Source organism: Entomomonas moraniae (genome assembly GCF_003991975.1).
Lineage (GTDB): Bacteria > Pseudomonadota > Gammaproteobacteria > Pseudomonadales > Pseudomonadaceae > Entomomonas > Entomomonas moraniae.
In genome coordinates, this window is the sequence record NZ_CP029822.1 from 170,312 (window position 1) to 400,997 (window position 230,686).

Here is a 230,686-nt window from a genome sequence, read left to right on the forward strand (position 1 = left end):
AGTGGGTTGTGATGCTATTATCCAACGTTTGAAGGGGCAACTGTGAGCTTAAATATTCAAGAGCATGTTTCTCTTAAGCCTTTTAATACATTAGGTATTGATGTTAATGCACGTTATATGCTCTTCATTGAAGACAGTGCCACTTTGTTGGAAGCCTTAGCATGGGCTGAACAACACAATATTTATGTGACCGTCATTGGTGGTGGTAGTAATACCTTGTTGACTCAAGATATTGATAGTTTAGTGTTAGTCATACAAACACAAGGTATTCGTATCGTTGAACAACAAGGCTCTGCGGTGATCGTTGAAGTTGAAGCGGGTGTGGTTTGGCATGAGCTAGTAACGTGGTCAGTACAGCAGGGCTTAGGTGGTATTGAGAATTTAAGTTTAATTTATGGTACAGTAGGGGCTGCGCCCGTACAAAATATTGGCGCTTATGGCGTTGAGTTTAAAGATGTGTGCCATCAAGTACAGGCGATTAACAGAGTAACACGAACAGTACGTTTATTTACTGCTGAGGAATGCAGTTTTAGTTATCGTGATAGCTTTTTTAAGCACTATCCCGAACAATGGATTGTTACAAGGGTTCAAATTAGATTAGACCATAAGGCACCTGTTAATATTGGTTATGCCGCACTGCAAAGTAATCTTCCAGAGCACACTGACCAGCTCAGCTATGAAGCGGTGAGTCAGCTGGTGATTAAAACCCGACAACAGCGATTACCCAACCCGATGCAGTTAGGTAACGCGGGTAGTTTTTTTAAAAATCCAATCGTGACCATAGAAAAAGCAGAGCAGTTAAAACAACAGTATGCAGACCTTGTGACATACCCGTACAGTGTTGGTCAAGTTAAACTAGCCGCGGGCTGGCTAATTGATAAGGCAGGATTAAAAGGTTTTCGTGAAGGTGATGTAGGAACATACCCTTTACAAGCATTAGTTCTAGTGAATTATGGAACAGCAACAGGGAAGGATGTGTTACAAGTTGCACAAAAAATACAAACGATTGTCAAAGAAAAGTTTGGCGTTTTACTAGAGCCAGAACCTGTTATTTTATAGTGGGTTATATCGACGTAAATAAAAAACATCGGCACTGAGTTGCCGATGTTTTTTTATACATTATTTGATCAGTAAAATTTTATCTAACCAACAACTGGGTAATAGTCGTTTAGCATACCACATGCTTTTACTGACCATGGTAATACGATAGCGAATTTTAGGTTTTTTATGAGTAAATGCATGTTTGAGATAGGGCATCACATCATCGGGAGCCAATGAAAATTTAGCCGCAATACCGGGGTTTTTAACATGGTTGTTCTCATTAACTTGGTTAACATTTTCAGAAAACGAGGTCGTAATAGGCCCCGGTTCAATTAAGCTAATTTTTATCCCTGTATTATGTAACTCAAGACGTAATGCATCACTTAATGCTTCAACCGCGTATTTGCTAGCAGCATAAGCACCACGACCGGGCGTAGCAATAAAGCCCATCACTGAACTGGTTTGTACAATACGCCCTTCACCCTGAGCAAGCATCAACGGTAATAAATAATTGGTCAGCTCATGCAAGCCAAAGACATTGGTTGAAAATTGTCGTTCTAGTTGTTCGCGTGATATTTCTTGCAAAGGGCCATAAACACCAAAGCCCGCATTATTAAATAAGCCGTAAAGCTTTCCTTGTGTTATTTCTTTTATCTCTTGGCTAGCATTTTTAATACTCTCGCTATTATCGAGATCTAATAAAACAGCTTCAAACCCCTGTTCTTTGAGTTTTAGTAAGTCAGTTTCTTTACGGCAAGAGGTAATGACACGAAAACCGAGATCTTTTAAAAAGTGTGCAGCAGTTAATCCCATGCCGCTAGAGCAACCTGTTATAAAAATAGTTTTCAAGAGAGTTATCCTTGTACGCTGGTAGATAGCCAGTTTAACCTAGCCTGTTTGTAAAATACTACTGATTAAACTGATTATTACATTTTTTTGTAGGGTAGGGGTAGACTAAAGAATATGTGCTTAAAGACAAACGAAATGATCAAGTTGGCTTTTTTACGTTCACAGGAATAAGGGTTATCTGTTATATTGTGCAATTTTTACGCTGTCTTATTTTAAGCTAAATGGCTAGCCAACATGTTTTATAATTGTATTACATGGCCTTTGTGAGTGTTTTGATGAAAGAATTAAAGTTTGGTGATATTTTAGCGTTAGGTTTTATGACTTTTGCGCTATTTGTGGGGGCTGGAAATATTATTTTACCCCCTTTTATTGGGTTGCATGCAGGGCATAATGTTTGGTTTGCTGCAATTGGCTTTTTGATTACAGGCGTCAGTCTACCCGTCATTACCATTGTAGCAATGGCACGAGTGGGCGGTACCATGGCGGCGCTTACTCACCCTATTGGAAAAATAGCAGGAACATTACTGGCTGTCGTTTGTTACCTATCGATTGGTCCCCTTTTTGCTGGTCCAAGAACAGCAACTGTTTCTTTTGAAATTGGCATATTCCCTTTTTTAAAAGAAGGTGGTTTACTGCAATATGAAAATTATGCATTATTTGCTTACAGCCTTGTTTATTTTATTCTTGTGATTGGTGTTTCTTTTTATCCCGCAAAATTATTAGATTCTGTAGGGCATGTTCTCGCCCCTTTAAAAATATTAGCTCTATCTATATTAGGGGTGGCTGCTTTTCTTTATCCTGTGGGTGATGTTGTTCCCGCAACACAAGCCTATGAAACAGGGGCGTTTACGCAAGGGTTTATTAATGGTTATTTAACCATGGATACATTGGCCTCTTTAGCTTTTGGTGTGGTGATTATTAATGCCATACGCTCACGAGGAATTGAATCAACTCGATTAGTTGCGCGTTATGCAATTATTGCTGGGCTTATAGCAGGGATTGGTTTAACACTGGTTTACATAAGTTTGTTTAAATTAGGCAGTAACAGTGCGGCTATTTCTGTGGGATTAGATAATGGTGCAAAAGTACTGCAAGCGTATGTGAACTATACCTTTGGTGAGTTTGGAGCTATTTTTCTTGCTATTTTAATTGGTATTGCGTGTTTGGTAACGGCGATAGGTGTAACAACTGCTTGTAGCACATATTTTGCTAATTTATTACCTATCCCTTATCGTTTAGTGGTTTTAGTTGTGGCGACTGTTTCTTTTATTGTATCAAATATTGGATTAACTCAGTTGTTAGCTATCTCTGGACCGATACTTGTTGCCATTTATCCACCATGCATTGTGTTGGTATTGATGAGTTTCTTTAAATCGTTTTGGCGTAATCCGATGTATGTGTTTGCCCCAGTGATGTTAGTATCCTTCTTCTTTGGTGTTTTTGATGGATTAAAAGAAGCTAAACTAAGTGTCCCTGATTTTATTTCTACACTACCGCTGGCCGATGCCAGTTTAGCGTGGCTTATTCCTTCAATTGTCGTTTTAGTGTTGGCAACTGTTTGGGATGTGCTTTATGGAAAGGTAAGTAGCTAGCCATACAGTGGTTGGCTTTTATTGAAAGGAAAGAGAGTATGTCGTTGATACGTTTAAGCTGTTTATTTGTTTCTTGCTTATTATTGCTAGCTTGTCAACACACAGAGACAAAACCGCCGATTGATCGAGAGAGTACGCAACTACGTGCTGTCTTGACAAAACAGAATGGGCAGTGGATTGCGACGGATTGTATTAGTAATACCCATGAACGCCTGCAACTATTAGACGATGCTAATTTTACAGCTGATGCAGATACATTGGTTAACCGTTCTTCAAAAGGTCAGCTATTTATTGATGTGATGGGTGTTATCACTACGCAACCAAGTGCCGGTGAGTCAGGCCGTTTTACTGTTAAGAAATTAAACCGTTTAACAACTGATGTGAATAAAGGGTGTCGAGAGGATGATTATAATCGAGTTGTTATTAGGGCGATTGGTAAAAATCCTCTCTGGGTGACCAGTATAGCGCCTAAAGGATTAGTGTTAGAGCGTATCAACCAAGCTCCGCTGGTTTTACCTTATGTTGATGAGCGTTTGCCTGATGGACAAATGAACTTTGCAACTGAGGCTAATAACCAGAAAATACAGCTCTGGGCAGCACCTGAACGTTGTGTAGATGAAGAAACGGGTGATATTTATTCGTTGCGCACTATCTTAACTATTAACTATCAAACGCTTCAAGGGTGTGGTTATTTAGGGAAGGCATCAGGATTAATCAATTAGTGTCTTTAATTACCTAACTCCCTATTGCAGGGAGTTAGGGGTAGATTTACTTAACTTCAGGGAAATCGATAGGCGTTTCTGCAACATTATTCAAATAGTTAGTCCAAATATTAAGGGTAACATTTTGGATGATCTCAATAATTTCTGCATCGCAAAAACCAATATCACGTAGTTTAGTGAGCTCTTTCTCAGCAACACGGCCTTTATTTTCTGCAACCTTGACAGCAAATTGTAGTGCTGCTTTTGTTTTTGGATCGTGAGAGTCTGCTTTACGGTTGGCTTCTACTTCAGCTTTGTCTGTTTTTAAAAGCTGAGTAGAAATAAAGGAGTGAGCTGATAAGCAATAGTGGCAATCATTAAGTTGGCCAATGGCTAAAGAAATACCTTCTCTAATCTTAGGGGATAACTTACCCTTTGCTAACGCGCCGGCTTGATCCATAAAGCCTTTTAGTGCCGCAGGACTTTGTGCAACAAGACGATAAATATTGGGTACAGAACCGAGTTGTTTATGAATTCCTTCAAGGATGGCATGTGATTCTTCAGGTGTACTTTGGATATCGGTAGGAATAGTAAATCTAGACATTATCATCTCCAAGACAAAGCAATTAAGGAGTTATTATCATAGTCTTTATAAGAATTATCGCTATAGATAATAAGTCACAGATTATTTCTATTGCCTTATTATCCAGTTGCGATTAATTACTTTGTCCAAACGGTCATTGATAATTTTATTTTGTGATTCGCCATGCATGATGAATTTTTGTATTACGTTTAAAGTCCATATCGATGGTTTGTTCGGTAATCTCTTCTACATGATATTTTTCTTTTAAATCATCATCAAAAACAAATTTACGGAAGTTATTAGAAAAATAAATAACTCCTTTGTTACTTAAGCGATTCATTGCTAACTCAATCAGTTTTATATGATCACGTTGTACATCAAACACCCCTTCAAAGCGTTTTGAGTTGGAAAAAGTAGGGGGGTCGATAAAGATTAAATCATATTCTTCACGGTCATTTTCTAGCCATTCCATCACATCGGCTTGAATAAGTTTCTGGCGTTCAGAAAAACCGTTTAATAAAAGATTACGCTTACCCCAATCGAGGTAGGTTTTAGAAAGATCAACACTGGTCGTTGTTCTTGCGCCACCCTTTATAGCATGCACGGTTGCTGTGGCTGTGTAGCAATAAAGGTTTAAAAAGCGTTTGCCTTGCGCTTCTTCTTGAAGTCTTAGGCGCATGGGGCGGTGATCTAGAAATAACCCTGTATCAAGGTAGTCTTTGAGATTGACTAACAGTTTAACGTCACCTTCTTGTACTTCCATAAAGTGACCTTCGGAATTTTGGCGCTCGTACTGGTTTTTACCTTTTTGCTGTTCACGGCGTTTGATAACAATTTTTTCAGGGCTGATATCAAACACTTGGGGAATAGCAGAAAGGGCATCTAATAGACGTGTTTGCGCTTTTTCTGGGTCAATAGAACGAGGAGGGGCGTATTCTTGGACATGTATCCAATCATCATAAAGATCAACGGCAATGGCGTATTCAGGCATATCTGCATCATAAACGCGATAGCAAGTAATATTCTGTTGTTTTGCCCATTTAGCCAGTTGTTTTTTGTTTTTTTCGAGGCGATTGGCAAACATTTTTGCCCCCTCAGATAACATAGCAACAGGCTTTGTTGTGGAAGCTTCTTCCGTCGTTTGTTCTGCATGTTGTACAACAAATTGTGCAGGGCTTACGTTTAGTAGTACTAATTTACAAGGAATCGTACCATTAAAGAAGCTGTATTGTTTATGACTACGTATGCCCATGCGTTTACATAAATCAGGTGCACCGGTAAAGATACCTGCTTGCCAACCTACACATTGATTTCTTAAAGCTTCGCCAAAGTGTTGATAAAGGTAAAGTAGGCTTGCTTCATCGCCCAAACGCTCCCCATACGGAGGGTTACAAATAACCAACCCTTTTTGCCCTTTGTCAGGATGAGGTGAAAAGGTGGCTAAGTCGCCTTGGTAAACTTTAATCCAGTCCTCTAAGTACGCACGTTCAATATTGTTATGCGCAGGTTTAATGAGCCGTGGGTCTGCTTCATAGCCACGAATCCATAGTGGGGGTTTTGCTAAACCAGCCTCTGATCGCTCTTTTGCTTCTTGCAATACTTGTTTCCAAATACTAGGAATATGACCTAACCAATTATTAAAACCCCAATGCTCGCGATAAAGATTAGGCGCTTGGTCAGCGGCCATCATTGCCCCTTCAATAATCAGTGTACCCACCCCACACATAGGGTCAACCAATGCGCCACCTTCTGCCGCAATTTTAGGCCAGCCCGCGCGGATGAGAATCGCCGCTGCTAGGTTTTCTTTTAAAGGCGCTGCCCCTTGTTGTAAGCGGTAACCGCGTTGGTGCAGACTATGGCCTGATAAATCGATTGAAACAGTCGCTTCACCACGTTCAATACGGGCATGTATACGCACATCGGGGTATTGTTTGTCGATAGATGGGCGTTCACCACGGTTATTGCGTAGTCGGTCAACAATCGCATCTTTGACTTTGAGTGCTCCAAAGTGGGTATTATCTATACCGCTACCTTGGCCTGTAAATTCAATTGCTAAGCTGCCTGTGGGTTCTAGGTGGTCACGCCAGTCAATGTCATAAACCCCATCATAAAGTTCTTGGGCATTTTTGAGTGGAAAGCGTTTGATGACTAACAAGACGCGGTTAGCTAAACGTGACCATAAGCATAGACGATAAGCCGTTGCCATGTCTGCCAGACCTTGAACATTGGCTATGCGTTCTTTGGCATCGATTAAACCGAGTTCGGTGGCTTCATCTTTAAGTAACCCTTCAAGGCTTTTAGGGCAAGTAAGGATAAGTTCAAATTGTGCAGACATGTAACAACCTAATAATTTTTTGTAAGGTGCATAGTATAACTGTTTCTGACGAATGCGTAATGAATATGATATATTTATCACTCAATTATTTTAAGGATTTATAATAATGAGTAGGCTTTCTCAAACGCAAAAAATTGCTAATTGGTTAATGGAGAACCCTAATCAGAAGTTTACGGCACGAGAAATTGCACAAGCGATTATTAAGCGCTACCCAGAAGATTATCAAGAAAAGCGCCTAAATGATCGTTTTGTGAGTGAACAGGACTTTATTCAGCAAATCGTGGCTGAAATAGGGGCACAAAAAGACCAAATTATTAAAAAGAATAAAAAAATTCGTTGGCAAGATAAACCTAAACCTCGCGTTTATTGGTTTGATGATACCCGAACAATGGGGCTGGTTAATTCATTAGTGGCTGATGATTTAGCGGATATTGAATATGAGGCAGATAAACAACAGCAAGTAAAGCAAGCGCAATTAACAGAGCATGATCTGTACCCCTTGCTTATACGTTATTTAGCTAGCGAATTAAAGTTATACAGTATGCGTATTGATGAAAAGCGTTCCAGTAACCGTTATGGCATGAATGCAAATAAGTGGTTGCATCCTGATATTGTGGCGATGGAACCTATTGCCGAAACATGGGATCAGTTGGTACGTACGTGTGTGTTAAAAGGGGACGGGCAAAGTGTTCGGCTCTGGTCATTTGAGGTTAAACGTAGCATGACCCGTGCCAATGTTCGTGAATATTTTTTCCAAGCCGTTAGTAATTCAACTTGGGCTAATGAAGGCTATCTCGTATGTACAAGTATTGCAGGTGATGGCACAGAAGATGAGTTAAGAATGCTATCTGCACTGCATGGCATTGGTGTCATTGTTTTAAATACAAAAGATTTGTCAGAGTCAGAAATTTTAATCCCTGCTCGTGCTAAAACGGATATTGATTGGCAAACAGTTAATCGCTTAGTGGTTGAAAACGGTGATATGAAAGAGTTTGTCGATTTGGTATCTAACTACTATGAAACGGGAAGACTTAGAACAAAAGATTGGAATAAATAAGAGAAGCCAATGGCTTCTCTTTTTTTATTGCTTAAGAAACGACTTTACGCTTTTTCTCTATTCTTCTATTTACAAACCAAGCCGTAAGGGTGATGGTTGAAATCACTAATAGAATAATAGAGGCAATGGCATTAATTTGTGGATCAACACCTAATCTCACTTTCGAGAAGATATAAACAGGCAATGTAGTTGAACCAGGGCCAGATAAGAAGTTGGCTAATACCACATCATCAAGTGATAACGCGAAAGACAGCATAGCCCCTGCAAAAAGAGAGGGTGCGATCATCGGTATTGTAATGAATATAAAGGTTTTCCAAGGTGGCGCACCCAAATCCATTGAGGCCTCTTCAAGTGAGCGGTCAAGCTCTCTTAAACGCGATGAAACTAAAATAGCTACATAGGCTGTACAGAATGTAACATGGGCAATCCAGATATTCATTAATCCTTTACTTGGCCAACTAAATAATTCATTAAATGCCATAAAAAGTAGTAGTAACGAGAAACCTGTGATGATTTCAGGCATGACCAAGGGTGCTGTTACCATTCCCGCGAAGATAGAACGACCGCGGAATTGATCCATTCGAGTCAGCACAAAGGCCGCTAACGTACCCAAGATAACTGCGGTGATGGATGTATAAAAAGCCACCTCAAGGGAGCGGAATAAGGCAGCAATGAGGTCAGTACTGTCGGATAAACTACGGTACCATTTGGTTGACCAACCCTCCCATACAACCACCATTTTAGAAGCGTTGAAAGAGTAAATAACCAAAATGAACATGGGGAGATAAATAAATAATAACCCTACGACCAACATGAGGTTAGTGAAGTTTAGACGACGCTTCATTATTTTGCCTCCAGTTGTTTAGATTGGTTACGGTTAAAGAGTTGAATCGGGATGATCAATAGCATCAACATGATCACGGCTAAGGCAGCTGCTCTTGGCCAATCGTTATTGCTGAAGTATTCACGGTAAATTGTTTGTCCGATTAATTGGTATTCTGAACCACCCAGTAATTCTGGGATAACAAACTCACCAATGATAGGAATAAATACTAGCATACATCCCGTAATAATACCGTTTTTAGATAAAGGTACTGTAATTTTCCAGAAAGCCACGAGGCTTTTAGTACCTAAATCAGAAGCCGCTTCTAGAAGTGATTGGTCATGCTTCACTAGGTTTGCGTATAGCGGCAAAATCATAAAGGGGAGGTAGGCATAAATAACCCCAATATAAACAGCAATATAAGTGTTCAATACTTCAATAGGGGTACTGATAATCCCAAATCCCATTAAAAACTGATTTAATAAGCCATTATTTCCATTACCTAAGATAGTCATCCATGCATAAACACGAATAAGTAGCGCTGTCCATGTTGGCATGACAATTAGGAGTAATAATATGGCTTGTGAGCTTTTGGGTGCTCGCGCAATAGCATAAGCCATGGGATAGCCAATAATTAGACAGAAGAATGTACTAAAAAAGGCTAATTCAAGTGAGTTTAAATAAGGCGTTAAATAGCTTGAGCTTTCAAAACTTTCAAATCCAAGGGGATTAGGAATTAGGTATTTGCCAATAACACAGATGAATACCAATAATGCACCAATAATTAGTTGCATTTTAGGTAGGTTAGAAATGCGTATTTTTTGTATAACAAAATCACAACTGTATTCACGTTGATTCAGTTGGAAGAAAACTGGGAAAATAACCAATGAAACGTGGCTAATAATGACGCCCAAATAGATCATAAATGAACTACTTAATGAGGCAAGTGGTTCGCTGATGATTCCTGTATGAAGCAGGAAGTTATTAATAATACCTGTAGGCGCTAGCAAATTACCTGTATAGGAGGCATAGCCATGCAAGAAAATAACTAAGATGGTTGGTAGGGCAATTAACCAAAGTAATATTTTTTGCAGTTTTTCATTGTGTAATTTGACTAAAAAACGGGCAATGAAATAGCCGAGTACAACACAAATAATCGTACTAATAACAGCCAGTTTTAACATAGACAGATAAGGTGCCAAGTAGCTCCACTCATCGTCTTGGATAATACTTAAATAGCTATAGTAATTTAAGACGATAGAGACTTGATCTTCTGTCCATAACAACATTGCATGATAAGGTGGGCTATAGTCACCCTCAGATAAGCTGATTTTTAATACAATGATAAAAGGCAGTAAAAAGAATAAAAATAGCCAAGCGAAGGGAATACCAATAACGGACCCCCTCCCGAGCTTTGTAGCAAAGGTTAGTAGTCTCGTATTCATTGTAGTACCACACCACTGTCATCTTCCCAATACAAATAAACCTGATCATCCCATGTGGGGCGTTTAACGTGACGTTCAGAGTTTGCCATAAAGGATTGTACAATCGCGCCAGAGGGAAGTTCTATGTAGTAAATAGAATGTCCGCCTAAGTAGGCGATATCGTATACTTTACCTGTTGTCCAGTTATAGTCTGGGTGCTCAATCTCAGGCTTTTGGTGGCTGATCAATATTTTTTCAGGGCGTATTGCAAAGGTTACCTTTTTATCTTCGGCACGGGTACTTAGACCATGACCAATATAAATAGGGTTGGGGAGGGTTGGGCACGTAATTGTCACATGGTTACTCATGTCATCAACAATTTCGCCTTCAAACATGTTGACGTTACCAATGAACTCACACACTAAGCGCGTTGCAGGTGTTTCATAAATATCCATCGGACTACCAATTTGCTCAATGCACCCTTGATTCATGATAGCGATACGTTGAGCCATGGTCATGGCTTCTTCTTGGTCATGGGTGACCATCACACAAGTTACGCCGACACTTTCAATAATTTCTACCAACTCTAACTGCATTTGTGAACGTAGCTTTTTATCTAATGCTCCCATCGGTTCATCAAGTAGTAGAAGTTTTGGGCGCTTGGCGAGTGAGCGAGCGAGTGCAACACGTTGCCTTTGACCACCTGATAATTGGTGTGGTTTACGGTGGGCGTATTGAGTCATGTGTACTAGTTTGAGCATCTGCTCAACACGTTCTTTGATCTGGTTCTTGGGGAGTTTGTCTTGTTTTAGACCAAAAGCTATATTTTGTTCCACGGTCATGTGTGGAAAAAGTGCATAAGATTGGAACATCATATTAATAGGACGTTCGTAAGGTGGAAGCTTGGTAATGTCTTGACCGTCAAGGAAGATACGTCCTTCTGTTGGTGTTTCAAAGCCAGCTAACATTCGCAATAATGTTGATTTCCCTGAGCCTGAACCGCCTAGTAAAGCGAAAATTTCGCCACGGTTAATCGTTAGGCTTACATTATCTACTGCGATAGTACCATCGAATGATTTAGTGACACGATCAATTTTAACCAGAGCTTCTTTAGGTGTCTGGGTTCCCGTCATGGCTTTTTTAAAAGCGCTTGATGCAACAGCCATTGATGTTAATCTCCATACAAAAGAGTAAAAATAACAACGAGTAATAAGTCTATTTAAAAACCTATTACTCGATTTTTTAGATACTAAAACGAGCGGAATTTATTTGCTTGTTTTAACTTTAGTCCAACTGTTGACCATTGTACGTTGTGTTTTCAATGGTAATAATGGGAAAGTATATATTTTCTTCATTATTTCTTCTGTTGGATAGATACCAGGATCACTTGTAATATCTTTATTGACTAAAGGTGTTGCAGCACTATTAGCATTAGGGAAGCGTATATAGTTGGTGATTTCTGCTGCAATTTCAGGTTGCATAATAAAGTTAATAAATTGATGTGCAGCCTCAGGGTTGGGTGCATCTTTAGGGATTGCCATCATATCAAAGAAGCTGGCAGCACCTTCTTTAGGAATGTTGTATTTGATATGTACCCCATTTTTGGCTTCTTCTGCGCGGTTTTTACTTTGTTGTAAATCCCCAGAGTAACCTACAGAAACGCAGATATTACCATTAGCAAGGTCTAAAATATTTTTAGATGAGTGGAAGTAAGCAACATAAGGGCGAATTTTTAAGAATAACGCTTGGGCATCTTTGATATTCTTAGTATCTGTAGCGGTAGGGTCTTCACCTAAATATTTCATTGCGGCAGGCAACATTTCTGTTGGTGAGTCTAAGAATGCAACACCACAGGATTTTAGTTTTTCCATGTTTTCAACATTGAAAACAAGATCCCATGAGTCAACAGGCGCATTATCACCTAGGACTGCTTTCACTTTATCCACATTGTAAGCAATACCAATGGTTCCCCACATATAAGGAATAGCGTATTTGTTTTCTGGATCGTTAACTTCCAGCACTTTCATTAATGTAGGGTTTAGGTTTTTCCAGTTAGGTAGTTTAGATCTATCTAAAGGTTGGTATAACCCTGCCTTGATTTGTTTTGCCAAAAAGGCATTAGAAGGCACTACAATATCATAGCCAGAGTTACCAGCGATCAGTTTGGCTTCGACAATTTCATTGTTATCAAAGACATCATAAACGACTTTTATACCCGTTTTTTTCTCGAACTTACTGATAGTATCAGGTGCAATATAATCAGACCAGTTATAAATATGTAATGTATTTTCAGCAGCAGATACGATACCTGTAGCTACTAGAGTAATAGAGGTGGCGAGAAGGGTTTTTTTGAAAAAATTCATTGTGGTTAACTCTCCAGCAAAGATAAAACAACCTACCAATTACACTTAGTATGTGTTACTAAGTAGCCTTTTAAATGCCTGAAAAACTATTTTCAATATTAATTAGTCATTATAGTTTTTATTTACCGACAACACTAGAAAATTATTTATTATGAAACATTTTAATTAGTCGTATTTTTTATACGATGAGATGGGGCTTGATCTTGTTATATTAGCGCTCAATTGCTGTGGTGAGTCCACCTGAAATAAGACTGGCTACATCAGTTAAAGCAACAAATGGATCAAGTCTTGCCGGGATTGCCATGTAGCGTATTTGCCATTCAAAATCAAATTTGTCTTTAAAGCGGTTTAGGCCATTAATGTTATACAGTAAATGACTGCGTCTAAAGATTAATGATCCTAAGCGATAAGCCATTGGGCCATTCTTATTAGGTTTTAGTTCAGTATCTGGGGTTAGTCCTAAGCTGAAGTATTTAAGACCTTCTTGTTGTAGTGAGCCAATTACACTCAATAGAAGGTATTCCATGGTGAATTTGGGAGCATTGTTTTGTATTTGTATCAAATCAATGGTGCTGATTTCTTGTGTATTGGTTTCTAGTAAATTCATGAAAGCAATAATTTCACCTTTAAAATCAATCGCAGCTATTCTGAAGTGTTGTAAATACTCTGGTGTTAATTTACCTACTAAGAAACCTCTTTGTTGTTCTTTATGACTAGAGGAGTCGATAATAGTTTTCATTTTTTCAAAAGGCAATTCACCTGCATTATAGATTTTCAGGGTTAAGTTATTATCGTTTCCTATTTGTTGTATTTCTTTAAATTCAGGCTTTGTTTCAATATCGAACTGCTTGAGGTTTAAAATGGCTTCTTTGCCTAATTTAACAATAACAAGGCCTATATCCATGTAGTCTGAAAGATCGTCAGGTTTTATTTGATAGAAAACAGGGTTTACATTGTGTAAGTCGCAATAGTCTCTAAATTGCCAAATGAGTTCAGTTGTTGTTTTTGGGTTCCCAACAGGGTCTGATAGGGCAACTAAACTACGGTCATGGCCTGCATACATGATAAAACTATCTTGTAGCGGGTGAAATAAGACATCTTTATCTTTACCGAAAACTAACGCACCATAGGGTTGATTAGACGCAGCGATAATATGTTTAGCTAACGTCAGTTGCGCGTCAGTTGGGGTGAGAATTTTAGGGGGCGAAGTGTATAGTAACCAGCTAATGATAACCAAAGCGAAGATAATGGTATTGGCAAGAAGTGCCCAGAGCCCTTTGCTTACATCATTATATAAGCCGAACTGCCACCATAACTCATTGCTATAAGGTGTGTATCGGTAAGTAAAGCAATATAGCCAAATAGAAACTGCAAGTGTGCATCCTAAAACAATGATGGTAGGCTTTGAATAGGTAGCGTCCATCAGTTTACTTTGTCGATAAAATATTTTTCGAAAGGTAATTAAGTTAACGGTTGTAAATGAAAGTAGCAATGCAATTTGCCAATCCAGCCCTTTGATTAAACTAAAGACTGTACCTGCTATTGTTAGTGCAAGTGTTATACGCCAAGCACTTGCAAGTCGTCGCCATAAACCTTGTGCAGCAATTAAGCAAAAAAAGCCTATTAAACTGGCTATTAAGTGGGCACTGTTAATCATAATATTAGGGAATATGTTGGAAAGCTCTCTTAAGTAAGAAACGCGTTCTGGAACAATTCCTGAGAAAACAAGGTAAATACCTGATATAAGCACGAGTAGTGCAATCTGTGGAGCAGCATTAGTTGATAGCTTATTAGTTTGATGACTAGCAAAATTTCGAGCTTCAATAACAAGTAAAACTAAACAGGCGATCACTAAAGGCATTACAACATAAATTAAGCGGTAAAGTAAGAGTGCTGCAAGTAATCCAGGTTGATCCAGCTGTTCTTTGAATGCGGCGAGTAGAACAACTTCGAAAACACCTAGTCCTCCTGGTACATGGCTTAGAACCCCAGCGGCGAGAGCGAGTAAGTAAACAGTTAAAAATGTGCCGAATGGGATACTGACGGAGGCAGGAAGCAAACAATAAAGTACAGTGCCTGCAGCGAGCACGTCTAAAAAAGTGATTACAAATTGTAGAAGAGTAAGGCGTAAATTGGGGACGCGTAGATTAAGGGGGCCTAAACAAAGGTATCGGCTGTCAATTGACGGGTGTTCTTTTGAGATAAATCGACTGGCAATGGCTAGAAAAATAGTATAACCAGCGATGATGGCTCCAGCAATAATGATCAATAATGTTTCGTTAATATGCAGTGCTTTAGCGGAGTAATCGATATCCGTAAATGCCATGATGGCGGCAATGGGCGGGAGTGCAACGCCTAAGGAAAGGCTAGCAAACACGGTCATTTGGATAATGGCAATGGCTGAAATATTTTTCTTGCTGTACGTACGGTAGCGTACAGAACCACCCGTTAACATAGAGAAACCCAGCGCATTTCCAATAGCAGCAGCAGATAAACCGCCTAGTGCTAGGGTAGGTAAAGAGAGTTTAGCATTGGCATAGCGGCTAGCTGACCACTCATAGCCTAAGATCATACTGTAACTGGTCATTGCCGCTAGTATTGCAATACCAATGGTAAGCCATGAAACATTGCTCAGCGCGTGGGAAAGACTCTGTCGATCAATATCTTCTACCAAATGGGCAAATGTAGTAAGGGCCAGAATGAATACAACGACAGTGAATATGATACCAAGGCGTTGCTGATTACGACGCAAAAAGGCTATCAGTCCAGTTTCTTTGTTAGGAGAAACACTGCAAGAATCGTCTGATAAATTAGTTCTTTTTAGCATAGTTTGTAGCGTTGTATTTTAACTTAAAGCCGAATTATAAGTTAATATTACAATATTCGTTAATCTTTTTCATGTAGAGACATTATAGTGAACTATGGCTTTCTTGTTAGCCATAGTTCATTATTTTCTAAATAGCCTTGATAAAGGCTAGTAACTCTTCTGTTTTTTCTGTTAGTAAACTGGAGTTATGACGACTTTCAACATTAAGACGAATGACTGGCTCTGTGTTGGATGAGCGAAGATTAAAGCGCCAATCTTCATAATTGACACCTAAACCATCGATATGCTCAATTTGCATTGCGGAAGGACTGTATTTTTTCTCGACAGCTTCAATAACCTTCTTAGCATCAGAAACGGTAAGGTTAATTTCACCAGAGGAAGGGTAGGCAGTGATCCGTTCGTTGACTAAGGCAGAGAGTGGTTTTTGTTTACGGCACATTAACTCAATGACTAATAACCAAGGAATCATGCCGCTATCGCAATAGAAGAAGTCACGGAAATAATGGTGGGCACTCATCTCTCCACCATAAATCGCATCGTGATTACGCATAGACTCTTTAATAAAGGCATGGCCTGCTTTGGTTTTAACCGCATGTCCTTGGTTTTTTTCAATAATTTCTAAGGTATTCCACGTCATTCGTGGATCTAAAATAATTTTGGCACCTTGTTCTTTTTGCAAAAAGGCTTCTGCTAGAAGGCCAACAATATAATACCCTTCAATGAATTGCCCTTGCTCATCAAATAAGAAACAGCGATCAAAATCTCCGTCCCAAGCAATCCCTGCATCTGCTTTGTGTTGCAGAACAGCATTACGTGTTACATCACGATTTTCTACTAAAATAGGGTTGGGTATTCCATTAGGGAATGTGCCATCAGGTTCAAAGTTGATTTTTATGAATTCAATGGGGGCATTAGCTGCTTTTAGTGCTTTTTCTAGCGCATCAATAACTGGGCCAGCAACCCCATTACCAGGATTGACAACCAACTTTAGCGGTTTAAGGGTTGTTAAATCAATATAAGATAATAGGTGTTTTACATAAGCTTCACGGGTATTGACTTGCTCATACTTACCTCGTTTAGATTCATCTATTGAGGGATCTTTACCATCAACCAAGTTATAGCTCAGTGTTTCTGCGAGGGCTTGTATTTCTTTAAGCCCCGTATCAGCTGAAATAGGGCGTGATTCTTCGCGAACGAATTTAAAACCATTGTAATCGATAGGGTTGTGAGAAGCTGTGACTTCTATACCGCCAGAGGTTTTAAGATAAGTTGTGGCGAAGTAAATCTCTTCTGTTCCTGTGAGCCCAAGATCAAAGACATTGACGCCTTCATCTCTTAAGCCACTAGCCAATGCGGCTTTTAAACTGCTGGATGTTGCACGAATATCACCACCTAAAACAATCGAAGTTGGTTTTAGCCACTGTGCAAAAGCACGTGCAATACGGTAGGCTATTTCTTCATTGAGTTGTGTGCCGAGTTGACCACGAATATCATAAGCTTTAAAACAAGTTAACTGACTCATCAGATGTCCTTAGCAATTCTTTTTATAAAAGTTTTCATAACAAAAGTTAGTGGCTTCAATAAAGCCTTCTGCACTTCCACAGTCAAAGCGGTGGCCTTTAAATTTATAAGCGATAACACACCCTTGTTTTGCCTGTGTTAAAAGCGCATCTGTGATTTGTATTTCCCCATTTTTACCGGGTGGTGTGTTTTCTAGTATTTTGAAAATGTCGGGAGTTAAAATATAGCGACCTATAATGGCAAGGTTTGAAGGTGCTTCTTCTGGCGAAGGCTTCTCAACCATATTAGTAACGGTATATAAGTCATCACTGATCATTTTGCCTTCGATAACACCATAGCGACTGATTTCTTCTTTAGGTACTTCCTCAACAGCCACAATAGAGCAGCGAAACTGATTGTAAAGTTTCACCATTTGGCTCAAAACGCCTTCTCCATCAATATTTATGCATAAGTCGTCAGCCAATACAACGGCGAAGGGTTCATCACCTATCAGTTGTTTACCTGTGAGTATCGCATGGCCCAACCCTTTCATTTCAATTTGGCGGGTATAAGAGAAAGTACAATGTGCGATTAAATCGCGAATACCGTCTAATAAATACTCTTTCGATGAACCTGCAATTTGTTTTTCTAATTCATAGCTAATATCAAAATGGTCTTCTAACGCTCTTTTTCCTCTACCTGTCACAATAGCCATATGCCCTAAATTGGCTTCTTTGGCTTCTTCAACTGCATATTGAATCAGAGGCTTATTAACGATAGGGAGCATTTCTTTAGGCATTGCTTTGGTAACAGGTAGAAAACGTGTACCATACCCAGCGGCAGGAAAAAGACATTTACTAATCATAACAACTCCAATATTACTTTTTTTAATATACTTAGTGCCTAATCGCGGCAGTTCTTAATCATTTGTGTGCAATTGCCATAATCGCGTACCTTCTTTTAATGCTTCCTGTTGTGGGGTGCCTAAGCCGCGTAAAGCAAGTGCTATAGTAGCAGGTATTACTAAATCTGCGTATTCATCGTGTACTTTTTTTTGCCAGACAGCCATGAAGTGTTCAGGTGTGAGTTGGCTTGGTTTTAATAACCGTTGTTCTGAAAGGGCAGGCCATGTTTCTTGCCAAGGTAAACCTTGTTGAGTACCTAATAATAGGTTAATGTTATCTGCTCTGACTTCATTTTCACCGCCTTCACCTTTAATAATGATGGAGGTATCACCTATTAATCGGCTAGTTTCTTGATGAATCGCTTGATAATTAGGGTGGAAAATACTTTGCAAACTGCAACGTGCTTGTAATGGGTTGATTAATCTGACGAGAGAGTGCACGGGTGAGCGTACACCCAATAGTGATTTTAGATCCATAATTTGTTGAAGCTTAGGGGAGAAACTTCCTAGGCTAATAAATGCAATATGCTGATCTTCTAAAGTGGTTTCTACTTCATACCAATTTTTACAATGCTTAATCGCCAACATGGATAGAAACTGTTCAGTATAAAAACGCTCTGCGGTATGCGCTCCTGCTCCATGCATAAGAATAGTTATGCCCTGAGCAGCTAATAGCTTGGCTGCCAATAAATACCAAGGGTAATGTCTTTTTTTACCGGCATAGGTTGGCCAATCAATATCGAGTGGTATGTTTGGTGTTTGTATTTTTTTGCGTACAGCATTTGCAAAGCCAGCGAGTTCTTCAGCTGTTTCTAATTGATAGCGTAATAATAATAAGAAAGCTCCCAGTTGAACTGCTTCAACCTCATCATTTAGTACCATTAACATAGCGGTTTCGGCCTCTTCTAACGTGAGATGGCGTGAACCGTTTTGGCCTTTACCCAAAATGCGAATATATTGAGCAAAAGGATGTTCTATCGTATTGGGCTGTATCATTTTATTTATCATAAGCAATTTGTGGGTTTAGGTAGTCCAGCTAATTTAGCCGCTAGTTTAGCAGGACTACCATTAAATAATAAGTTTAATGTCAAACTATTGATCTGTTGTGTGGGTAGTTGTTGATTTAAATATTTAATCAGTGGCCGATTAGAGGGTGAAAGGGCGTATTGCTGATAAAAAGCACGTAGCAGCTCTATAATTTGCCAGTGTGATTCTGTCAATGTAATAGATTCGCGCTCTGCCAGAGCGTTAGCTACAGCGGGTGACCAATCTTGTAAATTGATTAGATAGCCTTCATCATCGAGCATAATATCTTGATGATTAACCGTAAGTTTCATGACCAAGTAACAACCTTTTTATATTCAGTGCAGAGCCTAACAAAAGCCGAATAATCAACGATTTTAATATCATGTGATGTTGAGTCTATAGCTCTAGCTGTCATATCTTCATTTAATGCATAAATTGTAACGGGTAACTGTTTTATCTTCATTAAAAAAACTGTATTGGGTTGTAATGCATAGACAGCATCACCCGTTAATAAGATGCCATCATGTTCGTGAATAAACGCTAGTACCGTATCAAATGTATTACCTAGAAAGGGGCTTTTATTTAGTAAATGTAAAGTATTCATTAGCTAGTAATCACAGTGTCATAATGAACTAAAAGCGAGTTTAGTTCTTCTTGTTGGACTAGTTTAACAGGCTCTAATAATTGTTGTTGGCTTAGACCACGAACATATAAGTGTTGTTCAACGATAAAAATTTCTGTGATACCAAATAAAGGTAGTGCTTGCAAGTTCGATGTAATATTTTTTTGCTCAATAGCTTGAGGTTGCTGATCTTTTACGAGTTGAAAAACACCATCTTCTAAAAATAATATGCTAATCGGTAAATCAAAGGCACTTCCAGAAAAAGCTAAATCGAGTGTTTCTTTGACTGTGGCGTTACTCCAAGGGGCTTGTTGGCAAATAATTAACATTGATCTAGCCATTAAGCATCTCCTGCAAAGGTAATAAAACGATCGCTGTCTTGAATAGCCTCATGTAGTTGCCCTAAACCGGCTAACTGCCAAGGTGGTGTGATAGAAGTTGCTACTTTTTTATAACGTTTAGTTTCTGTCGCATCTAATTGCCCACGTCTTAATGCGGCAGCAATACAAACAACAGCATCAAGTTTATTTTCTTCAATGAATGATTGCCATTCTTTATGAGTATCTAACTCATCTTGTGGAATAACGAGACTATTAATAGCATTATAAATACCATCGTGATAAAAAAATAAACGCACAATATCATGTTTGGAGGCTAAGACTTCTTGAGAAAAGCGCAAGGCTCTTCTTGAAGCAGGAGTCTGAGGGGGTGCATAAATAGCAATTGTAAACTTCATAAATACCCATACAAAAAAGCCCGCATAGCGGGCTCTTTTAATGATTAATACTTAGTCGTTAGAAGCAACACCTAAGATACTTAATAAACTAACAAAAATATTATAAATAGAAACGAATAATGTAATCGTTGCCATAATATAGTTGGTTTCGCCACCGTTAATGATTTCGCTGGTTTGGTATAAAATAACCGCTGAAGAGAATAAAATAAAACCAGCACTTAATGCTAAGTATAAGCCAGGAATATTAGTGAAAAAGCTTAATACCATAGCACCAAGTAGTATGAAACAACCAACAGTAATAAAGTTACCTAAGAAGCTCATATCTTTGCGTGTAATTAAAACAAACGCAGATAATCCCAAAAATGCAAAGGCAGTTAAACCTAAAGCTGAGGTAATAATGCTTGCACCATTTGGCAAGTACAAATACATATTAAGTGTTGGTGCTAGTGTGAACCCCATAAAGCCAGTAAAAGCGAATGTACTCGCCAAGCCCCAAATAGAGTTTCTTAATTTCATGGTTAAAAACATTAAACCATAAGTACCAATTAATAAAACCCAGATACTTAAACGTTGTACATTCATTGCCATAGCTGCATAACATGTTAATGCCGAGAACGCCAAAGTCATAGCGAGTAATGTATAAGTGTTACGTAGCACCTTCGTGATTTGTGATTGACCTACTTGGTCAATATAGTTATCACTGGCTACTGTATACGTTCTTGGCTCATGAGAGTCATAACGATTATTCATAAATAAAAATTCCCCTTTGATAGTAAAAATATCTTAATATTGTTAGTATTTTATCTTCATTATATAAATAATATAGACTTATTTAAAAAAAACAATAGAAAATATTTGACAGACTGTAACAATCGAGTATTATATGCGCGACTAAACGGAAGTGTGGCTGAGTTGGTTTAAAGCACCGGTCTTGAAAACCGGCGAGGGTTAACGCCCTCCCAGAGTTCGAATCTCTGCGCTTCCGCCATATATACCCTGTATACTATTGTATACAGGGTTTTTTTGCCTGTGATTTTTATATAATATCTTAATCATTTCCGCATTGTTAGCTTGTAGATTGACATTTAAAGACTCAGCTTCTTGTCCTTATATAAACCATCCTTGTTATTTGCTCTTTAGAATACCCTAAAAGTTTGTTAGCTAAATTGATATCATTTAAGAAAATATTGGTCTTTAGTCTAATATCCTTTTGTCTAAAAACCATTGACAATTCAGAAAATTGATAAACGGATATTTTCAAAAAAGGCTAAAAGTATGTTTAATCTATCGAATGAGTCACACTTTACCCTAACTGTAGGCGGATTAGAAAATACAGGGCTGCAGGTATTAGCCTTCGAAGGCAAGGAAGTCATCAGTAAACCCTATCAGTTTGAAGTCACCCTTGTTAATAAAAACATTCGTTTTGATATTACTAAGCTTCTCTCAAGGTCTGCCTATTTAGCCTTTACTCCTGACAGAAAGAGTGGCGTACATGGCGTTATTATGTCGGTACAGCGAGGTGCTATAGGGCATGACTATGCAGAGTACCGTGTGATACTAGCGCCTCGATTCAGCCATCTTGAAAAGCGCACCAATCAACGCATATTCCAACATAAAACAGTGCCTCAAATTATTAGCCAAACTCTTAATGAATATGGGATTGTTGAAGGAGCACAGCATGAGTTTCGAGTAAAAGAAGAATATCCCGAAAGAGATTACTGTGTCCAATACGATGAAACAGATGCCCATTTTATTCAGCGTCTGTGCCAAGAGGAAGGTATATTTTACTATTTTCAACATGATGAAAATAATCACTTTATGATCTTTGGTGATAGTAACCCAGTTTTTACAACACTTCAAAATGCGATACGTTATGCTTCTGGAACAGGTTTTGTTGCTGATGATCCTGTTATTAAAGCCTTTAATGTGAACCTAACTAGTAAAACCAAACGAGCTACATGGCGCGATTATAATTACACTAATACAAAAATACCTGAAGGACAGGCTGAAGGTGCACAAAGCGCCAAAGCTAATGGCGCAACTGAGCCTGATGTTGAGTTCTATGACTACCCAGGTCGCTTTATGGACAATGCCAGAGGTAAACAACTGGCACAAATAGAAATAGAACGATTAAGAACAGAACAAGTACTCGCTCAAGGATATAGTGATGTCCCTACATTACATATTGGACATTATTTTATCCTTGAGGGTCACCCCAGTTTAGATGCAACAGACCCATGGCTAATCAACACCATTGTTCATCAAGGTAAACAGCCTCAGGTTACAGAAGCGCTAGGAGGAGAGCATAACGCACACTTAGCAAGAGCTTTTTCATCAGATCTTACGGTTAGCTTTCCAGAGGGTGATTTCCATCAAGGCTATCGCAATACCTTTACAGCTACTCCCAAAGATGTACCTTGGCGTCCTCCTTTAGATTACCCCAAAGCACGAATCTATGGTAGCCAAACGGCAAAAGTGGTTGGGCCTAAGGGAGAAGAGATTTACTGTGATAAATACGGCAGTGTAAAAGTTCAATTCCCTTGGGATCGTGAGGGGCAGTTTGATGAAAATTCAAGCTGTTGGGTGCGTGTAGGTAGTAGCTGGGCACATAAAGGCTATGGAACTTTTACTATCCCGCGGATTAATATGGAAGTTTTAATCACTTATCTAGAAGGTGATCCTGACCAACCTGTGATAACTGGTTGTATTAACAATGGGGTAAATACTCAAGCAGAATCAATGCCAGCCAATAAAACTAAAACAGGATTTAAAACTAATAGTTCACCCGGTGGCGGTGGATCTAATGAATTCACGCTTGAAGATAAAAAAGGTGAAGAGCTCGTTTTTATTCATGCTCAGAAAGATATGACTTCTGTTATTGAAAATAATGAAACGATGAGGGTTGGTGTAAATCGTGTCAAAACAATTGGTCAAGATGAAGTAGCTACAATGGGGCGAAATCGTTTAAGAGTAGTGAAAGAAAATGATACTTTAAAAGTAGGTGTTAATAAAAATGACCATATAGCCGATACTTATTATGTAGGAGTCGGTACCCATTTGAAATTAGAATGTGGAAAAACAGTGGTAGAACTCCATGCTAATGGTAAATTAAATATTACCTGTGAAGAGTTTAATATTACTGCTAAACAAACAGGAAAAATTAATACAATCGAAAGTGTGTTAGACCTTAATATGGTAGGGAAGGCGGCGGCTCTTGATGCTGTGGGCGTTGATAATCAAACGATTAAAAAAGATGTCGATAGCCATTTCGGTGGTGGTTCTGGAGGTCAAGAAGGTAGTACAGTAGAGCAAGATCAACAAACTGCCAATATTCATCAAAGTCAGTTGAATGAAGCTGGTGTAACAGAGTCTAGCTCTAAACCTCCAGCTAACTCAAATACATTACCTCCTACAGCAAATCTACTACCTGCAACTATACCAGCAACTGTTGCTGATGCACCAAAAGAGGTTAATTTATCAAGTATGCAGGGTGCTTTTGATCAACTTTGGGGAAATAGCTTTCCAGGTGGCAAGAGTCAAGAGTTTGGTGGAACTTTTGTTAAAGATACAACAACAGGTGAATATTCTATAATTAATACCAAAGGAGGCACAACAGGTTCATTTGCCCCTGATTTGAATGTTCCTACTGGTAAAGAAGTAGCAGGCATTTTCCATACTCATCCTTATGATGCTACAGAGGGAGGGTATACTGGTGTTTCATTAAGTGGTGGTGATGCAGGGTATTTAATTAATCAAAAACATTCAATAATGGTAGCTCAAAGTGGAACAGACCAATTTATGTATATGCGTACGGCGGCTACCCCCACAAGTATTGATGCAATAAAGCTAAATAATGATCAAAATACTCGTATGGGAGAGTTAATAGCTACGGGTAAATCGTTTAGTGAAGCATCTAAACAAGCAGCTCAAGAGACAGCGAAAATGCAAGGGCTTGCCTATTATGAGGGTTCTGGTGGTAAATTTACGTTGGTTTCACCTTGATCTTATTGAGCAAAAGGGTTCTATATTATGAAATGTCAAGAAATTAAAATAATTGAAAATCAACAAATGCAAGTTGAACAATATATTTCCACTGAGAAATTTGAACAAGCCATTACATTGCTAAATGAATGTATTGAGGAAATTGGTGATAACTACTTTTCAGAGACTTCGCTTGATAGTACAGGTATGAAATTGGTTTTAGCAAATGCAGAAGAGCAAAAAGGTAACTTACAAACTGCAGCAAATTTAAAAAATAATGTACTAAAAGCAAGAATTGAATTAGTTAAACAAAATCTTCAATGTAATTAAGAGTAAACTTTATGGATTATATTCCTGTAGATCAATATATAAATATGAATTTACATGTTAAATCTGTAGTGGCAGTAGCAAATACTGTAACTTCAGTTTGTAATAGCATAGAAGAGATAACTATTAGTTTTGAAAAAGCGAAAGGATATATTACTGATAAAGAGTTTAAAAAAGCTATTAGTTTGTTTGATGATGGTATTAAAAAAATCGGTAATCAATATTATTCTACAGATATTCAAGATGATACTGGAATGAAATTGATTCTAGCAAATGCAGAAGAAAAGAAAGGTAATTTAGAGCGTGCAGCTTACTTAAAACGTAATGTATTGGAAGCCCGTATACAAATATTTAACACTTTAAATCAATGTAACAAAATAACCAGTCAAACAGAAACCATTAAGTATATTGGTAAAGCATGGATGGAGAATAACAGAGAAGTTGTTTTGCAGCTATTTTTACAAGAAAATAATGGAGCTTTAGGACAAGCTATCTTACGTTGTAAACCAGATGACCCTCAATATAATGAGGTATTAAAACATTTAAAAGGGCTTAATCAAGGTGAACGAAAAGTTGTATTACCTTGGCTTGATGCTAAAGCGCTTATTTAATTAATCATGGTAAATATACAAAAAGGGATTGAGTTGTGAATTATATAACAAACGAATTGCTGATAGGGTTACCGAATGACTCTCCTCAAGATATGAGCCTTAATATGTTGTGGTTCAAAGACAGAGGAACAAATTTGGTTATAGCTCGTGGTGATATAGAGCCAAATAACACGCTGGAAAATACCTATAAAAACCAATTAAAAAAATTATCTCAACAAGTTAAAGTGATTAAATGTACTGATCCTAAAGAGTCAGTTGCTGGTACAGCGAAGGATATTAAAGGCTATGAAATAATGACAGACTTTATTCGTGGCCCAGAACATTCTTATCAGTACCAGTTTGTATGCCAAATACCTGCGACTCAAAGAATGTTAGCTATTACCTACTCAAAAACAAGCCCATTAACAGAACAAGATACCGCTCATTGGCAAGAAATAAAAGATAACTTAAGTTTTGCTTAAGTTATCCATTAGGAAATAGAGCCCATTTCAAGGAAAAGACTCATATGGCAGATAAAGTTAAAGCAGCAAGAAAACTTGATCCTATCATTCACACTTCAGTATGGGCTGAAATCTTTAGTGCCGTAGCACAGGCTGTTGTTTATGCGGCAGCCACTGCCGCTTTGGTAGCAGCTGCTCCTTGTGCCCTTGTGGCCGCGGTAGGCGCAACTGCCGTAGCTGTTGGTGCGGGTCTAATGTTAGGGGCTGCTACGAGCCTAATTCCTGTCGGTGATAAAAGTATAGCTGAACACCTCAGTGATGGGTGCGATGCTGTGGGGGATTTTCTTTTTCCTCCAGAAGAAAAGGGAGTGATTGCGGAAGGTTCATTTGATACCAATACCAATAGTTTAAAGTCTGCCAGAGCTGCTGGATATCAGATTGAAGATGTTCCTGATGAAAAACCTCAAAAACCAGGGGCTTTAGAAACACTCGGTGGTTTATTGGTTGGCCTAACTCCTTATGGTTGGTATCAACAAATTGATACTATTGTTAACCCTCCAATGGTTGCTCAGGCCAACCCCGGCACTGAACCTGCCCCCAATGATAAAGTCTTATGCCAACGCCATCCACCTATGCCAGAGCAATATATAGCAGAGGGTTCAAGAGAAGTATTCATTAATAGCCAACCAGCAGCAAGAGATAGCGAGAGAACAACTTGTGATGCTACTATTAATAAAGATGCCCCTGCACCCAATGTGAAAATATCTACAGATGTACGTATGGGCGGCGACTCCATTATTGTTCGTGATATTCACAGTGGCAAAAATAAAATTGGGCAAATTGCAGGTATCATTATCGGCATATTAATTAGCCGGCGCTTCGCCGGTAGACGCTGTGCGGGTAATCCTGTTTCTGTTTCTACAGGAGCTAAAATTCAAAATGGTGAAGAAGATTTAGATTTTTCACTACCAGGTATGATTCCTATCACTTGGCAACGTAGCTATAGTACAGAGAATATTGCTACTAATGGTCTTTTTGGAGCAGGTTGGAGTGTTTTTTACGAAGTAGCTATAGAGCGTGTACCTCATCCAGAAGGCGGTGATTTATCAGTTTATATTAATCAAGATAGTGAACGCTTAGAGCTAGGCAGACTTAAAACAGGAGATAATTTCGTTAGTATTCTGGATGGGCTTAGTTTTTTTGAATTAGGCGCAGGAATAACAGCTGTTGAAGATATTAATACAGGGTTATACCAGATTTTTGAAGTTGATCCAACCAATGCAAAACGATCACGTTTAGTGCGTTTAGGTGATCGTAATCAAAATCAACTTAATTTATTTTACGATGAACAAGGCCGTTTAGAATTTTTAAAAGATCCATTCAATAATCTAACAATAGGTTTAAATTATCAAGGCAAACATCAACAACGTGTAACATCTATCGAACGTCTCTATTTTAATAAAACAAACCTAGAGCTTATTGAGAATGCTGAATTACTAGTTAGCTATGATTATACTGAGGCAGGTGATCTTAGTGAGGTTAAAGATCCTGTAGGTCAAGTAATACGACGTTTTACTTACAATAAAGAACGTTATATGACTAGCCATACTTTACCTACTGGGGCAACTCGCTATTATGAATGGTCATTTTTTGAAGTACCTGAAAAAAGACCACAACCAACATTAGCAGATGGCACACCTTATACCCTGCCCCCTCTATTAGAGCCTCAAGCAACACACGAATGGCGTGTTGTACGACATTGGGGAGATGAGGGAGAGGAGTATAGCTTCCAGTATGACTTAGAAAAGGGTGAAACACGTGTTATTGATAATATTGGTAGAGAGGATATTTACCAATGGGGGGCATTATATGAAGTCACTAAACATATAGATCCATTGGGTAATTGTTGGTGCCATGAAATGGTAGCGGGCCAATTACAAAAAATGACAGATCCCCAAGGTGGTGAATGGTCCTATAGTTATGATGAAATTGGTCGATTAATAGAAACCAAAGATCCTTTAGGGCGAAGTGAACATACCACTTTTATGGAGCATTGGGCACTTCCCTTAGTTATTACTGACATTGCTGGAAATAAAACCTTTTTTAAATATGATGATAAAGGCAATCTACTGAGCGAAAAAGATCCACTAGGCTATAAAACAGCTTATCAATATGATCTACAAGGTAGAGTTGTCCGTATAACAGATGCGATTAATAAAAATAAATACCTCTTTTGGAATGAATACAGCCAGCTGATTAAATACCGTGATTGTTCAAACTCAGAAAGTCATTACCATTATGATAAACGGGGCTACTTAACGGAAAGTATCAATGCACGGGGTGAAACTATCCAGTACCACTACAATAACTGCGGTTATTTAGTACAAACTACTTTACCTGACGGACGAGTGGAGAAATATCTACGCAACAAAATAGGTTTACTGACGAGTTATATTGACCCTGCGGATAAAAGTACTTCATATCAATATGACCTAAGTGGTCGAGTGATTGGACGCCAAGATGCTCAAGGGCGTTTAGTCCGTTTTGCTTATGATCCTTATGGTCGTTTAGCCAATTTAACCAACGAAAATAATGAAAGTTATAGTTTTGAATGGGATGCATTAGATCGCCTTACGGTACAACATGAACTGGATGGAGGCGCAAGATGTTACCACTATAATGCAGTAGATGATGTAATAGGGGTTGATTACCTACCCTCACCGATTGATGAACAAAAAAAGTTAAAATTTAAAGCTGCGAATGATGAGCAGGGGCTAGCAGTAGAAAACCTAGAGAGTATACCTATTCGTCATCGCTTAGAAAGAGACATACTCGGTCGCTTAATTAAAAAGTTTACGGACGATGGCGTTACGCAGTATAACTACAATAAACTTGATCAAATCACAGCCATTACCTTTACGGATAAGCAAGGCAATAAGCAAAGTCTAAATTACAACTATGATAAGTTAGGGCAACTGATTGAGGAAGTTAATACTGCAGGTAGTTTAAAGTATTCCTATGATGAGCTTGGTAATATTGAGCAAATAACCTTACCAGACAATAGACAACTTAACCACCTTTACTATGGTAGCGGTCATCTTCACCAAATTAACTTAAATGGCCTAGTCGTTACGGACTTTGAGCGTGATAGCCTGCATCAAGAAGTGCTACGTACTCAAGGTCGTTTACACACGCGTACCCGTTATGATTCATCTGGTCGCCTTGCTCAAAAACAAATTCACTACCATAATGGCCCTAGGGAACAAGTACCCCTATTACAAAAAGAATACCAATATGATGCCAGTGACAACCTAATTATTCAACGGCTCACTCAAACTCAACGGGTAAAACCCTTCACAGCAACGAAACAAACGGAACAAGCAGACCAATTAAGCCAAAAAATAGCAAAAGAGCCCAGCTATACTCAACAAGTCAATAACAGTGAAGACATTATTGGTCGTTTTTATGCTTTTAATGCCGCCAACGATGACAATGCTTCTCGTGTTATGCAACTGAGTAATATTGGTAAAAGTCATCAACTTACTCAATATTATAACTACGATAGCACAGGCCGTATCCAGCAAAGCTATCAACGTACTGAGCAAGGCCAAAGTACTAACTATGAAACACTACAATACGATGCGGCGGCTAACTTATTAAGCCCAGAAGCCACCCAAGGCTATATCAAATATAACCGTATTCATGTTTACCAAGATAAACGCTATAGTTATGACAGATTTGGCCGCCTAGCCGAAAAACGTATTGCCCAACATACAGTACAACAATTTAAATACGATGCAGAACACCGCATTATAGAAATTAAACAAACAGAACGTGGCCAAAGTAAATATATAAAATTTAAATATGATCTATTGGGTCGTCGTATAGAAAAAGCTACTTATTTAGAAAGTAACTTACAACAACCGATAGCTAAAACGGAATTTCAATGGCAGGGTATGCGTTTACTTAAAGAAATTCAAAACGGTTTACCTAGTTTATATATTTATGAAAGTCTTTTTAGCTATGAGCCTCTAGCTCGTATAGATGGAGAAATAGATAAAGAAAAAATTAATTACTTCCATACTAGTCTGGCAGGATTACCAGAACAACTAACAGATATTCATGGTAATACTATTTGGCAAGCTGATTATGAAGTATGGGGTAATAGTAAAACTGAGTGGCATGATAATCGAAGTAATTTTACTCAAAACTTACGTTATCAGGGACAATATTTAGATAGAGAAACAGGTTTACATTATAATACCTTTAGGTATTATGACCCTGATGTAGGTAGATTTACTCAGCCTGATCCGATAGGATTATTAGGTGGTAATAATCTCTACCAATATGTACCTAATCCTATTCATTGGATTGATCCTTGGGGATGGAGTAGGTATAAACCAAGAGATGAAATTAGTGCACAACCGGGGGCAAGAGGGACGGCAATAAATCGCGCATGGGTGCAAGAGCATGATTTAGTTAAGGCGGGCGGAGGAACAAGAAACTGGACTCCGCAAGAGAGGGAGTTAATATTAAGTTCTAGAAATGGTAGTAAATTAACTAGTATAATGTCGAATGCAGGATATACAGGGCATCATATTAACAGTGTTGAAGGCAATGGAGCATTAGGAAGAAAGTGGCAAGGTGATCCTAGGAATATTGTATTTTTACAAAACTCAAATCATCCTTCTGGCATTGATGAGCACTTGAACTCAAAACAGGGACACCGGGGAAATTATCAAAACAATGGCAAAGGGCGATTGATTGATAGAAAAGCAATGACCCGAGAATTATCAAAATGTTAAAAACATCGAGGAAAAAAATGTTAGAGATTAAAGCATTTGTAAAGTTATTAGATATATTAAAAAAACATGATGATGGCCAGTACTTAGCAAAAAGTAAAAAAGACGTGGATCCATCCTATTTACATAATAACAATTGTCTAATGGAGTTTTATAGTCAATTTGAGCTAAAACATCTCACTATACAGACAGGTGTTTCTTCTATATCGTTTATTGACTATTTAAACTTAAAAGAACGAAATACAAAATACTCTTTTTCAAGCTTGAAAGAACAAGATTATATTGTTTTATCAGAGCAGACAGGAGGAGGTGATCCTATTTTATTCAACTTTTTAGATAATAATAGTACCCCCTCTATTTATGCAGCATATGACGTTTTAGAACCATTCAAAATCGCAAATAATTTTCTTCAATTTATAGAAGCTCTAACAGTGCTTGTTGACATTGTATATAACGAATATGATATATATGAAATATATACAAATGATGATTGTGATGAAATAAAACCGGAATTTTTATCTAAAATAGATATGAAACTTTCTCCAATTTTAGGTGAAAACATTGATGGTTTTATGAGATATTTTTATGGTTAACTAAAAAACTATATCTATTTTCCAACACTGGTAAGTAATGCGCTTATCAAAAGAAGTTCAAAACGGTTTACCTAGTTAACATATCTATGAAAACTTCTTTAACTATGAGTCTGTAGCTCGTATAGATGGAAAACAGATAAAGAAAAAATTACTTCCATACTAGTCTAGCTATGTTGCCCGAACGATTAATTGATACAAAAGTAATGTTATCAGGCAAGCAGAATACTATGTATGGGGTAATAGTAAAACTGAGTGGCATGATAAACGAAGTAATTTTACTCAAAACTTACGTTATCAGGGACAATACTTAGATAGAGAAACAGGTTTACATTATAATACCTTTAGGTATTATGACCCCGATATAGGCAGATTTATTCAGCCTGATCCCATCAGTCTTGTAGGTGGGTTTAACTTATATAGATATTCATCAAATCCTATAAGTTGGATTGATCCTCTAGGTTGGACACCTTTATTACCTACTGAAGGTAATGTAGATACTTATGGGAATCTTAAAGGTCCTGTAGGAGATAGTATAACAGGGGATCATATGCCATCTGCTGCATATATGAGTCAAAAATATGGAATTAGTGCAAAAGATGCTGTAGCAATGAATATGGAGCATTATTATCCATCAAATACGGGTCGACATTCTCAAACTAGAACCTTTAGACAAAAACCATTTCTTAATGAAACCCCTCGACAAGCACTAGCAAGAGATATAAGAGATGCAAGAAAAATATACATGCGTGATGGATTATATGATTCTAAAATGAGAGAATCTTTACAGAAAGTAATTGCCCTAAATAAGGAAAAATTTCCTGATATCTTTAGGAAGCCACCTAGACCAAAACCAAAACCACCAACTAACTGTTAGAGATAATTATGAGTAATAATCTAGTGAGTAAATTAACATCTGCTTCTAAATTAGAAACAGATGAAGATATTGATCTTTTTTTTGATACAATACAGAATATGGCATTATCTAAAAATAGTGAATATATTGCTATTATGTTGTCCTATTTAGATGATAATTTCAATACTTACAATGATGTAATGTCAACCATTATAGGAATGGCAGAAACTTTTCCAGCTCAAGATTATGTGAAGGCAGTTATACAATCAATTAATCCATTAAAAACTAAAGCAGCTGATTGGTTAGAATATATACATACTGGTATTTTTAATACTGAAAGTTATATAGAGATATACAAAAAAACGTTCTGCTCAATACCTGAAAATGAACAATTAATTGTTAAAGATTACTTAACAAACCAGTTCTTAAAAAATAAACATGAAAAAAAGGATGTTGTTGAATATATAATATCTTGCTAGTATCAAAAATAGATAAATAAGGTAATTCTCTATTAGTCAGTTGAGTATAAATTACGAGCAATAATAAAATTGAATAGCACAATAATCGAAATTATTTCACTTGAAACTTATGTTGTCAGGGCCAATACTTAGATAGAGAAACTGGGCTACATTACAATACTTTCAGATATTATGACCCTGATATAGGTAGATTTACTCAACCCGATCCGATAGGATTATTGGGTGGAAATAATCTCTATCAATATGCTCCAAATCCTATTCGTTGGATTGACCCTCTTGGTTGGGTTGGTGAAACAACACCAGGATATCATGTATATGGCTTATATGATAAAGGTTCGGACAAGCCATATTATATTGGTATAACAAATGATTTAAAAAGACGTGCTTGAGAGCACTATAAGGCTTACTGTAAACATCAGGCTGGAGTGAATAAAATTTCATAATAAAAAAGCCTAGTTAGCTGATCTAACTAGGCTTTATATATGGAGGCCGGGGTCGGAATCGAACCGGCATAGACGGATTTGCAATCCGCTGCATAAGCCATTCTGCCACCCGGCCATAGAGGTTGGCTATTTTATGTTGCTAGTGTTTTATTGTCAAATCATTTCCGTAATTTTTTATAGCGTTTCCATATCTATTAACGTTCTAACGAATCAACCTCTTACCCTTTTTTAATATAAACAGCTCTTGTTATTTGTTCTTGTGGGTGACCTAATAACAGCTGTGCTAATATCGTTCAGATCGCTAACTGCTTTTGAGAAAGCCGGGCGACCATTCCTTTTTATGCTAAATGCTTAACCATTTTTAAATAGCCACTCTTTCTATTGTTTAGGCTTTTTAAAATCAGTTATTTCAACTATCTCGGCATGAGTTAGTACTTCACTCATACACCACCTCTATTTTTCATTTTTATGTCTTGGTCATTCCATCCTGCCACTCATAGATGACACTTTAATAGGTCGTATCTATAATGGCATGATGTTTTGCCTTAGGCTTGCCTACCTGCTTTATTTGCCCTTTTGTGATTTGGTTCAGATATGACTAGATTACTTGTTAGAGCTACCAGTTAGAGCTACCAGACTGAGCTGGACTATTAAACGGTTTACCACCGGAACTAGTAGTGTATGGCTGCTGAGTGATGGAAGAGATATTATTTATTGCTTTTGGTTGCTTGGGAACATAAGTATCTCATGTTAAAAAGCCCTAATTTGTAGGGCTTGATCAGGTTAGATTATTGAACTGGCGTTTAAATAGCCATCTATGTGCTTGTATATATGATTGTAAATATAGTTATAGTTTAGTACAGCCTTTGAAACTTGACTTCATATGTTGTCTTTCATAAGAATTATTACCAGTTCTTAAACCAGTATTCAAATAGAACTCTTCGTAATGACAGATGACATAAAAGGAATTACTCTCAACCCATGCAAGTCTATATCCTACTGATGTTGTACCAGGTTTTCTAGCGGCATATGACATAGAGGTAAATACTCCTAAACTTATGGCTATGCTAATAATTAATAATAGTTGCTTCATAAATCTCTCCTAGATTTTCCATTGAATAATTAGCACTACTTCTGGATGTGCATAATTAGTGTAGTTTGTTTATCAAGATATGTTTATTAAACTAAGGCATTGATGTCATGAAAATATTCTTATTAATAAAGCTCGATTGATTGAGTAATATTTAGCAAATGGGATAGAGTCATCAAAAGTAGGCTATGCTGCTTGTTGATTGTGCTTCAGCCTGTTTTGCTGTACCTGTTGATTTGATTGGTTAGTTTGTGGCGCATTCATTGACAAGCGCGACGATACTTCTTGTATAATAAAAAAATCTTTTTAATAAGAATAAATCGTAAATGGAGATGGAATGGACGTTATTTGGCAAACAGTATTTATTGGAGTCGGAGCAACGCTCATCATGGATGCTTGGGCTGTTATACAAAAAAGAGTTTGGAATATACCACCGTTAGACTATAGATTAGTTGGACGATGGGTGGGTTGTTTTTTTCAAAAAAAACTTATCCATAAAACAATTATACAAACCTCTCAAGTTAAGGGAGAGGTTATAATAGGATGGTTTTTACATTATTTAATCGGTATTGTTTTTTCTTTTTTAATGATTTGGGTCGTTGGATATAAATGGTTATTAAATCCAACATTTTTTCCAGCATTAATCGCTGGAATAATTAGTGTGATAGCTCCTTTTTTTATCATGCAGCCATGTTTTGGATTCGGGATTGCTGCATCCCTTACGCCTAAACCTAACTCTGCTCGTTTTCGAAGTTTAATAGCTCATGTGTCATTCGGTGTAGGTCTCTATATAAGTGCAGAGCTTTTGTGTCTAATATGAATTAGTTAGATCAACTTCTTATGCTTATTAATAAATTAAAAATTTTTAAACCATATAATTAAATGCCATTGATTGAGAGGTGTTTGGTGAACAGAATATCATCGTCGAAATCGTTATGGTAGGTTGGTGTTGCTTGCTGGCTCTGTTGTGGCCTATTTTCTGTGGTTGCGGTTTGTTGCTGGTTAGATTGTTGTTGTTGCGCACCTTTTCTTATTTCACGTTCTGTCAAGTGGGCGTTATTGAAGTCTTTAGTTTTTTTAGACTTGTTAGGCTCTAAAACAACATGATGAGTTGTTAAAATTGTAGGTTTTATAATATCGGCACTACTGAGATAAAGCGAATCAAAAACCTTTCTATAATCTGTTTTGTTTGCGTTATTCTGTGACGTTTCTTTAGTAACTATCTTCTTTAATCTTACTAATACCCCCTGTATAGGATCATTTTGTTAATTAACTTATTTGGTTAATATGGCTATAATAAAAAGCATAAGTATCATTCATAATGGAAGGAGCTAGACATGTTGAAGCGAGATGATATTTTTAATTATGTAGAAAAAAAATATGATGTAAAACCATATTATGCTTGGGAAAAATATCCGAGCTATGCAGTATTAAGACATGATAATGATAAATGGTTCGGACTAATAATGAATGTCCAAAAAGAAAAATTGGGAATTGATGGAAATGACTCAGTTGATGTTTTAGATTTAAAAGCTCCGCCTGATATTATAGGGTCTTTAAGATTGAGCAAAGACTTTTTACCTGCTTATCACATGAATAAAGAACATTGGGTATCTATACTGCTTGATGGTTCTGTGCCTACAGCCCAAATTTGTGAACTGATTGATTCAAGTTTTGATTTAACAAAGATGAAATAACTTTCATTATTCCAAATGTATTTTGTTAGTTAACTGGTGCGGAGCGGTTAAATTCTATTCGCATAGTTTCAATTGCTTTCTTATAGATAGAATTGGCTGAAAGTTACACGGTAATGAAATGGATATACTATTTGCGATAGGAATTTTTATTGTATCGTTCTGTCTATATGGTATGGATATATGGTGGCTTTCTCTTAATGGTGTTATAGGAAGTGCATTTTATCTAGCCTTCAAGATAGACAGGCTATAATTGTCGTCTTTGGCATGGTTTAATTATAGTAATTTTTTCATCATAAAAAGGGTAGAAAATTAATTTTATGTACTTTATTTGTTATTTAATGCTGTTATTTCTAATATAGAATGATAGCGTTACTTCAGGTTTAATGATCTTCAAGCCGCTCTTATTGGCCCTCCAGTTTTATTTTTTATACCTTCTAGGATGTTTTGTTGGCTCAAATTATACTCTTACTAATTGTATTAAATCTTTATATATTAATTAACTGGAGCAGGGCAGTTAAGCTCTGATTGTATAATCTCTTTAGAGCATAACTTTTTCAATGGAGTAGTAAATGTTTAAATTTATCTCGGTTGTAATGATCTTAACGTTTTTTGCAACCCTTTCTCAGGCAGATGAGGATCTTCTTTGCCCTGAAAAGCCTCACTATATCGTCTTTGATGAAGCTGATATAAAAGTCTGTGATCTTATTCTTGATCATGCTTTATTGGATAAACCCATGTCTGCACATTCAGTCGTTGCAAGCTTTTATACTGAGAAGCATTTCTATGATAAACGAGACGACTGGGTTGCTTCTTTTGTTTTTGATGATGGTACACAAAAATATTATGGTTATAATCAGCAAGAGAATAAAATTCAGGCTATGAGTTCTGAACAATTTTTTAAAAAATTCAAGTCTATAAACAGATGTAATGCTAGTCCAGAGATACCTTTATTTAAAAAAGTTATCCAAAACCTTAATGATCCACATTTATTTTAAGCAGATTGCTTTATACTTTCGATTAAATAAGAATAACGTTTTTCTATGATTTAACTTAATGCTGGGAGGCTTAGAGAAACAATAACGAGTCCGTTAAAAACCCTGTATTAAGTGTTGAATAATCGGTATTGTTATCCTATTCTGTCTCTATGTTTCTCAAAGGAAAAAAGGATGAGGAAAATTATATTTATGGGACTAAGTATTTTTTTATTGACTGGATGCGGACAAAAAGAATATACGTTAGAGGAAGCTATAACACCTGATTCTACATTTGGTGTAAACGGTAATACATCATTAGATGAAATTAAAAGTAAGTTAACTTTAAGAGAAGTCCAGCCTAATATCTATGTTTCTAATGAAGCACTAAAGCCATATAAGCTGTTTGATAAGTACACTTATGTAGCAAATAAAGGAAAAATATGTAGTGTACAAGCCAAAAAAATATATGATTCAGTTAATTCTAACGAGATGAGAAAAGATTTATCTTTTTTGAAAGATAAGATTACTAGTATTTATGGAGATAAAGCATATAAATATACAAATCATAATGCTTCAAAGTGGGTAAATGACTTATCGAATACGATTGTATTAATGAGTATTGAAGATAAGGAAGAAAATAAAAGTACTATAGGATATTCAATTTTTATAGGTGATTGCCCTGCCATTGAAAAATAAGCAAATTTTCCTGATGAGGGTTAAATGTATTGACAAAGAATTGATCTGACAGTGTTCTTTATTAGAATATATTTAAACCTGTCAATCGGCAACAAGCGAGGAGTAGTTATTTGCTTACGATCATTTCTTATAATGCTCGAAATATGTATCGTATTTGTACCCTTAAGAAACTCTTTTTTGTTGTTATTAAGTTTCAACTAAAAGGGGGTAGAACACCTTGTTCATTTTCAAATTAAACAGGCAATAAATAATATAAATATGAATGTTCTCGCCAAATTGAAGGTAGATAAGCCTTTGGTAAGGCTAAACTTATGGAGAAGCTGGGCTATCCAATAGTAATTGATAAAATACTAAATTCAACCAACGATCAAATTTATAACCTATTTCTGGTAGCATCCCAACGAGTTGAAAACCATGCTTTTCATGTAAAATAATACTCCCTTTGTTCTCAGCATCTATTCCTGCAATCATGGCATGATAATTATTTTGGCGCGCTGATTGGATAAGTAATTTAAGTATGACATGTCCTAATCCACGACCTCGATGATTTTTATGTACGTAAATCGAATGTTCTATGGAGTATTGGTATGCAGCCCAATTTCTAAATGCCCCATAACTTCCAAATGCAATCAGTTCTCCTGCAGATGACTCTAAACCGATAACTGGATAATTACTGTTATTTTTGACTTTAAACCAGTTGGTCATGTCTTCCATCGTACGGCTTTTGTAATCGTATAATGCAGTCGAGGTTTCAATAGCCTCATTAAAAATATCGAGTATGCTGCTTGCGTGTTTTTCATAAGTACAATTAATAATGTTATATTCCATTGCAAACTCTCTTTCGCAGGGTTTTATAATTACTATTATAATGGGTTTTTATTTAAGTTGACTGGCTAATAGTGTTAGAAATCATTGAGTTATTTATAGGTTAAAATATCATTATCCACCTAATTTAGCTTATTTGGTTAGAGAAATAATTCTTTTTCCATCCTCGATACTAAAGCAAGGAACAATAATTTTATTAGCTCCATTTCTGATGTCATTAATAATGGCTAGATTGCCTGACATCATGTTATGAACTTTTGGCTTTATTAGTTTCATCTAGCTACCTCCTAGCGAGGGGTTTTAGTATTCATACTTTCCATTATAATACATTTGTTACATCTATTTTTCTCTTGAGGGATTACCATTGAGAGGATATGTGCAATATATTGTATGTATAAAGTAGAAATTCCAATTAGTGATATTAATAAAATAGTTTCAGAAATGAAAAAATATCAGTTATCAGAAATATAGTTATTCTTTTAAGGCGGGAAGCGAGTAGTGCCTAAAATATAGCAGTAATCAACTTAAAAAGGGACTGGTGTGTCAACTTTAGAGAGTTCAATAATCTCAGGATTATTATGCTTTAAAAAGCTAATTACTATCTGATAACTATCACGACTAAAAAGAGGAAGAGGAGCATTTATGGGATTATTTAAATCTGTCACCGTTGTCATATAACGCCATTGATTAATAATGTGGCATTGTTTAAGCTGATGTAAATGGTCCTCCTCAATAATTGCAATGGGTCCACTCCATTGCCAACTGATAACTGAAAAACTCTCAAAAGCCTTTACTAATCTTTGATTATGGATATCCAAAGGCTCTTTATCACAACAAACCCCCAAACATCTTTTAATTTGAAAATTAAAGCAACTTCGAGTTGTTTTTTCCAACTCCAACACCTTAGCGCAGAGTTGATTTTTTTCAATAAATTTTTTTAGCCAATATTTAGCTCTATGAGGCGATTGATATAAACCGACACTCACTTGATCATCTTTAATTTCATCAACTAACATTAAATGAGGCTTAAAGTCATCCGTTAATACCCACGAATATAAATGTTTCAACTGCCTTAAACGTCTATTAAATAATGGCTGTTGTTTTTTTACTTCGGCAGACTCCAATAACAGTGCTCCTAATTCTCCAGCGGTACATTGATAATTAATAAAAGTGGTTTGATGCATCATCTCTGCGTGACGTTTAGACTCATTAATATTATAAAAGTGTGACAATACACGCTTACGAATATTAATACTCTTCCCTATATATAGCAGTGTGTTCTCACTGTTATAAAAATAATAAACCCCTGGTCTTTCAGGTAAACAATAACAAGATTCAAGAATCATAGCTTAATACTAAGTAACTCATCCAACATATAAGATTAACTGTACGCCCCTCCACAATGGGTACTAATGGTTTAATTTCATTAGAGCGAGCAATCACACAGCCATCATTATTAGAAAGAATGCCTACAGGCCTTCCTTCTAGCTTAGGATTAAATACACGCTCACAACTGGCATAAAAATTATTACAATCAATCAAGCCGATCATGAACACTTTCCCTGTAACGAGTGAATATTATAAATAACCACTCCCCACACATGAGCTTCTTTACCTAACAAAGGAATAGGCGGGTACAGACTATTGCCAGAAACCAGAAAAGGTTCACCTTTAATATAAGACAGTTTCTTACACGTAAGCTCCCCATCAATAGCTATGATAACAACATCCCCCGCTTTGGCATCCAATGACCTATCGACAATCAGCAAATCACCACTAAAAATACCATAATCCACCATTGAATCACCAATCGCTCTAATATAATAAGTAGCATTAGGATGCTGTACAAGATACTCTGTTAATTCAAGCTTTGCCTCAGCATAATCATCCGCAGGAGATGGAAAGCCTGCTCTAACTGGGATATCAACAAGGGGTAAAGAAAAATTATTTGAAATGGAAGCACTACCAAGCACAATAATACTAGATTTGCGCAACATCAGTCTCCGGGAGAAAAATGGATTTAATACAGTATGAAAAAAAGAAATAATAATGATAAAAATTAAATACTAAGATGAGTTAATAGTATTATTTAAAAATACTGCTGGTCAACCTTTCGAGTAATCACAAATATTACATTTTATGAATAACTATGAAATACTATATCAAATGTTTTGCGATGTTATACAAGTACTAGGCGTTACCAAAAAGGAAGCGCCTAATCAACAGTATAAGGTTCGCCAAATTTATTTCTAATTTTATTAAGTATGTTATGAAATAAGGTATTTATCTCTTGTGATTTTGTGAATTTCACATTAAAACTACCTGAGATACTACATAATTTATTATTTCTGAAGTGATAGTTATATTGTTTAATTATTTTATCTGGTTCTGGTGAACTAAAGGATATTAAATATCCTTGCGGTCCTCCTAATAAGAGTTCAACATTTTTAGATTCAATCTCGTCTTTAGTCATATATTTATATGTTCCCCATGCGATTTTTTGATTAGCATGGGATAAGTTAATAAAAATACTAATGAAAACACAAATAGATGCCTCATTAAAGGCTTTTATCTAGATCTTAAATATATTAGTTTTCAGGTGGAGGGATAATAATTTAGTACTTGTTATAGTACTCATATATTTATTTATAAAGAGAAGAGTGTCAAGAGACGATAAAAAGAGAAGATTTTCTTTAAAGATTTTTGATTTTATCTGCTACAAACTCATCAATAGAGGCTAAACATGCAGCAATAGCTAATAATTCTAATAAAAAAAGAAATAACATAAATAAAAAAAGAAATAATATAGGTTCATCGGCTATTACTATAGATGGAGCAAAAATAGCATAACGAATATTAATTTGATTTACTGTTTGATTACTATTGTATTCATCTATCGTCGCATTTATGATTGTATTATTAACTTTAAATGTAATCTCTACATCAGTACACCTTTCTGTATGAATACCTCTTAAGTTAGATGGCTTCATTGTGCAGCCTTTGATAACTTTGGCTTTGGCTTCTTTTGAAAAAAACCAATATAGAATAGGTTTAAAGAGTGTATCTTTTGTAAGGTATCCAGTTGGTATTAGTATTACAGTAAGAGATAAAGCCATAACAAATAGACGAATTATTTTTTTTAGCATGTAAAAAACTCTTAAATATTAATTAACTTTGTTTATGATTTATTTTCGCCTAAAATCCCAAGGTGCAATAGGATTCTTATCCGCCCATAAGCCCGTCTTGCTCTTTCTTGCCTGCTCTCCAGCTTGCATATATTTTTCGTTATTCTTGGTAAAAGGCCAATACCAAGCCATACCAATTTCAATCATTTTAAAATTGATATCAGCTCTTACTGTACACTCCATGCACATATCATTAGGAACTGGTTCTTGACATGAACTTGGAACATCAGTGTAAATAGTTGCTAGCGTTTTTCTGTACTTATTTTTTCCGTGCAACTCTAAAAGTACATTCTTGTTAAATATCACATCTGATAACGCCTGCTTGGATCTATTGCCGAAAGCCAGTTTAACAATGATTACCATCAATAAAATGGATTAATTACAAAGCCATTCTTAATAGAAATGATAAGGTATAATGTTTGAAAATATCTATGAGCATGTTGTGATGTAGATTTCTGTAAAATATTTAGTTTTAGAAAGATCATTAATAATAAAAATACTTATTATGCGCATTGCTTTTTCCGATGTAAAAAAATAAAAGTAAAGTTGTATAAAATTGATAACGTAAGTATAAACAGATGCCTACGTCTTTTCGATTATTTGTTAAAAGGGAATATTATATTAATTTTAGCAGTCAAACAGAGGTACGCAATTGATCATTGGATGCATTAAATAGTATCACTTTATCAATTGAGTGCATTTCAGGAATAGAAGCTTTACTTAAAGCTATAAATTTACAAGACAAAGAGGGATATAATCGGAAAACTATTTTTAATTAATCTAGATTGAGCCGTGGTGTAAGTAGTGATTATATTATGATGCCCAGTGACCAAAAAGAATAACTTAAAAATGCCATTGGTGGAGAATAAATAAACTCTTTTAATGAGATTTTTATTAGATAATTTTAAGAGCAAAGTCTATCTATCAGATCATTCTTGCATTATTTGATTAAAAAATATACACAAGTGTTTACATAGCTAAAATAACGGTTAAGTATTAACAGGGCTTTAAAGAGAATGAAAATTGAAGAGTTACGGAAGTTATTAACGGCTAATTAGTTGATTAGTACAATATAATTTGCGGATTTGTAACCCGCTGTATGAACCATTCTGCCACTAGACTATAGATGTTGACTACTTTATGTTGCTGATGTTTTATTGTCATATCATTTCCTAATTGTTTTGGTATTGTTTCTGCGTCAGGCATTTTTATTTTAGTGTGGAGGTTTCGTTTTGAGTATTTGTTGATATGTCTTTTGCCCATGAAGATAATGAGTCTAAAATGGGCGTTAGTAATGAACCTGATGGGGTTAAGGCATAAGTAACGCACAAGGGTGGTTTGTTGCCTTCAACCGTTCTGGAAATTAAGCCGTCTTTTTCTAGCTGTTTAAGTTGTAAACTGAGTGTCATTTCTGTGATGTTGGGTATGTTTTTTCGTAGTTCACTGAATCGTTTATTTTTATCTTTTAGGTAGTAAAGAATGACGCCTTTCCATTTTCCGCCTATTAAGTCCATTGCCATGCTAATGCTGCAATGATAGCTTTTGCCATGATGTAGTATTTGACAGGTATTTATGTGTGTCATGTTTTTGCTTATACTCTCTATTTTGATAGGTCTAGCTATTTTTTATAATGATTATAAACTATTTTTAGCTGTGTAATTTGTATAGGGTTCTTATAATTTTATAGGTGGAAAATAGTTATGACATTAATGATTTTAGCGCATCCACAGTTTGAGCATTCGATTGCTAATAAAACAATCTGTGACATTGTCAGTCGAGAAGAGCCGAATTTAGAAATCCGTAACATACATCAGTTGTATCCTAATTATCAGATTGATGTTAAGGCGGAGCAAACTGCTTTATTAGCTCATGATTTGGTTATTCTTCAATACCCTATGTATTGGTTTAATATGCCTGCTATTCTTAAAATTTGGTTTGATGAGGTTTTTACTTATCAGTTTGCTTATGGTTCTAAAGGTAATAAATTAAAAGGTAAATACCTCCTTCCCAGTTTGACGATAGGGCAACCTGCGGTTAATTTTAAAGAAAAGGATCACTTTTTAGTAGACGATTTTCTTCAACCCGTTAAAAGGTCTGCTGAGTATGCGCAGATGAATTATCTGGATTATATTGCGCTATATGGTGTTTCTATTGTTTCTGGGTATCCTGAATCAGAAATTAAAGATAAAGCGTGTATGCATGCACAGAAATTGCTTGCAGTTATCCAACAATATAAGTGAGTTACTGATTCTAAATCTAAAACCGTTAAAAAAAATCTGGTTAAACTTTTAACCAGATTTTAATTTTAGAGTCATAAAAGCAGAGAGTCTATAAATCTTCTTCAGCTTTTTGTTTTAATGTTTCAGCACCTTCTTTAGTTTTATCCCATGCTTTGGTGGTGCCAGATTTTACATCGTCACCTACTTCGGAAGAAACCTCTTTAGTTTTGTCCCATGCTTTGGTGGTACCAGATTTTACATCATCGCCTACATCAGAAGAAACTTCTTTGGTTTTATCCCACGCTTTAGTAGTGCCAGATTTTACTTTACTGCCTGCTTCAGAAGAAACCTCTTTGGTTTTGTCCCATGCTTTGGTGGTACCAGATTTTACATCATCACCGACATCAGAAGAAACTTCTTTGGTTTTATCCCACGCTTTGGTAGTACCAGATTTCACTTTACTGCCTGCTTCAGAAGAAACCTCTTTGGTTTTGTCCCATGCTTTGGTGGTGCCAGATTTTACATCATCACCGACATCAGAAGAAACTTCTTTGGTTTTATCCCACGCTTTGGTAGTACCAGATTTCACTTTACTGCCTGCTTCAGAAGAAACCTCTTTGGTTTTGTCCCATGCTTTGGTGGTGCCAGATTTTACATCATCACCTACATCAGAAGAGACTTCTTTGGTTTTATCCCACGCTTTGGTAGTACCAGATTTTACTTTACTGCCTGCCTCAGAAGAAACCTCTTTGGTTTTGTCCCATGCTTTGGTGGTGCCAGATTTCACATCATTTCCTACATCAGAAGAGACTTCTTTGGTTTTATCCCATGCTTTGGTAGCACCAGATTTTACATCATGACCAATTTCAGAGGACACTTCTTTAGTTTTGTCCCATGTTGTATTGGTAGTATCTTTTGATGTACTGGTTGTTACTGTACTTTCGGCAGCCATCACAAAATTTCCTGCGAGTGTTAAGGCTATGGCACTTGTTAATATCAGTTTCTTCATAATCAAATATCCTCTTTCTTGATGGTTACGGTACTTCTAATAATTATAGAGTAACCGCTTAATTGATATAGATAGATCATAGTCATAGAAAGTTTTATAAGAGAGAGTATTTAATTGTTTTATTTTGTAAAAAGAGTGTTACAGATATTTTTTTATAAAACCAATGAGTCATTCTATGGTCTTACTGTAATAGTAAGTAAAGGTTGATATTGTATGGTCACCCTTGAATAATGACAACGTAGTACCCATTTTATTAAAAAACTTGAGGGTTATTACAACGATGGAATTTATTGACTATTATAAGGTATTGGGTGTGGAGCCTACTGCTGACGATAAAACGATTAAGTCAACATATCGTAAGTTAGCGCGGAAGTATCATCCTGATGTAAATAAAGAAAAGGGCGCTGAAGATAAATTTAAAGAAATTGCTGAAGCGTATGAAGTATTAAAAAATCCAGAAAAGCGTGCTGAGTTTGATCAGTTGCGTCAGTATGCACAGCAAGGCGGTAATTGGCAGTCTAGAGCTGGGCAGGGTAGTAGTGGTCGCGCCGGTGGTGGTTTCCATTTTGAAACCGATGGCAATACAGGTGATTTTTCTGATTTCTTTGAGTCTATTTTTGGTGGTGGCCGTTCTGCTGGCAGAGGTGGGTCTGGTTTTTCATTCAAAAGAAAAGGCCAAGATATTGAAATGGTGTTGCCTGTCTTTTTAGAAGAAGTCGTCTCTGGTCAAGCTAAATCTATTAGTTATAAAGTACCTAGTTATGATGCTAATGGCCAACGTCAGGCTGATGTAACAAAAACATTGAATATTAAGATTCCCCGTGGTGTTACTTCGGGTGAACGTATTCGCTTAAAAGGACAAGGCGCCTCAGGTATTGGTGGTGGTGATAGTGGTGATCTTTATTTAACCATTGAGTTTGCACCACACCCTAATTTTGATGTACAAGAGTATGATTTGACGTTGTCTTTGCCAGTTGCTCCATGGGAAGCCGCCTTGGGGGCTAAAATTAATGCTCACACCTTAACGGGCACAATCAGCCTAAATGTGCCAGAAAATAGTCAGTCGGGGCAAAAGTTTAGGGTGAAAGGTAAAGGCTTGCCAAAGAAAAAAGAAGGGGAAGCTGGTGATCTTTATATTGTGTTAAAGATTGTGATGCCTGCAACACTTAACGAAGAATCTAAAGCTTTATGGAAGGAGTTAGCAGAGAAAAATCCTTTTGATCCACGTGCAAAAAGGGGATAAAAGTAATGGCTACTATTATCATGTGTAATGTCCAAGAGTTATGTCGTGCTATTTGTATCTCTGAACATTGCCTCACAGAGATTGTTGCGTATGGTATTGTTAAACCTGAGGGTGAATCAGTAACGGATTGGGTTTTTACTGATCAGGATGTTGCTCTTATTAAAAAAGCTGTTCGTTTGCAGCGAGATTTGGAGTTAGACTGGTTAGCAACAGCCTTAGCAGTTAGTTTATTGGAACAAATAGATCACCTGCATGCCGATAATCTGTATTTAAAACAGCGTCTAAAACGTTTAGAATCAGCACATATCCACGTGTTGTAAGGCAATAGTTATTAGCAAGTTGTCGGTGCTGAAACAAAAAAGATAGGGCATATTTTTCCGTTATTATCTTTTTTCAGGTAAACTATAAGCCTATTTTAGTTACGTGTTGAGTTAAATTTTATGCCAAACACTCAAGCCACCTTGTTGATAATTGATGATGATAGAGTGGTGCGTGCCAGTATAGCAGCTTATTTAGAAGACAGCGGCTTTACTGTACTTCAAGCAGTTGATGGTGAACAGGGACTTGCGATGTTCAAAAGCGAGCACCCTGATCTTGTTATTTGTGATTTACGTATGCCTAAGTTGGGCGGTATCGATTTGATTCGTCAAGTTGTGGACATTGACCCTGATATGCCGGTTATTGTTGTGTCTGGCGCTGGGGTTATGAATGATGCGGTTGAAGCCTTGCGTTTAGGGGCGGCAGATTATTTAATTAAACCTATTGAAGATTTAGTAGTACTTGAGCACTCAATAAAGCGTAGCTTAAGAAGGGTTCGACTAGAAAAAGAAAATCAACGCTATCAACAACAGTTGCAAGAGAGTCTTAATTTATTAAAAGAAGATCAGGATGCTGGTCACTTAGCGCAAATGAATATGTTGCCTGTAACCCCTTGGGATACAAAAAACTTACATTTTGCTCATAAAGTGATTCCATCGCTTTATCTGTCTGGCGATTTTGTTGACTATTTTCGTATTGATGAAGATCAGGTTTTCTTTTATTTGGCTGATGTCTCGGGTCATGGTGCATCTTCAGCATTTGCTACGGTGCTACTTAAGTTTATTACGACCAGTTGGCTTTATAGGTTACATCGTAAAGGCTTAGTGAGGGATTTAAAGCCATCAATTTTACTTGGACATATCAATGAAGGTCTAATTAACAGTAAAATAGGAAAACATGTTACTATGGTGATGGGTATTATTAATGAAAATGATAATACGCTTACCTACACGATGGGCGGGCATTTACCTTTGCCCGTTTTATGCAGTGAAGGAAAAGGACATTATTTAGAGGGAACTGGTAAAGTTGTAGGCTTGTTTGAGGATGCTGTATTTGAAGATATTAAAATACAATTGCCCACAAGCTATACGTTAACATTATTATCTGATGGTATTTTGGATTTATTACCTGGTAGTGACCTTAAGGGAAAAGAAACAATGCTTCCTACACTTATTGCTGAACATGATGGTTCACTTGAATCATTATCTGATGCATTAGGTATGACAGCATTAGAGGCATCGCCAGATGATATATCATTATTATTCATCCGCGGAAAGGCTTTATGAGTATTGACCATTCTACAGGGAAGATCCAGTATACTGAACAAGGCGAAATGTTCATTTTAAAGTTGACAGGTGAGGTTCGCCTAACACTTTGTACAGCACTTGATACCGCTGTATCTAAATTATTTGCTGAAAAGAAATTTAAAGCAGTTACACTAGACTTAACTGAAGCTATTAGTCTGGATAGCACAACACTTGGGCTTTTAGCTAAATTGTCTATTTTAGCCAAACAGTCTATCGACCAATTACCTGTTATTGAGACAAGTAACCAAGATATTATTCGATTATTAGATTCTATGGGAATAGCCACTGCCTTCAACATAATTGAAGGGCGTAAAAATGATTGGCATAACCTCAAAGACCTCGCCTCTGATATTTGCTCTGAAGCTTTTGTTAAAGAGAAAGTATTAGAAGCCCACAAAATTTTAATGGACGTTAATGACAATAATAAAGCGGCCTTTAAAGATTTGGTAAAAACCCTAGAAGCTTAATTTTTACTGTATAAATGAATTTAAAAGGCTGCTGTATAAGGCAGCCTTTTAAGTTTATAATCTTGTCTTCTTTTGTTATTTCCATTAAAAATAAATAATATGCCTATTAAAGGTATATTGGGTCGTGGATAAAAAAATAATAGCTGAAGCAATGGACGTTAATATTATAGCGATTATCCCTATAGTAAATAGCAAGATAAATAAATAAGCCATAGTAGGTTTGTTTAAATAAATGAAAAATAATTACTTAAAATATTGCTTTTTTCCTATGGTATTGTTTATTACATTATTTACTGAGGTAAAAAGGGTTTAATAAAATTTAGTAATTAATGGTTAATCAAATAAACTTTAATTTTTTCGTGAAAAATTTTACTAATGAATAAAAGTGAATTGAGATAAATCATAATCTACACTATGCTGAAAGGTCGTGTTGGAGTCATGAGTATTAGCTTATGTTATTTGCTAATTAAATAAGGATATTGATAACTACTAAAATAGGCTCGCTATTTAAGGTTTATTCCATAAAAAAGCTTAAATGGTCATAGCTGCTAATTCTCATGCATAGGTGAATAATGAAATATAACGATGGAAAAGAAGTACTTTTAGGTGACCGTGTTTCTTCGTATGGTCAAAAAGCTATTGTTGTTATTGATTGTGACTCGGAGTCTTACGCAGATGCTTTTCCTCGTGAAGATTGGGTAAACTTGAAAGGAGGTGTTCTTATAAAATATGAAAATGGAGAGTTAGAGCACATTGAAAGCATATACCCAGAGCCTGATGAGTTGTGATTGATAGAGCGTAAAAGTAAATAATTAACCGCGATTTATTAAGTCATTTCCTGCTATATGTTTTGGTAAAGCATAGGCTATGTAATGAAGAAAATAACTAAACATGCGTAGTATGATTAGTTATTTTTATTGGCTAAAGATATTCTTGATAGTTAATGCATTATTGTTTGAATAACAAATTAATCTTTGTTTGCATGACATAAGTCTAATATATTTATTTACAAATTGACATACTGCTTCATTATTGTGATACTCAAATAACAGCATGCAGTTTTAATTCTTCTGTATGAAATAATTTCTTGTCGTATTTATTTTATAGTAGGATTATTAAATATGAAGTACCTACATCATGGATTTACCTTAATTGAGTTAATGGTAACTATCGCCATTCTCGCTATCCTTGCGGCCATCGCCATTCCAACCTACACTGATTATACTGCTAGATCTCAAATGGCAGAAGCTTTTGCTATAGCTGGAGGGCTCAAATCGCCTGTTGTTGAGTATTATACTTCTTATGGAGCTTGTCCTGAAACGAGTAAAAATACATCAACCAATGGTTTTGGTACTACTACCAGTTACTCTGGCAAATATGTCGAAGCAGCAAGGGTAGGGGTTGACTCAATGAAATATTGCAGTATTTGGGTCAAAATGAGAAGTACGGGCGTTGCAAAAGGGATTGCAGGTAAACTATTAAACCTTGAGTTAAGAAAAGATAATAATTTAGGCTCATTTGCATGGGGCTGTATTAGCAATGCCTCACAAAAGTATTTACCCTCTTCATGTGAGGGTGGTAAATCGTTGAATAATGCCAATGGTGGTTTCTGATTAAAGCCCCACTGAATTAATGCTCAAGAAGCGCCCCTCTATGGTTAGTATAAAGGGGCATTTTTTTACTCAGACTTTTTCAAGCGGTTAGCAACGGGGTGAAACTCTTGCAATAGTGTCATGGCATCATTTAACAATAAGGCAGAAACGGCTGAAATAGCATAAACACCGCTATTTTCTGCTTTATCGAATTCGTATAAATTTTCCAATAAATTAGTCACTGCTTGTAAACGCGCCATTGCACATTCAAAAATATCGTCTAAAGATGCATTAGCATTGTAATACAATACATGCTCATTCCCTGATTGAGAGTTAAGGCTCAACGGAATAAAACAAGGGGCGATAGATGTTTTTTTAGATTGTTTGGTGGTGTTGTTTGGTGTATCGGTCATTGGTATGCTCCTGTTGATTACACCTCCACCAAGTGATGGAGGCGGAACTGTGCACAGGTTCGCGGACCGAAAACGCATGGAATCGGCACACTCTGAAGAGTGTCCCATACACAGCCCGCCATAAAGCTTCAAGACGAGCTGATCTTACTGCACACTAGTAAACTAGTTGCAGCCATGCGTTTATGGGCCGCGACGCCCATGCCGTAGATTTTGCTACAGCCTTTTTATTGTAAAGGCAGGTGGTTATGTTAAGCAAGGAATAAATAATTATCGACTTCTCATTAAGCTAAAGTGGTACGCTTTAAGTCAATGCATACCGCATGGTATGGTTCTATGATTAGTAAAGTGGGTGTTGTTTGGTTAGGGAAAGTATTGGATGAAGGTTTTTCTGGTTGTGCTAGCAATTGTAATCACCGCGATAGCATTTATTTTGATGGATAAGTGCTATCGCAGATTTTGTATTGCGCGGTTGATGAAAAAAAGGCAGTGTTTAACTCATGAAGAAATGTTAGCTTTTTATGAGCTGACAGACTTTTCCCCCACAGATATACTTGAGCGATGGTTTGAGGTGGCCGATATTTTTGGTGTTAGTGCGGGTTATCTTCGACCAAGTGATCAATTAGATAAAATAGTGACATTGAGTTTTTTTACAGACGATAGAGTAGAAGATATCAGTGATCGTGCAATTGAGCTGAATAAAATATTGGGGCTCTCTTTAGAATTGGAAATGATGAGAACATTGGATGATTATATAACAGCCTTTTCTTCTAAAAACGTTAAACCTAGCGATACAAGGAGTATTGATTAATGTTGGTAGTAGAGTTTATTAAGCGTTTTTTTAAACCGAGTTATACATTATTGCCAGAAGAAGAAAAAGAATCCTCTGAATCAGAAATTTTGCTTTATGCAAAAAAAAGTAGCCGATGTGTTTCACTTGCCAGAAGATGAGGTAGCTTTGGGTGATGTGTTCTGTCAAGGAAGGTTACAGATCCATCCATCTCCATTCTTTAATAGTAGTGAGTTAGATATTTTAAATGATGATTTATGCAATGCAGCTTGGGACGATGATCAAGATACTGTATGGACGAAAATGCATGGTGAAGATCGTCCGATGGAGTTTTATGAAGTACGAGACTATTGTGAGTATATGGTTTGTTGCTATCGGTATTGTACAAAGAGAAGTTATAAAGAGATTATTGCGGTACTGGGTTTAAAACCGAAAAAGGGGATTAGGTATTTAAGTACAGTTGGTTGACAAATAGTCTGTTAGATAAAAATATCTAGCTTAGTAAGCTGTCTATTAGGGAGTTAAGTAATGATTACTTATTGTTTTATTAAACATATAAAAACAATAGTTTTTATTTTTTGTTTTCTGATGACTCATGTAGCTTATGCACAAAAAATTGTTGTAACGCCTGTTGATGGTGATGCTGCTAGGCTTTTAGAGGGGCGAGATTTTGAAGAGGAAAATGATATAGGTACCAAAGAATTGGTATCTTCGAAAGCAATGGCCTTACAACTGGCTGAAATCTATGTGGCTAATTTATATGGTGAGCGCGCTACAACCTCTGAGAAGCCTTATGCTATTGTAGACAATGGAAATGAGTGGTTGATCAGTGGCCAGCATGATGCAATAAGAGTAGTCGGAGGCGTTTTCTTTATAGTAATTTCAAAGAGCGATGGTAAAGTTATTGCCATTATGCATGGTAGATAGGATGTATGGGGTGTTGCTAAGATAACAATTAGTAATTAGTATTGTGCTGACTGGATGTGCTAGGCTTAAACCCAAAAATGACTTATGAGATAAAGAGGAGTGTTGAGGGTTTGAATCCATTAACTCAGTTATTTATCGAAACAGATTTTGACGATGCACAGTTTATAGCACAACATTATGAAGTTTTTTCTATTTCATTTTTCGATCATGTATTGACCGAAAAAGAATACGTAAAGGCGAGTCTTGTTTGTTATGCGGATGTTAAAAATAACCCTATCAAAAAAGAACAATTTAATAACATCGCTAAACAATTTAATACACTGTATAACTCGTTATATGAGCAAGCGAGTAGGCAAGCTTTTGTAGCGCTTCATAATTTCCTTGTTCCTGTGATTTCTTTTGAATTGTATCAACGCTATATAGATAATGCTTTAAAAGAAAGACCTTTATGCTGCTTATTATTTCCTAGTCTTGGTTGTTTTATAAGAACAGGTTATGATTTAACACATCAGTGTTTTATAGCCAAGGACTTTGCGTTATCATCAAAAATATCCGCCCAACATGTTAAATCAATGGTTATTGATGTTGGGTTAAATATATTGCAACGTTAGCAGAATAGAATGGATGCTCGCATAATGAGTTTTATAAACGCCCTAGATTCAATGCTCTGGCATGATGGTTTATTTTTAGAAACAAAAACAGTATTAACAAACGATATGACAGTTGAGTTGTCGTTGGCGCTGTATAAGGATAATGACACAAAAATACGAGACCAAGTTAGCTTGCAGTTTATGGGCGTTGAGAACTTGGTATTTACTGCTAACACTCAGGAGCTTATTGAGAGTGCACAAGCGGGAAATATTAATTACGCTTATACAAAATCTATGTTATCTAGTAAAAAGTACCGTTTTACTCTATACCTAATTGATGGATTAATCAGTTTTGATTTTGGGGACGGTAAGGTATTAGAGAAATAACTGGAATATTAAAAGAAATAATCATATGAAGAACGTGTTATTTTTAATTGCATTTATTTTGTTTAGCCCACTGCAAACTTATGCAGGAACTTACTATAACGCAAGATTTAATTTTAAAGTCGACTATCCTGATTCATTTATACCAGCAGGAGAGTCAGATAATGGCGATGGACAACGTTTTATTAATTCCACAGCCAATGCAGTTATCATAGTTTATGGTTCATATAATATAGATATAGGTGGTGGAGATTATACTTGTAGTTTTAAACGCTTTTTAAATGATCATAAAAATTTGAATGTTACTTATAAAAGAGAGTTAAAAGATGGTTTTGTTATATCAGGTCTTTCTGGTAAAGACATAGAATATAATAAAGTTGTTATGACAAAAGAAAATAGCAGTGGATCCCCTGTATGTTTGAGCTTAACTATCAAATACTCCACAGATCAAAAAGTAGCATTTGATAAGATAATCAAAAATGTTGTTGATTCATTTCATCCAACGAACTGATTATGTGATGTAGTATAAAATCTTAATTTATTTATGCATTCGAGCTTTTTATTAATTAAAGTGGTGCTTTGTCAATGAGTGAGAGGTCTTTGTTAACTGCAAATATCTTTCCGTTTACTGGTTTTATACCGAACTCATTTAAACGTTTACTGTGCATAGTTAAGTAGTTCTGAGCATTTTGTTCGGTATCAAAGAGGTAAATGCCACCTGCTTCATTTTGCTTAGGGTTTTCTGTCCATATTTTCCAAATGAGACCAGGCTCATGGGTAATTGAGTTTGCTAGCTCTTTCATTGCTTGGGTCATTTCTTCACCCCAAGGGCCTTGGAAAGGGAAGTCAACTTGTAAGAGATAGCTCATGATAAGCCTCGTTATTTTTTGGTCGTTAAAGATGTGTTGTTTAATGTACAAAGAATAGAGCGGAATGGCAAGACTACTCTAAGTCATTAATAACGATTAGTTAGAGAGGCCAAAGAGGCCTCTAAATTATGAAGTACTGGTTCTTTCTTTAAAAAACTGTTCACCTAACACAATTTCTTGCTTTAAAACACTTGATAACTTCTCTACCGCTTGTTGTTCAAAAGTACTTAAAGGGCCGACATCTAGGTATTCTTTTACACCTTCACGTCCTAATAAGACAGGTTGTGAGAAGTAAGGCGCATAGGCGGTATTGCCTGCAACAAAAGCGTATTCAACTTTATTTGGTTTTCCTTGCAGTCCATCGACTAAGGACATTGTGAACTTAAGTGCTGCATAGCCCATTGATAAAGTAGCTGCGCCATCTCCTGCTTTTGCTTCGACAACATCGTTACCCGCATTTTGAATGCGAGAAGTTAGTTGTTCTACTTCTTGATCAGAAAAACTGATGCCATTTACTTGAGAAAGTAAAGGTAAAATCGTAATGCCAGAGTGTCCACCGATAACAGGGACTGTTATTTTTGAGGAGTCTTCATTTTTTAGACTACCGACAAAAAATGAGGCTCGAATAACATCTAATGTGGTTATTCCAAATAATTTACGTGGATCATAGACCCCTAATTTTTTTAATACATTAGCAGCGATAGGCACTAACGTGTTCACAGGGTTGGTGATAATACCCAGGCAAGCCTTAGGGCAATTTCGCCCCACTTGTTTTACTAAGTCATAAATAATGCCTGCATTTATATTAAATAAATCAGAGCGGTCCATTCCCGGTTTGCGTGCAACACCTGCTGTGATTAATACAATATCTGCTTCTTTGAGCACAATGGGCAGTGAGTCGCCAAAATAGCCTTTTACCGTCACAGCGGAGGGAATATGGGATAAGTCTACAGCAATACCTTTCGTCACAGGCATGATGTCATATAAAGATAAATCACTTCCTGGGGGTAATTGAGTTTTTAATAAAAGGGAAAGAGCCTGACCTGTTCCACCTGCCGCACCAATAATAACAACTTTCATTAACATCTCCTACATAACATCATTTCAACAATAAACTTGAACTAAGGGTTGGCTTAAGATATAAGCCAGAGATTATTCCTACCGTTTATTATAGAACAAATATTTCTTATTAGAATTGGACGCTAGTCATGTTTTATTGAATACATGGCATGATCTATTTAAAAGCTCGATATGTTAGGGGAATAAATGTGTTTATTATTTGGTGTTTATGAGAAATAGAACGTTAGGTTCTATTTCTCATGAAATGGTTAGAACTGGTATGTCGCTGATACTCGGAAGCTTCTACCAGGCTCACTATAAAAATCATAGGGTTGTAGTGAGGTTACACTATCTTGCGAGTCTGGTACGTTAAGAGCATTCCAGTATTTTTTATCCATTAAGTTAAATACACCTGCTTGTAGACGTAAGCCTTTGACTTGTTTAGGTTCCCAATAAGCGGTTAAATCTACAACACCATAGCCGGGGGCTTTAAAGTCTGTATCAGTTTCAACTTTGTTGCGTTTCGTTGCGGTAGTAAGCATTAAATCGCCACCGTAGTTATTTTTACTATAACCCAATCCGAAAATGGCTGTTAATGGGGCGACAGAATTTAAGTGTTGGTTAGTTTTTTGATCTTTACCTACTGCCCATGCGGCTGATCCCCATAGTTTCCAGTTGGTGGCGAACTGCCAATGGCTACGTGCTTCAGCACCATATATTTTAACTTTGTTACGATTTTCCCAACGAGTCACTCCATAGCGATAGATGGCAGGATTGAGTCCAAGCGCTGTTGAGGTTGCAGGGTCGACACTGACGGTGTCTATAAAGTTTTTGTATTTTGAGTAGAAAACGCTGACAGAACCTCCTAAGTTCTCATCACCTAGGTTTGCGCCTAACTCAAAATTATTACTTTCTTCAGGTTTTAATTTAGCATTACCCAGAGTGGCATAACCAATACCATTGTTTATATAATTCATATAAAGCTCTGTTGGGTCAGGTGCTTTAAAGCCTTGTGACCAACTGGCATAAAGGGTGGCCTTTTCAGAAACTTTCCATTGTCCAGCAAGGCTACCTGATACTTTATGATCTTTGTTTCTTTCAGCTGTAAGGCTAGTTAATGTATTGCCTGCTTTATAACTGTTGGTATTTTGTGGTGTATGACGGTAGTAGTCATAACGAATCGCAGGGGTTAAGACAAACTCACCTTGGTTAAAGATGATTTCATCCGCCAAATAGACTGCCCATTGTTGACCATGTGTTTTTGGCATGTCTGATTGGTTAGTGTGTAGATTAGTACAAGCCATATAGGCAGGGAAGTTTGGATCCCAAGGCGGTGGTGCAGTTGTTAGGTTTGGGCAGTTGTCATAGCCAGTTGATTTTTGCTTGGCATTGAGTTGATACCATTCACCCCCTACAGTGATCTTTTGGTTAACAAAACCTGTTGTAAATAGTTTGCTGACACTGCCCGTCATTCCATACATATCTTTTTGTAGATTGTTGTTGCGCATGTAGTTGCCTTTGGGAGCGGATATGCGATAGGCTTGTTGTTTGTCTGCTTTTTCTAAGTGCTGCCAATAGAGGGTTGTATTGGCTTCATCAATAAACCCATTGTAGTCGGGTGTTAGGTATTGGTAGTTGGCAGAGACTCTTTGACGTTTAACGCTTTCTCGATTGCTATTATGGCCGATGGCGTAACTTTTTCCTTGATTGGATTTGGTATTGGTATCGTTAATTTTAGCAAAGTTTTCGCCAGTAATACCGACTTTGTGCCCATTACCTAGGTCTTGCTGTAGTTTAGCAAGAAAGTTTTGTTGTTTGCTGTCCTCAGGGTCAGGATCAGTACGAGATGTTCCATAAGAATTGTTATGCCCTTTGTTATCGAGTTCGTGTCCTTGTCTTTTCCCTGCTTGTATTAACACAGATGTTCCAAGGTTATTACGAGCTGCTACCGCGAGATTGAGCCCAAAGCTATCATCACTGGAGTCATAGTCTGTTTTAAGAATCCCACCAACATTTTTGCCCTTTTTAAGTAGATCTTCAGGGTTTAATGTATACAGATTAACATTGCCCCCTAAACCACCTGCTGCCGGTTGTTTATCATCTACACCTCGAACAATATCGAGTCTTGAGAGGGAAGCGAAATCAAGGCTATCAACGCCCCCTTTTTCACCGCGGATACGATCATCTAAATAAGGGATGCGTATGCCATCAATGGTTGTCAGTACACGATTACCGTCTAGGCCTCGGATATTAATGCTTTGATTAACTCGGTTGAAGTTAACACCAGGTTCTGCACGTTTTGCCAAGTCTTCAAAGTTTCGGATGAAGCGTTTATCGAGTTCTTTTTTGGATACTATTGATGTATTAGGGGGTGCGTCTTCGATTGCTTTTTCCATCACCTGCAAAAGTGGGAGTTCTATGTTTTGGCTAGTGGATATATTGGTTAGCTTTTCTGCTGAGGCCATTGATGGGAGGGTTAGGGCAATAAAGAAACTTTTTTTGAAGAATGATTTGGTATTTTTTTGCATCGAGTGTAAATCCAGTCGTTATTCTTGGTTGTGGGTCCTTACTCGGCATAATTTATATTAATAATAATCTAAATGCAAATTATTATCATTTAGATTTACACGTAAAATATTTTCATTTAAGATAGCTACCATTAATAAATGACCTAAGGAGCTACTGTCATGCAAGCACAATCGATTTATGAACAATGGTGTTCATTAAAATCTCAAAATCCAAGATTAAGAGCTTTGGATGTTGCTAATCAATTATCCGTTACAGAAGCACAATTAGTTGCAAGTCGAGTAGGTACCGATGTCATCAAACTGCAATCAAATTGGCGTGATGTTTTACCCGGTATTGAACGTTTAGGGAAAATAATGGCGCTTACTCGTAATGAGTTTTGTGTCCATGAACGTAAAGGGCCTTATATTGATACAACAATTGGTGATAACAATGTTGGCTTAATTATTTCCCCTGATATTGATTTGCGGTTTTTATTAGACTGCTGGGGAAGCGCTTTTATTGTTGAAGACAAGGTTCCTGAAACTATTCGCAAAGAAGGTGTACTTAAGAGTATACAGTTTTTTGATAAGTACGGTGCTGCTATTCATAAAGTTTATTTGCTTGATGAAAGCAATCAAGCAGAGTGGGCAGCATTTATAGAGAAATTTAAAGCCCCAGAACAAGTTAACACATTAGATATTGAACCAAAACCAATTACCCCAACCCCTTTAGATGATGATAAGATCGATGTGGCAAGTCTCCAAAAAGACTGGGCTGCACTAAAAGACACACATCATTTTGCGCTATTATTGAAAACTTATAAAGTAACACGTACACAAGCGCTCAGATTAGGTGGCAAAGAGTTTGCCGAGCCTTTAGCAGTTGAGTTTTTAGTTGAAGCGATTGAAAGAGCCTCAGCTGCGGATCAACGAGTAATGTACTTTGTAGGAAATGATGGCTGTGTACAAATTCATACAGGCGCGGTTAAAAATTTAAAATGGATTGATGGATGGTTTAATGTATTAGATCCAGAGTTTGACTTACACCTGAAGGTTGAAGGTATTGCAGAGCTATGGCGTGTGAGAAAACCAACAACGGAAGGTATTGTCAGCAGTTTAGAGGCTTATGATGCTAAGGGTGACATCATCATTCAGTTATATGGTCCACGCAGACAAGGTATTCCTGAGCTTAAAGCATGGAGAGAGTTAGTCGAGTCATTTCCAAGCCTTGAGGCGTAGTCATGAGAAAATACTGGCTAATTTTATTATTTTTTGTTGGCATGGTGTGTTATGTCTCTGCTGGAGAGAGTCATCCTCGTGTTGTAAGCGCGGGAGGATCGATTACGGAGTGGATTGTCGCCTTAGGTGCTGAGAATGACTTGGTGGGGGTTGATACCACTAGTTTGTACCCCGAGCGTATTAGGAAACTCCCTAAAGTAGGCTATCAACGCCAATTAAATGCTGAAGGGGTGGCTTCTTTAAAGCCAACGCTGGTTGTTGGTACGCCTGAAATGGGGCCAGAGACAGTCATGAAGCAACTTAATGATTTAGGAATTCGTGTAGAAACGTTATCCAATACTGCTGATTTTAAAGCAGTGGCTGATAATTTAACAACGCTAGGTAAGCTCTTAAATAAAGAAGAACAAGCTAAGCAATTATATCAATCATATCATGCTAAGTTTGATCAAGTTGATCAGTTAGTTAAAAAAGCCCAAGGCCAAAATAAACCGCCTAAAGTTATTTTAGTAATGGGTATACAAGGTGGGTTACTTGCTGCAGGACGCGGTACAACCTCTGACTGGTTGATAAAACAGGCCGGTGGCAAAAATGTAGTTTCGTTTGATGGCTATAAATCTATTTCAAATGAAGCATTGCTTGCTTTGAAGCCTGATGTAATTATTATTGCGAATAGAACAGGTCGCTTAAATGATGAAGCGATTAAGAAAATGGTTGATGCTGATCCCTCTTTAGCATTAACCAATGCTGTTAAAAATAATAAAGTGATTGGGTTAGATGCCTCATTATTAGTGGCTGGTTTAGGGCCAAGGCTATCGGATGAAGCTCTCAGATTGGTTGCTATTTTCTATAACCTACCAAGTGTTCAGACAGTATTGGTAAACTAGTCTGAATTAATTAGCTAATATACAAATCATAAACAACTCGCTACACTAATGATTCATAGTGTAGCAGTTGATTTGATTCCTTTGATTAACGATTAATGTGAGTATGATAAACAGAATTCAGCCAAAGTTTCTTTTTATAGGCCTGCTTGTATTATTAATACTGGCATTTGTGTTATCTTTAAGTATAGGCGCTGTTCCAATTCCCTTTAACCAGTTGGGAAAGGCAGTCTTAAGCCCACATAGCCAAGAGGGATTAATCATTTGGCAAATACGAATTCCTAGAGCGCTACTTGGCTGTATTGCTGGGGCTGTTTTAGCTATTTGTGGAGTTGCGATGCAAGGATTATTTCGAAACCCGCTGGCTGATCCCGGTTTAATTGGTGTTTCAAGTGGGGCCTCATTAGGCGCTGGGATTGCTATTGTTTTTAGTAGCCAGTTGGCTTTTTTTTCTACAATCGCCCCTTATTTACTATCCATCAGTGCTTTTATTGGCGGTTTGATTGTGACATGGCTTGTTTATCGGTTAGGTCAGCGCCGAGGTACGACTGATGTGGCTACGATGCTATTGGCAGGTATTGCCATCACAGCATTAGCCGGGGCTGGTATTGGTTTATTGATGCATTTGGCCGACGACACCATGTTAAGAAAGCTCACTTTTTGGAATATGGGCAGTTTAAATGGAGCAATGTACAGTACCTTATGGCCATTATTGATCGTTACCGTTGCCATCTGTATTTTTTTACCTCTGCGAGCCGATGGCTTAAATGCACTACTGCTTGGCGAGTCAGAAGCGCGTCATTTAGGCATTCCTGTGGAGCGCTTAAAGATAGAATTAGTCATCTGTACAGCATTAGGTACCGGAGCTGCGGTAGCAGCAACCGGGCTGATTGGTTTTGTAGGGCTTGTTGTACCGCATTTAATTCGTCTTTTAATTGGGCCTAATCATCGTTTTTTATTACCTGCGTCTGCTATCGCGGGGGCTTGCCTACTCGTCTTATCTGACATCGTAGCACGTGTTGTTTTCGCACCGGCTGAATTGCAAATTGGTATTGTCACAGCCTTTTTAGGTGCTCCGTTCTTTTTATACCTACTGGTTCGTAGGAGATACTAATGCTTAATGTAACAGACATCAGCATAACACGTGGATATAAGCAGATTATTGAGCAAGTAAGTTTTGCATTGCCCTCAGGCACAGTGATGGGGGTATTAGGCACAAATGGAGCAGGCAAGAGTACTTTATTAGCGGGGATTAGTGGAGAAATTTCAACACGCACCGGTAAGGTAGTCCTCAATGAGCGCTTATTAAATGAATGGCCAGCCATAGAGCGTGCTAAACAGATGGCTGTATTACCACAGAGCGCTCAGTTAAACTTTGCCTTTACAGTGTCCGAGGTGGTTGCTTTCGGAAGGCTACCACATAAAACAGGTGCTCAAAAAGATCGTGAAATTATTGAAACAGTGTTGGCATTAACTGATATACAATACCTTGCTCATCGGAACTATTTAGAGCTTTCGGGTGGTGAGCGACAAAGGGTACATTTGTCAAGGATTTTAGCGCAGTTGTGGCCAATTACCGATCAATCTGTTTTGTTACTTGATGAGCCGACTTCTATGCTGGATCCTTTGCATCAGCATACACTATTAAAAATAGTGAGGCAGTGTGCAAACGAAGGCGCAGCTGTATTAATCATTTTGCATGATTTAAACTTAGCCGCACGTTATTGTGACCGTATCTTATTATTGGATGATGGAAAGGTTTATGTTGATGACGTCCCTTGTCATGCCTTAACGACCTTAAGCATTGAGCATATCTTTGGCCTGCCTGTCAGCATCAACCATCATCCAACATTAGGTTGCCCATTGATTATTCCAGACTAGGCAAATAATTAGTGATTGTTTAAATGCAATTGACAGCACACGGTGTAATGATATTTTCTATTCATTAAGTATTGGTTTACAATCATTGATAATGAATCTAATCAGATCAACTCTTATAGAGGGTCGCTAGAACTAATGTCAAAATTAAAAAGAACTCAAGACTTACAAAAACTAATCAAAAAAGCTAAGCAAGGTAATGCAAAGAAACAGTTTGAGTTAGGTTTTATGTATGACATAGGGCAGGGAGTTAAGCAAAACTATCTCAAGGCTTTTAAGTGGTATAAATTGGCAGCAGAACTAGGCGTTTCAAGAGCACAAACGAACTTAGGCCTTATGTATATCAAAGGAGATGGAATTAAGCAGGATCAGATTAAAGCGATTAAATGGTTAAAGCGTGCTGCAAAAAAAGCAGATATAAAAGCCCAATACAATTTAGGGCTAGCTTATGAGCTGGGTGAAGGAGTTAAACAAAATACTACCAAAGCGATTAAGTGGTACAAACGGTCTGCTAAAAAGGGTTATGCTGATGCACAATATAACTTGGCATTAATTTATGATTTTGGGAAAGGAATGACTAAAAATTATAAAGACGCTTTCAAATGGTATCAATGTGCAGCTGAGCAAGGTGATGCTGAGGCGCAGTATCGCCTAGGTTTGATGTGTTTTGATGGTGAGGGAGTAAAGAAAGACCTTGCTCAGGCCATTTACTGGTATGTAAAAGCGGCTAAGCAAGGACATGGCAGTGCTCAGTATAATTTAGGTGTGATGTATCGAGACGGCAAGGGCGTCAAAAGAAATTACGCTAAGGCCATTAAATATTACAAACAAGCAGCAGCTCAATTAGATGCAGAGGCTCAACTTTGCTTAGGTTTTATGTATGCTTACGGTTTGGGTGCAAAAAAAGATTATAGGGCAGCTATAAAATGGTATAAATTATCTGCTCAGCAAGGTAATTTAATGGCTCTAACGAACTTAGGGATAATGTATGAGTATGGCCAAGGCTTTAAAAAAAATCTGAGTAAGGCGGTTAAATATTATAAACAAGCTGCTAAGCTTGGGCACCCGAGGGCACAATTCAATTTAGGGACGATGTATGATAATGGCACGGGGATAAAGCAGGATCTAGCAAAAGCCTTTAAATGGTATCAACGTGCGGCTAAACAGAAAGAGATTGATGCGCAATATAACCTAGGTGTCATGTATCAAGAGGGGGAGGGAACTAAGCAAAACTATAGTAAGGCGATCAAGTGGTTTCGTTCAGCAGCCCATCAAGGGAATACAGATGCTCAATCTAGTTTAGATGAGTTGTGCGGTAAAAAATGTTCTATTAAAAAGCATCGGAAAAATTAAAAAAGGTAGGCCGGTTTCTGTTTATAACCGGCCTAAAGTGTAAACATTTTGTACCTTGTAACTTCATTTCATTAAGTTATGAAACTAATGTAAATTAATTATAGGTAATCGTAAAGGTCGCCGTGGCATTAGCTTCTCCAGCAGTAACCGTATTTCCTGTTTGATAATAACGTGCTTGTAATGGAATATTGTACAACCCATTAATTGTGGTAGTTCCTGTAGAAAAAGGAGCACCTAGTTTTAGTGGTGTATTATTGAATAATAATTGAATCCCAACTCCTGTCGCATTGTTATTGGAAGCTGTCAGATTGATGATCCCTTGGTTAGCATTTTGAATATCGCCATCGATTTGTACATTGACTTTTGCATCAGGATTACAAGTTAAAGGAATATCAAATTTCTTGGTATTTGAGTCATCTGGCCAAGTGCCGATACCTTTAAACTCTTTTTTCTCCACATCGCCCATGGCGACACTGATTACCGTTTGGTTTACTTCGCACGGTATGGTGGTGACTGTCAGTGAAGAGACAGAAACATCGGATTCTTTTTGCCAAGAACCGTTGTTTCTTAAAATAAATGCAGCAACAACTCCTGGGGAAACGGTTCCTGAACCTGTTACTTCGTTTGTTTTGTAATAGGCAATATTTATCATCCCTGTGATAGGTTGTCTTGGGAGGATACCTGCTATGCTACAGAGTCCTCTATTATTGGCGTTACCATCAACATTTGTGCCGCCACCAACCCAGCCACTCCATACATCGGTTTGACAATTATAGGTATATCCTTCTACTGCATAGCCTATACCCTTAATAGGTGTGCTATAAATGCGTTTATCACCAACATTCATCACATAAGTACCTATTGCTTTAACACCAAAGATCTGTTCAGTTAACTTGGGATCTGAATTTGTACAGCTGTAAATAGGAGTAATAGCCGTTGAGGTATTTCCAATTTCTGTGCCGATAGGAGTACTTCGGGCTATGGTGATATTGGCTGTACTAATTGTTGTCATTGAGGTTTGCAGTGTGCAGGTGTAAGCTTGTGCCTGTTGTATCCAACAACTTAGTCCAGTTAGCAATAATAAAAAATACTTCATGTTTTTCCTAATAGCGAGGTGAAGAATATGGAATAAGATCATCATAGTTTTTAATAGGTTTTTACACTGCTCATTGGTTCATTTAATCATAATTATGTCTTGTCTGTGGATACCACTAAAGTAACTTTGTTGCCCATATGTAAATGGATTATGTTGCACGGTATGGTTTTTCATAAAGTTTCCCTAATGACAAGGAAGAGAAATCAAAATGATTTCTTTATCACTTTGGCTTAGTTGGAAAGGGGCTTTACATTGTCCATCTTGCCAGTTAACCAGTATGTTTCCTTGCATAGGGACACCGCTTAAGTAGACTTGTTGTTTGTTGTCTACAATGCCTGTCGTTTTGATACCATCATTTATAATGCTTGCTTCTGCTCCGAATGGAATCTTCATTCCTTCTAGTGTGATCAGTATTTTACGACCAACACGTGTTGGAAAGTCGGCAACAACTAGGGCTCCCCGTGTGGGTACGACTACTTTTGTATCTGTTAGAATATCTATGTCATCACCTAAATTTGAGGTATTCAAATGTATACGATTACGTTGGTAAGGAACAGCATAGGGAATAACTGCATAGCCATTTTTATTGGTGTAGATCCCTGTGTTGTTAGCCACTTTAAGATCAGCTGCGTCTTGTGCTTTCACTAAGACCATGGTATCACCTAAAGGCTGTGTGAAGTTGATGCCATCAGGATGAACGACAACACCACCTCTGGCGCCATAGTTTAGTTGTTGACTGTGACGCGTATAGTTAAACCCTAGTTGATACTCACCAAAACTAGATTTGTAATTTAATGATGAACTACCACTTCCGCCTTGGTATTTGGTGACGGATTGTTGTGCATTATAACTTAGGTTATTGTCTGCCAATGCGGTACCCGATATCCCAACAGAGGTTGTGTTTTTACCGTCATCATCGGAGGTGGATGATAGGTTAAGCCAACTGGTTCGTCCTAAAAGATCAAGGGGGATTTGAATATTAACAGAGAAGAGTTGTTCTTTCTGGCGTTGGTATAAACTCTGCGAATAGCTATAGTTGAATGTATAGTTAACGCCTTTATAGCTTTTGTTATAGCCTAAGTTAATATTCTTATCGTTGTTATGGCTATTCCAATAGTCTTGCTTATAAGCAGACACATAGAAACTGCCATAATCCCCCAATGACTGGTTGACATTTAATTGAAGCCTATTACGCTTCGATTGTCTGTATATTAAGTTGTTGACTTTTGTCGCGGGGTCACTAAATGTATCATTAGCATAATCATAATAACCGTTGGCTTCATCAAAATCGCGGTAATCAGAGGTTGAGTAACGATACCCTGCTAATGTGAAGGTTGTCCCTGTTTGAGTAATATCTTTAGCATATTGGAAACGTGTTGAAAGCCCGTTGTAGTTAGTACCTTTAATTTTAGAGCTAGCGACTGTTGTATCAAGAGATACTGAACCTAAAAAGCCTAACCCTTTACCCACACCTAAAAGAGCTGACTTATAATTGGAGGCTAAGATGGTTCCACCATAAACAGTGGAATCATACGGTAAACCATAAACACCGGTTGTTTGGATAAAACCAGGCTCTTTAATATTGTCGCTTGTTGAGCGATATTCACCCGCGGTCAGGGAGTATTTGAACCGACCTTCGCGAAGCATAATGGGTACTGATGAAAAAGGTTGAGTAAATTGGCGTACTCTACCGTCCGCTTCTTTAATGGTTACTTCAAGATTACCACTGGCCGAGGTAGGGTATAGGTCATCAATAGCAAAAGGTCCAGGTGGTACATAAGATTGCCAAATTACATTACCATTTTGGCTAATGGTTACTTGGGCATTGGTTTGTGCAATGCCACGTATAACAGGTGCAAATCCACGTAGGCTAGATGGTTGCATACTGTCATCGGAGTATAGTTGAACCCCTCGAAAAGCAAAACTATCGAACATATCAGAGGGGGTATAACTATCCCCGATGATTAACTGGCTTTTAAGTGATTTGATATCCCGTTGCGCATAGGTATTAATATTATTCCAATCGTGAGTACCATTTCCTTGCGTGTAGGTACTGTAGTTCCTAAGACGCCAAGCGCCTACATTAACGCCACTGCGTAAATTGACGTAGGCATTTGTATTCATCTCTGAAGACTCATCTTCTTTTGTTGATGCAAAAGAGGTGTTGTAATCTAAGAAAAGTGCGCTAATGCCATCATCCCAATCCTTTGGCGAAATATAGCCTTGTGCTGTGTTCGTCATATATAGCTGGGGGATGGATATTTTTAGTTTTCGTTGCTCGAAATTAAAGTTAGTAAGGGCATCGGGAATTACCGTGCCAATATCTTTGATAATGTGGTCATCTGGTAATGCCATAAACTCAGGTGTCGCATTTGGATTAACACCAAAGTTAATGTAATCTTGCTTGGTTAATAGCGGTACTAGCTTACTATCTAAATGCTCGTAGTTAATATCTCTTTCATCTACATGGTTGCTATTAATATAGATTTCTGACGAATAAGAACCTGCCTCTTGCCCCCCCGTTTTATTAAAAACAGAAAGATCTACAAAATGACTATTTCCCTCCACTAGGTTAGGGTTGAAATAGTCATCTGCGAGAGTTAACTGAGAAGATATTACACAATTTACACTTAAAACGGTATATGACAATATGCGATTTCGCATTATTTATTCAACTTCATACTCTGGTAAATTAAAACGTTATACATGCTAGGGCGCAGGTATTATTTGTTGCTCTGTAGGCGTTACACCACCAAAATCATTAATCGCTTGCCAGTTAACATTATTGCCAGTAGCCACAGATTTATTAATTACTTTTGTAGAAAAAGGAGCAACCATCTCGGGGTTTTCGATGTCTTTTCCATTTACTTTTAAGCTATAAAATGAAACATGGTAAGGTGTTGGATTCTTGACTAATAACTTACCATTACTTTGACTGAACTTTAGCTGTTTGTAGCCATCGGCTGGGTTTTCTTTTAAACCTGTGGGGCGATAAAATAATTTCATTTTGCTTTTGACAGCAATTAATAATACATTTTGAGCTTCTTTATCGCTGGATGGAATTGACTTGATATTTAGCCAATAAACACTTTCTCTGTCTTTAGGTAACGACTGGCCATTATAAATAATGCGTATTGAGTTTTGTGTATTAGGGTCAAGTCTAAATAGAGGGGGAGTAGAAATAAATACACCATCATCGGTGTTGCTTTCAACCGATTTGTTGACCCATGATTGAATTAAATAAGGCTGCTTATCAGGATTGTTAACACTGATAGAGGCTTGTTTTGCATTACCATCATAGATCAGTCTTGAACCACCAATCTGGACACCTGCCAAGCTAACAGGTATTTGCATGATAATAAGTAATAGAGGAAAAATATTTTTTTTAAGCATTCGTGGACCTAGAAAATATTTAAAAACAGAGCCTTTATAAGGCTCCATTTTTCTTTCTTAGTTATAAATAATAGTGAAAGAGGTTGTTGCGTTTGCTGTACCTGCTGTAACAGGGTATGCTGTTGCATAGTACTTAGCGATATAAGTTAGCTCATTAGTCGTATCTGCAGTGAGTGCAACTTTTTGAGAGTCAGTGGCCAGCGGAATTAATGTGCTACTGTTTTGTTCATAAATAGCAATTCCCACATTTTTAGCTGTTTGTCCTGAGTCAAGTGCTAAAATGTGTGAGTTAGTTGTATCTGGTGAACCATCAAAACGCACACTAGCATTAGCTACTGAGCTTGGGCAGTCTGATAGTTTAATTGTAAAACGTGCAGGTGCTGCTGTTGCGCCAGCACTAGGAAACGCTGATGTAGAAACATTGCCTAAGTTAACAGTCTGATTTTGTGATTCAGTATTAACTGTGCAAGCGGTATCAAGAATGTTTCCAGTGAATTGGATGGTACCATCGGCTGCATTTGCTGTGTTTACTAACTGAAACCCAAGAATGATAGATGTTAAAATCAATGTATTTTTTTTCATGAAAATCCTCAAATAAATCGTTTTACCCTCTTCCCGAATTACTCTTTAACCTAACATCAAACATTTCCTAAAAACAGGGACAGCACTACGCAGATAAACTGTTTCGTTTATCGGCAATATCCATATTAAAAGGTTATGTTATAGGTAAGCTTAATCGAGCTATACACTCAGGAGGTTTTATTCGTATATTTTTATATACCGGCGCAAAGATAGTTTTCTTCCTAAAAATATACAAGACCAATATATTAATTTTGTGAATTAAGTCTACTATACTTTATTGTTAAAGTATGTTTTTTGACGGAGTCGAGGTTTTAAGTGTCTTATTTTCCTCATTTTTTTAATTATATAAACCGTACATATAGGCTATTTTATTAGGTGTTTTCCCTTTTTTGTCGCACGTATGTCATTATCAAAAATAAAAAAATAGAGCATTTTTATACTTTTTTTATACCTTACAATATTTAATTTACACTTTTTTTATATCCATTTCTTTATGCTGACTCAGTAAAAATTATTTTAGTGAGTCTTCTTGTATGTCTATTTTATTAGGAATGGCGTTGCTATTAGCGATTAGCTTACTGGGTTATTTGATTTATGTTCTCTATAACGCGGAGGACTTTTAAATGACAACACAGTCAATTATATTAATTGTTTTATTATTAGCCGCTTTAACAACACTGGCTTATCCCTTAGGGAGATACCTCGCCTATATTGCTGTATCTAAAAATAAAGTTAAGGTTATTGGTTGTTTTGAAAACTTTATTTATAAAGTTTCAGGGGTTAACAACCAAGAGATGAACTGGAAGCAGTATGCACTCAGTGTGGTTATATTTAATGTATTAGGCATTGTGGTATTAGTTCTTTTACAGTTACTACAATCTTATTTATTACTTAATCAAAATCAGGCGGTTACACCTAACCTAGATTTAGCCATTAATACAGCAGTTAGTTTTGTGACAAATACAAACTGGCAAGCCTACAGTGGTGAGTCTGGGGTTAGTTACCTTGTACAAATGCTTGGGCTAACGGTTCAGAACTTTTTATCTGCCGCCACAGGGATTGCTGTAGTTTTTGCCGTGATAAGAGGGCTTAGCAGTTATAGCCAAACAGCTCATAGTCTAGGTAACTTTTGGGTAGATATTACCCGTATTACACTTTATGTATTATTACCGTTATCGATCATTGTGAGCCTTATTTTTATGAGCCAAGGGGTGATTCAGAATTTTTTACCACCTTTAGAAATTAATACACTGGAGGGTAGCACACAAGTCATTGCTATGGGGCCTAATGCATCACAAGAAGCCATTAAATTAATTGGCACTAATGGCGGTGGATTCTTTAATACTAATTCTTCACACCCATTTTCAAACCCCAATGCATTAACTAATTTTATTCAAATGTTATGCATCTTTTTAATCCCTGCTTCATTGTGCGCTGCTTTCGGTCATCTTGTCGGTGACAAGAGACAAGGCTGGGCGATTTATATTGCCATGGTTATTTTGTTTATCATTTTTGCGAGTAGCTTGATGGCGTTGGAGCAACAGGTAAATCCTGTTTGGCAAAGTACATCATTTGACACGGCATCATCAACCTTACAAACAGGCAGCAATATGGAGGGCAAAGAATCACGTTTTGGCATCTCTGGTTCTGCGCTATTCTCCGCTGTGACAACAGCCGCATCTTGTGGTGCTGTTAATAATATGCATGACTCGCTAATGCCCTTAAGTGGTGGTGCTGCGATGTTATTGATGCAATTAGGCGAAGTTGTGTTAGGTGGCGTTGGGTCAGGTCTTTATGGCATGTTGATCTTTGTTATTCTGACTGTCTTTATTGCAGGGTTAATGATCGGTCGCTCCCCCGAGTATTTGGGCAAGAAAATTGAACCAAAAGAAATGAAGCTGATTGCGCTAGCAATGTTAGCAAGCTCTTTTATTGTACTCATATGCACAACAATCAGTACGCTTATTCCTCAAGGTGTTGCAGGCATCTCCAATCCCGGCGCACACGGTTTTTTACAAGTGCTCTATGCCTTTAGTTCAGCAGCTAATAATAATGGCAGTGCGTTTGCAGGCTTATCAGCGAACACGCCGTTTTATAATTATTTATTGGCGTTGGCAATGTTTGCAGGCCGTTTTGGTGTCATTATTCCTATGTTAGCCATTGCCGGTGCTTTCGCAATGAAAAAGCGTATTCCTTTTAATGACAATATGCTTCCTACCCATTCTCCACTATTTATAGGATTACTCATTTGTATTGTACTCATTATCGGTGCTCTTACTTACGTTCCTACGTTGGTATTAGGTCCCATTGTTGAACATGTACAACTTATGACGAAATAGATAGGCACTCCATTATGTTAAAAGCAAATAAGTTATTAAGTAGCCAATCACTTAAATTGGCGTTGAAAGATACTTTTTTAAAGTTAAATCCGTTGGTACAACTGCATAACCCTGTTATGTTTATTGTTTATATTTGTAGTGTGTTTAGTGTTGTACTCAGTATTCATGCAATGGTAACAGGTGCTGAACAAACCTCTTTTATTATCACCATTACTTTGTGGTTATGGTTTACATTGCTTTTTGCTAATTTTGCTGAAGCCATTGCCGAAGGACAAAGTAAGGCGCAAGCAGATGCATTAAAAGGTTTAAAACAAACAACCGAGGCGACTCGTTTGTCTGAACCTCATTTAGAGGCTAGCCGTGAAACTATTATATCCAGCGAGTTAAAACAAGGTGATATTATTCTCGTTAATGCCGGGGAAATCATTCCAGCAGACGGTGAAGTACTTGAGGGTGTCGCTTCTGTCGATGAGTCTGCCATCACGGGTGAGTCAGCCCCCGTTATTCGTGAGTCAGGTGGGGATTTTTGTTCTGTAACAGGTGGAACACGTGTTATCTCTGATTATTTGATTATTAAAGTGATGGCTAACCCCGGTGAGTCATTTCTAGATAAAATGATCAGCATGGTTGAGGGCGCGGAACGCCAAAAAACACCCAATGAAATAGCACTCACGATATTGCTCGTAACATTAACAATGATTTTCTTACTTGTGATTGTGGTGTTGTACCCATTCACCACTTTTGCGGTTGAACATGCAGGTGCAAGTAACACCATTACATTAACGGCACTGATTGCTTTGTTGGTGTGTTTAATTCCTACAACCATTGGTGGGTTATTGTCTGCCATTGGTGTGGCAGGGATGAGCCGCATGATGAAAAAAAATGTGATTGCTACCTCGGGCCGTGCAGTAGAAACAGCCGGTAATATAGATGTTTTGTTACTTGATAAAACAGGGACTATTACCTTTGGGAATCGCCAAGCTTCTGATTTTTATCCTGCACCTAACTATCAACTAACCGATATTGCACAACAAGCGTTATTGTCTTCATTGGCAGATGAAACACCTGAGGGACGTAGTATTGTTGTATTAGCCAAAGAAATTTTAAATCAACATCATGTGGATACTGCATCTATTGAAAATGGGCAGGCTAACTACACGCCGATTGCTTTTACTGCTCAAACGCGCATGAGTGGTGTTGATATTTCAACAGACAAAGGCATTAATTCACTCCGTAAAGGGGCAGCTAATACGGTTAAAGTCTTTGTTGAGGAGCAGGGTGGTAAGTTCCCACAAGCTATTACTCAGCAAGTCAATAAAATAGCGACTGAAGGAGCTACGCCGCTTGTTGTTGCACTAAATAATCAAGTTATCGGTTGTATTGCCTTAAGGGATATTGTTAAACCCAATATCAGAGAGCGTTTTGACGAATTACGTTCAATGGGGATTAAAACCATTATGATTACGGGGGATAATGCCCTTACAGCCGCAGCGATTGCCTCAGAAGCGGGCGTTGATGACTATTTAGCCGATGCAACCCCTGAAAATAAATTAACCCTTATTCGCGAACACCAACAACAAGGCTTATTAGTTGCCATGACGGGGGACGGTACCAACGATGCCCCAGCACTGGCTCAAGCAGATGTTGCAGTGGCAATGAATTCAGGAACACAAGCTGCTAAAGAAGCCAGTAATATGGTGGACTTAGATTCAGACCCCACTAAGTTGATTGATATTGTTAAAACAGGTAAGCAACTGTTGATGACACGCGGTGCATTAACGACCTTTTCTATCTCTAATGATATTGCTAAGTATTTTGCGGTGATTCCTGCTGCTTTTTCCAGTGTTTTTCCTGCATTGGGTGTCTTGAATATTATGCAATTACATAGCCCTGAGTCAGCCATTTTATCAGCTACTATTTTTAATGCATTGATTATTATTGCGTTGATTCCTTTGGCATTAAAAGGTGTACGTTATCGCGTGGCAAGTGCTATTAGCTTGTTGCGTCGAAATATTCTGCTTTATGGTTTAGGCGGTATTGCAGTGCCTTTTATTTGCATAAAACTAATAGACATGTGTTTAGCTGTATTATAGGTGGAAAAGAAAATGAAAATATTACGTCCCGCGTTGAGTTTATTTATTTTATTATCCCTTGTGACAGGGTTAGCCTATCCCTTGATAATGACAGGAGTTGGCCAATTATTATTCCCATCACAGGCTAATGGCAGTTTGATCGAACAAAAAAATGCAGTGATAGGTTCTCGCCTAATTGGTCAGTCGTTTAAAGAACCTCAGTACTTTTGGGGTAGACCTTCAGCAACGGCTGAATATCCATACAATGCTATGGCCTCTGGTGGTGCGAACATTGCGCCGTCTAATCCAGCACTTGTTAGCTCCGCTCAAGGTTATGCTGATCGCTTAATCAAAGCAGACCCACAACATAACCCGCATGTTCCTATTGATTTAGTAACACACTCAAGCAGTGGCCTGGATCCTCATATTAGTATTGCCGGTGCATTTTACCAAGTACCACGTATTGCTAAAGCCAGAGGGTTATCTAATGAGCAAGTAAAAGCGATGATAAATGAGTATAAACAGATACCGTTGTTCGGTATGATAGGTGAGCCTGTGATTAATGTTTTACAACTTAATCTCGCCTTAGATACGTTTACACAAACAAAGGTAGCCCTTTAATGGATCGCCCTAATCCCGACTCATTACTACAACAGCTTAATCAGCAAGAGCAAAAAGCACAACGCGGTAAATTACGTATATACTTTGGCGCCGTTGCTGGGGTAGGCAAAACCTACGCGATGTTAAGTGCCGCGAGAGAGGCTCAAAAAAATGGCGCTAAGGTGTTGGTTGGGTTGATCGAGACCCATGGGCGAAAAGAAACTGAAAAGCAGTTACAAGGCTTTGATTTACTTCCTCGTATTACCACACAGTATAAAGGGAAAGTGTTTCAGGAGTTTGATTTAAATAAAGCCATAGAAGCAAAGCCTGACTTACTGCTTGTGGATGAGTTGGCGCATAGCAATCTAGAAGGGTCAAGGCATCCAAAGCGTTGGCAGGATATTGATGAGATCCTGTCTCAAGGTATTAATGTTTGGACAACTCTTAATGTACAACATTTAGAAAGCTTGAACAGTATTATTAGTCAAATCACTGAAGTGACCATTCATGAAACCGTTCCTGATGTGTTTTTTGAGTCTGCTGATGAGGTGATTTTGGTTGATACCACGACCGATGAACTTTTGAATCGTTTACACGTGGGTAAAATATACCAACAAGAACAAGCAAAGCGTGCTTTTAATCATTTTTTTCGACGAGGTAATTTAATCTCTTTACGGGAAATTGCTTTGCGCCGCACGGCTGACCGTATAAAGTCAGATGTACATCATTATCGCCAAGAAAAATCTATTCAAAGGGTTTGGCAAACAGAGGCGGGGATTCTCGTTTATATGACGGGGGCGTCGGGTGATGAAAATATCATACGAGAAGCCGCTCGTTGGGCCCAGCAGTTAGGTTGTGCATGGCACACCGTCTTTGTAGAAAATGCAGATTTTAAAAAAACATCAACCCAACAACACAATGCCATATTAACGCGACTAAAATTTGCCGAGTCATTAGGGGCTACCACCCAAGTGTTAATGGAGAGTGATACGGCCAAAGCACTGGTTGATTATGCCCGTAAAAATAATTTATCTAAGTTGCTCAGCTGTGCCTTAGTTAAAAGAAGATTTTGGTGGCACAAAAGTTTAATGCAACAAATTGCAGCATTAGCCCCTGAGTTAGATTTTATTCAAATCGCGAAACAGACTCAAAAAATAGGAAAAGTAGCTCAAACATCGCAAGAAAAAGTAACCCATGAGCCATGGTTAAAAACACCTAAAAAGAAACTAAAATTACGCCCTTATTTTTATACGACAGCCTTGACGAGTCTGCTTACTGTTTGTTTGTGGCCAATCTCTAACCATCTTGATCCAGCGAATATTGTTTTATTTTTCCTACTCATGGTGATATTAGCCAGTATCCGTTATGGCCGTAATGTGGGGATTTTTACCTCTATCATCAGTGTATTGATTTTTGACTTCTGTTTTATTTCTCCTCGTTTCTCATTAAATATAACGGATTTACAATATTTAGTGACCTTTGCTGTGATGTTATTTGTGGGGTCTTTATCAAGCCAATTAATGGCCAGTCTAAAATACCGTGCAAAAATTGCCAAAACGAGAGAGGCGCGTGTACAGAGCTTGTTCCAATTTGCTAAGGCGCTTTCGGGGTATCTTGAAACAGAACAGGTGATTAAAAAAAGTACTCAAGTTATGCAGCAAGAGTTCGGTGGCAGCGTTGTATTACTTTTACCCACACCAGAAGAGCAACTGCAAGATAATGCTTCTGAGGGAATTGACCTTGCCATTGCGCAATGGGCTTTTGATCATCAGGCAGAGGCCGGCTTTGCTACCAATACATTGCCTAAGCACCCTTTTCGTTATATACCACTGAATGCGCCAGTGCGTATTCGCGGAATTTTAGCGATTGCCCCTAAACACCTAAATGATTTATTAATCCCTGAGAAAAAGCAATTATTAGAAACCATCACTAGCCTGATCGCTATAGCGTTAGAGCGTATTCATTTTGCGGAAGTGGCAAGGCAAGTTCTGATTCAGGTGGAATCTGAACAGTTAAGGAATACTCTTTTATCAACCATTTCTCACGATTTAAGAACGCCACTGACCAGCTTAATGGGGCAGGCTGAAAACTTAATGAGTCGTCATCAAACGATATCAAAGGAGTTATTGCAGGAAAATTTACAAGCTATTTATGATAATGCGCGTTCTATACACAGCATTGTTTGTAATGTGCTTGATATGGCACGTATCGACACGGGGCACTTTAAAGCAAAGCTGGATTGGTATTCCATTGAAGAGATTATTGGCAGTGTCTTGCATAATATTTCATTGAGTTACCCACAGATTAAAATTAAGGTACATTGCCCATCTACTATCCCTTTGGTCGAGTTTGACCCTCTTTTAATTGAGCGAGTGCTTCATAATTTAATAGAGAATGCGATTAAATACAGCCAAGGTATACCTCAGGTTGAGGTTGATGTTAAATACCGAAAAGACCAATTGGTTGTTTCTGTGCTGGATAGAGGGATTGGATTACCTGAAGGGCAAGAGCAGGCTATTTTTGAAAAATTTAATCGTGGTAAAATAGAAACCGCTTATACAGGCGTAGGTCTTGGATTGAGTATTGCAAAAACAATTATTGATGCCCATAAAGGGACTATTTCAGCGAAGCAACGTATTGATGGTGGTAGTTGTTTTACCTTTACTATTCCCGCAACCCCCATGCCTCTGATAGAGTTAGAGTCACCCGAGATAATTGAGCAAGACAATGGAAAAGAATCATAGCGTACTCATCGTTGAGGATACTGAACATATCCGTAAACTGCTAAGCCAAGCCTTAATAGAAGAGGGTTGGCAGGTTTATGAGTGTGATAGTGTTTCTCGCGCGCTAATTGAAACAGCTTCTCGCCAACCCAGTATGGTGTTGCTTGATTTAGGGCTTAGTGATGGCGATGGTAAACAGTTTATACAAGAGGTTCGTCAGTGGTCTCATTTACCGATTATTGTCTTAACCGCGCGTCATGATGAAGCCGAAAAAGTGGCTGCATTAGACATGGGGGCGGATGATTACATTACGAAACCTTTTGGTATTCCTGAGTTACTCGCACGGATGAGGGCGCAAATACGGCGTATTGATATTAAAAGTACCGCATCTAATACCTTTATTTTTGGTGACGTGACGATTGATTTTAGTACCCATCGTATCTTGAAAGGAGATCAAGAAATACACCTCACTCCAACAGAGTATAAGTTATTAAGTGAGCTGATAAAAAATGTCGGGCGTGTTTGTACCCAGCGGCAATTGTTATTGGCAGTTTGGGGGCCGAATTATGTTGAGCAACCCCATTATTTGCGTATTTATATGGGGCATTTACGCCAAAAACTAGAGACAGAACCAACCAATCCCCAGCATTTACTCACTGAAACCGCCATTGGTTATAGACTCATACGATAAAAGTAACCTATTAAGGTTAACGTTTATGGCATGAGTCAACGGGTATTATTTACGAATTAAATAGCGGATCGTGGGGCCATTTTGTTCAATGGCTAATACCTCATAACCATGATTTTTCGCATCGATGGGGATGTTGTTAATTGACTGTGGGCAGTCGCTAATCACTTCTAAAATATCGCCATCCTTTAATTGGGGTAACACCTCTAATGTAGCCACCGCAGGATAAGGGCAGGGTTCTCCTACCATATCCAGTTGTAAGGTGGGAATGATTTGATCCAGTGGTTGTGTAGATTGGCTCATAAAATTTTCCTGCTTTGTTTTGGGTGATTAATTAACAACAACCTGACGTTTTAGATGAAGTATCGATTGCCATCTTTTTGCGTTTAGCTAAAAAGCGTTTTTCCCACCATAAAACAAAAAATAAGGCGATGATCATCAAGGCATAGTTGATGAGTAGCCCGCCATAAGGCCCTGCTAGTTTTAGTAAATTAATCTTTTCAAAGTCATTCACTAGATAAGGCGCTAGACTTTCCCAATAGTAGGCTAAAACGGTAGCACCTAAAATATTGCCAATGCCAACCCACCAAAAGTGTACTTGCCCTTCAACACTGCGATACATCCACCCCGTTTCGCAACCACCGGCGAGTACAATACCAAAGCCAAACAGCAAACCACCAAGAATAGCATTAGGGCCTGCCCAAAATATTTTTGGGGTTGCTCCTGACTCTATAAAGGCAAAAACACCAATGGTGCTAACGAGCATCCCTAAAATAATGGCTTTAGCCATATAAGCACGGCCTGTAATCCATAAGTCGCGGAATGCAGAGGTAAAGCAAATTTGGGCGCGTTCAATGAGTAACCCAAAGGCTACCCCAAATAATAAGGCAATTCCTAGCTTAGGGATGACAAACAGTAAGGCAAGCCCAACCAACGCGGTGACAAAGAAAATAGTAGAGCCTAGTATAAAACGGCGTTTCACTTGCTGTGGGTTTTGTGTGAGTACAGTGTGTTGGTTTACTTTTTTGATATTGAGCGGTGTTCTAAAGAGAGGTAGTAGGGCGACTTTAGCACCGACCAGTGAACCGATAGCCGTTGTGACAGCAAAGAACCATGCATGTAATGAGAATTGTGGAATACCCGTAAAAAAAGCCGCCAGATTACAGCCCATGGCCAGCCTTGCTCCAAAGCCAGCAATAAATCCACCGACTAAGGCTTGAAAAATTCTGATGGGGTATTTAGAGGTGCGTAGTTTTACATTATTGGCCCACAAAGCCGCAGCAAAGCAGCCCGCAAACATGCCGATCAGGAGTAAACCATCACTACGTTGCCAAGGCATTCCCTCTAAACCTATGATTTTAAAATAAGCCCAGTTTTTTGGATCTCCACCGAAAAGGGCAACCAAATGCCCACCCCAACGTGTAAACTCACCTGTTACCGCCCACAATGTCCCAGTTAATCCAAAGTAATAGGTAGCCAGAATACCGGCTGCAATGATTGCACTAATAGGGTTCCAAAAGGTGATTAAGTATTTTTGTTTAAATTCAGTCCAGCTATTGTTCATGTCTGTCTTCCTGTTGTCGTCTCTATTCATAGGCTTTGCAAACAATACGGTCATTTTCAATACGTTTTACCCAACCATCTTTTTCCAGCCGGTTGAGTAAGGGGATTAGCTGTTTTCGCGAAAGCCCCGTACTGTCGCGTGCATCGGCGACACTAAATTTTTCATGCAGAGGCCGTCCCTTCATGATATTGGCAACAATTTCATCATAGGCTGTTTTACTAAAAAAGAGATCATTTTCCGTAGGAGTAATGAGCTGCCTTTCTGTGAGTGCTCGTAGTAAACGCTTAACGCCAACAAGTGGAGATTTTGAAGCATCATACCCTTGGTTGTGGGTTTGACTAATGGCTTCTAATAATTGTTGTTGGTTGGGAGGAAGTGCAGAGTTTTTATTAAGTGCAGCTAAAATAATATTACCATCAATTTTTTGCCATTCTCCACCTGTGCAACGGTTTGCACATAGCGCTTCTATTAAAGAGAGGGGCATCTGTGTATTTCTGGCGAGCTCTTCTACACTAATAGCTTGAATGGCTGAGTTTAGGTGTTTATTACACTGCTCTTGTAGTTTTTTTAGGGTCAGTTCATTAATCCACCAGTCGCCTAATGTGATCGTTTTTGGGGGCGGTATTAGTTGGGTATTTTGTTGTGCATAACCATCAAGCGCTAACTGTAGGGTTAATTTTGATTGTGCCATGGTAGCGCTATGAATGGTTAATGTGGGCAGTATCTCTTGTAAGATAAGGCGAGTTTTACGTTGAATAGGTTGTGACCAAACTAGCCTACCTGCCCCAATAATACGGCTACCACCCTGTTGAATAAGTAATAAAGGTTGCCCCCAGAAAGCAGGAATAGCCTCTTCAAATTGTAAGCGTGCCAGCGTGCTGTCTGCATACAGGTAACATTTTGCTTGCACATGAGCTGTACCTAAGGCCACCTCGACAATACTTTGTTTTTTTAATGCCCTACAAAAATGAGGTGTTAGCTGTATTATCCAGTCATTGCTCATCGTCACTGCTTCGGGATTCTTAACAAGGCAACTGCCACGTGAGACAAATTTTCGATTAAGTTGTTTTAAAGCAACGGCCGTTCTTGCGTAAGGAGGGGCTGTGTCTAGTTGTTGGTGGTAACTTTGTAATGAGCGAACTTTTACCGTTTGCTTGCTAGGGAAAAGGGTCAGTGTATCACCTTCTTTTATTTCACCACCACGCAATGTTCCTGTTACAGTGGTACCGACACCATTAACAGAAAATACGCGATCCACATAGAGATGAGCTTGGTGATCTAAATCTTCACGCTTATCAATGGTAGCTACTTTTTTAATAATGAGTTGTTTTAGCGCTTCTATCCCTTGATTAGTATGGTTACTTACGGCAATGACTTCGGGGAGCAGTTCCATTTCTGCCAGAAAGTGTTCAAGGGCTTCATTTTCTACTTCACTTAAGCGCTGTTTATCAACAAGGTCGCTCTTTGTTAATACCAAAATACACTGTTTAATTCCCATGGCAGCAATAATTCGTAAGTGCTCGGAGGAGAGCGCTGCCCATCCTTCATCAGCCGCTACAACAAAGAGGACAATATCTAACCCCCATACGGCGCTGACCATATTGCGAATAAAACGTTCGTGCCCTGGAACATCGATAATACCGATGGTATCTCCCGCATCTGTTGAGAAGTGGGCGAAGCCTAAATCAATGGTCATTTCTCGTAATAATTCTTGAGGTAAGTGTGAGGGGTGAATACCCGTCAGCGCTTTTATTAGCGATGATTTTCCATGATCGACATGACCCGCTGTGCCAATGACTGCATTCATATTAGCTCCTTTGCAATGCTATCAGGCTATCTATTAAAATTTAACCAAAATAAAATGGATAAAAACACTCTAATACCAAGAGTTACTCAAGGCATATGTTGACTGAACCTAGCGGATCAGCAGCCGTCATTTCGCCAATCACTGCTCCCTCATTACCTTGCAAAGTAAGCAATGTTTTTTGTACCGTGGCAAGGGCTTGCCTCTTACATGCAATCAATAGACCACCGGACGTTTGCGGGTCAGTTAATACGTTACGTTGCCATGTTTTAGTTGATTCAGGCAGTTTGATAAACTCACCATAACTTTGCCAGTTTCTATTAGAGGCTCCTGTTGCAATGTCTTGTTGAGCTATGGCCAGTGCTGCATCAATAAAGGGCAGTTGTTGGAAATTAACAGTTGCTTGTAGTTTTGCCGCACGGCACATTTCTAAGAGGTGACCTGCCAGACCAAAACCTGTGACATCAGTCATCGCATGAATATCAGGCTGTGTGGCTAAACTCGCACCCACTTTATTAAGAGTAGTTGTCCATTTAATGAGTTCGGCGTATTCGCTGGCTTGTAACATTCCTTTTTTAAGCGCCGCCGATAACATGCCAATCCCTAGTGGTTTGGTTAAAATAAGAATATCACCTTGTTGTGCTTTTGCATTGCTGAGCAATTGCTTGGGGTTGACAACACCGATGCCTACTAAACCGTAAACGGGTTCTAAAATGTCGATGGAGTGACCACCGGCAATGGAAATACCTGCCTCCTGGCAAATAGAAGCGCCACCTTCGAGTATTTTTCCTATGGCTTCTTTGGGTAGTTTATCTAATGGCATTCCAACAATGGCTAAGGCCATAATGGGGGTTCCTCCCATGGCATAAATATCGGACAGTGCATTAGTCGCGGCGATGCGTCCAAAATCGTAAGGGTCGTCTACTATGGGGGTAAAAAAGTCGGTGGTGGCAATAACCGCTTGGGTATCATTGAGTTGGTAAACAGCCGCGTCGTCAGAAGTGTCTGTGCCAACCAAAAGTTCTTTGGGTACAACACCTGTCGGAATATGTGAGAGTAGTTCAGTCAGTACCGCAGGGGAAATTTTACAACCACAACCGCCCCCATGGGAAAATTGGGTTAATTTAATTGTGTTCATAGGTGCCTCTCGTTATGGGTTTAATGACGATCATGAAACCACATGTTTACTGACTTAATCAGCCCCGTGAGCTGTATTAAGAAAGGTTATACATTAATATTTCTCATATTAATAAGTGGACTACTAAATGAGCTCGCTTAAAAACTCTTTTACAATCGTTAATTCTTCATCAAATAATGTGATGGGGTAAATCAATACTTGGTCTTGTTGTACAACTCCTATGATGGGTGGATTATGGTTTCGTAAGCGTTTAATGAGTGATGATGGCGATTCATCGCTAAGGATTGCAATAGCCCATGTGTCATATTGGGCACGTGGGGTTGTGCCTCCACCGATAAGGAATTTAGTTGCAACAAGGGGGAGTTTTTCGGGTGCAATACTGGCTATTTGTTGCGCTCTTTCTTGATGCCATTCGATCGGTTGAGTGATTAATGTTTCAATTCGATTATTAGCCGCACAGTCGTGATTTAATCGGTGGATCAATAGTTTTTCAAGCAAGGCATAAGTTTCTTTGCCAGGGCGAAAAACCCGCATCATGGGGTGTTTCGACAGTGGCTCAATAAACTGTTGTTTGCCTAAAATAATGCCTGCTTGTGGGCCACCGACCATTTTGTCGCCCGATAGACAAACTAAGTCGACACCTGCTTTTAGGTAGTTAGCGACAGTGGGTTCGCCAGGGATTCCTGCAATTTGGTTACCTGAGCCTTGGTCAACAACGAGCATGACATGTTCGGGTAGTTTTGCCGCCAATAAGTTGATGTCTACCCGTTGACTAAAGCCCTCAATGTAGTAGTTAGACTGGTGTACAACAAGCACCATGGCGGTATTTTCATTAATGGCTTTTAGATAGTCATCTAAGGTGGTGATGTTGGTTGTGCCAACATCGCGTAGCACTGCCCCAGACTCTTCTAGTATTTCGGGGATTCTAAAACCACCGCCTATTTGAACTTGCTCACCACGAGAGACGATGACTTCTTTACCTTGGGCAAAGGTTTTTAAAATGAGGTGCATGGCAGCGGCATTGTTATTAACAAGAATGTTAGATTCTCCACCAAAATAGGTACTGAGAATTTTACTTAACATCCCCATGCGATTACCGCGTTTGCCATTGTTTAGATTAAATTCTAAATTAGAGTATCCGCAGACGGTTTCACTTGCTTCTTGCCATATGGTTTGGGGAATAGGGGACCTGCCTAGATTGGTGTGAACAATAATGCCTGTGGCATTAATAACACGTTGTAGCCGTTGACTACTTTGTTTCTTAAGCGCAAGCACAATTGTGTGAATTAGCTCATTGGTATCAATAGCAATCCCTTGTTCTATGACTTTTTGACGATAGTGTGTCACTTCTGCTTTTGTGATTTCAGCAACGAGGGGGCGACTTAGTATGTCATGATAAAATGCAATTTCTTTCGTATTCAGCAGTTTTTCAACTGGGGTGATTTGTGATAATTGCATCATAAGTTACCAAAATAATAAGTGATTGTTTCAATCGGTTTAACGTCATTTTTAAATAGATTGTGGTTGTGCATAAACGACATACCCATCCTCTCGACAAAAACTTGCCAGTGTTAAGCCACTCTCGTTAGCGAGTTTAATCGCTTGTGTTGTGGGGGCAGAAATCGTCGCTAATAATCGGATATTACATTGTGTACATTTGCGCACGAGTTCATAACTTGCTCGGCTTGTCATGAATACAAAGCCTTCTGTTGTATCGCGTTGTTCTGTTAATAAATAGCCTAACAATTTATCAAGGGCGTTGTGTCTACCTACATCTTCAAAGGTGGCGATGATTTCACCATTGACTACCCATGCAGCAGCATGGGCTGCACCTGTTGCTTGAGTTATTGGTTGATGGTTTTTGATATGGTGATAGACCGCAGTTAATGTGTCTAACCATGCAGGATTGGCTGGAGCTAGCTTTTTGAGAGGCCTATTGAGTTGTTGTAAGTTTTCTATACCGCATAAACCACAACCCGTGCGGCCTTCCATGGTTCTTTTGTGCTGTTTTAGTTCGACAAATGCTTGTGTGGCAATTTGCATTTGTACTTCGATCCCTTCTTCATAATGGTTGATCTCTAGATCATAGAGGTACGAGAGATTAGGAATGATTGCTTCGGAAAGACTAAAGCCTTTTGCCAGATAAGCAATGTCGGTGGGGGTCGCCATCATCACTGCATGTGATATTCCGTTATAAGATAAGGCGATGGGGGTTTCTTCAATAATATTATCTTCGATGATTGAAGTACTACTTTGTTTGATACGTTGTACACGAAAAGATTGGTAACCTTGACTTGTCGTCAAGTCATTTTCTGATAGGGATGCTGCGCATCCAACAATCTCTTTGTGCATAATGGTGAATCTCCACGTAATATGATCAAAATTTTAGCACAGGTAAGGCATGTTTTAATCGTCTTGGATCACATCTTTAGGTGAAATTCCTAGTCGTTGCATCCGTGAAAGTAAGGTCGTGCGTTTTAGTCCTAAGCGTATTGCCGCCCCTTTGGGACCTGCAATGATCCCGTTTGTTTCTTTTAGAACACGTAAAATTTGTTCTCGTTGCTCATTATCAGGGTCAGAGGTATCGAGTTTTTTGATGACGGTAGGTTGAGGTGGCGATTTATCTTGTGGCGTATTTTTCTCTATTAAAAGAAATGATTGGGGGTCGATAGATAATACATTTCCTTTATTTAAGATAACGGCACGCTCAATCACATTGGCGAGTTCGCGAACATTACCTGGCCAATGATAGTCACATAATTGGTTGAGTGTATTGGCTGCGATGCTGTCAATGTCACGCTTCATTAGTTTAGCGAATTTTTGAGTAAAAAATTGTGCTAAAAGAGGAATATCTGTTTTTCGCTCACGAAGAGGCGGGATGATAATAGGGAAAACGTTTAAGCGATAAAACAAATCGGCACGGAAGGTTTTATCATCAATCATTTTTTCTAAATTGCAGTTGGTGGCAGAAATAATACGGACATCCACAGGAATAACAGTGTTACCGCCCAGCCTTTCAATTTCACGCTCTTGTAATACTCTTAAAAGCTTAGGTTGTAGTTCGAGCGGAATATCACCAATTTCATCGAGAAGTAAGCTACTGCCTTGAGCCAGTTCAAAACGGCCAATTCGCCGAGTATTAGCGCCGGTGAAAGCGCCTCGTTCATGGCCAAAAAGCTCGCTTTCTAATAAGTTAGCGGGCACTGCCGAGCAATTGACTTTTATTATCCGTTTGTCGTGACGAGGGCTACGGTTGTGGATAGCTTTAGCAAAAAGCTCTTTACCTGTTCCGGTTTCACCCAATAATAAAACGGAGCTACCACTGTGAGCTACCATTTCAACTTGTTCTAGGGCCCTTTGAACGGCAGGGCTTGAGCCAATAATTTCGCCAAAGGTGTCAATTTGTTGAATGGTTTCTGATAAGTAGAGGTTCTCATTCGTTAAACTATGATTTAAATTCGTTACTTTCTGGTAGCTATAAATATTTTTAGCGGCGATCACCACCCGATCGGCAATTTGTCGAAAAAGACTAATGGTGTCGAGATCGAAAATTTCAGAGGTACTATGTGCTAGCAGTAATGCGCCATATACCTCGCTCCCAAACTTTAATGGCATTGCACACAGGGTTTGTAAGCCCTTATCTAACATCGTGCTGAGTTGATCGTTATCAGGGTATTTCTCTGCAAGTTCTTCAATAGATGTCGTCACGATAGAGTTTTGTTTTAGTAACTCTTGGGCAAGTGGCTCTTGTGTATTAATAAGATGGTGTTTTTGGTTGAGCTGTTTATTATTAGAGCGATGAGAGTCGTACAGGTGTATTTTCTGATTATTTTCATTCGGGCATAGTAAAATGCCAATATAGTCTAAATTACAAAATTTAATAATATCTTTAGATACTATTTTAGCCATTTCTTCCATACCTTGAAGGGATATGGCCGCATCTGTTACTTCTACTAAAATATGATTTTTTAATAATTCATAGTCTAGTGATGCTTTTTCTTGGCTTAAATGGGCAATATTAAAAAGCCCCGCAATAACCTTTTCTACAAGGCTCGCCAATTGTTTAAGGTTTTCCACTTCTTTACTGGAAAAACGATTAGCTTGTTTATTACGTAAAAACTGGATAGCGGACTGCTGATGTTCTGTACAATACAATGGAACGTGATAAGCTAGTTGTATGTTATAAAAAAAATTCTTGGGGATGAGATCTTCAAACAAGCTCTTATAGTTAACATCATTATAATGGATGGGTTGATCTGAAAGAGGGCAACGAAATGTATGCTCATTTTCAGACAACGCTTGTGACCAAACCTCTTTTTGACGTGTCTTTGTATTAATACTCGTGACTATTAATGTGGCGGGTATTTGCGTTTCTATAATAATATTAATTTGGTCAATATTTAAGCTATCTGATAATGCATTGATGTTATCAAGGCAATCATAAATAGTCTGATTAAATGATATCAGGTCTATTGTGTTGAGTGATTTTTTAGCAGTGATAACCATGGTGCGACTTCATGTAAAATTATGTTTCATTATATAAAAGCAAAGGATAAAAATCATCTGATTACTGTTATATCATGCTTTATTAAACATTAATTATGATTCGAGTCATGAGTTGATAGAACAAATGGCTAATAGTGACTGTATCGGTATGGTTAAAGTGGCATATATTTTGCCTATTAATATTGTTAAAATGTCATTTGTTAAATCCATTTAATAGTGTGTTTACCGTTGTTTTGTAATAAATTTTTGAAAGTTTTAATGGTTTATTTATACAAATAGGAGTTATGTTATGGAACAACAATCACCCAGTCCTTCACCTGTTTCATTTGATCTCCATAACCCTCATGAAATGGCAAAAATAGCTGAAGCAGCGATGACTGCTAAGGCTAAAAGACCTTTTGGTACGGCTTTTCTGGGGGCAATTTTTGGTGGTTTTTTTATTGCATTAGCATTTGTCTTTTTTACACTAGTTACCACCGGCTCAGGTGCTATGCCTTACGGCATGGCGAAGCTAGTCGGCGGTATCTGTTTTAGTATGGGACTGATGTTAGTTGTTCTTTGTGGCTCAGATTTATTCACCTCCACAACGATGACTGTTATCGCTAAGGCCAGTAAGAAAATTACGTGGTGGGAGCTTATAAAAAATTGGTTAACCGTTTATTTTGGAAACTTTGCGGGAGCGTTGTTACTCGTTGCGATAATTTATGCCAGTGGTCATCCTTGGGATGCAAACGGAAGCATTGCCTTAAACTATTTAAATATTGCACAGCATAAGATACATCATACCTTTATTGAGGCGGTTGCGTTGGGTATTATGTGTAATGTGATGGTGTGTTTAGGCGTTTGGCTTGCTTTCAGTGGGCGTAGCACAACAGATAAAATATTAGCAGTTATTTTACCTGTCGCTATGTTTGTGGCTTGTGGCTTTGAGCACTGTGTGGCTAATATGTATGAAATCCCTATGGGTATTCTGTTACAAACTACAGCCTCTCCTGACTTTTGGGCTGCTCAAGGGGTAGAGGCGGCTAAGTATGGGGATTTAAACTTAGCTGATTTTTTATTGCATAATCTATTGCCTGTGACTATTGGTAATATTATTGGTGGTGGTCTGTTAGTTGGCATGGGAAATTGGTTATTGTTTTTACGCCCCGGCGCTCGTCGATAATCGTGTTATGGTTTTTGGTGCTGAGCGGCAGCAATAGCCGCTTGACCTAATGAAATACCACCATCATTGGCAGGAAAATTGTTTGGGAATAAGACGTGGTATTGTTCCAGCTCTTGGCACAATAACTTGCGTAATAATTGATTGTGCATAACACCTCCGCTTAGCACAATTGTTTGGGTGTGATATTTTTGAGCTGCCTTACTCGCCAGTTGTGCAAGGCCCTTTGCTAATGCAAGATGAAACCCATAGGCTTTGGCTGATGGGGAGGCTTGCCAATTTAGCCAGCTATTCCAAAAGTGTTTTAAATCGAGTGTCATAGCCAATAATGGTATGGTAATAGGTGTTTCTGTTCCTTGGTATTGCAACGCCAATGCTTCTAATTGGCAAGCGGCTTCCCCCTCCCAACGGATGCGTTCAGGCGTTATTCCCAGCGCAGCGGCAATGGCGTCAAATAATCGTCCTGTTGATGACGCGAGTGGGCTATTGATATGCTGTTTAATAGCACGTGCGATGATCTGGAGGGTTGTACTGGGCATATCGCTTATTTCAGGTTGATTTTGCCAATCTGGCACAAATGTCAACAAGTGTGCAACAAGGTTTCGCCATGGTTCTTTCGCGGCGAGGTCTGCACCAGGTAATGCTACCGCAGGAAGCCCTCCCAATTTTTGACATTGTTTATAGTCTACCAATAAGCATTCTCCACCCCATAATTCACCATTTTCTCCATAGCCTAGCCCATCGAGTGCTAATCCGATAACAGGTGGTGAGTTTAGGGGGTATCCATGCTCAACGAGGCAAGCAGCAATATGGGCATGGTGATGCAGAATGGCGACTTTAGGAATCCCCAGTTGTTGACTGTATTTTTCAGCTAATAGTTGTGTAGCATAGTGGGGATGAGCATCCACTGCAATGTATATTGGTTGTAGTTGGTAAATATCAAGCCAACGATCTAGGGTGTCTTGCCATTGTTGTTGTGTGTCAAGATCATTAAGGTCGCCAAAGTGTTGACTGACGGTGGCATGAGGTGGGTCGAGTAAACAAAAGGTATTTTTTAGGTCAGCCCCCAAGGCTAAGACGCAAGGCGCTGATTCAAATCCTTCGGGTAATTTGACGGTGTCAGGTACATAACCTCTGGCACGTCTTAATGTTTCAATACTTGTGTTATTCAAGCGTACAACAGAGTCATCCGCCCGTTGCACGATAGGTCGATTGTGCAATAAGTAGTAATCGGCAATAGTGTCGAGTGTCTCTAATGCTTCTGTATTATCGATAATCGTTGGTTTATGATGTGGGTTACCTGAGGTCATCACTAATGGTTTTTGCCATTGTTGCAATAATAAATGATGCAGTGGATTAGAGGGTAACATAATACCCAGTTCATGTAAGTTGGGCGCCACTGCTGGGCAAATAGGGCTATTGGTATTTTTTGATACAAGCACAATAGGTGCAGCAGGACTAAATAATAATGCGGCTAATGCGTCGGTATTGCTGTCTTTGGCGACACAGCTATTTAACCATGCGGTATTGGGCAATATGACAGCAAAAGGTTTGTTGGGGCGGTTTTTTCGCTGCCGTAATTTTTTAACGACATTCTCATTAGTCGCATCACAGATTAAATGAAAGCCACCAATACTTTTAATGGCAATGATTTTTCCTTGTGTTAGTTGGTCTATAGCCTGTGTAATCGCCTCATCAGCAATCGCAATCGGCTTACCATTAGACTTACAAAACCAGAGGTGTGGGCCGCAATCAGGGCAGGCAATAGGTTGAGCATGAAAGCGGCGATCTGTTGGGGTGCTATATTCCTTAAGGCAGTCTGGGCAAAGGGCGAACTCGTTCATCACAGTGTTTGGACGATCGTAGGGCATCTGTTCAATGATTGTAAGTCGAGGGCCACAATTGGTGCAGTTGATAAAAGGATAATGAAAACGACGATCAGTCTTGGTGTTTAGCTCTTGTAAGCAATCATTGCATGTGGCTGCATCGGGAGCAATTTGTGTGTCCATTACCCCCGTTTTGCTAGGTAAAATCGTAAAGCCTTTGGGTGATTTTTCCCAGTGGTAAGGTGTTTGTTCAATATAGTCAATTCTTGCAAGAGGAGGCGGGGAGGCAGAAAGCTTAGCGATAAACGCTTCCGTTGTTGATTCCTTCCAGACGTTGAGGATAACTCCTTCAGCATCATTACTCACATTCCCGCGGACATTAAAGGCATTGGCCAGTTGCCAGATGGTAGGGCGAAAACCTACCCCTTGGACTTTGCCCTTTATCCGAATAGTAACGCCATTAGCACTCATTGATTTTTCGCTTCAACAAGGCGAATTAACATATTCTAGGGAGCGGTTCATGCTGGGGAAGATCTAAGATACGATCAACACCATAAAGACCACGAAGATAAACCTGTGGGTTTTGAGTGACTGAACCAATAATTGCTGCTTGAGATCCTAGTGGGTGAGATTTGAGTGCATCTAACACGTCTGGTGCTGAATCTTCGGAGGCAATAATCACTACTTTACCCTCATTGGCAAAGTTAAGAGGGTCTAAACCGAGTAGTTCACAAATACCCCGTATAGGTGAGCTAAGTGGGAGTAAAGACTCTTCGACTAACATGCCATAACCACAGGCTTGTGAAAATTCGTGCAGTACCGCATTAACACCGCCACGGGTCGCATCGCGTAGTGTACGAATACCCTTAATAGGGCGTAATTGATCAATTAATCCATTGAGCGGGGTGCAATCGCTACTGAGTGCCCCCATTAAACCTAGTTGTTCTCGTTCATTGAGGATCGTCGCGCCATGGTCGCCCAAGGTGCCATTGATAATAATTTTATCGCCAACTTGAATTTGTGGCATGCCCCAGTTTAAGGTAGCGGGAATAACCCCAATGCCTGCGGTATTTATAAAGAGTTTGTCGGCAGCGCCACGAGGGACTACTTTGGTGTCTCCTGTGACAATAGAAACTCCTGCGGCTTTCGCTGTTTCTGCCATGCTATGCACGACTTGGGTCAAAATATCCATGGATAACCCTTCTTCTATAATAAAGCCACAAGATAGATAACGTGGGTAAGCGCCTCCAACCGCAAGATCATTCACCGTACCGCAAATAGCGAGTTTGCCAATATTGCCACCGGGGAAAAAAAGAGGATCTATGACATAACTGTCGGTGCTGAACGCCAGTTGATTACCATCAGCTGTTAAATGATTAAGGGAAATACGTGCTTGATCTTCTTTAGTGGCTAAAAGGTCATTCTTAAAAGCAGAGATAAATAACTCATCAATGAGTGTTTGGCTAGCTGAAGTTCCACTGCCGTGTGCTAAAGAAATAGTTTTGGAGGTCATGCAGGCTCCCCTTGTCGGTATTGGTAATAAGCAGCACAGGCACCCTCAGAGGAGACCATCAATGCCCCATAAGCACTTTCAGGCGTGCATTGTTTCCCAAATAAATGACATTCTAACGGCTTACAACGGCCTGTCAGTACATCCCCACAACGCGATTGTGGATCATCAGCAACCCGCTGTTGTTTGGGTTGGAAATGTTTTTCAGCATCAAATGCTGCGTAGGTTTCATTGAGTCTAACACCTGAGTCAGGAATGATACCTAAGCCTCGCCATTCATCATCACCTTGCATGATAAAAACATCATTAATCACGGCTAATGCACGGGGATTGCCTTCATCAGGTACGACGCGGCGGTATTGGTTTTCAACAAGGCATTGTTTATTAGCAAATTGCTTAAGCACCATCACAATGCTTTGTAAAATGTCGGTTGGTTCGAAACCGCTGACGACCACAGGTTTGTGGTACTGCTCGCAAATAAAACTGTAGGGGTGCGTACCAATGACCATGCTCAAATGACCGGGTCCTAAAAAGGCATCGATTTGAATATCCGGTGTCATTAGCAAACTTTTTAGGGTTGGTATAATCGTAATATGCTGACAGAAAACAAAGAAATTGGTTATATTGCGTTGCTTGGCTTGCTGTAGCGTGATTGCGACGCTGGGCATGGTCGTTTCAAAACCCAGACCAAAAAGCACAATTTTTTTATCAGGATTTTGTTCGGCTATGGTCAGTGCATCCATGGGGGAGTAAATCAGGCGAACAGCGGCGCCTTCTTGACGTGCTTTTAATAATGAACCTTGTCGACCGGGTACACGGATCGCATCCCCAAAGGTGCAAAAAATAACCTCAGGACGCTTGGCTATTTCAATGCAAGCATCAATACGCCCCATAGGTAAAACGCAAACAGGGCATCCTGGACCATGGATAAACTCAATTTCTGGTGGCAGTAAGCGCTCTAGGCCAAACTTAAAAATAGCATGAGTATGCCCTCCGCAGACTTCCATAATTTGTAATGGCTTTTCTGCGGTAAAAGACGTTTTCTTTACCCACGCATGAATTTGTGAGAGTAAACTTTTGACTTGTGTAGGGTTACGAAACTCATCGATGAACTGCATGTTTATAGTTAACTCTAAGGTTTGAATAAAATATTAACATCGGGTTCTTCTTCTTGCATTGCATTTAATGCAGTCAGTGTTTGCTCAGCCTCTTCTTCATCGAGTAAACTCATGGCGAAACCAACATGAACTAATACCCATTGACCAACGAGTGATTGTTCATTTCCTGATGAAACGAGAGAAATATTTACATCACGCTGAATACCATTGACCTCCGCTGTTGCTTTGGTTGGCTGGTTTGGGTCAATGGCGGTAATTTTACAGGGAACACCTATGCACATCGCTCAGTCTCCAAAAAATCTAACCATGCGTCTAACCCATCACCTGTGGTGCAAGAGAGTTTGATCACTTTAAGTCTTGGGTTAATAGTAAGCGCATTGGCAATACACTGTTCGATATTAAAGTTGACATACGAGGCCAAATCAATCTTATTAATGACCATGAGTCCTGCCGCGGCGAACATATGAGGATATTTTAGAGGTTTATCATCCCCTTCCGTAACAGACATGACAACAACTTTTAATTTTTCACCTAAATCGAAACTGGCAGGGCAAACGAGGTTACCTACATTTTCAATAAAAAGGATACCACCAGCAGGTAAGGTTAGATCGTGAACGGCTTGGTGAACCATTTGTGCATCAAGATGACAGCCTTTTCCTGTGTTAACTTGTATTGCTTGCACGCCTGTACTGCGGATTCGCTCAGCATCATTGGAGGTTTGCTGATCTCCTTCAATAACAGCACAGGGGCATTGATTGGCAATACGTTTAAGTGTCTCTGTGAGCAGCGTTGTTTTTCCTGAACCGGGGCTAGACATAAGGTTAAGCACCAGAATTTTTTGGTCAGCAAAATGCTCTCGGTTATGCGCGGCTATTTGGTCATTTTTTGCGAGCACATGTTGTTCAATTTCAATTAAGCGTTGTTGCTTTTTTTGATCACTAGGCGAGTATTCTTGTGTATGTTCGTGTTTGTGTTCATGCTCATGATGATGGTGTTGAGCTGGGTTTGTTGCTGGAAAATGATAGTGGTGGTTAACATCCCCCGTGTGGTGATAGTGATGATGGACAATTTGGGGAATCATTTCATCATGAGTGTGTTGATGATGTTCTGTTTCTGATGAAGACACATTATCTGACTCACATCCACAAGTAATACACATAGCTACCTCGATTATTGTATTTCGATCTTTTTAACCCATACTTTATCATCTGCATCGACCTGTGTGAGTGCATTATTACACAGTGAACACACAGCAATAAATGCATTTTTAACAGGTACATTTTTTTTGCAAGTTTCACACCAAGCCATCGCTTTTTGTTGCTCTATATAGAGTTGGCAACCCTCTGCCATGGTTTCCTGACAAACAAGATCAAAACAAAACTTCATTGATTCAAGTTCGACACAAGAGAGCGCCCCGATCTCTAACCATACCGCAACAATACGTTTTGCCTGTTGTTTTGTCGCTTGTTGTACGATTAATTCGTGTGTTTGGTAGCATAGGGTTAGTTCATGCATGTTAGAGACTCTTTAGCTAACAGTTGTTGCAGTGTTTGTTACGTAAAAATGCTTTATTTACTGTATAACTAGCCTTTTTGATTGTCAACGGCTAGCGAAGTTTATACTGGGTTAGTGATGATTCGTATCATGATGATCGTTAAAAAATAAAAACAAGGTTTTGCTAAGTGTCGAAAGTGTCGTTAAAAATGTCGAAGTGTCGACACTCTGTGTGAAAACTAAGGGAATGATATTTTTTAATTTTTTATCTTATTGATTTATATCGATTATTGTTTAGTTTTGGTGGTTTGTTGAAGATGGCATGAACCTTGCTTTTCGTTTACAAAGTTTATAAAAACTATGGCAGGGAGATCGTTCATGAATCGCTTTGTTATTGCAGAGCCCAGAAAGTGCATAGGTTGCAATACGTGTATGGCTGCTTGCAGTGAAGCACATAAAAAGGTTGGTTTAGTCGCACAGGCTAGATTAACAGTTGTTCGTGATGATGATGGCACAGCACCCGTGCTATGTCGTCATTGTGAGGATGCCCCTTGTGCGAAGGTGTGTCCTGTTAATGCTATTGTGCTAAAAGACAATGCCATTATGCTAAACGAGAGTACATGCATTGGGTGTAAATTATGTGGTTTGGCATGTCCTTTTGGTGCTATTACTCCAGCGGCGAGTGAACCAGAAGCCTTACCTGATTGTTATGAAAACTATATTCCTGAATCCTTATTAAGTGATTTGCCAAGTAGTGCACCGTCAATGAGTCCTTTTTTGGCGTGGAACCCCGGGCGTAAAGTGATCGCAACGAAGTGTGATCTTTGCTCATTCCGTAGTGAGGGGCCTGCGTGTGTGCATAGCTGCCCTACCAATGCGCTTTATTTTATTGATGGATCAACCATGAACTCTGCTTCCAAATTAAAACAAGAGGCCTTTGTTTCATCACTAGACCCTAGTAATGATATTAACGGTTTGCAGGGAGGAGAGTAATTATGCCATTACCCTTTTCGATACTATTATTCGCTATTCTTATTTATGCGGTCAGTGGAATAGCATCATCCTTTTTTTCTAAACAAGAGCAGTTGTCTATCTATATGGTAGGGGGTTGTGGTGTTGTTGCCGGTGTATTGAGTTTAGTTGCTGTTTTACCTGTTCTTTTTCATGGCGATGTCATTACTTATACCCTTTGGAGTCCATTCTCTTTTGCTGATTTTACGTTAAGGCTTGATCAGTTAGCCGCGTTTATGGTGAGTGTGATTTCATTATTAGCGATTGCGGCTTCTTGTTATTCCTTTTCTTATGTGAGTGAATATATTGGCAAAGGTGCTTATAGCATCGGCTTTTTCATGAACCTTTTTATTGCTTCCATGGTTACCTTAATGGTTGTCGATAATGCCTTTTATTTTATTATTTTCTTTGAGTTGATGTCGCTGTTTTCTTATTTCTTGGTTATTTCTGAGCAAGATGAGAAAGCAGTAAATGCTGGTTTTCTCTATTTTTTAATTGCCCATGCCGGTTCGATGCTCATCATGGTGGCTTTCTTCTTGATGTATCTTAAATCGGGCAGCCTTGATTTTGAATCTTTCCGCCAGCTTAAACTCTCACCCTTAATGGCTTCCTTAGTTTTTTTATTGGCTTTCTTTGGTTTTGGTGCAAAGGCAGGGATGATGCCTTTGCATGGTTGGTTACCAAAAGCGCATCCAGCCGCTCCTTCTCATGCCTCAGCTATGATGTCAGGAGTGATGGTAAAAATTGGGGTGTTTGGAATTATAAAAGTAGGGGTTGATCTACTTGGGGCAACAGAGTTGTGGTGGGGGATTCTTGTCCTCGCCTTTGGTTCTGTCTCGGCGGTGTTGGGGGTGTTATATGCCCTTGCAGAACATGATATAAAACGCTTATTGGCTTATCATACTGTTGAAAATATTGGCATTATTTTAATGGGTGTGGGTGTTGGCATGGTGGGGATTTCAATTAACTCTCCTGTACTCAGCACGTTAGGCTTTTTAGGTGCGTTATATCATCTATTAAACCACGCCGTATTTAAAGGGTTACTGTTCTTAGGTGCAGGGGCTGTTATTTACCGTTTACACACCAAAGATATGGAAAAAATGGGGGGGTTAGCTAAGCTTATGCCTTTAACAGCACTTGCTTTCTTAGTGGGCTGTATGGCTATTTCTGCGCTGCCTCCTTTAAATGGATTTATTAGTGAGTGGTACACCTACCAATCTTTATTTTCTATGAGTTTAGATGGTAATGTTATTTTACGTTTAGCAGGCCCTATAACAATTGTTATGCTCGCTATTACAGGGGCTTTGGCTGCGATGTGCTTTGTTAAAGTGTATGGTATCTGTTTTTGTGGTAAAGCCCGCACTGAGAAGGCAAGCCAAGTTAAAGAAGTACCATGGACGATGACATTACCCATGTTAGTTTTAGGCTTGTTATGTTTGATCTTTGGTGTAGGTGCTGCGTTTATTGTACCTGTTATCACGCAGGTAGCAACGAGTTTAATACAGGTAAAACCAGTAGTTGCTATAAGCACGGTTTATAACTCTTGGTTAATCAGTGGTAACAGTGCACCTGCTGAGCTTTCACCTACCTTAATGTTTATTCTACTTGTTTCTTTAACGATTCTTCCATTGCTTATTTACTTATTCACCAAAGGCCAACGTTTACCCTTTGCGCGTAATAGTGACCCTTGGGCTTGTGGTTATGAGTATGAAGGCGATATGGCGCAATCAGCAGGTAATTTTACTCAACCTTTACGCTATATGTTTGCACCACTTTATACGTTGCGAAAGACACTGAGTCCTACCGCGTGCATGTTGTGTTGTTTGGATAAAACAACAGCATTTGCAAAACGGATTGAGCATCTTTGGGATACAAAAATTGTTGATAATATTGTTAAGCTTGTTCAGGCAGTTGGGCGTAAGCTTCAATGTATTCAACAAGGGGATTATCGAATCTATTGTTTGTATGTCATCGCAGCATTGGTGATATTACTTTTAGTTGTGTCTTTGGCGTAGGGAGAAGAAAAAATGCCTAATCCTCATATTGAAGCGTTCTCCTCGTCTTGGTTGTTGCTGGGATTATTGCAAGGGCTAATAATTCTTTGTTTGGCACCTTTAATGTCGGGAATATCAAGACAGATTCGTGCCCGTATGCAATCACGTCGTGGTCCTGGTGTTTTTCAGGAGTATCGAGATCTTGTAAAACTGTTTAGCCGACAAGATGTTTCCCCCTCTAGTGCGGGGTTAGTCTTTAGGGCTGTCCCTTTTGTATTAATTGGTTCTATGTTATCGATTGTTATCATATTACCGATGTTTACATTGTCATCACCTCTGGGTGTCATTGGTGATTTAATTGCTATTATTTATCTTTGTGCTTTGTTTAGGTTTTTCTTCTCCTTGTCGGGTATTGATTCAGGAAGCCCTTTCGCAGGACTTGGTGCAAGCCGTGAGTTGATGCTTGGGATTTTAGTTGAACCGATTATGATTTTAGGGATGATGGTAGCCGCATTCATTGCGCATTCAACCAATATTACACAAATAGGTATTACCTTTGCTAACCAGTGGGGTGGGGGAACGCCAACCGCTGCTGTATTGGCAATGGCTGCTTGTGCCTTTGCGGTATTTATTGAAATGGGGAAAATTCCATTCGATTATGCTGAGGCAGAGCAAGAGTTACAAGAAGGGCCTTTAACCGAATACTCAGGTGCTAGTTTTGCGTTGGTTAAGGTTGCCTTAAGCCTAAAACAAATCGTGATGGCTAGTTTGTTTATTGTCATCTTTTTACCGACAGCACAAACAAACTTACTGATATCTATCCCATTATTTTTAATTAAGTTATTTATCGTCTTTGTTGCTGCTTGTATTTTTGAAAATACATTATGCCGCGGACGGTTCTTACTCTCATATAAAGTGACATGGACAGGTTTTGGTGTGTCTTTGTTAGCTTATGTGTTCTATCTAACTGGCTTATAAGGAGAACAGGATATTATGGAAAGTATTGCGCTAGGCACAATCCTAATTCCTTTTATAGGGGCTTTTATTATTGCCTGTTCCCCTTATCGGGTGGCTAGATTATTGAGTGTTGTCGTCTCATTACTCGCCTCGCTTGGAACATTATTATTAGGTTGGGGATTTTGGCACGCAGGGCAGGTTGATCAAACCTATACGCTGTTAAGTATTGGGGATACCACCATTTTTGGTTTTGTTATTGATCGGGTGAGTACTTTAATTTGCTTTGCAGTTGTTTTCTTAGGTTTTTTAATCAGTGTTTACTCTACCGCGTATTTAACTAAAAATAACCGTGAGCACCCACATGAAGGTACTACACGCTATTACGCTTTTTTGATGATATTTATCGGGGCGATGGCTGGTTTAGTGCTTTCTTCAACTATTTTAGGTCAGTTGTTGTTTTTTGAAATAACAGGGGGATGTTCTTGGGCATTAATCGGTTATTATCAAACTAAAAAATCACAGCACTCGGCTTTGAAAGCCTTGCTCGTGACGCATGTTGCTTCATTAGGTTTATATATTGCGGCGGCTTGGTTGTTCATCCAAACCGGTACGTTTTCGTTGACCGCTATCGCCAGTTTGCCTTCAGAAGCTAAGATTATTGTGATTGGTGGTGTCTTGTTTGCCGCATGGGGTAAGTCAGCACAACTACCCTTACATGTTTGGTTACCTGATGCAATGGAAGCTCCTACGCCTGTGAGTGCTTATTTGCACGCGGCATCAATGGTAAAAGTGGGGGTTTATATTTTTGCCCGCTCCATACTCTCAGCTGGGGATGTCCCTATCATCATCGGTGAAGTCGGGATGATAATGTCGGTGATTACGTTAGTGTATGGTTTCATCATGTACTTACCTCAAACCGACATGAAGCGTCTGTTAGCTTATTCAACCATTACGCAACTTTCTTATATTTTCTTTGCACTTTCACTGTCTATCTACGGTGTTGGTACAAGTTACGGCAAAATTGCTTTTGATGGTGGTATTGCTTACATATTTAACCATGCCTTTGCCAAGAGCTTATTCTTCCTTGTTGCTGGGGCGTTGAGTTATACCTGTGGTACACGAATGTTACCAAAAATTAAAGGGCTGTTATCAACGCTTCCATTATTAGGAGTTGGTTTCTGTGTGGCTGCTTTAGCTATTACAGGGGTGCCACCGTTTAATGGCTTTTTTAGTAAATACCCCATCTTTGCCGCTGGTTTTGCGCTCTCATCAGGCCACTGGTTAATTATGGTGTTATTAGTCATTGTGATTATCGAGTCGATTGGTAGCTTTGCTTGGTTCCTTTACTGGTTTGGAAAAACAGTACCTGGAAAACCTTCAGAAGAGGTTGCACAGGCTGCACCATTGCCTATTGCAATGAAAGCTGTGTTACTTGTGTTAGTTATCATGTCTTTGTGTTCCAGCGTCATCGCTGCACTTTGGCTTAATTAATGGAGTTAATCATGACAGGATCTATAATTATTAATAACTTGGCAGGGCTTCTGGTGATTACTTCCGTACTTACCATCGTTGTCCGAGGTGTTCCGCAATCCATTGGTATATTGAGTTTACAGTCGTTAGTATTGGTCATGATCTTTTTTGCCATTGGTTATAACTTTGGTGCACATGAGCTTTATACATGGGGGATCACCGCTTTTGTCACTAAAGTTATCTTAGTGCCACTGATTATGTATAAGTCATTTTGTAAAATGCGTGAGGCGAATATTGAAGGCAGCCTTATTCCCGTGTGGGCTATTATCATGATTTCAGCGATTATTGTGTTGGTTTGCTACTTTGTGGTTGAGCCTGTTAAGTTACCGATGATTACTGAGTTAAAGCCTGTGCTTGCTGTTTCGCTAGGGCACTTTATGATTGGTTTGCTTTGTATTGTGAGCCAACGAAATATCATTAAGCAAATTTTTGGTTATTGCTTGATGGAGAATGGGGCACATCTTACCTTAGCGCTTTTAGCGTATCGTGTTCCCGAGATAGTGGAAGTCGGTATCACCACTGACGCTATTTTTGCTGTCATCGTAATGTCTTACTTTGCACGACGGATTTATAAAGTACTAAATACGTTAGATGCCAATAAGCTAAATGTATTGAAAGGATAGCATCATGAATAATACGTTAATGTTATATTTATTGTTAGCTACACCTTTGCTCTTTAGTGTGCTAGCTTTCTTATGCTGTTTTGTAAGTAAAGAGACTGTTAAATTAGTTAATGGTATCAATATGATTGGTATCACGGTGCTATTAATTATCAGTTTATTGGTTGTCTCTCAGATTGTTCAGCATGGTGCTATTACTTCATCAGGTCTTTGGCTTCATGTTGATACGCTAGGTGCTTTATTCTTAGCTATTTTAGGCATTATTGGTTTTATCACGGGGATGTATTCCGTTGGTTACATGAACCATGAAGTGCATGATGGCGAGATTTCTAAAAAAACCTTATGTGCTTATTATGGGTTTTTCCATTTATTTTTATTTACCATGTTGTTAGCCATCACCACTAATAATCTTATTGTAATGTGGGCAGCAATAGAAGCAACAACACTCACCTCAACATTCTTGGTGGGGTTATATGGTCAAAAATCTTCATTAGAAGCCGCGTGGAAATACATCATTATCTGTACGGTTGGGGTAGCCTTTGGCTTATATGGTACGGTGTTGGTTTATGCAAATGCTGCAAGTGTTATGCAAGACCCTAGCATGGCTGTATTTTGGACAGAGGTAGTTAAGCATCCAAAGTTACTTGATCCAACTTTAATGCATTTAGCCTTTATTTTTGTTTTACTTGGTTTTGGTACAAAAATGGGCTTGTTCCCTATGCATGCATGGTTACCTGATGCTCATAGTGAGGCTCCAAGCCCTACCAGTGCCTTACTATCAGCGGTGTTATTAAACTGTGCATTGCTCGTTATTATCCGTTACTACATCATTATTTCAGGAACCATTGGGGAGACGTTCCCTAAAAACTTACTGTTGATTTTTGGTTTCTTATCTGTGTTAGTGGCAGCCTTCTTACTGGTTGTTCAACGCGATATGAAAAGGCTATTGGCTTATTCAAGTGTTGAAAATATGGGGCTAATTGCTATCGCACTAGGAATTGGCGGCCCTATTGGTATTTTTGCTGCATTACTACATACACTGAACCATAGCTTGGCTAAAACCTTGTTGTTCTGTGGTTCTGGTAATGTGCTTTTAAAATACGGTACACGTGATATTTGTACAGTGAAAGGTTTATTAAAAACAGCACCTATCACAGCGGTTTTATTAGGTGGTGGTGCACTTGCATTAGGTGGGATGCCACCTTTTAATGTTTTTGTCAGTGAATTTATGATTGTGATTGCCTCAATTAATGGCGGTTCTATTTGGTTTACACTCTTGCTTCTTGCACTTTTGACCGTTGTTTTAGGTGGTTTGGTACGTATGATCGCTAAAATATCTTATGGCGATGTACCTGACGGAATAGAGAAAGGGGAGTTAGGCTTTTTGACTGTAGCGCCAATGGCTGTTTTATTAGTACTTATGCTGATGATGGGAACTTATATTCCTAAACCTGTGACTGAGCTTTTTATACAGTCTACTAATATTGTCCTAAATGGAAAGCAATCTATTGACGCAGCATCATTAACGTCTATCAATAAAGGTATATTATATACTCAGGTGCAGAAGGTTGAAAAACCTGTCTCTGATGAAGGTTTAACTGTACAGCGGGAGAGTTCAAAGTGACACAAACAACACAGACAAAGTCTACTAATGGTCAAGATCTTGGCAAGAAATATATTGATCGGGTTAGAGAGCGTTTTCCCCATGCAGTGTTAGAAGAACAAAGGCAAACTTATAATCAAGTCACGATTACGGTTGAGTTGAATAGTTTGCCTAATGTGGTGACGTATCTTTATTACGAGCTAGGTGGTTGGCTACCTGTTTTATTCGGTAATGATGAGCGTTCTTTGAATGGACATTTTGCACTGTATTATGCCTTATCGATGGAAGAGGGTGAAAAATGTTGGGTAGTTGTCAAAGCTTTAGTTGATCCCGTTCGTGGAGAGTTTCCCTCAGTTACTCCTTTTGTTCCTGCTGCTGTTTGGGGGGAACGTGAAGTACGCGATATGTATGGTTTAACCCCCGTGGGTATTCCAGACGCACGCCGTTTAGTGTTACCAGATGACTGGCCTGATGATCTTTACCCATTACGTAAAGATGCGATGGATTATCGTCAACGCCCTACGCCTACAACCAGTAATGATACTTATGATTTCCTCAATGAGTTGGGGGATGATAAAAATCGTATTGTACCTATTGGCCCATTGCATATTACTTCGGATGAACCCGGCCATTTCAGATTGTTTGTGGACGGTGAGCAAATTATCGATGCAGATTATCGTTTATTTTATGTTCACCGTGGCATGGAAAAAGTAGCTGAAAATCGGATGGGTTATAACGAAGTCACTTTCCTTGCTGACCGTGTATGTGGTATCTGTGGTTATGCGCACAGTGTGGCTTATGCCAACACTATTGAGAATGCATTAGGTATAGAAGTCCCCATGCGTGGACAAATGATTCGTAGTGTGCTCCTTGAAATAGAAAGATTACACAGCCATTTACTGAATTTAGGTTTAAGTTGTCACTTCACAGGGTTTGATGGCGGCTTCCAACAGTTTTTCCGTGTGCGTGAAAAGGCAATGGGCATTGCGGAACTATTAACGGGTGCACGTAAAACTTATGGTATGAACCTGATTGGTGGAATCAGACGTGACATTCTTAAAGATGCACGCTTAAAAACTATCAAAGTTCTACAAGAAATGCGTAAAGACGTGCTTGAGCTTGTAGAAATGCTTATGGGTACTCCTAACTTTGAACAAAGAACCAAGGGTGTCGGTATTCTTGATAAAAAAGTAGCACGAGACTTTAGCCCTGTGGGACCATTAATTCGTGCTAGTGGTTTTAAGCGTGATGTGCGATTTGATCACCCTTATGCAGGTTATAACCAAGTACCTAAAACCTTGTTTACCTATGATACCTGTGATGTGGCAGCGCGAGTATTTGTGCGTGTAGATGAAACCCTTGACTCAATTGCCATGTGTGAATATCTCTTAGATAACCTAGCCGAAGGCCCTTTATTAGTGGAAGGTTTTACCTATCAACCTAATAAATTTGCATTAGGCTTTACCGAAGCCCCAAGAGGCGAAGATGTGCATTGGAGTATGACCGGTAATAACCAAAAATTATTCCGTTGGCGTTGCCGTGCAGCCACTTATGCTAATTGGCCTGTACTACGTTATATGCTACGTGGTAATACAGTTTCTGATGCGCCGCTGATTATTGGTAGCTTAGACCCCTGTTACTCATGTACTGACCGAGTAACTTTGGTTGATGTGCGTAAGAAAAAATCAGTTACTGTACCGTATAAAGAAATTGAGCGATACGGTATTGAGCGGACTTATTCACCAGTAAAACAATAGAGGGAATTGCGATCATGTTGAAACTGTTGAAGATTATTAAAAAAGTGGGTGATGTAACGGTTAAGTATCCATTTAAACCGCTCGATCTTCCACAAGGGTTCAGAGGAAAACCTCATTATGAAGCCGACCAATGTATTGCTTGTGCTGCTTGTACAACGGCATGCCCTGCTAATGCATTGACAATGGAAACAAACACTAAATCAGGTAAACGTGTATGGCAACTGTTTGTAGGGCGTTGCATTTTTTGTGGTCGTTGTGAGGAGGTTTGCCCAACACGTGCACTGGTTTTGTCACAAGATTTTGAGTTGGCTGTTACTAATAAAGAGGATTTATACGAACGTGCCACCTTCGATCTAACTGCTTGCCAAGTGTGTGGGAAGTATTTTGCACCACAAAAAGAAATTGATTACACCATGGCATTATTGGTACATGCAGGTTTAACAGTCGAAGAGGTAGAGGCAAGAAGAGAGCAATTTGAAACATGCCCTGATTGCAAACGCCGACAAAATATTGTGAGTAAAAGTAATATTGATTTAGGTATGCATGTTGAAGCGGGAGTTAATCATGACAGACAACAATAATGTGATAGCGAAAGATTACGACCACTATGCGACACAGCCTATTTCTGTTGAAGAACAAGTTAGTAAGTTAAAAGAAACATTATTAAAGAAAATAAAACGTTCTGCCTATGTTTACCGTGTTGACTGTGGTGGTTGCAATGGTTGCGAAATTGAAATATTTGCGGCGATTACCCCATTATTTGATGCGGAACGTTTTGGTATTAAGGTAGTTCCTTCACCTCGTCATGCGGATATTTTACTGTTCACAGGCGCTGTAACACGATCGATGCGTATGCCTGCATTAAGGGCTTACCATAGTGCGCCGGATCCTAAGATCTGTATATCCTATGGTGCTTGTGGTTGTGGAGGTGGTATTTTCCATGATTTATATTGTGTTTGGGGTGGTAGTGATCATATTGTGCCGATTGATGTGTTTATACCTGGTTGCCCACCAACACCTGCGGCAACTATTTATGGTTTCGCTGTTGCTTTAGGCTTACTGGAACAAAAGTTAACGGGCAAATCACATGATCAAACAGGTAACAAGCAAGCACCGTTACTTTTCCCTAATGCGCCACTGGATACGCGTGTATTGGTAGAGCGTGAGGCGAGAAGATTAGCAGGTTATTATCAAGGTCGGTTAATTAGTGATAAAGTCATTGAGCTACTAGAGAATTCAACAGCCTATGAGTTTGACTTAAAACTTGATGCATGGCTTGAGAAAGAGGCAGATCCACGATTAACTGAAGTCGTTCATGAGCTTCAAAAGGTTTGCTTAAGAAGCGTTCAAGGTGAATACCATGGCTGATCAAGTATTATTTTATGTGCTTAATCAGAAGTTTGTGGAGCAAGAGGAAGATATCCCCGAAGAAGCCCAACAAGTAATGTACTATTCTCTAGCTATTGGGCACCATGTGGGTGTAATTGATTGCTTAAAATCAGTTTTAGAGTGCGAAACTCCTGATTATCAACGATGGGTTGCTTATTTAACTGAGGGAACAGAAGCATTTAATAAATTAGCAAGGTTATTGAAGTTTGGCGAAATTACCATCGATGTTACCCATGTTAACTTATTAGCAAATGCTTTTGTTGCGGTAAGAGATAAGATGGAAGAACCCTATAAATCATGGACGGATACGTTATTACAGCTATTACAGGCGATTACTAAAGAACCTGCGATGTATTTAATGGTTAAACGAGTGGTGTAACGTGGTAAAGAATATCGTTTTAACTGTAGGTAATAATATGTTGGGGGATGATGGGGCAGGGCCATTATTGGCTGAAAAAATGCTAGCAAATCCTCTTGAACATTGGCACGTTATCGATGGTGGGTCAACACCAGAAAATGTTGTTCATCAAATTCGTCAATTAAAACCGTCATTATTGCTGATTGTCGATGCAACAGAGATGGGATTAATGCCGGGAGATATTCGTTTTGTTGACCCTGATTTGATTGCAGAACTGTTTTTAATGAATACCCATAATATGCCATTAAACTTCCTTATTGAACAGCTTAGGGATGATATTTCTGAAATTTTATTTTTAGGTATCCAACCCGATATTGTTGGCTTTTATTATCCAATGACAGACGCAGTAAAAAAAGCAGTAGAGCAGATATATCAGGCATTAAATTTGCATTATATACAAAAAGCATTTGAGCCATTGGCCATATGTGAACAGTAAATAGGTTAAATTTTTATCGTAGTATATAAGTAACGATTTAACCCCAGAAAAGTTTTTTTTAGATGATATCGATTTTAATTGGCAATGCCGTTGTAGGGAGCAGATCATGAATCAGTTTATCAACGCCAATCCAGATGCATGCATAGGCTGTAGAACCTGTGAAGTTGCTTGTATCCTTTCTCATGGCGAAGAAATAAAAAGTTTAGAGACGGCACATTTTAACGCTAGGCTTAAAGTGATTGTTGCGGCAAATGTTACGGTTCCTGTTATGTGCCGTCAATGTGACGATGCTCCTTGTGCTGCTGCTTGCCCTAATGGCGCGATTGAATTAAAAGATGAGCATGTTGTTGTGATACAAGAAAAATGTATTGGCTGTAAGACATGTGTGCTGGCTTGCCCTTTTGGTGCTATGCAAGTTAAAGTTAGAACAATACCTCGTGTCGTGAATGGACAGCATATTGGTGTACGTTATAAAGCAGAAGCTTTAAAATGTGATTTATGTTCTTCTAATCCACAGGGGCCTGCATGTATACGTGCTTGCCCAACCGATGCGCTTACATTGGTTAAACCTGTTGAGTTAGAAAAAATACAGCGTGAACGCCAACTTGCAGCAATACAACGCGACCCTCGTTTGGGCGCATAATCTAAATCAGTTTGTTGTTTTATGTTCTACCTAAGTGTTAGGAGTTAAAAATGAAAAAAGTGATAGAGGTCTGCCCATATTGTGCCTCTGGTTGTAAGATCAACTTACAGGTCGAAAATGGCCGTGTAGTTGGTGCTGAGGGGGCTAATGGATTAACAAATGAAGGCGAGTTATGTTTAAAAGGCCTATACGGCTGGGATTTTATACATGATACAAAAATTTTAACACCACGCTTACGTAATCCGATGATTCGTCGCCAAAAAGGGGGTACTTTAGAGCCTGTTTCATGGGATGAAGCTATCCGCTTTACAGCTGCGAAGTTGAAAGAAATTAAAGAAAAACACGGTGCTGATTCTATCATGTGTTCTGGCTCTTCTCGTAGTACAGGTAATGAGACCAACTACGTGATGCAAAAATTTGCCCGTGCAGTGATTGGTACTAATAACGTCGATTGTTGCGCCCGAGTCTGACACGGTCCTTCTGTTGCAGGTCTGCAACTTACAGTCGGTGGCGGTGCCATGAGTAACTCAATCACTGAGATTGATGATACCAAATGTATTTTTATTTTTGGCTGGAATCCAGCTACATCACATCCCATTATTGCGCGTCGTGTTGTTCGTGCTAAAGAACGCGGTGCTAAAATTATCGTATGTGACCCAAGAAAAATTGAGACAGCACGTATTGCTGATCTTTATGTACCATTAAAAAATGGTAGTAATTTAGCCTTTTTAAATGCGGTGGCTAATGTATTAATTGCTGAGGATTTAATCAATCGAGAATTTATTGATAAATACACAGAAGGCTTTGAAACATTCCGCGATATTGTCGCTGCCTATACGCCTGAGTCAGTAGAGAAAACGACAGGTATTGAAGCATCTGTTATTCGTCAAGTTGCTCGTATGTATGCTACTTCCCCTGCGTCTGGTATTTTCTGGGGAATGGGTGTTTGCCAATTTTATCAAGGTGTTGAAACGGTTAGGGCATTAGCCAGTTTAGCTTTACTAACAGGGCATATTGGTCGTCCTAATACTGGGCTTGCACCTGTGCGTGGACAAAATAATGTTCAGGGTGCTTGTGATATGGGGGCATTACCTAATCAGTTCCCTGGTTATCAAAATGTAACTGATGATGCTGTCCGCGCTAAATTTGCGAAAGCGTGGGGGGTTGAATCCTTGCCTTCTAACATTGGGGTTTATCTTAGTGAAGTGGCAATGAAAGCGGAACAAGGTAAATTAAAGGCTTTCTACTGTATGGGAGAAGACCCATTGCAAACTGAGCCTGATTTATCAGCTGTTAGACGAGGATTTAATGAGCTAGAGTTATTCATTGTCCAAGATGTCTTCATGACCAAAACAGCAGCCGCAGCGGATGTTATTTTACCTGCTACGACTTGGGGCGAACATGAAGGTGTTTACTCAGCCGCTGACCGTGGTTTCCAACGCTTTTATAAAGCGGTTGAACCAGAGGGTGATGTTAAAGTGGACTGGGAAATCATCAGCTTGTTAGCAAGAGAGCTAGGCTACCCAATGCACTATAAAAACACCAATGAGATTTGGGATGAATTACGTGGTTTATGTCCTAAATACTATGGTGCAACTTATGAAAAATTGGATGCTGATGGTGGTTTAGGTTATGTCCAATGGCCATGCCCAACATTAGACTCTCCAGGTTCTAAGTATTTATATGATGATGGTAATGGTGGTGCGAAATTTGATACCCCTAACGGTAAAGGTCAATTCTTTACTTGTGACTGGGCACCTCCTGTTGAACAAATAAGTGAAGAGTTTCCTCTTGTACTTGCTACTGTTCGCGAAGTGGGGCATTATTCTTGCCGTTCAATGACAGGAAACTGCCGTGCCTTAGCTGCTTTGGCGGATGAACCTGGGTATGTACAAATCAATACGGAAGATGCTAAAGCATTAAACATTCAAGATCAGGAACTGGTGTGGATACAATCCCATCATGGAAAAGTTATTTCTCGTGCCGATGTGAGTGACAGAACAAACAAAGGTGCAGTTTATATGACTTATCAATGGTGGATAGGCGCTTGTAATGAGTTAGTTGGTGAAAACTTAAGCCCTATTACTAAAACACCAGAGTATAAATATGTTCCTGTAAAACTTGTGACAATTGATGATCAGGTACAGGCGGAGCGTTATGTTTTGGAAGAGTATAGTCAACTTAAACATCATTTACGTAAAGAAACAGAGAATGGAACATTGTCTCCTAATAAATCTGTTTAGTTAGCGATGATGCCAGCATATTAAAAAAGGGTAGGTAACTCCCCTTTTTTAATTGTATATAAAGGCTAGGGTTCTTTTACTAAAAGTTTAATACTTTATCTGCCGTTTCGACCATTGTGGCACAATCTAATAAGTTACCAATTTTACTGATAGAAACTTTATCTGTTAGCTTCCTAAATTGCAGGCAAGTTCCACAGCTAACAATGTTGCCACCGCGTTCTAAAAATATTTGCCAATTTTTTTGGATATCAAAAAGCTCATGGTCAATAAATTCTGCCTCAACACCACTATTCATTAAAAAAATAGAAACTTCATGCCCCGTACCAAGAAAGGTATTTGTGAGGCGTAGTGCATTCCAAACTTTCTCAGTTTCATTGGTTGAGATAATGGCAGTGACTTTCATAATAGGCTCCTAGCTTCTATAGCTAATTTTTACCAATAATAAGAATTCAAAACAGCAACTTCATTATGGTAACTATTATAAGCCTATTCGATAACTCCCTTATTGCCATATCTTATAGATAGAGTCTAAAAATTTAACTATTAAGGTATTTATGTCAAAGGATTTAAAAAAAGACTTAATTTTTTATTCGCTGTTATATGGTAAAATTTGATCGTATATGATTAGGAAGTTGATGAGATCTGGTTGGTCTCCACGGTCTTCAAAACCGTTGTCAGCCTATTGGGCTGAGGTAGGTTCGATTCCTGCCTCTTCCGCCAAATAAAAATCCATTGAAAATTAATTGGTTTTAATTATTTTCTGTTCATTCCAGTTACATAAATCTTGCTTTTTTCCTCATTAAACATAATATTTTTAGCACCATAGCTCTGTCTGATTTTTAGGTAAGCCAGATTTATTGTCAATGGCTAAATAAGCAATTTTAAATGCCAAAAAAACAGCTTATTTCCAGTTAAAGATCCGGTAGGATTATATCTGGACATTAGAGTATGGACAAATAAAGGCTATCATGTGCATTTACTTTTCTGCTACGGAGCTAAACGAAGAAATGAGTACCATAAAGAGTGGGTGAGCTCTGATAGAATAACATCATTCTAAGTAGAGTGCTTTATTTTAACTGTAATATAAGAACAAAAAGCTCATTATAAACTATCTGGGTATGACTCATCGTAGTGAAACTAATAAAATTAATTGGATAATTGGACATGGGGTCAGCTACTTGCTAAAAACCGATAAGTATCCAAGGTTGATGAAGCCTGATGGTCGACATATCTTGGTTAGAGTGGTTATGAAGGTAAAAATAAATAGCTGTAAATAATTACAAGAGCTATTGGTTAGCATAAACCAATAGCTCTATGACCTTATGTGTGCTTAGTGCTAAAAATGGACTATCTTGCAATCGGTAAGAGTTTTAGATTTGTTACCAGCGCTTTATCAGTGAAGCACCTATCTCTGCGATCTGTTTATTTCGCTCATCCATAGTTGTATGGCTTCCAGTTAAGTAGATAATGACGATACGAGAAGGTTTTTCATCAGGCCCTAATATTGCGATAATACCACGAGAGCCGTGCTCACCTGCCCCTGTTTTATCAGCAATAAACCAACCTTTAGGAAGTACAGAACGTAAAAGAGGCTCACCTACTTTATCTGCTTCCATCCAATCGATTAATTGCTGTCGAGAGTTTGTCGTAAGCGTCTTTCCTTTTAACAATGTAAATAATGTTTTTGACATCGATTCAGGCGTGGTCGTATCACGTTCATCTTCAGGTAAGGATTCATTCAACATCGGTTCCCAGCGATCGAGGCGGGTAATCGGATCACCCATTTTACGCAAAAACTTGGTTAATTCTTTTGGCCCGCCAATTGAAGATAATAGCAAGTTGGCCGCAGTATTATCACTCATTGTTATGGTAGCGTTGCATAATTCGGCCACTGTCATACCCTCTGAGAGATGTTCTTTTGTAACAGGGGAGTACTCAATCAGGTCACTTTGGCGATAGCGTATGCGGCGATTGAGCTGCTCTAATCCTGAATCAACACGTGATAACACTGCACCACAGAGTAGAACTTTAAAAGTACTCATCATCGGAAAGCGTTCTTGATATCGGTAACCGTCAATGAGTAAGCCATTACTAAAATCAAGTTGTACATAGCCGACACGCGCATTAAATTGGCTCTCAATTTCTTTGATTTTATCCAGAGCCACTGGTGCAGCGAATGCTGGTAAACAAAGTGTAGAAAATAAAAGAATAAGGAATATATGAAAACGTCGCATATAGATGCCCTGTTAAAGTTTGATTCTACATACTACTACAGGAGATTGAATGATGAATAGTAAAATAGCTCAACTAAGAATGATAGCCGACTATTTTAGTTGTGCTTGAATTTATAGGTCAATCAAATATCATAAGGAATTTAAATATGGGTAATTAATGACTCTTATCAGGTGATGAGCTACCATTTTCTTGCCAATATTTCCAAACCCATGTTTACTAAAACGTTCATATTATTTTTCAATCCTTTTTGTGCCATTACCAAATTGTATTGAATATTTCTTAAAGAAAAAGCAGTTTCCTTTTCAAAGCAATGATAAAATAATCTAATTTATTATTATTTTGTGCTTCAATGCAGTCTATTAAATGTGCAAACTCGATTGCATCATCACCACTATCTGGACTAAATATCCATAAGTCAAAGTCCCAATAGCCAACAAGTTTCTTTTTAAATCAACTAGAGCCTCAAGGTTTCCTTCTACTACTATTTGGTCAATTTTAATGCTATTAATACTTCCTAAGAACTCTTTAATGCAACATGCAGGCAGCTTGGATTGTACTATGTAGTCTTTCATTTAACCTCTCTTAAAGTTAATGCTTTTTGTTAGAAATGAGATAATGTTAATCTTTTGAAAAAAAGAAAAGTAGATCGTACCAACGGTCTATTCTTTTTAGAAGGACTTATAACCTCATCATAAGTTTTCCTCTTTTCTCAGTATTTAATTGCTTTAATCAGATCTTCATTTTCTACCCTAAAAAAAATCCCCAGAATAAATGCTTCTGAGGACTTTAATATAAAACTAACAATAGGTAGATCTTTCTGAAGATAAATTATTAGCCATCTAATAAATATAAAGCATTAGATATAAACTCTTTATCTGTATAGAGATCTATATTCGGAATTCCTAGTAAAAATTATTTTTTATATGACTTAATTAAAGATTGCTCTTCTTTAATTAGTTCATTTAAATCGTTCCATGCAGATAAATAATCATCTGAAGTGTTTTCGAGTGATTTGAATTTTCTTTCTGCAGCATCAAATCTTTTATAAAACTCTTCTTGTATCTGAATTGGTATTCCATATTTTTTTTCTCTACGCCACATAATATAGTCCTTTGAACTATTGATATAAGTTTTTAACTCAAAATAATGGCATTTAAATTGTGTCATGAAATATTCTTTAATTTCATTATAATCCTCTTTTGATAATTCAAAAGGTTCCCATTCAATAGTATTATTTCCTAATAGCACATCATGGGAAAAATCAAGGTCTGAAGAAAACTTTCTAGCAATTTCGTATGGAGGAAATATATTCAATGCGTTAAAGAACCCAAAGCAAATATCGGAAGCCCATACTAACACAGGGATATTTTCCCAATTTTCAGCTTCATCATTAAAACATTTGACATAACTTAAACTCATATTTAACTCCCTATTACTTAAAAACCAGACATTGGATTTATGAACCATGCTAAGGCATTTACAGGAATAGCACCTGTACCTTTTTTAACCCATTCAATACCATTAATATTTCTCCATAAAGGATCTTTTAATATTACAACAAAAGCATCTTGTTTTCCCCGATATTTTGAGTTATCAGGGTTCACATAAATTGCAGCTCTAAGAGCCTTTTTTGTTATATCAACCCATGGAGCATACATTGCATCTACTGCATAAGCACCTGCTGGTCTTGTCGGTCTTTTATTAGGCCATGCAGGCGTTGCGAATATAAACTGATCACCAACTATTTCTCTTGCAGAAACTGGATCAGTATAATGGAATAGCATTTGTGTGCTTGCAACTCCAGTGGTAACAAGAATAGTTTCTTTGATAGTATCCTGAGCTAGTTTTTTATCAGCTTGAGTACTTAAGTATTGATCAAAAATAATTCCACCAGCAATAGTCATTGCGAGAGGAACTAAAACTTTTTTAATTAAAAACTGCTTACCTAATGTAACTCCTGTTGTTCTCATAGAAAATTGGAAGAATGTTCCCATGTTTAGGTCTACAAGTGAAAACATCGTAAATCCACTAGGGTCAAGCCCATTAATAGGATCAGCATTAGCATAAAGATAAGGATTTAATGTAATCGGATTATTCCTAATACCCTCAAACCTATCTCTACTCACAAAACGCCCAATCTTAGGGTCATAATCCCTTGCTCTTAAGTGATAAAAGCCAGTGTCTTGATCAAGGTATTCACCCACATAACGGTGTTTGATTGTGGTGTTAGGTTTACTGCTTAGTAGCGCATTACCAAAGGCATCATAATCAAAGGTTAATTGGGTAGAACCTTGCTTATCCGTTACCAAACGAGTGGAGCCTTGTGCATCTTGATAAAGATGATTTACCTGTCCTGTTTGATCTTGGGTGAGCAAGTCACCTAAGCCCTCAGGGGTATGCAAGTAAACGGTTTCACTCCAGCTGCCTTGATCAATACGTGTCCTTTCTAATACCACTTCGCTGTAAGGGCGTTCGCTATCCACTAAGTACTGTGTTTCGATAGTTTGACCATTATGCTTAACCACCTTACCGATACGATTATCTTGACCATCGTATTGATAAGACACTTGTCGCTGGTTAACCTGATCATCAATACTCAACAGCTTATTACTACTACTCCAAGAATAGCTGACTACGCCATCAGGGCTGGTTTTCTTAATCAGATTACCATTACTATCCCAGACATAGGTTGTAGTGATACCGGCCGTTGTTTCAGTGACTAACTGATCGTTACTGTTATAACTGTAGTTAGTCGTAATGCCATTCGCGACTTTTGTTAAACGATTACCCATCGCATCATAGGTATAAACAATGCTGCTGCGTTGACCTGCTTGTAAAATGGTTTCTGCTAGTAACTTGCCAGTGGCATCATATTGATAACTAACAGTCCGTTGTACACCGTCAATCGTTTCATCTACTTGAGTGCGACGACCATTTTCATCAAGGGTATAAGCAAACTTCGCTAATACTGTACTGCCTTTCTGATGGATAATACTGGTGGGTTGATTGGCCTTGTTATAAGACATCACACTTTGCGTACCATTACTGCGATTGATTTGGGCACGATTACCGACCTTGTCGTATTCAAAGCGAGTGACACTGCCATCCATTGCCGTAATACTGACTAAACGATTTAACGCATCATAACCATAGCTAAAGCTACCTTGCGTGTTGATCTGTTGAGATACTTTATTACCATTGCCATCCCATCCATAAGCCAATTGGCCAAGAGAAGAAGAAACCTGTGTAATACGCCCTAGTAGGTCATAGGTATAGTCAAGATCACCCGTTAGACTATCGCTGACTTTAGCCACATTACCTAGGGCATCATAACTATAACTAATAGTGCGTTTATCAGGGTAACTTAATGTGGCTAACTGCTGACTGGCATTGTAGCTATAACTTGTAGCCTTGCCATTAAAGTCTGTGTGCTGGGTAACATTGCCTATGGCATTGTATTCCCAACTTTCTTTTTGACCTTCAGAAAGGGTACGTTGAATACGTTGCCCTACTTTATTATAGGTAAAGCGAGTGATATGACGATTCGCATCACTTTGTAAGGTTTGACGACCTTGCGTATCATAGCCATAAACGGTTTTATTGTTTAATGCATCATTGACTTGGAAGAGTTGTCCTAACACATCATAACTAAAGACTGTTTTATTTTGTAATGCATCGATAAAGACTGTATTACGACCTGCTTTGTCATATTCATAACCGACACTATGACCAAGGGCATTGATTTTCTTGATCGGTTGGTTATTATCGTTATACAAGGTGGTACTACTATTACCTAATGCATCAGTTTGCTTGGTTAAATTACCCACCGCATCATAGTTGGATTCTGTGGTATTGCCTAACGCATCAATGAGTTTAGTTTGACGTCCCAACGCATCGTATTGATACTGAGTAGTATTGCCTAATGCATCAATGGTGGCTGAAGTATTACCAACAACATCGTACTGGGTTTGGGTGATATGGCCTAATGCATCCTTGACCTGTGTAGGACGATCCGCCTCATCATAGGTTGTTTCGGTACAAATACCCGTGATACAAGCTTTAACCTCATTACCATTTTTGTCAAAGGCTGTGCTGTCTATTTTACCATCAGGGTAAATGATTTGGGTTTGCTCTCCTCGTTCATTGTAGGTGTATTGGGTAACTTGTCCTAATGGATCAGTCACTTTGACTAATTGGTTTAGGTCGTCGTATTGATAGGTGGTGACTAAGCCATTTTCATTGGTTTGACTCAGCATGTTGCCATTATCATCATAGGTTTTACGGGTGACCATTTCGGTGGCTTTGCCGTCAATCACTAGATTGTATTTACGAGAAATTTCATTACCGTTTTTATCGTACTCAAAACGCGTTGTATTATCTGCAGCATCCGTTTCTGATATTTTTAGGCGTTTACCGTTACTGTCTTGGTAACCAAAACGTGTTGTATTACCCATTTGATCCGTAAGTGCTGCTAAATCACCTTTACTTGTGTAGCTCACATAGGTTGTATTTCCCATGGCATCGGTAATTTGAGTTAAGCCACCTGCTTGATCATAGGTATTTTTGGAGACTCTGCCTAACTCATCAATCACTTCAGTAGGATTACCATCCGTGTTATAGGTGGTTTCGGTAGAGAAGCCTAAGGCATTGGTTTCTTTGGTAACATTGCCGTAGCGGTCATACTCGTAAGCCGTTTTATGGCCTAGGGCATTGGTGATACTGGTTTCATTACCAAATTGGTCATAGGTATACCGCGTCACATTGCCTTTGCTGTCTGTTACCTCGGTAATATTACCTTGGTCATCGTAAACATAAGTAGTGGTATTACCATTGCGGTCAGTAACTTTATCCACGTTATTATCATTGTCATGTTCTAGATTAACGCTATAACCTAAACCATCACCTTGATTAATAAGCTGGCCTTTATCATCAAATTCTGCTTTGAATAGGCGCTTACCATCGGCACCATAGATCTCACTGAGTTGATGAACTAAATCAGCACTTTGTTGATATACAAAGCGTGTTTCCAGTTGTTTAGGATCAAAGGCACCTTCTAAATTACCATCACCATCGTAGGTGTAGTTAAGAACACGACCATCGGGTGCGTCCACTTGTACAATGCGATCATTGTTATCACGGGTAAAAATTAATCCCGCACCGTTAGAGTGTTGAATGCCATTATGAGTGTAGCTTAGGGTATTACCGTAACGATCTTTAATTTGACGAATACCGAACGATTTATTCAGGTAATACACCATCCCATCTTTGGTGGTTAATTTAAATTGTTGTGGGTTGACCTTGTCTAAGCTGTCGTAATCAAAAAGAACACCGTTATGAACGCGTAGCATACCAACATCAGTTGCTTCTAAGGTTGAATAAGTACCTGCTTTAGGCTCAAAGTCTAATTGGAAGAAACTACCGGCTGATTGTGATTGCCAGCTGTTACATTCGGGTATTGTTTTAGCTTCAAACTTTTCCATTTTACCGTCTGGCAAGCGTACGGTGACCATTCGCGTTCCGACGGGCTTAGGGCAGAATTTTTTGTTTAGGCCAAAACCTATTTCCGCAAAATCCCAATCACGTCCTGGTATACCGTTGGTTTGAATTTTAACATCTTGGTAGTTCACGCTCCAACCATAGCCAAAGTCTAGCCTTTCATTTTGGCGACGGGTATCGTAGGTACGAGTCAGGCGTAAAGGTAGGCCACCCATATCAATATCCAGATCGGTAAAGCTTAACGAGAACTGACCTACTTTTTGCTCTCCACTGATAACCACGCCTATTTTGGCGCTGCTTTGATTGCCTCCTTCATCTTTTACGATCAGCAGTAAATCATAAAGTCCGTTGGGCATCGTTTGTGGCTTGAGTGTACCTAATTTGCCATTGATGACCGATTGATTGCCTTTATCAATAGAAACCCATTTGCCTTCATCGGCAGGCGATAGGTAAACTTGATATTCCACTAAGTTATCATCGGATGCTGTACCAATAATATCGGTTGTAGTGGTGATTTCTGCCACATTAATATTATCTGATTTAGCTGGCGCAGTTATTTCAGCAGTAGGCGCAGTGATATCGGCCTTATTTTTGACAATAAAGCTTGCTTGCTGCTTAATTTCTCTGCCTTTAGCATCTCTGGCAATCAGTTCTAGTGTATGTAAACCTAATTGATTGCTACTGACGGTCGCGCTGTTACCACTAACCGTTACAGGGCTACCATCCAGCGTTAGTGTTGCAACCTCATAAGGTGTTGTGCCTCCATTTAACACAATATCCACAGTAACAGGCTCGTTTGCCTCAACCAGTTGCGGTGTAGCAAATAATTGACCGGTGAAAATACCGCCTGCAGTGCCTGATGGTTTAATGGTCACTTTATAACCTTGTTGAGCCCATGCTTGGCCATCGCTTGCCATAATCACTACATCAAAACTTCCACGTGTAGGCTTGTCCCATGTTAAGGTACCTGTTTTCACATCTATTGTCATGCCTGTAGGGGCATTAACCAATGAATACACAATAGGGTCATTATCCGGGTCAACGGCGGTGACTTGATAGTTGTAAGGTATATTTTCTTGACCATCCATGACAGGTATTGAGGTAATACGTGGCGGTCTGTTATCAGAAGGTAATGAATTGATGCCTAAGCCATACGTTTGGGTGACTGTGTAGTTACCATCACTTACCGCAATTTTAATGGTATGAATACCCAATATAGGATTTGACCAAGTAACAAGTCCATTATTATCGATAATTACACCAGCAGGTGCTTCTTCTAATTTATAGGTTAATGGATCACCGTCAGGATCATTAGCTTGTACTTGATAGTGATAAGTTTCATTAACTACCCCTTGCACTTTAGGTGTACTGGTGATTTGTGGTGGTTGATTAGTAATGGTTTGATTACTAATAGTGAGGGTATAACTTTGTTCAACCTTGTGTTGTGCGTCACTGACACTTAGTTTAATACTGTGATTACCCAAGGTTGGTTTTTGCCACTTTACAACACCATTGGAGTCTAACACCATCCCCTCCGGTCCTTGTTCTAAGAAGTAGCTTAGTGGATCATTATCGGGATCAACAGCGATTAATTGATACTCATACTCGTTATTGATTGAACCCAATGTTTTTGGAGAACTGATAATTTGTGGCGGTTGATTTTGTAGTTGTGAATCACGGACCACTAGGGTGTAATTTTGTTCAACTTCATAATGACCATCGCTTACAGCCAGTTTAATGGTGTAGCTACCCACAGCCTTTGCTTGCCAAGAAAATAGGCCATTAGCATCAATGGTTGCTCCTGTAGGCGCTTCTTTGATTTGGTAGCGTAATACGTCACCATCAGGATCTGTTGCTACAAGTTGGTAATGATACAGTGCATTGACTACTGTGCTTGTTTCGGGTGTACTGGTCAGTAGCGGTGGTTGATTAGTGATGGATTCTTGTGTAATTACCAGTGTAAAGCTTTGTGTTACCGTCGCCAAACCATCCGTGACTGTTAATTCAATATCATGCTGTCCTAGTACTGGAGTATTCCATGTAAATAGCCCTGTATTACTAAATGTTGCACCATTTGGAGCTTTAGTTATTTTGTAAGTTAGTGGATCTTCATCAGGATCGACAGCGATTAATTGATACTGATAAGGCGCTTCTATACTACTCTTTGTACTAGGTACACTTAAAATTTGTGGCGGATGATTAGCTTCTACACCAATGCGTAATGTGTATTCTTGTATTGCTAATCCCCCCCGCTGATCACTGACCTCTATGACAATTGGATAACTACCAATAACAGTCTTTGTCCAAGATACTAAACCTGTTTTACTATCTACTTTGATTCCATCGTGCGCCTTTATTAATGACCAAGTTAGCGTATCTCCATCTGGATCAGTAGCAGTTGCTTGATAGCTGTATTGAGTATTTTCTGCAATATACGTTTTAGGCTTGCTAGTGATTGTTGGGGCGCGATTTTCTTGTGCAGAAATCGTTAGTTTATAGCTCTGAGTTACAATACTACCATCTTCATTCATCGCTTCGACAGTAATGTTTTCCACTGATTCTTGAGAAGGTTGCCAGTTAATTTCACCCGTTTGAGTGTTGATAGTCATGCCTTGAGGTGCTTTACTAAGGCTATAAATAACAGCATCACCACCGCTGTCTTTTGCTTGTGCAAAATAAGTGTAGGTCCGATTAACAGTACCATTGATAATAGGGGTACTTACAAAAGAGGGTTTACCACTAACAGCCAATACAACAGATTGTTGGTCTCTTGCCCCATAAGGATCTGTCACGACTACAGTTATAGGATAGCGACCTGGCTGAGGGTTACTCCAACTGATTAAACCATTTGTATTTATAATCATGCCAGATGCTTGGCTTGCAATGCTGTAGGATATTTTATCCCCTTCAGGATCTACCGCTATTACCTGATGCCTAAAGCTTGTTCCAGATGGAATACGAGATGGGATTTGATTGGTAATTTGAGGAGGTAAATTATCATCAATAACCTCGATATTATAAGACTGTGTTGCTTTACCACCATTACCATCGATAACTTGAATATTGACCTCATAAAAACCAAGTGCATTGGGCTTCCAAGTGATTAAACCTGTTTGACTATCGATTGTCATACCAATAGGTCCTGCTAATAGACTATAGGTTAAATCATCACTGTCAGCATCTAAGGCTTCTGCTTGATAACTATAATCTGTTTTAATATCACCACCAGTTTTAGGCTCACTCACAAAATAGGGTGGTCTATTGGTTACCTCTCCGGCATCGATAGGTGAGGGAGCAGCTGAAACAACTGAACCAGAAGCACAAGACTCTAGACCTTTTGAGTCAAGTGGGCGTACATTGTAAAAATACTCCTTTCCCTCCATAACCGTTTTATCAAGCCATGTGGAGTAGTTGGAGGTTGTTTCGCCTAAACTAATATAAGGCCCTTCTAATTTTTCAGAGCGATAAACGCGGTAAGCGTCTGCACCATTATCTGCCCAAGTCACTTGTACTTGTCCCGGTTTGGCACGGGCTTTCACATTATTTAAACAACCTTGTTGTGGTTTAATTTTATTGGCACCAAAGGCATCAACATAGACATAACCACCATGGCCACCATAAGCACAGTCTGCTGCTAATGCTCTTACTTCTAACTCATGACCAATTAAAGAATCAGGAATAACGATATCTACATCAATAAATGGAGTAGATCGCCATGTCCCATTATAATTAGTTGTATAAAATAATCGACCAGGTTGATTAGAATAAGCTATATCGTCATACAAGACTTTCGCTGTAGTAAGATCTTTGAGCTGTACGTGGAAATAAGGTTGTGCGGCTGCATTGTGACTGGGATCATCGAGTACAGCGGCGTAAGTGAAACGGATATGAAGCTTTTTATCTGTAGGATCGCGATCATCTTCTGTGATGACATCTTTTTGTATAATATAATTTACATGATTATTCCCATACTCATCATTCAGCTTTGCTGTGTAGTTACCTTGCCGTGGTAAAGTTAAATGAGGGGCTCTTGGATCGAAGCTATTACTTATGATTTTTAAAATAGACATACCACCATTAGAAACAATAACACTGTCCTCAGTGAATGGTTCACTCCCTTTAAGCCCATAGTTTAGCCCATATTTTGTTTCCCAATGGCTAAAATCCCCATTCTCAAAATCGCCGTTCTGAAAAATAGCCCAGCTATTGTTTGAAACTAATGCTAAAGCAATTGAACTAGCTAATAAGTTTCGCTTGATTTTTTGCCTATATTTATTAGGCTTATCAGTTCGCTTCATAATAAATTCCTTGTTAATTTGTTAGTCAGTAAATAAGGTGTATCGTTTATAATTATTAATAGGATTAAATACGCTCTCATTGTTTATTTTCCAATGGTTATGCCTTTACCTGGCCAATTAATAATAGGTGCACAGCATTTGGTTTGATCGATTTTGTAGAGATCGTTATAGCCAACGCCATACATAGCGCCGCTTTCTGTTTGGTAGAATACATGTTCTTTACCACCACCCACAGAAACAACAGGATCATTAGCATGGGGGGTGCGTAAGGTTGGGAAGGCACCATAAATCATTGGGAAAGCACTGCCGCCTGTTTGTCCCCAGGTATAGATTTTTCCATCTTCAGTCAATGCGATAGAGCCCACATAGCGTGCGTAGAGCTGGGCGACATTTTTCATGACAATAACAGGTTCTGGTGAACTAATATTGGTTTTAGTCGTTCCTTGCCCCAGTGATGCATGGAGTCCCCAGCCAATAACCGTGCCATCGTCCAGTAAAGCTTCGCCCCAACCATTACCTCCTGCAATGTAAGTCATACGATCTGCATATTGATCTAGCTTAGGGACACGCGTAGGCGTACGAATAATTCTCTGAACACCGTAATTAGAACCTTGGAAACCTAAACCACTGGCTTCATTGTCACCCCACGCCCAGACATGACCTTCCTCAGTAACCGCAAAAGCGCCTTCATAAGCACCACCAATTAAACGTGCTTTTTCACCCTTCAAGTTAACAGCAATAGGTATTTGACTATTTTTGTTTCCACCATTACCTAGTTGCCCGTATAAATTGTGCCCCCATGTCCAGACTTGGCCATTTACATCTAGCGCAATGGAAAAATACTCGCCAGCACCAATTTGTACAATATTCTTCAAAACATTACAGGGCATAGATACATAGATGGATTGTGTTGGTTTGCAACCCGTCTCACCATAACCACTTTGTCCCCAGCCATAGACATTTCCTTCATTATCTAAAGCAATTAAGTGATAAGCGCCTCCTGTTAGACCAATAATGTTTGTTAGGCTATTTACCTTGGCTGGAGTTTTATTGCTAGAAACAACCATTGTTCCATTGCCTTGTTGAGATGAGCCTCTAAATCCCCATACCCAGACATTGCCTTCTTTGATGGCTGACCCGGTTGTTAATAAACCACCTTGAACCATATCGGGATAAGCTCTATCAAAAAAACCTTTTTTTGCATAAAAATTAAAAAATGCTTTAGGATTTGTTAAGTTGTCTTGTTGGGTTAGCCCTATTGTGGAGTTTTCTGCTAATGTAGCAACTGCAATAATTTCTTGACCCGCTCTTAAATTACCAATGTCAATTGATAGCGCCATCGCTGGATCATCCGTTGTACTAGTATCGCCATACGCTGAAATATTTCTTAAAGAACCATGGCTAGCTCGAGTAATAAGGTCTCCTTTTAAATAGCCAGGTTCACTGATCTCCCATTTATCTGGAGCAATATAACCACTTGGTGCGCTGAGTGATAATAATGAGCCATACTCATTAAAAAAAGTATTACTAGGTGCATCAATATCCACATCAATTAACCCTGTGATGCGCAAGTTATTATAGTTAAGCTTAGAAGTGTTCTTTAAATTCCATTGCCAAGTTGTGTTGTTATTGGCATCTGTATTCGCTTGAAAATTTACCGTGATAGCAGGGGGAAGTGTATTAAGGTTCGCATTGAGTGGCCTGCTTTCATACACGCTGCTTCCATCTGAAACAAATAAACTTAAACGTTCAACAGTGAGATCCTTGGCGAATGCCAAGGACGTTGATAATATAAGTGTCGAATACAAAAATGTTCGACAATGTTTTTTTAGAAACTTTATATTTGTTTTTGACATAAATATTTCCTTTGTCCTTGTTATATAAATGTTTATTAATAGCTTAGTAAATTACGTGAGCTGCTAAGTTGGGTATTAATGTGTTATTAATGAACCACTTGAAAAGGCTATAATTAGTGTGTTTATAGTCATAATGATGGCTAATACAGTGGCGATCATTATTTTTCTTTTTTGAGAAAACATAGTGTTACCTCCCGAAACTAAAATAAAAATTATTAGCTAATTAATAGGATGATTTGAGATATTAAGTGTGTTTAAGAAAAACTCTCTGGCACGATTGTTATTAGATCTAATATAAGAAGTTATAAATTTTTGCTTAAACAAGAAAAATTTTAGTAAACGATGCTATAAAAGGACTTTGTTGTTTAAATGAAAACTTATAGTTAGAGGTAAGCATTCGGTAAAGAGTAGTTAGTACTATTAAATCGATGGGGTATAAATTACAAAGTACTCTTAATTAAATTTGATAAATTATGAGTGAGCTTACCCATCAGAGCATAATTAGATCTAATTATTAGGGTATTCGAATACGTCTCTTGGGTTGATGGTGATATGCTGGGGCTTACTTTCATTGTGTATGAAAACATTCACATCCAGATTGTTTTTATCATGTGTCCAATCTAAAAGCAAATAGGCATGATAATGTATGGATGAGACTCTCCACCAGTGTGGTGGTAGATTCAATTTAAAAGGTTTTTACTTAGAGCATGGAGGGGTAAAGATTTTAAATCAGTTAACGTTATTTCTATTTGAGTCTTGCCCAATTGCCAATCGATTGATTAATGTTTACAAACAATAACTGCCTTTAATTTGGCAGTTATTGTATTCACTAGTAAATGCTTATTATGCTTTTGGTGGTGTGCCTTCAGCATTTGATACAACAGCATCTATTTGGATGAGTGCATTTTTAGGTAAAGCTGATACACCAACGGTTCTTTTTGCAGGGGTAACATTTGGGAAGAAGGATGCAAAAACTTCGTCTACAGCATCAGTGTCCGCTATATTCTTAAGGAATATATTGATCTTAACTATATCCGTTATTGTATGGTCGATACTCTCTACAATTGCTTTAATGTTTTTAAGGCACTGTTGAGTTTGCTCTTTTATACCACCAGTGACTATGTTACCTGTTTTTGCGTCTAAAGGTAATTGAGCTGAAAGGTGGTTATAGTGAGAAAAAGCTACAGACTGTGTAGATAATGGACTTTTTGGGGCATTATCTGTGTTGTGTGCTTCTATGATTAGTCCGTGTCTATCTTCAACAGCTTGTGGTGGGGTACCATCTCCGTGCGACACGACAACTTCGATTTGTACTAATGCACCCATTGGTAAAGCTGAAGCAGCAATTGTAGTGATAGCAGGAACATAAGCGACAGTTCTGGCAATAGCTGAATCAGGGAAAAATGTTGTATAAACTTCGTTGACTGCTTCAATATCAGAAAGGTTTTTAAGGAAAACATTAACTTTAACGATGTCATCGAAAGGAACGTCAATGCTTTCTAAAATAGCTTTAATGTTCTTAAGGCATTGTTGAGTTTGCTCTTTTACCCCACCAGTGACTAATTTACCTGATTTTGGATCAATCGGTAATTGGGCTGAAAGATTGTTGTAGTGAGAAAAAGCTACGGTTTGTGTAGAAAGTGGGTTTATTGGAGCATTGCTTGTATTATTTGTAAGCTTTATGAGATCGCCAGCTTGTGGAGCATTAGGTATTGTTCCTTCCCCGTTTGATAAAAGCGCTTCAACTTGAACTAAAGCATTCATGGGTAATGCTTCAACAGCAAGCACTGTTCGTGTGGGAACATAACTTGTAAAAAAGGCTTTATAAACTTCGTCTACGGCATCGAGTTCTTTAATATTTTTAACGAATACAGTAATCTTAACAATGTCATTCATGACGTGGCCGATACTGTCGACAATAGCTTTGATATTTTTAAAGCATTGTTGCGCTTGTTCTTTGATGCCACCAGCGACTAATTTACCTGATTTTGGGTCGATCGGTAATTGAGCTGAAAAATTATTGTAATGAGAGAATGCAACCGTTTGAGCATATGGATTGGTGCATGCAGGTGCGTTTTCTGTGTTCCTTGCTAATACTGTATTATAACCACTCACGATAGTGTTTTTCCTTAGTAAAAGGAGAAACTCTAATTGACCTTACAATAATTGTCAACGGACTACTTTTTTGTTGTCTTTTCTGTGTATAGCATTCGTATTCTTTAGAATTAGGCGATCTAATTAAATGGGTTTAGGAGGCGATGGCTTTAATTAAATGAGCTTACTATGATCTAATGCATGAAAATGTCATGTAATTTAAGATTAAAAATAAAGGTCATGGGTAATCTAAAAATGGCTTTGTCGTATAAGTAGGGAGGAAGCCCAATTTTGATTTATACAACAAAGCCATAGCGTGATGAGAAATAGTTGAATATTACAAAATAGTTTTTAATAATTGAACGAGTAAACTTAACCCAAAGCCAATGAATGCTAATCCACAAATAAAATTAATTGCACGTAAGTGTTTTTGATACCACTTAGCAATTTTCTCAGTGGAAAATAAGCGTGCAACTAAATAAAACCAAATAAGGCTTTCGATGAGAACAATGACAAACATTAAAATAATGGTTTGATGGCTGGAGTGGGCTACAGCCACTGAAAAAATACTTCCAAAATAAGCGAGGGCTTTGGGATTAGCAAGATTTGTCATCAGTCCTTTTAGAAAGAAATGATTTTGTTGGTGGTTTGGAGTAATAATGAGTTGATAGGTTTTAAAAGAGGATTTTACTGAAAGTATACCTAACCAGAAGAGGTATCCACCTCCTAATAGTAATAGTAGTTGATAGACTATAGGTACTCGATCAATAATAAAGCTTAAACCACTAATTGCTAATAGCTCCCAAATAGCAATCGCTGAACAGACACCAGCAATAGCAACTAGTGTTTGTTTTCTTGTGTGATTAACAGCTGTTTGTGAAATAAAAACAAAATCAGGTCCCGGACTGGCTAAAGCTAATAAATGTATTAAAAAAATCGAAAAAAGCGACACGATAAAAATCCATTATAAAAGAATTATTTTAGCAGTGTTTATAGGGCACACCAATATTTTTATCGGTACATTAATTTATAAAGGAATAGGTTGATTGTGACGAAATTGCCCATTCTTATAAATTTTATGGCGTTGAATTGCTGTTTTTACATCTTGAATAGACAACGTATTTTCTAGAAGGCTAGCAAACTCCATGCGTTGTGTAATTGTTTCGAGTTTAAACGTCCAGTAAAGTGGCATCAATGGATTAATAAAGAGTTCTGATCCTTCCGTTCTTTGGGTGGCGTGAATATCCCCGAAATCACCCGACATTGCACCAGCAATCGAGTTATTCACAATACTAGGGTAATGAGAGTGTTGATGAATATATTGGGTAAGCGCTAAGTACTCTTTACCCTCTGGCATTTCTTTAGTTAATGAGAAAGCGCCTAAATATCCCCCATCATGAATAAGTGTAGCGACATTTTCTAAGAAATTATAATGATTTACACCATGGAAGTGATCGATACCAAAGCCAATGGCCGCAATGTATTTGTTTTTTGCATTGCTTTTGACAGCTGCTATCATAGAGTTGGCATCCTCTACAATTGTTCCCATTGTTTGTTCATCACCAAAAATGACGCTGTCTGTCCCACCATCAACCAATAATACGGTATCAAGCTGGTATTGTTCGATTAAATAATTATAAGCCTGCCTTAATGGTTGTACGCCTAACTCATAATCAAAAGCGTAAATGGACGTGTCGATCTTTAAATGATTCCATAACCATTGGCAAATAAGATTCTCAGGAAAGTAATTTAACATTTCACAGTCTTTGGTTATTTTATAAGTGCCATCAAAGACTTTCTCTGCTCCTGATCGAGGAAGTTCAGTAAAGGAAAAGTTAGCGAGAACAACCTCTTTGCCCAGTGTTTTTGTAAGGTATAAATATAAAGGAATTCCATGCGTGATATCATAACCACCACCAGCCCCTGCAATTAAAAAGCGTTCTCCTTTTGCAAGCTCATTAAAAAAAGGAATCTGCATTTTTTCTCCTTATTGATTATGACAAGTGTGAAAACCGTATTATTATGAAAAATATTAACGGGGTATCAGGTTATGTTATGGCTAATTTAATACTTATACGATAAGATTACAAACTAAACTGTTGTTTGTATTTTTGTTGTTTTACTTTATGGAAGATAAGTATGTTGGACATATTCAAGACTAAACAGTCGTTGTTGGCTTTACCTCTCGCGATGTCATTGGTTTTTGGTGTTGTATCTGAAAACATGACGATGACCCAAGCAGCAACTGCTAAAGCTAGCTTGGATGAAGCTACCTTAGCAGAACGTTATGCAGGTAAGGAACTAAAAGTAGTAGATGTATCTGAGATACAAGTCAACGGAGCCAGCACTTTATCTGTTACCTTCTCTGTGCCTCTGAAATCGGGGCAAGCATTTAATGATAAGTTGCATCTAGTAGACGCTAAATCAGGGAAAGTGGATGGCGCTTGGGTGCTTTCAGATAATCAATTAGAGTTAACGTTTAATAGTTTAGAGCCTAATCGCAAACTTGTTTTAACAATTGATTCAGGTCTACGTGGTGTGAATGGCAGAAGTTTGCCAATAGAGCATGTCTCTCGTTTAACCACTAAAAACTTACAACCAATGATCAATTTTGCAAGTCGTGGCTCGCTATTTCCTGTGCGTTTAGCTGAAGGTCTACCTGTACTGACATTAAATGTTGACCAAGCAACCGTAGAGTTTTTTAAAGTACAAGATAACAAGCTACCACAGTTTCTTTCTGAGTGGGGGCGTGGTGGTTCATTACGGTATTGGCAAGCGACTGACTTATTGAAAATGGCCGACTTAGTTTATACCGGTGGTTTTAAGCTAGAAGCAGAAAAAAATCGCCGTGAAACGGTCATGTTACCCATTGCAAATATTCAACAATTAAAACAACCCGGTGTTTATTTCGCCGTATTACGTCAATCAGGCTCTTACGATTACAGTAATGCTGCAACAGTTTTTACGATCTCCGATATAGGCGTATCTGCACACCGTTACAAAGCTAACGATAATTTAACGGTTTTTACTCAGTCATTAGACACTGGGACGCCAATTATTGGCGCTGATATTAAGCTATTGGATGAAAAAGGCAATGTGATTGCCAATGTTTCAACCAATACCAAAGGTTATGCGGAAATTGAGCATGCAGACAAGGTCAGTGTTGTTTTAGCAAACCATGATGGTCAAACCACGATGCTACGCTTAAATACATCAGCATTGGATATGTCGGAATTCACAGTAGCAGGCCCAGAAGAGGCGATCAACCAGCTTTTTATTTTTGGCCCTCGTGATTTATATCGCCCAGGCGAAACGGTTTTATTCAATGCGCTATTGCGTGACAAAGACGGTAAGCAAATAGCGAAAACCCCCGTTAATGTCGATGTACGTAGCCCAGATGGAAAGATTTTCCGTAGTTTTGTATGGAAAACCAATGACCAAGGGTTCTATCAGTATAAATTACCTATCCCAAGTGATGCAGCTACTGGACGTTGGTCTTTTTTAGTGACGGTGGCAGGTAAAAAACTACAAGATTACCATTTCAATATAGAAGATTTCTTACCTGAGCGTCTAGCACTTGAGTTAAAAGCACAAGAAGAACCACTATCACCCACTGACACTATGTATGTAGGTGTCGATGGTCGTTATCTTTATGGTGCGCCTGCGGCAGGTAATTCATTAAGCGGTCAAATTTATGTCAGAGCCGCTCGCGAACCCATAGCAAAGTTACCCGGTTACTTGTTTGGTAATATCAATGAGAAATATTTAAGCCAAAACATTGATTTTACTGAGTTTAATCTTGACGGTGAGGGCAAGGGAACGATTAAACTGGATAGTCAATGGAAAGAGGTAAAATCCCCATTACAACTCATTGTCCAAGCGAGTTTGCAAGAAACAGGTGGTCGTCCTATTGTTCGTCGTGTGATCCAACCCGTATGGCCTGCAAGTGAGTTAGTCGGTATTCGCCCTTTATTTAAAGATAAAGAAGTGGATGAGGGCAGTAATGTCGAGTTTGAAGTGGTTTTAGCTAATTACCAAGGGGATAAATTAGCCGCCAAAAACCTCAAAGTACGCTTAATTCATGAGCGTCGTGATTATTATTGGTATTATTCTGAAGATAATGGTTGGAATAGCAATTTTAATCAAAAAGATTTGGTGATGGATGAACAAACAATCAATATCACTAAAGGTACAACGGCTAAACTAACCTATCCTGTGGAGTGGGGGTACTATCGTTTAGAAGTAGAAAACCCTGCTACAGGGCTTATTACAAGCCAGCAGTTCCGTGCAGGTTATTGGTGGCAAGAAAATACCGCTGATGGTGGTGCTGTTCGTCCTGACCAAGTAAAAATGGTGATGGATAAACCAGCCTATAAGGTGGGTGATAAAGCAAAAATTACCGTTACTCCTCCAGCCGCTGGTAGTGGTTATCTAATGGTTGAGTCTTCTGATGGTTTGCTATGGTGGCAAGCGATAGAAGTTCCTGCAACAGGTAAAACCTTTGAAATTCCTATTCCTGCCGATGGGCAATGGAAGCGCCATGATTTATATATCTCTACCTTGGTGGTTCGTCCTGGCAGTCGTAAAGTAGGTGCAACTCCTAAGCGTGCTGTAGGTGTATTACATTTACCTTTAGATCGTTTAGAGCGTAAATTAAATCTTACCATTGAAGCACCTGCGCGTGCGGCACCTTCAGAAAAATTAGTTGTAAAAATTAAAGCAACCGATAAAGACGGTCAACCCGTAAAAAATGCGAGCGTGCTGTTATCAGCTGTAGATGTGGGGATTTTAAATATTACCGAATATAAAACCCCAGACCCATTCGATGGCTTCTTTGGTCGTAAAGCTTATGGTGTTGACCAATTAGATGTTTACGGACAACTCATTGAAACAGGGCAAGGACGTATTGCCAAACTTGCTTTCGGTGGTGATGCCATGAGCAAAGGGGGCAAAAAACCAGATACCAATGTGATGATTGTTGCTTTGCAAAGTGAACCTGTTCGTGTTAACGACAAGGGCGAGGCAGAAGTGTCTTTTGCAATATCTGACTTTAATGGTGAATTAAGGCTCATGGGGCAAGTATGGGGTGATGAATCCTTTGGTATGAATGAGGCAAAAACAGTGATTGCAGCCCCTATTATTGCGGAGCTTTCAACACCTCGTTTCTTAGCTGGGGGTGACAGTGCTGTATTGGCTTTAGATGTAACCAACTTAACCGATAAACCTCAAACGTTAAAAGTTATGTTGGCGTCAGAAGGTCAAGTGAGTTTGGTCGATAATAAAGAGCAAACAATCACCGTGGCAAAAGATCAACGTCAAACGATTAAAGTGCAAGTTAAAGCAGGCGAGGGAATAGGCACAGGTAAAATTACCTTGGTTGTGTCAGGTATTTTACAAGGTGATAAACCGTTGCCTGACATCAAACGCGAGTGGAAGATTGGTACACGGCCTGCTTATCCTGCGGTGGTTGAAACGTTCCAAGAGGTATTAGAAAATTCACCTTGGAATGCTCCTACAGGTACTATGGCTGCAACGATGTTGGATGGTAGAGAGGGGATGCTACAATTAACTGCTACGCCACCTTTAAACTTATCGAAGCAAATTCAGTATTTACGCGCTTATCCTTATGGCTGTGCAGAGCAAACAGTGAGTGGCTTGTATCCTTCATTGTATGCGAATAATAATTTACTCGAAAAACTAGGGATTAAAACTAAACAAACGGATGAAGAACGCCGCGCGGCTATTGATACAGGCATAAGCCGTTTATTAGGTATGCAACGCTACAACGGTGGTTTTGGTTTATGGAGCAGTGATAGTCGAGAAGAATATTGGTTAACAGCGTATGTGACGGATTATTTATTACGTGCCCGTGAGCGTGGTTTTTCTGTACCAAGCTCAAGCTTAGACAAAGCGATCAAGCGCTTACAGACCTATGTTCAAAATACCTCAGCGATTACACCTGACTATTCTGATAGTGAAAAGGCAACTCGTTTTGCGACACAAGCGTATGCAGGTTATGTCTTAGCGCGCTCTCAGCAAGCGCCATTAGGTGCCTTACGTGCGTTGTATGATCGTCGTGGTGATGCCCCTTCTGGTTTATCCTTGGTGCAGTTATCTGCTGCGTTAAAACTAATGGGTGATAATACGCGTGCAGAGCAAGTACTGGCCGAAGGCTTGACTAAATCCCGTTATAAACCTACAAGATATTATTGGTGGATAGGTGATTACGGTAGCGATACACGTGATGATGCGTTGATATTAGCATTACTGCAAGAGCATGATATGACTTCTCAAAAAGTTATTGCTGATCGTATGTTTAAGTTAAGTAACCAGATTGCTAATCAACGTTGGTTATCAACGCAAGAGCGCAACTCTATTTTCTTAGCGGGTTATCGTACATTGTTATCTGCTAGCCAACCATGGACAGCTGATGTGGCAATCGCTGGTAAGCAATATACTTTGACGGATAAAAATCCATCCATGAAGTTCAGCGATGAAGCAATGCGCCAAATCACAACACTGACAGTCACTAATAAAACACCAAGTGTGGTGCTCTACCAAACGCTAGATCTATCTGGGTATCCGAAGGAAGCACCACAAGCCTCTAATACAGACGGCCTGTTTGTTACGAAGGAATATTTAAATTCAGATGGTAGCCCCCTTGATCTTAAAAATGTTAAGAGTGGCGATTTAGTGATTGTGCGCATTAAGTTGAAAACTAAAGAGCGTATCAGTGATGCATTATTGGTTGATTTTTTACCTGCTGGGCTTGAGTTAGAAAATCAAAACTTAGCTAATTCTTCAGCGAGTTTAAACAATGCAGCGTCTACTATTAAAGATTCATTAAAATCAATGCAACAAGCACGGATTGAGCATCAAGAATTCCGTGATGACCGCTATGTATTGCAATTAGATCTCGGCTATAATTATTCTAATTTAGCGACAGAAATTGTTTACCTAGCACGTGCTGTCACGCCGGGTGAGTATCTCATTCCGCAAGCCATTGTTGAATCAATGTATCGCCCAAATTGGCAAGCCAGTAGCAGTGCCCCTGGTGTGCTGGTTGTAAAACCTAAATAGGTCAAAGCAATTCATTAAAAAGGCGTACACTGTACGCCTTTTATTTTGTAGGATAGTTAAGGTGTCAGTATTACGTTTTATTGGTCGACATTGGCGTATTTGGCTTTGTATTCCATTCTTTTTGTTAGTGCTGTTATGGGCAGTGGATAAGCTATACCCTTTGCCTTTACCTGATGATGGTGTCGCTCGCGTTGTTTTAGCAGAAGATGGCACCTTATTATGGCGTTTTGCTGATGAAGAGGGAGTATGGCGTTATCCGATTACTATCGATCAAGTTTCACCCGCCTACATTGAAGCCTTATTAACTTATGAAGATCGCTGGTTCTATGAACACCCTGGAGTTAACCCTGTAGCTTTAGCGCGTGCCTTTTGCCAAAACATTAGCCACGGTAAAATTATTTCAGGGGGTAGTACGATCTCAATGCAAGTGGCGCGCCTAATTGAACCTCACTCACGGACGTATTGGGGGAAATTAAGACAAGTGTTTCGTACCTTGCAATTAGAGTGGCATTTAAGCAAAGAGCAGATTTTAACACTTTATCTCAATCGTGCACCTTATGGTGGAACTATTGAGGGGATTGCTGCCGCCAGTTGGTCGTACTTAGGTAAACCCCCCGACCAACTCACCAAGGCAGAAGCAGCCTTGCTCGCTGTATTACCCCAAGCCCCTAGTCGTTTAAGGCCCGACCGCTACCCTGAACGGGCAAAGCTTGCACGTGATAAAGTACTCGATCGATTAGCGGAGTTTGCTATTTGGCCTCAGTCGGAAGTTAATGAGATCAAAGAGGAGAATATTTTTCTTGCCGAGCGACAAGAACCACAAATGGCACCGTTATTAGCACGACGGTTATACAGCAAAAATCAACCGCCTGTCATTAAAACGACGATTAATGCCACCATGCAACGGCGACTAGAAGACCTATTAAAAAACTGGCAAGTTAAACTACCTGAGTATACCTCTGCTGCGATTTTAGTGGTTGATCATCAAACAATGGAAGTTAAGGCTTACTTAGGTTCTATTGATATGAATGACAGTAAACGTTTCGGCCATGTCGATATGGTGTCATCTATTCGCTCTCCAGGTTCAACGCTCAAACCTTTTTTATACGCGCTGGCAATGGATGCTGGGTTGATACACTCTGAATCATTACTGCAAGATGTTCCAAGGCGTTATGGTGATTATAAACCCGGTAACTTCTCTGCTGGCTTTATTGGTCCTGTCTCAGCCAGTGAGGCACTTTCAATGTCTTTAAACTTGCCGGTTGTACAATTATTAGAAAGTTACGGCCCCAAAAGATTTTATGGTGAGCTCAATGGTGCAGGAGTTAATTTAACATTGCCCACGATGACCACTCCAAACCTAGCCGTTATTTTGGGTGGGGTAGGGACAAATCTAGAAAGCCTTGTATCAGGCTACAGTGCGTTTGCTCGTCATGGTAAAGTAGCACAGCTTCGTTTTACGCCTACAGCCCCCTTACAAGAAAAGCCGTTATTATCTGATGGTTCCGCTTGGATTATTCGACGTATTCTATCAGGTCAAGCCGAGCCAGATCGCAACCCTCAAGCAGGGTTAGTACGCCGTAATAATTTAGCATGGAAAACAGGAACGAGTTATGGCTTTCGAGATGCTTGGGCTATTGGGGTGGGGCCGCGTTATATCGTCGGTGTTTGGATTGGTCGCCCTGATGGAACACCCGTGCCGGGGCAGTTTGGGCTAGCATCGGCAACTCCTCTATTATTGCAAACCCATGATTTGGTGATGAGTCAGGCACCCACTGCTGTTATGGGGGTTGATGAAAATTTACAACCTAAGCGAGTCGGGGTTGCATCTATTTGTTGGCCATCGGGTCAACCATTGGCTAAGAAAGACCCTAATTGCCGAAAGGAGCGGTTTGCTTGGACGTTGGATGGTTTAACTCCGCCAACATTACAGGCAAGTGATCAACCTTTGGGAACGGGGATTGTTCAAACTATTTGGGTTAATAACCAAGGGTTACAAGTGGCCTCTGATTGTGTCGGAGCGATAAAAAAACGGATTGATTTGTGGCCGGCGGCACTTGAGCCATGGTTACAATATAAAGAGAGACGTACCAGACGTTTACCTAAAGAAGATAAGACCTGTCCACCCCTTTCATTGCCACAATCAGCGCCTTTATTTATTGTTGGAGTGCAAGAGGGGGATCGTTTAAGTTTACCTGCAACTAATGCTGACCCATTAACCTTAACCTTTTCTTCCTTAGGGGGAGCAGGGAGTCGTTGGTGGTTTCTAAACGGTGAGTTGATTCAGGAAACACAGCCTGACGAAGCGTTTAAGTGGACATTCAGAAAATCGGGAAAACAACAATTAGCACTATTAGATGAGTTAGGGCAGACAGTCACTATCGAGTTTTCTGTACAGTAAATGCTATACTTTAAATTAATTTAACTCATGATTTTGAAATTATGGCAACATTTAGCGACGCGCTACGCAAGATACGAGTATTTTTTAGAAAGTGCTTTAAATACCTAGTGTTTTTACTGATTAGCCTAATGGTTATTTCGGTGTTGATGGTGCTTAGCTTACGTTGGATTAATCCCATCGGTACTGTGTTAATGGTTGAACGTAAGGTTGAAAGTTGGCAGGCGAAGCAGCCTATTTCTATCAAACGCGAGTGGGCTGATTGGGATGATATTTCAGATTATTTGAAACTTGCAGTAATCGCTTCAGAAGATCAAAATTTTCCCACTCACCATGGTTTTGATTTTGATGCTATCCAACAAGCGCTACAGCATAATGCCAAGGGTGGACGTTTACGTGGAGCCAGTACGATTAGCCAACAAGTGGCTAAAAATATTTTTTTATGGTCGGGACGTAGTTGGCTACGTAAAGGTGTTGAGGTTTGGTTTACGGCATGGCTAGAGGTGCTGTGGAGTAAGGAGCGTGTGCTAGAGATTTATTTGAACAGTGCGGAGTGGGGTGACGGTATTTTTGGGGCAGAAGCGGCCGCTCGGTATTATTTTCATGTACCTGCCAAAAATTTGACCAAAGAGCAGGCCAGTTTATTAGCGGCTGTTTTGCCTAATCCTCGTAATTGGAACCCTGCCAAACCAACGACTTATATTCGATCACGGGCTGCTTTTATTCGGCAACAAATGGATAATTTAGGTGGTATTGGTTTCTTGAAAAAACTAGAGTGTAGTGGCTGTAAGTAATATCCCCTAGCTTAAGGTAGGGGATATTGTTGTGCTTAGTTAGTGCTTTTAGGTTTCGAAATGGAGAGCATCACGATCACACCGAATAACGCAAGGATTGATATACAATACCACGCTGCATCAGTTGATTGTGTTGCTTCTTTTATCCAACCCACAAAGTAAGGGCTTACAAAGCCAGCAATTTGACCGATAGAGTTGATGATTGCAAGACCACAAGCTGTGGCAGAAGCGCTTAGATAGTTACTTGATAAAGGCCAGAAAAGAGCCAGTGATGATAAAAAGCCCATTGTAGCAATCACCAAGCCTACCAGTGCAATGCTAGCCGATGAACTAAAAGAGGCGCTGATCATTAATCCAAAGAATCCCATGAGCATAGGAATCCCTAGATGCCAACGGCGCTCATTGTGCTTATCCGCTGATTTACCCATGAAGATCATAAAAACAGTGGCGGCAAAGTAAGGAATAGCAGTAATCCAACCCACTGCCGTCATATCTCCCCAATTGGCGGACTTAATCACAGAGGGAAGCCAGAAGTTAATAGCATAGACACCCACTTGGCAAGAAAAATAAATAAAGCCAAAAAACCAGACCATTTTGTTTTTTAGTACGTCGGTCATAGAGTCTGATTGCACGGCTGGTTTATTTTTTTCATCTTCGGCGAGATCAGATAGGATTTTATCTTTTTGCTCTTGAGTTAGCCAGTTAGCGCTAGAAACGTTATCATCTAAGATAAAGTAGATACCAATCCCCAGTGCAACTGTGGGTAATCCCTCAATGATAAAGAGCCATTGCCAAGGCGCTAGCCCTCCAAGAGGATTTAGGGTGAATGTATCTAAAATCCAACCGGATAAAGGCCCACCCACGACCCCAGATAGGGGAATCGCTGACATAAACAGCGTCATGACGCGGCCACGCACTGAGTTAGGAAACCAATAAGTAAAATAAAGTACTAAACCCGGGAAAAAGCCTGCTTCTGCCGCGCCCGTAAAAAATCTTAAGATATAAAATGAGTTGGCTGAATGGACAAACATTAATGAGGTAGAGAGTGCACCCCAAAGAATCATAATAACTGCTAGCCAACGTTTTGCACCAAATTTCTGTATGGCTAAGTTGCTAGGTAAACCAAATGCAAGATAGCCAATAAAGAATATACCTGCGCCTAGTCCATAAGCCGTTTCACTCATCCCAATATCATCGAGCATTTGTAGTTTGGCAAATCCAACATTGACACGGTCTAGGTAATTAAATAAGTAACAGACAAAAATATAAGGAATCATGCGTAACATGATTTTGCCATAGAGCTTCTTTGTTGCTAACTGGTCCATACCTTCTCCGTTTGATTTAGCGACTATTAGTTTAAATATATTAAGTAAAATTTTAGTTCATCATGTTGCGTGATGAGTTGAGCGTTACTTTTTTTTAACAAAATGTTTACTATTGTGCGGTTTTATCATAACGTTCTGTATTTTCTTCTCGTTGTTTAAGATCAATATTATTGAAAAGTAATAAGTAAAAAATGGAAAGCAATCTATTTTAAAGATACTTATTGAACCTCTTTCATTACTCAATATAAGAAAGTTTATGGATAGATATGTTTATTGACGGTTAAAAGTGCTATTATTTATTTCAATTTAATACAATAATTTTAAATTAGAGTTTAATATGATCGTTTGCCCTGCATGTGGTTATATTCGAAAAAAATAGGATACAAACTCAAGATTTCAATGCCCCCATTGTCAAATGGCATATGCTGATTGTTTGCTATATCAAGAAAAAATAATGGGGCAGCAAGAAAGACTATCCACCGCTAATCAGGATTTTATTCCCATAAGTTTATTTGGAAAGTGTGTGGTTTTTCTCGGATTAGCAGTTGTAATTCAAGTGTTCTTTTCCATCATGAGTCTGCCAAGCTTCTTTTGTAATAGGGCAGGCGCAACTATTGGTTGTTATTTTTTTATAGGTTTGATTACTTATTTTATAATATCAAGGCATCAATTATGGTTGCGATTATCTAATATAAAAAACATCGACGCCTCATTAGCGATTGGGCTTATCGTATACTTTTTAACCGTTAATACTTCAGCATTTAATGCTTTTTTAATTTTTCTCTTCTTCAACATTGTTGTATTTTGCTATTAAATATACTGAGTTTAATAATTATATTCGGTAGTTTAGTTAAATTATTAGTGGCTTCAAATATTACCCAACAAAAAGAAAAACAAGTCATAAAAACGATGTATTTAGGGGTAACATCACTGGTCTATTTTTTATTAGTAAGTTACTTCTTCAAAATTTATTATCTCGGTTGGATTATTGCCATATTGTACAAACGGTGTTTAATCTCCTCATTTCGGCATTTATTGCGGTTATCTTTATTAAAAAGACCAAGTTGGCAGAAGGAGTTGTTTGTTCTTCATCTATTTTAGAGTTATTAAAAGCAGGAATTACGTGGCAAATGGTTGGTTTTAGTTGTAAAAGCCATAGTATTAGTTATCATCTTAATTATCGTGACGATGAAAAGTAATAAACTGGAGGCATTTTTTAGTTCTATACCTTTTTTTCTTCTGGGCTAATGCGTTCATCCTGGTTGCTACTCTATGTTATTGAAGGGGATATTTTTATCGTTTCTTATGGAGCTAAGGTATTTATATTCCTCGGTGTTATTAGTGTGATTATAGACACATGTTTATCTAAGCCGAAACGACAGTTTCAGCTTAGATAATGTTTAATGTGTTTAAGAAAAGCCATTATGAATTAATGGCTGAATTTTTTTTATAAATGTAGCCCCAACCTAAACCAATGATAATTGAAAGCAGCGAACCGAGTAGAACGCCAGCTTTAGCTGCTCCCAATAGGGTTTCATTAGTAAATGCTAAGTTAGCAATAAAGATAGACATGGTGAAGCCGATGCCGCCCAGTAATCCAACTAATAAAATCCCTGCGAGGTTGATGCCTTTGGGAAATTGGCAAATACCTAACTTCACCATAGCATACGAGAACAAAAGAATACCTAAAGGTTTACCAAGCATTAAAGCCACCATAACCCCAAACATAACATGATGTGCTGACGCTAAAGAAAGATCGAGATCACCAACGGTAATTCCTGCATTAGCTAGGGCAAATAGTGGCATAATACCGAAAGTTACCCAAGGATGGAGAGTAATGTTGATACGAGTAACAGGGGGAAGTATCTCACGCTGAACCTTATGCAAGTTAAATGCAGAGTCAGTAATGGTTTCATATTGATTACTGCTTTGAATGGCTTCTATAGCTTTGCTGACAGAGTTAACACAGGTTTCTTTGGAATAATATGTTACCACGGGGGTCATCAAGCCTAAAATAACACCAGCTAAGGTAGGGTGAGCGCCTGCAATAAATAAACCAGACCATAAAATAGCACCGGGGATTAGGTAGGCAAATGCTGAACGAAACCCTAACCATTGGAAAAATAAGACTAATAAAATACCCACTACCGCCAGCATTAAACCGGTGGTATCAAAACCGCCTGAGTAGAAGAAAGCTATAATAAGCACTGCGACAATATCGTCAATAATTGCTAACGCTAATAAGAAAATACGAATATTACTGGGAATTGACTTGCCTAGAACAGCCAACGCTCCCACAGCAAAAGCAATATCGGTGGCAGTAGGAACCGCCCAGCCCTTTATTTGATCAGGGGAGTGATTTAATGAAAGATAAATCAACGCTGGGGCTATTACTCCGCCCAATGCGGCGGCTAAAGGTAAAAGAGCTACTCGTAAATTAGACAGTGCCCCATCGTATATTTCTTTTCTGATTTCCATCCCCACCACTAAGAAAAAGAATGTCATTAAGACGTCATTAATCCAAAAGTGCAGAGATTGCGAGAAATAAAAGGAACCGAGAGTAATGCCAATAGGCATATGCCATAACGCATGATAGCTGTTTGTAAAAGGGGAGTTAGCCCATAGTAGAGCGATAATGGCAATAAAAAAAAGAATTAAACCACCCACAGCCTCAATATGAAGGAAGTGGTTAATGGCACTCAATGAACGTTGTGTTACCGCGTGAAGCTTAGGTAGCGCAGGTTTTCTCATAGATGAAAACTCCCGACGAAGCGGCCCGACTTCGTTTTGTAAACCTGTTTTACAACACCATTGTTGCAACACCCGACTGCTGATTATATAACAAGTAGAATAAGATTTCTATTGTCTATAGTTGCTCATAAGCCTATTGAGGTTATGATCGATTGACTATTTTTTTATATATTTTAATGGCTGCACAGGCACTGCCATATCCATTGTCAATGTTGACTGTCATTACTCCACCTGCACAGCTTGAGAGGCATGATTGTAGTGCTACATTACCGCCTACTGATATACCATACCCTATGGACGTTGGTACTGCAATAATTGGAGCATCCACCAAACCTGCTAGCACGGTGGGCAACGCAGCTTCCATTCCTGCAACCGCAATGATAATACTGTATTGTTGTAATTGGGGGAGTTTATCTAAAAGGCGCCATAGCCCTGCAACACCAATATCTTGAAAGAGATCAGCAGCAATACCATGGTAGTTTAGAGTGAGTAATGCCTCATGGCAAACAGAAGCATCCGATGATCCTGCAGAAACAATGGCGATTAGGGGGGGGGCTTCATTGGTAAGTTTAGGTAACTCACCCAATACAGCACAACGCGCGACAGGATGATAGGTGAGTGTTGTTTGCCAATGCTTTGACAGCATAAAGAATTTTTCTTGGTTTAACCGTGTGAACAGCAGTGTTTTATTATTTTGTTTGGCTAAGGTTAAAATTTGTTCTAATTGGTCGGGTGTTTTAAATTCGCAAAAAACAGCCTCTTCAATTGCGCAACGCTTACGGCGCTCGAAATCCATGATAATATTTTCATTTTCCATCTTTTTATTCCAAATGTTTGACGCCAATAAAGGCGCTACCTTGCTGATAGGGTACGAATTGAATTGTTTGGGGTATGGTTAATGGAGTAATGGTTTGTTTAATATAACTAAGGAGTGCTTCTTGTTGAAGTGTTGATAACTGCTGCAAGCGTTCAGGTGTTAACTCTAATGCAACAGTCTCTTTGCGAATACGAAAACGTACAATGTCTGTTTGTAGTGCTTTGCGGGCATGATTCTCAATTTTATCGACCACTTCAAGATAAGTTGGCTCAATGCTGATTCCTGTTTCAATACGGCTAGCCAAGCAAGGTGAAGCGGGGATATCTTTTAAATCATCTAATTGCAGGTATTCTGATAGTTTACGAATAGTGGCTTTGTTGATGGATAACTCAACATAGGGTTGTAATACCCCTTGTTCTTTTGCAGCAATAAGCCCAGGGCGATAATCACCGAGATCATCTAAATTTGTGCCTGTGACAAGAGCGCCATGCTGTAGTTTTTGTAGTTGAGTAAATAAGCTACATTTACAATAATAACAGCGATTTACTGGGTTACTTCGGTAAGTCGTATCATTTAACTCACCTGCTTCGATGAGCTGTAACGCCCAGTGATATTTTTCAGCATATAGCCGTACTCTTGCCGCATCTAAGGTGGGAACTGATACCGAGGTTGAGTGCGCGATGATAACCTGTTGCGGGATAGCTTGGTGAGCGATATAGGCTAACACCATACTATCGATACCGCCACTGGTGGCGATCACACAGTCTCCCGTTTTTTTAAACCACTCTGTTAGCGTATGGATGATATTCTGAATGTCCAAGTTACTCATGATTTCCCCCAGTTGATGAACGTGTGTATTGATCCAAAGCTTGTTGTTCAATGTTGGCTATTAAGCGCTGTCGTTCTCTGTAGCTGGTGTTTAAAGATTTTACCGTATCCGCTTCAAGTTTAACCGTGACAGAATTATCTGGGCGTTTAGCAATTTTTAATGGCCACTGTTGGTTTTGTGCATCGATATTAATATGTTCACGAACAACTTTAATGCGTTCAGTGCGCCAGAACCTAACGCCTAAGGTTGATGTTTGAAGCAGTATGAGCTGGCAAACGGCTTCTAGTTGTTCAGGTTTACAGAGTAACTCAAATCTTGTGCTCCATCGTCCTTTTTTACCCATGAATTGTTGGCTGGTGAGGTCGATAACACCTGGCTGTGACCTTATTTTTTCCTGAGCAATGGCTAGATTTTCAGCTGTCATGTCATCAATATCACATTGAATCACCATAACAGTATCTTGGATAACGGTATTGGTTTTAGTTTCAAATACATTGGCACGAAGAATATTGGGTTTATGTTTGAATTGTCGTTGCCCACAGCCGTAACCGTGTCTTGTTAAACTTCCTGAAAGTTGTGCACCATGGTTATTAATCAACCATGCCAATATGGCAGCGCCTGTCGGTGTGATTCTTTCACCTATTTCATCATCTTGCGACCAACGAAAGCCTTGTAGAATTTTTAAGGTAGCAGGGGCGGGGACGGGCAAAGCGCCATGAGCACAATTGACAATGCCATTGCCCCACGGGAGTGCCGAGCATGACCATGTACAAATTTGACTATGGTGGATTAAAAATGCAGCTGAAATTATGTCTAGGAGGGCATCATCAGCACCTACTTCATGCAAACAGAGATCAGCTAATGCCATGCCATGAATTTCACTTTCTGCTTTGGCTAATAAGGAATATACCCCACAGGCTATTTGATAGATATCAGGGCAATGGCTAATTTGTTGTAGTTTTTGTTGGATACTTTGCCATGTGTAGTGATGATGCTCTTGGGATATTAGTTTTTTAGCTATCGTCGCAGATTTAGAAGGGGTGTAGACTGTGAATACAAGATGATTTTGATCTTGCAGGGCTTGGTCATTTTTACAAATAATAAACTGTTTGCCTAAAATTTCTTTTTGTTTTTTCTCATTTAATTTAAATGAGTAACTTTGGTACAAAGGCAATGTGGCTAAGAATGTTTGCAACGGGCTTTCTAACTCAGGAAATGCATCAAGCATTGCTGAGCAAAACATATCACCTGCTATACCTCCAATGACGTCTAAATGAACATGCACAGGTTACATCCTCTCGTTACGATTACTTGGAATGCTACAATGTATTTGCTATTTTATACAAATACATTGTAGGTTTTAAAGCCATGTTTTTTAAATGCCTAAATTTAAATGGAGTTGATTAGTTATGACTTGCACCAACATTTTTAGGCAGAATAAAAATCAGTACCGCACCCATCACTACCACGAACCCAATGGATAGTAGGCCAGCCGCATGAGTGCCAGCAAGGTTTTCTGCGTGTTGCCTTAAAAGTGGTGCACCAAAGCTAAAGAAAGCACCAAACATATTAATAAAGCCAATACCTGCCGCCAATGCATTACCTGTTAAAATAGATGAGGGCATAATCCAAAAGATGGGTTGGCAAGCAAAGTAAGCTGTTCCTGCAACACACAGTGCCATAATAGCCAGTACTGGGCCTAAGTAGGCAGAAAGACCAAGTGCAATCCCTCCGACTAATAAAGTGGTAGCACAGATATTACGTCTTTCTTGTGTTTGGTCAGAGTATCTTGGAATAAAGAACGTACCGACCAATGCACACAACCAAGGAAGTGCAGTCACAAGGGAAGTTAAAAAGTTTACCTTACTGCCCATAATGCCTGCCACTTGGGTAGGCAAAAAGAAAATAAGCCCATATACCCCGCATTGGATGCAACCATAAATAATTGCAAAGTGCCAAATTTTTGGGTTTTTTAAGGCATCAATTAGTTTAGCAGAAGCGGCTTTTTTGCTGCTTTCTTCTAGGGCCATTTGGTTGGCAAGTAAGGTTTTCTCTTCTGCGGTGAGGAATCTTGCTTTTTCAGGGGTATCGTCAAGATAAAAGAATGTCCAAATACCAGCTAAGAAAGCTAAGAAACCTTCAATGACAAACATCCAATACCAACCAGGGTGACCTAAGAAGCCGTGCAGTTCTAACAAAGCTCCCGAAAGGGGAGAACCAAAAGCCATGGCCAGTGGTGCACCCATATAGAACAGCCCCATCACTGCGGCGCGATTAGCCTGTGGAAACCATTGTGAGGTTAAATAAATCATTCCTGGGAAGAAGCCCGCTTCTGCAACCCCTAATAAAATTCTAATGGTCAAAAACTTGGCTTCAGTATCTGCATAACCCATGGCGGCAGATAACAATCCCCACGCCAATGTTGTGATTCCAATCCAACGACGTGCCCCAAACTTTTTTAAACAAAGGTTGGCGGGTGCACCCAAAAAGGCGTAAACCACAAAGAAAAGCCCTGCACCTAAAGCGTAAGCTTCATTACTTAAATTAATATCCAGCTGATAACTTTCTTTGGCAAAGCCAATATTGGAGCGGTCTAAAAAAGCTAATATATAAAGCATTAGCATAAAAGGGATCAGACGGAATTTGGTCTTTTTGACAACAGATAACAACGTAATACTATTCATTACATGTCTCCTTATCTAACTATAGATTTGGGTAGTTAGGTGGTTATAGGTTAATTCCTATGTCAATTACGTTATTATTTTCATCAAAAATAATGGGGTGTGGTTCACTGAGAATTTCAATGTTTGGGTTAGCTTTAGCATCTTCTAGCATATTTTCAGAGATATAAAGCTCATTAATGTGTAAGGTATTAGCGATTCTCACCATACGTGCTTCTTTGCGGCCATCCAAAATAATACAGGTCTTAACTGCTGCTTGTATCGCTTGTTTATCATTGGCTAAAATAACAGGAACATAGCCATCTTGAGTAAGCCGAGAAGTCAGAACATTAGGGTAGGTTTCAGGAAAGTCTACTTTATCCAATAAACGTTTGGTGGAGAAGTCAGCAAATCCCATACCTGTTGCATTGCCACCGCTCTTTTCGTGTAAATCAAGTACTGTTATACGGTCAGGTCTAATGGATGCAATGGGTTGCATAAAAGGAGTGCACGCGCGCCCTGTTACATGGCAATCCATCCCACCACCAGAGTAGATTTTACCCATTAAATCAACCACGCAGATATCGACGTTATCGAACATGATTTTGGGGAAGTAGGTTTTTGATCGGGCAAGGAGTGCTTTTTCTCGTTCTTCTAGTTTTTCAGCGGGGATCGCTTCAATATCGACCACTTGATCAAAGGCATTCTCTATGGTTCCAATACCAAATAAGAAAGGGGTGTTGGCGACTTTAATTCTGGCCATTTCAACAATGTTGCCTGCCATTTGCCCAAAGCCATAAGTGTGGCAAGCATCAGCCCCTTTTTGCTTAGCAAAACCAATGGAGAGCATTTTGATAATGCCACTCTCAATAGGTGCAGTAAAGGCGTTATGGGCTTTGATACGGTTGATGCAGATGATGCCATCAGCAGCCATGGCATTTTTATCCATTAATACTTCTAGGCCATTGGGTAATTCGCCGACTTTTACGGTCTCCATGGATGAGCGAATTTCACAACCTAGGCTTTCTTCTGTAATCCCTAACTTTTCTAATACGTGGCGCTGTCCTTCTGCTGTTGCTCCACCGTGGCTACCCATCGCTGGTACGCCATAAGGTTTAGCCCCTAATGCTTTTAGTTCGTTAATAACAGCGGTGGCAATTCGGTCGATTTGTGCAACGCCTCGGCTTCCAATTCCTACGGCAATTGTCATCCCTGCTTTAATTTTATTGCGTATTTCTGGTTTTGCGAACTCTTGACGAACTTTTTCTTCCACCTCTTTAATTTCTTCAGGTGAGTCAAAGCATTGTCTGATTCTAACCATTTTGGGTAGTTCTACATTATTGAGTAATTCATCAACAAATGACATCATATTCTCCTTGTTTGAGAAATAATTTATTTTTATAAAAAACTAGGATATGTAGATTTCTTTATCCCTTGTGATTTCAGTTTCTAATGCAAAAACGTTTAGAGGCTACGTTGATAGTAGCGGTAGCCTCTATGAGCTAAGCACAGTGACTACATAATGGCGCCAGGTTGCCAAGGCACAAACTCTAATGAACCATAGCCAAATTTCTCACTTTTGGTTCTTTCACCAGAGGCTACGGCAAGAATCATTTCAAAGATTCGTTTGCCTGCGCTTTCTAATGTTTCTATGCCATCGGCAACATCACCGCAGTTAATGTCCATGTCTTCTTCTTGTCGTTTCCATAAGAAGTTATTGGAAGCAATCTTTATGCAGGGTGTTGGTTTTGCACCATAAGCTGAACCACGGCCTGTGGTAAAACACATGATATTAGAACCGCCAGCAATCTGACCTGTGCAAGCGAATGCATCATATCCGGGCGTATCCATAAAGACTAAACCTTTAGCCTCTACAGGCTCTGCATATTCATAGACATCCACAAGATTAGTGCTACCTGCTTTACAAATAGCGCCCAGTGATTTTTCAAGAATGGTTGTTAGCCCACCTTCTTTATTGCCTGCGGAGGGGTTATTATTTAACTCAGCGTTGCAGCGCTTAGCATAGTCTTCCCACCAAAGAATGCGATTAACTAATTTCTGGCCAATTTCTGGAGAGACTGCACGGCGAGTCAGAATGTATTCCGCGCCATAAATTTCTGGTGTTTCTGCCAGTATGGCTGTGCCGCCTTGTTGTACGAGAAGGTCAACTGCAACTCCTAGAGCAGGGTTGGCTGAAATGCCTGAGTAGCTGTCTGAACCACCACACTCTAATGCCAGTATCAATTCAGAGGCAGGCGCTTCTTCACGGGTATATTTGTTAGCTTCTGCTAACATGCTCTCAATAATTTCTACCCCTTTATCAAAGGTTTTTTGTGAACCACCTGTTTCTTGGATGGTCATGTGCTGTAACATCAAGCCTTCATTAAGACCCTCGACTTGAATGAGGTCTTTGATTTGATTGGACTCACACCCTAAACCAATAATGAGAATACCTGCAAAGTTAGGGTGGTTGGCATAGCCGCTCATGGTACGGCGCATGATATTCATCAAGTCACCTTTCATGTCCATGGCACAGCCAAAGCTTTGTGGCAATGCAACAATACCATCAATATTTGCGAAGTCGTCTAAACCACGTTTTTTAAAGTGATCTTCAATTGCACGCGCCACAGTAGCACTACAGTTAACAGAAGTTAATATCCCAATGTAGTTACGAGTTCCAACTTTGCCGTTAGCACGTTTGTAGCCTTTAAATGTTCTTTTTTCAGTTGGCTTAGGTGTGGTGTGTTTGTCTACACAAAAATCATAGACTTGCCCATATTCACCCATTTTTAAGTTTTGTAAGTGTACATGTTCTCCTGCTTTGATTGGGCAGCTCGAATAACCAATAATTTGATTGTAACGTTTTAGTGGTTGATCGGGTGCAATATCGTGCAGGGCTATTTTGTGGCCTTCTTTTATATCAGATAGTACGGTGACATTTTTTTCTTGAATTACATAGCCCGCTGGAATGGGAACACGTGCAATAGCAACATCATCATTGGGATGAAGTATGATTGTTTTAGATACGTTGCTCATAAAATGACTCCTTATGTTGTCTCATCAACAGCGGCTTAGATAATTTTAGATTCTGTTAATAACTTTTCTACGGCTTTCTTTTTCTCAGATGTTAATTTTTGAACGGGAGCGAGGACTTCAGTAGAAACATCGACACCAATAAGCTTAAGCGCTTGTTTAATCACACCAAAGAACGGTATCTCTATCGCATACACTGGCATTAATTTGGCAAGTTTGCGTTGCATGCTAAAAGCTTTTTCGTAGTCTTTAGCGACAAAAGCGTTATAAATACCTTTGGTAATGTGAGGTGCGAAGTTAAAGGTAGCGGGAATACCACCATGCCCACCTAAAATTAAGGTATCTAGCATGTATTCATCAAAGCCACTAAAGATCACAAAGTCAGGACGGAAAGCATGTACTCTATTGATGACTTCGCGGGTATGACTAATGTTATCGATGGTGTCTTTTAAACCAACAATATTAGGAACATCTTTTGCTAAGCGTGTAATGGTATCAATACCAATATCTTGGCCTGTTAGGGCAGGGAAGTTATAGAGCAATATAGGTAAGTTAACATTCTCAGCAACGGCTTTATAGTGGTTATAGATTGCATCACTATTTAATAAAGCATAGTAAGGGTTAACAACCAAGGCTGCGTCAGCACCAATGCTTGCTGCATGTTGTCCGTATTCGATAGTTTCTTTAGTGCTAGGGCTAGAAATACCCACCATTACAGGGATTCTTTTATTCACATGTTTAACACAGAACTCTGCAACTTCAAGGCGAAGTTCTGGTGTCATGTGACAAAACTCGCCGCCGCTACCCAAAATTAACATGCCATCGGCATCACTTTTAATGATGTGTTCCAGTAGATTAGCCATCTTTGCTTGATCAAGATTGCCATGTTTATCGACCATGGTGGGAACAGGTGGAAAAATGCCTTTAAGTTGTTTGATGATTTTCATGAATTTCCTCTATTTCTGTATATAGAACAAAAGTTTTGAACTTTGTATGATTGTTAATAAGAATGAGGTTAATTGCAATGACATAAATGTAAAATAATTAAATTTAATGATCTTTATCAAGCGATATAGAGTATTTTTATAAAATATGATTTGTTTCTATATAATGGTTTCGCTGTTCTTTATAAAGAAAATATGATTAACAATGGAGTGAAATACATGATTTACTATATTCCCCCTATCAATTTATTAGGTAAAGGCTGTTTATCTGAGTTAGGTGCTCCTTTAAAAAAGATGCATTGCAAAAAAGCATTGGTGGTCAGTGATAAATTCCTTGCTGACAGTGGTGTGGTTGACAAAGTTGTTAATATTCTTAAAAAAGAAGGCATTGATGCTGCAACCTTTTTTGATGTAAAACCTAACCCCACTATTACTAACGTTGAAAATGCACTTAAAGTTTGCCAAGAGGGCAAGTGTGATTTTATTGTGTCTATCGGCGGTGGCTCACCTCAAGACTGTGCAAAAGCCGTAGCAGTACTTGCAACCAATGGCGGCAAAATCACAGATTATGAAGGTATTAATAAAAGCATTAAGAAATGCTTACCTATTGTGGCTATTGCAACAACAGCAGGTACTTCTGCTGAGGTGACTATCAACTACGTGATTACTGATGAAGCCCGTCACGTTAAAATGATTATGGTGGATACCAACTCATTAGCTCATATCACCGTCAGCGATCCAGAATTAATGATTTCTAAGCCAGCAGGTTTGACAGCTGCAACAGGGATGGATGCATTAACTCACGCGATTGAAGCAGTCGTGGCTAAAGGCGCGATGGATGTAACCGACTCAACAGCCCTTTATGCAATTCGCCAAATTTTTGATTACTTACCTCGTGCAGTGAAGCAGGGTAATGATATTGAAGCACGTGAGCAAATGAGCTATGCCTGTTTCCTTAACGGTATTGCTTTTAGTAATGCGGGCTTGGGTAATGTTCATGCAATGGCGCATCAGTTAGGTGGCGTGTATGACTTACCACATGGTGTGTGTAATGCCATGCTATTACCTGTGGTAGAAGAAGAGAATGCTAAAACCGCACCAAAAAAATTTCGTGCGATTGCTCATGTGATTGGTTTTGATACCCAAGGTAAGTCTGATAAAGAGTGCGTCGATTATGTTATTAAACGAATCAAAGCATTAGCGGATGAAGTAGGTATACCAAAATCATTAAAAGAGCTAGGCGTTAATGACCCTGACTTTGATTTGCTAGCTGAAAATGCTATGAAAGATGCTTGCGCAGGAGCAAACCCTGTGTTCTTTGATAAGCAAAAATTAATTGAATTATTTAAGAAAATAGCTTAATTGTTTATGCAATAAAATCTATAGCATTTTATTGTAGATTAAGTAACATAAGCAGCACTATTTCGCTGATTGCAAGGGCTATCATTTTATTATGGCTTTTATCGTCTTCAACCAGATGCTAGTGCTGTTTATTCTCATGCTGACAGGCTATCTTTGTTTTAAAAAACAATACATCACTCAGACTTCTATGCAGAGTTTAGCCTCATTGGTTGTAAACGTATTTAACCCACTATTGATTGTTTCAGGTGTCATAGAAAAACCTAAAGACTCAGCTAATCATGACCTGCTGATTATTTTTTCCATTGCTTGTGCGATGTATTTTTTCCTAATCATTATCACCCCTTTAATGAATAAAATTCTTCGTGTTCCAAACCCGCAGAAAGGGCTGTATAGTCTGATTACGGTTTTTTCTAATGTTGGGTTTATTGGTCTGCCGCTGGTAGTTTCTATTTATGGTAAACAGGCTATTCTTTATGTCGCTGTGTTTATCTTAATGTTTAATATATTGTTTTATACCTATGGCGTTTTTATTATTGGAAAGGCCAAAGGTTACCAACAGGTTTCTTTATTTGAAAACTTAAAACGGTTAATTAACCCCGGGGTATTGGCGTGTATTGTGGCAATTCTTTTATTTATTTTTAAGCCACCACTACCTAACTTTATCAAGGGAAGTATCAGTGTATTAGGCAGTACAGCTATTCCACTTTCAATGATGTTGGTCGGGGTCGCTTTAGGGCAAAAGCAATTTAAAACACTTTTTACTGATTTGCGATTATATGTATTCGCTCTGGTGAGATTGGTTATTATCCCGATTATTTTTGTTGCAATCTTGGTTAAATTTTCTGTATCACCCTTGATTTTAGGTGTGTCGATGATGATGATTGCTGTGCCCGTGGGCAATATGCCAACCTTACTGGCCACCGAATATGGTATTGACGCAACGGTTTGCTCGGATGGTTTAATTATTACAACAATACTCTCTATCCTTACGATTCCGTTGGTTGCTGCTATTTTTATGTAATCGTTTAACGTGTATTGTTGATAAGCTCCCTAGGGGATAAGGAGCCTTTCTCTTTTATTTTTGATTCATCGGGGCTCTGTGAAATTCTTTTCTATAAACATCTACCCACTTGGCAGTTGCTCCGCAAACAGCAATGGGCATGATGATAAGATTCAGAATAGGGAACATCGTAAATAAACTGATAACTGCACCGAAAAAACAGTTACCGACGGCATCACGACGTAGCGCTATTTTCATTTCTTTAAAGCCTACTTTATGGTTGTCAAAAGCATAGTCCGCGTATTGAACATTGATCATCCATGCTGTAAAAATGAACCAAACAACAGGCACCACGGTTTGACCAATCACTGGAACCCAATAAAGAATAAATAAAGGAACTGCCCACGCAAGATAATAAACAATTTTTTGAAATTCACGTTTCATTATACGTGGTACATCTCTGATTAAATCCATTGCGGTAGTTTCTGGTGCGGGTTCTCCTGTTAGGTGGGCCTCAACATGTTCTGCTAAAAGCCCATTGAACGGGGCGGCAATAATATTGGTGATTGCACTAAAGAAATAGCAAAACATAATAGAGAGCATAATCAGCAGCAAGGCAGAAATGATGTAACTTAACCACTGTAACCAGTCGGGGACGTACTGCATCCCCATATCAATGAACACGGATAGTTTAGAAAAAAACCAAGCAATCAGTAATGACATAATAACGATATTGGCAATCATCGGGATAATGACAAATTTTTTAACGCCTGCTTGAAAAATAAGATGATAACCTTGTATAAGGTAGTCAATAGCATTTTTATTGGTGGAGTGCATATCGATTTAACGCCTGCTAATGATCAGAAAAAAGTTTAATTCTACACGATTTTAAATTTATTCCTATGGATATGGAATTTTTGGCACTATCTTAATGTGAGGGGAGCTTTGATGAGTAGAGACAGCACGTTCAATCCATGAGTAGCTAAATATAAATCATGTAACTAAGCGGTTTTGACTGAACTACAACCATTGTTGATTAAGATGGTTGTAGTTCATCTATAGTATGAGGAGAGGTGTTTATTTTATAAAGTCTTTATCATCGAGGATACGTAGTGGTTGAATATCACTTTCCCCCTTAATCACGAGGGAAGCATCACTGCGTAGACAAGCGCCACCGTAATGACCGCCTACGGTAAAGGTACAAACTTGTATGTAGCGGTCGCTGACTTTAGGTAGACACCAGAGTTGTTGGTAGATGTTTTCTTGTTCAGCGAAACGACCACTGGTTTCATCCAATACTTGTTCTTCATGGCTTACAAGGCCAATGTTGCTGCCGCAACGGCCTGCAATGGGTTTGGCGGCATAGCCAGTTTTGATGAGTTCTTCATTAAGCTCAAAGTCTGCATCCAGTAGATAGCGGTGGTTAGGGAAGAGTGACCAGAGTACTGGCAAGATGGCTTTATTACTCGGAATGACTGTCCACAGTGGTTCGAACACGGTGACTTCAGGGCGTAGTAAAACATCCATTAAACGGACATGGTTTTCAGGGTGGCCTGTTCGAACAGGAGGGGCTGCATTTTGTGCTTCACTTTCTTCACGCAGTTGCTCAAGAACAGTTTCCCACGCCCATGTCTTCCACACACAACCTACTTGGCGGTTGTCGGCATCAACAAGGCGGCCCCTTTTATCCCAGTGTAGCTCATCTAACCCATGAAGAATTTTGGTTTCAAATCCTGATTGGGTAAGGGCACGTTGCATAAAGAGTGCATGATAATCTTCTTCGCTGTCTTGATCCTGCATGATATGCACAAAAGGTTTGGCATCACTGTGTTTCCATGCATCAGCCAATGAATTGAGTAACCCTTCGCCTGGGTTTTCCCCTTGGGTAAGTCCACCTTGCTCGGCCCACTTTTGCAAAATAAGCCCTGCTTCAGTGTGGCAAGAGGCCGAGTCAGCATTGTATTCATAAACTTTAAGTCCCCGCTCATCCATGCAGAAGTCAAGACGGCCTGTGATCATTTGATAACGTCGTCTTTGCCATGAGAGACGTAAACGTGGCCATAGAATTTCAGGGATATTGAAATGTCTAAGCAGGTTATCTTCTCTTAGTACTTTATCGGTTGCATGAAGGTACATAAGGTGTAACTCATTAGAGGCTCTAATCAGCTCTTGCTCAGCACTTTCTGAGATACTAAAGAACCGATACATACTGTCGCTATTAATAATATGACCATGCATAGAGGTCACATAGGCATGTTCAAGAGGGTCTTGTTCATTGAGCCAAGGTTGGCTAAATTGCCCTTTATCGGGTATATGCTCTTCATGAATAGCCATGTATCTAGGAGGTGTTACTGGTTGGGGAAGGCTATGGGTTGTGTCATCGGTTTGAATCATCCAACCGAGAATTTCAGTATCATCGAAGGTATCTTGTAGGTGATACTCACCGTCTTTTAGTGTCAGCGGTAGTTCTCGTGACCATTGTTGGCCTCGTGGTAGACGTTCATCGCTAGCATTTTGCTCAACAATACGGACTTTATCGGCTAATATTTCTGTGATAATTGCGACGTGTCCTGTTCTTTTGAATTCTCCACCTTTTTGCCAAATTAATAGGGCTCCAGCAATAGGTGCACGCTTACTGCCATTAGCAAAGGCTTGTAGTGGTAAAATCGCATCATTCACCACGCGACGTAAAAAGCGTAATGAGAAAATTTCATAAGCCATACCTACGTCAGTAAAGACAACACCGTAATTTAAGTAGAGAAAACGGCGAGCAAATTCAACACATTGCCATTTATACCCCATGTACTCATGGCCTAGATAACTGCGGTAGGCCGAGTCATCGGGGTATTCTGTTGGGTCAGCAGTTTTGTAGTCTGATGAGTAGATTGCAACCCCTCCAGGGGCGAATCCAAGCAGTTTTCCAAAGGGTTCATGTTTATTTGTTGTATCAGCAGACATTGTTTCTGACCTTACTTAATGGTTGTAGGTAACTCATTTACGCGGCAGCTGAAGAGGTAGTATTGTTATACGCTCTATCATAAACGAAGTCATGGCGTAAGGTATGAACATGTCAACATAAAAAGGGTAGATGACATGTCATACATTTTGTGAGTGGTTTATGCGTATATTATAAAACGATATTTATTATGATGCGATGGTTTTTAGCAAAGCAATAGATACACCATGGTAGGGTTAATCTTTTATACGTCGTAGTTTAAGGCGTAGTTTACGGTTAGAAATACTTTGAGCATAAGCATTACCGCCAATAGCTGCAACAATCCCCACTCCAATGATGATAAAGAAAACAGCTTTCGGTAAGTGAGTTAGATAGCCTGTCAGCGTGGCAATTAATAGCCCTGCTGCAATTAACACTAAAATAATCCGCGGAATGATCGTGATGTAAAGGCAAGGGTTGCCAAAGCGAGCAAAGCGTTGTTTTTCACTTTCATCGAGCAGGGTAATAGGTTTTTTACAAAAGGGACAGAGAATACTTTGCTCAGCACGTAATGCTTGTTGTTGCTTAGGGTTAAGGTTAAAAGGGCGTTGGCAGCAGCTAGGAAAACCTTGTGCACCCAGTACGAATTTAATCATAAAGTGTGTATCTTCTATAAAAAGAGAAATCATTCATTGAGTGAATCAATTATAATAGCATGACCAAGTAGAGAAAAAACTGGTTTGCTGAAAATTTAATAAGTGAGTTGGGCATGGCCGATAAAGTAAGGCGTTTTTGGGAAACAAAAACTTTGCAAGAGATGTCTTCTGACGAGTGGGAAGCATTGTGTGATGGGTGTGGACTCTGTTGCTTACAAAAATTAGAAGATGACGAGGGCGAGGGTATTTTTTATACTCGTATTGCCTGTAAATTGTTGGATTTGAAAACTTGTCGGTGTAAACAGTACGCAGAGCGTAGAAAGACGGTTCCCGATTGTATTCAGCTAACCGCTGATGATGTGGATAATTTTGATTGGTTACCGCCCACCTGTGCTTATCGTTGTTTAGCGTCAGGTGAGCCGTTGCCTGTTTGGCATCCTCTGATAACAGGTGACCCTGACACAACTATTAAGTCGGGTATTACCATGTCAGGTAAGATGCTTAGTGAAACAGGAGTACAAGAAGATGACTGGGAAAATTATTTGATTTTTAGAGTCGGTTAGTGATGTTGTTTATAAGTTTTAATAACCTTATCGTATAGGGAAAACATGAATAAGTTTCATAGAGTCGGTATTATTGGTCGCTTAAATAGCCAGCACGTGGTGGATAGTATTCAACGGCTTAAGCAATTGCTTTTACAAAGAAATCTAGACGTTGTTTTAGAAGAGACGATTGCTCAAACCATGGATGACCATGGCTTACCAACAGTCAGTTATCGCGAACTGGGTGAAACTTGTGATTTAGCTATTGTGGTAGGGGGCGATGGTAGTATGCTTGGCGCTGCACGTGAGCTAGCACCTTATGATATTTCTTTGGTGGGCATTAACCGGGGGCGCTTAGGTTTTTTAACCGATATTAACCCGAATAAATTAGAGAGCCAAATTACTGAAGTGTTAGAGGGACGTTATTTATTAGAGGAACGTTTTCTATTAAGCGCACAAGTGAATCATCAAGACGGTGGTATTGAGAGTGGTGATGCGCTCAATGATGTGGTACTGCATGCAGGGCAATCTGCAAGAATGATAGAGTTTGAAATCTATCTGGATGGACAGTTTATCAGTAGCCAGCAAGCCGATGGTTTAATTATTTCAACACCTACAGGCTCTACTGCTTATGCACTTTCTGCGGGGGGGCCGATTGTCCACCCCAAATTAAATGCAATGCTTGTAGTACCGATGAATCCTCATACGTTATCTAGCCGTCCTATCGTGGTAGATGGTGATAGCGAGTTGAAAATTATTATTTCACCGCATTTAACCATTAATCCGCAGGTGTCGTGTGATGCTCAGAATCACTTATACTGTACCCCGGGGGATGAAATTATAGTGCGTAAGTACAAGCATCAAATTAAGTTATTGCATATGTCAGATTATAATTTTTATAAGATTTGTCGTACTAAATTAGGTTGGGGAAGTCGTTTAATTGAGGACCGTGTTTGATGTGGCTTGATCCAAACAGAGGTTACGATATCATCGGTGATGTTCATGGCTGCGCCGACACCTTGGCTCTTTTACTTGAACAAATGGGCTATCAATTAAAAGAGGGCGTGTGGCAACATCCTTCTCGCATTGCATTATTTTTGGGTGATGTCATTGATCGTGGTCCTCACATTCGCCAAGCACTGCATTTAGTTAAAAACATGGTTGATAAAGGACATGCGATCTGTTTAATGGGCAACCATGAGTATTATGCGTTAGCAGCGGTGACGCCGCATCCAGATGATCCGACAAGTTTTGTACGACAGATGACTCCTAGAAATAAACGCGTAGCCCTTGAAACAATAGAGCAGTTCGAGCATTATCTCGATGAGTGGCATGCTTTTACACAGTGGTTTTATAGTTTGCCATTGTTCATTGAGAATGATCGTTTTCGGCTTGTTCATGCATGTTGGGATCAGATATTAATTGATCAGTTTAAACAAGATTATCCTAACCAAAAAATAACCCCTGAGTTTATCCAAAAAACATTGGATTGGGGAAGCTATGAGTATGACATTGTTGAGCGCTTGTTATTAGGTTTAAAACTGCCTTTGCCCGAGGGGCGTTCGGTTGTGAGTCATGATGGCTTTGTTCGTCGAATGTTTCGCGCCAAGTTTTGGGCGATGCATCCGAAAACTTGTCATGACGTTGTATTTCAACCTGATGCACTTCCCATCTCTGTTGCTAATACTGACTTAACGCCTGAGCAGGCAGCATTATGTAGCATGTACTCAGTTCACGATCCTTTATTATTTATCGGGCATTATTGGTGTACAGGTATGCCTGAACCCATACAAAATAATATTGCTTGCCTAGACTACAGCGCGGTAAAGTATGGTAAATTAGTGGCTTATCGACTAGATAACGAAACACACATTGATCCTAATAAATTTGTATGGGTAGAGGTTAAAAAACCTTAGTAATACAACATGATGAAAAAAATCATAACCGCATTCTTATTGGTTGCAAGCTTAATCTGTAGTTTAGCCTTTACATCGGCAGCTGTAGCAATGAATGACCAGGGACAAATAGCAGTTAGTAGCGATTTGTTTAACCGCGTATTACTTAAAAAAATAGATAATGGTTTACTCGTTCAAGATTTTTATTTAGACGGTACTAAATATAGTGATCCCTACATTTTATTAGATGAATCTCAACTTGATCTGGCAAAATTTGAGTTAGATGATTATTTAAGCTATCACATTCAAGGCAGTTTGACTCTTTGGCGAACTGATGGGCAAAAATTTTTAGAAGCTGCTTTTGTACAAGGTGAGCCTAGTGGCATATGGACGTATTGGAATTTTACAGGCAATAAAAGTTTACAAGGTGCTTACCGCCACGGTAGAAAAGTGGATGAGTGGCGTAGTTGGTATAATAATCAACAATTAAAGCAGCAAGGTCATTATCTTGATGGACAAAAACAAGGCCATTGGCAAATGTGGCACACCACAGGCCAGTTACAATATGATGAATTTTACCAAAATGGCCAGTTAGATGGCGCGTGGAAAAGCTGGCACCTAAATGGCCATTTAGAAACCGAGGGCCACTACAAAAACGGTGAACGAGTAGGGCGTTGGCAGACGACCTATGAGACAGGTGATCGCCTTATTGCCAATTATAGTAATGGTTTAATGGATAATGTATGGCAACGCTTTTATAGCAATGGACAAAAAGCGTTTGAGGGGCGCTATCAACAAGGTCTACGCGAAGGGCAATGGCAGTATTGGTATGATAATGGCCAGTTATCTGCTAAACAACGCTATCAACAAGACATCCCCGTGGATGGCCTACAGCGTTTTCATATCAATGGTCAGTTAGCCCAAGAAGGCCAATATGTTGAAGGTAAAAAGCAAGGTATTTGGCAAGCATGGTATGACAATGGTCAGCCCCGTGAACGAGGACAATACAGCAAAGGCTTGCCAGAGGGGCAATGGCAGGTGTGGTATCCCAATGGGCAATTATTTTTAGAAAAGAACTATCAACAAGGTAAAAAACAAGGCCGTTACGCCAAGTATTACCCTAATGGCAAGCGTTTATTATTGGGCGAGTATAATAACGATGTTCCAAAAGGCCGTTGGCAATATTGGCGAGAAGATGGTAAGCCTTATAAAAAATAATTATTATGTTCTCACTTATAAAACAGCCTCTGCTTAGCGTGCAGAGGTTGTTTTTATTATGTTTACAAACATGTTTCGATAATAATAATACCAATAATGATGGTAACGAAGGAGCAGAGGGTGCTCAGTAACACAGTAGACGCAGAGTTTTCTACGTAGGCTTTACTGGTAATGCAAATGGCAGGCACGGCGGTTGCTGTTGGTAAAAAGCCAATCACAAAGGCCGCTTTTAATAATTCATGATCCAAGCCTAACAAAAGACCTGTTCCTAAAATTAAAGCGCCTTGTAAAAAATTTTTAATAAACACGTTAAAAATAATTTCCGTATTGGCTTTAAGTTTAATTCTGGCGATCATTAATCCTAAGAAAAATAATGCCACGCCGCCTGCGCATTTACCTGCTTCATCAACAGAGTCATAAACGATTTTAGGTAACTTAATACCTGATATCGCGAGAATAGCACCCAGTACAGGCAAGATAACCAAGGGTTTTTGTACTGCACTTTTTAGCGTGCTAATAATACTGACGTTGCCTGTGTCACGGCTGAGCAATAGCATGACAACAGGGATAATAATGACCGTATAGATAATATTACCAATTACCATTGAGATTAAGCCAGATGAGCCCACTGTGGCTAGTAGGACAGGGGGCCCACAGTAGGCCATGTCAGGAAATGATACGGCTAATGCTTGCCCTGCGCTATCTTTGGTATTGTGCTTAAAAAGTAAGCGCGAACAAAGTAGCCCAATAATAAAGGTGACGATTAAACCCACGGCAATGGATAAGAAATATTTGCCATTAAGTAATACATTGGGTGACACGGTAGCAGCGGCTAAGAATAGTGCTAAAGGCAGTGCAATATTAACCACAAAACTGGCAAATGCTTGCGTTGCCTCCTCAGAAAAATAGTTCTTCTTTCCACAAAAAAAGCCAATGGCCAACACAAAAATAATTGGCCCCATGGCGGAGCAGATAACATTGAGCATGGATAACCTCAGTTTATTTTTACTTATTTTAAAGGGTTTTTTGTTATAAATCCCTGTTGTATGTTTTATTTAAAAGGGGTTTTAATAATAAAGCCATAAAACTTATGACTAAAGTGATTTTTAATACCTTAGCTTTAGAGAGCATTTTTTTATAATAGTTCACTACCTAGTAGGTGTGTGTTTTAGTTAAAGGGTGCTTTATAAAAAATAACAATCAATGCTAGAATATAAAGCAATAGAGTGGATTAAACGATGCATTCTTAATTTTCTACAGGAAGTCTTGCTATGTTAAATAAGCTATTTTCTTTTACATGAGCATTAGTCACGCATTTAATTGCTGACTACATATTACCGCCTAAACGCTTTTTATGGTTAGCTAATGCGCTATTTTCCATCTTGACTGGCTTATTTTTTAATAAGAAAGCAAGCACCGCTATTTCCTAAAATTCATTGATATTTTCTCGTTAGAAACTAAACGCTTTGTGGCAAGTTTTTCGTCAACTGAGCAAAAATAATGATTAAAAAACAAGGAATACTCAATGAAAAAGTATCAATTAGTCAGTGATTTTTTTGATATCAGACTATCAACAGGAGAGACGCTTTATAGAATAAAAGCGCTCTGTGATTTTGGAGATGTAGCAAAAGGAGACTTCGGCGGTTACATAGAAAAAGAAGATAACCTATCCCACGAAGGTAATGCGTGGGTTTATGGTGATGCTAGAGTCTATGGCGATGCAAAGGTATACGGAGATGCCAAAGTCCAATACAAAGCCCGCGTGTACGGTAACGCCAAGATTTATGATGAAGCATGCCTTTATGATAATGTTCGTGTGTTTGGTGAGGCAGAGGTTTTTGGCAAAGCGGAGTTGTATGATAGAAGTAAGGTGTACGGCAAAGCCAAAGTTTATCATGAAGCCTATTTAATCCATTTCGCTAAAGTTTATGATGAGGCGCAAGTCTTTGGTGAGGCCGGTTTGCATCAATGTGCAAAAGTGTATGGGCAAGCCAAAGTTTATGAAAAAGCTTCTCTCTTTAAACGCGCTAAAGTTTATGATAATGCTCAAGTTTATGGTGAAACAGAGGTTAATCATGAAGCTAAAGTCTTTCAACATGCCCAAGTTTATGGCAACGCATGGGTTTATGGTAAAGCTAAAGTATTAGGCCATGCTCACGTCTATGAGTCGGCCCAAGTCTATGACAAAGCCAAGGTGTATGGTGAAGCAAAAATCTATGGTAAAGCAGAGATTCATGAGCAGGGGCGTGTTTATGGACGTGCCCAAGTGTATGAAGAGGGCTGGGTTTTCTTTAGAGGACGCGTTTATGGCGATGCCCAAGTCTATGGGCAGGCTTGGATATCTAGCGGTGCAGAAGTCTATGATAGGGCGAAAGTTTATGGCAATGCAGATGTTGGCGGCTATGCTGAGGTCTATGGTGAAGCTGAGGTATTAGGTAATGTAATGACACACAATGGAGACCCTTATATTTCAGGCGATGCTTATGTATCGAAGCCAACCGATTTATTTTGGTTTTCTAATAGTCATTGTTTGTATGGTGATGTGTTGACCGTGTTTTTGTCTAAAACGGGCGTGGCGAAAGTGAATATAGGAATTTGGTGTAAAAATAGCCAAGAAGAAGAGGAACAGTTGCATCGTGTCGAGGAAATGGTTGATGCCTTTTTAGAGAGAGTAAAAACTGAAAATGATGAAAAAACCTACCGAGAATTTGCCTTGTTGATGGAGGTTGCCTTATCTAAAATGGGGTTAAAATCCTTAACATTGGTTAACTAATCGATCGAGTATTTTTACGAAAGTAGCAGAGGGTAAGCGTTACCAGCGTTATACTTTGCTATTTTTTGTTAAAGAGATTAATGGTTACCGTTTGCAACGGTGATTCGGTTAAGTTGTTTATCGATTAAAATGCTAGCGCAAAGACCTATCAATGAACCAATAATAATAGACGTCAACCGAATAATAATCAGCTTATTGATGGCAACAGGGTGCAATATATCCAGTAGAATCATCGCCAAGGGGGTTGCACAAGAAAGAGCAAGACCATAGTTAATATTGATAACGATAGCTGTCATTAAAAATAATACAGCCGATAAGGGTAAGAGTAATAGAGCAGAATTGGAAATTTGATAGATTAACCAAATAAATACAACCCCCGTTAGATTTCCTAAAATGTACCAACCATAACGTTTTAATGCGAGTTTAGCCTTGCTTTCTTTTAGGTTGGCAACGGCTGAAACAGTTAGCCAGTTATAGGTATGATAAGGAAAGAGCAAATTTAATAAGTAAGTAATAAAGAGTGTGGCACCATAGGTTGTACTTAAAATACAAGCCTGCTGTGTGGGCATGCTTGGTGCATTCTCAGATAATACCTGATGAGCGTGAGATAGGCGTTGTTCGATTTGCTGTGTTAAGTATGCGGCGACAATACTAATCGCCATGCCTGATGCAAGATAAAACAGTTGTAGAAGTTTGTCAGAGGCTTGGGTGTGCATGGTTCCACCAAGGCTCACTATCATAATGACAAAAAATGGGCCCATAGGATTAGGGCATAGTCGTTTAGCGGTATACATGGTAAGCAGGGCAATAATCGCTAAAAACAAGCTTTTAAGCACAATAGAGGGTGGGCAATAAATTAATAAAATAAACCCTAACAATGCTAAGGCAGCATTGATACACATGCATTTTAAACCGTCGGCGGTTTTATCTGAATAATAAAAATATACCAAGACACCAAATAAAGCCATGGAGCAGAAGTGAGTGCTTTGTAATAAGCCACCTATAATGAGTGTTGTTATAATGGCAAAAGCTAATCCATAAAGTTTCCATTGACCCATCGACGGTACTCCTTGATCAGCACTGTACTTCGTTTAGCAGTTATCTGTTAGTTGAAAGAAGGTTAAAAAGCCTATTTTGTGATAAAACGAAATAATAGGGAAGCGTTAGAATCATTAATTTTATTAACATAAAATACGGCGACTTATTGTATGTATTTTTAAAATGAACACGTAAACAAATCAGTATATAATAACCCTATTTAGTCATTGCTTTAAATTCGTTTATACAGGTATTTGTGAATGTTGGTGTTAGGTATTGAAAGCTCTTGTGATGAAACAGGTGTTGCTCTTTATGACAGTGAAAAAGGGCTATTAGCTGATGCACTTTTTAGCCAGATTGATCTACACCGTATTTATGGTGGTGTTGTGCCTGAGTTAGCGTCACGCGATCATATTAAGCGCCTCATTCCCTTATTAAACCAAGTGTTGACAGAGTCAGGTTGTACTAAACAAGCTATTGATGGTGTTGCGTATACTGCGGGCCCCGGCTTAGTGGGTGCCTTATTGGTTGGAGCTTCTTTTGCTAAATCTTTTGCGTTTGCTTTAGGGATTCCCACGGTAGGTGTTCACCACATGGAAGGGCATTTGTTAGCCCCCATGTTAGAGGAAAACCCACCAAAATTCCCTTTTGTGGCACTTTTAGTTTCAGGTGGTCATACACAGCTTGTGCGTGTGGATGGCATTGGTCGTTATGAGTTATTGGGTGAGTCGGTGGACGATGCTGCCGGTGAAGCCTTTGATAAAACCGCTAAACTTCTAGGGCTTAATTACCCCGGTGGGCCAGAAATTGCTAAACTTGCTATGCAAGGAGTAGCAAAGCGTTTTAGTTTCCCTCGCCCGATGACCGATCGTCCGGGATTAATGTTTAGTTTTAGTGGTTTAAAAACCGCCGCCTTAAATGCATGGCAACAATGCAAGGCCGAGTGTGATGAAACAGAGCAAACCAAAGCCGATATTGCGTTAGCTTTTCAACAAGCGGTGGTAGATACCCTCACCATTAAATGCCGCCGTGCTTTAGAGCAAACAGGGTTAAATCAATTGGTGATTGCAGGTGGGGTGAGTGCGAATAAAGCCTTACGTCAGTCGTTAGAGGCCATGGTAGCGCCATTAAAAGGCCATGTGTTTTATGCCAGACCACAGTTTTGTACCGACAATGGAGCGATGATTGCCTATGCTGGTTGCCAGCGTTTGTTAGCAGGTGAACACGGGGACTTAGCTGTGGAAGTCAAAGCCCGCTGGCCGATGGAGCAGTTACCCTCTATTTAGAAATAGACCCAATTTATCATGGTGAAAATCATTCAACGGATGGATTACCTGTAATTAGTGGCATTAGTAATATAAATTTACTGATCCAAGGAAAACGAGAATTAAGTATTCGTGTAGATACAACAACACAGGGTCTAAATAATCGTTAATTTGCCGCACAATTTTAGTTCTTACTGAATTCTTTTTTATGCTTGAACAAGTTAATACAAAGAGTTTGTTTAAGATAAAAAATAAATGGGTGTGTTATTTAACATAGAATAGATATAAAATATTAACCGATTAACTCCCTTTCTTAATACTGTTTATTTGTGCAAGATTACTGTGAGCCTTTTTGCTCTCTGAGCGGCGAGATGAGTAAGAAGCAAATGTAATGACCGATGCAATGGGGCGAAATATCATGAAAGCTATTTGCACAAAAAATATAAAATCTCCTTAAGTCTTTGAAATTAGAGAAGTAGAAATTTTTTAATGTTATGGAATTCTTAAAATAGTCTTAGCAATTTCATAATCAGTTGCTGTCTTGTTGGTTTTTCTAATTTCTCTGGCCGCAGCTTCAAACTTTACAGTTTTACCTTCACGACCGTCTGTGGCAATGAATGTCATTGCATCATCTTCCGCTGCTTTTAGAACACGTTTTTTATACTCTTCTGCTTTATTAGCCTTTTTCCTATTTTCTTCAGTTTTAGATTTGGTTTTATTAAGAGTATCTTCTGAAAAGGAAAAGGTCGTATAAAAAGGTACTATTGTGACAAAAGCCGTGGATAAACCAATATCTCCATCTGTGGCGTGGCTAGGGAAAGCAAGGATTGTAGCAAAGATTAGCGTAATAAAATATTTTTTATTTATTTTATAGTTAGGTAGTAAAAAAGCAAGGCGAGTATTATTTTTCATCATCGTCTTCATCGGGCAGGTAGCATTCTATTTTTTTGAGTTCGATCTTTTGTTTATCTTTTACTACATGAACAGTACATTTTTTTACGGAGTCATCTAGCTGAAAGTAAAGCTCAATCGGGGTATTTTTAGTATCAAGGGTATTAATTTTTTCAAATACTTGTTGTACTTCATCGTAGTTGACGATGAGTTCAATGTGGACCTTCTGTTTGGTCTTAGTCTGTTCAAGTATAAATTCAAATGCTTTGGGTAAGGGTCTAAGACTTATAGGCTCTTTATTTGTATTAGAAGTAAACCACTCTTCTGTATTGGCGTAAAAGCTACGGTAGTACTTAACTTTAAAGTTATCAGCGACACGAAGATACCAGTTATATTGTTTGGTTGCTTCTTGCCAAGGTTTATCTGTGTACGGTTGTGTGCGTTGCTCTGTGCTGAAAAAGTCAGGTTCGTTACTGTTGTAGTTTGCTCGCACGTATTCTTGTGTGGTTGCTATTCGTTTGGCTATAAATTGGTGACGTGGGATAACTTTTTCACCGTATTCTTTAGCTAATGCTCTTTTATAAAAGGTATCCCAATCAGGCTCATTGGTCATTTTTTTTGCATGAAAACTGCCTAGCCATAATTTTGTTCTCGCTGTATGTATCCAGATATTCACGAACCCATTCGGCGTAACATATGCTGTAAGAAGCAGATAGTAAGGGCTTTCACCAACGCTTCCTTTGAAGTTTTCAAATGGATTATCAATGGAATGAGCCATAATATCTGCCAATCGTTTTTGGTCAAATAAATAGCGACCCTCCCAAAATTGATTCTCCACAGCTGAAAACCAACGTAGATTGATGCCTGTTGGTAAGCAGTCAGAACGTGAAATAAGTTCGGTTAGCTTACTTTCTCCCCAGCGCTTATCCGTTCCACCTTCGGTAATATAGAACAACCTAAAAACAGTATTTTTATTATCAAATAAATAATTACCCGAAAGATCAAAGTTCATGGGAAACTTATAAGGATTACCCAGTGTTACTCGATAATTAGCTCTAGCATACTCTTTCGCTTGCAACGGGGTGAAAAATAAGGAAAGGAGAAGTACAAAAATAGTGAGAAGTTTATTGTTATTAATTATATTCATTTTACTAACTACGCTTGATGGTTTTGCCATTAGTGAGGTGATAATCTATAAATAAGCTGCATTAAGAGTTAGTTCAAACTCATGTATAATTTACTTTACTATACCATAGGCTAATTGATTCTGTATAAAAATTAATCGAAGAGCATTTGCTTATTGGAGATAGAGTTGTTGCCTTATTTTTATAAGTGTGTCTATGGCTGCCTGTTCATTCACATGGTTAGGGAGTAATGTGTGCTGAAAGGCTTTATTAATTTGTTCGCTTAACTGCTCACTGCGTTGCAGTAGTTCTTCGTAACTGAAAGAACCTTGTTTAATCGCTAACAATTCTTCACGGTTCTCACGCCAGACTTTGAGTTGGCCAGTTTGAGCTAAGTCGAGCGCCATGTACAGTAGCCTAAAGGTATGCATCATGTTTTTGCTGTCATACTGGCGACCATGTTCAGTGTTTTGTTGGTAGCGCACCTCGTTACGTTTATTTACCCATTGCCAGTATTCTTGATAGCTTTTGCAATAAGCGCTGTAACCTTCTTTATTAAAGGTTAGGTAGGCTTGTAATGGGGTGTTTTTAGAAATGCTACTGAGCGCGACATCTTTGGCACTTTCTTTTTTTATAACACCTTGATACCCTGCTTTCTCATCATAATAAACAGCATAGAGATCATGAGCATGAGGTATGTTCACAAGGCCAATGAATTGTTGTTGCCAACCCTTTTGAGCAAGCCATGTTTCAAGGGAGATACTTTTGCCGTTTTCAAGAATATAGCAAAAAGCTAAAACGCTTTTAAAGGCTTTATCGACAGGGTTAACAATTTTTTTATTAAGTCCTTGTGCTTTTTTAATCTGGCCTTGGGCATAGTGGCTAAATGTTTCAATACAGGCTTTGGATAAGAACCATTCAGGCTTAAATACTTTCATTAATGGGTGTTGATATAGTACCGTGTGTGGTGGCGCATTGAGTAGCTCTAAGATATTGGGATTTGAGGCGCATAAGAGTTCGACAAAACGCCCCAGCTCATAATAAACAATGTCATTCGTTTCATTATTGACTTGGGGAGTATAGTTTAGACTGTAGTAAAGCTCTCTCGGGAGATAGAATACGCCTTTTATATCAGTATCGGAAGTCTCGGTGGCAAGGTTAAAAGCACGGCTGCCCGAAACACATTCAAATAAAAGATAGGGCTTAATGTCTTCAAGGGTTAATTTCATCGAGTTTTTTCCTAAACCATGTATTCAGCATTTCAGTATCAGGCGTATCACGGATAGCTAAGGATTGGTCACTAGTCTGCCATAATCTTTCGATGAGCTGTTTCATGGGGGTGGGTGGCGTCCATAAAAAGTGTTCATCTTTACCAGCTTTAAACTCGACTAACTCAAGGATGCTTTTTTGTTCTTGAGATGATAAAGGAGCTAATAGCTGTTTTAACTGCATGGGGGGAATAGTGTATTGAGTGGCTGCCCACTGAGCTGCCAGTAAAGCTCGTAACAGGTAAAACCATTTTTTAAGTTTGATGGTTTCTCTTTGCATACTTTCGCTAGCGGTTTTAGCAATACCGCGATAATGGTATACCACGGCTCTAGGTTGATAGAAATGTTCAGCCAAGTTAAGCAGTTCTACTTGAATATTAGCTTGTGCTCGGTAGACAATAGGGGATTGTAGCCATTCCAGTAATACGCTATTGGATTTTCTAAGTAAACGCAGAGCTTTAGTGAGCTCCCAACCACCGACATCAAACCATTGATTTTCAATCCATTCAAAGGTTTCTTTGGGTGGGTCAATGGCGAGATAGTTTTGACGAGGATAAATAAAAATACCTCGTACATCGTAATCACTATCGGTTGAGGCAAACCCCCAAGCGCGACTACCACTTTCCGCTACATAGAGGAGGGTAAGCTGATGTTGTTGTTCAATATGGGGTAGTTTTTTTTGAATAGTATCAATCACAGTCTTTTTTTAGTAGTAGTTAATGGTGTATTCTAATTCTAATGGATGTTCAGATAGATTCATATAGTCTGTAATTGTAAAAAAGCGTAGTGAGTATTTTTATAGAGGGTATCTATGCGCAACACGTTAAAAATAAGCATTTTTTTGAGTTGTTTACTGGCTACATTACAGAGTTATGCTGAAATCGATGCTAAGCAAGTTGTATCCTTTAATAATATGATTTTATTAGATGGAGTTGATTTAAATAAAGGATTTATTTATCCCTCAGCAGGTGACAAACAAATTAAGGAAATTATTGCTTATCCTTCTTATTATCGCAATAAGGGGGATTTAGCAGATAATCCATTGGCAACATTTGCTGTAAAGTCTATTAATAATATTGTTCAAACTAACCAAAAATCAATAAAAACTGAAATTAAAAATGGGGTTTCTTTTCTTTTGGGAGATAACGCAGACTACTTTCCAAATATAGCCGATCGTTTACCGGATATGTTGCAAACAAGAGTTGATATTTTGGTGAAGCAAGAAAAAGTAGTCGATGAATCTAGTTTGAATAACGAGAGCAAGAAGGCTGATTTTGTAGATGTAAGTGAGTGCAGATTTGATAGACATGGTGCGGTTATTTTTTATAGATCTCGTTATTGGTACTCCTTTGATAAAAATAAAGAGGTGGTTGTTAAAACAATATCGCAATTACCGAATAAAAATTGGGTCAATAGAGAAAAAAGTGATACAAGGGACTATTGTTCTCTGTTTAAGGTTAATACTGATACTGGATTGATTGAGCAAGAAATAGAAATTGATTGTCTTTCAGGAGAAAAGCTTAAAGAGTTGAATACCTATAGCATCGAGCAAGATAAATTATATCGAAAAAAGAACAATGATCTAGGTAGCTCATCCGCAGAAATTAATGTTGAGACATTAGTTTTTGACGAGCAAAACCATTTATTTAAAATGTCTTATAGCTACCCTTATAAAGGAGGTACGATTGATTGTATCTTCTCAGAAATTAATGAACAGGGTGATTGGTTAAGAAAAAAATGTAGTAAACGATTATTTACAGTATCCTCGCCTGGGCTTGTAGCACCTACTTCTTTATATCGAAAAATAGAATATTATGATAATGAGTAGCCTTTTTCTTAGTAAAGGCTACCTGATATAGCGGTGTATGAGATACATTAAGGAATCATTTTTTCATGTCTTTACAGAGATTACGCAGTGTTTTCATTTGTTAGATGAGGGGCTGTCTGTATTGGTTCTTTTAGATATTTTATGATGCCTTCTGCTGCACGACGACCATCGGCTAAGGCGGTTACGACTAAATCAGCACCACGCACAACATCACCGCCTGCGAAAATCTTAGAGTTTGTTGTTTGACAATATTGGCCATTACCGCGGGGGGCAATGATAGTTCCTCGGCTATTAAGTTTTACTCCGTATTTAGCTAGCCAAGGCATAGGATGGGAGCTAAAACCGAATGCTTTGATGATAATATCAGCTTCAAGTAGGAACTCTGAATCAGGTATTTGTATAGGATGTCTTCGGCCAGATGCATCAGGAGCTCCCATTTCGGTACGCATCATTTTTATACCACAAGCGCTGCCATTGGGGGCGAGTTCAATTTTTAGTGGTTGGACATTAAAGAGAAATTCAACCCCCTCTTCACGGGCATTTTTCACTTCCTTTTTAGAACCGGGCATATTTTCTTCATCACGACGATAGGCGCAGATTACCTTGGATGCATGGTGACGTATGGAGGTTCTTACACAGTCCATTGCAGTATCACCACCGCCAAGTACCACAACTTGTTTATCTTTTACGTTGATATAAGGTTCTTCAGGGCGTTGAGGAAGTCCCATAATGTGTTTAGTATTTGCTGTTAGAAAGGGTAACGCATCGTATATCCCTTCTGCCTCTTCATTATCGAGATTAGCTCGCATGGAGGTATAGGTTCCTACTGCAATAAAGATGGCATCATAATCCTTCATCAAATGGTCAAAAGATAGATCATGGCCTACTTCAGTATTGAGATGAAACTCAATGCCTTGTTCAGTAAAAAGATGACGGCGATGCGTCATAATTGATTTGTCGAGTTTAAACGAGGGTATTCCAAAGGTTAGCATCCCACCGATTTCAGGGTGTCTATCAAATACAACAGCTTTAATACCGTTACGATTTAATACATCAGCACATCCTATCCCAGCAGGGCCCGCACCAATAATAGCGACTTTTTTTCCTGTGGGTTTAACGTAAGATAAATCAGGTTTCCATCCCATATCAAATGCTGTATCAGTAATAAAACGCTCGATATTGCCAATGGTTACGGAACCAAGGTTATGACGTTTTAGTGTACAAGAGCCTTCACATAACTTATCTTGTGGACAGACGCGACCACAAACTTCGGGTAAGCTACTGTATTGGTGTGAGAGTTCAACGGCCTCAAGTATTTTTCCTTCACGACCTAGTTTGATCCATTGTGGAATGCGGTTATGTAAAGGGCATGTCCATTCACAAAAAGAATGGTTACCACAAGTGACGCAGCGATTACCTTGTTCAGATGTTTGGCATTGAGAAAAACTATTGTAGATTTCTGAGAATGTATCCTTTCTAATTGCCATTTCTTTTTTAGTGGGGTCTTGGCGCGGAGTTTCTTTTAAGGCATTGATAACAGCCGTGGATTTTTGAATGGTTTTTTCTCTTTTCCCTATTGCTGTACACAGTTGTTTTTGGCGTTGGGTAGAAGCTATTTGAAGTGGGTTAAATAATTGAATAGCTTTTGTTGGGCAAGCATTGACACAAGCTTGTCCTGTGGGGTTATCTTGGCAAAGATCACATTTATAAGCACTTGCTCGCTGAGTAGTTTTTTTCTCTGATGTACTTGTGAGTGTGATGGCACCAAATGGGCAGGCAATAATGCAGTTTTTGCAGCCAATACATTTTTCTTGCAAGACTTGTACACTATTATTTTGGCATACTAATGCATGAGTGGGGCAAACGTCTACACAGGGCGCACTCTCACAATGACGGCAGGTGAGGGCGGTTTGAGCTTGTTCTGTTTGAATAACTCTGATTCGAGGCAAAAAGCCTTCTGTTGTCTCAGGTAGACACCCATTATTGTGAGACATTACACAGGCTACCTCACAAGCCCTACAACCTATGCAGCTTGCAAGGTCAGTCATTACAAACGAATTCATCTTTTCTCCTTAACCATGCTTAAGACATTGCTATGTCATCCTTGCATTATTTTTGAAGACAGCTTAAAAGAATATTGAGTTTTTTGTAGGGTAGCGTAAAGTTTGATTTATGAAAAGAATTTTTCAAATAAACTTCGACAGTAACTGACGGTTGACAATACTGGTGATAAATTTTGTGCATATTTGTGAATTAGTTGTTTTTATTTGGTTAAAAATGATGTTCATGACCTGTTATAAGATCGTGTAAATTACGACGATGTCGCCATAAGATAAGTAAGCAAAGAATTAAGACAGGGATGAGGATGGGCATAGCGACAATGGGGGTAAGTATCAATGTAACAAATAGTGCAAGCAATGCAGACAGTGAGCTGATTCGACTAACATAGAATGTAATACCCCACACAGTAATAGCACCTATTCCAATAATAGGGGAGGTCACAAGAAGCATACCAGCCGCCGTGGCTACACCTTTACCCCCTTTAAATTTAAAGTAAATAGGGTAAAGGTGACCAATAATTGCGCTTAGCCCGATCCATGCTTGTTGTGGTAATGTAAAATCCAATGCTTTGGCAATGATGACGGGTAATATTCCTTTTAAGAGATCGCCAATAAGCGTTAAAATAGCGAGGCGCGTACCTGCAATCCTGAGCATATTCGTTGCACCAGGATTTTTTGAACCTAATAGGCGGGGGTCTTTTTTACCCATTATTTTGCAAATAATGATCGCAAAAGAGACAGAGCCTAAAAAGTATGAAAAAATAAGCAGTAACCAAAACATAAAGGGTGATTCCTATTTCATTGGGTGATTGTAGCGAGATATTGTGATGCTGGATATAGTTTTTATAGAAAAAATTGAGGTAGCTACGGTAATTGGTGTATATGATTGGGAAAAAACGATTTCACAATGTTTAACGCTTGATTTACAAATGGCTTGGGATAACCGATTAGCCGCAGAAAATGATGATATTTCTAAAGCATTAGATTACGCCAAGGTAGCCGAAGCCGTTGAGCAGTTTGCGGCCAATAGCCGCTTTGAGTTGGTGGAAACTTTTGCTGAGCGCTTAGCGGCATTACTGATGCAGCAATTTGGTATTGTGTGGATTAAATTAAAAGTTACTAAACCTGGTGCTGTGGCTACAGCAAAAGGGGTAGGTGTGGAGATTGAACGCGGATGTCGCTAACACAAGTGTGGTTAGGTTTGGGGAGTAATACCGAACAGGTATTGCATATTAATAATGCGTTGCAAGCATTATCACCTATCTTAGAGAATATGCAATGTTCCCCTATTTTTGAGAGTGAGTCGGTAGGGATTAAAAGTAATAATTTTTATAATTTAGTGATCACAGGTGAAACTTCGTTGCCTATTTTAGAGTTAAGCGCGCGATTAAAAGAAATAGAAGTCGATAACGGGCGTTATGACAAAGCCAGTAAATCGCTACCATTGGATGTTGATTTATTGCTCTATGGCGATACTGTAGGGCAGTTTGATAATGTTACATTGCCTTATCCAGGAGTTTTAGCCAACGCTTATGTGCTATTGCCGCTTTCGCTATTATCTCCATTTAATAAACATCCTGTTTTGGGTGTTACTTATCATGAGCTCTGGCAGGGCTTACGTACAGAAATTAATCAAAAACTATGGCTGATTGATTCCCCTTGGTTATTTTCTGCTTAATAAGCTGCTTTTAATACTTTTATAATAAAACACCATCGATCGGCTCAATCGGTGGTGGTGTTTCTTCGTCCATGATTTCTCTAATATTGATTTCAATATTGCGGCTCATCGCATCAATGGGTAGGTCATTTTGTTGGGCATCAAAGGGATCAGAGATCTGATCGCCAAGTGCATCTAAACCAAAGAAAGTATAGGCTAAAAAGCATACAGCAAAGGGGGTTGTCCAACCGATACTGTCAACTAAGCAAAACGGTAGTACAAAGCAGTAAATATGGACGGTGCGATGGAGTAATAAAATATAGGGAAAGGGTAAAGGGGTATTTTTAATTTTTTCGCAACCACTAAGTACCCCTGAAAGATGGCTTAGTTCGGTGTCAATATTGGTTAAAAGTACTTGATGGGTCTGTGTTTTTTGAGATAGTTTATTAAAATCAACTCCTAGTTGACTTAGTAGCTTATTGGGGACATTGGAGACTTTTTCTAAACTTTTTTGCGCTTGTTTACTTAATAAGGGGTGTAAATCTTGTAACGATGGATTGTCTCGTAATCTATTACGTAATGCATAAGAGAATGCAATGATTTTATTAGCGATTTGTTGTTGCTCTTGTTTATTGATATCGGGAAAAAAACTGATAAGTTGACGCGTTAAATTACGGCTACTGACGAGAAGCTGCCCCCATAGTGATCTGGCCTCCCAATAGCGTTGATAAGCGACATTGTTTCTAAAGCTTAAGAAAATAGCAAGGGTGATTCCCCAAATGGTAAAGGGCGCGGCGGTGATTATAATTTTATAGTGGTACAGTGTGCCATGGCTTAGTACGACAACAGTACTTAGCAATACCGTGAACAGTACCCGACGCCAAACAATGGGAATAATCGATTTTTTGAATGTAAACAGTAAGGCAAATGTGGAAGGTGTTGAAGTACGGATAATCATAGTAATAGCAGGTGTAGCCAAAAAAGGTGGTGGCTATTCTAATACGATTTTAGAAAAAATGCTTCAAAATGATGCACATTTATTTAGTGAGGCGATTGATATGAAATGCCATCGTGGTTAAGGCCGAAGGCATTTTTGGAACATGGGATGTTGTACGAAATCTTCAATAGCAATAGGTTCTAGGTAGTAATAACCTTGTTGATAGGTGACGCCTTTTTCTTTTAGATAAAGTGCCTGCTCTTCAGTTTCTACCCCTTCAGCGCATGATTCGATATTGCAAGCTTGAGTAATTTCGATAATAGAATCGAGAATATTTTTAGACAGTGCGTCAGAACCAATATGGCCCACAAAGCTTCTATCAATTTTTAGGTAGTCTATGGCGAAGTTGTTAAGATAAGAAAGGTTTGAGTTACCCACACCAAAATCATCTAATGCTATTTTTGCATTAAGCTCATGCAGTTCTTTGAAAAGTTTAGTGGTCATGTCTGTTACTTCAATGAGTTGGCGCTCTGTAATTTCTATAACCAAAATAATTGTTTTATTTTTGGCCTGCACTAAAAACTTTTTACAGTCTTCTACTAATTGCAAACTTTTACAGTGCTCACGAGAAATATTAAAACCAACGTGTAGTTGATCGGGTAATCTATCAGCATAATCTGCTAAAGTCGTTGCCACTTGTTTGAATAGGGTTTGGGTGAGTTGAATGATCAGCCCTGTTTCTTCTGCAACTTGGATAAAGGTGTCAGGGTTGATGAGTCCAAATTTGGGATGATGCCAACGGGCAAGGATTTCTAGCCCAGAAAGTTGGCCTGAGTGGCTATAAATAAGTGGTTGTGCATAAGCTTTGATATGGCCATTTTTAATGGCTGATTGCAGTTCATAGTAAGCATTAGCAACATTGCGTATAAACCAATGGGTTAGAACGTAAGCAATAATAGATGCAAATAACACAATCAGTAGAGGAATAGGGTGGTATTTAACCATTGAGAAAAAATCAAGGCGAACCGTATAACCTGTTTTAACGTAGAAGTTATAGTTACGAAATGAGCGCTCGGTGATGGACTGATAGAGCTTAATGGGGGTATCGGTTATACCATGTTCAGTGATCACGTGGTTTTTGAGCTTGAGCATAATAACTTGGAAGGGTGTTCTGGGTACTAAAATATCTTTTAAGACTTGGTAATGGCCAACATCAATTAATAAGTTCATATTTTTATCATGAGCGATTTGCTTAAAATAAAGTTGGTTATTCCAAAGAATTAGGTAACTGTTAAATGATCTAGGTTCAATCGCTACGTTATCACTCGTTATGGGAGGGATATCTGAAGGTTTTAGATGTTCATTGGTTGAGCAAAAGGGTTTATTATCTTTTAAAAGTGTGATGGCTCTGATATTAGGAAGGCGTGTTACTATTTCTTGTAGCCCGGGTTTAGCTACTTCACAATCAATTGTTATAAAAGCATTCATAGCAATAGATAGTGAACGCAATGAAGTATAAAGGTTATCTATTTTACCCAGTGTAATATGATTGGTGTTAACCGTGAGTGTTTGTTGCTGGTTGTAGGTGTAAAAATAAGCAAACATATAGCCTACAACACCAATAATGACTGACATAAAGAGAGGATAAAATTTGCGTAAAACAGCAAAGTGCTTGCTTCTAAAACGAGTCATTAAATTTTGTTTATTTCCTCTTATCTTTAATAATTAAAGATAATTTATGCAGTGCTTATCGGGTAGATAAGCACTCAAGTCGTTACTATTGTATTTGTGCAGGTGTTGCTTCAGCAGGTGCAGACCAAATACGGTATCCTACTTTAATGTCTTTGGGCGCAAAGATAACAATAGGTAGTTTACTGTTATAGCGGGTAAATGTTTGGGTAGTCATAGGAACAAACGCTTTATGTTTTTTCTCATTTGGGCACGCCATCATGGTGGATGCAGGTTGTCCTACTTGTCCGACTACATAATAGGTATAACCCCAGCCTTGTAGATCTTTTTCTTCGACATTGCCACCTAGCATATAGCGGTTACAACCATCAACTTCTAACTCTTTACTAAATACTAATTCAACTTTATAGTTATCTTCATTTTCTTTAGGTTCTAAAAAAATAGCATAGCGACTTTGGTCAGTAGAAGCCTCAGGGTAAGGTGCTACATCTTTTAGTTGTTTAGCGGGCATGGTTTTTTGCTCACCTTCTACTTGTGCTGCTTGCTTTTGTACAGCTTGTTTCGGCGTTTGAGCAGGTTGTTTGTCATTAGCTAAAGCACATAAGCTTGTGACACCTAAAAGGGTTGAAAGACAAAAAACAGAAACTTTATTCATAACAATACCTGTAGTGATTTTTAATATTAAACAATAACTGCCAATATCTTAAGCAGTATAACGCAAGTCAACATTATAGGTTAAATGAACTTTGGTCTATAGTAAAATGTAATATATTATTTGCTAGCGATAAATACAGCACGTTTAGGTGCTGGTAAACCTTCTATTGTAAGGCTATGATCATTAGGGTTTAAAAAATCAGGTAGTGATTTAAATGTCATCCAATCGGTTGCACGTTGTTCTTGTATACTAGTTTGGTTGACATCAACACAACGGATGTTAGAAAAACCTGTGCGTTTTAGCCATCGCGTTAATGCTTCAATTGAAGGTAAGAACCATACATTACGCATTTGTGCATAGCGATCATCAGGTACTAAGACTTGTTGTGCATCGCCATCAATAACAAGGGTTTCTAATATCAACTGACCACCTTTAACTAAAGTGTCTTTGAGTTCTAGTAAGTGGTCAATCGGTGAGCGACGGTGATAAAAAACGCCCATTGAAAAGGTGACATCAAAACTTTCGGATTGAGTGGGGAAGTCATCAAGCGTGAAAGGTAGTATCCATAACGGGTAGTCAGGTAGATATTTTTTGATGGCATGAAATTGACATAAAAATAGGAGGTTAGGGTCAATACCTAGCACATAACGTGCGCCAGCACCAAGCATCCGCCATTGATAGTAACCATTGCCACAGCCGACATCAAGAATGCGTTTATCCGTTAAATCAATATGGGGTGATACTCGTTGCCATTTCCAGTCGGAATGCCACTCAGTATCAATATGGATGCCAAACAGATTAAATGGCCCTTTGCGCCAAGGCATAAGTTTACGTAGCGTTTGCTCTAGCTGTTGGTGTTGCTCACTGGTAACTTGGCCATTAATCGTAAAGTCTTGGGTGAGATCAATGTGTGTTGCTACAAGTTCAGGTAGCTCATTAAGTACTGCTTGCCAACGTGGAAAATCACCGTGCTCTTGAGTGAGTTTTTCTTCTACACGGTTAGGCAGTGTTTGTGCCCACTCTTTTAATGGTGTTTTGTTCAGATGGTTAATGAGTTCAATTAAATTAATCATGGTAGTGCGATCATAGAAGCAAAATTAAGGCATTGGAACCAGAGAGTAACTTTTGAGAAGCCTGCTTTTAATAAACGTTCTTGGTGAATAGCAAATGTATCTATTTTCATTACATTTTCAATGGCGGTGCGTTTTTGAGCAATTTCTAACTCGCTATAGCCATTGGCACGTTTGAAAGCAAGGTGTAATTCGTTGAGTGTTTGTTGCTCTTTTTCGTCGTCAAAACGCAATTTTTCAGATAATAATAAAACCCCTTGCGGGTCTAAATGCTGATGAATAGCCGTTAAAACAGCAAGCCGTTGCTCTGGGCTAATGAATTGTAACGTAAAATTCATAGTGACAACGGATGCACGTTGCCAAGGCATAGTGATAATATCGGCCTCGACCACTTGTGTTGGCGTTAACTCTTGGTACATGGCATCTTGTGCGGTTAAATATTCTTGGCAACGTTTGACCATGGGCGCTGAGTTATCAACTGCTAGTATTTGGCAATTAGGCTGTTTGATATGGCGACGTAGAGCCTGAGTCACTGCACCTAAAGAACAACCTAAATCATACACTAAACTGTTCGGTTGGGCGTATTGGGCGGCGATCACGCCAATGTTTTCGACAATTGTTGGGTAACCGGGAACAGAGCGTTTAATCATGTCGGGAAAGACATTGACTACGTCTTCATTAAACACAAAGTCAGGCACTTTCTCTAAGGGTTTGGCAAAGATATTATCAGATTCTTTCATGGTTATCGCATAGTCATTGAATCGGTTATTTTAACATTAGCTAATAAGATAGCCTAGTAAGAATCGTGCGCTTTATGTTGTAATTGCCTGTCTATCGTCTGTGTAGCCATTGTAAAACGCTCAGCTTGAATACTTGTCAACAAGGTGTAAGGAAGTTGGTTCTCAAGCAGTTGCTGACAAAATAATTGATGCATGGTTGTGCGATCAACATTTTGCCCGCGGATTCCATCAGCTTGCCAAGGGACATCAGTATCTGTTAAAAGGTAAAGGTCATAAGGGCGCTTTGCCAGTACTTTGGCTTCTTCAAGGACAGCATGATTATAATAAAGACTGTAGGCGATGGAACTTAGTGGGATCGTATCGCAAATAACGAGCGGTAATCCTCTTTTTCGGGCTACCCGCACCGCTTCTTCTTCGTGAGCAATCTGCCCCCGTATAATGGGCATAACATCAGAGATATCTAGCAAGGGTTTATTTTCGGCATAATCACGAGAATATTCGGGTACCCACAAGGTAGCGTAATGATCGGCTAAATATTGAGCTAGGGTAGTTTTTCCCGTACATTCTGAACCATAGATAGCAATGCGCAACATAATAAAGTCAACAGTCAAGAGTAAAAGTTAGTGAGATTGCATACTGGTTCGCCATTTATAGAGGCCATAAACAGCCAATACTGTGTAAACCACATAAAGCAGTGCGGTCATAGGGAGATGATTACTACCATAAGTATAAACCGCCAGTGCATTAATAACCACCCAGCCGTACCAGGCTTCAAGCTTCTTACGCGCCACTAAAATTTGTGCCACTAAACTAAAGCCTGCAATGCTGGCATCTTCAATGGGAAATGCATGGCCTTCAATTGACACCGAAAGGCAATAAATCAGCACAGTTAATGCTATACCAATAAAAAACGCAATCAAACGTTGTTTTGTATTGAGCTGGGTAACTAAAAGCTCTGGTTCATTTGCTTGTCGTTTCCAAGTCAGCCAGCCGTAGACCATTAACCCCGTAAATAAACAAGAGAGTAGTGTGCTGCCATATAAACCATTGTAAAAGAAAATGATTATATACAAGGCTGAGCCAATAAACCCAAATAGCCAAGTGCCTATCAGCTGACGTGAGCTTAAAATGACATAGCCTAAGCTGGCTATAATGGCGATATATTCAATAGTATCAAGAAAAGAAAGAGAGAATGGCATGGTGACTAATGTACAAAAATAAAAACAATATGCTAGCAGAAAATGATTCAAATAATAGATTATTAGAGAGTAAGATAGTCTAATAGAATAATTAAACTGAGAACAAACCATGAATAAATTTCCTATGTTTCATGTTGATGCCTTTACTGATACGCTTTATAAAGGTAATCCCGCTGCTGTTGTATTGTTAGAAGATGAGTGGTTGCCTGAGTGGCAAATGCAAAAGATCGCCTTTGAAAATAATTTATCAGAGACGGCGTTTGTCAAATCATTAGATGATGAAAGACATTTTGGTATTCGTTGGTTTACACCTACTGTAGAGGTACCTTTGTGCGGTCATGCAACGCTGGCGAGTGCTTTTGTGCTATTTAGTATTCATAAAGATTTAAATCAGATTATCTTTGATACCATGCAAGTAGGGCAATTGATTGTGGTAAGAGGGGATGATGGCTGTTTTGTGATGGATTTTCCTAATCGTATGCCTAAAGAAACGATTGACACTATTCCTGAAGCCTTATTAAAAGGCCTAAATTTTGCCCCGCAAAAAGTGTTACGTAATGAGCAAGCCTATTTTGTAATTTATGACGATGAGCAAAAAGTGAGGGAATCTGATCCTGACCTTAAGCAGTTAATCAAGTTGATCCCTTACTGTGTGATAGTTACTGCGCCAAGTAATTATGCTGATTATGATTTTGTATCACGTTTCTTTGCACCTGACCATGGTATAGCAGAAGACCCTGTAACGGGTTCGGCTCATGCAGGGCTTGCACCGTATTGGGCAGAGGTGTTGGGTAAAAGTAAGTTATCGGCCTATCAAGTTTCTGCACGTGGCGGTAAATTATTTTGTGAAGTAAAAACAGAGCGCGTATTTATTGCGGGAAATGCGGTATTGTTTTCAGGCGGTTTTGTTTATGCGTAATGGGTGTGTTGATTTATTGGTGTGATAAGTTTATCATTTAAAGAGTTGTTGAAATATTGAATGATTAAAATGAAAATACAAGATGCTGCAAAATACTTTGAATGTCTTTCTTCACCTATTCGGTTAGATGTTTTCATGCTATTAATCAGGTATGGTTCTGAAGGATTGGTTGCGGGGGATATTGCAACAGCGCTAGCATTGCCTGCCTCTAATTTGTCATTTCATCTAAAAGTATTAAATCATTGCCAGTTAGTGGCGGTTGAGCAAGAGGGGCGTTTTTTACGTTATCGTGCAAATCTTGAGTTGATGCAGCAGTTAGCCAGCTTTTTAACAGAGCAATGTTGTATCGAACAAGCTGGCCAAACGTGCTGTGCTAAAACCAAGTAATAAATGAGAGGTCATCGTGTGAATGATCTTTATTTTCGGTTAATATTTCAATAGTTGTTGTAGTAATGAATTATTAGTAAGTATGTGTTAAATATATCGTTGCTCTTAAATTTTTCGTAGAGGCTTGGGATGAAAAAACTCTCTTTTTTAGACCGTTATTTAACCTTATGGATTTTTTTAGCCATGGGGTTGGGGATTGTTTTAGGCACGGTTTTTGTTAATTTACCTGAGGCTATTAATCGTTTTACAGTAGGTTCTACTAATCTGCCGATTGCTATTGGGTTGATTGTGATGCTTTATCCCCCCTTGGCCAAAGTGCGTTATGAGGCATTACCCGAAGTATTTAATGATAAGAAAATCTTAAGCCTATCACTTATTCAAAATTGGGTGATTGGTCCTGCGTTTATGTTTTTATTAGCCGTGATCTTTTTAAGAGATTACCCCGAGTATATGGCTGGGGTAATTTTAATTGGTTTGGCGCGCTGCATTGCGATGGTATTGGTGTGGAACCATTTGGCAGAAGGGGATAATGACTATGTTGCTGCTTTAGTAGCGTTCAATTCGCTGTTTCAGATTTTGTTTTTTAGTGTGTTTGCATGGTTTTATTTAAGTTATTTGCCTGAGTTGTTTGGCTTGCCTGTGCAGGTGCTGGATATTGGTTTTATGGTAGTAGCTAAGGCGGTATTTATTTACTTAGGACTCCCGTTTTTAGCGGGGTTTTTAACCCGTTTTATATTGCGTCGTCTAAAGGGTGATGGTTGGTACGAGACTGTGTTTTTACCTAAAATTAGCCCGCTGACTTTGGTGGCGTTATTATTTACCATTGTGGCTATGTTCAGTTTAAAAGGCGGAGAGCTGATAAAGTTACCTGTGGATGCTTTACTTATTGCAACCCCCTTGGTGATTTATTTTGTGGTGATGTTTTTTGTAAGTTTTTTGATGGGTAAATTAGCGCATGAGTCTTACCCTAAAACGACGGCGATGGCCTTTACAGCGGCCAGTAATAATTTTGAGTTGGCAATTGCAGTAGCTATTGTGGCATTTGGCTTGGCCTCACCACAGGCATTTGCTGCGGTGATTGGTCCCTTGGTTGAAGTACCCGTGTTAATTTTGTTGGTAAGCGTGGCTTTGTGGTTTAAAAAACGCTGTTTTTAGAACCAGTTAGCCAGACAGTATTATTTTTTAAAACGTTGTCTGGCTTTTGAGTTTATTGGTTTAGTTTGGCTTCTACTTGTTTTAATCGTTCTATTGTACCGACGTCTGTCCAGTCACCTTGAAAAAGCTCACCCGTTACTTGCTGTTGTTGCATGGCTTCTCTTAGTAGTGGAGCGAGTTTGAAAGCTTTTTCGGTGCAGTTGTCAAAGAGTTTAGGGTGAAGAATGGCAATGCCTGAGTAGGTATATTTTTGGCTGGCTTCATTCACAATTAAATGTTCATCAGTTAAACCAAAATCTCCGTTAGCGACATGTTCTGGGTTATTGACCATCACGAGGTGGGCAAGGTTATCGATGGGGTGTTTGAGGTCAGCAAAAGGGTAATTGCAAAACACATCACCATTGACGATTAAGAACGGCTCATCACCCAATAAAGGCAATGCTTTTTTTATCCCACCACCTGTTTCAAGAGGTTCTCCTTCAGCAGAGTAGCGAATATGAACACCAAATTGTTCGCCTGTACCTAGGTAGTCTTCTATTTGTTGACCGAGCCACGCATGGTTGATGACTAGCTCTCTAAACCCTGCATGCGCCAGTGCTTTAATATGGTAAACAATTAATGGGACTCCATTGACAGGAATAAGAGGTTTGGGTGTGGTGAGCGTCAGTGGGCGCATGCGCTCGCCTTTACCAGCTGCTAGTATCATTGCTTTCATGATTTGTTCTCGGGTAGGTCTAGTTCTTCTAAAAGTTGTTTGAGCTCTTGTAGTTCTTCAGGGCGTCGGCTGATGACTTCGTTAATATAGGCAAAGAAGCGAGGTGTGTCTTTAACGTATTTAGGCTTGCCATCACGGTGCAGTATACGTGCAAAGATGCCGATAACTTTTAAGTGACGCTGTACGCCCATTAAGTCACTGGCGAGTTGAAAGGCTTCAAAACTTTCTTGGACAGGGATACTTTCTTGTTTGGCCGTTTGCCAGTATTGTTTTAGCCATTGTTCGACCTTTTCTTGCGGCCAACTGATAAAGGCATCTTTAAAGAGGCAGGTAATATCGTAGGTGACAGGGCCATAAACGGCGTCTTGAAAATCGAGTACACCGGGATTAGGCTCACTTTGCATTAAGTTACGTGGCATGTAATCACGATGCACCAATACGTTGGGCTGTTGTAAAGCAGAATTAATGAGTTTTTTACAATTTTTTTCCCACAGTAATTGCTGAGTTTCTGTTAAGACAATGTTACAATGCTTGTTAAGGTACCATTCAGGAAAAAGTGATAGTTCTCTTTGTAGCAGTGCTTCATTATATGTAGGTAGTTCAACACTTAAATTAGTGTGTTGTAGCTTAATTAGGCTATTTATAGCCTTAGCAAATAATGAGTCGGCATTTTGTGTATTGAGTATTTCTAACCATGTGTGTGTGCCGAGATCAGTTAGCAATAAAAAACCTTGCTCGAGATCTGATGCTAAAATATGTGGAACATTTAATCCTTGTTCGGCCAAAAGGTTTGCAATCTTTACGAAAGGTCGACAGTTTTGACTTTCTTGTGGCGGTGGTGCATCCATCACGATCAGTGATTGGTTATTGAGTTTAAGCCTAAAGTATCGGCGAAAACTTGCATCACTACTAGCGGGTGTTAATTCAATATTTACATCGCCCAATGTGCCATTGAAGAAAGGTAAATCAAGGGTTTGAGCGGTTAGCCACGTGTGTAGTTGGGCTAGGCGTAAATCGTTATTCATGGGATTGCTTCTCCAAAAATACTAGCAGTTAATGCAATGATGCTTTATTATCCACTATCTTTGCTCGATCATCGAGTATATATTTGCCTGATTTTAGGCGACAGGAATTTTGGATTATTTTAAGATGGCAGTTAAAACTACCGTTTTTTACAAAAAAGTACCCCTACTAGTAACAGGCAGTTTTTTATTAGTACAGCCTTTTACTTTGCTTATGGCCGCTGATGCTGATCAGTTTGCTTGTCGTGCATCCGCATCAGGAGGGTGGGACTGTTCTGCGACCGAGCGTCCAGCTAGTTTGCCACCTCGACCAACAACGTCAGTGGATCCTACGCCCGCCGTTGCAAAAGCAAAATCTAAGGACACTAAACCAAAAACACAGTTAGCTTCTGAAAATCATGGGCGTGTATTAACCTCACGTAGTGAAGATTATAGCCATCTGGATTGGGTGCCAAGAGATAAGTTAACCCCAGCTCAGCTTGCAGAAGTGGGCCCGTATTGCAGTGGTGATTATATTGAACCCCCCCGAGTAGGGATGGACGATAAAACCCCTGTGGGTGAAGCACCAACTTATATTTCAGCCAATACGTCTCGTTATGACCAAGAAAAACAAGTGGGGACATTGGCAGGTGATGTTGTTTTACAGCAAGGTTCTCTCCAAGTACAAGCAGACCAAGCACATTTGTATCGTTTAGAAAATGTGGGTGACTTGCAAGGTAATGTCAAGCTACGTGATGTCGGCGCCTTAATGGTGGGTGACAGTGCGGAAGTGCAACTTGGTCAAGGTGAAGCACAAGTTGATAATGCTGAGTTTGTGGTACATCAAACAGGGTATCGCGGTAATGCACGTTATGTGAAACGCAGTGCAGATGGGTTAATTCGTTTGAAAGATGGTACGTTTACCCGTTGTGAACCTAACGATAATATGTGGACGATTCACGGTAATAATGTGGTGTTAAACCGTGAAACAGGTCGCGGTACTGCAACTAACGCTACGTTAAGGGTTAAAGATTTCCCAGTATTTTATTCTCCTTATCTTTCATTTCCTATTGATAAGCGTCGCCAGTCAGGTTTCTTGATGCCAAGCTTTAGCTCAAGCAGTGATAATGGCTTTACGTTAGTTACTCCTTATTATTTCAATCTCGCCCCTAATTATGATTTTACGCTTTATCCTCAATTAATGACTAAACGTGGTTTATTGATGGAAGGGCAGTTCCGCTATTTAACAGAAAATAGTAACGGTTCTCTTGCTGCCGCGTATTTAAATGATAATGGCGATATCAGCGATGATCGTAAAGTGTATGGAGATACAACACGTAATCGTTGGATGTATAGTTGGCAAAACACAACAGGGATGAATTCCCGTTGGTTAGCTGAGGTGGATTATACACGTATTAGTGATCCTTTCTATTTCCAAGATTTAGATGTGAATAGTAATGGTGTTGATACACAGGCGTATGTTAATCAGATGGGTAAATTAACTTACCGTGGTGATAGCTTCACGGCAGCTGTTAATTTACACGGTTATCAAATGGCGTCTGTGACTAATGCGACACCTTACGATCGTTTACCACAACTGACTCTGACTGGTAAGTTACCTTTTACCCCTGGCGGTTTACAGTTTGGTTATGACACAGAGTTTGTCCATTTTGATCGTGACTTAAATAATAAGCTATATGACAACTCTAAGTTTGTGAGTGACCCTAGCTTACAATACATTACGTTTAGCCCTGATTTATTAGTACCTGGTTTGTTGCGTGCTAATGGTAACCGCACATATGTGGCACCTGAAATTAGCTTGCCTATGCGTGCTTCATGGGGATATATCAATCCATCAATCCAGTATATGTATACTTATTATGATCTAGATTTAGATCATAGAGGTAAATCACAAATGGCAGCAAATGGTGAGCGCTTTAGAAGCAGTGTTGACCGTGGTGTAGCTGCATATAAAGTAGATTCAGGCTTGTATTTTGATCGTAAAACCAATTGGTTTAGTAAGGGTGCGACTCAAACATTGGAACCACGCTTAATGTATCTTTATGTACCTTATAAGAATCAGGATGATATTCCTATTTTTGATACATCCGAAGACCCTTTCAGCTATGATAATTTATTTAGAACTAACCGCTTTGCCGGTCGTGATCGGATAGGTGATACCAATCAAGTATCCTTAGGATTAACTAGTCGAATTATTGAGCCAAGCGGTTTTGAGCGTCAGCGCGTCAGTGTTGGTCAGGCTTATTACTTCCAGGATCGTAAAGTGCAAATGCCGGGTATTAATTGGCGTGATAGAGATTTATCAACCAATGATTCATCGCCTATTGCATTACAATATTTATACCGCTTAAATTATGATTGGCGTGTATCAGCTGACTTGAATTGGAGCCCCGAAGGGTCTAAAACAGAGTCAGGAAGTGTGATGTTGCACTATCAACCAGAAAGTAACTTGAATAAGATCTTTAATATTGGCTTCCGTTATCGTGATGACAGTATCGTGTATAACCAATGGACAGGTAAATGGCAACAGTCAGGTGATTTGACCCGTTATTCTTATACAGGCGGTAAGCTTGTGACGGACACCGTAAAAGATTATTATAAAACAAAGCAGTTAGACACGTCTTTTATGTGGCCAATTATCCCTCGTTGGAGTTTAATTGGACGCTGGCAGTATGACTATAATCGTAACCGTACCTTAGATTCATTTGGTGGTTTTGAGTACGATAGTTGTTGCTGGCAGTTCCGTATTGTCGGTCGTTACTGGCAAAAATATGATGAAGGTATTTACAGTCGTACCAACAGTCAGTCTGATCGAGGCATTTTCTTCCAAGTCGTTTTCAAAGGGTTGGGTAATGTCTATGGTAGTGGTGTAAGTAGTTTCTTAGATAAAGGCATTGAAGGTTATAAAAAACGTGAAGATCAAAATCTCTAAATTTTGGGGCGTGGCACTTATGGCGGTTACACTTTATAGTGGTGTAACCTATGCCCAAGTAAAAAATCTTGATCGCGTTGTAGCCATCGTTGATGAAGATGTGATTATGCAAAGCCAATTAGATAATCGCGTAAAAGAAGTTACTGCAACGGTTAGTAAACGTGGTGGAGAGCTTCCCCCTCACGATGTATTAGTTAAGCAAGTGCTTGATCGTTTGATTTTGGAGGATTTACAAGTCCAATTGGCGCGTCGTTATGGTATCCCTGCTGATGATGATGAAGTGAGTGCTGCAGTTATTGAAATTGCTAAAAATAATGGTTTAACGATTCCTCAATTCCAGATGGCATTGCGTAAAGAAGGTTTAACCATGAATGAACTGCGTACTCAAATACGCCGTGATATGTTGATCAGTCGGGTTAGACAACGAGCACTTAGTGAGAAAATTCATATCACTGATCAAGAGGTGCAAAACTTTTTGAACTCAGAAATGGGTAAGCTTCAATTATCTGAAGAGTATTATCTAGCCAGTATTTTGGTGCCAGTTCGTCAAGGAAGCTCATATGTTGACGTAAAAAAGGCAGAAGATAAAGTATTGGCTATTTATAAGCAACTTCAAAATGGTGCAGATTTTCATCGTTTAGCTATGTCTGCCTCTGGTGGTGATAGAGCGATTGATGGTGGTGATATCGGCTGGCGTAAAGCGGCTCAATTGCCGCCCCCTTTTGACCAAATGATTAACGGGATGAAAGTAGGTGATTTTACTCAACCTGTGAGCACTCCCGGTGGTTTGATTATTTTAAAGGTGATGGATAAACGAGGCGGCAGTAAAGTTTTACAAGATGAAATTAGTGTCCGCCATATTTTATTAAAACCAACCCCTTTACGTAGTGAAGCAGAAACGCAAAAAGCGATTGAGCGTCTTTCTCAGCGTCTTAGTAATGGTGAAGATTTTGCTCAATTGGCTAAGAAGTTTTCAGATGATCCTGGTTCTGCACAACGTGGTGGTAGTTTAAACTGGATTGAGCCTAATGCCTTAGTTCCTGAGTTCCGCCAAGTGATGGAATCAACACCGGTGGGTGAGATTTCTAAACCTTTCCAAAGCCGTTATGGTTGGCATATTCTACAGGTAGAAGGGCGTCGTTCAACGGATAATACGGCTGAGTATCGTAAACAACAAGCGATGAATGCGCTTTATGAGCGTAAATACGAACAAGAGTTACCTATTTGGTTACAACAGTTACGTGATGATGCTTACGTTGAAATAAAACTGTAGTTATCTTTTATGAAAAGCCGCGTGTAAGCTTATCTTACACGCGGTTTTTTTATACCTTAGGTTTTTATATTATGCGGTAGTTGTTTCTTCTGAGAGTATTTGTTTAACGTACTCATTGAGTTTGAAGGGTAAATCCACTTTATTACTGAGTTCTGTTTTGGTGGTTGTTTTAAACCATTCCAGTAAATAATGCTCAGGTGTAGGCAGTTGTTTAGCGGTAGCGTCAAAGTAGTCAACATAAGCAATTTCAAGGGAAGGGAGTTGTTTTTCAATAAACTGTGTGAGCTGTGTGATGTGCATAGGGGTGAGTGAGTCTACCCCTAATACTCGGCTATTAAGTATCATTGCTTTTATCATGACGGTGGCTTTGTTTTTTAAAGCATTGTACTCAGGGGTTTGTAGGTAACTTGGGTCGTCGTGTGACTCTTGAATAATCACTAAACCAAAAATTAATAAAAAAGCAGACAAATATTTTTCAATGTAGCGATGATCTAAAATTTCTTCGTTTTGTTGTAGAGCAAAGCGATTAGATTGGTTAAGTAAGGCCATAAAGGTTTCTGTTTTTTCTTTTATTTTGGTCAGTAGTTTATTGTGTTTTTTTGGGCGACACAGGGCTTGTAATAATTTTAACTCGATGTCATTCGTAACGCGCTCAGTCAAGTTTCTATAAATATAGGGTTTATCGGCTAGATTGATATGGCTTTTTCCCTCAAACCATGTCTGTATAGCAATCGTCGGGTCATTGGCATTTTTGTTAACAAGTTGCCAATAAAGCTTAATGAGTTGTTTTATTTGCTGATAGTTATTGTTGATAAACTCAGGAATACGTTCTGTTTTCGTACCCCGAGCAACGTATATTTTTTTTAGGGTGGGTTTGGTTTGTTCAAGTAAGGTCGTGAATTGTTTACTGTCAGTGTACGCTATGTGGCCTTTGGATTGACGAATCCCCACAATACAAAGGAAAAGGTACAAAGAAGCAATATTTAAACGGGTATTGATCTGTTGGGTATTATTATTTTGCTTTGCCAGTAGTGGCTCTTCTAGGTTCTTTTGTAAGGTCGCTTGTTGTAGCGGATCAATAAAAAGGTTCGCACGTTCGACGACTTCTTCTTTGATGCTTTTTTGGGTATGTCGCTGCGTTAGATTAAGCCAAATAAAATAACTGATCACTAGGCTAACAATGAAAATAGGTAAATTATAGGTGTCAAACCCAAAAAATAGTATCGCTTGTGGTAATAAGTTGATAACGGCTAGTATTAAAAAAAGGTCTTTACTATAATGATGTGGCGGCATAATGTTATTTTCCATAATGAAATGGGGATTTCCTAAGATTTTGTCTATCTTTATAGTCGCTTGTCATCATAGCAAGCTATGAGGTGCTAAACTAGGAAAAGTTTAATAAATCGTAATATAAGATAGTCATCAACAACATAATATTTGTTTTATAAAAATAAACCTGATTTGATAATAAGCGAGTATAGAACCGTGACTTTACCTACTAATTTTTTATCAGCAATTAAGTTATTAATTCCTGAAAATCGCCTTTTTACAGACCCTATGACAACGTTAGCCTATGGCACGGATGCGAGCTTTTATCGACTGGTTCCTCAATTAGTGATTCGTGTTGAAAGTGAACAGGAAGTTGTTGCTGTTTTAAAAGAGGCCCACAAGACACAGGTGGCGGTCACCTTTAGAGCTGCCGGAACAAGCTTGTCAGGGCAAGCATCAACGGATTCTGTGCTTGTTGTTTTAGGAGATCATTGGAATGGGAAAGACATTCGTAATGATGGTTTACAAATTCGCCTACAACCTGGTGTCATCGGTGCTCAAGCTAATAAATGGTTATTGCCGTATGGGCAAAAAATTGGCCCTGATCCCGCATCGATTGATACCTGTAAAATTGGTGGTATTTTAGCCAATAACGCCAGTGGCATGTGTTGTGGTACAGCGCAAAATAGCTACAGTACGATTCGAGATATTCGGGTGGTATTGGCTGATGGTACCGTGTTAGACACAGAACAAGCAGATAGTGTTGAGGCTTTTAAACAAAGCCATGGAGAGTTACTTGAGAGGTTAGCGCATTTAGGGCAAGAGGTCCGAGCTAATACGACATTAGCTGATAAGATTCGTCATAAGTATCGCTTAAAAAATACCACAGGCTTATCGATTAATGCGCTGGTTGACTATGATGATCCGATTGATATCTTAAAGCATATTATGGTGGGATCGGAAGGAATTTTAGGTTTCATCAGTGCGGTGACTTATAATACAGTACCAGAGCACCCCTATAAAGCCAGTGCTTTCATTGTCTTTCCTGATATTGAAACCTGCTGTAAAGCTGTACCGATTTTAAAGCAACAACCTGTTTCTGCGGTCGAGTTATTAGATCGTCGAAGTCTTCGCTCAGTAGAGAATAAACCCGGCTTGCCAGAGTGGGTTAAAACGTTATCGGATAATGCTTGTGCCTTATTGATTGAGTCTCGTGCGGCGAGTGCTAGTTTGCTGAGTGAGCAGCTTAAGCAAATTATGGCTTCCATCCAACCATTCCCAATGGAACAAAAGATCGATTTCACGCAAAATCCTAATGAGTACGGTAAGTTATGGGCTATTCGTAAAGGTACGTTCCCTGCGGTAGGCGGCGTGCGTAAAATGGGGACTTCTGTCATTATCGAAGATGTTACGTTCCCCATTGAGCGTTTAGCTGAAGCGGCAAATCGTTTAATCGAGCTTTTCGAAAAACACCATTACGATGAAGCTATTTTATTTGGTCATGCATTAGATGGTAATTTACACTTTGTTTTTACTCAAGACTTTAATAATCCAGAGCAAGTGGCACGTTATTCTGCGTTTATGAATGATGTGACTCAGTTAGTTGCGGTTGATTTTGGTGGGGCACTTAAAGCTGAACATGGCACAGGGCGTAATATGGCACCGTTTGTTGAGTTAGAGTGGGGGGCTGATGCATGGCAGCTGATGTGGGATATTAAGAAGCTGTTTGACCCTAAACATATTTTAAGTCCTGATGTGGTGTTGTCAAAAAATAAAGAACTGCATTTACAAAACTTAAAACCTTTACCAGAAGCAGATGAACTGGTTGATCGTTGTATGGAGTGTGGCTTTTGTGAACCTGTTTGCCCTGCGAAGGATTTAACTTTATCACCCCGTCAGCGTATTGTGATTTGGCGCGATATTCAGGCTAAAAAACGGGCAGGGCAGAATGTGGACCAGTTAATGGAGCAGTATCAGTATTATGGCATAGACACTTGTGCCGCCACTGGATTATGCAGTATGCGTTGTCCTTTAGAGATTAATACAGGAGCATTAGTTAAAAAGTTACGAGCTGAAGCAGCCAATCACCCTAAAATGGCTAATTGGTTGGTGAATCATTTTGCTACAGGGTTTAAAGGAGTGCGCTTTACGTTAGCAGTCGCCGCGAAAGGGCAAGCAGTGCTAGGTACGCCGATGATGGAAAATATTACCCATGGTTTACGTAAATTAACCGGTAATCGCCTGCCTCGTTGGTCAAGTGCTATGCCTAAAGCAGCAAAACCTTTACGTTTTGTTCCACCTGCCACTGATAATCGACCACGGGTTGTTTATTTTACAACCTGTGTATCGCGGATGATGGGACCTGCTGTGAGGGATTTTGACCAAGTGCCTTTAGTTGAAAAAACTAAGCAATTACTGGTTAAAGCAGGTTATCAAGTGGTGTTGCCCGAATGGGTTAACTCCTTATGCTGTGGTCAACCCTTTGATTCAAAAGGCTACCCTGAGCAAGCATTGCAAAAAGAGAATGAGTTGATTGGTGTCTTGATGGAAACCACTCGCCAAGGTCAAGACCCTGTGTACATTGATACAAGTTCTTGCAGTTTGCATCTGATTGAGGCGGTTAAAAAGCGCGGTGTGAATTTAAATGTGTATGATTCGGTAGATTTTATACATCAGTTTTTATTGGAGAAACTTGATTTTCATCCCCTTGATGAAAACATCGCGTTGCATATTACTTGCAGTAGCCGCCATTTAGCAGAAAATCAGGCGTTTATTGATATTGTGAGAAACTGTACAACTAAACAAGTGGTCATTCCGGAAGATATCTATTGTTGTGGTTTTGCTGGTGATAAAGGGTTTAATACACCAGAGCTTAACGCCCACTCGTTACGCCATCTCAAAGAAGAGGTTAAACACTGTAAACAAGGGGTTTCAAATAGTCGTACTTGTGAGGTTGGGTTAAGTGAGCACAGTGGTATTGATTACCGTAGTATTGTGTATTTGCTAGACAGTGTTACAAAGGAAAAGAAGTTTAGTGTGCCAGATACTGCTTTACAATCTTGGTCACTCAATTAGTACTTTGAATATTGAGAAGCCAATCTGTTAGATTGGCTTTTTTGGGATATTACTTCGGTATTTATCATGATCTTTTGTGATGAGATAGCCAATATTAAAAAAATGCTAAAAGGACTTGACTTATTAATGTGGTTTGAATAATACGAATTAGCTGATGAGGTATTTTGTTAAAAGATAATTTATTTTTATAACTTATTAATTTTAAATAAAATAATAAAAGATTTAAAAGTAATAAATTTAGTATATTGCCCGTCTTTATCGTGCTTTGTAGCATTTTTTAAACTATTATTAACATACTTATCCACAGCTTTTGTGGATAACTGTGATGAGTATTTTGAGAGTTTGAACTGATGGCAGCGCATAAAATGTAGACGACTTTTTTATTTGTGGTATAGTTTTTCCCCAACAAAATTTTGACAGCATGTTATATAAAATATCTCTTTGTTATTATTAGATCTAAGTTATTGGATGGTTTTGTGAGTAAAGCTTTTTTTCAGCATAAGTTTTTTCAGAAAAATGGAATAGGACTTATTTGGTCCTTTTTATTTTTTTGGTATTTTTCTGGAGTTGTACAAGGTCTTATTTATTTCTCTGGTACAACTGGGTTCGCAGGGCTTAGATCAAGCATCTTTTTAAGCTTTTTATGGCTAATTCCCATTTTGCTCTTTCCTCGATACACGAAGTTATTAGCAGCTATAATTGGTATTATTTTATGGGCTGCGTCTTTAGCGAGCTTGGGCTATTTTATGCTTTATGGTCAAGAGTTTTCGCAAAGTGTTATCTTTATTATGTTCGAGTCAAATACGGCTGAAGCCGGGGAGTATCTGACACAATATTTTAGTTATACGCTCGTATTTGTTTTTATTGTCTATAGCATTGGTGCTTATTTATTATGGCGTAAAATAACGCCTGTTTATTTACCTAATCATCTCACGCGTTGGGTTGTGAGTATTCTTATTTTTGTGAGTATATTTGGCTATCCATATGCTAATCGGATGATAAAAAAAGAAGAACCTTTTGCAGTTGCCACTGAGAAAGTGCTTGGCCGTATGGAGCCTGTGACACCATGGACATTGGTTGTTGGCTATTATCAATATAAAAAGCAACTTGATAATATGGAAGCGTTATTAACTCATAATGCAGCGTTACCCCCTCTTAAGAATTTAAAGGATGAAAATGCAGATAAGCCTCGCACCATAGTATTGGTGATTGGTGAGTCTACTTCGCGTTTGCATATGAGTTTATATGGTTATGGGCGTGAAACTAACCCCATGCTTAAGCAATTGCAAAAGACAGACCCTGGATTAGTCGTATTTAATGATGTAGTGGCCTCTCGCCCTTATACCATTGAGATGTTACAGCAAGCTTTAACCTTTGGTGATCAGCATAACCCTGATGCTTATTTAACAACGCCATCGGTCATGAATTTAATGAAACAAGCGGGTTATAAAACCTTCTGGATTACGAATCAGCAAACGATGACTAAGCGCAATACCATGTTGACGACATTTTCTCAAATGGCGGATCAACAGGAATATTTAAATAATAACCGTAGTCAAAATTCTGAGCAGCATGACGAGGTGGTATTTGAACCTTTTGAAAAAGCATTAAAAGATCCCGCCCTTAAAAAGTTTATTATAATTCATCTGCTAGGTACACATATGAATTATAAGTACCGTTACCCTGATAACTTTAGAAAGTTTAGAGGGGCTGATCCTATTATGCCGAGTGATTTAGATAAGAAAGAAATTGCATTTTATAATAGTTATGATAATGCCGTGCTTTATAACGACTATGTGGTAGCGACATTAATTAAAACTTTTAAAGATACGGATCCTTACGGCTTTTTGGTTTACCTCTCTGACCATGGCGAAGAGGTTTATGGTGATAAAGATCATGAGGTGATCGGGCGTAATGAGGCAGCACCCACTAAGGGGATGTATACTGTTCCCTTTATGGTCTGGAACTCACCAGCATGGCAGGCTGGGCATCCTCGTGATTTAAAGAGGTTAGTAGATCGCCCTTACAGTAGCGCTCATTTAATTCATACGTTGTCTGACTTAGCAGGGCTTACTTACGATGAGTATATTCCTGCACGTAGCTTGGTCAGCCCTCAATATGAGAATGAAACACGGTGGATTGGTAATCCTAAAGTGAAGTTACAATCATTTGATGCGTTGTTTGGTAAACAAAAAGAAACACAAGCCAAGTAATGTAGTTTTTAAAGCCATTGTAGATCATTGGCTTTAGTTTTCTAAGTAATTAAAAAGCCGATCATTGTGTCGGCTTTTTTTGTGCGTAGAAAAAATAGGGTAGGGTTAAAGACGAAATTCTTGTCCGAGATAAACATCTTTTACGATTTGGCTGCTTAACACTTCATCAGAAGAGCCTTGAGCGATGATTTTTCCTTCATTAACGATGTATGCCTTCTCACAAATATCGAGGGTTTCTCGCACGTTATGGTCTGTGATCAGAATGCCAATTCCACGGTCGCGTAAGTGGTAGATGATTTGTTTAATATCGTTAATTGAGATGGGATCTACACCGGCAAAGGGCTCATCTAGCAGAATAAATTTAGGGTTACTCGCCAATGAACGGGCAATTTCTACACGACGGCGCTCACCACCTGATAAGCTCATCCCTGTATTGTCTCGAATATGGGTAATATGAAACTCATTGAGTAAGCTTTCAAGTTCTTTTTTACGCTCAGCATGGTTTAGATCTTTTCGTAGTTCTAAGATTGCCATAATATTTTCAGTCACGGTAAGCTTACGAAAGATAGAGGCTTCTTGAGGTAAATAGCCAATCCCTGCACGGGCACGTCCATGCATGGGGAGGTTGGTGATATTTTCTCCATCAATGGTAATCATGCCTTGTTCTGGATGAATTAATCCCACGATCATATAGAAACTGGTGGTTTTTCCAGCACCGTTAGGCCCAAGCAATCCAACAATGGTGCCACTCTGAATAGAAAGACTTACACCGTTGACGACTTTACGACCATTATAGGTTTTAATCAGGTTACTTGCTGCGAGTGTTGTCATAGTTTATTGCTTCTTCTTTTCAGGTTCTAAGACCATGTTAATACGTCCACCCTTACTCGTTGAACCGGTGGTTGTTTTAGTACCACCTACGGCTGAAATTGTGCCTTTTTCTGTATCATAGACCATACGACTACCATTGAAGGTATTGTTTTTCTGAATGACTTTGGCATTGCCTTCAAGAACAATTTTTTTATTGGCGGTCTGGTATTGTATCATACTGCCATAGGCCTTGATCATCGGCTCATTAGCAGAAGGAATTTGTTCAAAATAAGCAGGGCTTCCTTGAGAGGTCATGACGTCAACCCCACCGTCTTTATTACGAACAATCGTCACCGTGTGTCCCATTACTTTCATGGTTCCTTGGGTGATAATGACATTGCCACGGTAAACCAGCACGCCTTTGTTGTTGTCAAGGTCTGCTTTATCCGCTTGGATGTGAATAGGTTGTTGGCTATCGCTAGGTAATGCATAAGCAGTAGTGTTGTAGGTACCTACGGCGAATATAGCTAATGCAATAAGTGGTTTAATTCGCATTTTGGCCTCTGTTTATTTTTGTCTTCACGTTTGACAAAATTTCTATTTGATTTGTATCCATGTGGGCTTTTACACCATTGCCTGAAGTCTGTCCATCAGGGGCATTGAAAATAACATAATCGTTTGATTCAGCATATTTTTTATTAGCATAAACATTGACTTTGCCATATTTAACTGGGTCCGTGTCATTGGCTTGTTGGCCTATTTCAAAACTGTTCACGCCACCTTTTTCATCGGCTTGTATGCCTTTAACATCGTTAATAAGCACAATTGTGTCGCCTTTTGGGCCAACTTCACCTTTGTTACTGGTGATTTGCCAAGGACTGGTCTGGTTTTTGTACAATAATGCTTTAGGTTTTACTAGGTAACTAATGTCTTTTTCTTGTACATGCGTTAATTTATCGGAAGTAATGTTGTAATCAACAGAACCATCGGTTTTATATTGGGTAACATCCAGATCATCTGCAAAGTAGTCGATGGTGGCATCCTTTTTATATTTGCTGTCTATTTTCAATGTATCATCATCAAAATACTCAAAGACAGCCACTACCATAATCAGTAGCAGTAAGATGCCTAGTTTGTAAAGGAGACTTTTACTCATTATAAATACTGTTGTTGGAGGGTATCTAATTGCCCTCGTGCAGATAATATCAGTTCACAAAATTCACGAACTGCCCCTTTGCCGCCTCTTGCCTGTGTAACAGCCAATGCATGCTTTTTTACAAAGTCGTTAGCATTAGCAGTTGCCATGCCAATACCTACTTGTCTAATGGCTGCTAGGTCGGGTAAGTCATCACCTAAGTAGGCCACTTGTTCATAATCATAAGCGGTTTTGGCTAATAGTTCATTTAGTGCCGTTAGTTTGTCTTCGCGCCCATGAAAATAGTGCTGTATGCCTAAGCTTTTGGCGCGGTTTTCTACAATAAGGCTACTGCGACCTGTAATGATAGCGGTTTCTATCCCCATTTTCATTAACATTTTAATGCCTAACCCATCGAGTACATTAAATGTTTTAAACTCTGTCCCGTCAGGCAGAAAATAAAGTCGGCCATCAGTCATTACACCGTCAACATCAAAAACAGCCAGTTTGATTTTTTTTGCTCGTGCATTGAAATCATTCATATTAAATCACACCTGCACGGGTTAAGTCATGGATATGGAGTACACCAATGAGGTTATTTTGATCGTCGACAATAGGCAGTACACTTATTTTATGGTCATCCATAATTTTAAGTGCCTCAGCCGCTAGCATATCAGCTTTTGCTGTTTTGCTGTGGCTTGTCATCACCTGGTCTAGGGTTAGCTTACGGATATCGCTTGCACGATCAAGTACCCGTCTTAAGTCACCATCGGTGAACACGCCTAGTAGTTTGTTGTTTGCATCAACAGCCAAGGCAATCCCTAATCCTGCACGAGACATTTCAAGCAATACTTGTTTGAGAGGTGTCATGGCGGGTATTTTAGGAAGCTCATCACCTGTGTGCATGATGTCAGAAACTTTGAGTAGTAAACGGCGACCTAACGCACCACCAGGGTGTGAGAATGCAAAGTCTTCAGCCGTAAAGCCACGCGCTTCAAGTAGGCTGATAGCAAGGGCATCACCAAGCACTAAAGTCGCTGTTGTAGAAGAGGTGGGTGCAAGATTTAATGGGCAAGCTTCTTCTTTGACGCTGATGTCTAAGTTAACATCAGCAGCTTTGGCTAAGGCTGAATTAGCATTGCCTGTCATACTGATGAGCTTGATACCTAAGCGCTTAATTAATGGTAATAAAGTAATAATTTCAGTGGTTGAACCTGAGTTGGAAATGGCTAAGATGACGTCTTGCTGGGTAATCATCCCCATGTCACCATGGCTCGCCTCAGCAGGGTGTACAAAAAAAGCAGGTGTGCCTGTGCTGGCAAGCGTAGCTGCAATTTTACGGCCTATATGGCCTGATTTTCCGATGCCTAAAACAACAATACGGTCTTGTGCGTTGAGTATTAGCTTACACGCTGTTACAAAGTTTTCATCGATATGGTCTTTTAGTGCATCAATCGCTTGCAGTTCTAATTCTATGGTACGCTTAGCAGTTTTAATAAAGCTAGTATCATTTTGCATTGGCTAACTACATCTTGGGTAATTAAAAGTACAATTATAGCAATAAAACATTTTTTGTCTGTAAAGAATATTATTAAATTAAGTGTAATGTCATTTTATCTTTTCATTTATCAGTTATTATATAGGGCTAATAAATATGAAATAGTATGACGATGATCTGAGGAGAATGCAGTGTCGCAAAAAAGTAGCTATGCTGTTGAACTACAAAATGCGTCGTTTAAGCGTGGTAGTCGTTATATCTTTAAAGACATTGATATGACGATTGAGCACGGTAAGATAACGGCAATCATGGGGCCGTCGGGTTGTGGTAAAACGACACTGTTGAATTTAATCAGTGGTCAATTGTTGCCCTGTCAAGGCAAAGTGATGATAGATGGCCGTAATATTCCTGATTTAAGTCGTAACCAGTTGTTTGATTTACGCAAAGAGATGGGTGTGTTGTTTCAAAGTGGTGCCTTATTCACGGATATGAATGTGTTTGAGAATGTGGCTTTCCCTTTGCGTATTCATACGGATTTGCCTGAAGCCATGATCCGCGATATTGTGCTGATGAAACTACAAGCGGTTGGTTTACGTGGCGCGGCTGCTTTAATGCCTGATGAGTTATCAGGGGGGATGAAGCGTCGTGTTGCTTTAGCACGAGCAATTGCAATGGACCCCCAAGTTCTTTTATACGATGAACCTTTTGCAGGGCAAGACCCTATTGCAATGGGTGTGTTAGTGCGTTTAATTAAACTGTTAAATGATGCACTGGGCATTACGAGTATTATCGTTTCTCATGATATTGATGAAACCTGTAGTATTGCCGATTATATTTATGTGGTGGGTAATGCGCAAGTATTAGGTCATGGTACGCCTGATGAATTGAAAAAAATGGATGATCCAAGGGTTCTGCAATTTATAAGAGGCGAACCCGATGGCCCTATTCATTTTCAATTCCCTGCAGGTGATTATAAAGAAGCTTTACTGGGGGAACGTTGATGCAGGCTCAAAAGAAAGTGGGAGTGTTAGATCGTATCCAATTACTGGGTCGATCTGCCATTGATACCATTGCAAGCCTCGGTGATGCTGCTATTTTTTTAGTGCTTTCTCTGATCGGTCGACGAGGCCCCGGTAAGCATTTTCGGTTATTGATTAAACAAATTTATTTTGTGGGTGTTTTATCGCTACCGATTATTATGGTATCAGGTTTGTTCATCGGGATGATTATGGCTTTACAAGGCTATAATATTCTGATTAGTTATGCCTCTTCTGAAGCTGTAGGGCAAGTAGTGGCATTAAGCCTTTTGCGAGAATTAGGACCTGTGGTGACAGGGCTTTTATTCGCAGGGCGTGCAGGTTCTGCACTGACAGCAGAAATTGGCAATATGAAAGCCTCGGAGCAATTATCGGGCTTAGAGACTATTGGTGTTGACCCTCTAAAATATGTGATTGCTCCACGTTTATTGGCTGGCTTTATTAGTATGCCATTGCTATCCACTATTTTCGTGGTTGTGGGTATCTGGGGTGGGGCGATGGTTGCTGTGGACTGGTTAGGCGTATTTGATGGCTCTTACTGGGGTAATATGCAAAGTAGTGTACGCTTTGGTTATGATGTATTAAATGGCTTTATCAAAGGGTTAGTCTTTGCGTTTGTGGCAACATGGATTGCAGTTTATCAAGGTTATTCTTGTGAGGCTACCTCTGTGGGGATTAGTAAGGCCACAACCAAAACCGTAGTTTATGGCTCCCTTGCCATTTTAGGATTAGATTTTATTTTAACTGCACTTATGTTTGGAGAGATTTAATGAATAACCGTGCCCTTGAAATTACCGTAGGTCTTTTTGTATTGGCCGGTATTTTGGCATTCGCTTTATTGGCGTTTAAGGTGAGTGGTCTAACGTTAGGACAAAACAATTCGGGAACCTATAAAGTAACCGCTTATTTTGATAGTGTTGAGGGTTTAAAAGTACGTTCACGGATTTCTTTTGCTGGTGTTACCATTGGTAAAGTGACCAGTATTGCGATTGACCCTGAAAAGTATCAAGCTAAAGTTACCATGGAAATCAGTGATACTGCTAATTATCTACCTGCTGATTCGACAGCCTTGATATATACTGCTGGCTTATTAGGTGAAAAATATATTGGCTTTAGCTTAGGTGGTGATGAAGAAGTATTGAAGAACGGCTCTGTGATTAAAGATACTCAATCATCATTGGTGCTAGAAGATTTAATTAATAAGTTTGTTATGGGTTCTGATGACTCAGGCAAGGATATTGCGAAGCAGTTAGGCACTCTCAATGATACGTTAAAAGAGTTGATTAATAAAAAACCAAGTGTTGTCAATTAATATTAATGATGAGGAATTTATGATGAGCATTAAAAAGTATAGTCAGTTTGTTTTTGTGTTATTGTTTGCTGTGTTTTCAACGTTGACACTTGCGGCTGAGCAAACAGCACAACAAGTGGTACAAGCCACAGTTGATACACTATTAAAAGATCTAAATACTAACCGTGCAAAATATGCAAAAGACCCTGAAGCTTTTCATAAAGCATTGCATACTTTATTGACTCCTGTGGTGGATGTGGATGGTATCGCTCGTAGTGTGATGACTATCAAATATGCACGCCGTGCAACGCCTGAACAAATGGAAACGTTTAAAGCTAATTTTGAACAAGGTTTAATGCAGTTTTATGGTAATGCATTGCTAGACTATGAAGGTAAAGGAATGAAGGTATTAAAAACGATTCCTTCAGATAGTCCTGACCGTGTGAGCGTTCAAACTGAAGTTAAAGGTAATGATAATACTATTTATCCTGTATCTTATACCATGATTAAGTTGAATGGTAAGTGGATGGTTAGAAACGTGGTAGTAAATGGATTAAACGTAGGTAAATTATTCCGTGACCAATTTGCCAGTGAAATGCGTAATAATAAAGACGATTTAAATTATGTCATTAATGATTGGGCTGATGCCGTAGAACGTGCTCAAGAACAAGCTGATTCTGATGATAAAAAATGAGTATAATGACTGGTAAAGAACAAGCTACCTTAATTGAAGGTAGTGACGGTGAATTAAAACTAGTTGGACAGGTAGATTACTGCAATGGAAAATATTTGTCTGAGTTGGGTCAATCCATCATTACTCAAAGTAAGGCGACTGCGTTTACTTTAGACTGCTCTGGTGTTACACGTACGAGTAGTGTCGGAGTTTCTTTAATTTTGTCATTAATTCGTGATGCTAATCAGACAGGAAGAGCACTCTTGATTAAAGCATTAACAACGGATTTAGAAGAAATAGCAAAGTTTAGCGATTTAAAAGAAGTATTACCGTTGAGTGAAGATTACCAAGTGATAGGATAAATGAATGCAACCAAATGAAGTAAAAAAGTTTTTAGAAGAGCAATTAGCAGGCTCTCGTATTGAAGTAGAGGGTGAGGGGTGTAATTTTCAGCTCAACATTATCAGTGATGAGTTATGTGCATTAAGCCCTGTTAAGCGCCAGCAACAAGTGTATAGTTATCTAAACCCTTGGATTGCCGATGGCAGTATTCACGCCATTACCATGAAGTTTTATACACAAGCTGATTGGGCTAAACATAACTAAACGTATAATTGTTAGAGAGAGTTGAATGGATAAGTTAAAGATTACAGGTGGTACGGTTCTTAATGGTGAAATTCGTATCTCAGGCGCTAAAAACTCAGCATTACCTATTTTGGCGTGTACATTATTAGGTGATACACCTTCGGTTATCTCTAATTTGCCGCATTTGCATGATATTACTACCATGATCGAGCTCTTTGGTTGCATGGGTATCCAGCCGACCATTGATGAAAAGCTAACCTTAGAGATTGACGCTAGTAGCATTAAAACCCTTGTTGCGCCTTATGAGTTAGTAAAAACTATGCGCGCTTCTATTTTAGTATTAGGCCCAATGCTTGCACGTTTTGGCAAAGCAGAGGTTGCATTACCCGGTGGCTGTGCTATTGGCTCAAGACCTGTTGATTTGCATGTGCGTGGTTTAGAGGCCATGGGTGCAATTATTAAGATCGAAGATGGCTATATCAAAGCAGAAAAACCTGCGGGTGGTCTTCATGGCGCTACCTTTATGTTTGATACGGTGAGTGTAACCGGTACTGAAAACTTGATCATGGCAGCGGCCCTTGCAAAAGGGAAGACCGTTTTACAAAATGCGGCAAAAGAGCCTGAAGTGATCGACCTAGCAAATATGATTAACCAAATGGGTGGTCATGTTAGTGGAGCAGGAACGGATACTATCACGGTTGAAGGTGTTGAGCGTTTACAGGGCACTGAGTTTCGCGTGATGCCCGACCGTATTGAAACGGGTACTTACTTGGTTGCAGCAGCTATTTCTGGTGGTAAAGTAAAATTAAAAGACACCGATTCTCATATTTTAGAATCTGTGCTTATCAAGTTACAAGAAGCAGGTGCTTTTATTGATGTGGGTAGTAACTGGATTAGCCTAGACATGAAAGGTAATCGCCCTAAAGCGGTTAATCTTCGCACTGCGCCATATCCTGCATTCCCTACTGACATGCAAGCGCAGTTTATTGCTTTAAATACAATTGCTGAAGGTACAGGTGTTGTAACAGAAACGATTTTTGAAAATCGTTTTATGCATGTCTATGAGTTAAATCGTATGGGCGCTAATATTTTAATTGATGGCAATACCGCTATTGTTAAGGGGGTTGATCAGTTAAGAGGTGCACCCGTGATGGCGACTGATTTACGTGCCTCAGCTAGTTTAGTTTTAGCAGGTTTAGTAGCCGAAGGTGAGACCTTAATTGATCGCATTTATCACATTGACCGTGGCTATGAATGTATTGAAGAAAAACTTCAATTATTAGGTGCAAAAATTAAGCGTGTGGCAGGTTAGACTGTTCTAACGCGATAAAAAAAGAGGGCATTAGCCCTCTTTTTTTATCTCTACTATTTATTCTCAGTATTGGGCATAGCGATCTAACAGTTTATTTCTAAACTTATTATTGGGGTCGAGTTGCTTTTTGAGCTCAAAAAACTGTTTAGCTTTCGGGTAAGCTTTTTCAAATTGTGCTTGGCTAGCAATAATTTGGTAGGGCAAATAATAACTACCTTGATGCTCAATTGCAGTATCAATGAGTTCTGTTGTCCATCTATTAACCGCTTGTTGGTCTTTTGACGTAACGCCTTGTTTATAGTAAATCACAAAAGCAAATACATCGGTTTTAGCCCAAGCGAGCAATGAACCACTGTCTTTTTTAGCATGACGTATGGAGATATTGAGTACATTAACGTTATGCTTACGTAATATATTGATCAATTGGGGATAAAAATTATCAAATTGATCCGTTGGCATAAAGTATTCCTGTAGCACAAAGCTACCTTCTTTTGTAGCGATTGGTGCTAGCTCTGCTACATTGTAACTGGCCTCGTAGTTACGCCAAACAACTTGTTTTTTCGAGTACTGCCAGCGGTCATACAGTTTTCTAAAGCGCTTGGCTAAATTGCTACTAGAAAGTAGCGCAATTTGTTTATGTAATTTGCTGTAGTCTTGGTCTTTAGGTTGTAATCGAACTGAAATAGTCGGTGCTTCGTTGGTTGTTACGTAAGTGACAGCACGAACTGTTTTATAGTCTGGTGGGTATATCAGGGTGTTATGAAACACGGCATGAGTATTGTTGTTAACGTATTTTTGAAAATAGTCATAGTATTGAGTAATCAGCATCTGCTGGCTGGTGCGTTTTAACAGAGTATTGTCAGTTAAATTGAATGTGGCTTCTGTTATAACACCCATTGCACCATAACCACCAATAGCCCCGTAAAAGATGGTAGGATTTTCTGTTGGGCTAGCAGTGATCAGTGAACCATCTGCTAATACCATTTTAATTTGTTTCACGGATAGGATGATAGGGCCTTCCCCCACATAACGCCCGTGGACATTCACACTAAGTGACCCACCCACCGTAAAGTCAGCATAGCTTTGCATGATTTGAACGGAAAGATTGTATGGATCAATTAGCTCTTGTATTTGTCGCCAGTTAGCGCCTGTTTCTACGGTGATCTCTTTCTTTTTAGGATCAAACGCTAAGATGTGATTAAGTTTTTTAATATCAATTTGCAATGCATTGTCAGTGGCCGTTTGTCCACCCATGCTGTATTTACCACCCGCTATGGAAATAGGGCCAGTATGATTTTTTATAAGCTCGACAACGTCAGCTGTTGAGGTAGGCTGGGCAATATCACTAATGGGGATAGGGTTAAGTTGGGTAATATCATTGCTGATAATGGGCTGAGCGAGTGGAATCGTGTGTTTTAGGAGTAGCAGTAAAAAAAACAGCCATTTTTTTTTCAAAGGTTCATCCTTAAATATAATGATCGATAAGCTTGTATTATGAAATAAATATGGGTATCTGTCTATGTATTAGAAAGCTTGATAGCGTTGGTAAGGCAAGCAATCAATCACTCGTGTGTTTTAGAAAATAACTAAGAGGCATTGTATTTTTTGCTGTCTGCTATTAGTCTTACATTTGTCTTAAAACAAAATCGTTTTATATTTTGATGATCTTACAGTATTTTATTAAGAATGGTTATGGCATTGTTTGTTAAGAAACGCCATAATACTACTTAACTGAATAAGATGATAAATAATAAGTGTCTATTATGTTAACAATTGCATTATCCAAAGGACGAATTCTTGATGAAACTCTGCCACTTTTAGCAGAGGCAGGGATTACACCTACTGAAAATCCTGAAAAAAGTCGTAAATTAATCATTCCTACTACACAAGAAGATGTACGTATTTTGATCGTGCGTGCAACCGATGTGCCTACCTACGTGGAATATGGCGCTGCTGATTTAGGTGTGGCGGGGAAAGATGTGTTATTAGAGTATGATGGCGATGGCTTGTATGAACCGTTGGATTTAAAAATAGCACAGTGTAAATTAATGACGGCAGGGGTAGCAGGGAAACCAGCACCTAAAGGACGTTTAAAGATTGCAACCAAGTTCGTTAATATCGCCAAGCGCTATTATGCAGAGCAAGGGCAGCAAGTAGATATTATTAAGCTTTATGGTTCTATGGAGTTAGCGCCTTTAGTAGGGCTTGCCGATAAGATTATTGACGTGGTCGATACCGGCAATACTTTACGTGCCAATGGCCTAGAACCGCAAGACTTTATTGCTACGGTGAGTTCACGTTTAATTGTGAATAAAGCAGCGATGAAGATGCAACACCGACGTATTCAAGAGTTAATTGATACATTACGTAGTGCAGTAGAGTCTCGTCAAAAACCTTAAGAGAGGAAGATAAAATGTCAGTAAATATCCGTCGTTTGTCTAGTAAGCAGGCCGACTTTTCAAAGCAAATGAATGATTTGTTAAGCTGGGAAAGTGTTTCTGATGATGCGGTGAACGGCCGTGTATTAGAAATTATTAAAGCAATCAGAGAGCGTGGTGACGCGGCGCTTGTTGAATACTCACAAAAGTTTGACCGTGTGTCAGCAAAATCAATGGCGGATTTAACCTTTGATAAAGCGCGTATTCAAGAAGCTCTGCATCGTATTAGCCCTGAACAACGTAAAGGTTTGGAGTTATCTGCTGAGAGGATTCGATTATACCATGAGCATCAAAAGCAAGAGTCTTGGCGTTATACTGAGGCCGATGGTACGATCTTAGGGCAAAAAATTACCCCGCTTGATCGTGTAGGTTTATATGTCCCCGGTGGCAAGGCTTCTTATCCCTCTTCAGTATTAATGAATGCGGTTCCTGCGAAAGTGGCGGGTGTACAAGAAGTGGTAATGGTTGTGCCAACGCCCGATGATGAAGTGAATGATATTGTTCTAGCCGCCGCAGCTGTAGCCGGTGTTGATCGTGTTTTTGCAGTGGGTGGAGCACAAGCCGTAGCTGCATTGGCTTATGGTACAGAAACAGTCCCTCCTGTAGATAAGATTGTTGGCCCTGGTAATATCTATGTTGCTACAGCAAAGCGCCATGTATTTGGTAAAGTGGGCATTGATATGATCGCTGGCCCTTCCGAGATTCTTGTGGTCTGTGATGGTGGTACTAATCCTGATTGGGTTGCGATGGATTTATTCTCACAAGCTGAGCATGATGAAGATGCACAAGCTATTTTAATTTGTGAAGATGCAGCCTTTATCGATCAAGTGGAAGCCAGTATCAATAAATTATTGCCAACCATGGAGCGTGAAAAAATTATTCGCACTTCACTAGAAGCACGTGGCGCATTGATTCATGTGGGCTCAAAAGAAGAAGCATTAGAAGTGGCTAACATCGTAGCACCAGAGCATTTAGAGTTGTCTGTGGCTGATCCTGAATCATGGTTACCCGGTATTCGCCACGCGGGTGCTATTTTCATGGGGCGTTATACCGCAGAGTCTATTGGTGACTATTGTGCAGGGCCTAATCACGTATTACCCACATCAGGCACTGCGCGTTATTCTTCACCACTAGGTGTGTATGATTTCCAAAAACGTTCTTCAATTATTTTCTGTTCTGAGAATGGGGCAGCAGAGTTAGGTAAAACGGCTTCTGTGTTAGCGCGCGGTGAGTCGTTAACTGCTCACGCGCGTAGTGCTGAATATAGGATGAAAAAATAATGAATAAGTATTGGAGTCCTTTGGTGGATGAGCTAAGTCCTTATACGCCGGGGGAGCAACCTAAAGTGGATAAGTTGGTAAAATTAAATACCAATGAAAACCCTTATGGTCCCTCTCCCAAAGTATTAGAGGCGATTAAGCAGGCCACGACGGATAGTTTACGCTTGTATCCTAACCCTGATAGTGACCAGTTAAAACAAACGATTGCTAATTACTACGATATTGAACCTGAGCAAGTTTTTTTAGGTAACGGTTCTGATGAAGTGTTAGCAATAGCTTTTCAGGCTCTATTAAAACATGACGACGAAGAGCGGCCTGTTTTATTCCCTGATGTTACTTACAGCTTCTACCCCGTGTATTGTGGTCTTTACGAGATTGTTTATGATGCAATTGAGTTGGATGAGTTATTTCAAATCCGATTAAGAGATTACTTAAAACCAAATAGTGGTATTATTTTCCCTAACCCTAATGCGCCAACGGGTATTTTATTACCTGTTGATGCGATTGCTCAGTTATTGGAAGAAAATACCGAGTCAGTGGTGATTGTGGATGAAGCCTATATTGATTTTGGTGGTGAGTCAGCGGTTAGCTTGATCAATCAGTACCCTAATTTATTGGTTGTGCAAACACTTTCTAAATCAAGATCATTGGCAGGGCTTCGTGTAGGGCTCGCAATGGGTAATGCTGACTTAATTGAAGCATTAAACCGCGTGAAAAATAGTTTTAACTCTTATCCGCTTGACCGCTTGGCTCAAGCAGGCGCTATTGCTGCGTTTGAGGATACCGACTATTTTGATGAGACGTGCCAAGCGATTATTGATGATCGTGAAGATTTAGTCTCTGCCCTTGAGCAGTTACAATTTAAAGTATTACCTTCTGCGGCTAATTTTATTTTTGTACGGCATCTACGCTTAGATGCTGAAATGTTAGCCAGTCAGTTACGTAAAAGAGGGATTATTGTTCGTTATTTCAACAAAGCGCGCATTAATCAGTTTTTACGTATTACAGTAGGAACACTCGAGCAAAATCAATTGTTAGTGGATGCAATTGTGGATATTTTGCAAACTAAAGACTAACACCAATAAGAGAGGATAGGAGAGGGTTCCTATTCTCTTTTAAATCTATATAGATTAATCTAAAGCTTTCATTGTAGGGTGTGATGAAATTATATGGTTCTTTGTTTGTTGCCATTGCAGCAATAAGTTATGGTTTTCCCGCCTCTTTAATGAAGTTAGCCAGTTTGCAAGGGGCGCAAATAGGTGGGTTATTATTCTTTGTTTTTTTCTTTGCGATTATTTTTTTACAGATACTTTCCTTTATTTCCTCACGAAAACAAAAACAACAACCTTTAACATTATGTAAGCATATCGTTGTGATTGGTTCAGGAACCTCTATTGCGTTGACCAATACGTGTTATTTCTTGGCATTAACTCATGTACCTGTGGCCATTGCTGCTGTTATGTTGATGCAGTCAGTATGGATTGCGATTGTTTTAGAGTGCTTACTTAATAAACGCTTACCTTCACTTTTACAAGTGGTTATTGTATTGCTGATTTTATTGGGTACCTCATTGGCAACCAATCTATGGTTAGTTTCTAGTCAGGTTTCTGTAATAGGATTATTTTTGGGATTTTTGGCTGCTTTTTGTTATGCACTGACCATTCAGTTTACCAATAAGTTAGCCCCCGATATTTCACCGATTAGAAAAGCTAGCATGATGAGTATTGGTGCTTTTATTGTTATTACCTTGATTTGGTGGCGTTATATTCCTGTAGGGAGCTTGTGGGTAGAAATTCGATGGGGAGCACTCATTTCGATTTTTGCAATGGTACTGCCATTGGCTTGTTTGAGCTATGGAATGCCTAGAACGCCTCCCGGGCGTGGTGAAATTATTTCTTCTTTAGAGTTACCTGCTGCTATTGGCATTGCATGGTTATTATTGAGTGAAAGTATTACGGCGGCTCAACTGGTGGGGGTGATTATTATTATTGCCTCAGTTATGCTGAGCTGTATCCATAATAAGCATCGTCAGGGTAGAGTTTAATTTTAATAGAGTAAATTGGGGGTATCAAATCAATAAAATATAGCGTTTGAAGATAGGCCTGTATGGTTTAAAAAAGGTAACCTATATAGGTTAGGGGAAAGCGACTAATACCATGATAATAGCGTTTATGATACAAGGTGGCAAAGTCTGGTTGAGAAGCTACTTCTAGGGCATGTAGGTGTAGCTCGTATTATGGCTCGTTATTAATTTTTTAGCTGTGGGAAGAGTTTTTGAATGTCTTCATCTGATTTTACATTGTTTATTTGTTGTATCTTGTTTTGAATAGTTTTAGACATGATGTCGCAAGTTTCGATCTGTTGCTTTTTGGGGATGGATGCGAGTTGCTGTTTAAATTGATCCATCATTTTATTATGTTCGATTTTTTTTTGTTGGGTAATATAAATTGAGGTAAATTTATTTTTTTCTAGGCCAGATATAAAAGAATCTGATGCTTCAAAAAAAGCATTACACGAGTCGGCATAAACGGACTCCTTTTTATTAGTCTGTGCTAAAGTAAGCAACGGCATCATTAAACATAGTGCATAAGCAAGTTTAGTCAATATAACAATCCTTTCTGTCGATGGTTGTTTATTTCAAACCAGTATACCAAAAATAAAAACCTGTATAAAAAGCAATTTATTGAACAACAGAGCGTTGTTATTTTTTTACTCTATGGGTTGGAGGCAACCCTTAATCACCTAGTTCACCATTAGTGTTATGGCTAAAGTTCCTCAATAGAAAGCGTGACTAGCAACTAAATAATAAAAGCTTATTCGTAAGCATTATTTTTTTATACCAGAATTATTTGTTCGGTATTTTTTAGGAAATGATGAGTCTGTTAGCTTACATTGATTGGTTGTTTTGTGCGAAAGAATTGGGTGATGGATAGTCTCACAAACTGTGCATTAATCCATGCACTGCATGCAGTGAAGAACATAATAATAGCGTAGGCAATGAAGACAATTTTAAAAGAACCAATGTTATTGCCTATAAATAAAATAAGACAACTCAGGCAAAGAAAAATAAGGTAATGGGTTATTTTATAGCCGATATGGTTGACCTGTTTAGCAACAATAATAATGAAAGTAATAGCAAATATGATTAATAGGCTAGCCCATAACCAATAGCTTTGCATTAGTAGCGTTTTAACTTCATCATGTTTATGAATAAAACCTTTAAGCAGTATGGTGGTGAGGAAAAGGCCATTGGCTAATAGAATATGAAGCCCAATGGTCATGCTGTAGGCTTTGATGATGTTGCCTTGGTAGTGTTCGGTATCTGGGGTTTGTCTTAAATACTCGTGTGTCCATGTTAGAAGATAAAACAAGCTAATGGCAACGATGATGATTAGATAACCTTGAAGACTAGTTTCAACCGTGTAGGAAGGCTTAAAAACTGAGTATTGTAAGTATGACACGAAAGTAATAACGATAAATAAGCTATAAAAGCTAGTAATTAGGCGTTTAATCGTTTTAGTGCTCAAGGTGTTGGTAGTATCAGGCTCTTTTACTTTTGTAAAAATATAGTGGCAACAAAAGGCCCAACAAATGATGAACACCAAGAGGTGGATCATGCTGCGGTTCATCAGTAAGGCAATAAATAGGGTATTGCTGTGGATGTTTGCTAAATAAATGATACGTAAGGGAATAATAAAGAAAAAGAGTAGTTTGGTGATGATGAAAGCTAAGGTTGTGATGATAATAATACAGCCAATATTTTTAAGGTTGGGGCGACGCTGTAAAGTGAAAAGCAAGGTGACCAGTAGTATGGGCAGTGCTGGTGAGATCAGGTTGTAAGAAAAAAAAGCGGATAAGAAGTTAAGTGGGTCGACAAAATGAATTTTTAATAGCAGCGATTCATCATCGGGATTAAAGTCGAACAGTGAACTTAATAAGTAACTATAAGCAATATAGACTATCAGTGAAAGAATTGGTAGCAATGGTTTTTTTATTAACTGCATTCTTATAATGACCTAATGTATTTATTAATTTAGTTCATGGATGTGTAGATTAACGACTATTTCTCTCTGGGTAAATAGTTTTTATGTGTGGTTTTTTTATTTTTATGCATAGCATTTTGCCTAAGTTTTTGTTTTTATTGGTTGGTTTGTTTGTAGGTGTTTTTGCCCCCATTCGTACATGGTTTGAAGTACAGGGCTTATGCTTTCACCTTGAGGCGTTAGGGTATACTCTACTTTGGGGGGCACAACAGGGTAAACGGTTCTTTTAATAAGGCCGTCGGCTTCGAGTTCTCGTAGCTGTTGTGTGATCATTTTTGCTGTTGCACAGGGGATTTCTTTACGCAGGGTTGAGTAGCGTTTGGTACCTGTCATGAGTCGCCATAAAATGAGCGGTTTATATTTTCCACCAATGAGTTTTATCATGGCGATCAATGGCATGTTGTTAAGTGATTCAGCTTTGTCTGCTTTGCTGGTGGGCATTTCTTGGTATCCTTTTGGGTACTATCATACAAAAAAGTGCATTCTTGTTAGTTTGATAGTTATAGTTAAAATAGAGTCCAAGGTCAATTAATTTGATAGATGAGTTAACTATAACTGTTAAAAGGTGAATGGCGATGGCAAGTAATAAAGCGTTGGTGATTATTGATGTACAAAATGATTATTTCCCAGGTGGTGCATTGCCTTTGTGGAATGTGAATGCGACCTTGCAGAATATTTTAAAGGTTGCGGAGCAAGCAAAGCAACGGCAGATGCCTATTATTTTAGTTCAACATGTGGTTGACCCCACTAAGCAGGTTTCTGATATTTTTAATCAGGGTTCTTATGGGGTTGCAATTCATCCCACATTATTGGAAGCTGCTCCAAATGCTACGGTTGTTACAAAAACTCGTGCGGATGCTTTTTGGGAGACTGATTTAACTGAGGTTTTAACGCGTTTTGGGGTAAGTGAGTTGCTGTTGTGTGGTATGCAAACACAAAATTGTGTAGGGCTAACGGGAATATCTAAGTCCGTTAAAGCGTATAAGGTGACATTGTTAGCGGACTGTATGACAGCAGAAACACAGCATGTTCATTTATTTGCGTTGGGTGGTTTTGGCGCACTTGTTCCGATTGTAAACAGTCAGTTAATTTTTGATTAATGGATGATTCTCAGTAAGTTAGGTTTTTTACATGTTTTTATGGACTCTCAGCAGAACAGGGATGTTAGAATCCTCCAATAGCTAGAAGCTTAAACTGTTAATGAATATTAAGGAATTGGCTTCCTTAATTGTTATTTTATAGTGGCTGTATTTCATTGAATGAGTTTATGGTGCTATATTTTTTTCATGGTTAAGAAGATATTCTTTTCTGGCTAGTCCTCCACCATAGCCTGTGAGTTGGCCATTTTTTCCGATTACTCGGTGGCAAGGAATAATAATCGATACACGGTTAGCACCATTAGCTCTTGCAACAGCTCTTACGGCATTAGGGTTGTTGATCGCATATGCTTGTTGTTGGTAACTTCTGGTTTGTCCACAGGGGATGGTTTGTAGTTGTTGCCAAACCGCTTTTTGAAAGGTTGTTCCTGGTGTGTCAAGAGGGACACTAAATTGTAAGCGTTGACCATTGAAGTATTCTTTAAGTTGTTGTTGTGTTTGTTTGGTGTGGTCGTTTTCTCCCATGATAATGTGGGCTTTAAGTAGGCGTTGTAAATCTTTGAGTTCTGTTTCTAGCATTCGCCTGTCTACAAATTCTAGAAGACAAATCCCTTTTTCTGTTGCAGCGATAAACATGGGGCCAATAGGTGTGGTGATTCGTTGCATAACGATAATATTGGTTTGTTCCATAGGTGTTTTACCTGTGATTTTTTTGTAGGTGTAGTTGAAGCCACTGAGTGAGTCATAGCCATTGTCAAAGGCTACATGGGTAGCTGTTTTGCCTTGTTTGAGCTCTTGTAGTGCTGTGTTAATTCTTAGCATCCGTTGGTAGGTTTGGTAAGTAATACCGTAGTGGCGATTAAACCAACGGCGAACCTTTTCTGGTTGTATATTTTGTTGTTTGAGTTGCCAGTCGGAAATTCTCTGTTTAGGATTTTTCTGTATAAGTTTTAGTGCCTGTTCAATCTCGGGTGGAGTAGGGTAAGCATTTTGAGTTGGGTTACAAATTTTACATGGACGAAAGCCCGCATTGAGTGCCGATTTGATGTCTTGATAAAAGTCTACATTATTGTAGTTTGGTTTTTTGGCTCGGCATGTTGCAATACAAAATACCCCTGTTGTTTTTACGCCAGCATAAAAAATACCTGTATACGCAGGGTTTCGGTCTAGCAGAGCTTGGTAGTAGGTAGCTATTTGCTCGGTGTCTGTAATTTTCATAGTGGCGTATTGTGTATTGTTTCGGTTGATATGATCTTAGGCTTAATAATTTGTGCATACAACCGAAAATTGAACAAGTATTTTTATGCGTGAGAGGAGCGTTTTATTGTTTAGTGGAGAGTATAAAGAGTCGCTCATTCTTGAGCGACTCTGATAGGTTTGATGTTGATTTGTTAGAAGTGATAGCGTTCAGCTAGACTATTTGCTGCGAGAATGGCGGCGTAGACATCGTCAGGGGTGACTTTTTGGTTCATGTTGGACATGGTATCGCCTTCTGCACAAGCTACTTCGGCAACTTTACGCCAGTCAGCTTCAACGATTGTTTTAAGCCCAAAGTCCGCTAAACTGAGGGGTAAACCAACGGTTTGCATAATGTTGATGACAGTCTCTATTTCGTCTTCTGGTGCATTTTCAAGCACGAGTTGTGTGAGTAGGCCAAAAGCAACTTTTTCACCGTGTTGTGCATTGTGTAGTGCTTCGATTGTTCCCATGCCATTGCTGACTGCGTGAGCAGCGGCGAGGCCCCCTGATTCAGCGCCAACACCGCTTAGGTAAATGGTGGCTTCGATGGTTTGTTCTAGGGCTGGGGTGACGACTTTATTTTGTACTGCATCCATCGCGGCAGCGGCATTTTCTATTAATAGTTCAAAGCAGAGTTGTGCTATGCCTAAACCTGTGCGTGATGGGCGTTTCAGTACGAGGTTCACACCATCGGCAAGATAGCACATACGTGCTTCAAAGTAGGTGGCTAGAGCATCGCCTACTCCTGCGGCAAAGAAGCGAACAGGTGCATTAGCAATAACTTGGCTGTCTACAATCACGGCTTGTGGATTTTCAGGAAGGAATAAGTATTCGTCAAATTCACCATTTTCTTTATAGAAGACGCTGAGAGCTGTGCAAGGAGCATCAGTTGATGCGAGCGTTGGTACAATGATGACGGGGATGTTTTGGTAGTAGGCAACCGCTTTGGCTGTGTCGAGAGTTTTGCCACCGCCAATACCAATGACAACATCGTGTTGATTTGTTTTGCAAAGTTCGGTGAGGCGTTTTACTTCGGCTTTAGTGCACTCGCCAGCAAATTTTTCAACATGAGCTTTGACTTGTGCTTTTGGAAAGTGTTGTTGAACATTGTTGTTGATACGCTCCATAAAAAAGGTGTCGCAGATTATGAGTGCATTTTGTCCAACGGGTTTTATGTGGGTTTCTAGGCTGTCCATTAATCCTTTGGCGATAAGAAACGCTTTAGGGGATGTTATGCTGCGTGGTGTGATCATGATGTGTTCCTCTCATCTGGTTGCTTAGTTAGTTCTACCCTATGTGAGCAGAGGTTTTAATCGCATAAAGGGGATGGGTTTTGGTTGCACCGTTGGAATGCAATGTGAGCGAGTTTACCTCCTTCAAAGGTTAGTAGGTAGTAAATTTTCCCATTGTCTTTATACGTTAATTCTTCGGTTGTTGTGTAAATAGCTTGGTTGCTTTGGTATTTTTTTGAGTAGTTTATTTGGGCTTCATTATAAAGAGGTCCACATTTGGCAATAACAGTTCCCTTGCTATCTCCTGTTTTGATAAGGTCGTTACCACAGCGCAAGCTATCGGCTAAGGACGGTAAACTAATAAGACAGTATAGACTAATGATTAATATTTTTTTCATGTAATTCTGCCTTTGTTTTATCACTATTATAGTATTATAGCGTAGTTGGATATTGTATAGGTTTTTTGTTATATACAATTGTTTCTATGATTTTTCATTATTTATTTTATGCTATGAAACTGTATTTGTTTTATACTTCTCTCTTTTAGCCGCCGTATATTTTTATATCAATAATAATTGGCGGGTTGTGTTTTTATACAGAAAGACTTATCGGAGATTTTTTGTGAGTCAATTGTTTGCAGATCGTTTAAATTTATTGCAAGAAGCAGTTCCTTTAAAACTACTTGATCAGTGTTTGCACGGTATTGAGCGTGAGTGTTTGCGCATTACCTCTGCTGGGCAGTTGGCGCAAACACCTCATCCTATTGTGTTAGGATCTGCATTGACAAATGATAAAATTACCACTGATTATTCTGAGGCGTTGTTAGAATTTATTACGCCTGCTAAGCCTGATACAAGCGATACATTAGAGGATTTGGCAAATACTCATGCATTTGTTGGGCAAAATTTGCAAGATGAGTTGTTGTGGAGCTCTTCTATGCCTTGCCAGCTCCCTGATGAGGAGCATATTCCTATTGCGTATTTCGGTACTTCAGCATCGGGGATGGTACGTCATATTTATCGCCGTGGTTTGGCGGTTCGTTATGGGCGGACGATGCAGTGTATTGCAGGTATTCATTATAACTTTTCTTTACCTGACGCGTTGTGGCCTATTCTTCATAAGGTGGAACGAAGTAAGCAGGATTTATCTTTTTATCAGTCCGCACAATATATTGCGCTAATCCGCAATTTTAGACGGTTTAGTTGGTTATTGATGTATTTATTTGGTGCTTCTCCTGCCTTGGATGAGAGTTTTTTAAAGCGTTATCCTAATCATCAATTACAGCGTTTTGATAAGTCATCTTTTTATTTACCGTATGCAACCAGTTTGCGTATGAGTGATTTGGGGTATCAGTCGAATGCTCAGTCAGGTTTAACGCCTTGCTATGATGATCTATCGACGTATATTGATAGTTTGAGTAAAGCGATTAAAACACCTTATCCTGCCTATGAGCGTATAGGTACTAAAAAGGATGGTGAATGGATTCAGTTAAATACTAACATTTTACAGATAGAAAATGAGTACTATTCAAGTATTCGTCCTAAGCGTGTTGTTAAAGAAGGGGAGCGACCTATCCAAGCGTTACGTCGTGCGGGTATCCAGTATGTTGAAGTACGTTGCATGGATATTGATCCTTTTATGCCATTAGGTATTGATGAAACAACCAGTTATTTTTTGAATAGTTTTTTATTGTATTGTGCAATGGAAGAAAGTAGTTTAATCATTAAAAATCAATGCATTGCTTATACGGATAATTTTTTGTCGACGGTAAAGCAAGGGCGTGATCCTGCTTTGTTATTGCAATGTGATGGCGAGCAGGTGTTGTTAACAGATTGGGCTAAAGCTTTGTTGGATGACGTTGCTAAAGCAGCGGCTGTATTGGATAAAGCCAGCCATACGGATAAGCATAGTCGATCTGTATTAGCTCAGTTGGAGAAGGTGAATAATCCTCAATTATTACCTTCTGCTAAGGTGATAAATTCGATGGAGGAAGGCGGTTTAACGTTTGCTGAGTTTTCATTGCGGCAGAGTAAGTTACATCATGATTATTTTAATCATCAATCATTAGCTCCAGAGGTTACGCAGCAGTATGTAAAGCTGGCTGAACAGTCGGTTGCAGAGCAAAAAAGGCTAGAGGATGCTAAGTCGCCTAGTTTAGATGAGTATATTGCCCGTTATATTAATGGCTAATCGTTTTTTATTGATTATTTTGTTGCCATTCAATAAGTGTGTCTGTTTGGTCTGCACATAATGCAAGGTTTTTACTGATAATAAGGGCGCATTCATATAACTCGCCATTGGTCTTTGGTTGGCACTCTGCAACGGATAGACGATCGCACGCTGTTATCACCGGTGGTGGCACTTTGATGAGTTGGCTTTGTGTAATTAGTTGTTTATTTGTGCAGGCTAGTAGGCAATGACTGATTAGCCCAACTATTAACAGTTTTATTTTCATTTTTTAGCCTTTTGAATTGTTGAATAAGTTGATCGGTTTGCTTTTGGGTTTGTTTGCGTTTTTGTTCTAGACTATAAATGTAACGTCGGTTTTGTTGTGCCTGTTGTTCCAGCAAGTCTATAGAGCCGCTGAGGTTTTTATTGATATCAACAAGATTATTTATTTGTTGCTCAGCTAAGTTCAGATTATGTTGTATTTTATCTCGCTGATTTTTGATGTGTGATAGGTATACGATGCAAAGTAGTAGCGCAATGATAAGACACGCTGTGGTATAGCTAAGTAGTTTTTGCATAGTGCGTTGCTCTTTTGTAATCGTCTCTATGTGATAGGGAGTTTACTTCGTTAAGATTTTGAATAATTTGATTATTTCTATTGGAATAGGGTAGTTGTTTTTGTTGCTGATGAATTTTTGTTGTAACAAGAAAATCAATAGTGCAGGCTAATAAAAACTCGTAGTTTTTTAGGCTACGAGTTTAATAGAGGTTGATTTTTTATTTAGCTAATTGGATAGCTTTTTCTAATTGGTCAGTTTTGTAGTAGTAGTAATAGTTTTGACCATTTTCTACAGCAGTTATTGCCCGCATTAGTTCTTTTAATGTCCCATCCGTGAGCTTGAGAGGCTGTTTAGGGAGAGCTCCTATGGCTTCTGATACTCTCATTATATAGCCTTGTGTATTGTTTTCATTGGGTGGGGCGTAGCGATGGAGGATTGATTCAATTGTGTTTAGTCCATATTTTTCTTGGTAGGTGAATATAATCTTCACCATCGCACGCAACCCATAAACAGGGTCTTGGAATTGGCAAAATGATTTGTCGGTTCTCTCTTCTTCAGATATAAGACCTTGCCAATCACTTCCCCAGCGAATATTGCCAGGGTTGTTATTTCGTATACCTCTAGGTAAGTTCATTTTTTATCTATCCTATTGGTGATTATTTTTAAAATAAAGTCTCTTAATGCTGTTACACCTATAAAGCCTATGGCTCCTCCTATTGTTATAGCGGCACTGGTAGGGAGGTGAAATAGTTCAATAATTCCTGTTACGCATAGTGATAAAGCTCCACAAGTTAATGCCTCTAGAATAATTCGCATTGGCCTTGTCTTGTTGTCATCATATAAAATACGTAATGTTGCTATTATTGAAGCCATCACAGCTCCTCCTACCGTTGTATTTTCAGATATTACGGTGTAAAGCATCTGTAAAAATGTTGGATCTTTGTTTGGCATTTTGATATTCCAGATTAGAGGAGAAAACGTAATAGTTGATTTGTTTGCAACGATTACACTTTATTTCGAGCTCGGAATAATCACTAATTTTTGCCAATAACTTATGGCACTTTTTGCATCGAAATTCTTTTAGCATAGTTATTCCTCTAAATATATAATGTGTTGATATTAGAGGTATTATGCAGAGTTAGAGAGGGAGGATCTTTTTGCTATAGCATAATAAAGTGGTATGTTAGATAAAATACCACTTCATGTTTGGCGGTAGCTATCTTCTGCTTGGTACAGATCTTGATGGGGGGCTTATAGGACTATCAGAATAATTAGGTTTGTTTGGTCTTGGTCTGTTTGGCCTATTTTGAGGGCGACTAGGACCTGACGATGTCCATATCTTAGAGCTAACTCTCTTTCCTACGTATCTTGAAGGGTAAGTCATTACAGGTGGTTCTCTGGGGGGGCGATTATGTGGAGGAGGAGGTCTGTTGGGGTAGTGGTTTCCATGATAATTGTTATTGTATCCATTCCAATAACCAGCCCAATAACCTGAACCTGAATCGCGGCTATTGTAGTTTTCATTATAATTATTATAGTAATTATTGATTTGTTGAGACTGATTAGTGTAAATAAGTTGCTGATTTATCGGTTGGCGTTGTTCGGCTACTTTTATCTGTGTATCTTCTTGTTTTTCAGACTCTGGTAGTTTTTTAAAGCACCTTACTATTTTTTGTTTTTCTTCATTTGTGTATTCGGTACAAAATCCTTGATCAGTATTTTCTGTTTTTACTAAAATAGGGATTGAACCATCGTTACAACCATCTTCTATATCTGTATAACAGGGGGCACTATTGACTATAGAAGAGCATATGGTTAGGCCAAATGGTATAAAAAATTTAAACATTTTTAGTATAGTCCCTTTATGTTAACAGCAACATTTGTATTACTTTAGGACATTTGTTTGAAATAATAAAGATCACTATTCTGAATTAATTAGTTTTATTTTATAAGTATATGATAAATAATATATTTACGTTATTTATTGTAATGTTAAGTAATAAATTTCTTAATCGTTGGTTTTAGAGAACAACAATATTGAAAAGATTTATTAGCCGTTTCAGTGTATTATAAGAATGAATTAGGATTATAAAGGATAAGTGTAGTGTGAAAAGATATCTATATTCAATAGCCACTTTTGTAGTGATTGGCTTATTATTTGCTACTTTTATTATAGTGCTTCCTATACAAATACTGAGTGTTATACAAGGTGTTGGATTTTTGAATATGTCACAAAACCTTGTGATGATTCCTTTTATAGCTGCATCAGTAGGTATTTTTTTGGCTGGAATTCCTGTGGTTTTAACGGGGTTCTCTATGGCTTATTTTAATCGATTTTCACTGCCTATACTTTTGCTTGCAACAAATATTGTTGGTGTGTTTTTAGAGTATTTTTATTGTAGTATGCTTAATATTCAAAGTGCCTATATTCCTTACATTTTAATTGTCACTGTTATTACAACCTGTTGTCTTTGTCTTCTTTGGCGCTTTTGGCTAGAACCCCGTATAACAGATTAATCATTAGTTTAATCTGTTAAATATCAGTATGCTTATAAAATAGATGACTTATTATTCGATATCATATAAAATTATATCGGAAAACAAACAATTTGTGATAAAAGGCATATATGCAACAGCTTAAAGATCGTATAAAACAAGCTCGTAAGTTTGCAAAGTTAAGTCAAAAAGAACTCGCTAATAAAGTAGGTATTACACAACCCTCTCTTTCTGAGCTTGAAACAGGAAGATCTCAGTCAACCTCTTTTATAGGCTCTATCGCTAGGATATGTGGGGTAGATGCGTTCTGGTTAGAAACAGGACAAGGAAGTATGACGAATACAAATGCACAAAATAGATTGTCTGAGCAAAAAACAAATTATAATAATGCTGCTTATGATGGAGAAAGTGCTACAGATCCTAATTTATTAACGCATTCACAAATGCTCCCTATTGAAACGTGGGATGATAACACACCATTAGATGATGATGATGTTGAAATACCCTTTCTAAGAGAAGTTGAATTAGCCGCTGGCTCTGGAAAATTTGCAATTGCTGAAGCTAGTACAAGAACAAAATTAAGATTTGGCAAAAGTACTTTACGTAATAGAGGTATTAATCCAGCTAAAATTGTTTGTGTTACTGTTAAAGGTAATAGCATGGAGCCTGTTATTTTAGACGGTTCTACTGTGGGTGTTGATACAGATAATACCTCAATTGTTGATGGTAAAATATATGCTATTGCCATTGATGATGAATTATTGAGAGTAAAGCTTCTTTACCGCCTTGCTAATGGACAAGTAAGAGTTAGATCTTTCAATCGTGATGAATATGAAGACGAAATTTATGATTTAAAAGACATTAGAATCATAGGACGAGTTTTTTGGTATTCAGTTTTACTATAAAATAATAGGCATACCTATTTACTAAATCAATTTATCCCTATATAATTTTTATTGATTCACATATAGGGGATAACTATGTCACGTATTCTGTCGAATAATAATCCATCTTTAACGTCTAAACAAAGTTTAGACGACTATATCGCTATTCAGCTTCATAAATTATTAACTACTTGCCATTGTTCTCATGTTAGTGGTAAAGACTATGAGTTAGAAGTTGCTTCCCAGGCTGTTAATGGTTTAGTTGGCGATGAAGAAACAGCGGATGTTTACCTTTATGCAGCCATTGAGCGTAATGATTGGACTGAAGTACTAAATATTTATCAAACTGTGTTTAGACCATATATTATCCAAGTAGCGAATGAGCAGTTAATTAAAGTGTTATGTATTTAAATAAAAATAGGTAAAATATAGTTGAATATAGGAATGTTTATAATTATAATAGTGGTGTTCCGATATTAATATTGGTTTTATTCTGGTTAGTTGAAATAATTTACTTTTATTTATCAGTCTATTATGGCTGTGATTTTATTTGTCTGTTGTACCTATATTATATATAGGTGTATCGATATTAAGAGGTTGGTTGAAATGGCAAATCAATGGTTAAGGCTTTGGCACGATATGCCGAATGACCCTAAATGGAGAACGATCAGTCGGCGATCTAAGCAACCGATTACTACTGTAATAGCAGCATATGTTCATTTGCTGGTTATGGCTTCTATTGCTGAAGAGCGCGGGACAATTCAGGTTAACGAAGAAGATTTAGCGAATGCGCTAGATACTAGTCCGCAATCAATTAGAGCAATTTTATCTGCAATGGAAGGCAAAGTTGTAAGAGATAATAAATTAATTGGATGGAGTAAGCGCCAGCCTATTAAGGAAGACGGCTCTGCTGAAAGAGCTAAAGCATGGCGAGAAAGCAAAAAAAGATTGGTGAAACAAACAAACGCAAGTGAACTACAAGATAAAGATAAAGATAAAGATAAAGATATAACTTCTCTCTCTAATGGTGACGAAAGTGATCGATTAGGCAGTTTTGGTATGTTTGATGAATGGATGCCAGATAGCAGTTTTCCAATGTATTTGGTGAAGTTAGGGGTTGTGGATGAGGCACAACAAGTTCCAAGTAAGGTTCTGCAAGAGTTTAGGTGTTTTTGGTGCGGTAAGCCAGATATTAAAAAAACACAACAGCAGTGGCAACACGCATTAGCGCAATCATATCAATATATGATTAACCGAGAACAGCAGTATGGAAAAGGTAAGCAACGTATTAAAAAATTCAATGGAATTATTAGAGAAACAAGTACAGACCTTAGTTGGTGGAAAGGATAGAGAAAGAGTGACAGATGAGATGGTGATAAATGTTAATAAAATTTTTGCCACCATCCACGCCTCTTATCCTGCATGGTATGAAAAATACTATGCTACACATAAAAGCGAGCGTCAAGCTAAGCGTATTTGGTTAGAGGGGGTGAAGCTGTTAACGGACGAACAAGTTGTACAGGGATTAAAGCGAATGGTGATTGAGTGCGATTTTCCACCAAGGCTTAAAGAGTTTATGGAGCTATGCCAGCGGGTTGATGGGTTGGTTGATATGGATCTTGCATGGTGTGAGGCACTAATTGGTCGTTATAGTCATCCTGTGGTCAAGGTAACAGCTGAATTAACAGGGCTTTTTGAATTAAGACATGCAGGTTATGAAAGTATGTCATTGAAAAAGCGATTTGAGTTCTATTTTTTGAAAGTCCGGGATAATTATTCTCGGAATAAGCCCTTGAAAGAGGTTACAAAATGGCATAGCAGTGGCGATGATAGTCTGTTGGTTAAGATTGAGCAGCAAGCAGAGCAAAGAATTAATGAGCGGATTAAACAGCAGGGAATTGATATAAAAAGTGCGAGGCAGAATTGTTTAACCTTGTTGGGAATTAAACGCCGCTAATATCAATTATCGATAGTGAGGGATATGAAATGACTTCAATTCAAGCACAGCGTAAAAATGAACTTTTTAGCGAATTAGCAGAAAGTATTCAGTATGAATTAGAAAAAATAGGGATTGATGAGGGTAAGGCTTTAGAAAAGGCGGAAGAAATTACATTTAATATTTATGAAAATTGGCGAGGTCTTTCTATTGTGTTTCCGATGAATCCAGAGCGATATATGGAGAAACTCAAGTCAAAAATTTTAGAAGAGTTTGATGGTAGAAATACAACAGAAATAGTGCGCAAGTATAAGATATCTGAAAATATCTTATATCGCTGGAATCGCGCAAGTTTAACAAAGAAAAAGTAGTTTAAAAACGAATAATATTTAGTGGAGGACATAAAATGTCAAGAAGATGCGATACGGATTGGTTTCGAGTCATTTGCGATTTAAATAAATTTAACTTATCGCTACAAGGAATATCCGACATGATCCAAGTCCCTAAACCAACAATTGTAGGATGGAAACAGGGAGCAGAACCAAAGCATGGCGATGGCGAAAAGCTAGTTAAACTCTGGTGTAGTGTAACAGGAGGAAGTCGCACAGACTTACCAGGTGTTAGTAAGGATGCATGGTGGAGCTATCATTTTAAAATAGGTTAGACTCTTGCAATTATGAGTGCCTTTAAGTAGTTAGAGTGCTAAGTGAATAACTGATTTTATTGATAGTGCTATCTAAAAAATCAAATAAAACGATTTGTACGTACATTTTTATTTAAGTAAATCTATCAAAATAATAAGAAAATTTAATTTATAGCGACCTAGATTTGATCATGTATTTTTGTGTACTAAAATACGATAAAGCCAGATAGTCATTATCGAGCGATTAGGGGATTTAATGCTATTTAGTAAAATATTTATAGAATTGTTAATTAGTGATTAATATCACAATAAACTTTAGTCTAATAAAATAAATAGATATATTATAGCGCTTTAAAAATGGAGATTTTATTGATGTATAAGCCAAGTTTAAAAAAAATGTCCCTTTTAGCTATCACTATAGCCACGTCATCGAGTGTTTATGCTCTGGACTGTTCTCTTGATACTATAATAGGAACAAAAACTTGCACAACACACGGAGCAGAAGAAAACTCTGTCATTCGAGAAACCTCACCAAATTATTCTAATTTAGTGATTGATAATGTTAATTTAAATGGTACTGGGCAAATGATTGGTTTTGGCCCTGGGCCGGAGAGACCAGAGTTAGCCAATAATCCTGATTTATTTTTGCAAATTTCTAACTCTAATATTAAAAGCAGTTCTAGCAATAGTTGGATTTATGGAGGTTTTGCTGCAATTCCAGCAGAACAAAAGCCTTCACAAAAAGTTTCAATGAATGCCAGTGACTCTACCATTACTATGACAAATGGAGCTGGACGTACCAATGGGCTACTCATAGAATCTGGTTGGGCAGGATCTGGTACTGGCTATATGAATATAGCTAATACACAAGTTAAGGTAAATACAACAAATACAAGCGATGTAGGTAGCTCAGGCATTGGTGTAACGGCTAACTATATTGCAGAAATAACCATAGATAAAAACAGTTCGGTAACCACTTCTGGCGACTATACAAGTGCAGTAGCAATTACGGGAAACAATGATAAGATCAATTCACTTGATTCAACACTAACTAATGGTCATCAACTTATAGACAATCAGGGCAATATTTCAGCTTCTGGTACAGGGTCTAACGGTATACATGTTGTCAGCCGTGGCAATGGTGATACTGTAGTTAATAATAGTGGTTCTGTTAAACATATTGGTTCTGGCAAAGCAAATGCTATCAATATTCTTGCAGCACAAGGAGGTACAACGAATATTAATAACACTGGTTCAGTCTCCAACGAAAGTGGATCCGGTATATATTATGGTAGCTACAATAATACGAGTAATTCAGGTAACGTTACCATCAACAATACAGGAGGTAACATTACAGTTACAGGACAAACCAACTCCGGCATTTCTGTGAACTCAGCAGAAGAAGCCACTATTAATAACAGTGGTGGCATCACATCAAACTACGCTGGCATATCTGCCTCCGTTGTTAAAAATAGCACTATTTTTAATAGAGGCGAAATCACAATCAATGATGTTAATGGCTTAGCAGCAATTTATGCTAACAATACAGGCGCAACTAACATTACCAATGTTGGCATGCTAGTCACCTCTAATACCAATGCTAAAGGTATTTATGCCTCTGGCTTGAATACAACAAATATCATAAATAATGGTGAAATTAGCTCAGGTAATACAGCAATAGATATTGTCGCTGCTCAAGATATTAATAGCACGCTGCATGCTACTAATAACGGTGAAATAACATCAGATATTGACAGTGTCATTTCAATAGCTAATTCTACAAGTAATTCTTCAGCTATTTTTGATAATAATGGAGAGATTACAGGCTATGTTAACCTTGATAGTCTAGCCAATAATACAACCGCCTCCACGATGAATAATGAAGGCACTTGGACGGTTCGTGATGTTACCAATAGCAATGGCATTGTAAACAATAATTTTGGTAATGGTACACTCAATGGTATGTTAAATAACACGGGCACTATAACCATGGATAGCTCTGTAACAGAAGCCAACTTTAATAATGTTGACATCACAAACTCAGGTTCATTTGCAATAGCTAGTAACTATGCCAATTATCAACCGATCAATATCAATTTCAATGGGAATTATATTGGCAATGGAGGTAGCTTGTACGTTCGTACTGATGTTCAAAACCTCACCACTGATCAATATAATATTTTAGGAGATGCCTCGGGAAGCTCTAAACTTTACGTTAAGCTAATTAATGCTGCTAATCCAAAAGCGATTGGTACTGAAGGGTTAGAGGTTGTTATCGTTGGCGGCACTAATAATCTTAACTTAACTCTGGGAAGACCTGTCACAGCAGGAATGTATGAATACTTACTTTTCAAGAATAGCAATGATAACTGGGCATTAGGCACGCATACTGACCTGATTAACCCTGCCGTAGGTGCTTACCTAGCGAATCAGACGGCGGCAACAAGCATGTTTAACCACACACTTTATGATAGAGAAGGACAAGCCACTTTCACAGGCGGGAAGAGTACAGCGGAGGCTAGAAATTTCTGGATCAGAACCAATATGCAACACGGCAGTTATGATAGTGTCGGTGGTAAATTGAGCAATCGCTCTCATACTTATAAAATAGAGTTTGGTAGCGATTTAGCTGTGTGGCGTTTACTAGACGGTAATTTCCATCTAGGCGTCATGGGTGGTTACGGTGACAATGAGACAAAAAGTCGTTCAAGAGCCACAGGATCGAAAATCAAGGGAAAAGTACAAGGTTATAATGCAGGTGTTTATGGTACATGGTTCCAAAATGATGATGGAGCCCTTGGTCTCTATGTCGATACATGGACACAATTCGGTTGGTATCGTAATAGGGTAGAGGGTGATTCAATGAGTAGTACTAAACGTTATAATAGCAACGTTTGGACTAGTTCTATGGAGATTGGTTATGGTATTTCGTTGGGCAAAGATGCCGCCTATGAGTACCTATTAACGCCACAAGCACAACTTACTTATAAACAATATGATGCAGATAACCAACATGATGCTAATGACCTCTATGTTACGAGCAATAATGCCAGTGGACTTGATACAAGATTAGGTGCTCGCATTAGTGCAAGAGGTATAGATAAGCCGAGGGTAGAACCTTATCTTGAATTGAACTGGTTAAATACAAATGCTAAAAATAGTCTAAAGTTCAATGGTACTAAATTACATGATGGCATTCCTGATAGCCGTTTAGAGGCTAAAATTGGTTTACAAGGTCATATTACAGATCGTTTAAGTATGGGCGCTCAAGTGAGTGGTAACTGGGGTGATAATAGCTATAAAGAATATCAAGGTACATTAAATATGAGCTATAAATTCTAATAATCACACTTAAACAATAATCTCTCTTGGCCGAGCTTCATAACTCGCTCGGCTAATTCATATGGTTTCTCTCCCGCATTATTTCAGCAAGCTTTATTCAAGTTATTTGCCGCATACCAATATAAAAGAAAGACTTTTCTACTAAATAACTGCTTTTGATACAAAGTTTTCTCTCGTAAGTAGAGTGCAAAAGAGTAAGCTAAAATCTACGCTATTATGGTTTTATGATGAGTTAATCTTTATTGAACTTAAAAAAATGCTATTTAAAGCCCTACCGCTATATGACTCTAAATAAATTGCATATTACATGTGATATGATAACATGGTTACATGTAATTATATTAATTGTAATTAATTTTTCGTATTAAAGGAGTTAACCAATATGGTAATTATAAGTCTTTTAGGGATGGCATTTGTTTTTGCCTTAGTTTCTGCAATTAACGCAGTTGGTACCTATTTTGCTGCATCGTTGGCTGAAGCAGAATATCCTGATTATAAACAAACATTTCTAACTATTTTTTTTGGATATATGATATTTACTGGTATTATCGTCCTGTTAAGTATATTAAAGATGACGAGTAACTTCTTTGTTTTTGTTACTTGGTTTGCTGTATTGGGATGGGTGATTTATCAGCTAATCAATAAACTAGGCATTGAGGGTAATAAGAATATTATTATCTTTATTGGAATGTCATTCTTTTTTAATATTATAATTGGTGCCATACTTGGTATGATCTTCTGATTAATTACGTTTGCCTAATAAACGCTAAGGAACATTGCGCTGTATGAAAATTAGGGTTAGTCATATTCTAAAAACACTGGCTGTATTATTATTTATTGGGGGTATCTGCTCTTTATTTATAAAACAGCCCATCAAGCCGATTACTCATAAGCAAAAAGAGTTATACAGTAGCACCCTCTATCAGTATTTAGATAAATCGGGTAAGGAGAAGAAAGCGTGGGTGACTTCAATTAGAAATAACAAAGACAATACAAGTGATATTGTTGTTAAGTTCTTTGATGAATACGGTCAAACAAAAGAAGCTTTTATTCCTCTGATTAAAGTAAAATATAACGAAGGTGATTTTGTCGATATTCTTTACAATGTTAATGCTCCTGAACAAGCTCGGATTCTTCCAGATGCAGAGACAGTCTATAACTGGCCATTGCTTGGTTGGTGTCTTTCTATAGGTGTTGTGCTGTATTGGTTAGGCATGTTCCGCCAAAAGGTCTCAGGTGGCATTGAATAAATAACGACAGTTGGAAAACAAACCACCCCTATCTCTCACACTAAAACCCTCACAACGAGGGTTTTTTTATGTCCATATATCAAGCAAAACAAAAAGCGCGTGGTCGCTATGGAGTATTGACTCCAGCCAATGAGTGGCTTGTTAATTTTTTAGGTGATAAAGAACAAGCACAGGCTAAAGCCGATGAACTCAATCAACAAGCACAACTAAAACAGCCTGCAACGGTTGTGAATACAACTAGTGCGCTCAATTCTAATAAAAGTCGGAAAATTCATTTCACGCTAACTGATAAAGGTTGGATAAGTACAGGAGAGTCATAATGGGTGGTGTAAAAAAAACATTTAAAAAATTAACTAGTGCTATCGGTTTAGGTGGATCAAAAACACCTAAAGTTATAGAGCGAGACCCACAAAAAGAAGCGGAAGAGGCTGCTAATAAAGCGGCTGAAACAGCTAATCTTGAACTAGCACAAAAGAAAAAGCAGCGCCGGGCCAGTAGCCTTTTATCGACAGGTGGTGAACAAGGTAGCGCTAGCAGTAAGCAAACATTAGGTGGTTAATTGATGGAAAACCTAGCCAATAAAATTAGTAGTCGCCTGACAACATTACAATCATTACGCAAACCGCATGAACAAGTATGGAAAGAATGTTTTGATTTTTCATTTCCTATCCGTGGTGCAGGTTTTAATAGTGAAGTTGTCACGTCTTCAACCATACAGCGCAAAAAATCGCAGCTATTTGATTCAACGTTAACCGATGCGGCACGTACACAGGCCAGTGCTATCATTAGTGGTTTAACACCTGCTAACTCAAGATGGTTTGGTTTAGATGTGGACCATGCAAGTGATGAAGAAAAACGTTGGCTAGATCAGTCGGCTGATGTTCTATGGCGCAATATTCACAACTCCAATTTTGACTCTGCTGCGTATGAGGGAAATCTTGACTTAATGAGTGCCGGTTGGTTTGCACTATATATTGATACTGACCGAGAAAAGGGCGGTTTTGTTTTTCAGCTATGGCCAATAGCCAGTGTGTATTGTGATACAAGCCGTGCTGATGAAAAAATTGATATCGTCTATCGTTGTTATGAACTCACCGCAGAACAAGCCGTTAATGAATACGGCGATGCCTTAGCGGAGAAAGTTAAAAAACAAGCAGAGCGAGAACCAAGCAGTAAAATACGATTTGTTCACGCTATTTATCCAAGAAAGGATGGTAAACAAGGCGAGGTAGCCAAAAAACTACCAATTGCCTCTGTACACGTAGACTTAGACAATAAACGTGTGGTCAGAGAGAGTGGCTATAATGAAATGCCAGTGGTTATTCCACGATGGATGCAAATTCCACAAAGTGTCTATGCCATAGGCCCTGTTTCTGATGCGTTACCAGATGCCAAAACACTCAATGAAATAAAGCGTATGGAACTTGCTAATGCTGACCTTGCAATCAGTGGTATGTGGATTGCACAAGATGATGGCATTTTAAATCCACAAGCAATCACCGTCGGTCCTCGCAAAGTTATTATTGCCAATAGTGTTGATAGCATGCGACCTTTGCACAGTGGTGCTGATTTTAATATCTCATTTACCAAGTGTGAGCAACTGCAAGCGGCTATTCGTAAAATTATGCTGGCGGATCAGCTACAACCACAAAATGGCCCAGCGATGACGGCCACAGAAGTGAATATGCGCCAGCAATTAATTAGGCAGCTATTAGGCCCTATTTATGGACGAATGCAAGCAGAGTATTTACAGCCTTTGATCGAGCGTTGCTTTGGTATCGCTTTTCGTGCAGGTGTCTTTGCAGATGCCCCTGAATCATTAGTGAAAAAATACATTAATGTTAAATACGTAAGTCCAATGGCACGTGCGCAAAAATTTGATGAAGTCACCGCGATTAGTAACTTTGTACAAATGGCCATACAAAGTGCTCAAGTTAATCAAGGCGTGCTCGACAATATTGATTTTGATAAAGCAACACGCTTTACAGGTGAAGCGTTGGGTGTTCCTGCACAAGTTGTTAGAACAGAACAGGAAATTGAAACCATTCGTCAACAGCGCGCAGAGCAAGAGCAAGCTATGCAATTACAAATGGCACAACAGCAGATGATGGCACAGCAAGGGGCTGAACAATGAAACAAAAACCAAATGAATTTGATTACCAACGCCTTTTTGAACAAACAGCGGGAGGGGAAGCCATTTTGGATGATTTAATTACAAGATTTTCATTACCTCCCTCATTTGATGAGCATAATGCGGAGATTAAAACCTATTACCGAGCAGGTCAACGCAGTGTCATTGATTTTATTCTTTCTCGAATTAACAGAGCAAACGGAGCAGTAGACCATGCTGAATAAACAGTTTTTTACTTATGACAATGAAGCCTATGGGGATGATGGATTAAATGCTGCTATGAGTGCAGGTTCTATTTTGGGTGCTAATGAAGAAGCTCAAAATGAAGTATTTTTACCTGAAAAGTATCAAGTGTTGAAAGAAGACGGTACGGTAGATTTAGAGCAAAGTGCCAGAAAACTTTCAGAAGGCTATAGCCATTTGGAGCGGCGCCTAGGAACGGGGGATGTACCACCACGTAGCCCAGAAGAGTATCAAGTTGATTTTAATTCAGAGGTTTATAGTTTTGAAGACTTTAAACAAGAACCTGAAAATATTGAGTTTTTGAGTAAAGCCCATGAATTAGGTATGACGCAAAAGCAAGTTGAATTCGTGCTCAGTGAATATGCTAATCGTTTACCTGAATTAGTACAAGCAGGTAAAGAGTTAGACATAGAGGGTGCGCATCAGGTTCTTAGTGATGTATGGCGCACAGAGGGAGAGTTTAACCAAAATCTACGTACTGCTTACCAAGCATTCCAACGTTATGCGGCACCAGAAGATTTAGCGCATATTGACCAAATTGGAAATAATCCAATTGTGATTAAAATGCTCGCTAATATTGGTAAAGCTTTCCAAGAAGATATTGGCATTAGTCGTGCCAGTGGGTTTCAGCAGCAAGATATCAGACAGGTGATGAGCAGCGATGCTTATCGTAACCCTAATCACCCTGATCATAAAGCAACTCATGAACGTATCAAACGTTACTATGAGTCGACTTATGGTAACCAACCAATTGGCTAGCAAAGAGGTTGATCGTAGAATCTACGATCGACCATAGAACGATTGCAAAGGAGGAAATGATGGTAGCAGTAATGAGAGATAATGATTTGTATCTCACTGTGCCTATGGGGTATCAGCTGGTCAATGGTCGCTATAAAGTAATTGATGGCGCGGTGACGAGTAATCAACCAACGGATGTTAAAGCTGGTAGCGTATTAACGTGTGGCGCTGATGGCAAACTAACATTTAGAGTAGGGCGAAAAGGCTCTTCGAGTGTTGCTAATTGGTTTAATCGTCAAATAGATGGAACCTCTAATACAACCTTTGGACACACGGCGGATGAACTAAATTTTGCCTTCAGCGGGCGTTTAGAACTTAAACTGAGTAAAAATAATCAATTGGTTGATTATTATTTTGATAATGTAGTCATTGCACAAGGTAGTAGTGGACTAGCAAATAACTGGTGGTTTGGAGGAATAACGGCTAAGTATATACAAAATCACCGTGCTGTTTTAGAGGGATACGACAATAAGCGACAAAGGATAGCTTTAACCTGTCATCGTGGTGGTAATTCGGTTAATAAGGTAGATATTTTACAGGTTCTTACCCAATCGGCTTGGATGGGTCAATTAAATCAAGCGCTGTATTTGGATCAAATAAATATGGTAGGTACGCATGATACAGGAACGTATTACGCCAGTGGTATTGAGAAAGATTATGCAAAAACACAATCACTCACGATCGCTGAACAATTACGTGCAGGGATTCGTTATTTAGATGTGCGATGCCACCATATTTCAGATATGTTTACGATCCATCATGGTTCGTTTTATATGAACTTGTATTTTAGAGACTTGCTTGAAGAGTGTAGGGACTTTTTAGCCAACAATCCTACCGAAACACTTATTATGCAGGTAAAGGAAGAACATAGCGATGCAGATAAGGAGACGAATACACGCTCTTTTTACGAAACCCTAAAAGTCTATATGGATCAGTCCCCTGATATATGGTACTTAGAAGACACTATTCCTACGTTAGCACAAGCAAAAGGAAAGATTATCTTAATTCGCCGTTTTGATCTTTCAGGTTCTACCGCACCGAAGAAACTCGGTATCTATGCTGATTTTACAGACAATGCTACATTCACAACAGGCCATTTACGTGTTCAAGATGAGTATAAATACAGTTCAGTGAACAATAAATGGCAAGCATTTAGCAAGCTGATGGCCGAAGCAGCCAATAAAGATAAAAATACACGTTTATGGTTTATTAACTTTACCAGTGCAGCGGGTACTCCTATCGTAGACCCCACACCAGAAAGTATTGCAAAAGAAATGAATAATAAATTAATCAGTGCAATTGCTAAGTACTCGTTTGTCGGAACTGTTGTTATAGATTTTCCAGAGACTCCAGCAATTATGATGACCATAGACAAAATCATTGATAAAAACTTTATTAATCCACTGTTCTCTTAAGATTTGATGTGTTATTAACCAAAAGGTACTGGCTATTAACGTAGTTAGTGTCTTTTTTTAGAGTGTATGAAGAGACCCTTTAATTAAACAAGCCCTTTGCTATGATATGATTATATTATTTTACTAGTAGATAGAGCTTATGATGGACATCCCTGAAAGTATGCAGCAAGAGCTAGGCGCATGGAATGGTGGAGCAGGCATTGACTTAGAAAGTTGGATTGGCTGTATGGGGCGTTATGATTTAGCCGTGGGTTATTGCACATTATTTTGGCCAACGTTTCAATGGATTGATGGCTATATTGTGCGAGAAGGGCTAACAGCAGATTATCTCAATAGTTGGGCTGGGGAGGAAGGAGCTACGCGCTACTCTGTAGAGTGTCTTGTTAATCACCTTCACATCGCCGATATTCATTGTAATGAACAAGTAACGAGTGACAAAGTAGTTGCTTTAGGTAAAGTGCTTAAAGAAATTTATACTGCAAAGCTAAAATTACAGTTTCCAGAGCATCCGTGTGAAATTCAATTTCATATTCCTGAAAATAAAGAAGATATACTTGGTTATCAGTTATCTTTTTTTCAAATAGGGGGAGAAAATTTGCCAGCTCATCAAATATCTGCATCGTGATACAGATAAGCATAATTTATTTAATTGAGTGTGCTGAATATAAAAAGGGCCTACTTTATTAAGTAAGCCTCTCTTTTGATTAGACGATATAACTAAAATATTACATTAAATTGTCGTTAGAACTTGCGAGTGGATCTTCGCCAAAACGATTACTGCCAGGAGTTCCATTTAGGCACATAAAAATGAGTAATACTAAACCGCCAATGTAAGGAACAAAGTTTATAAAAAACCAAGCCCCACTACGATCAGTGTCATGGAGTCTACGCACGGTAACAGCTATGCTTGGTAGAATTGTGCCAAGGCAATAAATAACCAAAATAATACCAAAAATTGCTGACATAGTTGTAAACTGTTGAGTCTGACCATCAACAAAAGCAAACATTAAGATAAACAAAACAGTTAAAATAATAATATTGAATAAGTTAAACATCCAATATTCCATACGCCTAGCGCGGCCTGAAAAGTCAGCGTATTTTTTAAAAACACCTAAATACCAATGCATTTGAAAACTCCTTTAATAATTAAAATGCGTTGAAGTTACTGAATTGTAATTTAAAGTTACAATTTAGTAAAGAGAGGGGTTTGATTTATATTAAATACCTAAGGACGGTTTGATAAGCTTTAAATAATTAATATGAAGTGAATACCTATTTGAGTTACTAACCTTTGTATTAAAATAGTCTCTCATACAACGTAATTGGATGATTGATCTCACAAAAATGGCATTAATACTTAAAGAGGATCATAAACACAATGATCTTAGACTAATCAATAATAGTTTTTGAATAGGGTTTGGCTTATAAATTGACTATAACGTTTTGTATTGAGTGGGGTATAAGGAAAATGAATAAGCAGTTACTTAAAAATATGGCATTATCCGTTTTAATAACCACCACATCTTACGCCTACAGTGCTGATGATACGCCATGTATTAATATTATTGACCATTTTAATAAAGCTGCATTGGCGGCGTTATTCGCCAATAAACAAAATCTCCAAATAAATTTAACGAGCAGTTCTCCTGGCTATGGAAGTGTGGGGTGTTTTGTTAAAACTGATATTTCTTATATTGAAGGGGTTTTTAATCAAATTAACAAAGATATTGGTAGTATACTTGTCTATCAAATGCCAGATAGTCAGCAAATTTATCAAGAAGATAAGCAAGCGTATATGCCAGTTGGTGCAAGACTTAATTGGCAAGGTATCTTACCCAATGTTGTAGAAGGCTATTTGAGTAACGCAATGGATGGTTATAAAGCATTTAATGCCTACTTGACCAATGGTGTTTATGTGGTTTTTATTTATATAGACACTCCCAGTGATCCTTCTACAATTACTAAGCTTAATCAAGCGTTTGTTGATTATATTAATGTAATGGCTACACAAGTTATATCTGCACCAAAATAACAAGTATTTAGAGGCCGTTGGCCTCTAAATATTATGGTATCAACTTAACTTTCCCTGCTTTGCCTTCTAATCCATTGGGTGAAAGGGCATGTGCCATCACATATTGATGCTCTATTGCTTCAACGTTATCAATACCAAACTCCAGGGCAGAGCGAAACCCGAAACGGTGATAATATTTGGGGTCTCCTACTACAAACACACTGGCATACCCCATGGCTTGAGCACGTTTAAAACTCTCTTCAATGAGCATGGCACCTATTTTTTTATTTCGATGCTCAAGTACAATGGCGATAGGCGCTAATAATAACGACTCAAACGATTGAAAATCTCCTTGAATGAGCAATTTTGTTAACATCATATGGCCTATTAATTGCGCATCTTGTTCAACGACTAGCGCCAATTCAGGAATGTATCGGTCGCTGTTACGCAATGTATTCACAAACTCTTGCTCATTTCCATCTTTTACAGGGGCAGTTGCAAAAGCAGTTTTTACCAAGTTATAAATTTGGTCGAATTCGCTTTCTCGTTCAGGTCGAATTAACATAGTCTTTTTTCCAATAGTGGCGCAACACAAGCAAGAGTGCAATAAATAGCGTATTCTTTATGATTGCTGGGGGGGAGTAGAAACTTCTTCAGTGGCAGAGATTTTAAAAATAACAGGACGAATACCATCGTTACAGCTACAAATAGCAACACCGGGTTTATCAATCCAGTCGCCATAGTAAAAAATATCGCTACCGTGAGAGAGGGCGAAAACATACTGATACATAGCTTTCCACGCCTCATCACATAATCCATCAGGCTTAGCAAAGTCGCCCGAAAAGGTATCACCTACTTCGTGCATAGGGCATTTACCTAGGCCTTTGCAACCATATTCTTTAGCAAGCTCTTCATCGAAGGTGGTTTTAAGTACTTCTATTTTACATTTTTTCATCACATTAATCTCCCTAGTTGGCTAATATTTTTTATTGTATACTTCACTAATAAATAAACAAGTATGCACTTTTTTATCTCATACTAACTAAAAGGAAAGTATAAAATGAGCATGAAAGAATTTAAAAATATCAAGTCATTACAAGATACTCCCTTTGGCTATACCCTGTCAGTA

General features: G+C 38.8%; 217 protein-coding genes, 3 tRNA genes and 4 pseudogenes (2 of these 224 cut by a window edge). 115 read left to right on the top strand and 109 right to left on the bottom strand.

The features are described from left to right. Both DM558_RS00910 and murB read left to right on the top strand, forming a co-directional pair. Positions 1-46, top strand: the end of a protein-coding gene (locus tag DM558_RS00910; protein WP_127161641.1) for a low molecular weight protein-tyrosine-phosphatase. The gene continues 413 nt to the left of window position 1, outside the view; 46 of the gene's 459 nt are visible here — the last part of the coding sequence; the start codon falls outside the window, past its left edge; it ends in the stop codon at positions 44-46. After that, the gene (gene murB / locus DM558_RS00915; protein ID WP_127161642.1) at positions 43-1,059 is read left to right on the top strand and encodes a UDP-N-acetylmuramate dehydrogenase; all 1,017 of its coding nucleotides are present in this window, start codon (positions 43-45) and stop codon (positions 1,057-1,059) included. The genes DM558_RS00910 and murB overlap by 4 nt, the downstream gene beginning before the upstream one ends. A 60-nt stretch (positions 1,060-1,119) precedes the next feature. Here murB and DM558_RS00920 read toward each other — a convergent pair whose 3' ends face one another. After that, on the bottom strand, positions 1,120-1,890 hold the full coding sequence (locus DM558_RS00920; RefSeq protein WP_228411780.1) for an SDR family oxidoreductase: 771 nt from the start codon (positions 1,888-1,890) through the stop codon (positions 1,120-1,122). Between the two features lie 275 nt (positions 1,891-2,165). Between DM558_RS00920 and brnQ the strand changes: the two genes are divergently transcribed. Both brnQ and DM558_RS00930 read left to right on the top strand, forming a co-directional pair. Further along, positions 2,166-3,482: a branched-chain amino acid transport system II carrier protein gene (gene brnQ, locus DM558_RS00925; protein ID WP_127161643.1), complete on the top strand. Its 1,317-nt coding sequence runs from the start codon at positions 2,166-2,168 to the stop codon at positions 3,480-3,482. Between the two features lie 38 nt (positions 3,483-3,520). Further along, complete coding sequence (locus tag DM558_RS00930) at positions 3,521-4,204, top strand: hypothetical protein (protein WP_127161644.1); 684 nt, start codon at positions 3,521-3,523, stop codon at positions 4,202-4,204. A 46-nt stretch (positions 4,205-4,250) separates the two neighbouring features. Here the strand turns inward: DM558_RS00930 and DM558_RS00935 are convergent, their stop codons facing one another. Together DM558_RS00935 and rlmKL are read right to left on the bottom strand one after the other, a co-directional pair. After that, positions 4,251-4,787, bottom strand: coding sequence for a carboxymuconolactone decarboxylase family protein (locus tag DM558_RS00935; protein WP_127161645.1), 537 nt, complete (start codon positions 4,785-4,787; stop codon positions 4,251-4,253). Positions 4,788-4,932: 145 nt separating this feature from the next. Beyond that, positions 4,933-7,101 carry a bifunctional 23S rRNA (guanine(2069)-N(7))-methyltransferase RlmK/23S rRNA (guanine(2445)-N(2))-methyltransferase RlmL gene (rlmKL, locus tag DM558_RS00940; protein ID WP_127161646.1) on the bottom strand — a complete coding sequence of 723 codons (2,169 nt, stop codon included), beginning with the start codon at positions 7,099-7,101 and terminating at the stop codon, positions 4,933-4,935. A 106-nt stretch (positions 7,102-7,207) separates the two neighbouring features. On the opposite strand from rlmKL, the gene DM558_RS00945 reads away from it, so the two are divergent. Next, positions 7,208-8,158, top strand: a complete 951-nt coding sequence (locus DM558_RS00945) for a COG2958 family protein (RefSeq protein WP_127161647.1) — start codon at positions 7,208-7,210, stop codon at positions 8,156-8,158. Positions 8,159-8,189: 31 nt separating this feature from the next. On the opposite strand, the gene DM558_RS00950 is transcribed toward DM558_RS00945, so the two are convergent. From DM558_RS00950 to DM558_RS01010, 13 genes and pseudogenes are all read right to left on the bottom strand, one after another. Then, positions 8,190-9,002: an ABC transporter permease subunit gene (locus tag DM558_RS00950; protein ID WP_127161648.1), complete on the bottom strand. Its 813-nt coding sequence runs from the start codon at positions 9,000-9,002 to the stop codon at positions 8,190-8,192. Then, positions 9,002-9,676, bottom strand: a pseudogene (locus DM558_RS00955) (ABC transporter permease subunit); the annotation flags it as partial. The gene DM558_RS00950 and the pseudogene DM558_RS00955, both read right to left, overlap by 1 nt. Before the next feature lie 746 nt (positions 9,677-10,422). Beyond that, positions 10,423-11,571 (bottom strand): ABC transporter ATP-binding protein, encoded by a 1,149-nt coding sequence (locus DM558_RS00960; RefSeq protein ID WP_127161649.1) that lies wholly within the window; start codon positions 11,569-11,571, stop codon positions 10,423-10,425. Between the two features lie 99 nt (positions 11,572-11,670). Continuing rightward, a complete protein-coding gene (locus DM558_RS00965) occupies positions 11,671-12,768 on the bottom strand; it encodes a polyamine ABC transporter substrate-binding protein (protein ID WP_109703471.1) in 1,098 nt (365 codons plus the stop codon). A 211-nt stretch (positions 12,769-12,979) separates the two neighbouring features. After that, positions 12,980-15,595, bottom strand: coding sequence for a bifunctional lysylphosphatidylglycerol flippase/synthetase MprF (gene mprF, locus DM558_RS00970; RefSeq protein WP_127161650.1), 2,616 nt, complete (start codon positions 15,593-15,595; stop codon positions 12,980-12,982). Positions 15,596-15,722: 127 nt separating this feature from the next. Then, complete coding sequence (locus DM558_RS00975) at positions 15,723-17,117, bottom strand: phosphohexomutase domain-containing protein (RefSeq protein WP_127161651.1); 1,395 nt, start codon at positions 17,115-17,117, stop codon at positions 15,723-15,725. Positions 17,118-17,126: 9 nt separating this feature from the next. Beyond that, positions 17,127-17,960: a UTP--glucose-1-phosphate uridylyltransferase GalU gene (gene galU / locus DM558_RS00980; protein WP_109703468.1), complete on the bottom strand. Its 834-nt coding sequence runs from the start codon at positions 17,958-17,960 to the stop codon at positions 17,127-17,129. Between the two features lie 54 nt (positions 17,961-18,014). Next, on the bottom strand, positions 18,015-18,995 hold the full coding sequence (locus DM558_RS00985; RefSeq protein ID WP_127161652.1) for a glycosyl transferase family protein: 981 nt from the start codon (positions 18,993-18,995) through the stop codon (positions 18,015-18,017). 8 nt (positions 18,996-19,003) lie between these two features. After that, positions 19,004-19,336 (bottom strand): TusE/DsrC/DsvC family sulfur relay protein, encoded by a 333-nt coding sequence (locus tag DM558_RS00990; protein ID WP_127161653.1) that lies wholly within the window; start codon positions 19,334-19,336, stop codon positions 19,004-19,006. Next, positions 19,333-19,629, bottom strand: a complete 297-nt coding sequence (gene tusB / locus DM558_RS00995) for a sulfurtransferase complex subunit TusB (RefSeq protein ID WP_127161654.1) — start codon at positions 19,627-19,629, stop codon at positions 19,333-19,335. The genes DM558_RS00990 and tusB overlap by 4 nt, the downstream gene beginning before the upstream one ends. After that, the gene (tusC, locus tag DM558_RS01000) at positions 19,629-19,988 is read right to left on the bottom strand and encodes a sulfurtransferase complex subunit TusC (protein ID WP_127161655.1); all 360 of its coding nucleotides are present in this window, start codon (positions 19,986-19,988) and stop codon (positions 19,629-19,631) included. Before tusC ends, tusB begins: the two co-directional genes overlap by 1 nt. Continuing rightward, on the bottom strand, positions 19,988-20,383 hold the full coding sequence (tusD, locus tag DM558_RS01005; protein WP_127161656.1) for a sulfurtransferase complex subunit TusD: 396 nt from the start codon (positions 20,381-20,383) through the stop codon (positions 19,988-19,990). Before tusD ends, tusC begins: the two co-directional genes overlap by 1 nt. 51 nt (positions 20,384-20,434) lie before the next feature. Beyond that, positions 20,435-21,133, bottom strand: coding sequence for a Bax inhibitor-1/YccA family protein (locus DM558_RS01010; protein ID WP_127161657.1), 699 nt, complete (start codon positions 21,131-21,133; stop codon positions 20,435-20,437). A gap of 147 nt (positions 21,134-21,280) precedes the next feature. Here DM558_RS01010 and DM558_RS01015 point away from each other — a divergent pair. The 11 genes and pseudogenes from DM558_RS01015 to DM558_RS15975 all read left to right on the top strand — a co-directional run. Continuing rightward, positions 21,281-21,371 (top strand) — tRNA-Ser (locus tag DM558_RS01015). 287 nt (positions 21,372-21,658) lie between these two features. Next, entirely contained in the window at positions 21,659-24,385 is a 2,727-nt protein-coding gene (tssI, locus tag DM558_RS01020) for a type VI secretion system tip protein TssI/VgrG (protein WP_127161658.1), read from the top strand. Between the two features lie 27 nt (positions 24,386-24,412). Then, positions 24,413-24,694 carry a hypothetical protein gene (locus DM558_RS01025; protein WP_127161659.1) on the top strand — a complete coding sequence of 94 codons (282 nt, stop codon included), beginning with the start codon at positions 24,413-24,415 and terminating at the stop codon, positions 24,692-24,694. Positions 24,695-24,705: 11 nt separating this feature from the next. After that, positions 24,706-25,302 carry a hypothetical protein gene (locus DM558_RS01030; RefSeq protein ID WP_127161660.1) on the top strand — a complete coding sequence of 199 codons (597 nt, stop codon included), beginning with the start codon at positions 24,706-24,708 and terminating at the stop codon, positions 25,300-25,302. 35 nt (positions 25,303-25,337) lie between these two features. Next, a complete protein-coding gene (locus DM558_RS01035) occupies positions 25,338-25,763 on the top strand; it encodes a DcrB-related protein (RefSeq protein WP_127161661.1) in 426 nt (141 codons plus the stop codon). A gap of 44 nt (positions 25,764-25,807) precedes the next feature. After that, positions 25,808-30,547, top strand: coding sequence for an RHS repeat-associated core domain-containing protein (locus tag DM558_RS01040; RefSeq protein ID WP_127161662.1), 4,740 nt, complete (start codon positions 25,808-25,810; stop codon positions 30,545-30,547). Between the two features lie 17 nt (positions 30,548-30,564). Further along, entirely contained in the window at positions 30,565-31,137 is a 573-nt protein-coding gene (locus DM558_RS01045) for a hypothetical protein (protein ID WP_127161663.1), read from the top strand. Positions 31,138-31,345: 208 nt separating this feature from the next. Then, a pseudogene (locus tag DM558_RS15970) lies at positions 31,346-31,537 on the top strand (RHS repeat-associated core domain-containing protein); the annotation flags it as partial. Between the two features lie 147 nt (positions 31,538-31,684). Continuing rightward, positions 31,685-32,011, top strand: a complete 327-nt coding sequence (locus DM558_RS01055) for a hypothetical protein (protein WP_127161664.1) — start codon at positions 31,685-31,687, stop codon at positions 32,009-32,011. A gap of 8 nt (positions 32,012-32,019) precedes the next feature. Next, positions 32,020-32,469: an Imm30 family immunity protein gene (locus DM558_RS01060; RefSeq protein WP_127161665.1), complete on the top strand. Its 450-nt coding sequence runs from the start codon at positions 32,020-32,022 to the stop codon at positions 32,467-32,469. Between the two features lie 104 nt (positions 32,470-32,573). Beyond that, positions 32,574-32,756: pseudogene (locus tag DM558_RS15975) on the top strand (RHS repeat-associated core domain-containing protein); the annotation flags it as partial. A gap of 196 nt (positions 32,757-32,952) precedes the next feature. On the opposite strand, the gene DM558_RS01070 reads toward DM558_RS15975, so the two are convergent. After that, positions 32,953-33,027: transfer RNA gene (locus DM558_RS01070), tRNA-Cys, on the bottom strand. 732 nt (positions 33,028-33,759) lie between these two features. Continuing rightward, on the bottom strand, positions 33,760-34,005 hold the full coding sequence (locus tag DM558_RS01075; RefSeq protein WP_127161666.1) for a hypothetical protein: 246 nt from the start codon (positions 34,003-34,005) through the stop codon (positions 33,760-33,762). 334 nt (positions 34,006-34,339) lie between these two features. On the opposite strand from DM558_RS01075, the gene DM558_RS01080 reads away from it, so the two are divergent. Then, entirely contained in the window at positions 34,340-34,822 is a 483-nt protein-coding gene (locus tag DM558_RS01080) for a DUF2938 domain-containing protein (protein ID WP_127161667.1), read from the top strand. 58 nt (positions 34,823-34,880) lie between these two features. Here the strand turns inward: DM558_RS01080 and DM558_RS15555 are convergent, their stop codons facing one another. Next, positions 34,881-35,051, bottom strand: a complete 171-nt coding sequence (locus DM558_RS15555; RefSeq protein WP_164731212.1) for a hypothetical protein — start codon at positions 35,049-35,051, stop codon at positions 34,881-34,883. A 288-nt stretch (positions 35,052-35,339) separates the two neighbouring features. On the opposite strand from DM558_RS15555, the gene DM558_RS01085 reads away from it, so the two are divergent. The 3 genes from DM558_RS01085 (at position 35,340) to DM558_RS01095 (ending at position 37,369) form a co-directional block, all read left to right on the top strand. Further along, positions 35,340-35,699 carry an MmcQ/YjbR family DNA-binding protein gene (locus DM558_RS01085; protein WP_127161668.1) on the top strand — a complete coding sequence of 120 codons (360 nt, stop codon included), beginning with the start codon at positions 35,340-35,342 and terminating at the stop codon, positions 35,697-35,699. Between the two features lie 569 nt (positions 35,700-36,268). Beyond that, positions 36,269-36,694 carry a hypothetical protein gene (locus DM558_RS01090; protein WP_127161669.1) on the top strand — a complete coding sequence of 142 codons (426 nt, stop codon included), beginning with the start codon at positions 36,269-36,271 and terminating at the stop codon, positions 36,692-36,694. Between the two features lie 189 nt (positions 36,695-36,883). Next, the gene (locus DM558_RS01095; RefSeq protein ID WP_127161670.1) at positions 36,884-37,369 is read left to right on the top strand and encodes a hypothetical protein; all 486 of its coding nucleotides are present in this window, start codon (positions 36,884-36,886) and stop codon (positions 37,367-37,369) included. Between the two features lie 309 nt (positions 37,370-37,678). Here DM558_RS01095 and DM558_RS01100 read toward each other — a convergent pair whose 3' ends face one another. The 9 genes and pseudogenes from DM558_RS01100 to DM558_RS01135 form a co-directional block, all read right to left on the bottom strand. After that, positions 37,679-38,197 (bottom strand): GNAT family N-acetyltransferase, encoded by a 519-nt coding sequence (locus tag DM558_RS01100; RefSeq protein WP_127161671.1) that lies wholly within the window; start codon positions 38,195-38,197, stop codon positions 37,679-37,681. A gap of 129 nt (positions 38,198-38,326) precedes the next feature. Further along, positions 38,327-38,470: a hypothetical protein gene (locus DM558_RS15560; protein ID WP_164731213.1), complete on the bottom strand. Its 144-nt coding sequence runs from the start codon at positions 38,468-38,470 to the stop codon at positions 38,327-38,329. A 248-nt stretch (positions 38,471-38,718) separates the two neighbouring features. Then, complete coding sequence (locus DM558_RS01105; protein ID WP_127161672.1) at positions 38,719-39,540, bottom strand: GIY-YIG nuclease family protein; 822 nt, start codon at positions 39,538-39,540, stop codon at positions 38,719-38,721. Between the two features lie 61 nt (positions 39,541-39,601). After that, positions 39,602-39,745: pseudogene (locus DM558_RS01110) on the bottom strand (Y-family DNA polymerase); the annotation flags it as partial. After that, positions 39,742-40,191 (bottom strand): LexA family protein, encoded by a 450-nt coding sequence (locus DM558_RS01115; RefSeq protein WP_127161673.1) that lies wholly within the window; start codon positions 40,189-40,191, stop codon positions 39,742-39,744. The gene DM558_RS01115 and the pseudogene DM558_RS01110, both read right to left, overlap by 4 nt. Before the next feature lie 218 nt (positions 40,192-40,409). Then, positions 40,410-40,667: a hypothetical protein gene (locus tag DM558_RS01120; RefSeq protein ID WP_127161674.1), complete on the bottom strand. Its 258-nt coding sequence runs from the start codon at positions 40,665-40,667 to the stop codon at positions 40,410-40,412. A gap of 220 nt (positions 40,668-40,887) precedes the next feature. Continuing rightward, positions 40,888-41,340 (bottom strand): hypothetical protein, encoded by a 453-nt coding sequence (locus DM558_RS01125; protein ID WP_127161675.1) that lies wholly within the window; start codon positions 41,338-41,340, stop codon positions 40,888-40,890. A gap of 39 nt (positions 41,341-41,379) precedes the next feature. Then, positions 41,380-41,742, bottom strand: coding sequence for a thermonuclease family protein (locus DM558_RS01130; RefSeq protein ID WP_127161676.1), 363 nt, complete (start codon positions 41,740-41,742; stop codon positions 41,380-41,382). An 845-nt stretch (positions 41,743-42,587) separates the two neighbouring features. Then, positions 42,588-42,962 (bottom strand): winged helix-turn-helix transcriptional regulator, encoded by a 375-nt coding sequence (locus tag DM558_RS01135; protein ID WP_127161677.1) that lies wholly within the window; start codon positions 42,960-42,962, stop codon positions 42,588-42,590. Positions 42,963-43,079: 117 nt separating this feature from the next. Here DM558_RS01135 and DM558_RS01140 point away from each other — a divergent pair, with 117 nt between their 5' ends. Beyond that, complete coding sequence (locus tag DM558_RS01140) at positions 43,080-43,619, top strand: NAD(P)H-dependent oxidoreductase (protein WP_109703459.1); 540 nt, start codon at positions 43,080-43,082, stop codon at positions 43,617-43,619. An 88-nt stretch (positions 43,620-43,707) separates the two neighbouring features. Here the strand turns inward: DM558_RS01140 and DM558_RS01145 are convergent, their stop codons facing one another. Beyond that, positions 43,708-44,607: a phage tail tape measure protein gene (locus tag DM558_RS01145; protein ID WP_127161678.1), complete on the bottom strand. Its 900-nt coding sequence runs from the start codon at positions 44,605-44,607 to the stop codon at positions 43,708-43,710. Between the two features lie 280 nt (positions 44,608-44,887). On the opposite strand from DM558_RS01145, the gene DM558_RS01150 reads away from it, so the two are divergent. The 6 genes from DM558_RS01150 to DM558_RS01175 all read left to right on the top strand — a co-directional run bounded on the left by DM558_RS01150 (position 44,888) and on the right by DM558_RS01175 (position 49,555). After that, a complete protein-coding gene (locus tag DM558_RS01150; RefSeq protein ID WP_127161679.1) occupies positions 44,888-45,850 on the top strand; it encodes a DnaJ C-terminal domain-containing protein in 963 nt (320 codons plus the stop codon). Positions 45,851-45,855: 5 nt separating this feature from the next. After that, complete coding sequence (locus DM558_RS01155) at positions 45,856-46,170, top strand: chaperone modulator CbpM (RefSeq protein ID WP_127161680.1); 315 nt, start codon at positions 45,856-45,858, stop codon at positions 46,168-46,170. A 120-nt stretch (positions 46,171-46,290) separates the two neighbouring features. Beyond that, positions 46,291-47,454 (top strand): SpoIIE family protein phosphatase, encoded by a 1,164-nt coding sequence (locus DM558_RS01160; protein ID WP_127161681.1) that lies wholly within the window; start codon positions 46,291-46,293, stop codon positions 47,452-47,454. After that, entirely contained in the window at positions 47,451-47,942 is a 492-nt protein-coding gene (locus DM558_RS01165) for an STAS domain-containing protein (RefSeq protein WP_109703454.1), read from the top strand. The genes DM558_RS01160 and DM558_RS01165 overlap by 4 nt, the downstream gene beginning before the upstream one ends. A gap of 572 nt (positions 47,943-48,514) precedes the next feature. Then, positions 48,515-48,730, top strand: coding sequence for a hypothetical protein (locus DM558_RS01170; RefSeq protein ID WP_127161682.1), 216 nt, complete (start codon positions 48,515-48,517; stop codon positions 48,728-48,730). A gap of 333 nt (positions 48,731-49,063) precedes the next feature. Then, entirely contained in the window at positions 49,064-49,555 is a 492-nt protein-coding gene (locus DM558_RS01175; protein ID WP_127161683.1) for a pilin, read from the top strand. Between the two features lie 65 nt (positions 49,556-49,620). Here DM558_RS01175 and DM558_RS01180 read toward each other — a convergent pair whose 3' ends face one another. Further along, on the bottom strand, positions 49,621-49,947 hold the full coding sequence (locus DM558_RS01180) for a hypothetical protein (RefSeq protein ID WP_127161684.1): 327 nt from the start codon (positions 49,945-49,947) through the stop codon (positions 49,621-49,623). A 309-nt stretch (positions 49,948-50,256) separates the two neighbouring features. On the opposite strand from DM558_RS01180, the gene DM558_RS15885 reads away from it, so the two are divergent. The 7 genes from DM558_RS15885 (at position 50,257) to DM558_RS01210 (ending at position 53,146) form a co-directional block, all read left to right on the top strand. Beyond that, positions 50,257-50,388, top strand: coding sequence for a hypothetical protein (locus DM558_RS15885; RefSeq protein WP_267128187.1), 132 nt, complete (start codon positions 50,257-50,259; stop codon positions 50,386-50,388). A gap of 31 nt (positions 50,389-50,419) precedes the next feature. Continuing rightward, the gene (locus tag DM558_RS01185; protein ID WP_127161685.1) at positions 50,420-50,755 is read left to right on the top strand and encodes a hypothetical protein; all 336 of its coding nucleotides are present in this window, start codon (positions 50,420-50,422) and stop codon (positions 50,753-50,755) included. A 96-nt stretch (positions 50,756-50,851) separates the two neighbouring features. Continuing rightward, entirely contained in the window at positions 50,852-51,202 is a 351-nt protein-coding gene (locus DM558_RS01190; RefSeq protein WP_127161686.1) for a hypothetical protein, read from the top strand. A gap of 60 nt (positions 51,203-51,262) precedes the next feature. Next, entirely contained in the window at positions 51,263-51,661 is a 399-nt protein-coding gene (locus DM558_RS01195; protein WP_127161687.1) for an NTF2 fold immunity protein, read from the top strand. Positions 51,662-51,771: 110 nt separating this feature from the next. Next, complete coding sequence (locus DM558_RS01200) at positions 51,772-52,272, top strand: hypothetical protein (protein ID WP_127161688.1); 501 nt, start codon at positions 51,772-51,774, stop codon at positions 52,270-52,272. 24 nt (positions 52,273-52,296) lie between these two features. Next, the gene (locus tag DM558_RS01205; protein WP_164731215.1) at positions 52,297-52,638 is read left to right on the top strand and encodes a hypothetical protein; all 342 of its coding nucleotides are present in this window, start codon (positions 52,297-52,299) and stop codon (positions 52,636-52,638) included. A gap of 25 nt (positions 52,639-52,663) precedes the next feature. Further along, positions 52,664-53,146: a hypothetical protein gene (locus DM558_RS01210; protein ID WP_127161690.1), complete on the top strand. Its 483-nt coding sequence runs from the start codon at positions 52,664-52,666 to the stop codon at positions 53,144-53,146. A 55-nt stretch (positions 53,147-53,201) separates the two neighbouring features. Here DM558_RS01210 and DM558_RS01215 read toward each other — a convergent pair whose 3' ends face one another. From DM558_RS01215 to DM558_RS01225, 3 genes are all read right to left on the bottom strand, one after another. Continuing rightward, positions 53,202-53,504 (bottom strand): monooxygenase, encoded by a 303-nt coding sequence (locus tag DM558_RS01215; protein WP_127161691.1) that lies wholly within the window; start codon positions 53,502-53,504, stop codon positions 53,202-53,204. 126 nt (positions 53,505-53,630) lie between these two features. Continuing rightward, complete coding sequence (gene mdh / locus DM558_RS01220; protein WP_127161692.1) at positions 53,631-54,584, bottom strand: malate dehydrogenase; 954 nt, start codon at positions 54,582-54,584, stop codon at positions 53,631-53,633. A 248-nt stretch (positions 54,585-54,832) separates the two neighbouring features. After that, complete coding sequence (locus DM558_RS01225) at positions 54,833-57,091, bottom strand: TonB-dependent hemoglobin/transferrin/lactoferrin family receptor (protein WP_127161693.1); 2,259 nt, start codon at positions 57,089-57,091, stop codon at positions 54,833-54,835. A gap of 159 nt (positions 57,092-57,250) precedes the next feature. Between DM558_RS01225 and DM558_RS01230 the strand changes: the two genes are divergently transcribed. The 5 genes from DM558_RS01230 (at position 57,251) to DM558_RS01250 (ending at position 62,421) form a co-directional block, all read left to right on the top strand. Beyond that, a complete protein-coding gene (locus tag DM558_RS01230) occupies positions 57,251-58,309 on the top strand; it encodes a hemin-degrading factor (protein WP_228411781.1) in 1,059 nt (352 codons plus the stop codon). A gap of 2 nt (positions 58,310-58,311) precedes the next feature. Next, positions 58,312-59,193 carry a heme/hemin ABC transporter substrate-binding protein gene (locus DM558_RS01235; RefSeq protein ID WP_127161694.1) on the top strand — a complete coding sequence of 294 codons (882 nt, stop codon included), beginning with the start codon at positions 58,312-58,314 and terminating at the stop codon, positions 59,191-59,193. 103 nt (positions 59,194-59,296) lie between these two features. Further along, entirely contained in the window at positions 59,297-60,304 is a 1,008-nt protein-coding gene (locus tag DM558_RS01240) for a FecCD family ABC transporter permease (RefSeq protein WP_127161695.1), read from the top strand. After that, positions 60,304-61,071, top strand: a complete 768-nt coding sequence (locus tag DM558_RS01245; protein ID WP_127161696.1) for a heme ABC transporter ATP-binding protein — start codon at positions 60,304-60,306, stop codon at positions 61,069-61,071. Before DM558_RS01240 ends, DM558_RS01245 begins: the two co-directional genes overlap by 1 nt. A 135-nt stretch (positions 61,072-61,206) precedes the next feature. Further along, positions 61,207-62,421: an SEL1-like repeat protein gene (locus tag DM558_RS01250; RefSeq protein WP_127161697.1), complete on the top strand. Its 1,215-nt coding sequence runs from the start codon at positions 61,207-61,209 to the stop codon at positions 62,419-62,421. 94 nt (positions 62,422-62,515) lie between these two features. On the opposite strand, the gene DM558_RS01255 is transcribed toward DM558_RS01250, so the two are convergent. From DM558_RS01255 to DM558_RS01270, 4 genes are all read right to left on the bottom strand, one after another. Beyond that, on the bottom strand, positions 62,516-63,517 hold the full coding sequence (locus DM558_RS01255) for a fimbrial protein (protein ID WP_164731216.1): 1,002 nt from the start codon (positions 63,515-63,517) through the stop codon (positions 62,516-62,518). A gap of 183 nt (positions 63,518-63,700) precedes the next feature. After that, positions 63,701-66,181: a fimbria/pilus outer membrane usher protein gene (locus tag DM558_RS01260; protein ID WP_127161699.1), complete on the bottom strand. Its 2,481-nt coding sequence runs from the start codon at positions 66,179-66,181 to the stop codon at positions 63,701-63,703. Between the two features lie 45 nt (positions 66,182-66,226). After that, positions 66,227-66,958 carry a fimbrial biogenesis chaperone gene (locus tag DM558_RS01265; protein ID WP_228411782.1) on the bottom strand — a complete coding sequence of 244 codons (732 nt, stop codon included), beginning with the start codon at positions 66,956-66,958 and terminating at the stop codon, positions 66,227-66,229. 9 nt (positions 66,959-66,967) lie between these two features. After that, positions 66,968-67,492 (bottom strand): fimbrial protein, encoded by a 525-nt coding sequence (locus DM558_RS01270; protein ID WP_127161700.1) that lies wholly within the window; start codon positions 67,490-67,492, stop codon positions 66,968-66,970. 551 nt (positions 67,493-68,043) lie between these two features. On the opposite strand from DM558_RS01270, the gene DM558_RS15980 reads away from it, so the two are divergent. Genes DM558_RS15980 through DM558_RS01300 form a run of 6 tightly spaced genes read left to right on the top strand, consistent with a single transcriptional unit; the run spans position 68,044 to position 75,917 of the window. Beyond that, positions 68,044-68,115 (top strand): potassium-transporting ATPase subunit F, encoded by a 72-nt coding sequence (locus tag DM558_RS15980; protein WP_407644326.1) that lies wholly within the window; start codon positions 68,044-68,046, stop codon positions 68,113-68,115. Continuing rightward, positions 68,116-69,831 carry a potassium-transporting ATPase subunit KdpA gene (gene kdpA, locus DM558_RS01280; protein WP_127161702.1) on the top strand — a complete coding sequence of 572 codons (1,716 nt, stop codon included), beginning with the start codon at positions 68,116-68,118 and terminating at the stop codon, positions 69,829-69,831. It abuts the gene before it with no gap. Positions 69,832-69,845: 14 nt separating this feature from the next. Then, complete coding sequence (gene kdpB, locus DM558_RS01285) at positions 69,846-71,924, top strand: potassium-transporting ATPase subunit KdpB (protein ID WP_127161703.1); 2,079 nt, start codon at positions 69,846-69,848, stop codon at positions 71,922-71,924. A gap of 12 nt (positions 71,925-71,936) precedes the next feature. Further along, positions 71,937-72,524: a potassium-transporting ATPase subunit KdpC gene (gene kdpC, locus DM558_RS01290; protein ID WP_127161704.1), complete on the top strand. Its 588-nt coding sequence runs from the start codon at positions 71,937-71,939 to the stop codon at positions 72,522-72,524. Beyond that, a complete protein-coding gene (locus DM558_RS01295) occupies positions 72,524-75,247 on the top strand; it encodes a sensor histidine kinase (protein ID WP_127161705.1) in 2,724 nt (907 codons plus the stop codon). Before kdpC ends, DM558_RS01295 begins: the two co-directional genes overlap by 1 nt. Continuing rightward, positions 75,231-75,917 carry a response regulator gene (locus DM558_RS01300; RefSeq protein ID WP_127161706.1) on the top strand — a complete coding sequence of 229 codons (687 nt, stop codon included), beginning with the start codon at positions 75,231-75,233 and terminating at the stop codon, positions 75,915-75,917. The genes DM558_RS01295 and DM558_RS01300 overlap by 17 nt, the downstream gene beginning before the upstream one ends. 45 nt (positions 75,918-75,962) lie before the next feature. Here the strand turns inward: DM558_RS01300 and yedF are convergent, their stop codons facing one another. The 7 genes from yedF to DM558_RS01335 form a co-directional block, all read right to left on the bottom strand. After that, positions 75,963-76,217, bottom strand: a complete 255-nt coding sequence (gene yedF, locus DM558_RS01305) for a sulfurtransferase-like selenium metabolism protein YedF (protein WP_407644297.1) — start codon at positions 76,215-76,217, stop codon at positions 75,963-75,965. A 31-nt stretch (positions 76,218-76,248) separates the two neighbouring features. Then, on the bottom strand, positions 76,249-77,508 hold the full coding sequence (gene yedE, locus DM558_RS01310; protein WP_127164774.1) for a selenium metabolism membrane protein YedE/FdhT: 1,260 nt from the start codon (positions 77,506-77,508) through the stop codon (positions 76,249-76,251). After that, positions 77,501-79,285, bottom strand: a complete 1,785-nt coding sequence (gene selB, locus DM558_RS01315; RefSeq protein ID WP_127161707.1) for a selenocysteine-specific translation elongation factor — start codon at positions 79,283-79,285, stop codon at positions 77,501-77,503. The genes yedE and selB overlap by 8 nt, the downstream gene beginning before the upstream one ends. Positions 79,286-79,367: 82 nt before the next feature. Further along, positions 79,368-80,420 carry a selenide, water dikinase SelD gene (gene selD, locus DM558_RS01320; protein ID WP_127161708.1) on the bottom strand — a complete coding sequence of 351 codons (1,053 nt, stop codon included), beginning with the start codon at positions 80,418-80,420 and terminating at the stop codon, positions 79,368-79,370. Positions 80,421-80,543: 123 nt separating this feature from the next. After that, the gene (gene selA / locus DM558_RS01325) at positions 80,544-81,881 is read right to left on the bottom strand and encodes an L-seryl-tRNA(Sec) selenium transferase (protein WP_228411783.1); all 1,338 of its coding nucleotides are present in this window, start codon (positions 81,879-81,881) and stop codon (positions 80,544-80,546) included. Positions 81,882-81,929: 48 nt separating this feature from the next. Further along, a complete protein-coding gene (fdhD, locus tag DM558_RS01330; protein ID WP_228411784.1) occupies positions 81,930-82,772 on the bottom strand; it encodes a formate dehydrogenase accessory sulfurtransferase FdhD in 843 nt (280 codons plus the stop codon). Positions 82,773-82,826: 54 nt separating this feature from the next. Beyond that, complete coding sequence (locus tag DM558_RS01335; RefSeq protein WP_127161709.1) at positions 82,827-84,926, bottom strand: sigma 54-interacting transcriptional regulator; 2,100 nt, start codon at positions 84,924-84,926, stop codon at positions 82,827-82,829. 289 nt (positions 84,927-85,215) lie between these two features. Between DM558_RS01335 and focA the strand changes: the two genes are divergently transcribed. Then, entirely contained in the window at positions 85,216-86,091 is an 876-nt protein-coding gene (gene focA, locus DM558_RS01340) for a formate transporter FocA (RefSeq protein ID WP_127161710.1), read from the top strand. Positions 86,092-86,096: 5 nt separating this feature from the next. Here the strand turns inward: focA and hypF are convergent, their stop codons facing one another. Genes hypF through hypA form a run of 6 tightly spaced genes read right to left on the bottom strand, consistent with a single transcriptional unit; the run spans position 86,097 to position 92,057 of the window. Beyond that, positions 86,097-88,385, bottom strand: a complete 2,289-nt coding sequence (gene hypF / locus DM558_RS01345; RefSeq protein ID WP_127161711.1) for a carbamoyltransferase HypF — start codon at positions 88,383-88,385, stop codon at positions 86,097-86,099. A gap of 25 nt (positions 88,386-88,410) precedes the next feature. Continuing rightward, positions 88,411-89,427 carry a hydrogenase expression/formation protein HypE gene (gene hypE / locus DM558_RS01350; protein WP_127161712.1) on the bottom strand — a complete coding sequence of 339 codons (1,017 nt, stop codon included), beginning with the start codon at positions 89,425-89,427 and terminating at the stop codon, positions 88,411-88,413. Next, positions 89,424-90,542: a hydrogenase formation protein HypD gene (hypD, locus tag DM558_RS01355; protein WP_127161713.1), complete on the bottom strand. Its 1,119-nt coding sequence runs from the start codon at positions 90,540-90,542 to the stop codon at positions 89,424-89,426. Before hypD ends, hypE begins: the two co-directional genes overlap by 4 nt. 14 nt (positions 90,543-90,556) lie before the next feature. Beyond that, positions 90,557-90,823, bottom strand: coding sequence for a HypC/HybG/HupF family hydrogenase formation chaperone (gene hypC / locus DM558_RS01360; RefSeq protein WP_127161714.1), 267 nt, complete (start codon positions 90,821-90,823; stop codon positions 90,557-90,559). Next, positions 90,814-91,701, bottom strand: a complete 888-nt coding sequence (hypB, locus tag DM558_RS01365; RefSeq protein WP_127161715.1) for a hydrogenase nickel incorporation protein HypB — start codon at positions 91,699-91,701, stop codon at positions 90,814-90,816. Before hypB ends, hypC begins: the two co-directional genes overlap by 10 nt. An 11-nt stretch (positions 91,702-91,712) precedes the next feature. Next, positions 91,713-92,057, bottom strand: coding sequence for a hydrogenase maturation nickel metallochaperone HypA (gene hypA, locus DM558_RS01370; RefSeq protein WP_109703409.1), 345 nt, complete (start codon positions 92,055-92,057; stop codon positions 91,713-91,715). A 357-nt stretch (positions 92,058-92,414) separates the two neighbouring features. On the opposite strand from hypA, the gene DM558_RS01375 reads away from it, so the two are divergent. From DM558_RS01375 to fdhF, 13 genes are all read left to right on the top strand, one after another. Continuing rightward, positions 92,415-93,029, top strand: a complete 615-nt coding sequence (locus tag DM558_RS01375; protein ID WP_127161716.1) for a 4Fe-4S dicluster domain-containing protein — start codon at positions 92,415-92,417, stop codon at positions 93,027-93,029. A gap of 2 nt (positions 93,030-93,031) precedes the next feature. After that, positions 93,032-95,062 (top strand): hydrogenase 4 subunit B, encoded by a 2,031-nt coding sequence (hyfB, locus tag DM558_RS01380; protein WP_127161717.1) that lies wholly within the window; start codon positions 93,032-93,034, stop codon positions 95,060-95,062. A gap of 12 nt (positions 95,063-95,074) precedes the next feature. Next, entirely contained in the window at positions 95,075-96,019 is a 945-nt protein-coding gene (locus DM558_RS01385) for a respiratory chain complex I subunit 1 family protein (RefSeq protein ID WP_109703406.1), read from the top strand. Positions 96,020-96,034: 15 nt separating this feature from the next. Further along, positions 96,035-97,489 carry a hydrogenase 4 subunit D gene (locus DM558_RS01390; protein WP_127161718.1) on the top strand — a complete coding sequence of 485 codons (1,455 nt, stop codon included), beginning with the start codon at positions 96,035-96,037 and terminating at the stop codon, positions 97,487-97,489. Positions 97,490-97,500: 11 nt separating this feature from the next. Next, positions 97,501-98,151, top strand: coding sequence for a hydrogenase 4 membrane subunit (gene hyfE, locus DM558_RS01395; RefSeq protein WP_127161719.1), 651 nt, complete (start codon positions 97,501-97,503; stop codon positions 98,149-98,151). 4 nt (positions 98,152-98,155) lie between these two features. After that, on the top strand, positions 98,156-99,772 hold the full coding sequence (locus DM558_RS01400) for a hydrogenase 4 subunit F (protein WP_127161720.1): 1,617 nt from the start codon (positions 98,156-98,158) through the stop codon (positions 99,770-99,772). Continuing rightward, the gene (locus DM558_RS01405) at positions 99,769-101,508 is read left to right on the top strand and encodes a hydrogenase large subunit (protein WP_127161721.1); all 1,740 of its coding nucleotides are present in this window, start codon (positions 99,769-99,771) and stop codon (positions 101,506-101,508) included. The genes DM558_RS01400 and DM558_RS01405 overlap by 4 nt, the downstream gene beginning before the upstream one ends. Positions 101,509-101,522: 14 nt before the next feature. Further along, the gene (gene hyfH / locus DM558_RS01410) at positions 101,523-102,089 is read left to right on the top strand and encodes a hydrogenase 4 subunit H (RefSeq protein ID WP_109703403.1); all 567 of its coding nucleotides are present in this window, start codon (positions 101,523-101,525) and stop codon (positions 102,087-102,089) included. Then, positions 102,073-102,876 carry an NADH-quinone oxidoreductase subunit B family protein gene (locus tag DM558_RS01415; protein WP_109703402.1) on the top strand — a complete coding sequence of 268 codons (804 nt, stop codon included), beginning with the start codon at positions 102,073-102,075 and terminating at the stop codon, positions 102,874-102,876. Before hyfH ends, DM558_RS01415 begins: the two co-directional genes overlap by 17 nt. Continuing rightward, positions 102,869-103,276: a formate hydrogenlyase maturation HycH family protein gene (locus DM558_RS01420; RefSeq protein WP_109703401.1), complete on the top strand. Its 408-nt coding sequence runs from the start codon at positions 102,869-102,871 to the stop codon at positions 103,274-103,276. Before DM558_RS01415 ends, DM558_RS01420 begins: the two co-directional genes overlap by 8 nt. A gap of 1 nt (position 103,277) precedes the next feature. Then, the gene (hycI, locus tag DM558_RS01425; protein WP_228411785.1) at positions 103,278-103,751 is read left to right on the top strand and encodes a hydrogenase maturation peptidase HycI; all 474 of its coding nucleotides are present in this window, start codon (positions 103,278-103,280) and stop codon (positions 103,749-103,751) included. Between the two features lie 106 nt (positions 103,752-103,857). Then, entirely contained in the window at positions 103,858-104,394 is a 537-nt protein-coding gene (locus tag DM558_RS01430) for a 4Fe-4S dicluster domain-containing protein (protein WP_127161722.1), read from the top strand. Positions 104,395-104,444: 50 nt separating this feature from the next. Beyond that, complete coding sequence (gene fdhF, locus DM558_RS01435) at positions 104,445-106,637, top strand: formate dehydrogenase subunit alpha (RefSeq protein ID WP_127161723.1); 2,193 nt, start codon at positions 104,445-104,447, stop codon at positions 106,635-106,637. A 79-nt stretch (positions 106,638-106,716) separates the two neighbouring features. Here the strand turns inward: fdhF and DM558_RS01440 are convergent, their stop codons facing one another. After that, positions 106,717-107,040, bottom strand: a complete 324-nt coding sequence (locus DM558_RS01440; protein ID WP_127161724.1) for a DsrE family protein — start codon at positions 107,038-107,040, stop codon at positions 106,717-106,719. A 224-nt stretch (positions 107,041-107,264) separates the two neighbouring features. Between DM558_RS01440 and DM558_RS15565 the strand changes: the two genes are divergently transcribed. Then, positions 107,265-107,357 (top strand) — tRNA-Sec (locus tag DM558_RS15565). Between the two features lie 659 nt (positions 107,358-108,016). Here DM558_RS15565 and bla read toward each other — a convergent pair. The 7 genes from bla to DM558_RS01475 all read right to left on the bottom strand — a co-directional run bounded on the left by bla (position 108,017) and on the right by DM558_RS01475 (position 124,594). After that, positions 108,017-108,871 (bottom strand): class A beta-lactamase, encoded by an 855-nt coding sequence (bla, locus tag DM558_RS01445; protein WP_127161725.1) that lies wholly within the window; start codon positions 108,869-108,871, stop codon positions 108,017-108,019. A gap of 913 nt (positions 108,872-109,784) precedes the next feature. After that, positions 109,785-110,291 carry a hypothetical protein gene (locus DM558_RS01450; protein WP_109701867.1) on the bottom strand — a complete coding sequence of 169 codons (507 nt, stop codon included), beginning with the start codon at positions 110,289-110,291 and terminating at the stop codon, positions 109,785-109,787. A 17-nt stretch (positions 110,292-110,308) separates the two neighbouring features. Continuing rightward, positions 110,309-118,666: a putative Ig domain-containing protein gene (locus tag DM558_RS01455; RefSeq protein WP_127161726.1), complete on the bottom strand. Its 8,358-nt coding sequence runs from the start codon at positions 118,664-118,666 to the stop codon at positions 110,309-110,311. An 83-nt stretch (positions 118,667-118,749) separates the two neighbouring features. Next, a complete protein-coding gene (locus tag DM558_RS01460; protein WP_127161727.1) occupies positions 118,750-120,522 on the bottom strand; it encodes an RCC1 domain-containing protein in 1,773 nt (590 codons plus the stop codon). An 843-nt stretch (positions 120,523-121,365) separates the two neighbouring features. Beyond that, positions 121,366-122,637 carry a RidA family protein gene (locus DM558_RS01465; RefSeq protein ID WP_127161728.1) on the bottom strand — a complete coding sequence of 424 codons (1,272 nt, stop codon included), beginning with the start codon at positions 122,635-122,637 and terminating at the stop codon, positions 121,366-121,368. 316 nt (positions 122,638-122,953) lie between these two features. Further along, positions 122,954-123,568 carry a LysE family transporter gene (locus DM558_RS01470; protein WP_164731217.1) on the bottom strand — a complete coding sequence of 205 codons (615 nt, stop codon included), beginning with the start codon at positions 123,566-123,568 and terminating at the stop codon, positions 122,954-122,956. A gap of 75 nt (positions 123,569-123,643) precedes the next feature. Beyond that, the gene (locus DM558_RS01475) at positions 123,644-124,594 is read right to left on the bottom strand and encodes a DUF1152 domain-containing protein (RefSeq protein WP_127161730.1); all 951 of its coding nucleotides are present in this window, start codon (positions 124,592-124,594) and stop codon (positions 123,644-123,646) included. A 212-nt stretch (positions 124,595-124,806) separates the two neighbouring features. Here DM558_RS01475 and DM558_RS01480 point away from each other — a divergent pair, with 212 nt between their 5' ends. The 3 genes from DM558_RS01480 (at position 124,807) to mtgA (ending at position 132,888) form a co-directional block, all read left to right on the top strand. Further along, positions 124,807-129,696 carry an alpha-2-macroglobulin family protein gene (locus DM558_RS01480; RefSeq protein ID WP_407644327.1) on the top strand — a complete coding sequence of 1,630 codons (4,890 nt, stop codon included), beginning with the start codon at positions 124,807-124,809 and terminating at the stop codon, positions 129,694-129,696. A gap of 61 nt (positions 129,697-129,757) precedes the next feature. Then, positions 129,758-132,097, top strand: a complete 2,340-nt coding sequence (gene pbpC / locus DM558_RS01485; RefSeq protein WP_228411786.1) for a peptidoglycan glycosyltransferase PbpC — start codon at positions 129,758-129,760, stop codon at positions 132,095-132,097. A 41-nt stretch (positions 132,098-132,138) separates the two neighbouring features. After that, positions 132,139-132,888 carry a monofunctional biosynthetic peptidoglycan transglycosylase gene (mtgA, locus tag DM558_RS01490; protein ID WP_127161732.1) on the top strand — a complete coding sequence of 250 codons (750 nt, stop codon included), beginning with the start codon at positions 132,139-132,141 and terminating at the stop codon, positions 132,886-132,888. A gap of 35 nt (positions 132,889-132,923) precedes the next feature. Here mtgA and DM558_RS01495 read toward each other — a convergent pair whose 3' ends face one another. Next, on the bottom strand, positions 132,924-134,213 hold the full coding sequence (locus DM558_RS01495) for an MFS transporter (protein WP_127161733.1): 1,290 nt from the start codon (positions 134,211-134,213) through the stop codon (positions 132,924-132,926). 454 nt (positions 134,214-134,667) lie between these two features. Here DM558_RS01495 and DM558_RS01500 point away from each other — a divergent pair, with 454 nt between their 5' ends. Then, on the top strand, positions 134,668-135,027 hold the full coding sequence (locus DM558_RS01500) for a hypothetical protein (RefSeq protein ID WP_127161734.1): 360 nt from the start codon (positions 134,668-134,670) through the stop codon (positions 135,025-135,027). 193 nt (positions 135,028-135,220) lie between these two features. Beyond that, the gene (locus DM558_RS01505) at positions 135,221-135,412 is read left to right on the top strand and encodes a hypothetical protein (RefSeq protein WP_127161735.1); all 192 of its coding nucleotides are present in this window, start codon (positions 135,221-135,223) and stop codon (positions 135,410-135,412) included. Between the two features lie 223 nt (positions 135,413-135,635). On the opposite strand, the gene nhaA is transcribed toward DM558_RS01505, so the two are convergent. The 8 genes from nhaA to DM558_RS01545 form a co-directional block, all read right to left on the bottom strand. Next, positions 135,636-136,964, bottom strand: coding sequence for a Na+/H+ antiporter NhaA (nhaA, locus tag DM558_RS01510; RefSeq protein WP_127161736.1), 1,329 nt, complete (start codon positions 136,962-136,964; stop codon positions 135,636-135,638). A gap of 142 nt (positions 136,965-137,106) precedes the next feature. Next, positions 137,107-137,781, bottom strand: coding sequence for a nickel pincer cofactor biosynthesis protein LarB (larB, locus tag DM558_RS01515; protein ID WP_127161737.1), 675 nt, complete (start codon positions 137,779-137,781; stop codon positions 137,107-137,109). 4 nt (positions 137,782-137,785) lie between these two features. Next, a complete protein-coding gene (locus DM558_RS01520; protein WP_127161738.1) occupies positions 137,786-138,610 on the bottom strand; it encodes an adenine nucleotide alpha-hydrolase family protein in 825 nt (274 codons plus the stop codon). After that, a complete protein-coding gene (larC, locus tag DM558_RS01525; protein WP_127161739.1) occupies positions 138,603-139,895 on the bottom strand; it encodes a nickel pincer cofactor biosynthesis protein LarC in 1,293 nt (430 codons plus the stop codon). Before larC ends, DM558_RS01520 begins: the two co-directional genes overlap by 8 nt. Before the next feature lie 118 nt (positions 139,896-140,013). Further along, on the bottom strand, positions 140,014-141,294 hold the full coding sequence (locus tag DM558_RS01530; protein ID WP_109703369.1) for an MFS transporter: 1,281 nt from the start codon (positions 141,292-141,294) through the stop codon (positions 140,014-140,016). Positions 141,295-141,337: 43 nt separating this feature from the next. After that, positions 141,338-142,639 carry a nickel pincer cofactor-dependent isomerase, group 22 gene (locus DM558_RS01535; protein WP_228411787.1) on the bottom strand — a complete coding sequence of 434 codons (1,302 nt, stop codon included), beginning with the start codon at positions 142,637-142,639 and terminating at the stop codon, positions 141,338-141,340. Positions 142,640-142,785: 146 nt separating this feature from the next. Further along, positions 142,786-144,306 carry a UxaA family hydrolase gene (locus DM558_RS01540; RefSeq protein ID WP_127161740.1) on the bottom strand — a complete coding sequence of 507 codons (1,521 nt, stop codon included), beginning with the start codon at positions 144,304-144,306 and terminating at the stop codon, positions 142,786-142,788. 35 nt (positions 144,307-144,341) lie between these two features. Beyond that, positions 144,342-145,250 (bottom strand): dihydrodipicolinate synthase family protein, encoded by a 909-nt coding sequence (locus DM558_RS01545; protein WP_127161741.1) that lies wholly within the window; start codon positions 145,248-145,250, stop codon positions 144,342-144,344. Positions 145,251-145,466: 216 nt separating this feature from the next. Between DM558_RS01545 and DM558_RS01550 the strand changes: the two genes are divergently transcribed. Together DM558_RS01550 and DM558_RS01555 are read left to right on the top strand one after the other, a co-directional pair. Beyond that, the gene (locus tag DM558_RS01550) at positions 145,467-146,609 is read left to right on the top strand and encodes an iron-containing alcohol dehydrogenase (protein WP_127161742.1); all 1,143 of its coding nucleotides are present in this window, start codon (positions 145,467-145,469) and stop codon (positions 146,607-146,609) included. Between the two features lie 91 nt (positions 146,610-146,700). Further along, positions 146,701-147,630, top strand: coding sequence for an AEC family transporter (locus tag DM558_RS01555; RefSeq protein ID WP_127161743.1), 930 nt, complete (start codon positions 146,701-146,703; stop codon positions 147,628-147,630). 54 nt (positions 147,631-147,684) lie between these two features. Here DM558_RS01555 and cysZ read toward each other — a convergent pair whose 3' ends face one another. From cysZ to DM558_RS01570, 3 genes are all read right to left on the bottom strand, one after another. Continuing rightward, on the bottom strand, positions 147,685-148,446 hold the full coding sequence (gene cysZ, locus DM558_RS01560) for a sulfate transporter CysZ (RefSeq protein ID WP_127161744.1): 762 nt from the start codon (positions 148,444-148,446) through the stop codon (positions 147,685-147,687). Between the two features lie 240 nt (positions 148,447-148,686). Then, a complete protein-coding gene (gss, locus tag DM558_RS01565) occupies positions 148,687-150,567 on the bottom strand; it encodes a bifunctional glutathionylspermidine amidase/synthase (RefSeq protein ID WP_127161745.1) in 1,881 nt (626 codons plus the stop codon). A gap of 234 nt (positions 150,568-150,801) precedes the next feature. Further along, positions 150,802-151,200, bottom strand: coding sequence for a hypothetical protein (locus tag DM558_RS01570; protein WP_127161746.1), 399 nt, complete (start codon positions 151,198-151,200; stop codon positions 150,802-150,804). A gap of 113 nt (positions 151,201-151,313) precedes the next feature. Between DM558_RS01570 and DM558_RS01575 the strand changes: the two genes are divergently transcribed. The 4 genes from DM558_RS01575 to DM558_RS01590 are packed head-to-tail and all read left to right on the top strand — an operon-like array spanning position 151,314 to position 154,855. Next, entirely contained in the window at positions 151,314-151,763 is a 450-nt protein-coding gene (locus DM558_RS01575) for a YcgN family cysteine cluster protein (protein ID WP_127161747.1), read from the top strand. Positions 151,764-151,808: 45 nt separating this feature from the next. Beyond that, on the top strand, positions 151,809-152,699 hold the full coding sequence (locus tag DM558_RS01580; protein WP_127161748.1) for an NAD(+) kinase: 891 nt from the start codon (positions 151,809-151,811) through the stop codon (positions 152,697-152,699). Continuing rightward, the gene (locus DM558_RS01585) at positions 152,699-153,658 is read left to right on the top strand and encodes a metallophosphoesterase (protein ID WP_127161749.1); all 960 of its coding nucleotides are present in this window, start codon (positions 152,699-152,701) and stop codon (positions 153,656-153,658) included. Before DM558_RS01580 ends, DM558_RS01585 begins: the two co-directional genes overlap by 1 nt. A 9-nt stretch (positions 153,659-153,667) precedes the next feature. Beyond that, a complete protein-coding gene (locus tag DM558_RS01590; RefSeq protein WP_127161750.1) occupies positions 153,668-154,855 on the top strand; it encodes a toxin-antitoxin system YwqK family antitoxin in 1,188 nt (395 codons plus the stop codon). A 62-nt stretch (positions 154,856-154,917) separates the two neighbouring features. Here DM558_RS01590 and DM558_RS01595 read toward each other — a convergent pair whose 3' ends face one another. Further along, complete coding sequence (locus DM558_RS01595) at positions 154,918-155,841, bottom strand: AEC family transporter (protein ID WP_127161751.1); 924 nt, start codon at positions 155,839-155,841, stop codon at positions 154,918-154,920. A gap of 539 nt (positions 155,842-156,380) precedes the next feature. Between DM558_RS01595 and DM558_RS01600 the strand changes: the two genes are divergently transcribed. Beyond that, a complete protein-coding gene (locus DM558_RS01600) occupies positions 156,381-157,628 on the top strand; it encodes a hypothetical protein (protein ID WP_127161752.1) in 1,248 nt (415 codons plus the stop codon). 77 nt (positions 157,629-157,705) lie between these two features. Here the strand turns inward: DM558_RS01600 and DM558_RS01605 are convergent, their stop codons facing one another. Then, a complete protein-coding gene (locus tag DM558_RS01605) occupies positions 157,706-158,686 on the bottom strand; it encodes an FUSC family protein (protein WP_127161753.1) in 981 nt (326 codons plus the stop codon). Positions 158,687-158,926: 240 nt separating this feature from the next. Here DM558_RS01605 and tsaD point away from each other — a divergent pair, with 240 nt between their 5' ends. Next, entirely contained in the window at positions 158,927-159,952 is a 1,026-nt protein-coding gene (gene tsaD, locus DM558_RS01610; protein WP_127161754.1) for a tRNA (adenosine(37)-N6)-threonylcarbamoyltransferase complex transferase subunit TsaD, read from the top strand. Positions 159,953-160,423: 471 nt separating this feature from the next. Here the strand turns inward: tsaD and DM558_RS01615 are convergent, their stop codons facing one another. From DM558_RS01615 to DM558_RS01630, 4 genes are all read right to left on the bottom strand, one after another. Continuing rightward, a complete protein-coding gene (locus DM558_RS01615; protein WP_164731218.1) occupies positions 160,424-160,846 on the bottom strand; it encodes a DUF2388 domain-containing protein in 423 nt (140 codons plus the stop codon). Beyond that, a complete protein-coding gene (locus DM558_RS01620; RefSeq protein WP_164731219.1) occupies positions 160,833-161,969 on the bottom strand; it encodes a DUF2931 family protein in 1,137 nt (378 codons plus the stop codon). Before DM558_RS01620 ends, DM558_RS01615 begins: the two co-directional genes overlap by 14 nt. Before the next feature lie 150 nt (positions 161,970-162,119). Next, positions 162,120-163,175, bottom strand: coding sequence for a DNA polymerase beta superfamily protein (locus DM558_RS01625; protein ID WP_127161757.1), 1,056 nt, complete (start codon positions 163,173-163,175; stop codon positions 162,120-162,122). Then, positions 163,159-163,911, bottom strand: a complete 753-nt coding sequence (locus tag DM558_RS01630) for a nucleotidyltransferase domain-containing protein (RefSeq protein ID WP_127161758.1) — start codon at positions 163,909-163,911, stop codon at positions 163,159-163,161. Before DM558_RS01630 ends, DM558_RS01625 begins: the two co-directional genes overlap by 17 nt. Before the next feature lie 114 nt (positions 163,912-164,025). On the opposite strand from DM558_RS01630, the gene DM558_RS01635 reads away from it, so the two are divergent. Further along, a complete protein-coding gene (locus tag DM558_RS01635) occupies positions 164,026-165,042 on the top strand; it encodes a hypothetical protein (protein WP_127161759.1) in 1,017 nt (338 codons plus the stop codon). Positions 165,043-165,122: 80 nt separating this feature from the next. Here the strand turns inward: DM558_RS01635 and aegA are convergent, their stop codons facing one another. After that, the gene (aegA, locus tag DM558_RS01640; protein ID WP_127161760.1) at positions 165,123-167,105 is read right to left on the bottom strand and encodes a formate-dependent uric acid utilization protein AegA; all 1,983 of its coding nucleotides are present in this window, start codon (positions 167,103-167,105) and stop codon (positions 165,123-165,125) included. 208 nt (positions 167,106-167,313) lie between these two features. Then, complete coding sequence (gene plsY, locus DM558_RS01645; RefSeq protein WP_127161761.1) at positions 167,314-167,883, bottom strand: glycerol-3-phosphate 1-O-acyltransferase PlsY; 570 nt, start codon at positions 167,881-167,883, stop codon at positions 167,314-167,316. Between the two features lie 49 nt (positions 167,884-167,932). Between plsY and folB the strand changes: the two genes are divergently transcribed. Together folB and folK are read left to right on the top strand one after the other, a co-directional pair. Continuing rightward, positions 167,933-168,286: a dihydroneopterin aldolase gene (gene folB / locus DM558_RS01650; RefSeq protein WP_127164780.1), complete on the top strand. Its 354-nt coding sequence runs from the start codon at positions 167,933-167,935 to the stop codon at positions 168,284-168,286. Beyond that, positions 168,277-168,780: a 2-amino-4-hydroxy-6-hydroxymethyldihydropteridine diphosphokinase gene (folK, locus tag DM558_RS01655; RefSeq protein ID WP_127161762.1), complete on the top strand. Its 504-nt coding sequence runs from the start codon at positions 168,277-168,279 to the stop codon at positions 168,778-168,780. The genes folB and folK overlap by 10 nt, the downstream gene beginning before the upstream one ends. A gap of 19 nt (positions 168,781-168,799) precedes the next feature. Here folK and DM558_RS01660 read toward each other — a convergent pair whose 3' ends face one another. From DM558_RS01660 to pnuC, 7 genes are all read right to left on the bottom strand, one after another. Continuing rightward, entirely contained in the window at positions 168,800-169,717 is a 918-nt protein-coding gene (locus DM558_RS01660; RefSeq protein ID WP_127161763.1) for a bestrophin family protein, read from the bottom strand. A gap of 117 nt (positions 169,718-169,834) precedes the next feature. After that, a complete protein-coding gene (locus DM558_RS01665; RefSeq protein ID WP_127161764.1) occupies positions 169,835-171,388 on the bottom strand; it encodes an EAL domain-containing protein in 1,554 nt (517 codons plus the stop codon). Positions 171,389-171,473: 85 nt separating this feature from the next. Then, positions 171,474-172,040, bottom strand: coding sequence for a serine protease inhibitor ecotin (gene eco / locus DM558_RS01670; RefSeq protein WP_127161765.1), 567 nt, complete (start codon positions 172,038-172,040; stop codon positions 171,474-171,476). A 116-nt stretch (positions 172,041-172,156) separates the two neighbouring features. After that, on the bottom strand, positions 172,157-173,113 hold the full coding sequence (cmoB, locus tag DM558_RS01675) for a tRNA 5-methoxyuridine(34)/uridine 5-oxyacetic acid(34) synthase CmoB (protein WP_127161766.1): 957 nt from the start codon (positions 173,111-173,113) through the stop codon (positions 172,157-172,159). After that, positions 173,110-173,850 (bottom strand): carboxy-S-adenosyl-L-methionine synthase CmoA, encoded by a 741-nt coding sequence (cmoA, locus tag DM558_RS01680; protein WP_127161767.1) that lies wholly within the window; start codon positions 173,848-173,850, stop codon positions 173,110-173,112. The genes cmoB and cmoA overlap by 4 nt, the downstream gene beginning before the upstream one ends. A 53-nt stretch (positions 173,851-173,903) precedes the next feature. After that, positions 173,904-174,443: an AAA family ATPase gene (locus DM558_RS01685; protein WP_127161768.1), complete on the bottom strand. Its 540-nt coding sequence runs from the start codon at positions 174,441-174,443 to the stop codon at positions 173,904-173,906. A gap of 27 nt (positions 174,444-174,470) precedes the next feature. Then, positions 174,471-175,049, bottom strand: coding sequence for a nicotinamide riboside transporter PnuC (gene pnuC, locus DM558_RS01690; protein ID WP_164731220.1), 579 nt, complete (start codon positions 175,047-175,049; stop codon positions 174,471-174,473). Positions 175,050-175,173: 124 nt separating this feature from the next. On the opposite strand from pnuC, the gene DM558_RS01695 reads away from it, so the two are divergent. The 3 genes from DM558_RS01695 (at position 175,174) to arsB (ending at position 177,510) form a co-directional block, all read left to right on the top strand. After that, entirely contained in the window at positions 175,174-175,968 is a 795-nt protein-coding gene (locus DM558_RS01695; protein ID WP_127164781.1) for a PhzF family phenazine biosynthesis protein, read from the top strand. Positions 175,969-176,028: 60 nt separating this feature from the next. Further along, complete coding sequence (locus DM558_RS01700; RefSeq protein ID WP_228411788.1) at positions 176,029-176,355, top strand: ArsR/SmtB family transcription factor; 327 nt, start codon at positions 176,029-176,031, stop codon at positions 176,353-176,355. A 129-nt stretch (positions 176,356-176,484) separates the two neighbouring features. Beyond that, positions 176,485-177,510 (top strand): ACR3 family arsenite efflux transporter, encoded by a 1,026-nt coding sequence (gene arsB / locus DM558_RS01705; RefSeq protein ID WP_127161771.1) that lies wholly within the window; start codon positions 176,485-176,487, stop codon positions 177,508-177,510. A 52-nt stretch (positions 177,511-177,562) separates the two neighbouring features. Here arsB and murU read toward each other — a convergent pair whose 3' ends face one another. Next, positions 177,563-178,225: an N-acetylmuramate alpha-1-phosphate uridylyltransferase MurU gene (gene murU, locus DM558_RS01710; RefSeq protein ID WP_127161772.1), complete on the bottom strand. Its 663-nt coding sequence runs from the start codon at positions 178,223-178,225 to the stop codon at positions 177,563-177,565. Further along, positions 178,222-179,250 carry an aminoglycoside phosphotransferase family protein gene (locus tag DM558_RS01715; RefSeq protein WP_127161773.1) on the bottom strand — a complete coding sequence of 343 codons (1,029 nt, stop codon included), beginning with the start codon at positions 179,248-179,250 and terminating at the stop codon, positions 178,222-178,224. The genes murU and DM558_RS01715 overlap by 4 nt, the downstream gene beginning before the upstream one ends. Positions 179,251-179,374: 124 nt before the next feature. Here DM558_RS01715 and DM558_RS01720 point away from each other — a divergent pair, with 124 nt between their 5' ends. Further along, positions 179,375-182,179, top strand: a complete 2,805-nt coding sequence (locus DM558_RS01720) for an LPS-assembly protein LptD (protein WP_127161774.1) — start codon at positions 179,375-179,377, stop codon at positions 182,177-182,179. Beyond that, positions 182,160-183,452 carry a peptidylprolyl isomerase gene (locus DM558_RS01725; protein ID WP_228411789.1) on the top strand — a complete coding sequence of 431 codons (1,293 nt, stop codon included), beginning with the start codon at positions 182,160-182,162 and terminating at the stop codon, positions 183,450-183,452. Before DM558_RS01720 ends, DM558_RS01725 begins: the two co-directional genes overlap by 20 nt. A 69-nt stretch (positions 183,453-183,521) precedes the next feature. Here the strand turns inward: DM558_RS01725 and DM558_RS01730 are convergent, their stop codons facing one another. Beyond that, positions 183,522-184,760, bottom strand: coding sequence for a hypothetical protein (locus DM558_RS01730; protein ID WP_127161775.1), 1,239 nt, complete (start codon positions 184,758-184,760; stop codon positions 183,522-183,524). A 177-nt stretch (positions 184,761-184,937) separates the two neighbouring features. Between DM558_RS01730 and DM558_RS01735 the strand changes: the two genes are divergently transcribed. Both DM558_RS01735 and cptA read left to right on the top strand, forming a co-directional pair. Continuing rightward, entirely contained in the window at positions 184,938-187,796 is a 2,859-nt protein-coding gene (locus DM558_RS01735) for an FAD-binding and (Fe-S)-binding domain-containing protein (RefSeq protein WP_127161776.1), read from the top strand. A gap of 476 nt (positions 187,797-188,272) precedes the next feature. Next, the gene (gene cptA / locus DM558_RS01740; RefSeq protein ID WP_127161777.1) at positions 188,273-190,009 is read left to right on the top strand and encodes a phosphoethanolamine transferase CptA; all 1,737 of its coding nucleotides are present in this window, start codon (positions 188,273-188,275) and stop codon (positions 190,007-190,009) included. Between the two features lie 105 nt (positions 190,010-190,114). On the opposite strand, the gene lptB is transcribed toward cptA, so the two are convergent. The 5 genes from lptB to DM558_RS01765 are packed head-to-tail and all read right to left on the bottom strand — an operon-like array spanning position 190,115 to position 193,472. Beyond that, positions 190,115-190,840: an LPS export ABC transporter ATP-binding protein gene (gene lptB, locus DM558_RS01745; RefSeq protein WP_109703331.1), complete on the bottom strand. Its 726-nt coding sequence runs from the start codon at positions 190,838-190,840 to the stop codon at positions 190,115-190,117. A gap of 3 nt (positions 190,841-190,843) precedes the next feature. Beyond that, entirely contained in the window at positions 190,844-191,374 is a 531-nt protein-coding gene (gene lptA, locus DM558_RS01750; protein WP_127161778.1) for a lipopolysaccharide transport periplasmic protein LptA, read from the bottom strand. After that, complete coding sequence (lptC, locus tag DM558_RS01755; RefSeq protein ID WP_127161779.1) at positions 191,364-191,975, bottom strand: LPS export ABC transporter periplasmic protein LptC; 612 nt, start codon at positions 191,973-191,975, stop codon at positions 191,364-191,366. Before lptC ends, lptA begins: the two co-directional genes overlap by 11 nt. Further along, on the bottom strand, positions 191,975-192,496 hold the full coding sequence (locus DM558_RS01760; RefSeq protein WP_127161780.1) for a KdsC family phosphatase: 522 nt from the start codon (positions 192,494-192,496) through the stop codon (positions 191,975-191,977). The genes lptC and DM558_RS01760 overlap by 1 nt, the downstream gene beginning before the upstream one ends. 1 nt (position 192,497) lies before the next feature. Then, positions 192,498-193,472: a KpsF/GutQ family sugar-phosphate isomerase gene (locus DM558_RS01765; RefSeq protein ID WP_127161781.1), complete on the bottom strand. Its 975-nt coding sequence runs from the start codon at positions 193,470-193,472 to the stop codon at positions 192,498-192,500. Between the two features lie 171 nt (positions 193,473-193,643). Here DM558_RS01765 and DM558_RS01770 point away from each other — a divergent pair, with 171 nt between their 5' ends. Genes DM558_RS01770 through murA form a run of 7 tightly spaced genes read left to right on the top strand, consistent with a single transcriptional unit; the run spans position 193,644 to position 198,350 of the window. Continuing rightward, entirely contained in the window at positions 193,644-194,453 is an 810-nt protein-coding gene (locus tag DM558_RS01770; RefSeq protein ID WP_127161782.1) for an ATP-binding cassette domain-containing protein, read from the top strand. Then, positions 194,453-195,259, top strand: coding sequence for a lipid asymmetry maintenance ABC transporter permease subunit MlaE (mlaE, locus tag DM558_RS01775; RefSeq protein WP_127161783.1), 807 nt, complete (start codon positions 194,453-194,455; stop codon positions 195,257-195,259). Before DM558_RS01770 ends, mlaE begins: the two co-directional genes overlap by 1 nt. After that, positions 195,259-195,801, top strand: coding sequence for an outer membrane lipid asymmetry maintenance protein MlaD (gene mlaD / locus DM558_RS01780; protein WP_127161784.1), 543 nt, complete (start codon positions 195,259-195,261; stop codon positions 195,799-195,801). Before mlaE ends, mlaD begins: the two co-directional genes overlap by 1 nt. A 19-nt stretch (positions 195,802-195,820) precedes the next feature. Continuing rightward, the gene (locus DM558_RS01785; RefSeq protein ID WP_127161785.1) at positions 195,821-196,474 is read left to right on the top strand and encodes an MlaC/ttg2D family ABC transporter substrate-binding protein; all 654 of its coding nucleotides are present in this window, start codon (positions 195,821-195,823) and stop codon (positions 196,472-196,474) included. Further along, a complete protein-coding gene (locus DM558_RS01790) occupies positions 196,471-196,815 on the top strand; it encodes an STAS domain-containing protein (RefSeq protein WP_228411790.1) in 345 nt (114 codons plus the stop codon). The genes DM558_RS01785 and DM558_RS01790 overlap by 4 nt, the downstream gene beginning before the upstream one ends. A 4-nt stretch (positions 196,816-196,819) precedes the next feature. Continuing rightward, positions 196,820-197,059 carry a BolA family protein gene (locus DM558_RS01795; protein WP_109703322.1) on the top strand — a complete coding sequence of 80 codons (240 nt, stop codon included), beginning with the start codon at positions 196,820-196,822 and terminating at the stop codon, positions 197,057-197,059. Between the two features lie 25 nt (positions 197,060-197,084). Then, on the top strand, positions 197,085-198,350 hold the full coding sequence (gene murA, locus DM558_RS01800) for a UDP-N-acetylglucosamine 1-carboxyvinyltransferase (protein ID WP_127161786.1): 1,266 nt from the start codon (positions 197,085-197,087) through the stop codon (positions 198,348-198,350). Positions 198,351-198,413: 63 nt separating this feature from the next. On the opposite strand, the gene DM558_RS01805 is transcribed toward murA, so the two are convergent. After that, on the bottom strand, positions 198,414-199,805 hold the full coding sequence (locus DM558_RS01805) for an FAD-binding oxidoreductase (protein ID WP_228411791.1): 1,392 nt from the start codon (positions 199,803-199,805) through the stop codon (positions 198,414-198,416). A gap of 308 nt (positions 199,806-200,113) precedes the next feature. Here DM558_RS01805 and hisG point away from each other — a divergent pair, with 308 nt between their 5' ends. The 4 genes from hisG to DM558_RS01825 all read left to right on the top strand — a co-directional run bounded on the left by hisG (position 200,114) and on the right by DM558_RS01825 (position 204,112). Continuing rightward, positions 200,114-200,749, top strand: a complete 636-nt coding sequence (gene hisG, locus DM558_RS01810) for an ATP phosphoribosyltransferase (protein ID WP_127161787.1) — start codon at positions 200,114-200,116, stop codon at positions 200,747-200,749. A gap of 14 nt (positions 200,750-200,763) precedes the next feature. Beyond that, positions 200,764-202,068 (top strand): histidinol dehydrogenase, encoded by a 1,305-nt coding sequence (gene hisD / locus DM558_RS01815; RefSeq protein WP_127161788.1) that lies wholly within the window; start codon positions 200,764-200,766, stop codon positions 202,066-202,068. Beyond that, positions 202,068-203,144 carry a histidinol-phosphate transaminase gene (gene hisC, locus DM558_RS01820; protein ID WP_127161789.1) on the top strand — a complete coding sequence of 359 codons (1,077 nt, stop codon included), beginning with the start codon at positions 202,068-202,070 and terminating at the stop codon, positions 203,142-203,144. The genes hisD and hisC overlap by 1 nt, the downstream gene beginning before the upstream one ends. 83 nt (positions 203,145-203,227) lie before the next feature. Next, complete coding sequence (locus DM558_RS01825; RefSeq protein ID WP_127161790.1) at positions 203,228-204,112, top strand: EamA family transporter; 885 nt, start codon at positions 203,228-203,230, stop codon at positions 204,110-204,112. A gap of 203 nt (positions 204,113-204,315) precedes the next feature. On the opposite strand, the gene DM558_RS01830 is transcribed toward DM558_RS01825, so the two are convergent. From DM558_RS01830 to DM558_RS01840, 3 genes are all read right to left on the bottom strand, one after another. Then, positions 204,316-204,672 (bottom strand): DUF5339 family protein, encoded by a 357-nt coding sequence (locus tag DM558_RS01830; RefSeq protein ID WP_127161791.1) that lies wholly within the window; start codon positions 204,670-204,672, stop codon positions 204,316-204,318. A gap of 278 nt (positions 204,673-204,950) precedes the next feature. Next, positions 204,951-206,072: a hypothetical protein gene (locus DM558_RS01835; protein ID WP_127161792.1), complete on the bottom strand. Its 1,122-nt coding sequence runs from the start codon at positions 206,070-206,072 to the stop codon at positions 204,951-204,953. 120 nt (positions 206,073-206,192) lie between these two features. After that, on the bottom strand, positions 206,193-206,552 hold the full coding sequence (locus DM558_RS01840; RefSeq protein WP_127161793.1) for a winged helix-turn-helix transcriptional regulator: 360 nt from the start codon (positions 206,550-206,552) through the stop codon (positions 206,193-206,195). Positions 206,553-206,686: 134 nt separating this feature from the next. Here DM558_RS01840 and DM558_RS01845 point away from each other — a divergent pair, with 134 nt between their 5' ends. Further along, a complete protein-coding gene (locus DM558_RS01845; RefSeq protein WP_127161794.1) occupies positions 206,687-207,211 on the top strand; it encodes a cysteine hydrolase family protein in 525 nt (174 codons plus the stop codon). Between the two features lie 165 nt (positions 207,212-207,376). Here DM558_RS01845 and DM558_RS01850 read toward each other — a convergent pair whose 3' ends face one another. The 3 genes from DM558_RS01850 to DM558_RS01860 form a co-directional block, all read right to left on the bottom strand. Next, a complete protein-coding gene (locus tag DM558_RS01850; protein WP_127161795.1) occupies positions 207,377-208,426 on the bottom strand; it encodes a bifunctional transcriptional activator/DNA repair enzyme AdaA in 1,050 nt (349 codons plus the stop codon). A gap of 173 nt (positions 208,427-208,599) precedes the next feature. Next, positions 208,600-209,700, bottom strand: coding sequence for a glycerol dehydrogenase (locus DM558_RS01855; RefSeq protein ID WP_109703311.1), 1,101 nt, complete (start codon positions 209,698-209,700; stop codon positions 208,600-208,602). A 56-nt stretch (positions 209,701-209,756) separates the two neighbouring features. After that, the gene (locus DM558_RS01860) at positions 209,757-210,077 is read right to left on the bottom strand and encodes a DUF2845 domain-containing protein (protein WP_127161796.1); all 321 of its coding nucleotides are present in this window, start codon (positions 210,075-210,077) and stop codon (positions 209,757-209,759) included. A 223-nt stretch (positions 210,078-210,300) separates the two neighbouring features. Here DM558_RS01860 and gshA point away from each other — a divergent pair, with 223 nt between their 5' ends. Beyond that, positions 210,301-211,869 carry a glutamate--cysteine ligase gene (gene gshA, locus DM558_RS01865; RefSeq protein ID WP_127161797.1) on the top strand — a complete coding sequence of 523 codons (1,569 nt, stop codon included), beginning with the start codon at positions 210,301-210,303 and terminating at the stop codon, positions 211,867-211,869. Positions 211,870-211,876: 7 nt separating this feature from the next. Here gshA and lysC read toward each other — a convergent pair whose 3' ends face one another. The 6 genes from lysC to DM558_RS01895 all read right to left on the bottom strand — a co-directional run bounded on the left by lysC (position 211,877) and on the right by DM558_RS01895 (position 214,254). After that, positions 211,877-212,134, bottom strand: coding sequence for an Rz1-like lysis system protein LysC (gene lysC / locus DM558_RS15730; protein WP_127161798.1), 258 nt, complete (start codon positions 212,132-212,134; stop codon positions 211,877-211,879). After that, positions 212,073-212,426: a hypothetical protein gene (locus DM558_RS01875; protein ID WP_109703308.1), complete on the bottom strand. Its 354-nt coding sequence runs from the start codon at positions 212,424-212,426 to the stop codon at positions 212,073-212,075. Before DM558_RS01875 ends, lysC begins: the two co-directional genes overlap by 62 nt. A 199-nt stretch (positions 212,427-212,625) precedes the next feature. Continuing rightward, complete coding sequence (locus DM558_RS01880) at positions 212,626-213,042, bottom strand: structural protein (protein ID WP_109703307.1); 417 nt, start codon at positions 213,040-213,042, stop codon at positions 212,626-212,628. Further along, on the bottom strand, positions 213,039-213,359 hold the full coding sequence (locus DM558_RS01885; RefSeq protein ID WP_109703306.1) for a phage holin, lambda family: 321 nt from the start codon (positions 213,357-213,359) through the stop codon (positions 213,039-213,041). The genes DM558_RS01880 and DM558_RS01885 overlap by 4 nt, the downstream gene beginning before the upstream one ends. Next, on the bottom strand, positions 213,307-213,495 hold the full coding sequence (locus DM558_RS01890; RefSeq protein WP_109703305.1) for a Com family DNA-binding transcriptional regulator: 189 nt from the start codon (positions 213,493-213,495) through the stop codon (positions 213,307-213,309). The genes DM558_RS01885 and DM558_RS01890 overlap by 53 nt, the downstream gene beginning before the upstream one ends. Positions 213,496-213,624: 129 nt before the next feature. Continuing rightward, the gene (locus DM558_RS01895; RefSeq protein ID WP_127161799.1) at positions 213,625-214,254 is read right to left on the bottom strand and encodes a hypothetical protein; all 630 of its coding nucleotides are present in this window, start codon (positions 214,252-214,254) and stop codon (positions 213,625-213,627) included. A gap of 260 nt (positions 214,255-214,514) precedes the next feature. Here DM558_RS01895 and DM558_RS01900 point away from each other — a divergent pair, with 260 nt between their 5' ends. The 17 genes from DM558_RS01900 to DM558_RS01980 all read left to right on the top strand — a co-directional run bounded on the left by DM558_RS01900 (position 214,515) and on the right by DM558_RS01980 (position 228,171). Beyond that, positions 214,515-214,925, top strand: a complete 411-nt coding sequence (locus tag DM558_RS01900; RefSeq protein ID WP_127161800.1) for a hypothetical protein — start codon at positions 214,515-214,517, stop codon at positions 214,923-214,925. A gap of 110 nt (positions 214,926-215,035) precedes the next feature. Further along, positions 215,036-215,809, top strand: a complete 774-nt coding sequence (locus DM558_RS01905) for an XRE family transcriptional regulator (RefSeq protein ID WP_127161801.1) — start codon at positions 215,036-215,038, stop codon at positions 215,807-215,809. A 75-nt stretch (positions 215,810-215,884) separates the two neighbouring features. Next, positions 215,885-216,199, top strand: coding sequence for a hypothetical protein (locus DM558_RS01910; protein ID WP_127161802.1), 315 nt, complete (start codon positions 215,885-215,887; stop codon positions 216,197-216,199). Positions 216,200-216,394: 195 nt separating this feature from the next. Continuing rightward, the gene (locus tag DM558_RS01915; RefSeq protein WP_127161803.1) at positions 216,395-217,138 is read left to right on the top strand and encodes a DnaT-like ssDNA-binding domain-containing protein; all 744 of its coding nucleotides are present in this window, start codon (positions 216,395-216,397) and stop codon (positions 217,136-217,138) included. Positions 217,139-217,145: 7 nt separating this feature from the next. After that, positions 217,146-217,745 (top strand): replication protein P, encoded by a 600-nt coding sequence (locus DM558_RS01920; protein WP_127161804.1) that lies wholly within the window; start codon positions 217,146-217,148, stop codon positions 217,743-217,745. A gap of 29 nt (positions 217,746-217,774) precedes the next feature. Beyond that, positions 217,775-218,095: a Mor transcription activator family protein gene (locus tag DM558_RS01925; RefSeq protein WP_127161805.1), complete on the top strand. Its 321-nt coding sequence runs from the start codon at positions 217,775-217,777 to the stop codon at positions 218,093-218,095. Positions 218,096-218,130: 35 nt separating this feature from the next. Next, the gene (locus DM558_RS01930) at positions 218,131-218,388 is read left to right on the top strand and encodes a hypothetical protein (protein ID WP_109703297.1); all 258 of its coding nucleotides are present in this window, start codon (positions 218,131-218,133) and stop codon (positions 218,386-218,388) included. Between the two features lie 351 nt (positions 218,389-218,739). Continuing rightward, positions 218,740-221,709 carry an autotransporter family protein gene (locus tag DM558_RS01935; protein ID WP_164731221.1) on the top strand — a complete coding sequence of 990 codons (2,970 nt, stop codon included), beginning with the start codon at positions 218,740-218,742 and terminating at the stop codon, positions 221,707-221,709. Between the two features lie 382 nt (positions 221,710-222,091). Beyond that, a complete protein-coding gene (locus DM558_RS01940) occupies positions 222,092-222,451 on the top strand; it encodes a hypothetical protein (protein ID WP_127161807.1) in 360 nt (119 codons plus the stop codon). A 43-nt stretch (positions 222,452-222,494) separates the two neighbouring features. Beyond that, positions 222,495-222,959 carry a DUF3592 domain-containing protein gene (locus DM558_RS01945; RefSeq protein WP_109703294.1) on the top strand — a complete coding sequence of 155 codons (465 nt, stop codon included), beginning with the start codon at positions 222,495-222,497 and terminating at the stop codon, positions 222,957-222,959. Between the two features lie 68 nt (positions 222,960-223,027). Then, positions 223,028-223,279 carry a hypothetical protein gene (locus DM558_RS01950; RefSeq protein WP_127161808.1) on the top strand — a complete coding sequence of 84 codons (252 nt, stop codon included), beginning with the start codon at positions 223,028-223,030 and terminating at the stop codon, positions 223,277-223,279. Then, the gene (locus DM558_RS01955; RefSeq protein ID WP_127161809.1) at positions 223,279-223,518 is read left to right on the top strand and encodes a hypothetical protein; all 240 of its coding nucleotides are present in this window, start codon (positions 223,279-223,281) and stop codon (positions 223,516-223,518) included. The genes DM558_RS01950 and DM558_RS01955 overlap by 1 nt, the downstream gene beginning before the upstream one ends. Before the next feature lie 3 nt (positions 223,519-223,521). After that, positions 223,522-225,093 (top strand): portal protein, encoded by a 1,572-nt coding sequence (locus DM558_RS01960; protein ID WP_127161810.1) that lies wholly within the window; start codon positions 223,522-223,524, stop codon positions 225,091-225,093. Continuing rightward, positions 225,090-225,314 carry a Bbp19 family protein gene (locus DM558_RS01965; protein WP_109703290.1) on the top strand — a complete coding sequence of 75 codons (225 nt, stop codon included), beginning with the start codon at positions 225,090-225,092 and terminating at the stop codon, positions 225,312-225,314. The genes DM558_RS01960 and DM558_RS01965 overlap by 4 nt, the downstream gene beginning before the upstream one ends. Then, positions 225,304-226,092, top strand: a complete 789-nt coding sequence (locus tag DM558_RS01970) for a hypothetical protein (protein WP_127161811.1) — start codon at positions 225,304-225,306, stop codon at positions 226,090-226,092. The genes DM558_RS01965 and DM558_RS01970 overlap by 11 nt, the downstream gene beginning before the upstream one ends. 56 nt (positions 226,093-226,148) lie before the next feature. Further along, complete coding sequence (locus DM558_RS01975; protein WP_127161812.1) at positions 226,149-227,546, top strand: phosphatidylinositol-specific phospholipase C; 1,398 nt, start codon at positions 226,149-226,151, stop codon at positions 227,544-227,546. Positions 227,547-227,685: 139 nt separating this feature from the next. Beyond that, complete coding sequence (locus DM558_RS01980) at positions 227,686-228,171, top strand: hypothetical protein (RefSeq protein ID WP_127161813.1); 486 nt, start codon at positions 227,686-227,688, stop codon at positions 228,169-228,171. Positions 228,172-228,271: 100 nt separating this feature from the next. Here DM558_RS01980 and DM558_RS01985 read toward each other — a convergent pair whose 3' ends face one another. Further along, on the bottom strand, positions 228,272-228,673 hold the full coding sequence (locus DM558_RS01985) for a DUF805 domain-containing protein (protein WP_127161814.1): 402 nt from the start codon (positions 228,671-228,673) through the stop codon (positions 228,272-228,274). Between the two features lie 341 nt (positions 228,674-229,014). On the opposite strand from DM558_RS01985, the gene DM558_RS01990 reads away from it, so the two are divergent. After that, the gene (locus tag DM558_RS01990) at positions 229,015-229,578 is read left to right on the top strand and encodes a hypothetical protein (protein WP_127161815.1); all 564 of its coding nucleotides are present in this window, start codon (positions 229,015-229,017) and stop codon (positions 229,576-229,578) included. A gap of 31 nt (positions 229,579-229,609) precedes the next feature. Here DM558_RS01990 and DM558_RS01995 read toward each other — a convergent pair whose 3' ends face one another. Both DM558_RS01995 and DM558_RS02000 read right to left on the bottom strand, forming a co-directional pair. Then, on the bottom strand, positions 229,610-230,122 hold the full coding sequence (locus DM558_RS01995) for a GNAT family N-acetyltransferase (RefSeq protein WP_127161816.1): 513 nt from the start codon (positions 230,120-230,122) through the stop codon (positions 229,610-229,612). A gap of 57 nt (positions 230,123-230,179) precedes the next feature. Beyond that, positions 230,180-230,512 carry a TIGR04076 family protein gene (locus DM558_RS02000; protein ID WP_127161817.1) on the bottom strand — a complete coding sequence of 111 codons (333 nt, stop codon included), beginning with the start codon at positions 230,510-230,512 and terminating at the stop codon, positions 230,180-230,182. 105 nt (positions 230,513-230,617) lie between these two features. On the opposite strand from DM558_RS02000, the gene DM558_RS02005 reads away from it, so the two are divergent. Further along, positions 230,618-230,686, top strand: partial view of a winged helix-turn-helix transcriptional regulator gene (locus tag DM558_RS02005; RefSeq protein WP_127161818.1) — the 5' end (the start) only. The gene runs 279 nt beyond the window's last position; the window shows 69 of its 348 coding nt (coding positions 1-69); the start codon lies at positions 230,618-230,620; the stop codon falls past the right edge of the window.

Bases quoted from the DNA above. Each gene is read 5' to 3' on its own strand.
- hypF (WP_127161711.1), bottom strand. From the start codon at position 88,385: ATGAGTGCTAATGGCGTTACTATTCGGATAAAGGGCAAAGTCCAAGGG.
- tsaD (WP_127161754.1), top strand. From the start codon at position 158,927: ATGTTGGTGTTAGGTATTGAAAGCTCTTGTGATGAAACAGGTGTTGCT.
- hisD (WP_127161788.1), top strand. From the start codon at position 200,764: ATGTCAGTAAATATCCGTCGTTTGTCTAGTAAGCAGGCCGACTTTTCA.
- DM558_RS01555 (WP_127161743.1), top strand. From the start codon at position 146,701: ATGGCTTTTATCGTCTTCAACCAGATGCTAGTGCTGTTTATTCTCATG.
- DM558_RS01625 (WP_127161757.1), bottom strand. From the start codon at position 163,175: ATGAAATTAACCCTTGAAGACATTAAGCCCTATCTTTTATTTGAATGT.
- DM558_RS01940 (WP_127161807.1), top strand. From the start codon at position 222,092: ATGGTAATTATAAGTCTTTTAGGGATGGCATTTGTTTTTGCCTTAGTT.
- DM558_RS01455 (WP_127161726.1), bottom strand. From the start codon at position 118,666: ATGAAGCGAACTGATAAGCCTAATAAATATAGGCAAAAAATCAAGCGA.
- DM558_RS01875 (WP_109703308.1), bottom strand. From the start codon at position 212,426: ATGCAAAAACTACTTAGCTATACCACAGCGTGTCTTATCATTGCGCTA.
- DM558_RS15560 (WP_164731213.1), bottom strand. From the start codon at position 38,470: ATGAAACTAATAAAGCCAAAAGTTCATAACATGATGTCAGGCAATCTA.
- DM558_RS01880 (WP_109703307.1), bottom strand. From the start codon at position 213,042: ATGAACTTACCTAGAGGTATACGAAATAACAACCCTGGCAATATTCGC.
- DM558_RS01575 (WP_127161747.1), top strand. From the start codon at position 151,314: ATGGCCGATAAAGTAAGGCGTTTTTGGGAAACAAAAACTTTGCAAGAG.
- tssI (WP_127161658.1), top strand. From the start codon at position 21,659: ATGTTTAATCTATCGAATGAGTCACACTTTACCCTAACTGTAGGCGGA.
- DM558_RS01540 (WP_127161740.1), bottom strand. From the start codon at position 144,306: ATGAGCAACGTATCTAAAACAATCATACTTCATCCCAATGATGATGTT.
- DM558_RS01250 (WP_127161697.1), top strand. From the start codon at position 61,207: ATGTCAAAATTAAAAAGAACTCAAGACTTACAAAAACTAATCAAAAAA.
- DM558_RS01170 (WP_127161682.1), top strand. From the start codon at position 48,515: ATGAAATATAACGATGGAAAAGAAGTACTTTTAGGTGACCGTGTTTCT.
- DM558_RS00945 (WP_127161647.1), top strand. From the start codon at position 7,208: ATGAGTAGGCTTTCTCAAACGCAAAAAATTGCTAATTGGTTAATGGAG.
- selB (WP_127161707.1), bottom strand. From the start codon at position 79,285: ATGAATGCAGTCATTGGCACAGCGGGTCATGTCGATCATGGAAAATCA.
- DM558_RS00975 (WP_127161651.1), bottom strand. From the start codon at position 17,117: ATGAGTCAGTTAACTTGTTTTAAAGCTTATGATATTCGTGGTCAACTC.
- DM558_RS01530 (WP_109703369.1), bottom strand. From the start codon at position 141,294: ATGAATAGTATTACGTTGTTATCTGTTGTCAAAAAGACCAAATTCCGT.
- DM558_RS01600 (WP_127161752.1), top strand. From the start codon at position 156,381: ATGAAAAAGTATCAATTAGTCAGTGATTTTTTTGATATCAGACTATCA.
- hisG (WP_127161787.1), top strand. From the start codon at position 200,114: ATGTTAACAATTGCATTATCCAAAGGACGAATTCTTGATGAAACTCTG.
- DM558_RS00965 (WP_109703471.1), bottom strand. From the start codon at position 12,768: ATGAATTTTTTCAAAAAAACCCTTCTCGCCACCTCTATTACTCTAGTA.
- kdpA (WP_127161702.1), top strand. From the start codon at position 68,116: ATGACAACACAGTCAATTATATTAATTGTTTTATTATTAGCCGCTTTA.
- DM558_RS01925 (WP_127161805.1), top strand. From the start codon at position 217,775: ATGACTTCAATTCAAGCACAGCGTAAAAATGAACTTTTTAGCGAATTA.
- DM558_RS01235 (WP_127161694.1), top strand. From the start codon at position 58,312: ATGAGAAAATACTGGCTAATTTTATTATTTTTTGTTGGCATGGTGTGT.
- lptA (WP_127161778.1), bottom strand. From the start codon at position 191,374: ATGCGAATTAAACCACTTATTGCATTAGCTATATTCGCCGTAGGTACC.
- DM558_RS01225 (WP_127161693.1), bottom strand. From the start codon at position 57,091: ATGCAAAAAAATACCAAATCATTCTTCAAAAAAAGTTTCTTTATTGCC.
- DM558_RS01700 (WP_228411788.1), top strand. From the start codon at position 176,029: ATGATTAAAATGAAAATACAAGATGCTGCAAAATACTTTGAATGTCTT.
- DM558_RS01295 (WP_127161705.1), top strand. From the start codon at position 72,524: ATGGATCGCCCTAATCCCGACTCATTACTACAACAGCTTAATCAGCAA.
- DM558_RS01180 (WP_127161684.1), bottom strand. From the start codon at position 49,947: ATGACCGATACACCAAACAACACCACCAAACAATCTAAAAAAACATCT.
- hypE (WP_127161712.1), bottom strand. From the start codon at position 89,427: ATGACCTCCAAAACTATTTCTTTAGCACACGGCAGTGGAACTTCAGCT.
- DM558_RS01975 (WP_127161812.1), top strand. From the start codon at position 226,149: ATGATGGTAGCAGTAATGAGAGATAATGATTTGTATCTCACTGTGCCT.
- lptB (WP_109703331.1), bottom strand. From the start codon at position 190,840: ATGACAACACTCGCAGCAAGTAACCTGATTAAAACCTATAATGGTCGT.
- galU (WP_109703468.1), bottom strand. From the start codon at position 17,960: ATGATTAGTAAATGTCTTTTTCCTGCCGCTGGGTATGGTACACGTTTT.
- tusB (WP_127161654.1), bottom strand. From the start codon at position 19,629: ATGAATACTTTACATTTACTAAATAAAAGCCCCTTTCTAGGTAATACA.
- DM558_RS01155 (WP_127161680.1), top strand. From the start codon at position 45,856: ATGGCTACTATTATCATGTGTAATGTCCAAGAGTTATGTCGTGCTATT.
- hypB (WP_127161715.1), bottom strand. From the start codon at position 91,701: ATGTGTATTACTTGTGGATGTGAGTCAGATAATGTGTCTTCATCAGAA.
- nhaA (WP_127161736.1), bottom strand. From the start codon at position 136,964: ATGAGAAAACCTGCGCTACCTAAGCTTCACGCGGTAACACAACGTTCA.
- mlaE (WP_127161783.1), top strand. From the start codon at position 194,453: ATGCAGGCTCAAAAGAAAGTGGGAGTGTTAGATCGTATCCAATTACTG.
- DM558_RS01500 (WP_127161734.1), top strand. From the start codon at position 134,668: ATGGGGCAGCAAGAAAGACTATCCACCGCTAATCAGGATTTTATTCCC.
- DM558_RS02000 (WP_127161817.1), bottom strand. From the start codon at position 230,512: ATGAAAAAATGTAAAATAGAAGTACTTAAAACCACCTTCGATGAAGAG.
- lysC (WP_127161798.1), bottom strand. From the start codon at position 212,134: ATGAAAATAAAACTGTTAATAGTTGGGCTAATCAGTCATTGCCTACTA.
- DM558_RS01240 (WP_127161695.1), top strand. From the start codon at position 59,297: ATGATAAACAGAATTCAGCCAAAGTTTCTTTTTATAGGCCTGCTTGTA.
- DM558_RS01665 (WP_127161764.1), bottom strand. From the start codon at position 171,388: ATGACTCGTTTTAGAAGCAAGCACTTTGCTGTTTTACGCAAATTTTAT.
- DM558_RS01375 (WP_127161716.1), top strand. From the start codon at position 92,415: ATGAATCGCTTTGTTATTGCAGAGCCCAGAAAGTGCATAGGTTGCAAT.
- DM558_RS01715 (WP_127161773.1), bottom strand. From the start codon at position 179,250: ATGAATAACGATTTACGCCTAGCCCAACTACACACGTGGCTAACCGCT.
- aegA (WP_127161760.1), bottom strand. From the start codon at position 167,105: ATGAATTCGTTTGTAATGACTGACCTTGCAAGCTGCATAGGTTGTAGG.
- hyfE (WP_127161719.1), top strand. From the start codon at position 97,501: ATGACAGGATCTATAATTATTAATAACTTGGCAGGGCTTCTGGTGATT.
- DM558_RS01385 (WP_109703406.1), top strand. From the start codon at position 95,075: ATGCCTAATCCTCATATTGAAGCGTTCTCCTCGTCTTGGTTGTTGCTG.
- DM558_RS01335 (WP_127161709.1), bottom strand. From the start codon at position 84,926: ATGGTTATCACTGCTAAAAAATCACTCAACACAATAGACCTGATATCA.
- DM558_RS01950 (WP_127161808.1), top strand. From the start codon at position 223,028: ATGTCCATATATCAAGCAAAACAAAAAGCGCGTGGTCGCTATGGAGTA.
- DM558_RS01720 (WP_127161774.1), top strand. From the start codon at position 179,375: ATGGCAGTTAAAACTACCGTTTTTTACAAAAAAGTACCCCTACTAGTA.
- DM558_RS01460 (WP_127161727.1), bottom strand. From the start codon at position 120,522: ATGTCAAAAACAAATATAAAGTTTCTAAAAAAACATTGTCGAACATTT.
- DM558_RS01960 (WP_127161810.1), top strand. From the start codon at position 223,522: ATGGAAAACCTAGCCAATAAAATTAGTAGTCGCCTGACAACATTACAA.
- DM558_RS01730 (WP_127161775.1), bottom strand. From the start codon at position 184,760: ATGGAAAATAACATTATGCCGCCACATCATTATAGTAAAGACCTTTTT.
- DM558_RS01440 (WP_127161724.1), bottom strand. From the start codon at position 107,040: ATGAAAGTCACTGCCATTATCTCAACCAATGAAACTGAGAAAGTTTGG.
- DM558_RS01075 (WP_127161666.1), bottom strand. From the start codon at position 34,005: ATGAAGCAACTATTATTAATTATTAGCATAGCCATAAGTTTAGGAGTA.
- plsY (WP_127161761.1), bottom strand. From the start codon at position 167,883: ATGTTTTGGTTACTGCTTATTTTTTCATACTTTTTAGGCTCTGTCTCT.
- DM558_RS01415 (WP_109703402.1), top strand. From the start codon at position 102,073: ATGACAGACAACAATAATGTGATAGCGAAAGATTACGACCACTATGCG.
- DM558_RS01195 (WP_127161687.1), top strand. From the start codon at position 51,263: ATGATTACTTATTGTTTTATTAAACATATAAAAACAATAGTTTTTATT.
- brnQ (WP_127161643.1), top strand. From the start codon at position 2,166: ATGAAAGAATTAAAGTTTGGTGATATTTTAGCGTTAGGTTTTATGACT.
- tusC (WP_127161655.1), bottom strand. From the start codon at position 19,988: ATGGCTAGATCAATGTTAATTATTTGCCAACAAGCCCCTTGGAGTAAC.
- DM558_RS01105 (WP_127161672.1), bottom strand. From the start codon at position 39,540: ATGATTCTTGAATCTTGTTATTGTTTACCTGAAAGACCAGGGGTTTAT.
- DM558_RS01595 (WP_127161751.1), bottom strand. From the start codon at position 155,841: ATGCTCAATGTTATCTGCTCCGCCATGGGGCCAATTATTTTTGTGTTG.
- DM558_RS01895 (WP_127161799.1), bottom strand. From the start codon at position 214,254: ATGTTTAAATTTTTTATACCATTTGGCCTAACCATATGCTCTTCTATA.
- DM558_RS01995 (WP_127161816.1), bottom strand. From the start codon at position 230,122: ATGTTAATTCGACCTGAACGAGAAAGCGAATTCGACCAAATTTATAAC.
- fdhD (WP_228411784.1), bottom strand. From the start codon at position 82,772: ATGCACAAAGAGATTGTTGGATGCGCAGCATCCCTATCAGAAAATGAC.
- DM558_RS01150 (WP_127161679.1), top strand. From the start codon at position 44,888: ATGGAATTTATTGACTATTATAAGGTATTGGGTGTGGAGCCTACTGCT.
- DM558_RS01890 (WP_109703305.1), bottom strand. From the start codon at position 213,495: ATGCTAAAAGAATTTCGATGCAAAAAGTGCCATAAGTTATTGGCAAAA.
- lptC (WP_127161779.1), bottom strand. From the start codon at position 191,975: ATGAGTAAAAGTCTCCTTTACAAACTAGGCATCTTACTGCTACTGATT.
- focA (WP_127161710.1), top strand. From the start codon at position 85,216: ATGGAACAACAATCACCCAGTCCTTCACCTGTTTCATTTGATCTCCAT.
- DM558_RS01970 (WP_127161811.1), top strand. From the start codon at position 225,304: ATGCTGAATAAACAGTTTTTTACTTATGACAATGAAGCCTATGGGGAT.
- DM558_RS01085 (WP_127161668.1), top strand. From the start codon at position 35,340: ATGTTGAAGCGAGATGATATTTTTAATTATGTAGAAAAAAAATATGAT.
- DM558_RS01785 (WP_127161785.1), top strand. From the start codon at position 195,821: ATGATGAGCATTAAAAAGTATAGTCAGTTTGTTTTTGTGTTATTGTTT.
- DM558_RS01030 (WP_127161660.1), top strand. From the start codon at position 24,706: ATGGATTATATTCCTGTAGATCAATATATAAATATGAATTTACATGTT.
- DM558_RS01135 (WP_127161677.1), bottom strand. From the start codon at position 42,962: ATGACACACATAAATACCTGTCAAATACTACATCATGGCAAAAGCTAT.
- DM558_RS01845 (WP_127161794.1), top strand. From the start codon at position 206,687: ATGGCAAGTAATAAAGCGTTGGTGATTATTGATGTACAAAATGATTAT.
- DM558_RS00950 (WP_127161648.1), bottom strand. From the start codon at position 9,002: ATGAAGCGTCGTCTAAACTTCACTAACCTCATGTTGGTCGTAGGGTTA.
- DM558_RS01840 (WP_127161793.1), bottom strand. From the start codon at position 206,552: ATGCCCACCAGCAAAGCAGACAAAGCTGAATCACTTAACAACATGCCA.
- DM558_RS01990 (WP_127161815.1), top strand. From the start codon at position 229,015: ATGAATAAGCAGTTACTTAAAAATATGGCATTATCCGTTTTAATAACC.
- DM558_RS01905 (WP_127161801.1), top strand. From the start codon at position 215,036: ATGCAACAGCTTAAAGATCGTATAAAACAAGCTCGTAAGTTTGCAAAG.
- kdpC (WP_127161704.1), top strand. From the start codon at position 71,937: ATGAAAATATTACGTCCCGCGTTGAGTTTATTTATTTTATTATCCCTT.
- DM558_RS01760 (WP_127161780.1), bottom strand. From the start codon at position 192,496: ATGAATGATTTCAATGCACGAGCAAAAAAAATCAAACTGGCTGTTTTT.
- DM558_RS01585 (WP_127161749.1), top strand. From the start codon at position 152,699: ATGTGGCTTGATCCAAACAGAGGTTACGATATCATCGGTGATGTTCAT.
- DM558_RS01935 (WP_164731221.1), top strand. From the start codon at position 218,740: ATGTATAAGCCAAGTTTAAAAAAAATGTCCCTTTTAGCTATCACTATA.
- yedF (WP_407644297.1), bottom strand. From the start codon at position 76,217: ATGAGCCAATCTACACAACCACTGGATCAAATCATTCCCACCTTACAA.
- eco (WP_127161765.1), bottom strand. From the start codon at position 172,040: ATGAATAAAGTTTCTGTTTTTTGTCTTTCAACCCTTTTAGGTGTCACA.
- DM558_RS01850 (WP_127161795.1), bottom strand. From the start codon at position 208,426: ATGAAAATTACAGACACCGAGCAAATAGCTACCTACTACCAAGCTCTG.
- DM558_RS01160 (WP_127161681.1), top strand. From the start codon at position 46,291: ATGCCAAACACTCAAGCCACCTTGTTGATAATTGATGATGATAGAGTG.
- DM558_RS01860 (WP_127161796.1), bottom strand. From the start codon at position 210,077: ATGAAAAAAATATTAATCATTAGTCTATACTGTCTTATTAGTTTACCG.
- hypA (WP_109703409.1), bottom strand. From the start codon at position 92,057: ATGCATGAACTAACCCTATGCTACCAAACACACGAATTAATCGTACAA.
- DM558_RS01450 (WP_109701867.1), bottom strand. From the start codon at position 110,291: ATGAGTTTAAGTTATGTCAAATGTTTTAATGATGAAGCTGAAAATTGG.
- DM558_RS01260 (WP_127161699.1), bottom strand. From the start codon at position 66,181: ATGCGAAATCGCATATTGTCATATACCGTTTTAAGTGTAAATTGTGTA.
- DM558_RS01945 (WP_109703294.1), top strand. From the start codon at position 222,495: ATGAAAATTAGGGTTAGTCATATTCTAAAAACACTGGCTGTATTATTA.
- DM558_RS01535 (WP_228411787.1), bottom strand. From the start codon at position 142,639: ATGATGTCATTTGTTGATGAATTACTCAATAATGTAGAACTACCCAAA.
- DM558_RS00960 (WP_127161649.1), bottom strand. From the start codon at position 11,571: ATGGCTGTTGCATCAAGCGCTTTTAAAAAAGCCATGACGGGAACCCAG.
- DM558_RS01835 (WP_127161792.1), bottom strand. From the start codon at position 206,072: ATGCAGTTAATAAAAAAACCATTGCTACCAATTCTTTCACTGATAGTC.
- DM558_RS01545 (WP_127161741.1), bottom strand. From the start codon at position 145,250: ATGAAAATCATCAAACAACTTAAAGGCATTTTTCCACCTGTTCCCACC.
- DM558_RS01205 (WP_164731215.1), top strand. From the start codon at position 52,297: ATGAGTTTTATAAACGCCCTAGATTCAATGCTCTGGCATGATGGTTTA.
- hisC (WP_127161789.1), top strand. From the start codon at position 202,068: ATGAATAAGTATTGGAGTCCTTTGGTGGATGAGCTAAGTCCTTATACG.
- DM558_RS01115 (WP_127161673.1), bottom strand. From the start codon at position 40,191: ATGTTGCGCAAATCTAGTATTATTGTGCTTGGTAGTGCTTCCATTTCA.
- hypD (WP_127161713.1), bottom strand. From the start codon at position 90,542: ATGCAGTTCATCGATGAGTTTCGTAACCCTACACAAGTCAAAAGTTTA.
- DM558_RS01165 (WP_109703454.1), top strand. From the start codon at position 47,451: ATGAGTATTGACCATTCTACAGGGAAGATCCAGTATACTGAACAAGGC.
- DM558_RS01580 (WP_127161748.1), top strand. From the start codon at position 151,809: ATGAATAAGTTTCATAGAGTCGGTATTATTGGTCGCTTAAATAGCCAG.
- DM558_RS01570 (WP_127161746.1), bottom strand. From the start codon at position 151,200: ATGATTAAATTCGTACTGGGTGCACAAGGTTTTCCTAGCTGCTGCCAA.
- DM558_RS01390 (WP_127161718.1), top strand. From the start codon at position 96,035: ATGGAAAGTATTGCGCTAGGCACAATCCTAATTCCTTTTATAGGGGCT.
- DM558_RS01825 (WP_127161790.1), top strand. From the start codon at position 203,228: ATGAAATTATATGGTTCTTTGTTTGTTGCCATTGCAGCAATAAGTTAT.
- DM558_RS01430 (WP_127161722.1), top strand. From the start codon at position 103,858: ATGAATCAGTTTATCAACGCCAATCCAGATGCATGCATAGGCTGTAGA.
- cmoB (WP_127161766.1), bottom strand. From the start codon at position 173,113: ATGATTAATTTAATTGAACTCATTAACCATCTGAACAAAACACCATTA.
- DM558_RS00935 (WP_127161645.1), bottom strand. From the start codon at position 4,787: ATGTCTAGATTTACTATTCCTACCGATATCCAAAGTACACCTGAAGAA.
- DM558_RS01120 (WP_127161674.1), bottom strand. From the start codon at position 40,667: ATGACTAAAGACGAGATTGAATCTAAAAATGTTGAACTCTTATTAGGA.
- tusD (WP_127161656.1), bottom strand. From the start codon at position 20,383: ATGAAGTTTACAATTGCTATTTATGCACCCCCTCAGACTCCTGCTTCA.
- DM558_RS00990 (WP_127161653.1), bottom strand. From the start codon at position 19,336: ATGAAACTTACGGTTAATCATCAAGATATTATGCTCGATGATGAAGGC.
- DM558_RS01955 (WP_127161809.1), top strand. From the start codon at position 223,279: ATGGGTGGTGTAAAAAAAACATTTAAAAAATTAACTAGTGCTATCGGT.
- kdpB (WP_127161703.1), top strand. From the start codon at position 69,846: ATGTTAAAAGCAAATAAGTTATTAAGTAGCCAATCACTTAAATTGGCG.
- DM558_RS01210 (WP_127161690.1), top strand. From the start codon at position 52,664: ATGAAGAACGTGTTATTTTTAATTGCATTTATTTTGTTTAGCCCACTG.
- DM558_RS01095 (WP_127161670.1), top strand. From the start codon at position 36,884: ATGGGACTAAGTATTTTTTTATTGACTGGATGCGGACAAAAAGAATAT.
- DM558_RS01685 (WP_127161768.1), bottom strand. From the start codon at position 174,443: ATGTTGCGCATTGCTATCTATGGTTCAGAATGTACGGGAAAAACTACC.
- gss (WP_127161745.1), bottom strand. From the start codon at position 150,567: ATGTCTGCTGATACAACAAATAAACATGAACCCTTTGGAAAACTGCTT.
- DM558_RS01480 (WP_407644327.1), top strand. From the start codon at position 124,807: ATGTCATTGGTTTTTGGTGTTGTATCTGAAAACATGACGATGACCCAA.
- DM558_RS00930 (WP_127161644.1), top strand. From the start codon at position 3,521: ATGTCGTTGATACGTTTAAGCTGTTTATTTGTTTCTTGCTTATTATTG.
- DM558_RS01145 (WP_127161678.1), bottom strand. From the start codon at position 44,607: ATGAAGAAACTGATATTAACAAGTGCCATAGCCTTAACACTCGCAGGA.
- DM558_RS01090 (WP_127161669.1), top strand. From the start codon at position 36,269: ATGTTTAAATTTATCTCGGTTGTAATGATCTTAACGTTTTTTGCAACC.
- DM558_RS01615 (WP_164731218.1), bottom strand. From the start codon at position 160,846: ATGATGAAAAATAATACTCGCCTTGCTTTTTTACTACCTAACTATAAA.
- DM558_RS01185 (WP_127161685.1), top strand. From the start codon at position 50,420: ATGAAAAAAAGGCAGTGTTTAACTCATGAAGAAATGTTAGCTTTTTAT.
- hyfH (WP_109703403.1), top strand. From the start codon at position 101,523: ATGTTGAAACTGTTGAAGATTATTAAAAAAGTGGGTGATGTAACGGTT.
- cmoA (WP_127161767.1), bottom strand. From the start codon at position 173,850: ATGAAAGAATCTGATAATATCTTTGCCAAACCCTTAGAGAAAGTGCCT.
- DM558_RS01055 (WP_127161664.1), top strand. From the start codon at position 31,685: ATGCCATCTGCTGCATATATGAGTCAAAAATATGGAATTAGTGCAAAA.
- arsB (WP_127161771.1), top strand. From the start codon at position 176,485: ATGAAAAAACTCTCTTTTTTAGACCGTTATTTAACCTTATGGATTTTT.
- DM558_RS01100 (WP_127161671.1), bottom strand. From the start codon at position 38,197: ATGGAATATAACATTATTAATTGTACTTATGAAAAACACGCAAGCAGC.
- DM558_RS01620 (WP_164731219.1), bottom strand. From the start codon at position 161,969: ATGAATATAATTAATAACAATAAACTTCTCACTATTTTTGTACTTCTC.
- mlaD (WP_127161784.1), top strand. From the start codon at position 195,259: ATGAATAACCGTGCCCTTGAAATTACCGTAGGTCTTTTTGTATTGGCC.
- DM558_RS15885 (WP_267128187.1), top strand. From the start codon at position 50,257: ATGCATACCGCATGGTATGGTTCTATGATTAGTAAAGTGGGTGTTGTT.
- murU (WP_127161772.1), bottom strand. From the start codon at position 178,225: ATGAAAGCAATGATACTAGCAGCTGGTAAAGGCGAGCGCATGCGCCCA.
- DM558_RS01550 (WP_127161742.1), top strand. From the start codon at position 145,467: ATGATTTACTATATTCCCCCTATCAATTTATTAGGTAAAGGCTGTTTA.
- DM558_RS01855 (WP_109703311.1), bottom strand. From the start codon at position 209,700: ATGATCACACCACGCAGCATAACATCCCCTAAAGCGTTTCTTATCGCC.
- mdh (WP_127161692.1), bottom strand. From the start codon at position 54,584: ATGAAAGTTGTTATTATTGGTGCGGCAGGTGGAACAGGTCAGGCTCTT.
- DM558_RS01215 (WP_127161691.1), bottom strand. From the start codon at position 53,504: ATGAGCTATCTCTTACAAGTTGACTTCCCTTTCCAAGGCCCTTGGGGT.
- DM558_RS01270 (WP_127161700.1), bottom strand. From the start codon at position 67,492: ATGAAAAAAAATACATTGATTTTAACATCTATCATTCTTGGGTTTCAG.
- cysZ (WP_127161744.1), bottom strand. From the start codon at position 148,446: ATGCACTCCACCAATAAAAATGCTATTGACTACCTTATACAAGGTTAT.
- DM558_RS01140 (WP_109703459.1), top strand. From the start codon at position 43,080: ATGACATTAATGATTTTAGCGCATCCACAGTTTGAGCATTCGATTGCT.
- DM558_RS01245 (WP_127161696.1), top strand. From the start codon at position 60,304: ATGCTTAATGTAACAGACATCAGCATAACACGTGGATATAAGCAGATT.
- DM558_RS01080 (WP_127161667.1), top strand. From the start codon at position 34,340: ATGGACGTTATTTGGCAAACAGTATTTATTGGAGTCGGAGCAACGCTC.
- larB (WP_127161737.1), bottom strand. From the start codon at position 137,781: ATGGAAAATGAAAATATTATCATGGATTTCGAGCGCCGTAAGCGTTGC.
- DM558_RS01255 (WP_164731216.1), bottom strand. From the start codon at position 63,517: ATGAAGTATTTTTTATTATTGCTAACTGGACTAAGTTGTTGGATACAA.
- DM558_RS01985 (WP_127161814.1), bottom strand. From the start codon at position 228,673: ATGCATTGGTATTTAGGTGTTTTTAAAAAATACGCTGACTTTTCAGGC.
- mtgA (WP_127161732.1), top strand. From the start codon at position 132,139: ATGGCAACATTTAGCGACGCGCTACGCAAGATACGAGTATTTTTTAGA.
- DM558_RS01635 (WP_127161759.1), top strand. From the start codon at position 164,026: ATGCGCAACACGTTAAAAATAAGCATTTTTTTGAGTTGTTTACTGGCT.
- hyfB (WP_127161717.1), top strand. From the start codon at position 93,032: ATGCCATTACCCTTTTCGATACTATTATTCGCTATTCTTATTTATGCG.
- DM558_RS01265 (WP_228411782.1), bottom strand. From the start codon at position 66,958: ATGGAGCCTTATAAAGGCTCTGTTTTTAAATATTTTCTAGGTCCACGA.
- DM558_RS01475 (WP_127161730.1), bottom strand. From the start codon at position 124,594: ATGCAGATTCCTTTTTTTAATGAGCTTGCAAAAGGAGAACGCTTTTTA.
- DM558_RS01400 (WP_127161720.1), top strand. From the start codon at position 98,156: ATGAATAATACGTTAATGTTATATTTATTGTTAGCTACACCTTTGCTC.
- DM558_RS01660 (WP_127161763.1), bottom strand. From the start codon at position 169,717: ATGATTATCCGTACTTCAACACCTTCCACATTTGCCTTACTGTTTACA.
- DM558_RS01790 (WP_228411790.1), top strand. From the start codon at position 196,471: ATGAGTATAATGACTGGTAAAGAACAAGCTACCTTAATTGAAGGTAGT.
- DM558_RS01130 (WP_127161676.1), bottom strand. From the start codon at position 41,742: ATGGTAATCATTGTTAAACTGGCTTTCGGCAATAGATCCAAGCAGGCG.
- DM558_RS01910 (WP_127161802.1), top strand. From the start codon at position 215,885: ATGTCACGTATTCTGTCGAATAATAATCCATCTTTAACGTCTAAACAA.
- DM558_RS01965 (WP_109703290.1), top strand. From the start codon at position 225,090: ATGAAACAAAAACCAAATGAATTTGATTACCAACGCCTTTTTGAACAA.
- DM558_RS01520 (WP_127161738.1), bottom strand. From the start codon at position 138,610: ATGAGTAACTTGGACATTCAGAATATCATCCATACGCTAACAGAGTGG.
- DM558_RS01420 (WP_109703401.1), top strand. From the start codon at position 102,869: ATGGCTGATCAAGTATTATTTTATGTGCTTAATCAGAAGTTTGTGGAG.
- DM558_RS01300 (WP_127161706.1), top strand. From the start codon at position 75,231: ATGGAAAAGAATCATAGCGTACTCATCGTTGAGGATACTGAACATATC.
- DM558_RS01040 (WP_127161662.1), top strand. From the start codon at position 25,808: ATGGCAGATAAAGTTAAAGCAGCAAGAAAACTTGATCCTATCATTCAC.
- DM558_RS01915 (WP_127161803.1), top strand. From the start codon at position 216,395: ATGGCAAATCAATGGTTAAGGCTTTGGCACGATATGCCGAATGACCCT.
- DM558_RS01605 (WP_127161753.1), bottom strand. From the start codon at position 158,686: ATGGGTCAATGGAAACTTTATGGATTAGCTTTTGCCATTATAACAACA.
- selD (WP_127161708.1), bottom strand. From the start codon at position 80,420: ATGAACACAATTAAATTAACCCAATTTTCCCATGGGGGCGGTTGTGGT.
- selA (WP_228411783.1), bottom strand. From the start codon at position 81,881: ATGATGCAATTATCACAAATCACCCCAGTTGAAAAACTGCTGAATACG.
- DM558_RS00985 (WP_127161652.1), bottom strand. From the start codon at position 18,995: ATGATACAGCCCAATACGATAGAACATCCTTTTGCTCAATATATTCGC.
- folK (WP_127161762.1), top strand. From the start codon at position 168,277: ATGTCGCTAACACAAGTGTGGTTAGGTTTGGGGAGTAATACCGAACAG.
- hypC (WP_127161714.1), bottom strand. From the start codon at position 90,823: ATGTGCATAGGTGTTCCCTGTAAAATTACCGCCATTGACCCAAACCAG.
- yedE (WP_127164774.1), bottom strand. From the start codon at position 77,508: ATGAATAGAGACGACAACAGGAAGACAGACATGAACAATAGCTGGACT.
- rlmKL (WP_127161646.1), bottom strand. From the start codon at position 7,101: ATGTCTGCACAATTTGAACTTATCCTTACTTGCCCTAAAAGCCTTGAA.
- DM558_RS01045 (WP_127161663.1), top strand. From the start codon at position 30,565: ATGTTAGAGATTAAAGCATTTGTAAAGTTATTAGATATATTAAAAAAA.
- DM558_RS01025 (WP_127161659.1), top strand. From the start codon at position 24,413: ATGAAATGTCAAGAAATTAAAATAATTGAAAATCAACAAATGCAAGTT.
- DM558_RS01010 (WP_127161657.1), bottom strand. From the start codon at position 21,133: ATGAATAATCGTTATGACTCTCATGAGCCAAGAACGTATACAGTAGCC.
- DM558_RS01190 (WP_127161686.1), top strand. From the start codon at position 50,852: ATGCAAAAAAAAGTAGCCGATGTGTTTCACTTGCCAGAAGATGAGGTA.
- DM558_RS01695 (WP_127164781.1), top strand. From the start codon at position 175,174: ATGTTTCATGTTGATGCCTTTACTGATACGCTTTATAAAGGTAATCCC.
- DM558_RS01795 (WP_109703322.1), top strand. From the start codon at position 196,820: ATGCAACCAAATGAAGTAAAAAAGTTTTTAGAAGAGCAATTAGCAGGC.
- DM558_RS01230 (WP_228411781.1), top strand. From the start codon at position 57,251: ATGCAAGCACAATCGATTTATGAACAATGGTGTTCATTAAAATCTCAA.
- DM558_RS01125 (WP_127161675.1), bottom strand. From the start codon at position 41,340: ATGCTAAAAAAAATAATTCGTCTATTTGTTATGGCTTTATCTCTTACT.
- DM558_RS01495 (WP_127161733.1), bottom strand. From the start codon at position 134,213: ATGGACCAGTTAGCAACAAAGAAGCTCTATGGCAAAATCATGTTACGC.
- DM558_RS01930 (WP_109703297.1), top strand. From the start codon at position 218,131: ATGTCAAGAAGATGCGATACGGATTGGTTTCGAGTCATTTGCGATTTA.
- DM558_RS01765 (WP_127161781.1), bottom strand. From the start codon at position 193,472: ATGCAAAATGATACTAGCTTTATTAAAACTGCTAAGCGTACCATAGAA.
- bla (WP_127161725.1), bottom strand. From the start codon at position 108,871: ATGCGACGTTTTCATATATTCCTTATTCTTTTATTTTCTACACTTTGT.
- pnuC (WP_164731220.1), bottom strand. From the start codon at position 175,049: ATGCCATTCTCTCTTTCTTTTCTTGATACTATTGAATATATCGCCATT.
- murA (WP_127161786.1), top strand. From the start codon at position 197,085: ATGGATAAGTTAAAGATTACAGGTGGTACGGTTCTTAATGGTGAAATT.
- mprF (WP_127161650.1), bottom strand. From the start codon at position 15,595: ATGCTAAAAAGAACTAATTTATCAGACGATTCTTGCAGTGTTTCTCCT.
- DM558_RS01175 (WP_127161683.1), top strand. From the start codon at position 49,064: ATGAAGTACCTACATCATGGATTTACCTTAATTGAGTTAATGGTAACT.
- DM558_RS01885 (WP_109703306.1), bottom strand. From the start codon at position 213,359: ATGCCAAACAAAGATCCAACATTTTTACAGATGCTTTACACCGTAATA.
- DM558_RS01590 (WP_127161750.1), top strand. From the start codon at position 153,668: ATGATGAAAAAAATCATAACCGCATTCTTATTGGTTGCAAGCTTAATC.
- DM558_RS01980 (WP_127161813.1), top strand. From the start codon at position 227,686: ATGATGGACATCCCTGAAAGTATGCAGCAAGAGCTAGGCGCATGGAAT.
- DM558_RS01060 (WP_127161665.1), top strand. From the start codon at position 32,020: ATGAGTAATAATCTAGTGAGTAAATTAACATCTGCTTCTAAATTAGAA.